Genomic DNA, 222749 nt, shown 5'->3' on the forward strand with positions numbered 1-222749 from the left:
CGCCGCCGGCACCATCGGCTACGAGGTGCTGACCTCCCTCGGCTCGCGCTACCAGCGCCGCTACGCCCGCTCATGAGGCCGGCATGATCCGCGCCCTCGCCGGCCTCGGCGCCAGGGTGCTGGCGCTGCTGGCCGCCATCGGCCAGCTGACCATCTTCACCGGCCACGCCCTCGCCGGCCTCGTGCGCCCGCCCTTCCAGATGCGTGCCTTCGCCGCCGCGCTCCTCCAGATCGGCTGGCTCTCGCTGCCCGTCGTCGGCCTCACGGCGCTCTTCACCGGCGGCGCGCTGGCGCTGCAGATCTACGCCGGCGGCACGCGCTTCTCGGCCGAGCAGTTCGTGCCGCAGATCGTCGCCGTCGGCATGGTGCGTGAGCTCGGCCCCGTGCTGGTTGGCCTGATGATCGCCGCCCGCGTCACCTCCTCCATCGCCGCCGAGATCGCGACGATGAAGGTCACCGAGCAGATCGACGCGCTCGTCACCCTCTCCACCTCGCCCATGGGCTACCTCGTCACCCCCCGCATCCTCGCGGCGACGCTGACGGTGCCGGGGCTGGTGGCGGTGGGAGACGCCATCGGCATCCTCGGCGGCCAGCTGGTGGCGGTGGAGCGGCTGGGCTTCAACGCCTCGACCTATATCGCCAACACGTGGAGCTTCCTCGAGACGCTCGACATCGTCTCCTCCCTCACCAAGGGCGCCGCCTTCGGCTTCCTCGCCGCTCTCATGGGCTGCTGGTACGGGATGACCTCCGCCCGCGGGGCGCAGGGCGTCGGGCGGGCGACGAAGAGCTCGGTGGTCGCCGCCGCCGTCGCCATCCTCGCCGCGAACTTTGCGCTGACAGGGGTGTTCTTCTCGGGGTAAGAGTCGACGCATGGAATACGACATTAAACGAAGAATTGAGGAACTAGTCGGCCTCGACACGCCGGATGTGCAAGATTTGGCTGAGCTTCACGGCTTGCTAAGTGCCACAATCTCCGATCGCTCGAGCCTATTGCTTCGGACGTGCTCGGAGGTGTTCGAGGAGATCCCTACCACTGCACCTGAGCGGCGATATGCGCTCGCGAGAATCCGCGGCCTGTATCTTGCAAAAGCGGGCATGGACGAAGTGCCAAAACGAGATGTCCGGGTCGATTTCAACACGGAAGAAATTGCTCTGTTCGAAGTCGACGGTGACCATCACGAGAGAGCGCTTGAGCTCTGCGCCCAGATCAGAGCCATCGTTAACGAGAATCCGCAGTACGACGAGAATAAGAAAGTAAGGCTCTTGCGGAAGGTCTCTGCCATAGAAACAGAGTTTCTCAGGTCCAAGGGGATACTTCAGGTGGTTTTGGGCGCCGCCTCTGAGATCGGAGACTCAGTTAATAAATTTGGCAAGGACCTTAAGCCTATTACCGATCGGCTGGTCGAACTGAAAGGGATTGCGAAGTCAGGGACACGAGAAGTCGATCTCATTGAGGGCCCAGAAGAGAAGAAGAAGCTTCCTCCTCCTGATGATGAAACCAAATGATCGCCCTGCAGGACGTCCACAAGAGCTTCGGCCCCAACGCCGTCCTCCGCGGTGTCTCGCTGGAGGTGCCGAAGGGGCAGTCGCTGGTGGTCATCGGCGGCTCCGGCTCCGGCAAGTCGGTGCTGCTCAAGTGCATCCTCGGGCTGGAGGCGCCGGACGCGGGCCGCATCCTCTACGAGGGCGCGCCGCTCGATGCGCGGCGGCGCGGCCCCTTCCTTTCCCGCTTCGGGATGCTCTTCCAGGGCGGCGCGCTCTTCGATTCGCTCCCCGTGTGGGAGAACATCTGCTTCCGCCTGCTGCGCGGCCCCGGCCGCCTCTCCCGCTCTGCTGCCCGCGAGCGGGCGGTGGACAAGCTGGCCCGCGTCGGCCTCGGCCCCGACGTGGCGGAGCGGCACCCGGCGGAACTCTCGGGCGGCATGCAGAAGCGGGTCGCCCTCGCCCGGGCCATCGCGGCGGACCCGGAGGTGATCTTCTTCGACGAGCCGACGACGGGGCTCGACCCGATCATGGCGGGGGTGATCAACGATCTCATCCGCGGCATCGTGACGGACATGGGCGCCACCGCGATCACCATCACGCATGACATGGCCTCCGTCCGCGCCATCGCCGACGAGGTGGCGATGTTGCACGCCGGCAAGATCCGCTGGCGCGGCCCCGTGGCGGCGATGGATGCGGCGGAGGACCCGTACCTGCGCCAGTTCGTCACCGGCGCCGCGGAGGGGCCGATCGAGACGATCCGATGAGCGACCTGCCCGTCTTCATCCACGTGCCGAAGACGGCGGGCTCGACGCTCAACGCCGCCCTCGTCGCCCATCACGCCTCCGGCCCCTTCGCCCCCGCCTGGCGGGCGCTGCCGGCGCCGCTGCGCGACAATTCGGTGCTGCTGCGCCGGCTCGGCCCCTCCATGGGCGGCGGGCTGCCCCACGCCGGGCATTACGAGGGCGAGCCGGAGAAGCTGACCCGCCTCCTGCGAGAGGCCCGCTGGGCCTCCGGCCACATCCAGCGCCGCCGCTTCGCGCCGATGGCGGCGGTGGCGGGGCGGAGCCCGCGCTGGGTCTCCGTGCTGCGCGACCCGACGGAGCAGGTGGCCTCCCATTACCAGTGGTGGATCGAGATCCACGAGCGGGGCTGGCTGCGCTTTCGCCGCTACCCGCCCTTCTTCCGCGACCTCTCCCGCCAGATCCGCGCGGCGGACAACAGCGATCCCGAGGCTGTGATCCCCTTCCTCGCCCTGCACCACACGCTCTTTCTCAACCTCCAGGCCGACTACCTGATGCCCGAAGGCCGCGAGACGCCGGTAGAGGCGATGCCGGAGGCCCTCGCCACCTTCGCCGGCCTCGGCCTCGGCAGCGACATCGCGCCGGCCTTCCGCGCCATGACCGGGGCGGAGGCGCCGCCCCTGCCCCGCCACAACGCCTCCCGCTCGCGCTTCGACCGCGCTGTCTTCCGCACCGAGCGGATGCGGGAGTTCCTCGCCGAGCACAACGCGCTGGACGAGCGGCTCTGGGCGCTGGCGCAGGAGCGGCGCGGATGATCCTGAAGGCCGCCAACCTCGCGCTCCTGGTGCTCTTCCCGCTCTCGTGGTTCGCGCCCCTGATGCGGGCCGGCGTGCTGCCGCTCTTCGGGCTGGCGGAGATCTCGGTGATCTCGGGCCTGCAATCGCTCTGGGAGAGCGACGTGGCGCTGGCGCTGCTGGTGACCTTCTTCGCGCTGGTGGCGCCGATGCTGAAGGTGGTGGGGCTGGCGCTGATCCAGTTCGGCCTGCTCTCGGGCGCGGTGCATCGCCCGCTCCTCTGGCTGGGGCGGCTGGCGATGGGGGACGTCTTCCTGATCGCGCTCTACATCGCCATCGCCAAGGGCATCGGCGTGGGCCGGGTGGAGACGGCATGGGGGCTGTGGCTCTTCACCGGCTGCATCCTCGGCTCCCTGGCGGTGTCGGCGATGAGCGCGCGGGAGGCAAAGGTGGGTTGAAAACCCGCCCTACGGTGCCCGGAGTCCTGGGGCGGACGTTTCGACGCCCGCGCACCCTCGTAGGGTGGGTTTCCAACCCACCTCCCCATCACCACCCACGCAAACGCCTGCCGGCGCAGGGCGAGCGCCGGCCCGGGGGTGGCGCCCCGATGATCCCGCCCCTTGATTTATGGTGCAACCACCTCCCCGCTCAGACCTCCGCGCGAACGTCACCGGAGCGCCAGCCCGCGGGACGGGCCGGCGCTCGCCCTGCGCCTTTGGCGCGCACCGGGCTGGGGAACAGCTCCGGCCGGGTGTCCCCATACCCCTCCCTGCCCACCCAAACGTCACACCCCCCGCATGGACGCCGCCGCCTGCCCCTGCCAAAAGGGCGCATGGCCAAGGATGCCCCATTCGTCTGCTCCGCCTGCGGTGCCGCCCACGCCAAGTGGTCGGGCCAGTGCGACGCCTGCGGGGCGTGGAACACGCTCGTCGAGCAGGGCGCCCTCTCGCAGGGCCCCGGCGCCAAGAAGCTGGCCGCGCGCGGCAGCCGGCTCGAGCTGACCGATCTCGGCGGCGAGGCGGAGGAGGCCCCGCGCACCGCTGCCGGCGTGGCGGAACTCGACCGGGTGCTGGGCGGCGGGCTCGTCGCCGCCTCCGCCATCCTGCTCGGCGGCGATCCCGGCATCGGCAAGTCCACGCTGCTGCTGCAGGCCGCCGCCCGCTTCGCGCGTGGCGGCATGGAGGTGCTCTACGTCTCAGGCGAGGAATCGGCGGCGCAGATCCAGCTGCGCGCCCGGCGCCTCGGCCTCGCCGAGAGCCCGGTGAAACTCGCCGCCGCCACGAACCTCCGCGACATCCTCACGACGCTCGATGCCGCGCCGCCCGGCCTCGTCATCATCGATTCCATCCAGACCATCTGGCACGACGGGCTGGACGCGGCGCCCGGCTCCGTCTCCCAGCTGCGGGCCGTGGCGCAGGAGCTGGTGAGCTTCGCCAAGCGCCGGGGCTCCGCGCTCATCCTCGTCGGCCACGTCACCAAGGAAGGCGCGCTGGCCGGCCCCCGGGTCATCGAGCACCTCGTCGACACGGTCCTCTACTTCGAGGGCGAGCGCGGCCATGCCTTCCGCCTCTTGCGCGCCGTGAAGAACCGCTTCGGCCCCGCGGACGAGATCGGCGTCTTCGAAATGACCGGCAAGGGTCTGGCGGAGGTGAAGAATCCCTCCGCCCTCTTCCTCTCGGACAGGGAGGCGGAAGTGCCCGGCACCGCCGTCTTCGCCGGCATCGAGGGGACGCGCACGCTCCTCTGCGAGATCCAGGCCCTCGTCGCCCCCGCCCCGCCCGGCCAGTCGCGCCGCTCCGTCCTCGGGCTCGATGCGGGGCGGCTCAACATGCTGCTGGCGGTGCTGGACGCGCGGGCGGGCATCTCCTTCGCCGGGCATGACGTCTATCTCAACGTCGCGGGCGGCCTTCGGATCACCGAGCCGGCGGCCGACCTGGCCATCGCCGCGGCGCTCCTTTCGGCCCGCGAGGGGCGGCCGCTCCCGTCATTGTGTGTCTTTTTCGGCGAGATCAGCCTCTCCGGCGCGCTCCGCCCTGTGCCGCAGACCGAAAATCGGTTGAAAGAAGCGCAGAAACTTGGTTTCACCTCGGCGGCGTTGCCGAGGCTCAGTCGCCGGGGCGGCGCCGGGCGCACGCAGATGCGCCTGAGGGACATGGACGAGATCGCCAGCTTCGTCGCCGAGATGTTCGGCGAAGCGTCAGGCGAGGCTCCCGCGGCGCCCGAGGCGGCGCCCGGGCACAGGCAGGAGAGCTGATGGACGGTTTCACCCTGATCGACGGCGTCGTCGCGATCATCATCATCCTGTCGGCCCTGCTCGCCTATTCCCGCGGCTTCGTGCGCGAGGCGCTCGCCATCGCCGCCTGGATCGGCGCCGCGATGCTGGCCTTCATCTTCGCCGACGAGATGCGCCCGCTGGTCGAGCAGATCCCCGTCGTGGGCGATTTCATCGGCGACAGCTGCGAGCTGGCGGTGATCGCGGCGTTCTTCGCCGTCTTCGCGCTGGCGCTGATCGTCTTCTCGCTGTTCACGCCGCTCTTCTCCTCGCTCGTCCAGCGCTCGGCGCTCGGCGGGGTGGACCAGGGGCTCGGCTTCCTCTTCGGCGTGGCCCGCGGCATCCTGCTCGTGGCGGTGGCCTTCTTCGTCTACGAGACGGTCCTCTCCGCGCAGGCCGTGCCGATGGTGGAAGACAGCCGCGCCGCCGCCGTCTTCTCCCGCCTGACCGGCTCCATCGCCGAGCAGAACCCGGAGAACGCCCTCGGCTGGTTCCAGCTGCAATACGCCGAGCTGGTCGTGGCCTGCACCGGCGAGCCGATCTGAGGAGCCGGGGAGCGGCTGTTGCCGCTCTCCCCATTCTCGATCCGTCAGGGGCAGCGTCTGCCGGGATGCTCCCCGGCTGAAACAGCGTCCCTTGAGGCCCGACCTCGCCGCTTTCTCTGCGCGCGGAATCAAGGCCGCAGGCCGCCGCGCGAGCGCCGGCCCGTCCCCGCGGGCTGGCGCTCTGGCTGGGCTGGGTGCTCCGCTTACCGCGACGAGGGGCGTGGCCGGCATAAAGCGCGTCGCACGACCGTTGCAGCGCCACCCCACGTGCCGGCGTGAGAGCGCAGCGCTTGTGGCGCGCCGGGGATGGTGGGTTGGAAACCCACCCTACGAGACCCGCTCGGGGCCAGGGCTCCGGAGACTCGGCCGCTCTTTCCCCCGCGCGGAATCAAGCCGCAGGCGCCGCGCGAGCGCCGGCCCGTCCCGGCGGGCTGGCGCTCTGGCTGAGCTTGGTGCTGAGCGCGCCGCGGGGAGGGACTTGGCTGGCATAAAGCGCGCAGCGGCCCCGTTGGTGCGCCACCCCACGGGCCGGCGTGCGAGGGCAGCGCTGGTTGAGACCTGGCCCGCCTCCAAGGGGCGCACCCAGGTCCACCGGCCGCATGTTCGCCCCTACCACTGCACTCAAGTCACCGCCTCCCCACCCACCAACCGCCCAGCAATGTGTCAGCCCCGCCCAATCTCGCGGTCTCTTGCCGCCGAACATGATCGTTCCGTGACAGCGCCTCCGGATGCGGCTATGCCACGCGCAGCTGCCCCAGAGAGTCGGAGCATTTCCCTTGCCCCATCCTGCGCCCGCGCATCCCTTCGACGATGACAAGCTGAAGGAGGAATGCGGCGTCTTCGGCATTGTCGGCGTCGCCGATGCCGCGAACTTCGTCGCCCTTGGCCTGCATGCCCTGCAACATCGCGGGCAGGAGGCCTGCGGTATGGTCACCCATGACACAGAGACGGGCTTCCACTCCGCCCGCCGCATGGGAATCGTCCGCGACAACTTCACCTCGTCGGAGGTGATGGCCACGCTGCCCGGCGAGATCGGCATCGGCCACGTGCGCTACTCCACCGCCGGCTCCAAGGGGCAGACGGCGATCCGCGACGTGCAGCCCTTCTTCGGCGAGTTCTCCATGGGCGGCGCCGCGCTGGCCCATAACGGCAACATCACCAACGCCGCCTCGCTCCGGCGCGAGCTGATCGAGCGCGGCTCGATCTTCCAGAGCTCGTCGGACAGCGAGTGCATCATCCACCTGATGGCCCGCTCCATGGGCCGCTCGATCCCCGACCGTGTCGAGGAGGCCCTGCGCAAGACGGAGGGCGCCTTCTCCATCGTCGCCATGACTCGCACCAAGCTGATCGGCTGCCGCGATCCGCGCGGCGTGCGCCCCCTCGTGCTCGGCCGCCACGGCGACGGCTGGATCCTCGCGTCGGAGACCTGCGCGCTCGACATCATCGGGGCGGATTTCATCCGTGACATCGCCCCCGGCGAGATGGTCGTCATCTCCGCCGACACCGGCGTCGAGAGCTACTTCCCCTTCCGCCAGAAGTCGTCGCGCTTCTGCATCTTCGAGCATGTCTACTTCTCGCGCCCCGATTCGATCCTCGGCGGCCGCTCGGTCTACGAGACCCGCGAATCCATCGGCCGCGAGCTGGCCCGCGAGGCACCCGTGGACGCCGATCTCGTCTGCCCGGTGCCCGATTCGGGCACGCCGGCAGCCATCGGCTACTCCGCCGAGAGCGGCATCCCCTACGGCATGGGCATCATCCGCAACCAGTACATGGGGCGGACCTTCATCGAGCCCTCCGAGCAGATCCGCAACATGGGCGTGCGGCTCAAGCTCAACGTCAACCGGGCGCTGATCCGCGGCAAGCGGGTCGTGCTGGTGGACGACTCGGTCGTGCGCGGCACCACGACGCGCAAGATCAAGGAGATGATCCTCGATGCCGGCGCGGCGGAGGTGCACTTCCGCATCGCCTCGCCGCCCACCGCCTGGCCCTGCTTCTACGGCGTCGACACACCCCAGCGCGAGAAGCTGCTCGCCGCGACGATGAGCGAGGAGGAGATGCGCCAGCATCTCAACGTCGATTCGCTGAAGTTCATCTCCCTCGACGGGCTCTACCGCGCCGTGGGTGAGTCGGGCGGGCGTGACCCGGCGCAGCCGCAATATTGCGACGCCTGCTTCTCCGGCGAGTACCCCATCGAGCCGGCGGACATGATCGAGCAGGGCTTCCAGCTGAAGACGGCCGCCGAGTAGCGCCTCAGCCGGCCAGCGCGGCCAGCGTCTCCTCCTCGATCTGCTGCATCCCGCCCCTGCCGGGGGACGCTAGGCAGGCCGCGGGGCCGGTGCAACCGCTGGTGCGGGCCTCGTCACCGGGCCGCCTCCGCCCCCCGCAATGCACATGATCGTGCGTCGGCAGGAGGCTGCACACCGCACCCTTGCGTCACTGGCAGAAGGGCGCGCATGGAGTCTCGGCCCCTTCCCTCCGCCCGCCGCCCTTGGCAAGAGGCGGGCTCTTCCCCAGAGCCCGTTCCGGCCTCTCCCGCCTCGCCCGGCGGGCCGGCCGGGGCGGGCACTTTGCGAACGGACCCGAGCGACATGAGCGAACAGACGACGACCCCCGAGGTGGCTGCGGCCGCCACGATCTCCACCGAGCTGCCCGAGAGCGGCCTGCTGCTCCTCGGCACCTTCTCGGCGCCCGAAGGCGGCGCGGCGCTGCTGCGCCTCTCCGATGGCACCATCGCCCGAGTCACCCCCGGCGACGAGACGGGGGCCGGCGAGGTCCTTTCCATCGGTGACGGCCAGATCACTTTCGCCCGTGCCGGCGAGGAGGTGACGCTGGGCATGATCGGCTGAGGGACGCGCCTCCCGACTCCCACGGGCCCGCGGTGGCCTTCACGCTCCCGGAACCCCGGGCATCCATGGTGGCAAGCGGCCCCGCCCGCCTGCCGCCGCGCGCGGCGCCGGCCCGGGACAGGATGCAACTGTCCCGGGCCTGACGCATTGGCCCTCTTTAAGCGGCAGAAAGGAGAGCCTGTTTCATGACAGCTCAACTGATAGCCTGGGCCCTCATCACCCCGTTCACGCTCGCCTTCATCTATGCCGGCATCCACGAGTACCGACGCTACAAGTCCGGCGGCAAAGCCAACTACGGGCTGACCTACGACGAGGAGACGGGGACGACCTACATCACCGGGATCGGCGACGAGGAGGGCTACCAGATCGACGACTACGACCCCTCGACCTACCGCGACCCGGACGTCGCCGTGGCTCAGGAAGAGCCCGCGACCGACCCCGACAGCCCGGCTGACGATGACCCCGAGGCCGACGACCGCCCCGGCACCTCCCGGCCCTAGCCCCCTGCCCGACAGCCTCACCCCCAAGAAAAAAGGCGCCCGCTAGGGGCGCCTCTTAGTTTCGCTGACCGGGCTCAATGATTCACCGCTCGAGTTTGTTTGCCTGCGGCCCGACCCGCGTCCCCCAGGTGGCGCGCGCACGCGCCGGGGATCTCAATTCTCCACCGCCACCTCGTAGAGGTCGACGTAGGTGCCGCTCACCCGCCACTCCGGCGCCGCCTGCCCCCAGAGGAGCGGGGTGACGATGTCACCCGGATGCTCGCTCTCGAAGGCGAAGGCGGTGCCCTCCTCCAGCCAGCCGCGCACGGCCTTGGAGGGGGGCGAGACGTAGGCGATGCGCTCGCCGGAGGCCAGGGTCATCAGCGGCGCCGAGACCTCGACGCTTCTCCCGCCGCCGGTGAACCGGCCATTGACCGTGGTGCGCATCGCCTCGCCTTCTGTCAGCTGCAGCCGGACGTCCCGCCGCAGGTGTTGCACTTCATGCAGGTGCCGTTGCGGACCAGCGTGTAGTTGCCGCACTCGCCGCAGGGGTCGCCCTCGTAGCCCTGCATCCGGGCCTTGTCGCGTGCGGAGATCTGCGTCGTGGCGGCCAGCGTCGTGGTGCGCGGCTCGATGCCGGAGAGGCTCTGCGCGGCCTGCGCGCCGTTGGTGCCGTTGAGCGAGACGGCCGCGCCGCCCTGCAGCACCACCAGCTCCTGCGGCAGGCGCTTGCGCAGGTAGCCCGTGGAGCTGATCTGCTTGAGCACCTCGAGGCTCTTGTAGGCCGCGCTCTCCGTCACCGGGGCGAGGTTGGCATCCACCTTCGCCTCTTCCCCCTGCCCCAGCGAGTCGAAGCTGGCGCCTTCGGGGGCGACATGGGCGAGGTCCGTCCGGTCGAGGTAGGACACCGCCAGCTCGCGGAAGACGTAGTCGAGGATCGACGTGGCCGACTTGATGGCCTCGTTGCCCTGCACCATGCCGGCCGGCTCGAACTTGGTGAAGGTGAAGGCGTCGACGAACTCCTCCAGCGGCACGCCGTATTGCAGGCCGACGGACACCGCGATGGCGAAGTTGTTCATCATGGCGCGGAAGCCGGCGCCTTCCTTGTGCATGTCGATGAAGATTTCCCCAAGGGAACCATCACCATACTCGCCGGTGCGCAGGTACACCTTGTGGCCGCCGACGATGGCCTTCTGGGTGTAGCCCTTGCGGCGCTGGGGCATCTTCTCGCGATGGGAGCGGACAACCTCCTTCACGATGACCTTCTCGACGATCTTCTCGGCCAGCACCTGGGCGCGGGCGGCGGGCGTGCCCGTCTCCAGCACCTCTTCGGCCTCCTCGTCATCCTCGATCAGGGCCGAGGCGAGCGGCTGGCTGAGCTTGGAGCCGTCGCGGTAGAGCGCGTTGGCCTTCACGCCGAGGCTCCAGGACAGCTCGTAGGCCTTCTGGCAATCCTCGATGCTGGCCGTGTTCGCCATGTTGATGGTCTTGGAGATCGCGCCAGAGATGAAGCTCTGCGCCGCCGCCATCATGGTGATGTGGCTCTTCACGGAGAGGTAGCGCTTGCCCTTCTTGCCGCAGGGGTTGGCGCAGTCGAAGACGGAGAGGTGCTCGTCCTTGAGGTGCGGCGCGCCCTCCAGCGTCATCGTCCCGCAGACCCAGTCGTTCGCGGCCTCGATGTCCGCCCGGGTGAACCCGAGGTGACGGAGGAGGTCGAACGTCGGGTCCGCCAGCTTGGCGGCGGGGATGCCGAGCGTGTCGCGGCAGAAGGCCTCGCCCAGCGTCCACTGGTTGAAGACGAAGCGGATGTCGAAGGCCGACGGCAGCGCCGCCTCGATCTTGTCGAGCTCGGCCTGGCCAAAGCCGTGGCCGATCAGCGCGGTGTGGCTGAGCGCCGGCGCATCGGCCAGCGATTTGCGGCCCACGGCGTAGTCGATGATCTCCTGGATCTGCATGGCCGAGTAGCCGAGCCGCTCCAGCGCCGCCGGAACCGAGCGGTTGATGATCTTGAAGTAGCCGCCGCCGGCGAGCTTCTTGAACTTCACCAGCGCGAAGTCCGGCTCGATGCCCGTGGTGTCGCAATCCATCACGAGGCCGATCGTGCCGGTCGGCGCGATGACGGAGACCTGCGCATTGCGGTAGCCGTGCTTCTCGCCCAGCTGCAGCGCTTCGTCCCAGGCCTTCTCGGCCAGCTGGCGCAGGCGCGGGTCGGGGCAGTTGCCGTTGTCGAGCGCGACCGGCTTCACCGCGAGACCTTCGTAGCCCTCGGTCTTGCCGTAGGCGGCGGTGCGGTGGTTGCGGATGACGCGCAGCATGTGCTCGGCATTGCGCTTGTAGCCGGCGAAGGCGCCGAGCTCACCGGCCATCTCGGCCGAGGTGGCATAGGCGGTGCCGGTCATGATCGCCGTCAGGGCGCCGGCCATCGCGCGGCCGCCGTCGCTGTCGTAGCTCAGCCCCATGTTCATCAGCAGGCCGCCGATATTGGCATAGCCGAGGCCGAGGGTGCGGAAGTCGTAGGACAGCCGCGCGATTTCCTCGCTCGGGAACTGCGCCATGGCCACGGAGATTTCCAGCGTCACCGTCCACAGGCGGGTGGCGTGGATGTAGCGCTCGACCGCGAACTCATCGCCATCGAGGAAGGTCAGCAGGTTCATCGAGGCCAGGTTGCAGGCCGTATCGTCGAGGAACATGTATTCCGAGCACGGGTTGGAGCCGCGGATCGGGCCGTCCTCCGGGCAGGTGTGCCAGGCGTTGACGGTGTCGTGGAACTGGATGCCCGGGTCGGCGCAGGCCCATGCGGCGTGGCCGATCTTGTCCCAGAGCTCGCGGGCCGGAACGGTCTTGGCGACCTCGCCCGTCGTGCGGTTGATCAGATGCCAATCGGCATCGTCCTGCACGGCCTTCAGGAAGGCGTCGGTCACGCGGATGGAGTTGTTGGAATTCTGGCCGGAGACCGAGGAATAGGCCTCGCTGTCCCAATCGGTGTCGTAGGTGGGGAACTCGATGCTGTCGTGACCCTGCCGCGCGTAATCGAGCACGCGCTTGATGTAGGTCTCGGGGATCGCATCGCGCTTGGCCTGACGGACGGCATCCTTCAGGGCCGCGTTCACGGCGGGGTCGTAGGCGTCCTCGACCTTTCCGTCCCAGGCCTTGATGGCGGCGAAGATGCCGTTGAGGCGCTTCTCGTGCATCTTGGAGCCAGCGACCAGGGCCGCGACCTTCTGCTCCTCGAGCACCTTCCACTCGATGAACTGCTCGATATCGGGGTGGTCGGCGTCGACGATGACCATCTTCGCGGCCCGGCGCGTGGTGCCGCCCGACTTGATGGCGCCCGCCGCGCGGTCACCGATCTTGAGGAAGCCCATGAGGCCCGAGGATTTGCCGCCGCCCGACAGCGCCTCGCCCTCGCCGCGCAGCGACGAGAAGTTGGTGCCGGTGCCGGAGCCGTACTTGAAGAGGCGCGCCTCACGCACCCACAGGTCCATGATGCCGCCCTCGTTGACGAGGTCATCCTTCACCGACTGGATGAAGCAGGCATGCGGCTGCGGGCGCTCGTAGGCGGAGGTGGACTTCTCCACCTTGTCCGACTGAGGATTGACGAAGCTGTGCCCCTGCGCCGGCCCGTCGATGCCGTAGGCCCAGTGCAGGCCGGTGTTGAACCATTGCGGCGAGTTCGGCGCGGCGACCTGCGCGGCGAGCATGTGGCGCATCTCGTCGTAATAGGCGCGGGCGTCGGCCTCGTTGGTGAAGTAGCCGCCCTTCCAGCCCCAGTAGGCCCAGGCGCCGGCGAGGCGGTCAAAGACCTGCCGGGCGGAGGTCTCGCCGCCCATCTCGGCCCCCTCGGCGGGGACGGAGCGCCACAGGAACTTCGGCACGCCGGCTTCGCGCACGCGCTTCACCTTCGAAGGCACGCCGGCCTTGCGGAAGTACTTCTGCGCGATGACGTCCGAGGCGACCTGGCTCCACGCGGCGGGAACCTCGCAATCGGCGAGCTTGAAGACGACCTTCCCGTCGGGATTGCGGATCTCCGAAGAGGTCAGGCGGAAGTCGATGCCCTCGTAGGCGTCGGCGCCAGCCTCGGTGAACATGCGGTCGATCTTCATTTTCCCAGCCTCATTCGCAACGCGGGCCTGCTGCCCGTCCGGTCTCGTCCCGGGGCGCGGAGGATCCGCGCGCCCAACATCCGTGGGCGAGAGACGCAAGGTGCGGGCCGGCGCGCCCCTCGGGGCGCGGCTCGGGCCGGTCGGGCCATGTACCGGCCCAGTCCCTTGATGTTCGGGGTCGTCCCCTGCTCTCGCTCTGCGGCCACAACATCTTGTGGTGTCGCTAGCCGACGCCCACTAGCTGGCCGAAAGTCGGGGCCGAGGTCAACGGAATTTTCACGGCCGAACCCCCCAAAATCGCCTTGACGGAGGCTCGCCCGAGTCGTGCGGGAGTCGCCCTCGACTTGTCCACAGGTTCATCCGCAGCGGCCCCCGGGGACGGAAGCCCAAGCACCGCAGGCGGTTGCGGCGCGTCGCTGAGAAGCTTCTTCAACCGGCTGGGGGCTCACACAAGGGATGGTGGGCACTGCCCAAAAGGAGGGCACCTGTAGTGGGAATGCCACGGGCAAGCCCGGGGCACCAGATATCGCGATTCGGAATTGAAGGGGGGTGGAATGGTCGGGGCGGCAGGATTCGAACCTGCGACCCTCTGCTCCCAAAGCAGATGCGCTACCAGGCTGCGCTACGCCCCGACTTGGCCGCTCTCATACGCGGGCCGGCCGCGTTTGCAAAGCCGCCCGTCCCGCCTCGCGGGCCGGCTCTACTCGCAGGCCAGCGCCGCGTCCTCGCCGAGCGCCGGGTGGGCCATCAGGTCCCCCTCCTCGATGCCGAGACGTCGGGCCATGCCGCCGTTTATCTCCAGCACGTATTGCACGCCCTGCCCGCCATCGATGGTCGTCTCGTCCATCGGCACGGCGTTCTCGTGGAGCGCCGTCAGCGTGCCCGTCTCGTCGAAGAACAGCATGTCGAGCGGGATGAGCGTGTTGCGCATCCAGAAGGTGGCGTGCGTCGGCTCGGGATAGACGAAGAGCATGCCCTCCATCGTCCCCATCTGCGGCACGTTCATGAGCCCCTGCGAGCGCTCCGCCGGCTCATCGGCGATCTCGGCGCGGAAGGCGGCCTGCCCCCAGTCGCCGGAGACGATCACCCGGTCCTCGGCGCAGGTCACCGCCTGCGCCGCGCCGGCGAGCATGATCAGGAGGGCGCTCAGCCCAGTTCTTTGACGGCCGTATCCCAAGGCAGCACCTCTGTCGCCATCCGGCCGCGCTTGCCTTCGATCACTCTGAGACACACCGCTTCACCGGGCAAAAGATCGGCGAGGCCCGATTGGCGCAGGACCTCGACGTGTATGAACACATCGTCGCCCATGGCGAAGACATTGGCAAACCCGAATCCCTTGCCCTTGTCGAACCACTTCACGCGCGCCGGCTCCAGCGGCCGGGAGGCCAGCTCTTCGGGGTCCAGCACCGCAAGATCGGCCAGCACGGTGGAGACCGGGGTGCGGGGCGGCGCGATGGAGATGATCTCCACCGCCTGCATGCCCCGCTCGGTCTGCTGCACCATCAGCATCACCTGCGATCCGTCCGCCACCGAACTCTGCCCGAAATTACGCAGCACGTTGGCATGGAGCAGGATGTCAGGCCCGCCCGTATCGGCCACGACAAAGCCGAAGCCCTTGGCAGGGTCGAACCATTTCACCTGCCCGCTGACTTCGGGTCGTTCGCTTTCGTCTGTCTGTGTCATCCCCGTCCCCGGCGGCTCGAGTGGATAAAGCCGCCCGATGCAACTGGCGCAGAAACTGACCCGTTCCTAGTTGCAATATCAACCCCCTTAGCGCACGGAAAATTTCACGAAGCGCGAATTTCAGGGGTAGTTCAGGGGTAGAGACGCTGTATGTGCCAAGGGTCGGACACCCCTTTGCGCGACCAGCGGAAGCGGTCATGCAACCGGTGGTTACCATCTGCCCAGAATTCCATCTCAAGGGGCGTGATGCGGAATCCCCCCCAATGCGGGGGGCGATCTGGGTTGGCCCCCTTCTGCAGGCCGACCTTCGCGACCTCCGCCATGAGGGTCGCCCGGTTGGTCAGCGGGCGGGACTGGCGCGACGCCCAGGCGCCCAGCCGGCTCTCCAGCCCACGGGAGCGGTAGTAGGCATCGGCCACCTCCCCGTCCTCGCGGGTCACCATGCCGCGCGCCCGGATCTGCCGGCCGAGCGACTTCCAGTGCAGCACCAGCGCCGCCTGCGGGTTGGCCGCCAGCTCCTGCCCCTTGGCGCTCTCGTAGTTGGTGTAGAAGACGAAGGCCCCCGGCTCGATGTCCTTCAAAAGCACCATCCGCACGTCGGGCAGGCCTTGCGCATCCGCCGTCGCCAGCGCCATGGCATTGGCATCGCGGGGCTCCGTTCCCTCGGCCTCGGCCAGCCAGCTTCGTGCCAGCGCGAACGGGTCATCGCCGGCGAAAATTCCGCTTCGTTCACTCACTTGGACCTCCTTGGCGCGGCCCTTTTCGCACACGCCGATACGGCAGAAAGGCTGACCCTGCGCGCAGCCTTGATGCAACTGTGGTGATCGCCTAGAGGATGTGCACGGGGCGCAGCAAGACAAAGAGGGTGACATGGTCGAGCGGTTGATGGAGGGCAAACGCGGCCTGATCATGGGTCTGGCAAACGACAAGTCGATTGCCTGGGGCATCGCGAAGGCGCTGGCCGATGCGGGCGCGGAGCTTGCCTTCTCCTACCAGGGCGAGGCGCTGAAGAAGCGCGTGGCGCCCCTGGCCGAATCCCTCGGCTCCAGCTTCGTGCATGAATGCGACGTCGGCTCCGACGCCTCGATCGACGCGCTCTTCGAGGCGCTGCAGGCCGAGTGGGGCCATCTCGACTTCATCGTCCACGCCATCGCCTTCTCCGACAAGAGCGAGCTGCGCGGGCGCTATGTCGATACCAGCCGCGAGAATTTCCGCATCTCGATGGATGTCTCCGTCTATTCCTTCACCGCCGTCGCCCGCCGGGCCGGCGCGATGATGAGCGATGGCGGCTCGATGCTCACGCTCACCTATTACGGCTCCGAGAAGGTCATGCCGCACTACAACGTCCAGGGCCTCGCCAAGGCGGCGCTTGAGGCCTCGGTGCGCTACATGGCGGAGGATTTCGGCAAGGACGGCATCCGCGTCAACGCGATCTCCGCCGGCCCGATCAAGACGCTGGCCGCCTCGGGAATCGGCGATTTCCGCTACATCCTGAAGTGGAACGAGTACAACTCGCCGCTCCGCCGCAATGTCACCACAGCCGATGTGGGCAAGTCGGCGCTGTACCTGCTGTCCGACATGGGGTCCGGCGTCACCGGCGAGTGCCTGCATGTCGATGCGGGCTACCATGTCGTCGGCATGAAGGCGGTGGACGCGCCCGACATCGAAAAGTGACCCTCGGGCTCTTCTTCACCATCCTCGGCATCCACCTCGCCGCGGCGATCTCCCCGGGGCCGTCCTTCCTCGTCTCCGTGCGCACGGCGGCGTCGGAGGGATTCGGCACCGCGGCGGCGCTGGCGCTCGGCTTCGGCATCGGCGCGGCCCTTTGGGCCTGCGCGGCGATGGCCGGGCTGGCGCTGCTCTTCGAGCTGGTGCCGGCGCTCTTCACCGGGCTGAAGCTGGTCGGCGGGCTCATCCTGCTCTGGATCGCCCTGCAGATCTGGCGCCATGCGAGAGATCCGATGGAGGTCACCGGCGCGCAGCCCCGCTCCGCCCTCGCCGCCGTGCGGCTGGGCTTCGTGACCTTCATCGCCAACCCCAAGCCGGCCGTCTTCTTCGGCGCCGTCTTCGTGGGGCTGGTGCCGGTGGAGACGCCGCTCGAATGGCGCGCGGCCATCGTCGCCGGCATCTTCCTCAACGAGACGCTGTGGTACATCGTCACTGCGCGCCTCTTCTCCCTGCCCCGTGCCCGCGCGGCCTACCTGCGCGTGAAAGCGTGGATCGACCGCGCCTTCGGCCTTGCCTTGGCCGGCCTGGGGCTCAAGATAGCCTTTACCTGACGGAGACCTGCCGATGGCTGCCGATCGCCTGCCCCACGAGAAGGGCTTCCATGTCTCATGGGACCAGCTGCACCGCGACGCCCGCGCGCTGGCCTGGCGCCTCGACGGGCGCGGGCCCGAGGGCAAGTGGCGCGCCGTCGTCGCCATCACCCGCGGCGGCATGGCCCCGGCGATGATCGTGGCGCGCGAGCTCGACATCCGCACCGTCGATACGATCAGCGTGAAGAGCTACGATCACCAGACGCAGGCGGACACCAAGGTGCTCAAGACACCGGACGCCGAGCTGATGGGCGACGGCACCGGCATCCTCGTGGTGGATGACCTCGTCGATTCCGGCAAGACGCTCGAGGTGGTGCGTGAGCTCTACCCCAACGCCCATTTCGCGACGGTCTATGCCAAGCCCAAGGGCGAGGCGATGGTGGATACCTTCATCACCGGCGTGAGCCAGGACACCTGGATCTTCTTCCCCTGGGACATGGCCCTGCAATACGTCGAGCCCTACCGCGGCCGCGACTGACGCCGGAGACGAATTCCGCGCGGAATTCGTGCACGGAAATCGCGCGATTTCCGTCCCCCTCTGAGGCAATGCGCTGACAAAGACGGCGACAGTGCCCCCGTTTCCGCTCATCCCCCGCCCGGTACGCGCCATAGGCGCAGGGCGAGCGCCGGCCCGTCCCGCGGGCTGGCGCTCCGGTGCCGTTGGCGCTGAGTGCCGAGCGAAGAGGTGGTGGCGCCATAAAGCGCGTCGTTCAGCCCTAGAAGCGCCACCCCACGTGCCGACGCTCCCCCCGCGCCTGCGGGCGATGCGCCCAAGGATCACCGGGAAGGTGGGTTGCAAACCCACCCTACGCATCGCCGGGCACCCCGTAGGAGGGCGCGGCGCGGGGGTCGAGCGCCCGGGTGACGTAGGCCTCGGCCTGCGGCTTGTAGACCTCCCAGGCCGCGGCGATGGCGGCGATCGGGTCCTCCTCCGTCCAGTCGCAGCGCAGCTCGGCATAGGGCCAGGCTTGCCGGTGGTGGATCAGCATCCCGGCCGAGTGCACCGGCCCCGCCTCTCCACCCGCCGACAGCCCGGCCTCCATCGCCGCGATCAGCCGGTCGCCCAGCAGCCCGCGCGTGCCCTCGAAGGCCGCGACCATCGCCGCCGGCACGCCCAGATCGGCGAGGAGGTTGCCGCCCGCCGCGCAATCCGCCCCCTCCGCCGCCGTCCAGAGGCCGAGCGCCCTGGCGCCGGAGTGCATCGCCGTCGCACCTGAGCTTCCCACCACAAGCACCTGGCGATACTCGGGAAACGCCTCCTCCTCCATCGCCGCCGCCAGCGCCTCCGGCGCCGTCAGCCCGTCCGCCATCCCGGCGAGCACCGCCGGCCCCAGCGCCGGGTTGGTGACGTTCTGCGTCGCCACCGCCCCCACGCCCGCCCGGGCGAAGGCGCAGCGCGCCGCGACGGCGGGCGAGGAGGAGGAGATGGCGAGGCCCACCTGCCCCGTCGTCGCGCAGCGGCCGACGATCGAGAAGGTCACGGGATCACCGCCGTCGCGTCGATCTCCACCAGCCACTCCGGCCGCGCCAGCGCCACGACGACCAGCCCGGTGCAGACGGGATGCACGCCGCGGATGTACTCGCCCATCACCCGGTAGACCGGCTCGCGGTGCCGCACGTCGGTGAGGTAGACGACCAGCTTGCACAGGTGCTCCATGCTGCCGCCCGCCTCCTCGATAAGCTGGCGGATGTTCTGCATCACCTTGTGCGCCTGCTCGGCCGGATCGTGGGAGGCGATGTTCTCCGCCGTGTCCAGATCCTGCGGGCATTGCCCCCGCAGGAAGATCGTGCGCCCCGTCGCCACCACGCCCTGCGCGAGGTCGTTGTCGAGCCGCTGCTCGGGATAGGTGTCGGCGGTGTTGAAGGGGCGGATACGGGTATGCGCCATCACTTGGTCCTTTCCGGGTCCCGCGCCTGGTTGGGCTGCGGCGGGGAATAATCGAGGTAGCCGCGCTGCTTGGCGATGTGATCGGCGATGTAGCCGGCGTCGTACCAGACCCCCCAGATGAAGGAGGAGCCGCGCCGCGTCTGCCATGGCAGGCCGAGGAAGTAGACCCCCGGCTCCTGCCCGATGCCGCGGGTATGGCGCGGGCGGCCGGCCTCGTCGAAGGTGTCGACCTTCAGCCAGCCGTAATCGTTGCGAAAGCCCGTCGCCCAGATGATCGTGCCGATCCCTTCCGCCTCCAGGTCCAGCGACAGGATCGGATCGGTCACGCAAGGCGGGTCCTCCCCGATCTGTCGCGCCTCTGGCTCCTCGGGCAGGTCCATCCCGTTGCGCAGGATGAAGGCGTCGGCCTCGTCGAGCACCTTGAGGTAGCTGGCATCCCCGGCCGCGAGGTTGCGACGCAGGTCGGGCGCAAAGTGCATGACGCCCCCGTCGAAGCGATCTGCCCGCCCGTGCAGCACCATGCCCCGGGCCGCGAGGGCGCGGAAATCCACCGTCTTGCCACCCTCCGCGCCGCTGACGGCGATGGTGACATGGGTCGCGCCCGGCTCCGCCTCGGAATCCCACTTGTTGAGCACGCCGAGCCACCATGTGAAGTCGCGCCCCCTGTAGCGCCGCGGCGGCCGGTCATGCTCCCCGATGCACAGGTGCACGTCGCGCCCCGCGGCCAGCAGCTCCTCGGCGATCTGCGCGCCGGAGGCGCCGCAGCCGACCACCAGCACCCCGCCCTCGGGCAGCTGCGCCGGGTTGCGGTAATGGCTGGAGTGGATCTGCGCGACCGCCACCTCCTCCGGCACCATCGGCGGGATCACCGGCGTCTGGAAGGCGCCGGTGGCGGCGATGATGAAGCGCGCCTCGATCTCCCCCTCCGACGTGGTGACATGAAAGCCCGCCCGCCCCTCGTTGCGGCTGACCTCCAGCACGTCCACCCCGGTGCGGACGGGCGCCTCGATCATCTCGGCATAGCGGCGGAAGTAGGCGGCCACCTCCTCCTTCGGCGCGAAGGCCTCCGTGTCGCCGTCGAACGCGAGCCCGGGGAAGCAGTCGTGCCAGACCGGCCCGTTGGTGACGAGCGAATCCCAGCGGGCGCTCTGCCATGCCTCGGCGATGCGCCCGCGCTCGAGCACCACGTGCGGCACGCCCTGCCGCCGCAGGTGCTCGCTCATCGCGATTCCCGCCTGCCCGGCGCCGATGACCAGCGCCTCGGTTCTCTCCACGGACCCGCTCCCCCTTAGAGACGCCCCGACACTGGCGCGACGTGCCGGCATCGGCAAGGGGGCCACCTTGCCTCGCCGCGCGCGCCGCGCCATGGATAGGCAGCACTGCAAAGGGAGCGCACATATGGCCGGCCTCAAGGGAGAGCCCTTCGTCTGGGACGACCCGTTCCTCCTCGCGGACCAGCTGGCGGAGGAGGAGCGGATGATCGGCGACGCCGCCCGCGCCTTCGCCGAGGACAAGCTCGCCCCCCGGGTGCAGCGCGCCTACCTCGACGAGACGACGGATCCGGAGATCTTCCGCGAGATGGGGGCCGCCGGCCTTCTCGGCGTCACGATCCCCGAGGAATTCGGCGGCATCGGCGCCGGCTATGTCTCCTACGGCATGGTCGCGCGGGAGGTGGAGCGGGTGGATTCGGGATACCGCTCGATGATGTCCGTGCAGTCCTCGCTCGTGATGTTCCCCATCCACGCCTATGGATCGGAAGAGCAGCGGGCGAAGTATCTGCCCAAGCTCGCCTCCGGCGAGTGGATCGGCTGCTTCGGCCTGACGGAGCCCGATGCCGGCTCCGACCCCGGCGGCATGAAGACCCGCGCCGAGAAGGTGGAGGGCGGCTACCGCCTCTCCGGCGCCAAGACGTGGATCTCCAACGCGCCCATCGCCGATGTCTTCGTCGTCTGGGCGAAATCCGACGCACATGGCGGCAAGGTCCGCGGCTTCGTGCTGGAGAAGGGCATGAAGGGGCTGAGTGCGCCGAAGATCGGCGGCAAGCTCTCCCTCCGCGCCTCCATCACCGGCGAGATCGTCATGGAGGGCGTCGAGGTGGGCGAGGATGCCCTGCTGCCGAACGCCGAGGGCATGGGCGGCCCCTTCGGCTGCCTCAACCGCGCCCGCTACGGCATCGCCTGGGGCGTCATGGGCGCGGCGGAGGATTGCTGGTTCCGCGCAAGGTCTTACGGGCTGGACCGCAAGCAGTTCGGCAAGCCCCTCGCCGGCACCCAGCTCTACCAGAAGAAGCTCGCCGACATGCAGACGGAGATCGCCCTCGGCCTGCAGGCCGCCCTCCGCGTCGGCCGCCTCTATGATGAGGGCCGCTTCGCGCCCGAGATGGTCTCCCTCATCAAGCGCAACAACTGCGGCAAGGCCCTGGATATCGCCCGCGCCGCCCGTGACATGCACGGCGGCAACGGCATCCAGATCGAGTACCACGTCATGCGCCACGCCCAGAACCTCGAGACGGTGAACACCTACGAGGGCACCCATGACGTCCACGCGCTGATCCTCGGCCGGGCGCAGACGGGGCTGCAGGCCTTCGGATGAGCGGCCCAGCAGAGGCGCCCCTCGCCGGCCTGCGCGTCGTCGAACTGGCGCGGATCCTCGCCGGCCCCTGGATCGGCCAGACTCTGGCCGATCTCGGCGCCGAGGTCATCAAGGTGGAAAGTCCGGAGGGCGACGACACCCGCCGCTGGGGCCCGCCCTTCCTCGAGCGCGACGACGGCCGCGGCGGCACCGAACGCGTCGCCGCCTATTTCCACGCCACCAACCGCGGCAAGACCTCGGTCACCTGCGACTTCTCCTCGGCGGAAGACCTCAGCCGCCTCAAGGGCTTGGCCGGCGAAGCTGATGTCCTGATCGAGAACTTCAAGGTCGGCGGTCTCGCCAAATACGGCCTCGACTACCCCAGCCTCGCCGCCACCAACCCGGCCCTCGTCTACGCCTCCATCACCGGCTTCGGGCAGACCGGCCCCCGCGCCGCGCAGCCCGGCTACGACTTCCTGATCCAGGGCATGTCCGGCATCATGGACCTGACGGGAGAGCCCTCGGGCGAGCCCCAGAAGGTCGGCGTCGCGTGGATCGACATCTTCACCGGCCTCTACGGCACCATCGCCATCCAGGCGGCACTGGCGGAGCGGGGCCGTTCCGGCCTCGGCCAGCATCTCGACCTGTCGCTCTTCGATTGCGGCCTCGGCGTCCTCGCCAACCAGGCCGCCAACTGGCTGATCGGCGGCGTTGCCCCGGCCCGCCTCGGCAATGCGCACCCGAACATCGTGCCCTACCAGGTCTTCCCGGCCTCCGATGGCCACCTGATCATCGCCTGCGGCAATGACCGGCAATTCCGCGCCCTCTGCGAGACGCTCGCCCTGCCCGCCCTTGCCGCCGACCCCTCCTATGCCACCAACGAGGCCCGGGTCGCCAACCGCGACGCCCTCGCCGCCGCCCTCTCTGGAGCCACCTCCCTCCGCCCCCGCGCCGATCTCATCTCGGCCCTCGCCGCCGCCGGCGTCCCCGGCGGCCCGATCAACAGCGTCCCCGAGGCCCTCTCCGACCCCCAGGCCGAGGCCCGCGCCCTCCAGATCGCCCCCGAGGGCATCGCCGGCCTGCGCACCCCCATCACCCTCTCCCGCTCCCCCCTGACGACGGAGCGTGCCGCGCCCCTCCTCGGCACCGGCCGCTGGTCCTTCTCCCGCTGATCATTCACCTGGCCCGAAATACCTCGGGGGGCTCCGGGGGGCAGCGCCCCCCGGTCCCGCACCCTCCACCCCCACCCTCGCCCGCCGCGTCGCCGCCCCCCGCGAGACGCGCCAGCAAGGGCGCGGCGAGCTACCGCCCCCAGGTCCGCCGCAGCACGTCCACCCAGTTCCCGTGGCAGATCTTCGCGATCAGCTCTTCCCCGTAGCCCGCCTGCCGCATCGCCCCCACCAGCGCCGGCAGCCCGCTCACGTCGCCGATCTCCCGCGGCACCGCCGCCCCGTCGAAGTCGGAGCCGAGCGCCACGCCGCCCTCGCCCAGCCGCTCCAGCAGGTGGTCGAGATGGCGGATCATCGTCGTCAGAGCCACATCCGCCCCCATCTGCCCGTCCTCGCTGAGGAAGGCCCGCGCGAAGTTCAGCCCGACCAGCCCGCCCGTCTCGGCGATCTGGTCCAGCTGCCGGTCCGTCAGGTTGCGCGCATGCGGGCAGAGCGCGTGGGCATTGGAGTGCGAGGCGATCAGCGGCGCCCCGGTGATCTTCGCCACGTCGTCGCAGCCGGCCTCGTTGAGATGGCTGAGGTCGAGCGCGATCCTCAGCCGCCCGGCCTCCCGCACCAGTGCCCGGCCCTCCTCCGTCAGCCCCGGCCCGGTGTCTCCGGTGGAGGGAAAGCGGAAGGGCACGCCCTCGGCCCAGCGGGTCTTGCGGCTCCACACCAGCCCCATCGAGCGCAGCCCCAGCGCGTGCAGCACGTGCAGCGCCCGGAACTCCGCATCGATGCAATCGGCCCCCTCGAGGTGCAGCACCGCCGCCATCGCCGGCCCCGGCAACGCCGCCTCGATCCCGGCCGCGCTGGTGCAGGGCAGCAGCACGCCCATCCCCGCCAGCTCCCGGAAGAGCGCCACCTGCGCGACGATCGTCTTCAGCGCCGTCCCCTCGTCCATGATCCCCGGCAGCGGCAGGTCGTAGCTCTCGCCGGCCATCCGGCTCACATCCATCCGCTCCGCCGGGTCGGGCGCGAAGAGCGCGAACATCCCGCCCCCGAAGCCCCCCGCCATGGCCTTCGGCAGATCCACCTGCGTCCCCCCGCCCCCGTCCCTGACGCGCCGAGGCGTCGACCGCCCCATCTGCAGCTTCAGCAGCAGGTCGTTGTGACCGTCGAAGACAGGCGGGTTCGCGGGCATGGGATCGGGCCTCCGGGCAGGTGCGGCGCGAGCCTAGAGCGGAACTCCCCTCCTCGCCAGCACCCCGCCCCGGGCCAATGGCCGCAGGCCGCGATCGAGTGTTTCGGGGGGGAAAAGTGGCGCACCCGAGAGGATTCGAACCTCTGGCCTCTGCCTTCGGAGGGCAGCGCTCTATCCAGCTGAGCTACGGGTGCCGCGCACCGGGTCTATAGCGGCGGCGCGGCAGCGCCGCAACGGCTATCCGAAGAGCTCGTGGCAGAACTCCAGCGCATCGACCAGCCGGTCGACCTCCGCCTCGGTGTTGTACATCCCGAAGGAGGCCCGCGCCGTCGCCGTCACGCCCATGTGCTCCATCAGCGGCATGGCGCAGTGGCTGCCGGCGCGCACCGCGATGCCGCGCTTGTCGAGCACGGTGGAGAGGTCATGCGCATGCGCCCCCGCCATCGTGAAGGAGAAGATGGCCGCCTTGCCCGCCGACTGCCCCTGCACCTGCAGCCAGTTCAGACCGTCCAGCTTCGCTCGGGCGTAGTCGCGCAGGCCCCGCTCATGGGCGGCGATGTTCTCCATCCCGAGGCCCATCAGGTAGTCCAGCGCAACGCCCATGCCGATCGTCTGCACGATCCCTGGCGTGCCGGCCTCGAACTTCATCGGCGGGTCGTTGTAGGTCACCGCGTCGCGCGTCACCTCGCGGATCATGTCGCCGCCGCCCATGAAGGGGCGCATCTCCTCCATCCGCTCGCGGCGGATGTAGACGGCGCCCGAGCCCGACGGGCCGTAGAGCTTGTGGCCCGTGATCGCGTAGAAATCGCAGCCCATTTCGGCGACGTTCACCGGCATGTGCACCGCGCCCTGTGACCCGTCCACCAGCACCGGGATGCCCTTGTCGCGGGCGCCGTCGCAGATGGCCTTCACGTCCACCACCGTGCCGGTGACGTTGCTCAGCTGCGTCACCGCGATCAGCTTCGTCCTCGGCCCGCAGGCGGCCAGCACGGCCTCGGGGTCGAGGTCGCCGTTGGCGTCCGTCTCCACCCACTTGATCACCACGCCCTGCCGCTCCCGCAGGAAGTGCCAGGGCACGATGTTGGCGTGATGCTCCATGATGGAGAGGACGATCTCGTCCCCCGCCTCCAGACGCGGCGCCGCCCATGAGGAGGCGACCATGTTGATCGCCTCCGTCGTGCCGGTGGTGAAGACGATCTCCTCCTCGTCCGGCGCGCCGAGGAAGCGCGCGACGATGCCGCGCACGCCCTCGTACTTCTCTGTGGAGATGTTGGAGAGCGTGTGCAGCCCGCGGTGGACGTTGGAATATTCCTGCTCGTAGACGCGTGTCATCGCGTCGATCACCACCCGCGGCTTCTGCGCCGAGGCGCCATTGTCGAGGTAGGTCAGCGGCTTGCCGTTGATCTCGCGGGAGAGGATGGGGAAATCGGCGCGAACCGCGCCCACGTCGAAGGTCATGGCCGGGTCCCCATGAGCAACTCGATGGCGGTGAACATGATGGTGGCTCCGATCAGGATGGCGATGCCGAGGCCGACGACCAGCAGGAAGCTCTTCATGAGGGAGCCGAAGCGATGCAGCTCGTTGATGAAGTGCAGCATGATCCAGAACTGCAGGATCAGCGCGGCGATGGCCGTGAAGGCGAGAAGCGGCGTCAGCACCAGCCCGATGACGAGCTGCGCGGCGCCGAGGACGACGCTGATCACCTCGGTCCAGAGCACCACGGTCAGCGCGCCGGTGAAGTCCCCCTGCCCGTTGAAAGCGCGGCCGCCGTAGGCCAGCGCGAAGACGAAGATGGTCAGCGCCGCGCCCACGATGATCGCGAAGGTGAAGGGGCGGATGGCGATGCCCTCGGCGAAGGGCTGGATGTTGCCCCCCGAGGGCAGCCCCGCGATCAGGGCGTTGAGGATGGCAACCAGCGCGATGCCGGGCCAGAGCACGTTGCGCCCCAGCCGCATGTCCAGAAGCTCCCGCGCCACGGCGGCCGGGTTGCGGAATGTCTCGCCCACGAGCCGGCCGAAGCCGCCCGGGCCTGCCGCCGGTGCGCTCATGCTCCCTGCCTCGCCGCCTCGGCAACCGCGCCGCCGAAGATGAGGCAGAAGCCGGCGATCCAGACGGCGCCGACGAGGTTCGTCCCCGGCCCCGGCCCGACGAAGCCCGCCATCAGCCCGTAGAGCAGTGCCCCGGGGGTGGAGGCGAGCAGCGCCCAGAAGAAGGCGAGCCGCAGCTGCCACCCCTCGATGCGCGAGCGGAAGAGCTTGAGGATACCGGCGCCGAGCGCCAGCAGCACGTAGAGCGCCAGCGGCCAGACGATCAGCCACGCGAAGAACTCGTAGCCGATCAGCTGGCTCAGCTCCGCCCCCGTCAGCTCCGACGTCCGCACGAGGCGCGGCCATTGTGCGACGAAGATGATCAGGCAGCCGATCATCAGGAACGCCAGCGCCCTGTCCTCCCGCCGGCCGGCGGCCAGCAGGCGGCGCATGACGCCACGCGGGTGGCGCCAGCTCGCCAGGATGTCGGTGGTGACGGCCATGGATCAGCCGCGCCGGCGGGCGAGCCAGCCCTCGAGCCGGGTGCGGATCTCCTCCGCGATCGACTCGTCCTCGATCTCCTCCAGCGCCTCGGCGACGAAGGAGAGGGTCAGCAGGTCCGTCGCCTCCTCCTTGGCGATGCCGCGCGAGCGCAGGTAGTAGAGCGCCGTCTCGTCGATGGCCCCGGAGGTGGAGCCGTGCGAGCAGGCGACGTCGTCGGCGTAGATCTCCAGCTCCGGCTTGGCGAGGAACTGGCTGTCTCCGTCGAGGAGGAGCGACTGGCTGATCTGGTAGCCATCGGTCTTCTGGGCGCCCGGCTTCACGAGGATCTTGCCCTGGAAGACGCCGGTGGCGCCGTTGCGCAGCACCTTCTTGAAGACCTGCCGGCTCTCGCAGCCCTCGGCATCGTGGGTGACGAAGATGGTGTCGTCATCGTGGAAGCCGCCGCCGTCGCCCATCGAGGCGCCGGCGATATGGGCAGTGCCGCCCTCGCCTTCCAGCCAGAGCACCGCCTCGTTGCGGGTCAGCGCGCCGTTGGCGGTGAGGGTGAAGCTCTTGAACGTGCTCCCTTCGCCGAGCCGGGCGTAGAGATGGCTGATGCAGCGGCGCTCGTGATCCCGCCCCTGCGCGCGGACATGGTGGAAGGTGGCGCCGTCGGCGACCTCGACCTCCATCACGTGGTTGAAGCGCGCCGCGGCCGGCCCGTTCTCCAGCAGCGTGAGCTCCGCGCCCGGCTCCAGCCAGACGAGGTTGTGCAGCACGGCGTCGGAGGTCTCGTTGCGGTGCTGGTAGGAGATGCGCAGCGGCCGGTCGGCCTTGCCGGTGACGCGGATCACCACGCCATCCGTCGCGGTGGCGGAGTTCAGCGCCGCGAAGGGCCGATCCACCGGGTCATGCCCGCGTGTCTCCAGCTTGCCGTAGACGTCCTTCGCCCAGTGGATATCGCTCGCCATCGCCTCGGCGAGGCGCACGATCTCCAGCCCGGTGCCCTCCAGCGTATCCGACTCCTCGGGGGCGAAGACGCCATCCACGAAGGTGACGTGGATCGTCTCGCGCTCGGAGAAGATCTCCGTCTCGCCGGCATCGAAGACGGCGGCGGGCCGCGGCGTCGCCTCGTTGAGGCTGTCGGGCCGCGTGAAGCGCCAGTACTCGTCCCGCCCGTGCGGCAGGCCCATGGCGCGCAGCCGGCCGAGCGCCGCCTCCCGCGCCTCGCGGGCCCAGCGGCCACCCTCGGGCAGCGTGATCTCCGCCAGCCGGGCGTCGGTCATTTCCTGCTTGGGCTTGGTCAGCGCCATCAGGCCGTCTCCCCCAGGATATTGCCGTAGCCGTTCTCTTCGACCTCCAGCGCCAGCTCCGGCCCGCCCGTCTTGATGATGCGGCCTTCGGACATGATGTGCACGACGTCGGGCGTGATGTGGTTCAAGAGGCGCTGGTAGTGCGTGATCACGAGGAACGAACGGCCCTCGGAGCGGAGCGCATTCACGCCCTCGGCCACCAGCTTCATGGCATCGACGTCGAGGCCGGAATCGGTCTCGTCGAGGATGCACATCTTCGGCTCCAGCACGGCCATCTGCAGGATCTCGTTGCGCTTCTTCTCACCGCCGGAGAAGCCGACGTTGACGGGGCGCTTGAGCATGTCTGCGTCGATCTTCAGATCCTTCGCCTTCTCGCGCACCAGCTTCAGGAACTCAGCCGCGCTCGCCTCCGGCTCGCCGCGCGCCTTGCGCTGTGCGTTGTAGGCGGTGCGCAGGAAGGTCATGTTGCCCACCCCGGGGATCTCCACCGGGTACTGGAACGCCAGGAACAGGCCGGCGGCGGCGCGCTCCTCCGGGTCCATGTCCAGCAGGTCCTCGCCGTCGAGCGTGGCGCTGCCTTCCTTCACCTCATAGCCGTCGCGGCCAGAGAGCACGTAGGACAGTGTCGACTTGCCGGAGCCGTTCGGCCCCATGATCGCATGCACCTGCCCGGCGCCGACCTCAAGGTCGACCCCTTTGAGGATCTGCTTGTCTTCTTCTTCAAGATCGACCTTCAGGCCTTTGATATTCAGCATGTTTCTTCTTCCTTCAGCCCAGGCGGACGGCCGTTCCGGAGGCCGTCACCATGAGCATCTGATTGATGACTTCGAAATCGAGGTCGACACCGACGACGGCATCCGCCCCCAGCTTTTTCGCTTCGTCTTCCATTTCTTCGATCGCGATGCGCCGCGCCTTGCCGATGCCGCGCTCATAGCCGCCGGCGCGCCCGCCAACGAAGTCACGCACATTGGCGAACATGTCCCGGAAGACGTTGGCGCCGAGAATGGCCTCGCCCGTGACGATGCCGAGATACTCGGTGGCCGGGCGGCCCTCGATGCTGGTCGTGGTGGTGGTGATCATGCGGCTCTCCCGTTGCAGTACCACTCGCGTCCCACCGCCCGTTCAATACCATCTCGCATGCACACTGCGGCATCGAGGGTGGAAAGCTGATGATGGACTTCGCCGTCTACCCTTACAGTCAGCGAGCCATTATTCTGGAACATGGTTCCGAGGTAGCGAGAGCCCGCGACAGGAAAGGCCGAGTAGGCCTCGAGACCGTCTCCCGAGCCGTAAAATTGTATGTTGTACGACTCGCCGATATCGTTCAGCAGCACCGCGGCCAGTCTTTTGAATAGAGACATTTCGCTCTCCAGAAGGTTCACATTGCACTGCGAACCTACCGGCACAGGAATGTCCTGTGCGGCAAATATCATCCGACAGACCCTTCCAGAGAAATGGCCACGAGCTGCTGCGCTTCCATGGCGAATTCCATTGGCAGCGCCTGCAGCACGTCGCGGCAGAAGCCGTTGACGACGAGGGCGACGGCCTCCTCCTCGTCCATGCCGCGCTGGCGGCAGTAGAAGAGCTGGTCTTCGTCGACCTTCGACGTGGTCGCCTCGTGCTCCACGCGGCTGCTGTTATTTTTAACCTCGATATAGGGCACCGTATGCGCCCCGCAGCCGGAGCCGATTAGCAGCGAGTCGCACTGCGTGTAATTGCGGCTGTTCGTCGCCTTGGGGTGCATCGAGACGAGGCCCCGGTAGGTATTCTGCGCCCGCCCGGCGCTGATCCCCTTGGAGACGATCCGGCTCTTCGTGTTCTTGCCGAGGTGGATCATCTTCGTGCCGGTATCGGCCTGCTGGGCGTTGTTGGTGATGGCGATGGAGTAGAACTCGCCCTGGCTGTCGTCGCCCCGCAGGATGCAGGAGGGGTACTTCCACGTGATGGCGGAGCCGGTCTCGACCTGCGTCCACATCACCTTCGCCCGGTCGCCCCGGCAATCGGCGCGCTTGGTGACGAAGTTGTAGATGCCGCCCTTGCCCTCGTCGTCGCCCGGGTACCAGTTCTGCACCGTGGAGTACTTCACCTCGGCGTCTTCCTCGACGACGATCTCGACCACGGCGGCGTGCAGCTGCGCCACGTCGCGCTGGGGCGCCGTGCAGCCTTCGAGGTAGCTCACGTAGCTCCCCTTGTCGGCGATGATCAGCGTCCGCTCGAACTGGCCGGTATTCTCGGCATTGATACGGAAGTATGTGGAGAGCTCCATCGGGCAGCGCACGCCCGGCGGAACATAGACGAAGGACCCGTCGGAGAAGACCGCCGAGTTCAGCGTCGCATAGAAGTTGTCGGAGGCGGGGACGACCGAGCCGAGGTACTTCTTCACCAGCTCCGGATGCTCGCGGATGGCCTCGGAGATGGAGCAGAAGATGACGCCGGCCTTCGCCAGCTCATCCTTGAACGTGGTCCCGACGGAGACGGAATCGAACACCGCATCCACCGCGACACGCCGATCCTGCTCCCCCTCGGCCGGCTCGACGCCGGCGAGCAAGGCCTGCTCCTTCAAGGGGATGCCGAGCTTTTCGTAGGTGGCGAGCAGCTTGGGGTCCACCTCGTCGAGGGACTTCGGCTTCACGTCCATGCTCTTCGGCCGGGCGTAGTAATACTGGTCCTGGAAGTCGATCTCGGGCAGCGTCAGCATCGGCCAGGTGGGGTTCTCCTTGCCCTCCCAGCGGCGATAGGCCGCGAGCCGCCAGTCGAGCATCCACTCGGGCTCTTCGTTCTTCTGCGAGATCAGGCGCACGATGTCCTCGTTGAGGCCCTTCGGTGCGTATTCCGTCTCGATTTCCGTGTTCCAGCCGAACTTGTACTTGCCGGAGAGCCGGGCGACGGCATCGACCGTCTCCTGGTCCACGCCTTCGCGGGTGGTGACGACTTCGTTCATGCGTCCATCCTCGTCTGTCGGGCGGGGCCAAGAGCCCGGCGCCGCTTTTCTCCAAATGTGCGGGCAAAGGCCAGCACCGTGTCATCCGTCGTGTCGGGCCCCAGCGAGATGCGCAGGGAGCATCCCGCGTCATCTCCGTAGCCCATCGCCTCCAGCACCCGGCTGCGGCGCACCTTGCCCGAGGAACAGGCCGAGCCCGCCGAGGTGGCGAAGCCGGCCAGATCCATCACCATCACCTGCGTCTCCCCCTTCCATCCGGGAGAGATGACGCTGGTGACATTCGGCAGGCGCGGGGCGGTCCTGCCCACGATATGGAGCCCCGGCGCCTCGTCTTCCAGTGCGGATTCGAGAAGATTGCGGCGCGCCGCCACCTCCTCCCAGACGCCGTTCGCCAGATCGGCCTGCGCGGCGGCCGCCGCGGCGCCCATCCCGGCGATGCCGATCATGTTCTCTGTGCCCGCGCGGCGCGACATTTCCTGCCCGCCGCCGAGCGTGCGGGCGGCGACCTCGGTGCCGGGTTTCAGCACGAGCGCCCCCACCCCCTTGGGCCCGCCGAACTTGTGGGCGGAGATCACGGCCATCGAGATGCCGGACCACCCGAAGGCGAAGGGCAGCTTGCCGAAGGCCTGCGTGATGTCGGAAAGGGCCAGCCCCTCCGGCAGCTCCTGCAGTATGCCGGTCTCGGAATTGGCGAGCTGAAGCGTCGCCCTTGCCGGATCTGGAACCGTCACACGCCCGTCACGAGAGACCTCTAGAGAGGGCTCGCACCATGCCAGCGCCGCCTCGTGCTCCACCGGCGCGCAGGCGAGGCCCCGGCCGGCGAGGCCGAGCGCCAGCGCCTCTGTGGCGCCGGAGGTGAAGATGATGTCGTCCGCTTCGGCGCCGATGGCTTCGGCCACCTGCGCGCGCGCCCGCTCGACGACGCCCTTCGCCGCCCGCCCCTCGGCGTGGACGGAGGAAGGGTTGCCGGCGATGTCCATCGCGGCTGCCATCGCCTCGCGCGCCTCCGGGCGCAGCGGCGTCGTGGCCGCGTGATCGAGATAGTGCCTCACGGGCATCCTTTCCGGGCAGCGGGCCTCAGCCCTGCTCCTGCCCCATGGGTTCCCCAACGATATGCCGCTCAGAGCCGGTCCCGGCCGGCGGCGCCGTCACCGGGCCGATCGTCTCCTCCACCACCTCGAAGAGCGCCGGCACCGCCCGGCAGGGCGCGAGGCCGTTGCGGGTGACGTCCGACAGCCGCGTCTGGTGGAGGAAGACGTAGACATGCGCGGCGAGGCTCTCCCACAGCCGGTTGGTCAGGCTCTGCGCCCGGCTGCCGGAGGCGCCTCCCGACGCGCCGGCGCCCTTGTGCATGGCGCTCACCGTCTCGTCCACGGCCACCAGCACGTCGGCCACCGAGATCTCCTCGGCCGGCCGTGCCAGCCTGTAGCCGCCGCCGGGCCCGCGCACCGAGACGACGAGCTCCGCCCTCCGCAGCCGCACGAAGAGCTGCTCGAGGTAGGGCAGCGACAGGTCCTGCCGCCGCGACAGCTCGTTGAGGCTCATCAGCTCGCCCTCGGGCTGCAGAGCCAGATCGCACAGCGCCACCATCGCATAACGGCCTTTGGTCGACAGCTTCATCGGTGACCCTTTCGAGGTGCCCATACCCGGGCAATTGACCATACGCATTGACGCCGCACCGGGGCTACCCTACTTCCCTTGCAGCTTACCGGGCCCCTGATGGGCGCCGGTTTAGAATTATTCTAAAGTGCCCGAGCGTTTCCGTCAAGAAACCTTGGGCCCCGCTGAGGACGACGATGCCCGAAGTCATCTTCCCCGGCCCCGAGGGCCGGCTCGAAGGCCGTTACCACCCGCAACGCGCCCCGGACGCCCCCATCGCGATCATCCTGCACCCGCACCCCCAGTTCGGCGGCACGATGAACAACCGCGTTGTCTACAACCTGCACTACGCCTTCCACGATCTGGGATTCACGGTGCTGCGGTTCAACTTCCGCGGTGTCGGGCGCAGCCAGGGCGAGTACGACCAGGGGATCGGCGAGCTCTCCGACGCCGCCTCGGCGCTCGACTACCTGCAGTCGATGAACTCCAATTCCAAGCATTGCTGGGTCGCCGGGTTCTCCTTCGGCGCCTGGATCGGCATGCAGCTGCTCATGCGGCGGCCGGAGATCACGGGCTTCATCTCCGTCGCCCCGCAGGCGAACATGTACGATTTCTCCTTCCTAGCCCCCTGCCCCTCCTCGGGCCTCGTCATCAACGGCTCGGCCGACCGTGTCGCCCCGCCCGCCGATACAGAGCACCTGGTCAAGAAGCTGCACGAGCAGAAGGGCATCACCATCACGCATGAGACGATCCCCGGTGCCGGCCATTTCTTCGAAGACCCGCACATGGACACGATGATCGGCTCGGTGAAGGATTACGTCGCCCGCCGCCTGACAGAGACGAGCCGCTAGGCCATGTCCATCCTGGAAGAGATCGCGGATCGCCTCGCCGTCGAGACCATCAAGGTGATGGATGTCCTCGGCGACGATCAGTACTTCAACCAGGTCGCCAAGGAGATCGGCTCTTCCTCGCAGACGATGGAGGAAGCCTTCCTCACCGCCATGCGCATGCGCCTCGCCGAGCGGCGGGCCCGCGCCATGCTGCGCGCCGAGGCGGAGCGCATCGCCTCCGCTCGGGACCGCACCTCGGACACCGGCGACAGCACGCCCCGGTAGGCAGGGGGCCCCCCCTGCCTCAGCCTCACCCTGAGATCGGCCGGCCGGCCCGCTCGGCATCCTTCTTCAGGTGATCTCGCAGGATCTCGGCATTGCGCAGGTTCGCCTTGAAGCCGACGTCGAAGAGGTCGCCGATCAGCGGGATCAGCCCGATCAGGTAATCGAGGCCGCTGTTCGCCAGCATCCGCGCGATCCCCTCGTTGGAAACACCCAGCCGCCGCGCCTGCCAGATCATCCAGACCCCCGGCGCCAGCGCCAGCGTGTCGCCGATCCCCGGCACAAGGCCCATCACCGAGTCGAGCCCGACGCGGAAGCCGAACACCCGCCAGCGGGCATCAAGCAGCTTCGCCATCCGCTCGACGCGCGCCAGTTCGGCCGCGTGATCGAGCTGGCGGTCTCCGGCTCTCGGCTGTCCCACCGGCGCTCCGGTCGTCTCTGTACTGCGCGCTCTGTCGGTCGTGTCCATATGTCACCTCCGGCACCTCAACGCGCCGCGGCCCATCTGGTTCGCCGCCGTCTGAACAGGCGGGTGGCAGACGCCAGCCGCAGTATACAGGTGCATACCTTCCCTGCCGCTCCCGAATGGGGTAAGCGGGCGGCAAACGATTCAAGCGGGAGAGGCCCCATGACCAAGATCAAGGTTGAGAACCCCGTCGTCGAGCTCGACGGCGACGAAATGACCCGCATCATCTGGGATTTCATCAAGCAGAAGCTGATCCTGCCCTATCTCGACATCGATCTGCTCTACTACGACCTCGGCATCGAGGAGCGTGACCGCACCGACGACCAGATCACGGTCGACGCGGCCGAGAAGATCAAGGAGATCGGCGTCGGCGTGAAATGCGCCACGATCACCCCCGATGAGCAGCGGATGGACGAGTTCGGCCTCAAGCGGATGTACCGCTCGCCGAACGGCACGATCCGCAACATCCTCGGCGGCGTCATCTTCCGCCAGCCGATCATCTGCAAGAACGTCCCCCGCCTCGTCCCCGGCTGGACGAAGCCCATCGTCGTCGGCCGCCACGCCTACGGCGACCAGTACCGCGCCACGGACTTCCGCTTCCCCGGGCCGGGCAAGATCACCATCAAGTTCGAGGGCAACGACGGCGAGGTCATCGAGCGCGAGGTCTTCGACGCGCCGTCGGCCGGCGTCACCATGGCGATGTACAACCTCGACCCGTCGATCTACGATTTCGCCCGCGCCTCGCTGAACTACGGCCTCAACCTCGGCTGGCCGGTCTACCTGTCCACCAAGAACACGATCATGAAAGCCTATGACGGGCGCTTCAAGGACATCTTCCAGGAGGTCTACGAGACCGAGTTCAAGGAGAAGTTCGAAGCCAAGAAGATCTGGTACGAGCACCGCCTGATCGACGACATGGTCGCCGCCTCGCTCAAGTGGTCCGGCGGCTACGTCTGGGCCTGCAAGAACTACGACGGCGACGTGCAGTCCGACACCGTGGCGCAAGGCTTCGGCTCCCTCGGCCTGATGACCAGCCAGCTGATGACGCCCGACGGCAAGATCGTCGAGGCGGAAGCCGCGCACGGCACCGTCACCCGCCACTTCCGCCAGCACCAGAAGGGCGAGCAGACCTCCACCAACTCCATCGCCTCGATCTACGCCTGGACGGGCGGCCTCAAGCACCGCGCCAAGCTCGACGGCAACGACGCGCTGATGAACTTCGCGGAAACGCTGGAGACGGTGATCGTGGACACCGTGGAAAGCGGCTTCATGACCAAGGACCTCGCCCTCCTCGTCGGCCCCGACCAGAAGTGGCTGACCACAATGGGCTTCCTCGAGAAGGTGGACGAGAACCTGGGCAAGGCCCTCGCGGGCTGAAGACCGGCGGCGGGGTGCTCAAGCCCCGCCCGAGGCCCCAGAAAGGCAGACGGCGGCGCGGGGAAGGCCCGGGCCGCCGTCTTTGCATTCGGGGGTTGGCGGAGGCGCGGGCTGAGAGTGAGGGACCGGGGGGCCAGCCCCCCGGAACCCCCCGAGGGTATTTTTGGCCAGATGAAAGGGGATCCCGGGCGTGGGGGGCCGGGCGGCGCCGGGGGGCTGGCGGAGGCGCGGATCGAGAGTGAGGGACCGGGGGGCCAGCCCCCCGGAGCCCCCCGAGGGTATTTTTGGCCAGATGAAGGGGGATCCCGGGCGTGGGGGCCGGGGCGGTGCCGGGGGGGCTGGCGGAGGCGGGCCGGGATTGGCAGAAGGGGCGCGGGGGCCAGGTGGCCCCTTTGCTGATTCCGCCTGACCCAAGGAGGGAGCCCATGCCCGCCCACTACATCTGGCTCGTCTTCGCGATCATCGCCGAGACCGTCGGGACGTCCGCCCTCAAGGCGTCGGACCAGTTCACCCGGTTCTGGCCGTCGGTGCTTGTGGTGATCGCTTACGGGATTTCCTTCTACGCGATGACCTTCGCGCTGAAGGTCATGCCGGTCGGCATCGTCTACGCGATCTGGTCGGGCCTCGGCATCGTGCTCCTCGGCTTCGCCGGCTGGCTGATCTTCGGGCAGAAGCTCGATGCGCCGGCGGTGATCGGCATGGGGCTGATCCTCGGCGGGGTGGTGGTGATCAACCTCTTCTCGAACGCCACGCCCCACTGAGGCGCGGTGCACGCCCGGTGCACGCTCCGTGCACGCGCGGTGACCCCGGCCGGCGGGCCGTTCAGCTCCGCACGATCATCTTTTGAGACGCCCCGAGCGCGCTCGCCAGAGAGGCTAGCCGCGAGGCCGCCACCTCCCCGAAGAGAGGCTCCGCCCGCGGGGCGAGGCGCAGCGTCAGCTCCTTCTTCTGCGGCCGGAAGATCATCTCTCCGGGCACCTCGCCGGCCCCCAGCCAGAGCATGGCGCCGAGCCTGAGCGCCTTGCCCAGCACCTCCGCCTCCTGGATCTCCCGGGGCTCCAGCAGCGCGAAGAGCCGCTCATACGGCGAGCCCTCCCGCTTGTTCTGATATCGGTGCAGCAGCGCCAGCCCGAGGAAGATCCGCTCCTCGTGCTTCAGCCCGCCGAGGTTGGCGCGGGTGGCGTTGTCGAAGCAGACCTCGGCCCGGTAATCGGGATGCGCCCGCCAGCTGACATCGTGCAGCAGGCAGGCCGCCTCGATGATCCGTTTCTTCTGCCAGCCGGCCCGGGGGAAGAGCGGCATGACGAAATCGTAGAGCAGCGCCCCGAACCCGGGCATCCGCGCGTCCTTGGCTTCCGCGAATCGGCTCGCCTCGATTAGCGGGTCGCGCTCGCGCAGGCTCTGCGGCATCTGCTCGTAGAGCAGCCCCTCGCGGATCCCGTAGGAGGAGATGGCGATGTCCTTCGGCTTGAAAACCTTGACCAATTCCTTGAGCACGAGGCTGGCGTAGGGCACGAGGCTCATCCGGTCAGAGGAGATGGAGAGCTTGCCGCGCAGCGCCTCCAGATCGGCCCCGGCGATGTGCTTCTCGGTGGCGCGCACATCGGAATTGGCCATCCTGTATTCGTGCAGCACGGTCAGGGGGTACCCCTTCCTGTCCATGTCCACCCGGGCGAAGGCCCGCCACGAGCCGCCGACGAGGAAGAGCCGCTTGCCCGTCTCGTTCTGCATCTTGTCATGCAGCTCGGCGACGACGCCCTTGATATGCGCCTTCAGCTCCTTGCGGTCGTCGGAGACCTCGCGCAGCTTCAGCGGCCCGAGGGCTGAGGTGACGCGCAGCCCCACCTCCCCGTCGGCGAGGTTGGCCAGCTCCATCGACGAGCCGCCGATATCGCAGACGAGGCCGTAGGCACCGGGCCAGCCGAGGAGCACGCCCTGCGCGGAGAGGCGCGCCTCCTCCTCGCCATCGATGACGTAGAGCTCGATCCCCGTCTGCCGCTTCACCTCCTCCTGGAACGCCGGGCCATCCTCCGCCTCGCGCACGGCGGCGGTGGCGACGGCAGTCACGGGGGAGATGCCCATGCCCTCGGCGAGCGCGTTGAAGCGGCGGAGGGCCGAGAGCGCCCGCTCCTTGCCCTTCTCGCTGAGCCGCCCCGTCTCGGAGAGGCCGGCGCCGAGGGCACACATGACCTTCTCGTTGTAGAAATAGGCGGGGGAGCGGCCGGCCCCGTCGAAGACGACAAAGCGGACGGAGTTGGAGCCGACATCGACGACCCCGACGCGGCTGAGGCTGCGGGCCTCCTCGCCGAGGAAGATCGGCCGGGAGAAGGGCCCGGGGCGCGGCGGGGAGGCGTGGGGTGCGTCGACCATGAGCCTTGCTTGCCGAAGCTGGGGGCCGGGCGCAAGCGTTCCGACCTTTCGGCCTTTCCCCCGTGCCCGCTGTGTGGCGGGTCAGCTAGGCTGGCGGGGAGCGGAGTCAAAGGCGGAGGGCGCGATGAGAGCGGCAGTCAGCGAGCGCTATGGCGGGCCGGAGGTGCTGCGGCTGGAGGGGCGCCCGGTGCCGGAGCCGGGCCCGGGAGAGATCGTCATCCGCCATGTCGCGTCCGCCGTCACGCGGACCGACCTCGCGACCCTCGGCGGCGTGCCGAAAGCGGCGCGGGTGGTGACGGGGCTCGGCCGGCCGAAGGTGCAGGTGCTGGGGCTGGAGATCGCCGGCCACGTGGTGGCGCGCGGCCGCGGGGCGGGTCGCTTCGCCGAGGGCGCAGCGGTCTTCGGCCTCTCCCCTTCGCGCTACGGCGGCCACGCGGAGCATGTCCTGCTGCCGCAGGACGCTCCCCTCGCCGAGTTGCCGCCGGGCCTGGCGCTGGAGGAGGCGGTGATCTGCGAGGGTGCCTGGTACGCGCACTCGGTGCTGCAGGCCCTGCGGCTGCGCGAGGGGCAGTCGCTCTTCATCTTCGGCGGCGGCGGCGCCATCGGCAGCGCTGCCTTGCAGCTGGGCGTGGCCCGGGGCCTCCGCGTGACGGTGGCTGCGGAGCCGCATCAGCTTGCGCTGATGGAGGAACTTGGAGCTGCCGGAGTTCAGATCTCCGCCGATCCCGCCGCGCTCACCGGCCGCTACGATGCCGTGCTCGACGCGGCGGGCAAGGGCGGCTACCGGGCGCTCCGCCCCCTGCTCGCCCCCGGCGCCTCCTTCGCGGCGACCGATTTCGGCCCCGGAGGCCAGCTCCTCTGGCAGATGCCATTCTTCGCGCTCACCGGACGCCGCCGCCGGGTGATGCTCCCCCTGCCCCGCGAGGTCTCGGCCATCCCCGGCCTCCTCGCCAGCCTGATCGAGGAGGGCCAGTACCGCCCGATCATCGACCGGCGCTTCCCGCTCAGCCGGATCGCTGCCGCCTACGACTACGTGGGCACCGAACGCAAAACCGGCATCGTCGCGCTCGACATCGCCTCAGGGGCCGTCGGCTGACAGCCCCTGTATTTGGTCCCAAAAATCCTCGGGGGGTGTGGGGGGCAGACAGCCCCCCACTCTCACCTCACAACGAGCGCCGCCTTCAGAGTTCGATCTCTTCGCCCTCGTCCACCTCCGGCACGTAGGGCGGGGCGTCGGGCTTGCGGCGGATGATGATGTCGCCGCTCTCGGTGATCTCCGGCATCTCGTAGTAGCGCACCGAATCGATGGTCTCGAGGATGTCGGCGAGGCCGGCGGCCATCTCGGCCGTCATCTCGCGCATGGCGGGCTCCAGATCCTCCGCGAAGTCGCGAAGCTGGTCGAGCGCCGGGTCCATCTCGTCCATCAGCCCCTGCATGAAGAGGCGGGCGCCTTCCTCCATGAGGTTGAAGCCGTCGCCGTCCTCCTGGGCGGCGGCGGGCTGGGCAAGGAGGGCAAGCGCGAGGGCGGGGGCAAGGGCGATCTGTTTCATGGGACAGGAGATAGGGCGCCGGGCGGCAAGCTCAAAGGCCATGGCCCGCGAAGGCAGGCTCAGAGGTCGAGCGTGACGGGAAAATGGTCCGACGCCGTGACCAGCGCCTCGGCGAGGACCGGGTCGGCCCCGAGGGCGGGGTCGGCATGGGGGGACCAGACGCGCCAGCGCGGGCCGCTGGCGGCGAGATCCTGCGAGACGAGGATGTAGTCGAGCAGCGCGTCGAGGTGGCCCCCCTCCTTCAGGCGGAAGCGGGCGGTAGCGGCCGGGATGAGCCCCGCGGCATGCGGATCGAAGAGCGGGTGCGGGCCGCCGGCGCCGAGCAGGATCTCCACGCCGGAGCGGCCGAAGAGCGCCTCGAAGGTGTCGAGCCCCGGGCCGTCGTTGATGTCGCCGGCGACGATGACGCTCTCTCCCGCCTCCAGATGCGCCGTGACGCGGGCGCGCAGCCAGAGGCACTGGGCGAGCTGCTTGCGGCGGCTCTCGATGGCGGCGCGCATGGCGGCGGCTGCCTCCCCCGCGCTGTGCGGCGCCTTCGATTTTGCATGGACGCCGATCAGCCGGATGCGGCGCCCACGCCCCTCCAGCACCGCCTCCAGCGGCGGCTTGGAGAAGTGCACCGGCTCCGGGACCCCGTCGAGATCGATGTCGATGCCCCAGATACCATCGAAGCGCGGCGCCCCGAGCTCGCTCGGCGCATGAACGGCACTGAGGACATCGGGGTCGTGGAGCAGCATGATCTCCTGCTGCGTGTCGGAGCTGAAGCCGGAGAGCGCCTCCCGCGCCCGCAGCCCGGCATGGGCGGCGAAGCGCTCCAGCGCCGCGGCGCCCCGGCGGTGGCGGGAGATGTCGGGCGCCTCGATGACGAGCACCGCGTCGGCATCGAGCGCACGGAAGACGTGCCCAAGGGCCGCCACCTGCTCTTGCCGCCGCACGCCGTAGCGGCCGGACCATTCGGCATCGCCGCGCAGCTCACCGTCGTCGTCGAAGAGCGCGTCGAACCATTCGACATTGTAGGTGGCGATGCGCATGGGGCTCAGGCGTCGCGCTCGGCCCGGATCTGCTCCCACGCGTGGTTGATGGCGACCATGCGGGCTTCGGCCATGCGCACCGCCTCCTCCGGCAGGCCGCGGGCGGCGAGCGCGTCGGGGTGGGTCTGGCGGACGTGGGTGCGCCAGAGCTGGCGGATCTCCTCCACCGGCATGGCGGGGTCGGCGCCGAGCACCTCGTAGGGGTCGCGCTCGGCATCGGGGACGAAGCGGGCCCGCATCCGGGCGAAGGCGCGTTCGTCGAAGCCGAAGAGCTCGGCGACGCGGGCGAGGAAGGCGTTCTCGGCCGGGTGGTAATCGCCATCCGCCATGGCGATGTGGAAGAGCCCCTCCAGCAGATCCTCCAGCGGGCCATCGGGGCCGCTGAACATGGCCGCGGCCCGGGCGGCGTAATCCTCGAAGCCGGCGATGTCCTGCCGGGCGAGGTTGTAGACGCGGGCGGCGGCGCGCTCATCCTCCCGAGCGATGGTGAAGACATCGCGGAAGGCGGCCACCTCGTCTCGCGTCACCAGCCCGTCGGCCTTGGCCATCTTCGCGCCGAGCGCGATGACGGAGATGGTGAAGGCGACGGAGCGGTCGCGCGGCGTGCGCAGGCGATCGAACACCGCGGAGAGGGGCTCTCCGCTGCGAAGCGCCGCGAGGGCGTCGGCGATGCGTGTCCAGATCGACATGGGCGCAGGGTATGCGCCGCAGCGCGGCGACGAAAGGGGAAGCTCAGAGGATCTTCTGCATGAAGACGGCATCGAGCCAGCGGCCGAACTTGCGCCCCGCCTCCTTCAGCCGCCCCGCCTCCTGAAAGCCGAGCGCGGCGTGGAAGGCCAGCGCCCCGTGGTTCTCGCCCGAGATCACGCCGACCATCACATGCGCCCCCCGCTCCCGCGCCTGCGCCTCCAGCGCCTGCATGAGCTGCCGTCCGACGCCCCGGCCCCGCGCCTCGGGCGCCAGCAGCAGCGTGTGCTCCACGGTCGCGGCATAGCCGGAGAGGGAGCGGAACGGGCCGAAGGTGGCGAGGCCGACGGGCGACCCCTGCTCCTCCGCGACGAGGAAGGCGGGGCGGGTGCTGATCGCCTCGGCGATCCACTCCGGCGTCTTCTGCTCCTCGGAGAAGATCACCGTCGTCTCGCGGATGATCGGGTTCCAGATATTCGCCAGCGCGGGAATGTCGGCATGGGTGGCAACGCGGATCATGCGAGGTGCCTCGGCCCATCGGGGGTGTCGATCTCCGCCGAGATGCGGAAAGCGTCGGCCCCCGTCAGCGTCACCCGCCCGTCGGGCAGCTCGCCGCCCATTGCCACCAGCGCCTCGCGCGCCAGCGGTGCCTGGATGGCGACGGAGCGGAGACGGCAGCCGCGGTCGGGCAGGCAGGTGCCGCAGGGCTGCGTCTCCCACTGGATCAGCGTCGGGAAGGCGCCACCCATGGGCAGGCGGCCGTCGGCGGGGATGGCGATGCGCCAGCGCAGGTCGCCCCGCTGCAGATTCACCGGCTCGCCGGCGAAGGGGGCGTCGTCGAGCGCCTCGTCGAGATCATCGGTCGCGCAGACCCAGTTCGCCAGCCGCGGCGGGCCGTCGAAGCCTTCCAGCCCCAGCCAGCGCGGCTTGCCGGGATGCTGCGCCTCCGGCTCGGGGGCCAGCACCTCAAGGTACAGCCCCTCGCCGATGGAGAGGAGAGCGTTGTGGGTGCCGAAGCGGACATGCCGGCCGCCGGGCTGCGGGCGCAGGCCGAGAGACGCTTCCGCATGGGCGACCCCCGCTTCGAGGTCGTTGGCGAGAATGACGAGATGGTCGAGATACATGGGCGCAATTTACTCAGGGACACTGGAACCGACATGGCAGCCGGAGGCAACCTTATGGTGTCCATGTCAGGTTTCCATAGGGAAAAAATTTCCAAGGAAAATTCGGGACGTGGGGGCAAGAGTTGCGCCGAAGGCGAGTCGCACCGGGCGCCCTCGCCTAGCGGTTGGGGATGGCCCCCCGGAGCAGCCCGAGGATCTTGCGCGCCGCCTCGGGGATGTTCGTCCCCGGCCCGAAGATCGCCTGCACCCCCGCTTCGCGCAGAAACGCGTGATCCTGGCTCGGGATCACCCCGCCGCAGACGACGATCACGTTCTCGGCCCCCAGCGCCCGCAGCGCCGACACCATCTGCGGCGCCAGCGTCTTGTGGCCCGCCGCGAGGGAGGAGATGCCGACGACCTGCACACCGGCCTCCACCGCCGCGCGCGCCGCCTCCTCCGGCGTCTGGAAGAGCGGGCCCATGGCGACGTCGAAGCCGATGTCCCCGAAAGCGGAGGCGATGACCTTCGCCCCCCGGTCGTGCCCGTCCTGCCCCATCTTGACGACCATCAGCTTCGGCGGACCGCCGGCCTCCGCCGCATGGGCGGCGAGATCGGCCTTGAGGGCCGCGAAGCTCTCGTCCCCCTCCCAGGCGCCGCCGTAGACGCCGGAGAGCACCGCCGGCGTCGCATCGTGGCGACCGAAGACGTCCTCCATCGCCGCGCTGACCTCGCCGACCGTGGCCCGCGCCCGCATCGCCTCCACCGCTGCCTCCAGCAGGTTGCCGCCCTCCGCCGCCCGGCGTGAGAGCTCGGACAGCGCCGCGTCCACCGCCGCGTCGTCGCGGCTGGCACGCAGCTCCTCGAGGCGGGAGACCTGCCCGGCGCGGACGGCGGCAGTGTCGACGTCGAGCAGCTCGATGGGCGCCTCTTCGTCCAGCCGGTACTTGTTGACGCCGACGATCACCGTCTCCCCCCGGTCGACCAGTGCCTGCCGCTCGGCGGCCGCCGCCTCGATCCGGGCCTTGGGCATGCCCTCGGCCACCGCCTCGGTCATGCCGCCCATCGCCTCCACCTCCTCCATCAGCGCCCAGGCCTTGTCGGCCAGCTCGGCGGTGAGGCTCTCGACATAGTAGGAGCCGGCGAGCGGGTCGGCGACCTTCGTCACCCCCGTCTCCTCCTGCAGGATTAGCTGGGTATTGCGGGCGATGCGCGCCGCGTGATCCGACGGCAGGGCCATCGCCTCGTCCAGCGCGTTGGTGTGGAGCGATTGCGTGCCGCCGAGGACGGCGGAGAGCGCCTCGTAGGCGGTGCGGACGACGTTGTTGTAGGGGTCCTGCTCCTGCAGGGAGACGCCGGAGGTCTGGCAGTGGGTGCGCAGCATGGAGGAGCGAGGGTCCTTCGGGGCGAACTCCGCCATGACCCGGTGCCAGAGCTGGCGGGCGGCGCGGAGCTTCGCCGCCTCCATGAAGAAGTTCATGCCGATGGCGAAGAAGAAGCTGAGGCGCGGTGCGAAGGCATCGACATCCATCCCCCGCGCGAGCGCGGCGCGCACGTATTCGCGCCCGTCGGCCAGGGTGAAGGCCAGCTCCTGCACGAGCGTCGCCCCCGCCTCCTGCATGTGGTAGCCGGAGATGGAGACGGAGTTGAAGCGCGGCATCTCTTTCGCCGTATATTCAATGATATCCGCGACAATCCTCATGCTGGGCTCGGGCGGATAGATATAGGTGTTCCGCACCATGAACTCTTTCAGGATATCGTTCTGGATGGTCCCCGACAGCTGCGCCAGGGCAACCCCCTGCTCCTCGCCCGCGACGATGAAGCCGGCGAGCACGGGGATGACGGCGCCGTTCATCGTCATGGAGACGGAGATCTTCTCCAGCGGGATGCCGTCGAAGAGGATCTTCATGTCCTCCACGCTGTCGATGGCCACGCCCGCCATGCCGACATCGCCCTCGACGCGCGGGTGGTCGCTGTCATAACCCCGGTGGGTGGCGAGGTCGAAGGCGACGGAGACACCCTGCTGCCCGGCGGCGAGGGCGCGGCGGTAGAAGGCATTGCTCTCTTGCGCGGTGGAGAAGCCGGCATATTGCCGGATCGTCCAGGGCCGGCCGGCATACATCGTGGTGCGCGGGCCGCGGATATAGGGCGGCTCGCCGGGGGTGGAGGAGAGGTCGAGGCCGGAGACATCCTCCGCCGTGTAGAGCGGGCGGATGTCGATGCCCTCGATCGTGTGCCAGGTTAGGTCATCGGGGATGCGGCCCTTCAGCTCTTGCTCGGCGCGGGCGCGCCAGTCGGCCTTGCTCATGCGGGGTCTCCTCCTTGGCCGGTTTGTGCACCGCCTCCCGGGGCCGGGCAATCCTCCGGCCGCTCGACGAAGCGGACGCGGGCCTCCGCCCCGCCGCGCAGCCAGGAGAGGTCGGCCTCGTCGACGGCGCGGAGCAAGGCGGCCTGATCCGGGGTGAACCGGGCCTCCTGCGCCGCGCCGGCATTGTGGACGGCGCCGTCCCCTGCCCCCAGCGCGCCCGCCGCCTCCGGCACCAGCAGGCGGAGCTGGTCGGCGGGGCTGGCGGCGAAGGGCTCGGAGGGCCAGACGGTGATCGCGGCACCCGGGAGAGCCGTCGCCGCCTCGCCGATGACATGCCGCCAGCCCCGGCGGGAGGCGGCGATGGCGGCGAGCACCTTGGCCTCCGGCGGAGCCGTCACGTTGCGGGCGACGAGGCTCGCGATGGCGGAGGCCCAGTAACTCTCCAGCGGCCGGATCGCGAGGCCGAGCGACAGGGGAGCCCCCTCCAGCGCCGGGGCGAGGCGGGACAGCCAGGCGGTGACGTCGGGATAGAGGCTGCGGGTGCGCAGGTTGGCGCGCATGGTGCCGGGCAGGTTCTCCTCGCTGATCAGCAGGCATGTCCGGCCGGCTGCCTCCAGGCGCGCCCGCTCCGCCCGGATCGCCTCGGTGGCCCGGGCCGCGGCCGCGGGTTCGGCATCGCGCGGGTGCCCGTCGAGGCCGGAGAGCCAGCCGCCGCGGCGGAGTTCGGCCGGCGTCCAGACCTCCAGCCCCGCCTCGGCGAGGGGCGCCCTGCTGGCCGCCAGGGCGCGCTGGAAGGTGGTGGTGCCGGTGCGGTGCGCCCCCAGATGCAGGACGATCTTCATGCCCGCTCCCCTCCTGTCCCGGCGGCGTCGCAGTGGCGGCGCGGCGGCCCGCTGCTCTCAGCCCGATAAATTTCTGTCTATCGGCACGTGCCTGCCCTTCGCAAGCGGCAGGCCGCCGACTATATCTTGAGCATGAAAGCCGCGCTCACCCCCATCTGCGCCGCCCTTCTCGCGCTCGTGCCGCTCGGCACCCTCGCGCAGGAGGCCCCCCTCGCCGAGGATCTGACGCAGGCCGCGGCGGCGACGCCCGAGAATGTGCTGGAGCTCTGGCGCGCGGACCCGACGCGCATCTTCTCCGGCGCGGAGGTGGACGTCGAGGCGCTGCAATACATCGCCCGCCCGCTCGTCGTCTTCGCCGACAGCCCCTTCGATCCGAACTTCGCCCAGCAGATGGAGCTGATCGAGGATGGCTGGAACGATCTCGTCCCCCGCGACGTGATGGTCATCACCGACACGGACCCGGCCGCGCGCACTCCCCTGAGGGAGATCTTCCGCCCCCGCGGCTTCGTGATGATCCTCGTCGGCAAGGACGGCCGCATCGCGCAGCGCAAGCCGTCGCCCTGGGCGACGCGAGAGATGTCCCACGCCATCGACAAGCTGCCCCTGCGCCAGCAGGAGATCCGCGAGACGGGAACGCTCGGCGGGCGGTGAACGGGAGGCTCAGAGGCTAGGCGCCCCTACTCGAATTCCATGATCACTTCGTCCACCGCAAGGCTCTCGCCCACGGCGGCGTTGACCTGCGTCACGATCCCCCGGCGCTCGGCGCGCAGGATATTCTCCATCTTCATCGCCTCGACGGTGCAGAGCGCCTGCCCCTCCTCAACATTGTCGCCGGCGGCGACATTGAGGGAAACGAGCAGGCCCGGCATCGGGCAGAGGAGCAGCTTGGAGGTGTCGGGCGGCAGCTTCTGAGGCATCAGGGCGGCGAGCTCGGCCTGGCGGGGAGTCATCACCCGCACCGAGAGGTCCGCGCCACGCGTGCGCAGGCGGAAGCCGAGGGGCCGGGGCTCGACCTGCACCACCATCGGCTCCCCCGCCACGTCCAGCCGCGCCAGCCGCTGGCCGGGCGACCAGGCCCCGGCGACGCGAACGGCCTCGCCGCCAGCGAAGGTGACATCGGTGCCGAAGGGATCCGCCGTCAGCGTCAGCGGAAAGGTCTCCCCCTGCGCCGTCACCACGAAGTCTTCGCCGAGCGTGCGCTTGTGGTTGTCGATCCGCCCCGAGATGCGGGCGCGGCGGATCTCGGCGATCCGGTGTATGGCCGCCGCCACCGCCGCCAGCCGGCGGAGCTGGTTGCCCGGCAGCGTGACGCCGTCGAAGCCCTCCGGCCATTCCTCGGCGATGAAGGCGGTCGTCATCTCGCCCGCCACGAACTTCGGATGATCCATCACCGCAGAGAGGAAGGGCAGGTTGTGGCCGATCCCCTCCAGCTCGAAGCCATCCAGCGCTTCGCGCATCGCGCCGATGGCGGCCTCGCGGCTCGGCGCCCAGGTGCAGAGCTTCGCGATCATGGGGTCGTAGAACATCGAGATTTCGCCCCCCTCCTCGACGCCGGTGTCGTTGCGGACCGCCTTCTCGGGGCCGGACACCTCTTCCGGCGGGCGGTAGCGGGTGAGGCGGCCGATGGAGGGCAGGAAGTTGCGATACGGGTCCTCGGCGTAGAGGCGGGATTCGATGGCCCAGCCGTTGATCCTGAGGTCGGCTTGGGAGAACGGCAGCGGCTCGCCGGCGGCGACGCGGATCATCTGCTCGACGAGGTCGATGCCGGTGATCAGCTCCGTCACCGGGTGCTCGACCTGCAGGCGGGTGTTCATCTCGAGGAAGTAGAAGTTGCGCGCCCCGTCGACGATGAATTCCACCGTCCCGGCGCTGCGGTAGCCGACGGCCTGCGCCAGCGCCACGGCCTGCGCGCCCATCGCGGCGCGGGTGGCCTCGTCGAGGAACGGCGACGGGGCCTCCTCGATCACCTTCTGGTTGCGCCGCTGGATCGAGCATTCCCGCTCGTGCAGGTAGACGGCGTTGCCATGGGCATCCGCCAGCACCTGGATCTCGATGTGGCGCGGCTGGGTGACGAACTTCTCGATGAAGATGCGATCATCCCCGAAGCTCGCCGCCGCCTCGCGCTTCGACGCCGCGAAGCCCTCACGCGCCTCCTCGGCGGTCCAGGCGACGCGCATCCCCTTGCCGCCGCCGCCGGCGCTGGCCTTGATCATGACGGGGTAGCCGATCTCGCCGGCGATCTTCGCCGCCTCATCGGCGCTGTCGATCAGCCCCATGAAACCGGGGACGGTATTCACCCCCGCCTCGGCGGCGATCTTCTTGGAGGTGATCTTGTCCCCCATCGCCTCGATGGCGCCCACGGGCGGGCCGATGAAGGCGACGCCCGCCTCCTCCAGCGCCCTGGCGAAGCGCGGGTTCTCGGAGAGGAAGCCGTAGCCGGGATGCACGGCATCGGCGCCGCTCTCCCGCACCGCTGTCATCACCCGCTCGATGTCGATGTAGCTCTGCGCGGCCGGCGGGGGGCCGATGTGGAGCGCCTCGTCGGCCATCGCCACGTGCAGGGCGCGGCGGTCAGCGTCGGAGTAGAGGGCGACGGTGGGGATGCCGAGGCGCCGGGCCGTCTTGATGACGCGGCACGCGATCTCGCCCCGGTTGGCGATCAGCAGCTTTTCAAACGGCCCCGTCACGGCACCCTCCCCCCGGACATGGCAAAGCCGCCGGGATGTTGCCATCCCGACGGCTTGCGACCTTGGTCGTGGGGCGGAGTGACCTCCGCCCTGGCTCAGCAGGCGCCGGCCGCGTTGGCCACGGCGCCGGCACCGGCACCGAGCAGGCCCGCGCCGACGGCTTCGCGCGCATCGGCGCCATTGAGCATCTGCGAGCCGGCATAGAGGCCGGCACCGATGGCGGCGCAATCCGCACCTGACGTGCGGGTCGTGTCGTAGGCGCAGCCGGCGACAGCGCCGGCACCGGCGGCGGCGATAACGGTGACTTTGAGCATCTTGAGCATGGAACTTCTCCTGTCGATTTGGCCTCAAGCTGGCGCGATTCTGCCTCGTGGCAAGTCGCTGGCCAACTGATCACCTCATCCGGTGGCTGACATGCAATAACAATGGCAAAAAAGCCCTGTGCAGACGGGTTTGGGCGCCCGTCGGCAGGGTTTTGCCAAAGGTCGGTCAGAGAGGGCATCGTCACTCGAAGACCTCGGGGAAGCTGATCTCCGCCCGCGTCCGGTCGATGCGCAGGAGGGCCTCATAGCTCTCGGGATCGAAGTCCTCCTCCGCCGGCACCACCTCGCGCCCGAAGAGCCAGGAGAGCCGGCCGGCGTCGAGGTTGCCGCGCTCGAAGGGCTCCTCGCCGAAATGCTCCCAGAGCGCCGCCATGAAGTACATATCCGCCCGCCGGTCGGCGGGGCGCCGGTCGGCATAGCGCTCGCGCGAGATCAGCTTGGTGGCGCCGGCCTTGTTGGCGCGGCGGATGGTGAACTGGTGATCCGTCCCCATCAGGCGCGAGGGGAAACCGCGGTGCTTTTCCATCAGAACAACTCCCAGACACAGGCGCCGTCCTCGACGCGGAACCCCTCGAAGAACTGCACCGCCTCGGGATCCATCTCGCCGAAGGGCAGCTCCCGGTCGGCGACCGAGATGGTGATGCCCTCCACCGCCACCTCGTTGGTCTCCAGCGCCGGCAGGGCGAGGTTGTCGCACAGCCACTGGAAGTCGCCGGCGATGGACTCGAAATCCTCCGCCTCCAGCCCCTCGGAGATGAAGCGCAAGTGGGCCGAGGTGCCCTCCAGCACCACGTCGAAGATGCGCCAGGGCTGGCCGGAGGGGGCGGCGACATCCTGCGCGGCCGCCGGGGCGGCGAGGAGGAGGAGCAGGGAGATCGGTCGGAACATGAGTGGGAACAATGTCTTACAGGGGGATGTTATCGTGCTTCTTCCAGGGATTGCTCTGCTGCTTGCCCCGCAGGGAAGCGAAGGCCCGGCAGAGCCGCTTGCGGGTGCCGCGGGGCTGGATGACCTCGTCGATGAAGCCCCGCTCCGCCGCGACGAAGGGGTTGGCGAAGCGATCCTCGTAGTCCCGCGTGCGGGCGGCAATCTTCTCCGGCTCCCCCAGCTCGGAGCGGTAGAGGATTTCCACCGCACCCTTGGCGCCCATGACGGCGATCTCCGCCGTCGGCCAGGCGTAGTTGAAGTCGCCCCGCAAGTGCTTGGAAGACATGACATCATAGGCGCCGCCATAGGCCTTGCGTGTGATCAGCGTCACCTTCGGCACCGTCGCCTCGCCGTAAGCGAAGAGCAGCTTCGCCCCGTGCTTGATGACGCCGCCGAACTCCTGCGCGGTGCCGGGCATGAAGCCGGGCACGTCGACGAGCGTCAGCAGCGGGATCTCGAAGGCATCACAGAAGCGCACGAAGCGCGCGGCCTTGCGGGAGCTGTCGATATCGAGGCAGCCGGCGAGCACCAGCGGCTGGTTGGCGACGACGCCGACCGTCCGCCCCTCCAGCCGGATGAAGCCGGTGACGATGTTCTTCGCGAACTCCGCCTGGATCTCGAAGAAATCGCCCTCGTCCGCCAGCTTCCCGATCAGCTCCTTCATGTCGTAGGGCTGGTTCGGGTTCTCGGGGATCAGCGTGTCGAGCGCGGGCTCGATCCGGTCCACCTCGTCATGGAAGGGCCGCACCGGCGGCTTCTCCCGGTTGGAGAGCGGCAGGAAGTCGACGAGCCGCCGCACCTCGGCCAGTGCCTCCACGTCGTTCTCATAGGCGCCATCGGCGACGGAGGAGCGGCGGGTATGCGTCGCCGCGCCGCCCAGCTCCTCTGCCGTGACCACCTCGTTGGTGACGGTCTTCACGACGTCCGGCCCCGTGACGAACATGTAGGAGCTGTCCTTCACCATGAAGATGAAGTCCGTCATCGCGGGGGAGTAGACGGCCCCGCCCGCGCAGGGCCCCATGATGACGGAGATCTGGGGGACGACGCCGCTCGCCATGACGTTGCGCTGGAAGACCTCGGCATAGCCCGCGAGGCTGGCCACGCCCTCCTGGATCCGGGCGCCGCCGGAATCGTTCAGCCCGATGACCGGGGCGCCGTTCTGCATCGCCATGTCCATGATCTTGCAGATCTTCTGGGCGTGGGTCTCGCTCAGCGAGCCGCCGAAGACGGTGAAATCCTGACTGTAGACATAGACCTGCCGGCCGTTGACCGTCCCCCAGCCGGTCACCACGCCGTCGCCGGCGGGCCGCTGGGAGGCCATGCCGAACTCGGTGCAGCGATGGGCGACGAACATGTCGAACTCCTCGAAGGAGCCCTCGTCGAGCAGCAGCTCGATCCGCTCGCGCGCCGTCAGCTTGCCCTTGCCGTGCTGCGCCTCGATGCGCCGCGCCCCGCCGCCGGCCCGCGCCTCGGCGCGCCGCGATTCCAGCTCCGCCAGAATGTCCTGCATCTCGCCTCCCGTCGCCCGATCCTCCCTCCTCTAGCCTTTTCAATCGCTTCGCCAAAGCGAAAACCGGCGGGCCGGCCGCCTGGCCTCTCCTCCTCCCTGCCCGGCGACGTGGCCCTTCCTCCTGTCGCCGGGCGGCCCTATCCTGCACCGCCGGCGCCCCGCCGGTGCCCGGAACCCCGCCCATGTCCCTGCCCTTTTCCCTGCCCGTCCCCCTCGTCACCATCGGCCTGCTCACCGCCTCGAACCTCTTCATGACATTTGCCTGGTACGGGCACCTGAAGTTCAAGGCGGCGCCGCTTGTGATCGTCATCCTCGTCGCCTGGGGCATCGCCTTTTTCGAGTATGTCCTGCAGGTGCCCGCCAACCGGATCGGCCACGGGCGCTTTTCGGCGGCGGAGCTGAAGACGATCCAGGAGGTGATCTCGCTGACGATCTTCTGCGCCTTCTCGGCCCTCTGGCTGGGGGAGCCGATCCGCCCGGCGCATATCCTCGGCTTTTCGCTCATTGCGCTCGGGGCCGGTGTCATCTTTCTCGCGCCGGGCGCAATTGACCGCGCCCCGGCCAGCCCCTAACCCTCGTACATGACTGCGACCGCACCTGCCGACGCGCCCACCGGCCCCCCCGCCATCCGCTTCCTCGACCGGCGCACGCCGCCGCATATCCTGACATTGACGCTCATCGCCTCGATGTCGGCGCTGTCGATGTCGATCTTCCTGCCGTCGCTGGCCGCCATGGCGCGGTACTTCGGGGCGGATTACGCGGTCATGCAGCTCGCCGTCTCCGCCTATCTCGCCAGCACCGCCTTCGTGCAGCTCTTCGTCGGCCCCCTGTCGGACAGGTTCGGCCGCCGGCCCGTGGTGCTCGGCGCGCTGATCGTCTTCGTCCTCGCCACCATCGGCTGCGCCCTCGCCCCGACGACGGGCATCTTCCTCGCCTTCCGCATGCTGCAGGCCTGCGTCGCCGCCTGCATGGCGCTCTCGCGCGCCATCGTGAGGGACATGGTGCCGGCCGAGCAGGCGGCATCGATGCTGGGCTATGTCACCATGGGCATGGCTCTGGTGCCGATGATCGCGCCGACCATCGGCGGTGTCATCGACGAGGTCCTCGGCTGGCGCGCCGTCTTCTGGTTCCTCTGCCTCTTCGCGACCGGGATCATCGCCCTCTGCTGGGCCGACCAGGGGGAGACGCTGGCCGGCGGGCGGGGGCTGTCGCTGCGCGCGCAGGTGAAGAACTACCCCGAGCTGCTGCAGTCGCGCCGCTTCTGGGGCTATGTCATCTGCGCCGCCGCCGGCTCCGGCTCCTTCTTCGCGCTGCTCGGCGGGGCGAGCTACGTCGCCAGCGCCCTCTTCGGCCTCAGCCCGATGATGACGGGGATCGCCGTCGGCTCCCCCGCCATCGGCTACGCGCTCGGCAACTTCCTCACCGGCCGCTACGCGGTGCGGGCCGGGATCAACGCCATGTGCCTCGCCGGCACGCTGACCTCCACCATCGGCCTCTCCGCCGCGCTGGTGGCCGCCCTGATCTTCGAGCCCTCGCCGCTGCTCTTCTTCGGCTTCATGCCGCTCCTCGGGCTCGGCAACGGGATGATGATGCCCTCGGCCACGGCCGGCTCCCTCTCCGTCCGGCCGGAGCTGGCGGGGACCGCCTCGGGCCTCGGCATGGCCATCGCCATCGGCGGCGGCGCCGTCCTCTCCGCCCTCGCCGGCTCCCTCCTGTCGGGGTCCGGCTCGCCGCTGCCGCTGCAGTGGATCATGGCCGGTTCCAGCGCCGTCTCGCTCATTGCCATCCTCATGGTCATCCGCCGCGAGCGCAGCCTCGCCGTGGCCTGAGGGAGCGGCGAGGCGCTTGCCATTCCTGCCGCCGCCCCGCAGAACCTTGGGCGAGACCTGACGGGGGATGAGATGGAACTTGATGGAACCGTGACGATCGCCGCGCCGCGCGCCGAGGTCTGGGCCAAGCTCAACGATGCAGAGACGCTGAAGGCCTGCATCTCCGGCTGCCAGGAGCTGACGGGCACGCCCGAAGAGGGCTTCGAGGCCGTCGTCGTGCAGAAGGTCGGCCCGGTGAAGGCGACCTTCAAGGGCGGCGTGACGCTGGAGAACGTGGTGCCCGAGGTCAGCTACCGGCTGGTCGGCGAGGGAAAGGGCGGCGTCGCCGGCTTCGCCAAGGGCGCCGCCGACGTGGCGCTGACCGACGTGCCCGAGGGGACGGAGCTGGCCTACGCCGTCGACGCCAAGGTGGGCGGGAAGCTCGCCCAGCTCGGCAACCGCGTCGTCGGCGGCTTCGCCCGCAAGATGGCGGAGGAGTTCTTCACCCGCTTCAAGGAGCAGGTGGAAGGGCCGCAGCCCGAGGCACCGCCGGCGGAGGCCTGAGGCCCCCGCCAGCCCTGCCGGTCAGGCCGATTGGTGCAGACGCTGGGCGATCTCGTCCTTCAGCGTCATCCGGTGCTTGCGCATGACCGTCAGCTCGTCGTCGTCCATCGGCTCGACATCCGTTTCCGCCCGGTGCACGGCGCGGTTCACCTCGTGGTAGCGCTCGGCCAGCTTGCGGAAGTTGGCATCGGTCTGCTTTAGCTCGTGGATCCGGTCGCTATCGTCCGGAAAGTCCTCGTGAAGTTCATGGGGCACGTGGCTCATGGCTCTCTCCCTTTTGTCTGCCTCTCGGGCGACCCTCGCAGGTTGCGGGGTGCGCCGCCTTGATGAAGGTCAAACGTACGGCCGAAGCGACGGGTTCGCCGGGCGGGACTCACGGCTCCGTGCGCGTCAGGGGAGCGTCTCAGGCCAGCGCCGTCAGCTCGATCTCGAATTTCATGCCGGGGGAGAGGAGGCCCGCCTCGATCATCGTCGCCGCCGGAGGATTGGCGCCGAAGGTCTCCGCCAGGATCGGCCAGCAGGCCTCGAAATCGCGGCGGTCGGGCAGGATGTAGGTGACCCGCAGCGCCTTGTCGAAGCCGCTGCCCGCCTCCTCCAGCGCGCGGGCGACGATGGCGAGGGCGTTGCGGCACTGCTCCGCCACGTCGTCGGGGAAGGTGCCCGTTTCCGGGTCGGGCCCGGTGGTGCCGGAGACATGGACGAGCCCGCCGCCGACCACGGCCCGGCAATAGCCGATGCGGGCCTCGTAAGGGGATGTGCCGGAGATGCGTCGCATGGGTCAGGGCTCCTGTGAGGGCGCGAGATCGGGCTCGAAGGGGCGAAGGCCGGCGGCGTCGCGGGCGGCGAGGCGCGGCTCGTTCTGCGCCTCCCACTCCGCGAAGGCCGCCTCGGCCCGTGCTTGGGCGGCGGCGTCCCATGTCACGGGCGGAGGCTCGGGGGCGGGCACGGGCGAGAAGGCCGGGCTCTCCACATCGGCGAGCGCGGCGGAGACGAAGGCGGCGCGCGCCTCCTGCCCCGGCCAGAGGGAGACGGGCGGGCCGTCGAAGGGCGCGAGGTCTCCCCGCTCCAGCGCGAAGCGCCAGCGGCGGTCGCGCCGGGGCCGGGCCCCCTCCCCCAGCTTCGCCTCCCTCAGCCAGCATTGCGCGCGCACGCCGACCGAGGGCCGGACGGAGGCCGGTGGCTCGCCGATGAGCGGCAGGTCGATCGCCGCCGAGATCGACGAGACGAGACCCTGCTGAACGGCGGCCTCATAGCAGAGCACGGAAGTCGGCCCGGAGGCAGCGAAGAGATCCATCTGCCGGCGGTACTGGTAGCGGTAGGGCTTCTGCCCGAGATGATCGGCGAAGGAAGGCGCCGCCTCAGTCGCCGCGATGGTCTCGGCGTAATGCGCCTCGGCGAGCCGGTCAGGCCGGCGGAGGACCAACAGGTACGACAGATCGAACCCCGCGAAGCTCTCCCGCAGCCGCTCCAGAAGCCGGGCGCGCGCCGGCCAGAACCCCTCCTCCTTGTGGGATACGCCGTCCGCCGCGAGGCGGTAGAGCGTCTCGGCGCTAAGGAGGATGTGGCGTTCCGGAGCCTCCGCCAGCCGCGCCGCGAACGCCGCGATCCGCGCCCGGTCGTCGTCATTGCCGCGGACAAGCGCGGCCACGACGGGCACGTGGTTCGCGCTCTGGCCACCGAACTCGGGCGACGGATCGGGGTAATGGAGCCCCGCCCGGCGGAGCTCCTCCCGATGCGCGGAGAAATGGCGCTGGAGCGCGGTCGTCCCGGTCTTGTGGGAGCCGGCGTGGACGATGAGCCTTGGGGCCATCAGCTGGCCGCCCGCGGTAGCCGGCGCCGGCGCGTCGCGCGCCGGCAGCCAGTCGCGTGCTCGAAGGTCATCCGGCGGAGGCCGAGCCCTTCTGATCGGCGTAGATCATCAGCGGCTTGGCATCCGGGCCAACGGCCTCTTCGTTCACCACCACCTCGGTGACGTCGGAGAGGCTGGGCAGCTCGAACATCGAGTCGAGCAGGATGTCTTCCATGATCGACCGCAGACCCCGGGCGCCCGTCTTCCGCTCGATGGCGCGGCGGGCAATGGCCGTCAGCGCATCGTCGGTGAAGGTGAGGCGCGTATCCTCCAGCTCGAACAGGCGCTGGTACTGCTTGACCAGGGCGTTCTTTGGCTGGGTGAGGATGGTGACGAGCGCGTCCTCGTCGAGATCCTCCAGCGTCGCGATGACCGGCAGGCGGCCGACGAATTCGGGGATGAGGCCGAACTTCAGCAGATCCTCCGGCTCGAGGTCATGGAAGACCTCGCCGACACCGCGCGCCTCGGGGTCGCGCACATCGGCGCCGAAGCCCATGGCACTGCCCTTGCCGCGCTGGGAGATGATCTTGTCCAGCCCCGCGAAGGCGCCGCCACAGATGAACAGGATGTTCGTCGTGTCGACCTGCAGGAATTCCTGCTGCGGATGCTTGCGCCCGCCCTGCGGCGGCACGGAGGCGACGGTGCCTTCCATGATCTTCAGCAGGGCCTGCTGCACTCCCTCACCAGACACATCACGGGTGATGGAGGGGTTGTCGGACTTGCGGGTGATCTTGTCGACCTCGTCGATGTAGACGATGCCGCGCTGCGCCCGCTCGACGTTGTACTCGCTGGCCTGCAGGAGCTTGAGGATGATGTTCTCGACATCCTCGCCCACGTAGCCGGCTTCCGTCAGCGTGGTGGCGTCGGCCATCGTGAAGGGCACATCGAGGATGCGCGCCAGCGTCTGGGCCAGCAGCGTCTTGCCGCAGCCCGTGGGACCGATCAGCAGGATGTTGCTCTTCGCCAGCTCGATATCGGCGGACTTGGAGGCGTGGTTGAGCCGCTTGTAGTGGTTGTGCACGGCGACGGAGAGCACCCGCTTGGCGTGCAGCTGGCCGATTACGTAATCGTCGAGCACCTCGCAGATGTCACGCGGGCTCGGCACGCCCTCGCCGCTCTTGAGCCCCGAGGATTTCTGCTCCTCGCGGATGATATCCATGCAAAGCTCGACACACTCGTCGCAGATGAAGACCGTCGGGCCGGCGATCAGCTTGCGGACCTCGTGCTGGCTCTTGCCGCAAAAGCTGCAATAGAGCGTGTTCTTGCTGTCGCCGCCTGCTGCGTTCGCCATGTTGAATCCTCTGGCTGGTTCCGCCCTTCACTGCTGCCCAAGGCTGCTTGCCAGCAAGCCTAGAACAGGGCGATAGGGTCCACAATGCCAAATGCTGGTTAACAGTTGATGCCGCCGCGGGCCTGTCCGGCGTCGGCGTGGTCTTGCGCGGTGAGCCTCGTGCCAACCGCGGATATCGGCCGGCGCGCCTTGTAGCAGGGGGCGCGCCGGGTCGTGCGGTCAGCTGACCGGCGCGTCGGATTTGGGAGCGCTGTCGCGGTTGAGCAGGATCTCGTCGATGTGACCCCACTCCTTCGCCTCCTCCGGCGTCATCCACTTGTCGCGGTCGAGCGCCTTCTCGACGACCTCGCGGGGCTGGCCGGTGTGCTTGACGTAGAGCTTGTAGAGCTGCTCGCGCGTGCGCTCGATGTGGCTGGCGCGGATCATGATGTCCGACGCCATGCCCTCGGCCCCGCCGGAGGGCTGGTGCACCATCACCTCGGAGTTGGGGAGCGCGAAGCGCATGCCCTTCTCGCCGCCCACCGCGATGACGGAGCCCATGGAGGCCGCCATGCCGCAGATCAGCGTGGAGACCTTGGGGCGGATGTACTGCATCGTATCGTAGATGCTCATGCCCGAGTGCACCGCGCCGCCGGGCGAGTTGATGTACATCGAGATCTCTTTCTTCGGGTTCTCGGCCTCGAGGTGCAGAAGCTGCGCGACGACGAGCTGGCTCATGCCGTCATGCACGGGGCCGTTCACGAAGACGATCCGCTCCTTCAGCAGGCGCGAGAAGATGTCGTAGGCGCGCTCGCCGCGGCTCGTCTGTTCGACGACCATCGGCACGAGGTTCATGTAGGTCTCGATGGGGTCTTTCATGGATAGCTCCTTGGGCGAGAGGGCGCGCCCCGGCCCGGGGTGTCGTGGCCGGAAAAACGTCCGGCTCATTTAAAGAACCGGCCCGGCAGCTTCAAGGCCGGCCCGTCCCTCCCGGCGCGTCCGGTGGCGGGCCGGGCAGCGCCTGAGGGCTTGCTTTAGCGTCAAGCCCGGCTTACGGTAAGCCATGACTAACGAAGCCGCAACCCCCGGTCCGGCCGAGAGCCCCGGCGGCGCCATCGCCGCGCTGGCCGATCCCACGCGCCGGGCGCTGGTGGAGCGGCTGCGCGCCGGGCCCCTCGCCGTCGGCGCACTGGCCGAGGGGCTACCCGTCAGCCGCCCCGCCGTCTCGCAGCATCTCAAGGTGCTCTCGGGTGCCGGCCTCGTGGAGGCGCGGGCGGAGGGGACAAGGCGCATCTACGGCCTCTCGCCAGAGGGCGTGGCCCGGCTGCGCGCCTATTTCGAAACCCTCTGGGCCGATGCCTTCGCCGGGTTCGCGGCGGCGGCGCAGGCCGAGGCGGCCCGCAAGGAGGACAATTCATGACAGACCAGCCCCCGGCCCTCTCCCCCGTCGAGACGGCGCTCCACGTGCCCCTCCGCCCCGCCGAGGCCTTCCGCCTCTTCACCGAGCGGATGGAGGAGTGGTGGCCGCTGGCGACGCATTCCCTCTCCGCCGGCGAGGGCGATTTGCCCCTCGGCCTGACGATGGAGCGTCACGAGGGCGGCCGCATCGTCGAGACGAAGCCGGACGGCACGCAAGGCACCTGGGGCCGCATCCACGAGTGGCGCCCCGGCGAGCGGCTCGGCATCACCTGGCATGTTGGCCGCGCGGAGGAGGAGGCGACGCGGGTGGAGGTGACCTTCACTTCCACCGACAGCGGCACCTACATCCACCTCGTCCATTCCGGCTTCGAGGTGCTCGGCGCCGCCGCCGCCACGATACAGGCCTCCTACGGCACGGGCTGGCCCCTCGTCCTCGGCCGCTACGCCGCCCTCGTCCGGTCCAAGGTCACCGCCTGACGCGCCTGCCCGGCCCCCGCTCGCCCCTCCCACATCATGGCGCCCGGCTGCCGCCGCACCCCCTGTTCATCTGGCCAAAAATACCGCGGGGGTGCGGGGGCTGGCCCCCGCTCCTGCCCTCTCCACCGTGCCGTCCGCCTCAGCCTCCCGGCAATGGCATGTGCCCGGGCCTCTCCTCCTCCTCCGCCGCCTCCTTGAAGGCCTTCGCCTTCTGCTTGCCCTCCATCTCGGCACGGAACTCGGCGACGGAGACGTCGTCCTCGCTCGGCATCGTCATCTCGTCGCCGGACATGGCCGGATCGCCGTCGCCCTTGTGCTTCTCGGCCTCCTTGCGGGCGCGGCTCGCCTCCTTCTCCGCCTGCCGGTCGGCGATGCGGGCGGCCTTCAGCTCCCGCCGGCGCCGCCGTTCGGCCCGGAGCGCGACGTTCACCGCGGCCCCCACCAGCGCCAGCAGCGCCATGATGTAGAGCCAGATCATCAGCGCCATGACCGCGCCGATGGAGCCATAGAGTTCGTTGTAATTGCCGAAGTTGGAGAGGTAGAGCGACAGCCCGGTCGAGGCGAGGATGCCGCAGAGCACGGCGAAGAAGGTGCCGGGGTTGGCGAGCGAGGCCCGGTCGCCCGGCACGTTCGGCCCCCAGCGATAGAGCGCGCCGAGGCCGAAGAAGACGATGGCCACCCCCGCCACCCAGCGCAGGCCCTCGGCGATGAGCTGCGTGACCTGCGGCAGCGGCACGATGGCCAGCACGATCGGCGCGATGACGACGACGAGCAGCGCGACGATGGCCAGCAGGATCAGCGTGCCGGTCAGGACCATCACTCGGATCATGTGCGCCAGCCCCGTCCGCTCCGGCGCGCCGTGGATGGCGTTGAGGCCGCGGATCAGAGCGGAGACGGAGGCGCGGGAGGTCCACAGCGCGAGGAGGACGGCGATGATCGTCGTCCAGCCCAGCGTGTCGCTCTGCGTGTCGAGCAGGCGCGAGACCTGCAGGTAGAGAATGCGGAAGACATCCTCGGGGATGAACTGCCGCCAGAGCTCGAACTGGTCCTCGACGATTCCCGGATCGGCGAGGATGCCGAAGATCGCGATGACCGCCGCGAGGGCGGGAAAGATGGCGAACATGCCGAAGAATGCGACGCCGGCGGCCGCGAGCCCCAGATCGGCGCGGGAGACGTTGTCGACGATTGCCTTGCCGACGCGAAGGGCTGTGGACCATTGCATGAGCGGACCATGCGGAATGTTGCCGCCCTTGTCACCTGTCGCCGGCCAGGGACCGCACTTGCCGTAGGGGCCGGCAGCGGGGGCGTTTCGCTGCCCCGCGGGGCGCGTTATGGTAAGGGCGCGGCCGACCGCGCCGCACATTCTGACGCCAGCCCGGAAAGACACCTCACCGCCCGTGCTCGACATCTCGCGCCAAGTCTCCGCCCTCGCCGAGCGCATCCACGCGGTGCGCGAGGCGCAGCCGCGCCAGCTGGTGGCGCTGGCCGGCCCGCCCGGCTCCGGCAAGTCGACGCTGGCGCGCGAACTCAAGCGCCGCCTGCAGGCGCAGCATTGCGAGGCGGAGGTGCTGGCGCTCGACGGCTTCCACCTCGACAACGCGGTGCTGGACGAGATGTCCATGCGCGCCCGCAAGGGCGCGCCGGAGACGTTCGATGCCGCGGGCTTTCTCTACCTCGTCGCGCGCCTCGCGGAGGGCGAGGAGGTGGTGGCGCCGATCTTCGACCGCACGCGCGACATCTCCGTCGCCGGGGCGGTGGTCGTCGCCTCCAGCTGCCCGGTGGTGATCGTCGAGGGCAATTACCTGCTCTTCGACGAGCATCCGTGGCGGGAGCTGGCCGAGGGCTGGGATCTCTCCGCCTGGCTGGAGGTGCCGAAGAGCGAGCTGCGCGCCCGGCTGGTGCAGCGCTGGCTGAACTTCGGCCTCTCCCGCGCTGCCGCCATCCGGCGGGTGGAATCGAACGATCTGCCCAATGCCGAACGCATCATCTCCCGCGCCCTGCCCGCCGACCTGACGCTGACGCTGGAAGGCGCCTGACGCCCGGGCCACGCCGCCCCCTCTCGCGAGGCAGGGCCCGGCGCGCGGGGGTGGGTGGGCGGGAGGCAAGCCGGGGCCTGCCGCCGGCCCCCGCTCAGAGCGTGATCAGGTGATTGTCCCAGAACTCCGGGTGCTTGGCGAGCGGCCGGGCAACGCCGCCCTCCACCGCCATCAGCCCGCCCTGCTCGTCGGTCGTCAGGAAGCCGCCGGGCAGCGGTGCGAGCCCCATGAGCCGCCCGCGTGCCACGGCGCCGAGGAAGCTGCCATCGAGCGCGAAGCGGTGCAGCACACCGCCGGGCGTCGAGGTAATCCCCACCTCCCGCCCGTCGCCGGAGGTGCTGACGGTGCCGGTGTAGTTGTGCAAGCCCAGCTGCTCGGCGCCCGGCGCAGCGCAGAGCACCGGCGCCTCGCCCCGGCGGTGCAGGCCGAGGAGCGGCGGTGCCTCGTCCTCCGCGCCCACCCATTGCATCGCGAAGGCGGTGACGCCGCCGGCGGCGAAGGCGAGGTGGCGGATGGAGTTCTGCCGCAGCTCCGGCAGCTCCACGATCTCCTCCAGCCCGCCGGTGAGGGTCAGGTAGGCGAGGTTCGGCTCCATCGTGGCGATGTTGAGCATCTCCCGCCCGTCCTCGGTGCTGACCCCACCATTGGCGACGGCAATGGTCACGCCATCCGGCATCACCCGCGCCTCGTGGGGCCCCAGACCGTGCGTCGGAACTTCGCCGAGCCGGGCATAGCCGTGCGCCGCATCCCAGATGCCCAGCCGGCCTTCGGAATCCGCCGTCCGCTGCTCCGCCGTGATCAGCAGCCGGCCGCCGTCGAGGTAGCTGCCATGGCCGTTGAAGACGGAGCCCTCGGGCGGCGCAAGCTCATGCATCACCGCGCCGAGGGCGCAGTCCACCACCAGCGCGAAGGTCCCCGGACGGCGGCCGAAGACCACCGCCTCGGGCCGCACCGGATGCCCGGCGCCGGCATGGCCGCGCGCCGGCAGCGGCACGCGGAAGACTGCCTCGCCCGTGCCGCGCAGGCCCACGAGGTCGAAGGTGCCGTCCTCCAGCCGCGCCGCGGCGAGAAAGCGCGGCGCCCCGGCAGCGGCCCAGCCGAGGCTGGCGCCGGAGGCGCTGGCGGCGAGGGTGGCGAGGAAGAGGCGGCGGGAGGGCATGGGCTCAGTCCCCGTCGAAGCCGACGACGCCCATGGTGACGCCCAGCTCCTCGGAGAGGAGCCGGTTCACCTTCGTCCACACAGCCGTGTAGGCGGTGGCAGCGACATCGACCATGAAGCGCCCCGCCGGCTCGGAGACATTGGCCAGCACCGGATCGTCGATGGCCCGCAGCCGCTCGCGCAGATCGTCGAAATCCGCCGCCAGCTCGGCGCGGGTTGCGGGATCATCCGTCAGCGCGAGGGCCAGCGCCTCGTGGCCGCGGGTCGCATCGATGATGTTCTGCAGCGTCCGCCCGGAAACCCGGCTCTCCGCCAGCTCCGGCCGCGGCTCGCCGCCGGTGCCGAGCGGCAGGCCGAGCCGCTCCAGCATGTCGAACTGCATGGAGACGACGAGCCCGGTGAAGAGCGCCTGCCGCGCCTCGGCGGCGTTGAAATAGGTGGCATTCCCGGCCTCGGCGCCCTGCAGGAGGGGCGCGAAGTCCTCCCACTCCTCCTCCAGCAGCGCGGCGTTGCCGGCGAGATCGGCGGCCATGAGGCGGACGAGATCGCAGCCCGGCTCCCCTGCCCCGTAGGTGTTGAAGCGCGGATCGAAGAGCATCGCCTCGATGGCGTAGAGGCCGCGCAGCGAGATCGGCGCGCCGGCCATGTCCTGCTCCGACTGCGGGCCGGTGGCGGTGGTCAGGGCCCGGTTGAGGGCCCGCGGGCGGAAGCCGCGGGTGTCAGGCCAGTAGGCGATGGCCTCGCGCAGGCCCGTCGCTTCCAGCGGGCCGAAGCGGAAGTCCTGCACCATGAGCCAGCCCTCCATCGCCCCCTCCCAGGCGGCGCGGAGAACGGGGCTCAGCGGCGTGCAATCCGCCTCCGCCGCCTCCGCCAGCGCCTCGGTGCGATCGGCGAAGTCCGCCACGGCGGGCAGGATCACCTGCTCCACCGCCCGGTCGATGGCCTCGTCGGCACAGGCGGGGGTGGCGAGGCAGGCGGCGGCGAGGATGGCGCGGATCATAGCGACTCCAGGAAGGATATGAGGGCGGCGCGGTCCTCCGGCGCGAGATCGACCACGCGGTCGCGCGCCGCCTGCGCCTCGCCGCCATGCCAGAGCACCGCCTCCAGCAGGGTGCGGGCGCGGCCGTCATGCAGGTAGCTCTGACGTCCGGTGACCAGCTCCGTCAGGCCGATGCCCCAGAGCGGCGCCGTGCGCCATTCGCTGCCAGTCGCGACACCCTCCGGCCGGTTGTCGGCGAGGCCCGGCCCCATGTCGTGGAGGAGGAGGTCGGTATAGGGCCAGATGAGCTGGAAGCTCTGCGCCGTCTCCGGCTCCGTCCGGCCGGTGACGAACTTGGGCATGTGGCAGGCGGGGCAGCCGGCGGTGTAGAAGACCTCCTTGCCGCGCAGCACCTCCGGCGCATCGACGTCGCGCCGTGCCGGGACAGCAAGGTTGCGGGAATAATGGGCGACGAGGTCCAGCGCCTCGGCGGAGACCTCGACGCCCCGCGGTCCCTCCTCCGCCAGCGGGCTGGCGAGGGCCTCGGCATCGCTCTCCCCGGCCGGCGCGTCGGCGCCATGCGGCGCGGTCAGGCAGGCCTCCTGCGCGCGGGTGCATTCGCCGGCGGGCTGCGGCAGGAGCGGCGTGGAGAGGCCGACATCGCCGAGGAAGGCGCGGGCCGATTGCTCCATCACCGAGGGCTCGCCGGCCTTGTGGCCGAAGCGGCCGAGCATGGGCCGATCATGCGCCAGCGACCAGGCGATGGAAGGGCGGCCGGAGATGCCGTCGCCATCCGCGTCCTCCGGGTCGGCATGGGCGAGGATGTCGGCGGCCGGAATCGCCTCCAGCAGGCCAAGGCCGATCATCTGGGGCGCGACGCGGGGCGAGAGCATGACATCCGCCGCCGGGTCGCCATAGGCGAGGTCGGCGAGGGCGTAGGTGGGCGCAAGAAGCGTGGCGCTCTCGCCGCCGGCGAGCGGGACGACGGTCTCCTCGTAGCTGACGGAGAGCCGCCCCTCCGCCGGAATGCCGGGGAGCGCGAAGTTCTGCAGCTGGCCGCCATAGGTCGGCTCCGGCGCGGTGCCGATCCAGCCGGCGATCTCTTCGATGGCGGCGTCCGGATCGGGCACGGAGAGGCGCAGGAAGAGGGCCACCTGATCCTGGCCGGCGGCGGCCGGATGGCCGCGCGCATCCTTGACGTGGCAGAGCTGGCAGGCGCGGGCGTTGTAGAGCGGGCCGAGCCCGTCCGACGCCTGCGTGGAGGAGGGCGACGAGACCCAGACCTTGCGGAAGAGCCCGTTGCCGAGAGCGAAGTTCATCCGCCCCTCGCCGTCGAGATTGTCCGAAGGCTCGGAGAAGGCGTCCGTCGTCGGGCTGGCGCGCACGGTGGCGGCGCCGCCGGGAAGGAGCTCGAAGGTTTCCGGCGCGTCGAAGCTGGTGGCCGGTGCCGTGACGGCGGCGATGCGGGCCGCCTCCTCCTCCGTGCGTGGCAGGAGGGCGGCCTGCAGGTCCGGCAGGCTGGCGGGGGCCTCGTCGCCCCCTTGCGGGTGCGCCTCGGGGCCCCCGTCCGCGAAGACCGCCCCCGCGACAGCGAGGGCGGCGAGGCTGGTGATGAGGGCCGTGCGGCGCATGGCTCCCCCCTCTCAGGTCATTCGAAGACGGTCATTCGAACACGGCGGCTTCGTCGTCGAGCGCGTCGCTGCCTTCCATCACCACGCCCTCGACGTCAAGGACGCCCGACATCCGCTCGATGGACTGGGACATGGCCACCAGATCCTCCACCAGCTGGGCGATGACGGCGTTGCCCTCCTCGTCCACCTGCACGAGCATCATGTCGTAGGCGCTGTCGCCACTGGCGCGGGCGACGAGGTCATCGGCGCTGGCCAGCGCCGCCTCGAGCTGCGTCTCGAAGGTGGCGGCCAGCTCGGCATCCGCCGCGCTCACCAGTTCGCCCAGCCCGGTGCCGTCGACGACCTCGCCGTCCGGCCCCGTGTAGGTGCCGTACCAGACGTTGGCGATGCCGAGGACGTCGCCGTAATGGCTGGCGGGCGTGTTGTCGGAGAAGCAGTCATGCTCCTCCTCCGGGTCCTGCAACAGCAGGCCGAGCTTGATGCGCTCGCCGGCCATCTCGCCATAGGCGAGCGAGCCCATGCCGGTGAGGATGCGCACGGCGGGGGCGCTGTCTTCCATCACCGCGGCGCGGGCCTCGCCGCCCTCCTCCCATTGGCCGGCCATCCAGGAGAGGTCGGAGAGGAGCAGGTCGGTCGCGGTGGAGAGGTACTCCGCCCGCCGCTCGCAATTGCCGCCGGTGCAGGCCTCGCCCGCGGCGAAGTCCGTCCACGGGCGGTCGCCGGCGGAATCGGCATCGGCCGTCAGGTCCTGCCCCCAGAGGAGGAACTCGACGGCATGGTAGCCAGTGGCGACGTTGGCCTCGTTGCCGCCGGCCTCCTGCAGCGTCTCCTCCAGCAGCGCCGGGGTGATCTCGGCGGCGTCCACCTCCTCGCCGTTCAGCGTGAAGCTCTCCGAGGCGATGACGTTGAGATCGGCGAAGGAATTCTCCGCCCCGCCGAAGTAGGAGGCGTCGACGTAGTCGATCAGTCCCTCGTCGAGCGGCCAGGCGTTCACCTTGCCCTCCCAGTCATCGACGATCGGGTTGCCGAAGCGGAAGACCTCCGTCTGCATGTAGGCGGGGCGCGACGCGACCCATGCGGCCCGGGCGGCGGAGAGCGTCTCCTCCGACGGCTCGGCGATCAGTGCCTCGACGGCGGCCTGCAGCGCCTCGGCGCCATCGACGGCGTCGGCATAGGCGGCCTCGGCGATGTCGACATAGGTGGCAGCGACGTCCTGCGGGCTCTGCGCCATGGCGGCGCTGGCGGAAAGGGCGAGGGCGGAGGCGGCAATGAGGCGCATGGATCTATCCCTGATGGCAATGGGGCGAACCCCTTGCCGGATGACCTACCAATTCACTCAGGATTGTAAACCCCGGAGTTCCTGCCTTTCGGTGACCCCGCCTCCGGCTCAGGCCAGCAGCTCGGCAAGGTGCCGGAGAGCGAGCCGGTAGCCATGCGTACCCGCCCCCGCGATCACGGCATCGGCGCGGGCGGAGACGTAGGAGTGCTGGCGGAAGGCCTCCCGCTTGTGGATGTTGGAGATGTGCACCTCGATCACCGGCCCCTCGAACATGTTCAGCGCATCGAGAATGGCGACGGAGGTGTGGGAATAAGCGGCGGGGTTGATGATGATCCCGTCGGCCACGCCGCGCGCCGCGTGAATACGTTCCACCAGCCCGCCCTCGAAGTTGTCCTGCGCGAAGGTGATGTCCATCCCCATCTCCTGCCCCAGCGCCCGGCAGGCGTCCTCGACGTCGGCAAGCGTCTCGCGGCCGTAGATCTCCGGCTGACGCTGGCCGAGGAGGTTGAGGTTGGGGCCGTTCAGGATGTGTATGATGGGCATGGGGGCGCTCGCTCGGGACAAGGAGCTTCACCCTAACCCCGGCCCGTTCTAGAGAAAAGTCGCCGGACAATGGCAGTGAACCCTGGGGGGCCGCCGGGCGTAGTCTTTGAAGAAGCCATGACGTTCTTTGAGTCAATCACGAGGTGCCTTCAGCGATATGCCGGGTTTTCGGGCCGGGCAGCTCGCGCGGAATTCTGGATGTTCGCGCTGTTCATCCTGCTCGGCTCGCTGGTTCTGGGCATCCTCGACGGGTTCGTTTTCGGAAGTAACCCCTCGGGGCGGCCGAAGGCGGTGATGTCCTCCGTCTTCCAGCTGGCGCTCCTTCTCCCCTTTCTCGCCGCCGCGTCCCGGCGGCTGCACGATACCGGGCGCTCCGGCGTCTACCTGGCGATCCTCGGCCCCCTGCCCCTGGTTCTGGCGCTGGAACTGGCGGCCGTGCACCTCTTCACCGTCAGCGCGCTCCTCGCCGCGCCGGGGGACGGGACGATGGAGCGGCTGACAGTGCTCTTCGGCATCAGCGGGCTGGTGCTGCTCGCCCTCGTGCAGCTGACCTGCACAGGCGGGCTGATCTGGGCCCTATCCCGCCCGTCGCAGCCGGGCGCCAACGTCTACGGGCCGGCGCCCCTGCCGCGGCCGGAGGAGCCGCGCCCCCGCTAGCCGCTCAACCCCTCGGGGAGATGGCGGAGCGTGGCGGTGAAGCGGCACCCCTCCCGCTCCGGGAGGCTCTCAAGCTCCAGCGTGCCGCCATAGGCCTCGCAGATGCGGGCGGCGATGGGGATGCCCATGCCGCTGCCTTCCACCTCGTCACGAGAGCGCAGCGTCGTCAGGAAGGCGAAGGCACGCTCGCGGTCCTCCGGCGCGATGCCGGGGCCATCGTCGGTGACGACGATGCGCACGCCCTCCTCCTCCGGCACCACCTCGATCCCGATCTGCCCGGAGCCGCCGCCCCGGTGATGGCGCACGGCGTTGGAGATGAGGGCGGAGAGGAGCCGATCGAGATCCATGGGGCCGAGGACGGGCCGCGCGCCGGGGGCGACCTTCACCTCGATCTGGAAGCTCTGCGGCACGCCCTCCCGCCGGAGGGCATCGGCGACAGCGGAGGCGAGGTCGATCTCCACCGCCTCCTGCATCCGCCCGACGCGGCTGTGAGTGAGCAGATCGGCGATGAAATTGTGCATTCGCCCCGCCTGCCGGCGCATCAGCTCCAGGTAGCGGCTCACCTGCCCGGGCAGCGCGACGCCGGCGGCGTCGAGATCCTCCTCCACCCAGCTGGGCAGGTCGTGGAGGGCGCGGGCGGGGGCACGCAGATCGTGGCTGATGCGGTAGATGATCGCCTGCATCTCGTCGTCCATCATCGGCTCGCGCCGGCGGCGGAGGGGGGGCGGGGCGGCATCCGCCACGGGGGCGCCCGCGCCTGCCCCTTTCTTCGCGGAGCGGGGTTGCTTCTCCCCGCCAGTCACATCGGCCTTCTGCACGTCCGTTCCGGGCATCGGAAACATCTCCACTTGTTCGTGTTCCGCCCCAGTCTCCGCCTCGAATCTTCAGACTATGTAAAATTCGGCGTGAAAGACTGGCCTCCCGGTGCGGCAGAAGGCCCGCCTCCTCCCAACCGCCAGGATTTTCGTCGTGCCACTCCCCACCATTCTCATCGTCGACGACGACGCCGTCAGCATCATGGCCATCGAGCGCACGCTGCGGCGCCTCGATCTGCGCAACCCGGTGGTGACCGCGCGCAGCGGCGCCGAGGCGCTGGAGCTGCTGCGTGGCAGCGAGGGGCGCCCGCCGCTCGCCGGCCCCGTCCTCATGCTGCTCGACATCTTCATGCCCCGTATGAACGGGCTGGAGCTGCTGGACGAGCTGCGGGCGGATCCGGCGCTGCAGGCGACGGTCGTCTTCATGCTCTCCAGCTCCGATTCGCCGCGCGATGTCGCAGCGGCGCACGAGCGCAACGTCGCCGGCTATCTGATGAAGGGCGCCTCGCCGGAGGAGTTTCGCCGCGCGATGGATCTGATCGCCCGCTATCTCGATCTCGTTCCCCTGCCTGCTTGAGGTGTTGCCATGTCGCTCTCGCCCCTGCCCTCTCCCACCACCGTCCCACAGCTGCGCCCATTCGACGGGCTCCCCACATCGAAGGCGGCGCCGCCGCTCCGCCTCGTCGCCACCGGCGCCGACCGGCCGATGCGGCTGCGCGTCCTGGTGCTCGACGATGACGAGGTCGACCGGATCCGCATCGCCCGCCTCCTCGGTCATGCCGAGGGCGTGGTGGAGACGGAGTTCGTTGCCTCGCTGGAGGAGTTTCGCGCCGCGCTGGACGAGGACCGCGTCGATATCGCCATCCTCGATTACTCCCTGCCGGAGGGGACGGGGCTGGACGCCATCCACGACCTGCGCCGTCACCCGCGACAGGAACGGGCGCGCCCCATCGTGGTCGCCGGCGACTGCCAGGCGGAGATCGCCGTCGCCGCGATGAAGGCCGGCTCCTGCGACTGCATCGACAAGCAGGGGCTGACGGTGCAGCGCCTGCGTCAGGCCATCGCAGAGGCCCTCGCCGCACCCGGGTACCCCGCCCCGCCGGTGGGAGAAGAGACCCTGCAGGCGGTTCTCGACGCGATGGACAGGCTCTGCCTCTCCCAGCTTCGCCCCACCGTCGGCCTCCTCTCCCGCCTCGTGGCGGAGCTGCACGAGACCGGGGCGGACGCGGATGCGCGCGAGCTGGCCCTGCAGGAGATGAGCGCCGCGCTCGCCAGCCTCGACGACGTCGTGCACGCCTTCTCCGCCGAGGTGACGGCGCGTGGCGGGGGGGTTGGATGACGCGGGCGGAAACGTTGCCTTAACCACCTCCCTCTACCCCAAGGAGGGACCGCTGCCGCGAGGGGAGAGGACGATGAGACTGCTGGTGCTTGATGACGACGCGGGCGACCGCAAGGCCATCTGCCGCGTCCTGGCGAAGACGGAGCTCGACCACGAGGTGATCGAGGCCGCCGATCTGGAGGAGGCAGCCTCGTACAAGGGCCCGCTGGATCTCGCCTTCGTCGACTTCTCCCTGCCCGGCCGCAACGGCCTGACCGCCATGCAGGAATTGCAGGCCGAGCGGCAGGACCTCGCCGTCGTCATGATGTCCGGCGTCGGCACCGAGCGCCTGGCGGCGGAGGCGATCAAGCGCGGCGCGCTGGACTACCTGCCCAAGAGCGAGATCAGCCCCGGCCAGCTGCTGCGCACGATCGAGAACGCGCTGGCCATGGCCGCGATGCGCCGTCGCCTCGCCGAGAAGACGGAGGAGCTGGAGCTCTTCGCCCATGCCCTCGCGCATGACCTGAAGTCCCCCGCCCGCCTCTGCGCCTACCTCGCCGCCTCGCTGTGCGACGATATCGCCGGGGGCGTGGTGGAGGATCTCGCCGGCGACGCCGAGGCGCTCTCCAGCCTCGGCCAGCGCATGGTGGCGCTGGTCGATTCGCTCGCCGCCCACCTCGCCATCGAGGCGCCGGCCGCCTCCGTCCCCGTCTTTCTCGACGAGGCGCTGGAGGGGGCGAAGGCGAACCTGGCGCTGGAGATCGGCACCTCCGGCGCGTGGATCGAGGCCGAGCCCCTGCCCCGCGCGATGGGCGATGCGGCGCAATACGTGCAGCTCTTCCAGAACCTTCTGGGCAATGCCCTCAAATACGCCGGCCCCCGCCCGCCCCGCATCCGCATCGGCTCCGAGACGGATGAGAGCGGCCGGCCGGTCATCTTTGTCTCCGACGAGGGGATCGGCATGGAGCCCTCCGACTGCAGGCGCATCTTCGACTCCTTCGCGCGGCTCCACGCGCCGGAGGAATACCCCGGCTCCGGCCTCGGCCTCGCCACCTGCCGCAAGATCGTCCAGCGCCAGGGCGGGCGCATCTGGTGCGAGAGCGCGCCGGGCGCGGGCGCCACCTTCCGGTTCACCGTCCCCGCCGCTCCGGCGCTGTCGCCGCCACAACCGGGGAAAAGCCGCGTCACCGCCGCATGAAGATCAGTGGCGCCGCCCCGGCATACAGCCCGCGGGGCGCCGAGAAAGGCCAGCCATGCCCTTCGCGTCCCACCTCCGCGACCTGATCGACGCCCGACTCTGGCGGCTGAGGCCCCTGCCCTGGCGGGCGTTGCTGGATCGCCTCGCCGCCCTCAGCCCCGCCTCGCTGCACAGCAAGCTGGCGGTGCTCGTCGTGGCCGCGAGCCTCTTCTCCGCGCTCCCCGTCGCCTGGGTCACGTGGAGCCAGGCCTCCGCCGTGGCCCGCGACGGGGCGCTGCGGCTGCTGGAGGCAGAGGCGACGCTGGTGGCGGACAGGCTGGAGACGCCGCTGACCGCGATGATGCAGGATGCCGCCGTCCTCGCCGCCACGCCGCCGATCCGCGGCATCATACGCGCCGGCGCCGATGAGGCGGGCCGCGACCCGGTGGACGGCTCGAGCCTCGCCGACTGGCAGGCCCGGCTGGAGACGATTTTCGTCGCCATGGTCGAGCAGGAGCCGACCTACACGCAAGTGCGCTACATCACCCTCGCCGATGGCGGGCGTGAGCTGGTGCGCGTCGGCCGCGCGCCCCCGCCGATCAAGGTCGCCCCGCGCCCCGTGGCGGCACTGGGCGACCTCGGCGACGCGCCGGAGTGGCGGCTGCTGGCCGAAAGCCGTGGGCTGGCCCCCTTCTACACCGAGGTGACGACCGGCCCCGAGGAGACGGAGGCGATCCGCGCCGTCCAGCCGGTCGCGGACGCCACGGGGGCGGTCTTCGGCGCCATCGTCATCGACGGCGCCTACGAATCGCTCCTCGCCGGCGCCCGCGCGGCCATGGCCCCGGGCCACCGGCTGCTGGTCGACGCTCCGGCGGCGGTGCCCGACGGCGTCGCCGGCCTCCCTCCGGCCGCCGCGCCCGCCCCGGAGGGCGCCGCCGTCGTCCGCGTCACGCGGGAGGTTCCGGCGGGCGGCGGTGCCTTCACCGTCACCGCCATCGCGCCGATCGAGACGCTCCTCGCCCCCGCCCGGGCGGCGCTGCGCCAGGCGCTCGTCTTCTCCGCCGTGCTGGTGGCGCTGGCCCTTGTCGGCGCCCTCCTCCTCGGCTTTCGCCTGACGGCGCCGCTCCGCGGACTGAAGGCGCTCGTCACCCGTTCCCGCGAGCTTGGCGAGCCGGTCTCCGTGCCGCCGCAGGCAACGGGGGAGATCGGCGAGCTTGCCCGCGCCTTCAGGGACCTCACCATCGACCTCGTCGAGCGGACGGAGCGCGCGCAAGCCGTCCTCGCCGCCGCGGCGGACGGCATCCTCATCGTCGACGACGCCGGCATCATCCGGGGCGCAAATCCCGCCCTCGGCCGGATCTTCGGCCAGCCGGCAGAGGGCCTCATCGGCCAGCCTCTCGGCTGCCTCCTGCCGGAGGATCGCGGCGCCGACCACGCCGCCCATCTCGCCGGCGCCAGCTTCGGCGGCACGGGGCGGCGCATGGCCGGCAACCGCGAGGTCTCCGGCCTGCGAGCCAGCGGGGAGACCTTCCCCGCGGAGGTGACGGTGAGCGAGACGAGCATCGCCGGGCGCCGGGCCTTCATCGGCCTCGTGCGCGACATCTCGCGCCGCAAGGCGGATCAGGAGGCGCAGGATCGGCTGGTGGCGGAGCTGCGCCGCGCCAAGGCCGATCTGGAGCGTTCAAACGACGAGCTGGAGAGCTTCGCCTACGTCGCCTCCCACGATCTCAAGGCGCCGCTGCGCGTCATCGACAACGCCTCCCGCTGGCTGGAGGAGGATCTGGAGGCGCATCTGAACGACGATACCCGCGAGAGTATGGATCTGCTGCGCGGCCGCGTCGCCCGGATGGAGCGGCTGCTCGACGACCTGCTGGAGCATTCGCGCATCGGCCGGGTCTCCGAGCCGACGGCCCTCGTCACCGGCGCCGAGCTGATGGAGGATGTGCGCGCTCTCGCGCCTCGCCGCGACGGCATCACGCTCGACGTCTCGGAGGAGCTTTCGGGCATGATCCTGCCACGCACGCCGCTGCGCACGGTTCTGCTCAACCTCGTCTCCAACGCCATCAAGCATCATGACCGGCCGGAGGGGCGCATCAGCGTCTCCGCCCGTGAAGAGGGGGAGCGGCTGGTCTTCACCGTCTCCGACGACGGGCCGGGGATCGCGCCCGATTACCGGGAGAAGGTATTCGGCATCTTCCAGACGCTCCGCCCGCGCGACGAGGTGGAGGGCAGCGGCATGGGCCTCGCCATCGTGCGCAAGCACGTCACGCTGGCCGGCGGCGAGATCACGCTGGCATCGAACGGCGAGCGCGGCTGCAGCTTCCGCTTCACCTGGCCGAAGCCGGAGCCGACCGAGCGTGGGGGGCAGGCCGCATGACCGTCGCCCCTGCTTCCTATCCTGTCTCCTCTGCACCCCCCGACGCCGGAGCGCAGCAGCACGCCAGCGATGCGGCGGAGGGGGAGCAGCCCCTCAACATCCTCCTCGTGGAGGATGACGACGGCGACGCCAAGGCTGTCCGCCGCGCCTTCGCCAAGGCCGGCATCGCCACGCCCATTGTCCGGGCCCGCGACGGGCTCGAGGCGCTGGAGATGCTCCGAACCCGCTCGGCGGAGCTGCCGCCTTCCCCCTTCCTGCTCCTCGTCGACATCAACATGCCGCGGATGAGCGGGCATGACCTCGTCGCCGCCCTCCGCGATGATCCGAGGCTCTGCAGTCTCGCCGTCTTCATGCTCACCACGTCCCGCGACAGCCGCGACCTGTCCCGGGCCGCCGGCAATCATGTCGCCGGCTACATCCTCAAGCAGAAAGCGGGGCGGGACTTCCTCGACCTGGTCGCGGCATTGGGCAGCTACTGGCGCGTGGTCGAAGTGCCGTCCGTTCAGTGAGATGTCCCCTGCCAGGCACCTCGGTTCGTTGCACGGTCGCTCACGCGGTGGTCCGGTTCGGCCGCCCGGCGCTAGTCGGAGAGCTGCCCCCGAACGTCAATGAAAGTCGCGACCTTCGCCATCGGCTTAACCAGTTCTTAGCCTAGAATCGGCAGTCTCGGGCATGAGTGGCCGCGCGAACCGAGCCGCTGAAGGCAGAGGAGACGGACATGACAGTCTTGGGCCGCAAGGCTGAGGGGGGCAATGAGGCTACGCCTGCTTCCACAGACAAGCAGCCGGTGGGTCATAGTGCGTGATGCCCGTTCATCTGCATGCCCCCGCCTGATGGTCGTCGATGCCGAACCGGAGGCCCGCGCAGCTCTGTTCTCGCTCTCCGAGCAGGTCGGGTTCGAGGTGGTGGCGGCGGCAAGTGGTGAAGCGTTCCTCGGCCTGGTGGAACTCCGCCCGCCCGACGTCGCCATCATCGATCTGCAGATGCAGGATCTCGACGGGCTGGAGACGATGCGGGAGCTCTCTCACATGGCGCCCCGCACCCGGCTGATCATCTGTTCGGCCACCAGCACCAAGATGCTCAACATCGCCTCGGGCCTCGCGCGCGATTACGGCCTCGACGTCGTCGCCAGCTTCCCCAAGCCCTTGCCGCTGGAGGAGATGCGCGTGACGCTCGCCCTCCTCCGCCGGCAGCAGCTGACCTTCGGGCAGGAGGAGATCGCCCGGGCGCTGGCGGACGGGCAGATCGTCCCCTACCTGCAACCGGTGGTGGAGAGCGGCGGCGGTCACCCGGTGATGATGGAGGCGCTGACGCGGTGGGATCATCCGCGCCACGGCTTGCTCGGGCCGGAGGCCTATCTCGGCGCCCTGCAGGATGCGGGGCTGGGCCTCGCGCTGGCCGAGGCGATGCTCGACCGGGGTCTCGCCGCCCTCGCCCCCTGCCGGCGCGACCGAACGGGGCTGCGGCTGGCGCTCAACCTTTCCGTGCGCGACCTCGCGGAGCCGTCGGTGGTGGACCGGCTGACGGCCGTCTGCCGTCGCCATGGCATCGCGCCGGATACCGTCACGCTGGAGCTGACGGAAACCGCGACGATGGACAATCGCCGCGCCGCGCTGGAGCGGCTGACACAGCTGCGACTGCGCGGCTTCGGCCTCGCCATCGACGATTTCGGGAGGGGCTATTCCTCGCTCATGCAACTGCATGATCTGCCCTTCAGCAAGATCAAGATCGACAAGCACTTCGTCGCCACCTGCGACACTCGCCGCGATGCCCGGGCAATCATCACCGCCATCGTCGCCCTCGCCGGCGCTCTGGAGCTCAAGACCGTCGCCGAAGGCGTGGAGCGGCAGGAGGAATGGCAGACCGTCGCCGGGCTCGGCTGCGACGAGGTGCAGGGCTACCTTCTCGGCCGCCCCATGCCCGGCGCCGATGCCGTGGCGTGGCTGCGGCAGGCGGCGGCATGATAGCGCCGGACTGGTTCGGAGTGAGCCGCCCCCGGCCCGCATCAGCGGCGCCGAAAGGGACCGTCATATGTCGAGCGTGTGCTCCCGCTCCCAGACGGAGAAATGCGCCATGTAGGAGGCCCATTCCTTGCGCTTGAGGCGGGCATAGGCGGTGGAGAAGGCCGGCCCGATCGCCTCCGTCAGACCCTCGTCCGCCTCGAAGGCGCGGATGGCGTCGAGCAGGTTGAGCGGCAGCTTGGCGGCGTCGGCGGCCTTTTCCGGCTCGGCATACATGTCGTTGGTGCGCTTCGGCCCCGGGTCCGCCCCTTCCTCCATCCCGAGGAGTCCGGCGGCGAGAAGGGCGGCCTGCAGCAGGTAGGGGTTTGCGGCGCCGTCGGCGAGGCGCAGCTCCATCCGGCCGGGGCCGGGGATACGCACCATGTGGGTGCGGTTGTTCCCCGCCCAGGTGATCGTGTTGGGCGCCCATGTGGCGCCGGAGGTCGTCACCGGGGCATTGAGGCGCTTGTAGCTGTTGACCGTCGGGTTGGTCAGCGCCGAGAGCGCCGGCGCATGGGTGACGAGCCCGCCGAGGAAAGCCCGCGCCGCCTGCGACATTCCGAGCTCGGCGCCCTTGTCGAGGAAGAGGTTCTCGCCCGAGGCGCTGTCCCAGAGCGAGATATGAGCGTGGCAGCCATTGCCGGTGAGACCGGGCAGCGGCTTGGGCATGAAGGTGGCGCGGAAGCCATGCGCCTCGGCCACGGACTTGACCATGAACTTGAAGAAGGAATGGCGGTCGGCCGTGGTCATCGCGTCGGCGAAGCCGAAGTTCATCTCGAACTGGCCGTTCGCATCCTCATGGTCGCACTGGTAGGGCTCCCAGCCGAGGGCGAGCATGGCGTCGCAGATCTCGGCGATGATCTCGTAGCGGCGCATCAGCGCCTGCTGGTCGTAGCAGGGCTTCTCGGCGGTATCGGCCCCGTCGGAGACGGCCGTGCCCTCGGGCGTGAGGAGGAAGAACTCCGCCTCGATGCCGGTCTTCATGACCATCCCCTTCGCCGCGGCCTTCTCGGTGAGGGCTTTCAGGACATTGCGGGGGGCCTGAGCGACCTCCTCGCCCTCCATCACCAGCGTCGCGGCGACCCAGGCGACCTCGGGCTTCCACGGCAGCTGGATGGCGGTTTCGGGGACGGGGACGGCGAGCATGTCGGCGTCGGCGGGCGTCATGTCGAGCCATGTGGCGAAGCCCGCGAAGCCGGCGCCGTCGGCCGAGATCTCTGCGATCGCCTGGGCGGGGACGAGTTTCGCCCGCTGGCCGCCGAAGAGATCGGTGTAGGAGATCATGAAGTACTTGACCCCCCGCTCCTTGGCGAAGGCTGCAAGATCGGTCGTCATGTCGCTGTCCCTATCTTTGAAGTGGCGTCAGGCTTTCACGGGCGAGGAGTGGAATGAAGGCTGGGCCGGGTCGCGACAGGCGCGGGTGGCGGCAGATGATGAAAGATCGGGCAGAGGTGGCGCCTCGCACGCTCCGCCAGGCGTAGGGCGGGGTTTCACCCCGCCGCCCCCGCCGCTGCGCGGATCCGCTGTCAGCGCTTGGAAGGGCCGCGCCGGATCCGCGGGTGGGCGACCGCCACGGCCGGGCTGCGCGCTTTATCCCGGAAGCATCGGGCGACGGCCCCGCGGAAGGCGACATCGCCATGCGCCCGCCCGGGGGGCGGGTCGGGCGCGGCCCGCGCCTGGTCGGCGCGCGCCAGAGGTCGGCAGACGTAGCGCTCTGCCCCCTCAAAACACCTGCCCCGGCACCCACGACGTCCCCGCCAGCGGCACGCGGGCCATGGCGGCGGCCTCGACCGTCAGGGCGCAGAGATCCTCCGGCTCGAGGTTGCGCACATGGCTCTTGCCGCAGGCGCGGGCGATGGTCTGCGTCTCCAGCGTCAGGACGGAGAGGTAGTTGTAGAGCCGCCGCGCCGCCGCCACCGGGTCGAGTCGGGCGGCGAGATCGGGGTCCTGCGTCGTGATGCCGGCGGGGTCACGCCCTTCGTGCCAGTCGTCATAGGCGCCGGCGGTGGTGCCGAGCGCCTGGTACTCCGCCTCCCAGGCCGGATCATTGTCCCCCAGCGCCACCAGCGCCGCCGTGCCGATGGAGACGGCATCGGCGCCGAGCGCGATGGCCTTGGCGACATCGGCGCCGGAGCGGATGCCGCCGGAGACGACGAGCTGCACCTCGCGGCGCAGGCCCAGATCCTCCAGCGCCTCGACGGCGGGGCGGATGGCGGCGAGCGTTGGCAGGCCGACATGCTCGATGAAGACGTCCTGCGTCGCCGCCGTCCCGCCCTGCATCCCGTCGATGACCACCACGTCGGCCCCGGCCTTGGCGGCCAGCGCCGTGTCGTAATAGGGCCGCGCCGCCCCGACCTTGACGTAGATCGGGATCTGCCAGCCGGTGATCTCGCGCAGCTCGAGGATCTTGATCTCCAGATCGTCCGGTCCCGTCCAGTCAGGGTGGCGGCAGGCGCTGCGCTGGTCGATCCCCTGTGGCAGGTCGCGCATCCCGGCGACGCGTTCGGAGATCTTCTGGCCGAGGAGCATGCCGCCCCCCCCCGGCTTGGCGCCCTGCCCCACGACAATCTCGATGGCATCGGCGCGGCGCAGATCGCGCGGGTTCATCCCGTAGCGGGACGGCAGGTACTGGTAGACGAGCTTCGCCGAATGGCCCCGTTCCTCCTCCGTCATGCCGCCGTCGCCGGTGGTGGTGGAGGTGCCGGCGAGCGTCGCGCCGCGCCCCAGCGCCTCCTTGGCCTGGCCGGAGAGCGCGCCGAAGGACATGCCGGCGATGGTCACCGGGATGGCCAGCTCGACGGGCGTCTTCGCGAAGCGGGCGCCGAGGGTGACGCTCGTCGAGCAGGTCTCGCGGTAGCCCTCCAGCGGGTAGCGGGACATGGAGGCGCCGAGGAACAGAAGGTCATCGAAATGCGGCACCCGCCGCTTCGCCCCGCCGCCGCGGATATCGTAGATGCCGGTGGCGGCGGCGCGGCGGATCTCGGCATTCACCTCGGGGGTGAAGGTGGCGGAGTAGCGCGGCAGGGTCTTCGGCGTATCCTTCATCAGTAGGCCCCCGCGTTGTCGACGTGGAAATGGTAGAGCTGCCGGGCGGAGCCGTAGCGGCGGAACTCCTCGGGAGTCGCATCGGCCCCGGCCCGCTCCAGCAGGCCGGCCAGCAGCTCCAGATGCTCGGGCCGCATCTCCTTCTCGATGCAGTCGGCCCCGAGCGACTTGACCGAGCCGCGCACGAAGAGCCGCGCCTCGTAGATGCTGTCGCCGAGCGCCTCGCCGGTATCGCCCAGCACGACAAGGTTGCCCTTCTGCGCCATGAAGGCGGCCATGTGGCCGATGTTGCCGTGCACCACGATGTCGATCCCCTTCATCGAGATCCCGCAGCGCGAGGAGGCATTGCCCTTCACCACCAGAAGCCCGCCATGCCCGGTCGCCCCGGCATACTGGCTGGCATCGCCCTCGATGACGACGGTGCCGCTCATCATGTTCTCCGCCACGCCTGGGCCCGCCGACCCTTCGACGTGGATCGTCGCCTCGGCGTTCATGCCGGCGCAGTAATAGCCCGTGGAGCCCTTCACCCGCACCTCCACCGGCGCGTCGAGCCCGACGGCGAGCGCATGGGCGCCGCGGGGGTTGAGCACCTCCCACGCCGTCTGGTTGGTGGTGCCATTGAGGCTCTGCAGCGCGGCGTTCACGTCGCGCAGGCTGGTCTCGGCGAGGTCGAGTGTGGACATCAGCTTCGCTCCCAGAAGTAGACCGTCGCGGGCTCCGGCTCCCAGACACGGGCGGCGTCGATGCCGGGCAGGTTGCTGAAAGCGCGGTATTCCGAGCCGAAGGCGACGTAATCCTCCGTCTCCGCCATCACCGCCGGCTTGCAGGCGATGGGGTCACGCACGACGCCGAGGCCCTTCTCGGTGCCGACGACGAAGGTGAAGAACCCGTCGAGATCGGCGAGCGTGCCCTCCAGCGCCTCGCCGAGCGTCGCGCCGCTGCCCATCCGCCAGGAGAGGTAGCTGGCGGCGACCTCGGTATCGTTCTGGCTCTGCGCCGCGTAGCCGCGCCGGGCGAGCATCCGCCGCAGGTAATTGTGGTTGGAGAGGGAGCCGTTGTGGACGAGGCACTGGTCGATATCGGTGGAGAACGGGTGCGCGCCGAGCGTGGTCACGGCGCTCTCGGTCGCCATCCGCGTGTGGCCGATGCCGTGGGAGCCGGCCATGGAGCCGAGGCCGAAGCGCTTCACGACGCTCTGCGGCGTGCCGACCTCCTTGTAGATCTCCATCCGCTCCCCGGCGGACATGATGCGGATGTCCTTGTCGGAGAAGAAGTCCCGGGCGGCGGCGATGCGCTCATGCGGCAGGGAGACGACGGCGTGGGTGTCGATGACGCGCACACTCACCTCGGCACCGATGGCCCGGCCCAGATCCTCGGCCAGCCCGTCGAAGGCGATGTCCGGCCGGTCCGATTGCAGCGTCAGCTTCAGCCCCGGCCCCTCGTCGCCGTATATGGCGATGCCGGCACTGTCCGGCCCCCGGTCGGACATGGTGACGAGCATGTCAGACAGGAGCGCGCCGAGCTCCGGGCGCAGCGCCTCGCGCTTGAGATAAAGGCCGACGATGCCGCACATGGGCGATTCTCCGATAGTCGAGACGTAGGAATATCGGAGCAGCGAGCCAGCAGGTTCTCAAGGTGAAACTTTTTTCCTGAGGGGAAATATCTGGGTACCTGTCTGCCTGCGCCCGATCATCGGGCAGCGGCGCCTAAAGCTGCGGATAGCAGATGATCGAGAGATATCGGATCGGGAAGCCCGGCATCTCCTCCGGCCCGTGCGGCGCGTCCGCGTCGAAGACCAGCGTGTCGCCGGGCTCCAGCCGGTAGGTGGCCTCGCCGTGTCGATAGCCGAGCGTGCCTTCGAGCATGTAGAGCATCTCGATCCCCTCGTGCTGGAAGACGGGGAAGCGGTCGCCCCGGTCGGTCAGGGTGATGAGATAGGGCTCCACCACCACGCCGGACTGGTTGGCGCCGATATGGCCCAGAAGCTGGTACTGGTGGCCCGAGCGGGTGCCCGCCCGCTCCACCTCCACCCCCTCGCCGGCCTTCACGTGCATCGCGCCCCGCGCCTCGGCATAGCCCTCGAAGAGCTGCGTCAGCGGCACCGAGAGGGCGCCGGCCAGCACCTGCAGGGTGGAGAGGGAGGGCGAGGTGACGCCGTTCTCGATCTTGGAGAGCATGCCCACCGAGAGCCCGGCGGCCACCGCCAGCTCCGCCCCGGTGATGCGGCGCCGCTTGCGCAGGGCGCGCACCTGCCGGCCGATGGCGACCTCGAGCGTCTTCTCGCGCTCACCCCTCAGGCGGTGCGGGTCCTGCGTCAGCCGCGGACGGGGCGGCGGGCTTTGCGTCGTCATCGGCACCTCCGCCAGAAAGGGGGCCCCAGCCACTCCCCGAGGTCAAGCCCGCTCGCGACCGGCCGGGCCCTCAGCCGCCCTCCCTCTCCTCCCCGGGGTCTCCTTTTCATCTGGCCAGAAATACCCTCGGGGGGTCCGGGGGGCAGCGCCCCCCGGCCTCGCCACCCATCGCCCGCCCAAAGAAAAAGGGCCGGCGCAACGGCCGGCCCTTTCAAACACGCTCCCGTCCCGGGCGACTACTTGCCGGAGACCTTCCAGATCGTCGGCAGCAGCACGGCGGCGAGGGCCAGCTTGGCGGCGTCGCCGAGGAGGAAGTTGGTCACCCCGTACTGGAGCACCCAGTCCATCCCCTGCTCGGCGGCGAAGAGGTAGGCCATCCACGGCAGGCCGAAGGCGTAGATGATGACATTGCCGAGGAGCAGCGCGCCGACCATGCCGGCGACGCTGCGGCTCCAGCCGCGCTCCGCCAGCCAGCCGACGAGGGCGCCGGCAAAGGCGAAGCCGACAAGGTAGCCGCCCGTCGGGCCGGCGAAGTAGGTGAGCCCCGCCGCATCGCCGGTGAACACCGCCGCGCCGGAGGCGCCTAGAGCCAGCCAGGCGAGCAGCGTCGCGGCGCCGAGCCGGGCACCGAAAGCGGCGGCGACGACGAGGGTCGCGAAGGTCTGCATCGTCAGCGGCACGGGCCAGAAGGGCACGCGGATCTTCGACATCAGCGCCAGGAAGACGACGCCGAGCGCCACCAGCGCCACCTGCTTGGCCAGCCGGCCCGTTCCCTCGCTGGGCCCGAAGGCCTCTGCCAGCACCTTGTTGCCCGAAATCGCAAGCGCCATGCCCGCCTCCCTGTCAAAGCCTTTGCCAAGGTTCTGCCACGCCCCCCGGCCCATCACAAGCGCCTCAGGGCCGGGTATACCGCGAGCGCAGCACATAATCCTTCCGGGGCCCGACCACACGCCATTCCGCCTGCCATGCGGGCCAGCCGGAGAAATCGTAGCGCACCCGGTAGAGATCCTCGCCGCAGGGATGCTCCCCTCGCCCGTCCGCGCCGATGGCGTGAAAGAAGCGCCCGTCGTCGAAGTAGAGCTCCACCCCCGCCGGGGTGAAGCGCCAGACGTAGCTGCGCGCTGCCCGCAGCGGCGCCCGCCCTCCCATGGTCAGCTCGCCCTCCTCGAGGTAGCGCAGCTCCACCGGGCCGCCGGTGAACTCCGCCGTGCCCGCGAAGGTCCCCGCCTCGCCGGCCCGCCGGTCGTCGATCTGCCGCGCGATCTGCCAGCGCCCCGCGACATCTTCTGCCGTCAGCTCCATGCGCCCCCTCACCTTGCCGCCTGCCTGCCCCTCTCCTATAGGGGCGCCATCCCCAGGATCCAACGTGAGGCGACCCATGATCCCGCGCTATGCCCGCCCCGAGATGACAACCATCTGGGAGCCGGCGACGCGCTTCCGGATCTGGTACGAGATCGAGGCCCATGCCTGCCAGGCCATGGCCGACCTCGGCACCATCCCGCAGGAGAATGCGGCGGCGGTCTGGAAGGCGGATGGCGTCGAGTTCGACGTCGCCCGCATCGACGAGATCGAGGCGGTCACCAAGCATGACGTCATCGCCTTCCTCACCCACCTCGCCGAGCATATCGGCAGCGAGGAGGCGCGCTTCGTCCATCAGGGAATGACCTCGTCGGACGTGCTGGATACCGCCTTCAACGTGCAGCTCACCCGCGCCGCCGACATCCTGCTGGCCGATATGGACCGCCTGCTCGCCGCGCTGAAGACCCGCGCGATGGAGCACAAGGATACGGTGCGGATCGGCCGCTCTCATGGCATTCACGCCGAGCCGACGACGATGGGCCTCACCTTCGCGCGCTTCTATGCCGAGATGAGCCGCAACCGCGCCCGGCTGGTCAATGCCCGCGAAGAGATTGCCACGGGCGCGCTCTCCGGCGCGGTCGGCACCTTCGCCAATATCGACCCGCGGGTTGAGGAATATGTCTGCGAGAAGCTGGGCCTCGCGCCCGAGCCGATCTCCACTCAGGTGATCCCGCGCGACCGCCACGCGATGTTCTTCGCCACGCTCGGCGTCATCGCCAGCTCCATCGAGAATGTCTCCACCGAGATCCGCCACATGCAGCGCACCGAGGTGCTGGAGGCCGAGGAGTTCTTCTCCGCCGGCCAGAAGGGCTCCTCCGCCATGCCGCACAAGCGCAACCCGGTGCTGACGGAGAACCTGACGGGCCTCGCGAGGCTGGTGCGAAGCGCCGTGACCCCGGCGTTGGAGAACGTAACGCTCTGGCACGAGCGCGACATCTCGCACAGCTCGGTCGAGCGGGGCATCGCGCCGGATGCGACGGTGCATCTCGATTTCGCGCTGAACCGGCTCGCCGGGGTGGTCGAGAAGCTGGTCATCTATCCTGAGACGATGCTGGCCAACCTGCACAAGTTTAAAGGGCTGGTCATGTCCCAGCGCGTGCTGCTGGCTCTGACACAGGCCGGTGTCAGCCGCGAGGATGCCTACCGGCTGGTGCAGCGCAACGCCATGAAGGTCTGGGAAGAAGGCCGCGACTTCAAGGAAGAGCTGCTGGCCGACGAGGAGGTGACGGCAGCGCTGAGCCCGGCCGAGATCGAGGAGAAGTTCGATCTGGGCTACCACACGAAGAACGTCGATACGATCTTCAAGCGGGTCTTCGGCTGACACCAGCGGCGCGCTGGTCGAGAGGACGGGACCGGGGGGCTGTCTGCCCCCCGGAGCCCCCCGAGGATTTTTGGGACCAAAGACAGGGGGAGCCCGGCGGGCGGTGCGAAAAAGGCCGGCTGGCGAGGCGCGGAGCCGGCGGGTCAACGGGGCGTTCACCAGTTTCGGATAGCAAGCTGGGGACGAGACCGAACAGCGACGAGACGCGCCCCCGATGAGCAATGCTGCCTTCAATCCCCTTCCCAACCCCATGGGCCTGCCCAATGCCGGCGCCGGCGCGCCGGCCCTCTCGGCAGCGCCCCGGGCCCCCAGGCCCGAGGGGCTGTCGCGGCGGCGCAAGGCAGCCATGGTGGTGCAGATGCTGCTGCGCGACGGCACCGACATCTCCCTTTCCAAGCTGCCCGAAGAGGTGCAGCTCGACCTGACGCGCGAGCTCGGCCAGCTGAAGGTGATCGACCGGGCGACGGTCGAGGCGGTGGCCAACGAATTTCTCAACGACCTGGAATCGGTCGGCCTCACCGCTCCCGGCGGGCTGGAAGGGGCGCTGGCGACGCTGCGCGACCGGCTCAGCCCCGCCGCCGCCGCCCGCCTGCACCGGGAGACGCCGTCCGGCGCGACCGACCCATGGTCCCTCGTCGCGGCGCTGAAGGTCGAGCACCTCGTGCCGATCATGGAGAACGAATGCACCGAGGTGGCGGCCGTCACCCTTTCCAAGCTGCCCGCCGGCAAGGCGGCGGAGCTGCTGGGCAAGCTGCCGGGGGAGCGGGCGCGCCGCGTCGCCTTCGCCGTCAACCAGACCTCGGGCATCTCGCCTGCCGCCGTGGCCCGCATCGGCCGGGCGCTGGCGGCGGAATACGGCGAACGCCCGCCCACGGCCTTCGCCGACATGCCGGAGGCGCGGCTGGGGACGATCCTCAATTCCTCGCAGCCCAAGACCCGCGACGAGGTGCTCGAGGCGCTGGACGCCGAGGCGCCGGATTTCGCCAAGGGCGTGCGCAAGGCGATCTTCACCTTCGCCAACATCTCCGACCGGGTGCAGCCGCTCGATCTGCCGAAGGTGACCCGCAATGTCGAGAACGACACCCTCGTCACCGCCCTCGCCGGCGCCGCCCAGACGGGCGGCGATGAGGGCGCGGCGGCCGAGTTCATCCTCTCCTCCCTGCCCGGCCGCATGGCCGAGGCGCTGCGCGAGGGGGTGGCCGAGCGCGGCCGGGTGAAGAAGGCCGAAGGCGAGGCCGCCATGGCCGATGTCGTCACCGCGATCCGCGCCGCCGTCGAGGCGGGCGAGATATCGCTGATCGATGTCGGAGACGACGAAGAGGACGAATAACCTCTTCGGGAGAGTGCGGTGCCGGCCGAAGGGGGCGGGCTGCCGACCAGACCGAAAGACATGCGGCAGCGGCGCGTCACTCGCGCCCCGCGCCAGCCTCTTCACCCTCCAGAACGGGCGGGAGTCAAATGATCAACCGCCCGGAGGGGCTGCGCAGGCGCGCGCCGTCAGCCGGCCAGCCGCACCGCGGCACAGATGCGCCCCGGCCCCGGCTCCTGCAGGATGGCGACGAGGGGCTCGTCGCCCGTCACCTGCGCTTCGAGGTGCAGGGGGCCCGCGCCGTCCCACTCGCCCAGGATGGCCCAGTCGGTGACGATGTTGGCATAAGTCAGGCTGCGCCCGGCATTCTCTCCATGGAGGATGTCGACGCTCTCCTGCGGCGTGTAGCGCACCAGCTGGACGATCAGCGGATGCGGGCTCTCCAGCGCCTCGGCGGTGATGGTGACCACATCGCCCTCGCGGCTGACCTGCAGGCCCATGTCCTCTGTCTGGGCCGCGGCGGCGCGCATGTTGTCCATCAGCTCCATCGTCCGCGCGCCGATGACATGGTGCTGGCCGCCGATGACGAATTGCGGGGTGTAGATCGCGTTGGCCCCCGCCGCATGGGCATAGCGGCGCTGGCGCTCGGTGAAGCCGGGCTGGGCGAAGCTGTCCTCCCAGCCGATGTAATCCCAGTAGTCGACGTGCAGGGCGAGCGCGATCACGTCGTCCCGCCCCGCCAACTGCTGCAGCAGCGCGTCGGCCGGCGGGCAGGACGAGCAGCCCTGCGAGGTGTAGAGCTCCACCACCACGGGCGCGTCCTGCGCCTCTGCGGCCGAGGCGGCCAGAAGCAGCGCGGCGATACCGGCCCGGATGACTTGCATAGATCTCCCCATCGATCGTCCCCGGCTCTTACCTCAGGGCCATCGTCATGACCAATCAAGGCTTCTTGACGGCTATGCGAGGCGGCAGCGGCCATTTACGGCCTCTTGCGATCATCGGTGCACAATTGTATACCGCTCGCCAGCGGCCTCTTGATCGCACGTCACCGTTGCGTCAGAAGCAGGCCAAGTCCGTCACCCGTGATCCACATCCGAGGAGGCCACCCCATGCCCATCGTCACCGGCCATGACACGGCCAAGACCCGCCGCAGCCTCAGCGCCGGCGGCGCCACTGTGTCCTACTACTCCATTCCCGCCGCCACCGAGGCCGGCCTCGGCGATTTCGGCCGCCTGCCCGCCTCGCTGAAGGTGGTGATGGAGAACCTGCTGCGCTTCGAGGATGGCGGCTTCTCCGTCTCCACCGATGACATCAAGGCCTTCGCGGAATGGGGCGCCAATGGCGGCAAGAACCCCCGCGAGATCGCCTACCGCCCCGCCCGCGTGCTGATGCAGGATTTCACCGGCGTCCCCGCCGTGGTGGACCTTGCCGCCATGCGCGACGGCATCAAGGCGCTCGGCGGCGATGCGCAGAAGATCAACCCCCTGAACCCCGTCGACCTCGTCATCGACCACTCGGTGATGATCGACGAGTTCGGCAACCCGCGCGCCTTCCAACTCAACGTCGAGCGGGAATACGAGCGCAACATCGAGCGCTACGAGTTCCTCAAGTGGGGCCAGGGCGCGTTCGACAACTTCCGCGTCGTGCCCCCGGGCACCGGCATCTGCCACCAGGTGAACCTCGAGTACCTCGCCCAGACCGTCTGGACGGATACCGACCAGTCGGGTGAGGAGGTCGCCTACCCCGACACGCTCGTCGGCACCGACAGCCACACCACTATGGTCAACGGCCTGGCCGTGCTCGGCTGGGGCGTCGGCGGCATCGAGGCGGAGGCCGCCATGCTCGGCCAGCCCATCTCGATGCTCATTCCCGAGGTCGTGGGCTTCAAGCTCACCGGCGAGATGATGGAAGGCACGACGGGCACCGATCTGGTGCTGAAGGTCGTCGAGATGCTCCGCAAGCACGGCGTCGTCGGCAAGTTCGTGGAATTCTACGGCCCCGGCCTCGACAACCTGCCGCTGGCGCAGCGCGCCACCATCGCCAACATGGCGCCCGAATACGGCGCCACCTGCGGCTTCTTCCCCATCGACGACGAGACGCTGCGCTACCTGCGCCAGACCGGCCGCGACGAGGGCCGCATCGCGCTGGTGGAGGAATATGCCAAGGCGCAGGGCATGTGGCGCGGGCCGGATTACGAGCCGGTCTATTCCTCGACGCTGCATCTCGACATGAAGACCATCGTGCCCGCCATCTCCGGCCCCAAGCGCCCGCAGGATTACATCACCCTCGATGCCGCGGCGCCGGCCTTCCACGAGTACGTGAAGGGCATCCGCGAGGGGAAAGACGCCTCCCACCGCGCCGAAGTCCGCTGGGAAGGTGAGGGCGGCGCGCCCGAGCCGCAGGACATCCCCGGCAACGAGGGGCACCACCTGCACGGCTTCGTGCAGACGGATGACGGCCACTACCAGATCCACGACGGCTCGATCGTGATCGCGTCGATCACGTCCTGCACCAACACGTCGAACCCCTACGTGATGATCGGGGCCGGCCTCCTCGCCCGCAAGGCGCGCGAGAAGGGCCTGACGCGCAAGCCCTGGGTGAAGACGTCGCTGGCGCCGGGCTCCCAGGTGGTGTCGCACTACCTCGAGGCGGCCGGCCTGCAGGAGGATCTGGACGCCATCGGCTTCAACCTCGTCGGCTACGGCTGCACGACCTGCATCGGCAACTCCGGGCCGCTGGCGCCGGAGATCTCCAAGTCGATCAACGACAACGACCTGATCGGCGTCTCGGTGCTCTCCGGCAACCGCAACTTCGAGGGCCGGATCAGCCCCGACGTGCGCGCCAACTACCTCGCCTCGCCGCCGCTCGTCGTCGCCTACAGCCTGATCGGCGACATGAACGTCGACATCACGACGTCGGCGCTCGGCAACGACAAGGACGGCAACCCGGTCTACCTCAAGGACATCTGGCCGTCGCAGGCCGAGATCGCCGAGATGGTGGAGCGCACCGTCACCCGCGAGGCCTTCCAGGAGAAATACGCCGACGTCTTCAAGGGCGACGAGCGGTGGCAGGCCATCGAGACGTCCCGCGGCGAGACCTACAACTGGCCGCCGGCCTCCACCTATGTGCAGAACCCGCCCTATTTCGAAGGGATGGGCCCCGAGAAGGGCGACATCTCCTCGATCAAGGGCGCGCGCGTGCTGGCGATCCTCGGCGACATGGTCACGACCGACCACATCTCGCCCGCCGGCTCCTTCAAGGAGACGACGCCGGCCGGCAAGTACCTCGTCGAGCATCAGGTGCCGGTGCGGGAGTTCAACTCCTACGGCTCGCGCCGCGGCAACCACGAGGTGATGATGCGCGGCACCTTCGCCAACATCCGCATCAAGAACGAGATGCTGGACGGGGTGGAAGGCGGCTACACGCTCGGGCCGGACGGCAACGAGATGGCCATCTACGACGCCGCCATGGCCTATCAGGAGCAGGGCACGCCGCTGGTCATCTTCGCCGGTGAGCAATACGGCGCCGGCTCCTCCCGCGACTGGGCGGCGAAGGGCACGGCCCTCCTCGGCGTCAAGGCGGTGATCGCGGAGAGCTTCGAGCGGATCCACCGGTCGAACCTCGTCGGCATGGGCGTGGTGCCCTTCGAGTTCACGGGCGGCGACAGCCGGTCCTCCCTCGGCCTGAAGGGCGACGAGAGCGTCGACATCCCCGGGCTGGAAGAGGTGATACCCCAGCAGATGGTGACGGCGACGATCACCTATGCCGACGGCACCACGAAGGACATCGAGCTGCGCTGCCGCATCGATACGGCGCCGGAGATCGAATACGTCGAGAACGGCGGCGTGCTGCACTTCGTGCTGAGGAACCTCGCCAAGGCGAGCTGACCTCCAGCGGTCTTCAGAGACCACCAGACGGCGGGGCCCCCGGGCTCCGCCGTTTTTCTTTTGCGGCGGGCCGCGTTGCCGCTTTTGGCGGCACCCTGCCCCGCCGCGATCCCCGACATCGGCGGTGGGCGCAGGCACAACTGCGGTGTCCCGTGCAGGGGCAGCAACGTCGCGAGGCGGGAAAGCCTTACCCGGGCGCCCGAGCGGGTTGCCGTCTGCCGCGGTTTGGGGGCATTTTGCCGGGGACGGAGTGGGTTATGGACGCGGACGAGATCATCGAGAGACTGGGGCTCCAACCCCACCCCGAAGGCGGCTGGTACCGGCAGACCTGGCAAGGGAGCGAGACGCCCCGCCCGGCGGGGACCTGCATCTACTTCCTGCTCCGGCCCGGCGAGCGCAGCCACTGGCACCGCGTCGATGCCACGGAGATCTGGCATTTCTACACGGGCAGCCCGCTCATCTTGCGCATGGCGACTGACGAGGCCGGCCCGGCCACGTCCCACATCCTCGGCCCCGATCTCGTGGGCGGTCAGCACCCGCAGCTGATCGTGCCCGCCGGCCATTGGCAGGCGGCGGAGGCCGGCGAGGGCTGGGCGCTTGTGGGCTGCACCGTCTCCCCCGGCTTCCGCTTCGAGGGGTTCGAGCTGGCGGGCCCGGACTTCGACATCCCGGAGGCGACATGAGCGAGGCGACGCCGGAGCCGGTGGAGATCGACGCGCGCGGCCTGCGCTGCCCCCTGCCCGTCCTGCGACTACGCAAGGTGCTGCAGACCCTGCCGGAGGGCGGCACGGCGCGGCTGATCGCCGATGACCCGATGGCGGTGCTCGACGTGCCGCACTTCGCGCAGGAGGCGGGGCACGAGATCATCGAGATGACGCGGCAGCCGAACAGCTGGCTGGTGCGCAGGGGCTGCCCCGCTGGAAGCCGGGGCTCCTGACCCCGGCCCCCTGAACGTGAAAACGCCCGCCTCCGAGGAGGCGGGCGTTCTTGTTTTCAGCCTGTGGCCCGGCTCAGCCGCGCGACCACCAGCCACGACGCTTGGGCTTGGAGGAGGTCGACTCCGCCTCGGCCATCTCCGGCTCCGGGGTGCTTTCCGGCTCCGGCTGGGGCTCGGGCTGCGGCTCCGGCGTCTCTGCGACCTCGGGCTCCGCCGCCGGGGCCTCGGGCTCGGCGGTCTTCGCCTCCTCCGCCGGAGGCGGGGTCATCCCGGCGCCATCCTCGTCACCGCCGATTTCGGGCACCGGGGCCGGAGCGGCCTCGGGCGCCAGATCGGCGGCCGCGACCTCATCGGCCGGAACAGGCGCGGGCGCCGGCGTCTCGGCCACTTCGGCGGCCGGTGTCTCGCTGCCGGGCAGCTCCGCTTCCGGCTCCGCCTTCTTGCGGCTGCGCGAGCGGCGACGCTTCGGCTTCTCTTCCGCCTCGGGCTCGGGCTCGGCCGTGGGGGCGGCCTCGGCGATCTCGGTCGGCGTCTGCGCGGCCTCTTCGGTGCCCTCGTCCGCATCGCTCTTGCGGCGGCTCCGGGAGCGGCGGCGCTTCGGCTTCTCTTCCGTCGCCTCTTCCGCCGGCTGCGTCACCGGCTCCGAGTTCTCGGCGGAGTCGTCGCTGTCATCGCCCTCGTCGTCGGACTGGGACTCGCCGTTCTGGCCGCCCTGCCCCTCGCCATTGGCGCCACCGCGCCGACGACGCCGACGCCGGCGCTTCTTCTTCGGCTTGTCGTCCTCCTCGGCGGAGGGCGCCGCGGCGGCGACGGCCGCCGGCGAGGCGGGCGTGCCGGCCTCGGCCGGGATCTCGTCCTCGTCCGGGGTCTCGTCGGCCATCTCCGCTTCCGCCTCGGCCTCCTGCATCAGCTCGGGGCTGACCTTGACGACGGGGGCGAGGCCCTCCGGCACCGAGCGCGTCGCCGTCTTGAACTTTTCGACCGAGTAGTCGGGGGAGATCAGCGTGGGGTCGCCCTCAAGCCGCACGGCCATGCCGTAGCGCTGCTCGATGGCGGCGATGTGCTCGCGCTTGGTGTTGTAGAGGAAGTTGAGGATGCCGACCGGCGCCTTGACGAGCACCTCCTTGCTCCGCCCGCGCACGCCCTCTTCCTCCAGCTGGCGGAGGATGGCGAGCGAGACGTTGTCGTCGGAGCGCAGCAGGCCCGTGCCGTGGCAATGCGAGCAGGGCTGCGTCGTGGCCTCGAGCATGCCGGGCCGCAGACGCTGGCGGGACATCTCCAGAAGGCCGAAGCCGGAGATTCGGCCCACCTGGATGCGCGCCCGGTCGGTCTTCAGCTTGTCCTTGAAGCGCTTCTCCACCGCGGTGTTGTTCTTGCGCTCATCCATGTCGATGAAGTCGATCACGATGAGGCCGGCAAGGTCGCGCAGGCGCAGCTGACGGGCCACCTCCTCGGCGGCCTCGAGGTTGGTCTTCAGCGCCGTCTGCTCGATCGAGCCTTCCTTGGTGGCCCGGCCGGAGTTGACGTCGATGGCGACGAGCGCCTCCGTCACGCCGATGACGATGTAACCGCCGGAGGGCAGCTGCACCGTCGGGTTGAACATGGCCGCCAGCGTCGTCTCGACCTGGAAGCGCGCGAAGAGCGGCATCGGGTCGGCGTAGGGTTTCACGTTCTTGGCGTGGGACGGCATGATCATCTTCATGAAGTCCTTGGCGTTGCGGTAGCCCGCCTCGCCCTCGACGATCACCTCGTCGATCTCGCGGCTGTAGAGATCGCGGATGGACCGCTTGATGAGGTCGCCTTCCTCGTAGATTTTCGCCGGCGCGATGGATTGCAGCGTCAGCTCGCGGATCTGCTCCCACAGGCGCTGCAGGTACTCGTAATCGCGCTTGATCTCGCTCTTCGTCCGCTGGCTGCCGGCCGTGCGGATGATGAGGCCCGCGCCGCGCGGCACGTCGAGGCCGGAGGCGATCTCTTTCAGCTTCTTGCGGTCGGCGGTGTTGGTGATCTTGCGGGAGATGCCGCCGCCCCGGGCGGTGTTCGGCATCAGCACGCAGTAGCGGCCGGCGAGGGAAAGGTACGTCGTCAGTGCGGCGCCCTTGTTGCCACGCTCTTCCTTGACGACCTGCACCAGCATGATCTGGCGGACCTTGACGACCTCCTGGATCTTGTAGCGCTTCGGCCGCGGCTTGCGGGAGGGGCGCACATCGTCGCTGTCGTCGTCCTGGCCGGTTTCCTCGATCGTGGTGTCCTTGTGGACATGCTCGACCGAGTCGCTGTCGTCGTCGTCCTCGCCTTCGTCGGCGGCAGGCGTCTCGACGGGCGTTTCGGCGGCCGTCTCCATCGGGGAGGCGCCTTCGGGCGTCTCGCCCTCGTCGTCGCCGAGGTCGATCGTCTCCATCCCCGCGGCCTCGCCGCTGGTGGCCGAGGACGTCTCCGCCCCGGAGGCCCTGGAGCGCGAGCGGGAGCGGCGGCGGCCGCGCCCCTTGGATTCGTCCTCTTCCTCGTCCTCCGCGTCATCCTTCATGGATTCGGCGTAGGCGCGCTCTTCCTCGAGCAGCGCCTCACGGTCAGCGACCGGGATCTGGTAGTAATCGGGGTGGATCTCGCTGAAGGCGAGGAAGCCGTGGCGGTTGCCGCCGTAATCGACGAAGGCCGCCTGCAGCGACGCCTCGACCCGCGTGACCTTCGCTAGATAGATGTTTCCGGCGAGCTGGCGCTTTGCGGCGCTTTCGAAATCGAATTCCTCGACCTTGTTTCCGTCGACCACCACGACGCGGGTCTCTTCCGCGTGGGTGGCGTCGATGAGCATTTTCTTAGCCATGTTGCCTGATTGCATTCGGCCAACACACGTCGCCCCGGGGGGGCGGCGGGCCTGGCGGAATGTCTGATTGGGGCGGTGGCGGCGCGATCGGGGCACTGGCGGGCCGCGTGCCCCGGGGGGGCCGCTGCCGTTCTGCCTCTGAACATCGCGCGCGTCATCGCGTTTCTTCTCCGGCGGCAAGCCTTGGGGCCCGCCGCCCGTTTCATCGCCCGGCCTCGCATGAAGCGGCGGCTGGGGCGCATTTCGCTGGCCCGGGGGCCATACACCTGTCTCAGAGCTCGGGGGGATTGGCCCGGTGCGTCTGGAACAGAAACCTCACCGGCAACGCATGGTCTGGCCATGCGCACGGCCGATCCCCCTACATAAGGGCAAGGCGGGGCAAGCATCAATGGGCAATCGCTCGGCGCGCCCTCAGGGCGCCATCGCCGTGTCATCTGCCCGTCACCTGGGCGACATGCACCCGTGACGGCGCAAAGGATACCAGAGGCGCAGTCAATCAGGAGCTGCCACCATGACGTCCCGCCTTGCCCTCTGCCTTCCCGCCACGCTCGCGCTTCTCGCTGCGCCTGCCGCGGCGCAGGACCTGCCCCAGCCCGAGTTCTACGGGCAGATCACCCTCCCCTCCGGTCTGTCGATGGGCGGCGTCACCTTCGGCGGCATCTCCGACCTGACGGTGAACCCCGAGACCGGCCACATCCTCGCCATCTCGGACGACCGGATCGAGAATGGCCCGGCGCGCTTCTACGAGCTGGCGCTGGAGGCGGCGGAAGGTATCCTGACGCTCGACATCGTCGCCACCCACGAGCTGAGCGACGAGACGGGCGCGGCCTTCGGCGAGAAGGGCGCCGATCCGGAGGGGATCGCGTTCGACGACGTAAGCGGCCGGCTTTTCTGGTCGTCCGAGCGGGATGCCGAGGGTGTGCCCGCCATCTACGTCGCCGCGGCGGACGGCACGGGCACCGAGAAGGTGACGCTGCCTGACGGCTACCTTCCGGGCGAGGTCACGGGCATCTACGGCAACCTCGGCTTCGAGGGGCTGACCCTCTCCCCCGACGGTCAGTGGCTGATCGCCGCGACCGAAAGCGCCCTGCAGCAGGACGGCCCCATCGCCACGCTGGAGGCCGGCACGCTCTCGAGAATCCTGATGATCGACGCGGCGACGCTGGAGCCGGCGGAGGAGTATCTCTACCCCGTCGAGGCGATCTACGAGCCGCCGACGGGCGAGGAGAGCTGGAACGACAACGGCGTCTCCGCCATCGCCTTCGGGCCTGACAATCAGCTCTTCGTCGTCGAGCGCTCCTTCGCCTCCGGCGCCGGCAACCATATCCGCGTCTACCTTGCCGATATCGAGGGCGCGACGGATGTGGCGGCGGGCGGCATCGAGGGGGCCACGCCCGTCTCCAAGAGCCTCTGGTTCGAGATCGGCGAGGGCGATTTCGGCGGGCTCGATATCGACAACATCGAGTCGCTGACCTTCCTGCCCGAGATCGACGGCGAGCCGGCCTTCCTCATCGCGTCAGACGACAACTTCAACCCGGCGACCCAGTTCAGCCAGTTCGTCGTCTTCACGATCCCCCGGTGACCTCCAGCACCAGCGGCCGGTGGTCAGAGACCTCCGGCCGCGCCGGCACGTCGAAGGCGGCCACTGGCACGTCTGGTGTGACGAGACAGTAGTCGGCATAGCGCTGCGGCTTGGGGTAGAGGCTCGTGCGGGTGTCGCTATGGCCCCGCCCGGTGACGAGGTCGGTCAGGCCAAGCCGGGCGAAGATGCCGAAGCTCTCGCTGCCTGGCAGCAGGTTCAGGTCCCCCGCCAGCACCATCGGCTCCTCCGGCCGGGCGAGGCCTTGCAGCAGAGCCACCATCGCCTCCGCCTGCGCCCGCCGGGCCGGGGTGTCGCCCTTCCCGGCCGGGTCGCGGAGGCCGTGGAGGTGGGAGACGATCAGCGAAGCCCCTGCCCCCTCGATGCGGAATGCCTGCGCGGTGCGCGGCACCGGCTCCTCGCCCCAGCCGTCGGCGCGGTAGCTACCGTGGACAAAGCCGCTCGCGATCGCCGTCACCGCCAGGTGCGGCGCGATCCAGGCGGCGATGCCGTGCTCCGAGGCGACGTCCCGGCCGCTCTCATCCTGCAGGGTGCCGCGGGCGGCGGGCGAGAAGATCGCCTGGTGGCCCGGCAGCCGCCGGCTGACATCGGCGAAGAGGTCCGCCCGCTGATCGAGGCTGCGGAAGGCATCGCGGTATGAGAGCCATGCCGGCGAGGGCTGCGGCGCGCGGGTGACCTCCTGCAGGAGCAGGATGTCGGCGCCGGCCTCCCGCAGCCAGGCGGAGAGCGAGGGCCAGCACTGGCCGCCCCAGGCGTTGAGACTGATGATGCGCATGCGGCCCCTCCCTCCGCACGGGAGAGTGTCGCGGGAGAGGGGCGACGTCCAGTCTGCGGGGGGAGAGGGCGGAGGGGGGCGCTGCCCCCCGGCTGCGCCTCCCCCCGGGATACTTGCAGAAAAGCGAGGGGTGCGTCAGCCGAGGTAGTCGCCGCGGCTGAGGCCGTACTTGGCCATCTTCTCGTTGAGCGTGCGGCGCGGCAGGCAGAGCTCGTCCATGACGGCGGCGATGGAGCCCTTGTGGCGGCGCATCGTGTTGTCGATCAGCATGCGCTCGAAGGCCTCGACGAACTCCTTGAGCGGCTTGCCTTCCGTCGTCATGGCCGGCTGCGCCTCCTCCCCGTCGCTCATCAAGAGCGAGGCGATGGAGCCGGTGCCGCGGCGGGCCTGAAGGACGGCGCGCTCGGCGACGTTGATCAGCTGGCGCACGTTTCCGGGCCACGGCGCCTGGAGGAGCTGGGCGGCCTCCTGTGCCGCGAGCTCGGGCGTGGGGCAGCCGTACTCATCTGCGAACTGCTCGGACTTCTGGGTGAAGATCGTCAGGATGTCCTCGCCCCGCTGGCGAAGCGGCGGAACGGTGATACGCAGGGCCGCGAGGCGGTAGAAGAGATCGGAGCGGATCACCGTCTCGCAGGTCTTGCCCTCGTCGGCGAGGTTGCAGATGGCCGTCAGCCGCGTCTGCGCCGGCTCCCCCAGATCGTTGAGCGCGGTGAGGAGCCGGGCCTGCACGGCCGAGGAGAGCGACTCGATCCCCTCCAGCACCAGCGTGCCGCCGCGCGCCTCTTCCAGGGCCGGGAGGGGGCCGTTCTCCTCCGGCGGGCCGAAGAGGCGGCGGGCGATCGTCTCGTCGTCGAAGGCGGCGCAGGGCAGGATCACGAAGGGCTTGGAGGCGCGCGGGCCGACGGCGTGGAGGGCGTGGGCGACCAGCGTCTTTCCCGTGCCCGTCTCCCCCTCGATCAGCACGTGGCCGTCGGCCTGTCCGAGATCGAGGATATCCTCGCGCAGCCGCTCCATCGCCGGGGAGGAGCCGATGAGCTTGCTCATCAGCGCCGAGCCGTCAGAGAGCTCGCGCCGCAGCGCCCGGGCGTCGAGAGAGACACGGCGGGCCTGGGCGGCCTTCTTGGCCAGCTCGGTCATCCGGTCGGGATTGAAGGGCTTTTCGAGGAAGTCGAAGGCGCCGATGCGCATCGCCTCCACCGCCATGGGCACGTCGCCATGGCCGGTGATCATGATGACCGGCAGCGCCGGGTCGACTGTGCGCAGGCGGCGCAGGAAGGTCATCCCGTCCATGCCGGGCATGCGCACGTCAGTCACCACGATGCCGGGGTAATCGGCGGTGAGGCCTTTCAGCGCGTCCTCGGCGGAGCCGAAGGTCTCGGTATCGAAGCCCGACAGCGCCAGCCACTGCCCGATCGACTGGCGCATGTCTTTCTCGTCATCGACGATCGCGATCTTCATCGCTTTGGTCATGGATGGTCCTCCCGGGGGTCTGCCCCGATTACCGGGTGCCTGCTCTTATGCCTCAAGATAGTGCCTATTCCGCCGCCTCAACCCGACGCTCCCCCGACGGAAGCTCGACTTCGAAGACTGCGCCGCCCAGAGGCGAGTTGCGGGCGGTCAGCCGCCCGCCGAGTTCGGAGACGATGCCGGAGGAGATGGCGAGGCCGAGGCCGACGCCATCACCCGGCTGCTTGGTCGTGTAGAAGGGCTCGAACAATGCCTCCATGTTCTCGATGCCGTGGCCATTGTCGCGCACCGTCAGGCGGATCGAGTCCCCCGCCGCGAGGGTGATGTCGATGGACGGCTCGCGCACCTCCTTCGTGGCGTCGATGGCATTGCGCAAGAGATTGACGATCACCTGTTCGAGACGCAGCCGGTCCCCCGTCACCATGACAGGAGTGGACGGCAAGGTCCTGGTAATCTTGACCTTCTTGTTCTTGAGCTGCGGCTCCATCATCGCGAGAGCAGAGGAGACGGCGGCGCGGACATCCATGGGCGCGAAGGCGTCGGCGCCCTTGCGGGCATAGCTCTTGAGCTGGCGGGTGATGGCGCCCATCCGGTCGATGAGGTCGTCGATGCGGTGGAAGGAGGCGAGCGCCTCCTCGGGTCGCTTGCGCTCCAGCAGCAGGCGTGCGCCCGCGAGGTAGGTCTTCATCGCGGCGAGCGGCTGGTTGAGCTCGTGGGAGACGGAGGCGCTCATCTCCCCCAGGACGGCGAGCTTGGAGCTTTGCGCGAGTGTCTGCTCGGCGACCTGCAGGTTCTCCTCCGCCCGCTGCCGCTCGGCCATCTCGCGCTGCAGGCGGCGATTGAGCTCGCGCAGCTCGGCGCTCTCTCGCTGGAAGAAGACCATGCGGCTCATGCTCTTGCGCGAGGAGACCCAGAAGCCGCCGGCCAGAAGGATGGCGAAGCCCATGATCTCCAGCGCCAAGACGCCGTTCACCCGCTCCCGGACGGAGGCATAGGTGGTGAACGTAACGAGCCGCCAGCCCTGGAAGGGCACGCGCAGCTCGCGGCGCAGCACCGCCTCGCCGCCGACGTAGGCGTCGGGGGGCAGCACCGTCCAGTCCTGTGTCAGGCGCAGCGCCCGCTCGATGGCGGAGGGGACGGATTGGGTGGCCAGCGCCGCCCCCTCCTCCAGCCCCCGCCAGCGCGGCTCGGTGGAGAGGATGATCCGCTCCTCGCTGTCGAGCACGATCACGGCATCCTGCGTGCCCACCCAGCTGCGCTCCAGCGTGGAGAGGTTCGCCTCCACCGCGATGACGCCGAGGAGGGTGCCGCCCTGATCGATCCGCCGGGAATAGACGAAGCGGAAGGCGCCGCTCTCCGTCTCCTCCAGACTGAACATGGTGACGTTGTTGCGGATGGCATCGACGAAGAGCGGCGCGTTGCGGTGCGTCTCCCCCAGCCGCTCGCGGTTGGTGGCCGCGACGACGCGCCCTTCGCTGTCGAAGAGCGTCAGCCCGGCGGCGCCGCTTTCCTCGAGGTAGGAGAGCAGGCGTTGGGAGGAGAGCGTGTAGTCGCCCGTGTTGAGCGCCGCGATCAGCTCCGGGTCCCGGGCGAGGAGCTGAGGGACGATGGAGTTGCGCTGCAGCTCGGAGACGAGCGAGCCGGCATAGAGCGCGGCGCGCACCTCGGCCCGGTTTCGCGTGGTTTCGGTGAAGCGCTCCGTCAGCAGGCTGTTGGTCAGCCAGAGGACGGCGATCACCGTCACCGTGAAGGCGAGGAGCAGCACCTGCATCCACAGGCGCGGGTGACGCAGGAGTTTGGGCCAGCGGCGCATGGACCGAAACTAAAGGGGCGACGCCCCCCCGGCAAGTCGGGGGCGGTCACGCCGCCTGGAGCGCCCCCACGAGACCGGCGAAAAGCGGCGCACCGTCCTCGCCCCCATGCCCCGCATCGGCCGCCCGCTCGGGATGCGGCATGAGGCCGAGCACCCGGCGGTTGGCGGAGAGGATGCCGGCGATGCCCTCCTGGCTGCCGTTGGGATTGCGCTCGTAGGTGAAGGCGATCCGGTCCTCGCCCCGCAGCTCGGCCAGCGTCTCCGGCCCGGCGAAGTAGTTGCCGTCATGGTGGGCGATGGGGATCTCGATGCGCTGGCCGGCGGCATAGCCGCGGGTGAAGGCGCTCTCCACCGTTGCCACGCGCAGCGGCTCGGGGCGGGAGATGAACTTGAGGCCAGCGTTGCGCATCAGCGTGCCGGGGAGCAGCCCCGTCTCCGTCAGCACCTGGAAACCGTTGCAGACGCCGAGGACGTATCCGCCCCGCTCGGCATGGGCGATGACGGCGGAGGTGACGGGGGAGCGGGCGGCGATGGCGCCGCAGCGCAGGTAATCGCCGAAGGAGAAGCCACCGGGCACCGCCACGAGATCCAGCCCGGGCGGCAGCTCGGGCTCCTTGTGCCAGACCATTGTGACATCGGCCCCGGCGCGGGTGAGCGCCACGGCAAGATCACGGTCGCAGTTGGAGCCGGGAAAGACGAGGACGGCGGCTTTCATCTGGCGGGCACCTCCGGAGTTTGCGGCAGCCAAGACCACCAAAGGCGCCGCCGGTCAAGTCACGCGCGCCGGGGGCAGCCGGGTGCCGAATTCCGCGCGGAATTCGTGCACGGAAATCGTGCGATTTCCGGCTCTCCGCGGCGCGGGACGGGCGGGTTTGCAGCCGGGGGGAGGCGCGGGGGCCGGCTCAGGCCAGCTCGACGCGGTAGCTCTCGATCACCGTGTTGGCGAGGAGGCGCTGGCACATGGCCTCCGCCTCCGCCCGGGCCTTCGCCTCGTCCGTCTCGGCGAGGTCGAGCTCGATCACCTTGCCCTGCCGCACGCCCTCGACGCCGGCAAAGCCGAGGGAGCCGAGCGCGTGGCGGACGGCCTCACCCTGGGGGTCGAGGACGCCGTCCTTGAGCATGACGGTGACGATGGCTTTCATGGGATCGGTCCTGCAGGTCTCGGGCGGCGGGGCGACGGGAGGCGGGGCAAACGGCGCCCCGCCCGCCTTCCTAGTTGATCAGCGTCGGCTTCGGCCGGTGGGTGACGTTGGAGGGCAGCACGCCGAGCCGGCGGGCCACCTCCGTGTAGGCGTCGCTCAGCGAGCCGAGGTCGCGGCGGAAGACATCCTTGTCGAGCTTGGTGCCCGTCTCGACATCCCACAGCCGGCAGCTGTCGGGCGAGATCTCGTCGGCGACGACAAGGCGGGGATAATCGTTCTCCCAGATGCGGCCGACCTCGATCTTGAAGTCGACGAGCTTGATGCCGACGCCGTGCATGACGCCGGACAAGAAGTCGTTCACGCGCAGCGCGAGGGAGACGATGTCGTCGAGGTCCTGCTGCGTCGCCCAGCCGAAGGCGATGATGTATTCCTCCGGCACCAGCGGGTCGCCCAGCTCGTCGTTCTTGTAGGAGAACTCGACGATCGGGCGGGGCAGCACGGTGCCCTCCTCCATCCCCAGCCGCTTGGCCATGGAACCGGCGGCGAAGTTGCGCACGATCACCTCGAGGGGGATGATCTCCACGTGGCGGATCAGCTGCTCGCGCATGTTCAGGCGGCGGATGAAGTGCGTCGGGATGCCGATGCTCTGCAGGCCGGTCATGAAGAACTCGCTCAGGCGATTGTTCAGCACGCCCTTGCCGTCGATCACGTCCTTCTTGGCGCCGTTGCCGGCGGTGGCATCATCCTTGAAATACTGCACGAGCGTGCCCGGCTCCGGGCCTTCGTACAGGATCTTCGCCTTGCCTTCGTAGACCTTCTTGCGGCGTGCCATGGTCTCTCCAATCCGAAATGCAGCCCCGGCGGCGCCGGTGGGAGATGTGCGGCCATCGCCCGGGCCCCGGGAAGGGGCCGGCCTCTTGGCTCGGCTCATACGCCAAGCCCCCCTTGCGGGCAAGAGACGTGGCGGGCATATGAAGGGCAGACCGGCGCCTGATGAGGGAAGAAAGATGAGCACCTTCGACGACCGTGAGAATGCGTTCGAGGCCAAATTCGCCCACGACGCCGAGATGAAATTCCGGGCCGAGGCGCGCGCCAACAAGCTCCTGGGCCTCTGGGCCGCCGGGCTCTTGGGCAAGGAGGGCGCCGAGGCCGATGCCTACGCCTCCGAGGTCGTGCGCTCCGATTTCGAGGAGGCCGGCAGCGAGGATGTCTTCCGCAAGGTGAGTGGCGACCTCGGCGACAAGGCCGACGAGGCGACCATCCGCACCAAGATGGCCGAATGCACGGTGCAGGCGAAGGAATCTCTCCTCAAGGAGAGCTGACGCCGCCGCGGGGCCGCCCGCCGCAGCCACCAGACCAGCGCCAGACAGGCCGGGCCCGCGCCCGGCCTTTTTCGTGGGCGATCCGCCGTCATGTCCGCGCGGAGCCGCCGCCGCGAGATTGCGCACAATTGGCGGCTTAACACTCCGTTCAACCCCCTCCCCTAGTCCCGCGCGGCCAGCAACCGGGGGAGTGGGCCGCGTGTCGCAACATCAACGTCTTGATCAGTTCCAGACCGTCCGGGGTGGCGAGTCCGGGGCGCTCCGCTTTCGCCTGCGCAGCCTCGTGCTGCCGCTGCTGGCGCTTGTCGGCTGCGGCTGGCTCTTGCGCAGCGAGCTGGCCGGACTCAGCCTCGCCGAGCTGAACGCCAGCCTCGCCGGCCATGGCGGCGGAGTCTGGGTGGCGGCGATGCTCCTCGGCCTTGTCGGACTCTGGTCCATGGGGAGGATGGAGGGGCGGCTCCACGCGATCCTCGCCACCGGCGTCGCGCGCCCGCGCGCGCGGCGGACAGGGATGCTCGCCGTCGCCATCGGGCAGGCGCTGGGGCTCGGCGCCCTCACCGGCGGCGCCGTTCGGATGCGCTGCCTGCCCGAATGCGGCATCTGGACGATCTCCAAGCTCTCCGTCGCCCTGTCGCTGGCCTTCCTCGCCGCGCTGACGGCGCTGACCGGGCTGGCCCGGCTGGGGATGGGCGTCGGCTGGGCCGGCGCCGTGGCGCTGCCCCTGCTGCTGACGCTCGCCCTCGCCCGCCTCGGCCCGATCCTGCCCGGCCCGGTGCCCCACCGGCGCCTGCGCGGCGCCGACCTCTCCGCCCTGCTGCTCTGGACGGCGCTGGATGTCGCCGCCTTTGCCGGGGCCCTCTGGCTCTTCCTGCCGCCGGGCGTGGCGCCCGTGTCGCTGGTGCTGGCGGTGATGACGGCGATGGGCGTCGGCCTTCTCAGCCAGAGCCCCGGCGGCCTCGGCGCCTTCGAGCTGGTGCTGCTGGCGCTGCTGCCCGGCGTGCCGGAGGCGGAGCTTCTGGCTGCCGTCCTCGCCACCCGCATCGCCTGTCAGGGCGTGCCGGCCCTCGGCGCCGCCCTGCTCCTCCTGCGCCGCCCTGCCCCGGCCCGCGCGCCGGAGCTGACGCTGACGAAACCCGACTCGCGCCTCGCCGCCATGGCCGCCCCGCCGGAGGCCGGCTGGGGCCTCGCCTACCAGGGTGGCGCGCTGGCGCTGGCCCGCTGCGGCACGCGGGGCTGGCATTTGCGGCACGCACCGGGCACGCTCGCCGCGCTCGGCGCCCCGCTGGGGACGGCGGATTTCGCCGGCCTGCAGCAGCTTGCCCGCCATCTCGGCCGCCGCGCCCTCGCCTATGACATAGACGCCCGCACCGCCGCCGCCGCCCGCCGCGCCGGCTGGGTCGTCACCCCCCTCTCCACCCGCGCCTCGCTGGACCCGCAGGAGTGGCGCCTCGATCGCCCCGCCTGCCGCCAGCTGCGGCGCAAGCTGCGCGGCGCCCGCAATGCCGGCGTGGTGGCGGAGCTCGCCTCCTACGCGCCGCCCTTCGCCGAGATGGGCGCCGTCGCCCGCGCCTGGGCGCTGAAATCGGGGCGGGAGCGCGGCTTCTCCACCGGGCGCTACGCGCCGGCCTTCGCGGCGCGGCAGGTGGTGATCCTCGCCCATTCGGGCGGCCGGCTGGTCGGCTTTGCCACCTTCCACGCCGCGCCGGGCAGCTGGTCGCTGGAGCTGATGCGCTGGCTGCCGGAGGCGCCGGCGGGCACGATGCAGACCGTCCTCGCCACCGCCATCGAGGAGGCGCGGCTCGCCGGGATCCACCACCTCAGCCTCGCCAACGCCCCCTCGCGCGAGCTGCGCCTGCTACGCTTCGATCTCAACCGGGCGCTCGGCGTCAGCGGGCTCGTGCAGTTCAAGGGTGCCTTCGGACCGGACTGGACGCCACGCTACGCCGCGGCGCCCTCGCGCCCTGCCCTCCTCTTCGGCCTAGCCGCCGCCGCGCACGCCATCTGGCGGCCCGATCCGTTGCCGGCGCCCTTTCCGTTTGAAGTTCCGGCCGGCGCATGCCATTCGCTGGGCGAAAATCCCCTGACCTCGCGGGAGACCTTTCCATGGCAGACCTCCTCTCGACCCTCCTCTCCCGCCGCGACTGGCTTCTGGCCGACGGCGCGACGGGCACCAACCTCTTCAACATGGGGCTCGAAGCTGGCGAAGCCCCTGAGCTCTGGAACGAAGCGCATCCGGAGCGTATTTCGGCGCTCTATCTAGGCGCCATCGAGGCCGGGTCGGACATCTTCCTCACCAACTCCTTCGGCGGCAACGCAGCGCGGCTGAAGCTGCATGGCGCCCAGGACCGGGCGCGGGAGCTCAACCGCATGGCAGCCGAGATCGGTCGCGAGGCGGCCGACAAGGCCGGGCGGCCCGTCGTCGTCGCCGGCTCCGTCGGGCCGACGGGGGAGATCATGGAGCCGATGGGGGCGCTGACGAAGGCCTCCGCCGTCGAGATGTTCCACGAGCAAGCCGAGGGGCTGAAGGAGGGCGGCGCCGACGTGCTCTGGGTGGAGACGATCTCCGCCGCCGAGGAATTCAAGGCTGCCGCCGAGGCCTTCGCGCTGGCAGACATGCCCTGGTGCGGCACGATGAGCTTCGACACCGCGGGTCGCACGATGATGGGCCTGACGGCGGCGGAGCTGGTGAAGCTGATCATGAAGCTGCCGAACCCGCCGGTCGCCTTCGGCGCCAATTGCGGCGTCGGCGCGTCCGATCTCATCCGCACCACGCTGGCCTTCTCGGCCGCGGGGCCGGAGCGGCCGCTGATCGCCAAGGGCAATGCCGGCATCCCGAAATACGTCGACGGACACATCCATTACGACGGCACGCCGGCCCTGATGGCCGAATACGCGCTTCTCGCCCGCAGCGCGGGGGCGACGATCATCGGCGGCTGCTGCGGCACGATGCCCGAGCACCTGCGCGCCATGCGCGAGGCGCTGGAGACGCGCGAGCCCGGCCCGCGCCCGGCGCTGGAAGAGGTGGTCGAGGCGCTCGGCGGCTTCTCCTCCGCCTCCGACGGATCGGGAGAGGACGCCCCGCAGCGCCGCGCCCGCACCGGGCGCCGCCGGCGCTGACCGGCCGCCACGGGGAGCGGAAACCATATGGTTTCCGCCTTCGATTTCCATATGGAAATCGGCGCCCGGCGGGAGCGGCGCGCCTCGGTTGAGGCCGATGCTCTGCGCCGCCGCCGGGGGACGGAAATCGTGCGATTTCCGTGCACGAATTCCGCGCGGAATTCGTCTTCTTAGCGGCGGACGGCGCCCTTGCCATCGACGAGGTACTTGAAGCTGGTCAGCTGCTCGGCGCCCACCGGGCCGCGGGCATGCATCTTGCCCGTCGCGATGCCGATCTCCGCCCCCATGCCGAACTCGCCGCCATCGGCGAACTGGGTGGAGGCGTTGCGCATCAGGATCGCCGAATCGAGCCGCTGGAAGAAATGCGCGGCGGCCTGGTCATCCTCGGTGATGATCGCGTCGGTGTGGTTGGAGCCGTAGGTGCGGATGTGGTCGATCGCCTCGTCCACCCCGTCCACCAGCTTCGCCGCGCAGATCATGTCGAGGAACTCCTTGCCGAAGTCCTCCGGGCTGGCCTTGACGGTGCCCGGCACCTTGGCGAGGTCGCCATCGGCCCGCACCTCGACCCCCGCCTTCATCAGCGCCTCGATCAGGATCGGCCCGTGCTGCGTGTAGAAGCGCCAGTCGATCAGCAGGCATTCGAGCGCCCCGCAGATGCCCGTCCGCCGGGTCTTGGCGTTGAGCACGACCTCCAGCGCCATGGCCGGATCGGCCGTGGCGCCGACATAGGTGTGACAGATCCCCTCCAGATGCGCGAAGACCGGCACCCGAGCCTCGCGCTGGACGAGGCCGACGAGTCCCTTGCCGCCTCGGGGGACGATCACGTCGATATATTGCGTGGCCTTCAGCATCTCCGACACCGCCTCGCGGTCGCGCACGGGGACGAGCTGGATCGCCGACTCCGGCAGGCCGGCCTGCTTCAGGCCGGTGGTCAGGCACTGGTGGATCGCCGTGGATGAGTTGAAGCTCTCCGACCCGCCACGCAGGATCGCCGCGTTGCCGGCCTTGAGGCAGAGCGCGCCGGCATCGGCGGTGACGTTCGGACGGCTCTCGTAGATGACGCCAACGACGCCGAGCGGCGTGCGCACGCGGCGGATGTGGATACCCGAAGGCATGTCCCATTCCGCGATCACCTGCCCCACCGGGTCCCGCTGCTCGGCGATGGCACGAAGCCCATCGACCATCCCCTGGATGCGCCGCTCATCGAGCATCAGCCGGTCCATCATCGCCGGCGAGAGGCCCTTCTCCTCGCCGTAGACGAGGTCCTCGCAATTGGCGTCGATGATCTCCTGCCGCCGCTCCCAGAGGGCATAGGCGGCGCTCTGCAGCGCGGCGACCTTGCGGTCCTCCGCCGCGAAGGCCAGCTCGGCGGCGGCGGCGCGCGCATTGCGGCCGATCTCGTCCATGACGGCGGGGATATCGGTGAGGTCTTTCATGGGCTTCGTCTCCTGTCGGGGAGCGGTTTACGCCCATTCCTGCCCTTTGGGAACATCGGCGAGTACGGCCGCGAGGGCCGAGGCCATCTCGGCGTCGATCCCGTCGTCATGGGGCGTGCCGGCGTTCCAGATCTGGCTGATGCCGCAGAGCGCGATAGCCCAGGCGATGGGGCGGCCCGGCTCCTCCGGCGCGAGGGCCCGGGCGAGCGCCTCGATCCGGGCCGGGGCGAGCGCGAGGTCACGCCGTCCCACGGGGTTGCGGAAGAGGTTGGCCGCCTCGAAGCCGGGATCGCCGATCAGGCCCTTGGGGTCGATGGCCCGCCAGCCCTCCGGCGTCTCGATGATGTTGTCATGGTGGAGGTCGCCATGCAGCACCACCGGGGGGCGAGGGGCGGAGAGGAGGCGGCGGGCGATGGCGCGGGGGCGCGCGAGGTGGGCGGCCTGGCTCGTGAGGAGCGGGGCGAACATGTCCTGCAGCGGCAGGAGGGGCGCGAGGGTGGCGGCGTCGGAGGGGGGCTGTCTGCCCCCCGCGCCTGCGGCGCCCTCCCGAGGATTTTCGGGGACCAAAGACGAGGGGGCGTGGTGGAGGCGATGGATCAGGGCGGCGAGGGCGGGGAAGGTGCCGGCGTCGCCGTGGGTGCGGACGCGGTCGCCGAGGGGCGGGCCGGGGAGCCACTCGAGGAGCATGGCGCCCGGGGCCTCCGCGTAGAGGCGGGCGGCGGCGTGGCCCTGCCAGTGGCGGAGGGCGGTGGCGCCGCGGCGCTCCTCGGCGCCCGCCTCGGTGAGGAGCTTGAGGGCCGCGGGTCCCTGCGGGCTGTCGCAGCGGTAGATGCGGGAGGAGCGGGTCTCGGCGACGGGAGTGAGCGGGCCGAGCTGCCAGAGGCGGAGGAGGGCGGCGAGGCGGGAGGCCCCGCTCACAGCACCATGTCGTCGCGGTGGATCAGGGCGGCGCGGCCCTTGTAGCCGAGGATCGCCTCGATCTCCGCCGAGCGGCGGCCCTGGATCTGGCGGGCCTCGTCCGAGGTGTAGCGGATCAGGCCGAGGCCGAGCTGGCGGCCGGCGGCGGAGTGGATGGTCACCGGCTCGCCGCGGCCGAAGCGGCCCGTCACCTTCGTCACCCCGGCAGGGAGCAGCGACTTGCCGTTGGCGAGCGCCGTCTCCGCGCCGGCATCCACCACCAGCTCGCCCTTCGGCTTCATTGCCGCGATCCACATCTTGCGGGCGAGCTGCGGGCTGCGCTGCGCAGTGAACCACGTCGCGGGGGCACCGTTTTCCAGCGCCGCCAACGGGTTGAGCGGCGAACCTAAGGTGATCGCCATGGTGCAGCCGCCCTCCACCGCGAGCCGCGCCGCCATCACCTTGGTGCGCATCCCGCCCTTGGAGACGCCGGAGATGCCCTCGCCGGCCATGGCCTCGATCTCGGGCGTGATCTCCTCCACCACGTCGAGCCGGCGGGCCTCCGGTTCCAGCCCCGGATTTGCGGTGTAGAGGCCGTCGACATCGGAGAGCAGCACCAGGAGGTCGGCGCCGATGGTGACGGCCACCTGTGCGGCGAGGCGGTCATTGTCGCCGTAGCGGATCTCGTCGGTGGCGATCGTGTCGTTCTCGTTGACGATGGGGGTCACGCCGAGGGCGAGCAAAGTCTCCATCGTCGCGCGGGAGTTGAGGTAGCGCCGGCGGTCGGCCGAATCCTCCAGCGTCACCAGCACCTGCCCGGTGGTCAGGCCGTGGGGGGCCAGCGCCTCCTCATAGGCGCGGGCGAGGCGGATCTGGCCGACGGCGGCGGCGGCCTGTGCCTGCTCCAGCGGCAGGGCGCCGGGGGGAAGGCGGAGAGCGCCGCGCCCCAGCGCGATGGACCCGGAGGAGACGAGCACCACCTGCTGGCCCCGGGCGCGCAGGCGGGCGACATCGGCGGCGAGGGCATGGAGCCAGTCGGAGCGCAGGCTCCCCGTCTGGCGGTCGACGAGGAGGGCCGAGCCGATCTTGACGACGACGCGGCGCGCCTCGCTCAGGGCTCCCACGGCCCCTCCTCCTCGCCCTCGGGCGCCTCCGCCTTCCGGCCTTTGCGGATCTCGCGGCGCAGCGCCCGCAGCACGCCCGTCACCCCGTCGCCGGTGACGCCGGACATGGCGTGGACGGGGCCGCCGGCCTCCTGCCGCAGCGCCTCGACCAGCTCTTCGAGGTGGTCGTCAGGGATGGCGTCCGTCTTGTTGATGACGGTGGTGCGGGGCTTCTCGGCGAGGGCGCCGCCATAGACCTCCAGCTCGCCGATGATGGTGTGGTAATCGGCCAGCGGGTCCAGCGCCGCGCCATCGACGAGGTGGAGCAGCACCGCGCAGCGCTCGACATGGCCGAGGAAGGTATCACCGAGTCCCCTGCCCTCGCTGGCGCCCTCGATCAACCCCGGGATGTCGGCGACGACGAATTCGGCTCCATCCACGCCTACGACACCTAGGTTGGGGACCAGCGTCGTGAAGGGGTAATCGGCGATCTTCGGGCGGGCATTGGACGTCGCGGCGAGGAAGGTGCTCTTGCCGGCATTGGGCAGGCCGAGGAGGCCGACATCGGCGATCAGCTTCAGGCGCAGCCAGATCTCGCGCTCCACCCCTTCCTGGCCGGGGTTGGCCTTACGGGGGGCCTGGTTGGTGGCCGTCTTGAAGCGCAGGTTCCCCCAGCCGCCATTGCCGCCCTTGGCGAGGAGGACGCGCTGTCCCGCCTCCGTCAGGTCGGCGATCAGCGTCTCGCCATCTTCGGCGAGGATCTCGGTGCCCGCCGGGACGCGCAGGGTGATGTCGTCGCCATCGGCGCCGGTGCGCTGGCTGCCCTGCCCGGCGCGGCCGTTCTTGGCGAAGAAGTGCTGCTGGTAGCGGAAATCGATGAGGGTGTTCAGCCCCTCCACCGCCTCGGCCCAGACATCGCCGCCGCGCCCGCCGTCACCGCCGTTGGGGCCGCCGAACTCGACATACTTCTCGCGGCGGAACGACGTGCAGCCGTTGCCGCCCGCGCCGGAGCGGATCGTCACGCGTGCCAGATCGAGGAATTTCATAAGTTCATGTCCCGCCCTGAAGCGGAGGCATTACCTCAGGCGGCGCCCCGGCTCAAGCGGCTCTCCCAATCGGCGCGGGTGAGACGGAAGCGGCGGATGGCGACGATGCGGCGGCGGGCCTTGGAGTAATCGAGCTGCATCGCTTCCTCGGTGAAGCCGAGCTTGAGGAGCACGCGCGCCGAGGCCGGGTTGTCCACCCAGGCCGAGCCGGTGATCTCCGCGCGCCCCTGCCCGAAGGCGATGGTCAGCGCGTAGGTGGCGGCGGCGGTGGCGATGCCCTGCCCCGCGAGGTCCAGCCGGTACATGTAGCCGATGTCGCCGGAGACGACGCCGACGGAGCCGAGCAGCTCCGCGCCGCGGAAGACGCCCCAGACGAAGCCGTCGCCCTTGAAGGGCTTGGCACGCCCTTCGGTGAAGGGGCGCGACGGCGGCCAGGGCCAGCCGCCGAGCTGGCGCACGACCTGCCAGTCGGAGACGAGGGCGTGGAGCGCGTCGGCATCCTCCGGAGAGAGCGGGCGGTAGGTCAGCGGCTCCATGGCATCCGCTCCCACCCGGCGCGCGTGAGGGTCAGCTCGACGCCCGGGAGCGCCTCGCCGTGGAAGAGGGAGTCCTGTATCGTCCGGCCCGTCTCGACGAAGCCGAGAGAGGCAAGGAGGTGGCCCGATGCGCGGTTCGCCTCGAAATGGCCGGCGTGGATATGGCCGGCGTGGATCTCCCCCAGCTCCGGCCGGGCGCGGAAGACGTGTGTGAGGAAGGCGCGGCAGGCCTCCCCCGCGATGCCCTGCCCCCAGTGCGGCCGGTCGATGATCAGGCCGAGCCAGCCTGCCGCCAGCGTCACCTGCCCGATGAACCGGCCGTCCCGCACGACGGCAACCCGCTGGCCGCGCTCCGGATCGAAGGGCCGGAAGCGGCTGCGCGCGATGGCCTCGTCCATCGGGTGGGGCCAGACGGCGCAGTATTCGATCACCTCGCGGTTGGAGACCATGGCGAGGAAGGCGGGGAAGTCCTCCTCCCGCCGCTCGCGGAGGGTGAGGCGCGGTGTGCCGATGCGGACGGGGGCGTCCATCAGCGCGCCTCCCACGCCTCGCGGGTCAGCACCATCTCCTGCAGGGCCAGCGCCTGCGCGGAGGGACGATGGTAGCGCGCCACGATGCGGGTGGGGACGAAGCCGTGCTTCGTCAGCACGGCGCGGGAGGGGCCGTTGCCGAGGAAGTAGCCGGAGTCGAGCGGCGACGGATCCGTCCCGAAGCGCCACGCGAGCACGGCCGCGGCGACCTCCGACATGATCCCTTGCCCCCAGAGCGGCGGCGCCAGCCAGTAGCCGAATTCAGCGCCCGCGCCGATGACGCCGACGACGCGGCCCTCCACCTCGATGCCGAAGGTCTGTGAATCGGCGCCCTCGGTGACAAACCACTCGGCATCCGCCAGCCCATAGGGCCATGGCGGGGCGGAGAGCCATCGCATGACCCGCCACTCGGCAATGCCCTCGGCGATGTCCGGCGCGTCGCCGGGGCGGAGCGGGCGCAGAAGCGCCTGCGCCGTCCTCAGCTCCGGCGCGCCGGTCATTGCGGCAGTTTGAGCGCGTAGGTCCATGTCGGCACGGCGGAGCCGCGGGCGACGCAATACGCCTCGGCATCGCCGAGATACTCGAAGCCGCTGTTCGTCAGCACCCGGGCGGAGCCGGGATTGTCCTGGAAGACCTCGGCGAAGAGCTGCGCCGCGCCGTGCGGATTGGCGGCGATGAGGGCGCGCAGCGCCTCCGTCGCCAGACCCGTGTTCCAGAATGCAGGCGCCACCCAGTAGCGCACTTGGCTCTGGTTGCGCTCCAGCGGCGTCAGCACGACGATCCCGAGGAACTCGCTGCCGCCGGCCGGGGAGGCATCCATCGCCCAGACGTCCTCAACCCGATCCGGGGCGCTGGCGCGCTGAATGAAGGCCTCGGCGGCGCCGGGCGGATAGGGATGCGGGATGTTCGGCGTGGCGCGCGCGAGGCGCCTGTCGCCGGCATAGAGCGCGATGAGCCCGGCATCGGACCGGCGCAACGGGCGCAGGATGAACCGCTCGGCCTCGATCACGGGCTGGGCGGTCTGTTGCGCGGTGGTCATCTCTTCCTCCTCGGCGGCCAGGCCGCCCCATACAGGATGAACCTTAGGGAAACGCGACATCCCCCTGAAAAATCCGCGTGACAAAACGCGAAGAGGGGACCGGCTCCTCCACCGGTCCCCTCCTTTTTCACTCCGGTCGGGGCCGGCTTACTCCGCGGCTTCCGCCACCGGGAGCACGGAAATGAAGGTGCGGCCCTTCAGACCCTTGTGGAAGGTCACGCGGCCCTCGGCCTTGGCGAAGATCGTGTGATCCTTGCCCATGCCGACGTTCTCGCCGGGCCACATCTTCGTGCCGCGCTGGCGCATGATGATGTTGCCGGGGATGACGATCTCGCCCCCGAACTTCTTCACGCCGAGACGGCGGCCGGCAGAGTCGCGACCGTTGCGGCTGGAACCGCCTGCTTTCTTGTGAGCCATGAGTCTTGCTCCCTCTTACTTGCCGGCCAGATCTTTGGCCTGTTCAACCCAGCCCTCACGCTCGATGCGGCCCTTGAAATCGAGCTTCTCGTCGATTTCGGCCACGTCGGCGTCGGTCCAGGCGGCGATCTGGGCAAAGCTCGTCACGCCGGCGTCCTGCAGCTTCTGGGCCAGCACCTTGCCGACACCGGAGAGCTTGGTGAGATCGTCGTTCCCCTCGGCCTTCGCGGCCTTGGAGGTGTCGGCCTTCGGCGCGGCGGCCTTCTTCGGCGCGGCCTTCTTGGGGGCCGGCTCGGAGGTCGCGGAGGCGGAGACGGAGCCCGCGCCGATGGCGGCCTTCACGCCCGTCGCATCGGCGCCGGATTCCACCAGCTCGGTCACGCGCACCAGCGTCAGCTGCTGGCGGTGGCCCTTCGTCCGCTTGGACGAATGCTTGCGCCGGCGGCGCACGAAGTTGATGACCTTCTCGCCCTTGATCTGGTCGATCACTTCCGCCTGCACGGCGGCGCCATCGACGAGCGGGGCACCGACGGTGCCGCCCATGACGAGGATATCGTTGAACTGAACCGTATCGCCGGCGTCAGCCGCCAGCTTCTCGACCCGCAGGACATCGCCGGAGGCGACTTTGTACTGCTTGCCGCCGGTCCGAAGAACCGCAAACATGCGTCTTTCCTTCTTGCTCCGCGCCCTGTGGCCGCTCGGGCGGGTCTCTCCCGCCTTCGCCGTTTTCGGCCCCACCGGGCCGCCTCGGGCAGCGCGCCCTTGATCCGGGCATTCGTTGGTCTGGGTGGCGGAGCCCCGCGCATGCGCGGGTCGCCCACGGCAAGAGGCTTGCCGAGATGCGGGCTTATCTGCGCCTATCGCCTTCAAGTCAAGCCCTTCGAAGGACACCTCATGCGCCTCGCCGCCCTGCCCCTGCTGCTCCTGCCGGCCCTCGCCGCCTGCGCCGGAACGGCCCCCCGCGACAACCCGGTCACCTGGCCCTTCTACGCCGCCCGCGCCGCTGCGGAGGACCCGGGCTATGCCGCCCGCCGTGCCGAGGTGGAGCGGCTCGTGAAGTCCGACCCGCCGGCGTTCTGGGCCGAAGTCGATGCCGGCGGCGGCCCGACGCTCTCCGCCGCCTACGCCGCAGCGGGGGTGCCGCCGGCCCGCCAGCCCTACGTCCTCGCCGCGCTCAGCGCCGACGACCAGATCTACGGCTCCAACTACCCGCTCCTCATCGCCGCCTTCATGGCCAACGGCAGCTGAGGCCCCTGCCCTCCGGCCGGCCTCCGTCTGCAGATGCTGGCGGGGCGCCGGAGGCGGAGGCAATGCCCCCTCCCCGGCTATCCGCCAGCTCCCGCAGCCCCTGGCGGGCCGGGGCGGGCGGGCTCGGCGCTGCGACCACCCAGTCTAGAGCTGCATCCCCACGACGTAGCGCGCCGCCGCCTGCCCCAGCTCTCGGTTGAGATCGTTGTACATCGCGTCGAAGGCCGAGAAGAGCGCGTCGTTCAGCGCCTGCCCGGGCTCCGTCTCGGAGAAGGCGATGTAGGCATCGAGCTCCCCGTCCTCCAGCGGCTCGTAGGCCAGCGTCAGGAAGGAATAGGTCCAGTCCCGCGTGCTCCGCCGGATTTCCGGCTCCTGGCTCCAGACCTGTGCGAGGATGTCGCCCTCGCTCATCGTCGGCACGCCGCCGCCGGAGGCAAGGCCGAGCATGAAGTTGAGCGAGCCGTTCAACCCGCCCTGCACGTTCCCCTCGATCAGGTCGTTGGCCTGGACGAAGCGCTCCAGCTGCTGGTGGCGCCCTGTCTCGTCGGCCATGGCGATGGCGGCGGCCTCGCGCGCCATCTGCTCGACGTCCTCCTCCAGCATCGCCTCGCGAGCGGAGCGCTCCAGCTCGGCGATGGTTGCGCCGGGCTCGGAGGTGAAGAAGCCGAGCATCGCGCCCACGTCCTCGCCTTCCAGCGCATCGGCGAGATTGGCGACGGCGGTCTGCTGCATGTCCTCGAGGTCATAGATGTCGCCCACGGCATCGGCCCAGACCCCGGAGGCGATGTCGGGGAAGAGCGTCTCCCCGACGGAGGCGCCGTAGGCCGTCCCCTCCTGCTGCATGACCTCAATGATGCCGGGCAGCTTCATGGCCTCGACCAGCGCCTGGACCTCCGCCTCGTCGGCGACGGCAGGGAGGGCGACCGGCAGGGCGGCGAGGGAGAGGACGGCGATGGCGCGCATGGGCGGGCTCCTTGTGCTTTGGCGTGAGGATAGAAACCCGCCCTCCCCCCGCCAAGCCTGCCCCCGCCCCCCTCTCGCGATCGTCAATGGGCGGCATCTGGGGGGATGGCGTGCGGCGGTCCTGCGTTGGGGGGCTTGGTACAAGAGCTGGGTTCGGCGCGGTTGGTCGGAGCGAGGCAGCCGGGGTTCCGATAGACCGCAACCCGCCCACCAAAGGGACTTGCACCGGCGGCCCCGAGGCCTTATTCGCCCCCTCGCGATCACGGAGAGGTGCCGGAGTGGTCGAACGGGGCGGTCTCGAAAACCGTTGACCCTTCACGGGGTCCCAGGGTTCGAATCCCTGTCTCTCCGCCACTATACTGCCATCATTCAGGCAGACCTTCCGGCTTTCTTAACCCGCGCACGGCACCCTATGCCGCAAAAATTCCCGCATAGCTCGGGACTTTCGAGGAGGGTGAGGTAATGGGTCTGACACTCGATCGAGGACGCCGAGCCCCGATCATAGTTGGATCGGAGCTCTCTGGCCGGGCCGGTTCCACGAGCGGGTGCACATCTCGACGCGCCAGTCTGCTGGCCTCTTTCCGGACTGTCTGAATTCCATTGGCCTAGAGCCGAGCGCGCATGGCACCCATTCCGTGCGGCGCAGGGAGGTGGAGCAGATATACCAAAGGACCGGCAACTTGATGATCGCGTTTGAGGGGCGCAGTCTGAGCGACGCGGCCTGCAAGGCGGCATTTACGCGGATGCGGGCCAGGATCGACGCCATTGCCAGCCTCTATTGCAGGCTCACGCAAACCCGTTCCATCGATACAGTAACAGCCGAATCCTATCTGACGGCGCTCGTCGAAGACGCCGTCTCGTCCTCCCCGCAAGCTGACACAATCGCGGTCGAGTTCGACCTCCCGGAGGTGCGTCTCTCGACGCGGATCGCCGTGCCGCTCGGGTTGATCGTGAAAGAGTTGGTCACGAACAGCCTGAAATACCCCTATCATGGACGGTCGAGCGGCTGGCTGGGCCTTCGCCTGTCGATCAAAGATCAGGCAATGAAAGTATCAGTCTGGGATGACCGGCCGGGAATTGATCCTGATGCGCGACTGGATCCCGGACTGGGCCAGAAGCTAACCGATGCCTTCACAGCTCAGCTCAGTGAAAGAATGAGTATCGACAGTGGAGCGGCCGGCACACGGCATACTCTCGTGTTGCCTCTATTAACTGCGTCATCGAAACGTAGCTCCGGACGGCCCTTTTGTGCTGCATCCAACTGCATCTAGCGGCGGGCAGGAGCCGGGCACTGATCAGGTCGTGCAGCCTCCGGTTCACTCGCCGCGGGCCGCGAAAGACAGCCTGAACCGGAATCGCAGATCTCCCTCGCTCCACATGCTGAAGTTCGTGCCCCACTTGTTGTTGAAAAGCACGAAGCGGCCGCCGTCTCCCTCAGGAAGGGTGCGGGCGTGGGGAATGAAAGGCTGGCTGCCCGGGAGGAAGAGCGGAGCGTCGAGCGTCTCCAGGTGAACGCCGCCGGCCGGGCCGGCGAAGGAGGCGGCGGTGATGGCGTGGAGCTGCCTGTTGCCGTCTGCCACCACGTCCGAGGGGTCGATCTGGAGGCCCATCTTGGTGAGGCGCAGGCTGGCGGGCCGGGCGCGCGGAGCGACGGTCAGGAAGCCGGCCTCTGGCTGGCGGTTGGCGTGCTTTCCCTTGAGGTGCAGCTCGAGCCAGAGGCCCTCCTTCGTTGCGCCATAGATGAAGAGCGGCTGAGGGGCGCCGAAATCGGCCCGTGCCTCGGCGGGCATGTCCATCTCGATGACCAGGCGATCGTCCTGAAGCGCCGCCCGCGGGGAGAACGGCCGGAAGGTCTCGCGCCGCGCGGTTGCGGCATGCTCAAGACCGGGCTTGCCGTGGTCCTGCAGGCCCCAGTCGAAGCGCTGGGTGAGATAGCTGTCGAAGTACGCGTCGTAGTCGGCGGCGGTATAGCTCTCTTGGCTGTAGGTGAAGAGGCCACCCAGATCCGCCGCCTCCAGCAGGGTTGCGTCGCCCCGCGCGACACGGAGCAGGCCCCCGGTCTGGGGATTGAGCGTCAGGGTGAGGTCGCCGAGGGTGACGTGCTCCGGCAACGGGCCGTCCCCCCATGCCGGAGCCGCGATAAAGGGAGCGGCCGGACGCTCCTTGTCAGGCAAGGCGGCCCAGGCGCGATCCAGTATCCCATCCTGCTCCGCCCAGGCGGCCTCGCAGAAGGCGAAGCGGGGGTCACTGGCGCGGGCGGCGTCGAAGGCGGGGCGATCCCAGGCGCTCTCGTCGCGCAGGTAGGTCTTGATATCGACGCCCCAGGTGTGCTCGGCGATCTCCAGGAGGGTGCGGCCGAAGGCATGGCGCGCCGGGCTCTCCTCCATCGCGTCGAAATGGCGTTGCGCCTCGAGGAAGCCCGAGAGGCGCCGGGGGGCGGAGCCGACGCCGTGGATCCAGGTGTCGCCGATCTCGGATGTGACGACCGGCAGGTTCGCCGCATGCGGCTTCAGCGCCTGCCAGAAGCCGTCGAGGGTGGAGGCGCGCAGGCGCAGGTCCGGCACCTGCCGGGCAAGGTCCCGCCGGCTCTCGACGACACGGCTGACATCCTGCGGGCCGGCATTGTCCATCGTGTGGGCAAAGGCGATGCCGCTCTCCATCCCCTCCGGCACCATGACCGAGCCGTAGGAGCTTTGGTACATCACCACGACCTCCGCCCCCGAGGGCGCGCGCCAGCGGAAGACGGGCGGCACCTGCGGCACCGGGCAGGCGGAATTGACGCCGAGATGCAGGAACTCCACCCCCTCCGCCGCCATCACCTCCACGATGCCGAGCGTGTGGCCCGGCACGTCGGTCATCTTGGCGGCGCGGGTGGTGCGGCCGAAGCGCGCGTCGAGCTCGCGGGCGATGGAGATGCCTTCGGCGAAGAGCGCCGGCGACATGATCTCCGAATGCAGCGTGAAGGGCAGCGCGTGCCAGGCGATGATGCCGGCCTCGATGCCTCGCTCGAGACGGCGCACTTTCTGGGGCGACTGGGTCTGCAGGTGATCCCAGATCAGCCAGCTGCCCGTCGTCCAGACGAAGCCGGGCTCGGCCGCGTTCTCCATCGCGAAATGTTCGCCGGTGTCGAGCGCCATGGGGATGAAATACTCGTGGTAACGCCGCCGCACCTCGGCAGCCTGGGCGGTGAAGCCGAGATCGAGATGCGTCTTGAAGATGACGTGCAGGTCGCCGGTCATGGGAATGGGCCTCAGGCAGTGGAGCGGACGACGAGCCGGGCTGTGACCGTCTCGCGCTGCTGGGGGATTGCGGGGTTGCGCAGCCGCGCGCCGATCATGCGCGTGATGGCGGCGACGCGGGTACCGAGCGGGATGGATACGGTCGTGAGATCGTAGGCCCGCCAGTTGGACTGGGCGACGTTGTCGAAGCCGATCACCGCCGCCTCCTCCGGCACCCGGCGGCCCTGGTCGAAGCGCAGCGCGTCGAGCGTGCCGAAGGCGGAGACGTCGTTGGCCGCGAAGAAGGCCGTCGCGCTGCCACCCGCGGTGAGATAGCCGTTCACCGCACTGCGCGCCGTATCGTAATCGAAGTCCCCCTCAATCCGCCCGGCGAAGGCGAGGCCCTCTTCGCCGATTGCCGCCCGGACGGCGGCATCGCGGTCGACATCGGAATTGGCGTAATCGGTGCCGCCCACATAGAGCACCTCGCGGTGACCGGCGGCGCGGAAGAGGCGGATGGCGTGGCGGATGCCCTCGTGCTGTTCGACCTTCAGAAAATCCACCGTCTGCCCTGCTGCCTCCGGCGGCTCCTCTCCGAAATAGGGATAGATCGCAGGCGAAGAGCCGAAGAGCGGCAGGAGCGTGCCGGGCATGATCTTGTCCATGAAGGCGATGACCAGCGCCGGGCGGTAATCCTGCACGCGGATCAGACTGGCGTAATCGGCCATGTGGTTGGGGATGCGGTAGATCACCGGCGTCAGCGCCATCTCCTGCAGCGACTGGCAGATCAAGTCGACCTCCTGGCTCTCCCAGGGGTGAGCGAGCGTGGGGACGACGAGGGCGACGAGATCGGTGCGTCCAGTGGCCATGGCGCGGGCCGTCTTGTCGGGCGCGTAGCCAACCTCGGCTGCCTTGGCGAGGATGTCACGGCGCAACTCGCCCCGCACGCTCGCTTCGGGATTGAAGGCGCGGCTGACCATGACGCGACTCACGCCAAGCGCCTGGGCGACGTCGTTTGCCGTGGCTCGGGGGCGAGGGCGTCCGGTATCCGTCATATTGTTGTAACCGCGTACAATATCTGGGTCAGCTCAGCGAAACCTACTGACGTTCGATGGGAAATCCAGCAGAAAATCTCGTGGGGCAAGATTGAACGCGTGTTCATTCGCCTGTCACAGACTCACCCCATGGTCCGCGCCATTCGACACCCATTCTCTGACAGGGGAACGACATGACACGCATGACGACCGTGGCCCTCGCCGCGCTCATTGCCGGCTCCGCCGCCGAGGCGCAGGACCTGCGCATCCTTTCCGCCGTGACCGGCGGCAAGGACGCCGAGGAGCAGGAGTTCTTCGTCGCCGAACTTGAGGAGCATCTCGGTCTCGACATCGAGATGATCAAGCCGGCTGCCGACTACAACAATGTGCTCTTCACCTCGCTGGCCTCCGGCGAGCAGTTCGACCTGATCTACGGCGACAGCTCCATGCTGCCGACGCTCGTCGATCAGGGCGCGATCATGCAGCTGAACGACATCATCGAGAGCTCCGCCGTCCTCTCCGACCCGGCGGTGATCCCTGATGGCGAATGGGATCTCTTCGACATGGATGGCGCGCTCTACGGCGTGCCGAACAAGTTCGAAGGCGGCACGATGCCGATCGCCCGCGGTGACTGGATGGACGCCTGGGGCATGGAGCCGCCGGCGACCATCGAGGAGTGGGAAGCCTATTTCGACCGCGCGCAGGAGGAATACGGCGCCTACGGCATCTCCTCTGCCGGTCTCTACGACATCCAGGGCTGGATGTCCGGCTGGGGCCTGAAGGCCGGCTATGTCGTGGATGACGCGGGCAACCGCACCATTCCCTATGCCTCGGACGACGCCGCCGCGGCTTGGGACTGGTTCTGCGAGCTGACCGAGAAGGGCCAGCTCGACCCGAACTTCGCCTCCAATGGCTCGGGCGAGTTCCGCAACCTCTTCATGGCCGATCAGGCCGCCGCCGTCGGCTACTGGGACGCCTGGGTGGGCCTCTTCAACAACCTGATGGCCGAACAGAACCCCGAGTTCCGCGCGATGGGCGTCGCCGGTGCCGAAGGCCCGAACGGCGAGGTGATCCTTCGCCGCGGCAATGCCTCGCTCTGGATGATCCCCGCCAACGCGCAGAACGTCGAGAACGCGGTGGCCTTCCTCGAGTTCTGGCACTCACAGCCCGGCTACCTGATGGGCACGCTCGGCATCGAGGGCCACGACTACAACGTCGAGAACGGCGAGTACGTGCTCACCGAGATCGGCCAGGCCCACGGCATGGATCACGGCGCCCCCCGCGTCGCCTCCACCACCTGGGAGAACCCCTTCGGCGCCCTGCCCGGCGTGAACGAAGCGGAAGAGATCGTCATCGAGTATGCGACGACCGAGTACCAACCGCTCGACTGGGTCGACGCCCAGCCCATCGTCGAAGGCTACGCCTACCAGGCAATGGCCTGCGAGATCACCGGCGAAGAGGCCGTCCAGCGCATGCAGGACGATCTGACCGCCGCCGGCCTCATCGACGGATGAGCCTGATCGAACGATACGGGATGGCGCGCCTCGGCGCGCCATCCGACCTCTGGCACCGCACCCGCCGTGCCCTCAGGCAACACTGGCCCTATTACCTGATGGTGCTGCCGGTGGTCGCCTATTTCGTCCTTTTCCTCTTCTGGCCGACGCTGCAGGGCCTCATCATCTCCTTCCAAAAATGGGGGCTCATGGGCCCGCAGGGCTGGGTCGGCTTCGAGAACTACGAGAAGGTCTTCTCCGACCGGACCGTCTTGCGCGCCTTGCGCAATACGCTCGTCATCTCCGCCGGCATCACGGTCCTCGGGGTCTTCCTGCCCATCCTCCCCGCGCTGGCGCTCATCGAGATCACGCCGCAGAAGGCGCGGCAGGGCTTCCAGACCGTGATCTACGCGCCCTATCTCATGAGCTGGGTGATCATCGTCGGCCTCTGGCTCAACACGCTCTCGCCCATCGGCCTTGTCAACTCGGCGCTCCTCGGCCTCGGCGTGATCGACCAGCCGATCCCCTTCCTCACCTCGCGGCTCTGGGGGCAGCCGCTCGTCATCGGGCTGACAACGTGGAAGGATATCGGCTTTCTCGCGCTGATCTACTACGCCGCCCTCATGTCGCTGGATCAGGAGATCCTCGACGCCGCCTCGCTCGACGGCGCCGGGCCCTCGGCCAAGATCCGCCATATCATCCTGCCGCATCTCGCGCCGGTCATGCGCGTCGTCTTCTTCCTGACGCTGCTCGGCAGCTTGCGCACCTTCGACAGTGCGCTCCTCCTTATGAACGGGCGCACGGCAGATACCGTGCGCACTCTTGCCGTCTTCACCTACGAGCGGGGGATCCTGCGGTTCGACCTCGGCTTCGCCAGCGCCGCGGGCGTCCTGCTCCTCGGCATCTCGCTGGCCTTCCTGGCCCTCAGCCGGCTTCTGCCGGGCGTACGCGGAGGGATCGGCTGATGCTGGGCTCGCGCGCCTTCACCGGGCTCTCCTGGGCGTTCCTCATCGCCTTGTCGCTGACCATGGTCATCCCGGTGCTCGGCGTCTTCGCGACGGCCTTCTCCTCGAAGCTCGCCTCGATGCAGCCCGGCGTGCGGCTCTGGCCGGACGAGCCCTCGCTCGAAGGCTTCGCCACGCTCTTCCGCCGCTTCCAGTTCTGGCGGCCGTTCCTCAACACCGCCTATGTGGTGGTCGTCGGCACGGTGCTGCACGTCGCACTCTGCGCGCTGGCCGGCTACGCGCTGGCGCAGGAGGATCTGCCGGGCCGCAACATCTTCGCCGGCATCATCCTCGTCACCCTGACGATCCCGACCCAGACGATCATGGTGCCGCTCTTCGTCGTCTTTCGCGACCTCGGCCTCCTCAACACGCTCTTCTCGCTGATCGTGGCCGAACTTGTCTCCGCCTTCTCGATCCTGCTCCTCAAGAGCTACTTCGAGCAGATCCCGAAGGAGATTCTCGAGAGCGCCCGCCTCGACGGGGCCGGGCCGCTGACGCTCTTCTGGCGGATCGCGGTGCCGCTGGCGCGGCCGGGGCTGATCACCATCACCGCCTTCAACGTCGTCTGGAAGTACAACATCTTCGTCGAGGCGCTGATCTTCATCAACGACCCCGACAAGGTGACGCTGCAGGTGGCGCTGCAATCGGTCGTCGGCGGCGAGGGTTCGACCTCCACCAACGACATCATCACGCCGAACGTCATGATGGCCGGCGTGGTGGTGGCGCTGGTGCCGCTCCTGCTCTTCTTCGCGCCGCTTCAGCGGTTCCTGACGCGGGGCACGATGATGGGCGCGGTCAAGTGACCCAGAGGGGCGAGGTGAGGGCGCGGATGAGCGGCTGATCGAAGCTGCCCTGCCAGTCGGCATGGCCGGGGTTCCGCCCGGCCAGCCAGGCCCGCGCCTCCGCCAGCCGCGCCGCCCGGCTCGCCTCCGCCACGATCTGCGCGCGAAGGAAGCGCCGGGGGGCGAGGTCGAAGGCAAGCTCCGCGTCATCGGTCTCCAGCAATGCCGAAGCGATGCAGCCGGTGGCATCCCAGAGCTCGAGCTTTTCGCCTGCAGCGCCGGTGGCAAGGGCGGTGAAGCGCGCCGGCCCGGCCGGCACCTCGGCCCCCTGCATCGCCTCGCCCGCCTTCAGCACCAGCCGCGGCCCCTCCGGGCTTTCGGTCACGAAGCTGCGGCCGGCCTTCATCGCCGCCAGCAGGCCAGCTTCGGACAACTCCTCGCACCAAAGGAAGGTGCAGGGACGGGCCAGCGTGAGCGGGTTGCCCTCCGGCTCCGCCCCCGGCTGGTGAAAGTCGGAGCCACCGATGGCCGCGATCCGCCGCCCCTCGGCCAACCGCCTCTGCCAGCGGGCAAGAGAGATGTGGTTGCCCGCCAGCCACGGCGCCTGCCAGACCTCCATCAGGTCAACCTCCTCGGGCAGCGGCCAGAGCCACGGATGGTCCGGCTTGTCGTGGTTGATCGAGAACAGCTGCCCCTCGGCCCTGATCCGCCTCACCATGCCCAGCACGTCCTCCCCGGTCTCGGTGCGGAAGTCCTCCACCGCCCGGGCGCCGTAGGCATTGGCGTGGCCGTTCGCCGTGGTGAACTCGTAGGCCGGCAGGAAGATCAGCTGCGGCGAGGAGGCGGCGTCAAAGTAGGCCTGCTGGGCGGTGACGGTGTTGTGGTCCGTGACCGCGAGGAAATCGAGCCCTTCGCGGAGGGCCGTCGCGTGCAGGTGCTCGGGCGCGCCCCTGGCATCTGAATGGAAGGTGTGCGCCTGTAGATCGCCGCGATACCACCCTGCCCTCTCGCGCCGCGGCTCCGGCGGCCTGGGGCGGGCCGCCACGGACCGCGGCGTTCGGTCGAAGCGCACCTCGACGGTGACGTCGATCGCCGTCTCCGGGAGACGGTAAAGCCCGAGGAGGACAGACCAGCGGCCGGGCCACATCCCCGGCCGATATCCCGGTGTCGCCGCGTCGGAGCCGACGAAGATCTCGTCCCTCGCCCCGCCCGACCAGCCGACCAGTCCGGCCGCAGACGGGAACGCGCTAAGGTCCGGATCCCCGAGGCCGAGGTCAATCACGCAGTCGTCCGATTTTGGATAGGTCAGCTTGATCTCGAGCCGCCCGACCCCCGCGGGCACGTCGAACGCCAGGCTCCGGTAGCGCGCCTCCTGCAGGTCCGATTGCGAGAAGCTGGCGGTGAGAAGAAGGTCGGGGGCGGAGGTCATGCGGCTTGGTCCGTCAAATGGAGATCGTGTCGGCAGAGCCAGGCGAACACGGGCGTCTGGATGAGGGTCACAGCCGGGCGAGCGCGTTGGGGGGCTCCAGCGCGCAGAGAGGTGCCGGCCCGCTCGACATCGGCTGCTGGATCATGACGGCTGTTCTCAACATGCTCGTGACGCTTCGCTGATCCCCTGCCCTGCGGCGGGCCGCCCTGCAGGATGAAAAGGGCCGCTCAAAGCCCGGTCGATGCCCCGGCAGCCCAGTCTTGCATCGCGCCGAACATCGCCGGCGTTGTGGCCAGAACCGGGGCCGCCCGGTCCATCGGGTGCGGTTCGGTGCGCCCGCCCGCTTCCTCGACCATCAGCAGGCCCGCGGCGCAATCCCATGGGGAGAGGAGCGGCTCGTAGAAGCCGAGGTAGTGGCCGGCGGCAACATGGGCGAGGCTGAGCGCGGCCGACCCGTTGCGCTGGAAGCTGCCGCCACGGGCCAGAAGGTCGCTGACAAGGTGCCCCAGCCGCCCGGGCGTGCCCGAGCCGATGGCCGTCAGCCCCTCGCTGAATGAGGCGGCGCCAGAGACAGAGAGGCGCGTGCCATTGCACCATGCGCCGCCGCCCGACGTGGCCGAATAGGTCCGCCCGCCGGAGGGATCGGCGATCCAGCCCGCGAGCACCCTGCCCTCGTGGCTGAGGCCGATCGAGACAGACCAGCCCCGCAGCCCGTGCAGGAAGGAGGCGGTGCCGTCGATCGGATCGACGATCCAGGTCCAGCCGCTCTGGCCGGCGGTGCCGCCCTGCTCCTCGCCGAGGATGGCGTCGCCCGGGAAGAGGCTCGTCAGGCGGGCGCGGATCATCGCCTCGACGTCGCGATCCGCCTCGCTCACCAGGTCCTGCGGGCCGGATTTCGCATCCCGGCTCAGGTCTTTGCGCCGGTGGAACCAATCGAGCGCAAGCGCCGCGGCCTCTGCTGTCAGCGTGGCTCCGGCCTCGATCCGGTCGATCCTCTCCATGTCTGCGCGCTCGGTCATGCGGGCCTCCGGGTCGAGGCGCGCTCGACAAGCGAGACGCCGATTTCGATGGTGCCGGCCGGGGCGGCAGGCTCGGCAATGCGCGCCAGCAGCGCCTTCAGGCTCGCGCTTGCGAGATCCGCGACGTCCTGACGGATGGTCGTCAGGTCATAGGCGGGCCAGGCGGCCTCCGCGATGTCGTCGCACCCCACTAGGGCGAAGTCGGCCGGTGCCGACAACCCCGCCTGCCGCAGCCGGTCGATGAAGCCGATGGCAAGGAAGTCGTTGGCGCAATGCACCCCGTCGACCGAGACTCCGGAGGCGAGGAAGCGCTCGGCCGCCTCCATGCCGCCAGCATGGTTCTGCGCCGCCCCCGCCACCTCGATGGCGAGGTCGAGCCCCAGCTCCCGCGCCACCGAGAGAAACCGCGTCTTTCGGGCATCGATGGTGTAGGAGGGACGCAGCTGGCCGACATAGGCGATGCGGCGGCAACCGGCCGCCTTCAGCACCTCCGCGGCCATGCGCCCCGCGGCTTCGGTGTCCTGCACCACACGTGCGGCCCGATCACCGCCGGGCGCCTTGTTGACGAGCACCAGCGGCACGCCCCAGCGTGCGGATTGTTCGGCGATCTGCTGCGGGGGCGTGTCGGAGGTGACGATGGCGCCGGCCACGCTGTATTGCAGCATCATGTCGATCAGACGGGCCGGATCGTCGCCCTCGTTCCACGGCAGCAGGACCGGCCGGTACCCTTCGGCGACGAGCCCGCGGGCGAGAAGGTCGACCGTCCGCGCGCGGAAGGAATGGTCCATGTCCGAGACGACGAGCGCAACCAGCTCCGACCGGCGCAGGATCAGGCTGCGGGCGAGGGAGTTGACGCGATAGCCGAGGCTCGCGGCGGCCTCCAGCACCTTGTCGCGGGTATCGGGGGCGACGCTGGCGCCGTCGGTGAATGTCCGGCTGACAGCGGAGCGGGATACGCCCGCCCGCCGCGCCACATCGAGGGCCGTCACCTGCCGTTCGCTCACGCGTCAACCCGCCTGAGCGCCGCCAGAAGCATGTCCGCCCGGTCGAGATTGATCATCTCGGGCCGCAACGCCGCGATGCGGTCGAAGATGGCCGGGTCATCGCCGAAGTATTGCAGCATCGGGCGGATGCCGTTGGCGCGGCAGAGCGGTGCCTCCTCCGCCCAGTCCTCGATCTGGATCTCGCAGATCTGCGGCCGGATCATCTGTTGCATCGCCTCGAAGCCGCCGTAATGCACGGCATTGGCCTTGATGTTCGCCTCCGGCGCAGCGGCGCGCAAGTCCAGCATCAGGCGCGGATCGGGGGACCAGAAGAAGCAGTCGTCCATGAAGTCCATCTTGCGCACGAGGGCGATCAGCTCTTCGGCGGGCACGTCCTTGTCCTCGATATACATCCGCCGCCCGCGCGCCTGGCAGAGCGTGATGGCCTCGGCCAGTGTCGGAACCTCTGCGCCGGCCCATTTGGCGCCCTTCCACGACCCGGCATCGAGGCGCTTGAGCGCATCGAGGGTCATATCGGCGACGCGGCCGCTGCCGTCGGTCGTCCGGTCGACGGTGGGGTCGTGCATGACGACGATCGTGCCGTCGCCGGCGCGACGCACGTCGAGTTCCAGCCAGTCGCAGCCGAAATCGTAGGTCAGGCGCGCCGCCTCCATCGTGTTCTCGGGCGCGATATGATTGATGCCTCGGTGGCAGACGACCTCGATGCCGGTCGCCGGGCCGGCATCGAAGCCGCCGAGCCGCTCGGGGTTGTCGGTACAGATGCCAAGGACGGGCAGCGCCAGCAGATCGGCCAGCACCTCGGGCCGCTCTTCGTGCCAGATGGCGACGCCGAGGCCCCGGCGCTTCGCCTCCGCCAGCAACTCGGGCGTGACGAGATCCTGCGGGCGTGGGCCGGCATGTTCCCAGCACAGGTGAACGATGTCGGCGCCCGTGGCTTCGGCGCGCGCGAAGGGGTCTTCGCCGGGCCGGACAAGCACCGTGACCGGCCATGGGCAGCCCGCCTCGATCAGCGCGCGGCTTTCGGCATCGTCGAAGGCGCCGAGCGCGGCGGGCGCGAAGCCGGCGCGGGTCAGATCCGCCACCGCGGCGGGGCCCGATCCGGGGGCCTTGAGGTCGAGATAGAGCGCCTGCCCGCGCCGCCGCGCATGGGCAATCGTCTGCGCCAGCGTCGGCAGGTCGGGCAGCATGCGGGCGAGCTCGTCGCGGGTGCAGCGCGCAATCTCGATCCGCCCGCCGTCCGGGCCGGGCACGATGGGATCATGGCTGACAACGGGCACGCCGTCGGCGGTGAGCCAGATGTCGGCCTCCCACATGTCGGCGCCGAGATCGGCGGCGATGTCGAAGGCCAGCGGCGTGCCCTCGGGCGCATGGGCGGAGGCGCCACGATGGGCGATGCAGAGCGGCCGCCCGTCGCGGCGGGCGGGCCATGGGTGGGTCAGCGACGGTCTCACAGCGTGCGCCCCTCGCTATCGAAGGCGAGGAGCCGCTCGGTATCGACTGGCCAGTCGACCCGGTCGCCGATGCCGACGTCGTCGCGGACCGGCTGGATGGAGCGCAGCACGATGCCGGGCGCTGCCTCGACATCGAAGAGCATCTCGCGGCCCTGCGGTTCGACGAAGACCACCCGGCCGGCGGCGCTGGCGCCGCCCCCTGCCCCGTAATGCTCGGGCCTTAGCCCCAGAGCGATGGGTTGGCCCTCGGGCATTCCGGCAAGCCGCGACGGCAGAGGCAGGCTCAGCCCCTCGGCCATCTCGAAACGCCCGGCCGGCCCTGTCTGCCCGTCGAGGAAGACGATTGGCGGGTTGCCGAGGAAGCCGGCGACGAAGCGGCTGGCCGGGGCGCGGTACATCTGCGTCGGCGCGTCGATCTGCAGGATCTCGCCCTTGTTCATGATCGCCACCCGGTCGCACATCGACATGGCCTCGACCTGATCGTGCGTGACGAGGATCGCGGTGATCCCCGTCTCGAGCTGGATGCGCCGGATCTCCGAGCGCATCTCCAGCCTGAGCTTGGCGTCGAGGTTGGCGAGCGGCTCGTCGAGAAGCAGCACGTCGGGCCGGCGCACGATGGCCCGCGCCAGCGCCACGCGCTGCTGCTGCCCGCCCGAAAGCTGCGCGGGCTTGCGGGCCATCAGCTCCTCGATATGCACCAGCTCCGCCGTCTCGCGAACGCGGCGCGTGACCTCTTCGGCGGAGGGCCTTTTCTTGCCCACGGTGAGGGGGAAAGCGATGTTCTCCTCCACGCTCATATGCGGATAGAGCGCGTAGTTCTGGAAGACGACGCCGACGTTGCGCCGCTGGCTCGGCAGGTTCGAGACATCGCGGTCGCCGAAGAGGATGCGCCCGCCATCGGCGCGGTAGATGCCCGCGATGGACAGAAGCGTGGTGGACTTGCCGCAGCCTGAGGGGCCGAGGAGAGCCAGCATCTCGCCATCGTTGACCGTGAGGTCGAGGTTCTCGATCACGGCGGTGCCGTCGAAGCGCTTGGTGAAATTGTCGAGGTGAAGTTGCATCAGCCTTTCGTGCCTCCGCCGAAGATGTTCATGAGCCGGTCCTGAAAGATGATGAAAAGCAGCACCACCGGCAGCGTGTAGAAGACGCCCACTGACTTGAAGAGATTGAAATCGAAGCCCAATTGGTCGCCCGCGATGAGCTCGTTGAGGAAGACCGAGAGCACGGTCATCTCCGATCCGGGCGCAAGGATGCGCGGCAGCAGGTACTCGCCCCAGCCGTCGAGGAAGGAGAAGACGCCGAGCGCCACGAGCCCCGGCTTCACCTGCGGCAGGATCAGCCGGCGCCAGACGGTGAAGCGGCTCGCCCCGTCCTGCACGCCGGCCATCTCGATCTCCCACGGGACGGCATCGTAAAAACCCTTCATGATCCAGATGCCGAAGGGCAGCATCAGCGCGCCCTTGACGAGGATCACGCCGATCATCGAGTTGTAGAGCCCGGTGAAGTTGAGCACGAAGAACACCCCGATCAGCAGCGTCACCGCCGGGAAGGCATGCATGACGAGGATGCCGCCGAGGAAGAGCCGCCGGTACGGCAGATGCAGGCGGCTGATCGCGTAGGCCGCCGTGGTGGAGAGCGACAGAACGATCACCATCATCGACAGGGCGAGGATCAGCGAATTGCCCGCCGCCTGCCAGACATTCCCCACGACGCTCGTATCGAAGAGGAAGCGCCAGTGCTCCAGCGTGAAGCGGTCGGGCCAGAGCTCGCCGGGCGGGGCGTCGGTGACGGTATCGAGGATGAGAAAGCCGTACATCACCATCAGCGGCAGGCTGACAAGGGTGAGCAGGGCGACGAGCGGGAGGGTCGAGAAGTTGCGGGTCATCATGGTCAGAACTCGATCCGGGGGCGGCCGACGAGATCGCCGAAGCGGAAGAGCCGCAGGTAGAGGATCGACAGCGCCAGCCCCACGACCACCAGCACCAGCGCCATGGCAGCGCCGAGCCCGTATTCGAGATTGCCCGAATAGTTCGACAGCGCGGTCTTGAAGGCCTCCAGCGCCCAGACGGTCGTCGTCCTGCCCGGCCCGCCATTCGTGGTGAGCCAGATATGCTCGTAGGAGGAGAGCAACGACAGAGTCTGGTAGGAAGTGACGAAGAGGATCGGCCAGCGCAGCTGCGGCAGGATCACCCGGCGGATCTGCTGCAGGCGGCTCGCCCCGTCGACCTCCGAAGCCCAGAGCTGCTGCAGGGGGATTGCGCGCAGCGCGCCCGAGAAGAGAATGAGCCCGAAGGAGGCTCCGATGAAGCCGTTGAGCGAGATCATCGTCATCCACGCGGTGACGACCGAACCCTTCATGTAGTTGAAGGCGGGCAGGCCAAGCTGCTCGGCGAGGATCGGCAGGAAGCCATCCTCCCAGGTGAACCACTTCCACATGATCGTGTAGAGCACGACCGGCGTGATGCGGGGTAGCAGCCAGAGGGTGCTGAAGAGACCGGTCACGGGCTTCGGCATGTAGAAGAGCACGAGCGCGAGGAAGAGCCCGAGCCCGACGTTGAAGAGCGACAGCGTCGCCCCAACATAGAGCGCCGTATTCGCGATCAGGCGCCCGGTTTCGGGCTGCGTGGCGAGGCGAGTGAAATTCTCCGTGGTGAAGACGGCGCCGGTATAGGCGTCATCGGTCAGCGCCTCGCGCATCTCTTCGGCGACGTCCGGCGCATGGGCGGCAAGGGCCTCGGCCAGCTCGTCCCTGGTCTCGAAGCGGTGGTTGACCAGCGACTGGCCGAAGAGATCGGCGGCCGACTTCAGCGCACGGGGGCTGCGCGGCGCGCTCGGCAGGTCTCTCAGCGCCAACTCGAAGTCGCGTGCGGTCTCGAAGGTCTCGCCGGTGAGCCGCTCCTCGATATCGGCCAGGAAGGCAGCATCGGTGCCCGCGTCGCGCGCGGCGGCAAGGCCCGCCTCGTCAACGGCATAGCTGGCGGCGGAGATGGCCTCTGCATCGTCGGCGCCCAGCCCCCGGTCGCCAAGCCGGCGAAGTGTCGTGGGGGTGACGACATAAGAGCCGCGGCCGATGCCGGTGGAGGTGGACATATCGGTGAAGGCAAAGACGCCGGTCAGCATGACGGGCGTGAAGAAGAACGCCAGCAGCAGCAGGATCGCCGGCGCCACCATGGCGAGGCCGAGGCGGGAGACGCGGGGCGCCCCCGCCGCTTGCGGGCGGCGGAGAGGACGGCGCGCGAGGCGCGCCGTCCAGATTGCGGGGCGATCAGCGGACAATGACATCGTCGCCGAGCGCCTGAGTGACACTGGCCTCGACCTCGGCCACCGCGTCCTCGACAGAGGTCACGCCGGTCCACGAGGCTTCGAGACCTTCGTACATCGCCGTCCAGTATGTGCCAAAATCCGAGTTGTTCGGGATCGCGTTCGTATGGGGCGCGAGCCGCTCGGACGCCGCGGTCAGCCAGCGGTTCTCGGCGTAGAGGGGCACCAGCGTCTCTTCCTCGGAGATGCCGAGATGGGCCGATTTCACCGCGTGCAGCGCGTTGATGCGCGGCTCGGAGGCGATGGCCACCAGCTCGGCCGCGATCGCCGCTTCTTCCTCGGGCGCCGCTGCGGTGAGCAGATAGACCAGCGGGTGGGTGATCGAGTTGGCCCGGCCATTCTCGTCACCGGCGGGGATCAGCGTGTACTGAACGGTGCCGAAGAAGTCCTCGAGGCCGAACTGGTTGGTCCACTGCGCGTAGTGCCAGGTGCCACCATGCCAGGCGCCGTAATTGCCGGCGGCGGCGTTCTGGTGCCAGGCGTCCCATTCCATCCCGAGGTGGGTGGAGGAGACCACGCCCATGTCGGCGGCATCGACGAAGAACTGGTACATTCCCGTCAGCGCCTCGGTGTCGAGCACCAGCTTGCCGCTTTCGGGGTCGGCCATTTCGCCACCGAAGGCCTGGTAGAACTGCCAGTAATCGGGGCCGTTCGAGACGCGGGGGCCAAAGCCCATGCCCGGCTCGAGCACGCCGTCGTCCTGCATCGCCTTCAGGGCATCGAGCATGTCGTAGAGCGTGAATTCGCCGTTGAGGATACGGTCGGGCAGGCTGGCGATCTCGTCTTCGCTCCAGCCGATGGCTTCGAGCGCAGGGATCGACCAGTACATGACGCGGGCTTCGGCGTCTTGCGGGATGCCCCAGATCTGGCCGTTGAACGAGGCGACATCGATCAGGTTCGGGTAGATCGAGCTGAGCGGCCAGGTGTCGAGATAAACATAATCCTCGATCGGCACGATCAGGCCGGCTTCCGACCAGGGGCCGATGTCTTCATGGCCCGAGACGATCAGGTCGGGGGCGTTGCCGGCCTCGGAAGCAAGGGTGAAGGCCTGCTTGAAGTCGTCCCAGCCGGACCAGGCCTGGCTCTCGACGGTGATCGAGAGCTCTTCGCCGCGGATCGCGGCCTCGCGCTCGAGGATGTCGGCCGCCATGTCTATGGCGTCCATGCGATAGTTGGAATCGTCGCCGGTCCCGCCGGCCCAGACGGTGATGGTATAATCCTGTGCCAGCGCGGGAAGGGCCGCGCATGACAGCAGAAGCGCCGCGGCGCCGCGAAGGAGGTTCTGAGAAGGCATGACTTTTCCCGGATGTTGGGTTTGCGTTGCACTCGTGTGCAAGCCCTAGATCGCGGGATTCGATGAAGCGTGAGCGACAGTTATGTCTCAGTTCAAAGACAAGGTGCGCGGGTAGCCCTCTGAGAAGCGGCGGAGCAAATCGGGAGGCGATGGAGCTTTGGGCAGCCCAGCCGGCGGCTACGCGGGCCTACCCTAGCCCGAACCCGCTCCTCCGTCGCGCTACAGACGTCCAAAGTCTCCTGAATGAAGCCGCTCGAAGTTGATAACTCCGAGCTGATGAAGCTGCTAGTCGGGTCGATGCTCCACATCTCCGACGGCGGTTAGTCCGTAGCCCAATGTCCTTCGATCTCATCCTCCGCGGTCGCATATGGCAACTGAAGCGCCGCGTCCCATCGCGTTATCAGGATGTCGAGCCTCGCCCCGTGATCTGAAGAGCGTGAAGACGGATTCGAAGTCCGTTGCGATCCAGAAGGCCGAGGGGATGTGGGCGGGGTATCTCAAGGCTTGGGAGGGGAAGCTCGCCGGACGGGACGGCGACGCCGAGGCGCTGTTCCGGGCCGCCCGGGACCTCGCACAGACGGGCGAATCTGAGTCCTGAACCTAATCTCGACGCGCAGGACAATCTCGCCCGCCCGTTTCTCAGCCCGTCGTGCGCTCGATCTGAAGAGCAGGGGCCCCGAGGTCCTCCGTATTCGCGCGCCGCGGCAGTGCCCGGCCGTCGGAGTCGAACAGGTGGCAATCGGCGGTCGAGAAGGTCACGTCGATCGGGGTGTCCGCCGGAACTTTCTGCGTGCCCGGAAGGACGAAACAGAAGGTCTCCTCCCCGCCCGGCAGCGGGGCGTAGCCGATGGTATTCTGGCCCAGGTATTCCATGACCGAGGGCGTCACGGTCATCGACGCATTGCCGCCACCGAGGGTGATGTGCTCTGGCCGGACGCCCAGCGTCAGCGGCGCGCCGGGGAGATGCGAGCGCAGGCTGGCGGGGGCCTCGACCTCGACGTGAAGGCGTTGGCCGTTGAAATCGACCGTGACACCGGTGCCCGTCACCTCCGTGCAGGTGACAGGCAGGAAATTCATGCGCGGGTTGCCGATGAAGCCCGCGACGAAGGTGTTCTGCGGCTTGTGGTAAAGCTCGAGCGGAGCGCCGACCTGCGCGATATCGCCGGCGTTCAGCACGACGATGCGGTTGGCCATCGTCATCGCCTCGATCTGGTCGTGCGTGACGTAGATCATCGTGGCGCCAAGCTGCTTGTGCAGGCGCGTCAGCTCGATGCGCATGTCGGCGCGCAGGGCGGCGTCGAGGTTCGACAGGGGTTCGTCGAAGAGGAAGATCTCCGGTTCGCGCACGATGGCCCGACCGATCGCGACCCGCTGCCGCTGACCACCCGACAGGTTGCCGGGGCGCTGGTCCAGCCGGTTCTCGAGGTGCAGGATCTGGGCCGCGGCCTCGACCTTGGATTTGATCTCCGCCGCAGGCGCGCCTTCGACCCGCAAGGGAAAGGCGATGTTCTCGAAGACCGACATGTGCGGGTAGAGCGCGTAGGACTGGAAAACCATGGCGATGCCGCGGTCGACGGGCGCCAGGTCGTTGACCCGCTTGCCGTCGATGACGATGTCGCCGTCGGTGGTGTGCTCCAGGCCAGCGATCATGCGCAGCAAGGTGGACTTGCCACAGCCCGAAGGCCCGACGAAGACCATGAATTCACCTTCGTGGACGTCAAGCGACACGTCCTTCACGACCTCGAAGGTCCCGAAAGTCTTCGTGATCTGCTTGAGAGATAGCTGGCCCAAGGCGGGTCTCCTGCGAAATTCTGGGTGTGGCCTCGATGGGCAGATGAAGGCGTGCCCGACCCCGGGGGGCCGGGCACGCCTGGGGTCTTACTTGTACTCTTCGAGCTCGGCGGCGGCTTCGGACAGCGCCTCCTCCGGCTCGGCGGCGCCGGTCACAACGGATTGCACCATCTCGATCATGACGTTCTGGAAGCCCCGGTAGTCGGTGAACAGCGGCTCGGGGCCACCGAACTCGATGCCGTCGATGAACGGCTGCCAGTACGGCCCGGCCGCCAGCATGTCGTCCACGGCCCGGCCGGGACGCAGCGGCGTCAGGCTGGCCGCACCACCGGCTTCATAGGCTTCCTGCACTTCGGGCGAGGTGATGAACTTGGCGAATTCGATCGCCTTGTCCTCGACCCCGGAGCCGTCGAAGATCGCGAGGCTGTCGGTGATGAGCAGCGTGCCCGGGCCTTCGGCATCGGGGCCCAGTGGCAGGTCGGCGACGCCCCAGTCGATGTCGGTGTCTTCCAGCAGGAAGGCCGCGCCGACGGAGGTCTGGATCATGCCCACGGTCCCGTCGAGGAAGATGGCGCGCATCTCGTTCTGCTCGTAGGCGGTGGCACCTTCGACCGAGTAGGGCGTGATGTCCTGGTAGGCTTGAAGGGCGGCCAGCACTTCGGGGCTGTCCATGACGATGTTGCCGTCCGCGTCGATGATCTGACCGTTGTTGGTATACACCCAGTGCAGGAACTGGTGCATGGTGTTGTCCATGGTCTTCGCCGGCAGACCGTAACCTGCGTAGTCGGTGTTCTCGGTGATCTGACGGGCGAAATCGATCGTCTCTTCCCAGGTTTCAGGCGGCGTTTCGGGGTCGAGGCCGGCTTCCTCGAAGATGTCCTTGTTCCAGTAGAGCGCCTTGGTCGAGAAGGCGATCGGCACGCCCCACTGGGTGCCCTGGAAGGTCACCGTGTCGACGATGTTGGGATAGTACTCGGCCTGCTCTTCCTCGGACATCGGCACCGGGACGATCAGCTCGTTCAGCGCGAATTCCTTGAGCGTGCGCGAGCCAACGTAGGCCATGGCGACGGGGCTGCCCGCGACGGCCAGCGTGGTAGCCTTGTCCTGGCACTGGGCCCAGCCGACGACCTCGGGGGTCACGGTCCAGCCTTCGTTCGCGGCTTCCCATTCGGCGATGTACTGCTCGTGCACCGGGTCGATCTTGTCGCCGCAATAGATCCAGCTGATGTCCTGGGCAAAGGCGGGCAGCGCCGTTGCCGATGCGAGCATCGCGCCGATCAGGCTCTTTTGGACAGGTGTCGTCATTTAGAAGTCTCCTTGTTGGATGGATTGTTATTTTATCGCCCCGGCGGTCAGCCCGCCGACGAGATAGCGTTGCAGGAAGAAGATGATGACCAGCGCGGGGGCGATCCCCACGAAGCTTGCCGCCATCAATTCGTTCCAGATGACCTCTTGCCGGCCGAAGAAGGCGAAGAGCCCCACCGGCAGCGGCATGAATTCCGTTTTCGAGTTGAACGTCAGCGCGAAGATGAACTGCTGCGCGTAGGCGCCGATGAAGGTCATGATGGCGACCACGATGATGCCCGGGCGCGCCAGCGGCAGGATCACCCGGCGGAAGGTGTAGAACTGGGAGGCACCGTCCATGTAGGCCGCCTCGTTCAGCTCGGGCGGGATCCGCATCATGTAGGTGCGCAAAAGCCAGATCGCCGAGGGGATCAGGAAGGCCGCCCCGGGGATGATCATGGCCCAGTAGGTGTTCAGGATGCCCAGCGTCCGCATCAGCCGGAAGAGCGGGATCAGCAGCACCGCGCCCGAGAACATCGACACCGCGAGAAACGCCCCCAGCAACAAGGGCATGCCCCTGAAGCTGAACCGCGCGAAGGCATAGGCCGCCGGCACCACGAGGGCCAGCACGATGAGCGTCGCCACCGTCGCAATCAGCAGCGAGTTGAAGATGTAGATCGCGAAATAGGGGATCCGCTCCCACATGGTCACGTAGGCCTCGAACGAGCCGTTCTCGGGCCAGAAGCTGTAGGGTGTCGAGAAGAGCTGCGAGAGCGGCTTGAGGCTGACGAGGAAGCCTTCGAGGAAGGGGGCGAGCATGAAGAAAAGGAAGACGAAGATCCCCAGATAGATCAGCACGATCTCATACCAGCTGTAGCGGTCCATCATGGCGCTCGGCTGGGCCCGCTTCGAGAAGGGATTGACCAATGTCAGGACGCGGGTGGCGCGGCGGGATGGGTTCATCATGGCGGGCTCAGACCTTTTCCTGGCGGGACAGTTTGCGGGTCATTCGGAAGTAGGCGAGGCAGAACAGCGACAGGAAGATGCAGATCACGACGGCCCGTGCGGCGCCCTGCCCGTATTTCTTCGACCCTATCGCTGTCTGGTAGGTGTCGATGATCATCGTGGTGGTCGACCCCGAAGGCCCGCCCTGCGTGAGGATCCAGATGATGTCGAAGCTGTTGAACGTGGCGATCAGCGACAGCATCGACATGGTGATGATCGCGGGCGCCATCAGGGGCACCGTGATGCGGCGGAAGCGGTACCAGCGGCTTGCGCCATCGGTCCAGGCGGCCTCGTAAAGGTCACGGGGGATCGCCTGGATGGCGGCCAGGAAATAGATCGTCACCATCGGCACGCCGATCCAGACGTCGGTGACGATCGTGGCCCAGTAGGCGGTGTTGCCGTAGGCCAGAAAGGCGACGGGGCCGTCGACGAAGCCGAACCGTTGCAGCAGGCCCGAGATCATCCCGAACTGGCCGTTGTACATCCAGCCCCACATGAAGATGCCGATCGCCATGGGCACGATCCACGGCGGCATCGTCAGGATTCGAAAGAGGTTCCGCCCCGGCACCGCGCAGTTCAGCAAGACCGCGCCGAACATGCCGATCACCATCTTCAGCAGGACCGAGAAGAACGTCCAGGAGAAGGTGCGAAGGATGATCTCGGCGAAGTCGCGGTCGAAGATCCGGGTGTAGTTCTCCCACCCGACGTAGTTCACCGTTTTCCGCAGCGAGGCATCGGTGAACGACAGCCGGACGGTCTCGACCAGCGGCCAGGCCACGATGACCAGCACGTAGATTATCGCCGGCGCAAGCAGCGCCCAGGCGAAATACCATGCGGCGCGCGATTGGGTCATGCGACGGCTCCCTTGACGGTCAGCGCCTCGTCGTAGCGATCCCAGATCGGGCGCATGTCGATCACCTTACGGCTTCGCCGCGCATCGTCCATCGACAGCGCGAGGATCCCGGCCTCGAGCGCGTCGAGCGGTGACACCGGGAGCGGCCCTGCCTTCATGACATGCGCCACGACTTCGGCGGCCATCGTCTCGTCGGCGCCGTAGTGCTGCGACAGGGCCGTGGCCTCGTAGGTCTTGTCGATGGTCGTCGCTTCGGACAGGACGTCGGTCACCTTGAAACCGGCGCGGATGAAGTCGCCTTCCGCCTGGCCCTTGGTGCCGAAAACGGCGAAGCGGCGAAACTGGTCGGGCGCGTTCAGGTTGGTGTGAAAGTTCATGCCCACACCATTGGCGTATTCGATGATCGCCACCTGGTAGTCGATGATGTCCCCGTCGCTGTCGAAGACCTTGTCCGACCCGTTCCAGCCCGAAGGCTTGCGGTGGAACAGGCTCATATCGTTTACGCCTTCGGACCGCGGATCGTTCTCCGGAACGAAGGTCTTGCGCCCGCCGAAGCTGGCCACCCGTTCGGGGCGCGCGCCGATCAGACCGTTGTACAGGTCCAGATCGTGGCAGCATTTCTCCAGCATGAAACTGCCGGACCATTTCTCGTAGCGGCGCCAGTCGCGCATGAAGAAGGCGCCGTGATAGGGATAGATATGCTCCGCCGCCTCGACCGAGACAATCTTGCCTAGCAGCCCGTCGTCGCGCGCCTTGATCAGATCGCGGTAGAGCGGCGCGTAACGCAGCACCAGACCGACGAGCAGACGCTCCGTCCCGTGTTTCGCCATCAGCTCGGCCAACGCGTAGGTCTGCTCGATGGTCGAGACGATCGGCTTCTCGCTGAAGATCTTGTTGCCCGCCTCCAGGCCCAGCCGGATGTGATCGAGGTGCAGGTGATTGGGCGATCCGATCATCAGCAGGTCGTATCCACCCGCCTTCACCAGATCTTCAGGAGAGCCGTGCTGCACGCCCGGGCTGATGCCGTGTTCATCCAGAACGCTCATTCCGGCGGGGTCCGGGTCGAAATATCCGACGATCTCGAAGTCGGGATCCATCTCGTTGAAGACGTGACCAAGGTACCCCAGGCGATACCCCAATCCGATGATGGCGACCTTCATGCCACGACTCCGCGAAAGAAATTCATTTTCTGATGTTGGCCGTTACACAGCGTTTACGTCAAGATATTTCCGCAGAAGTTTTCGAGACGCTCGGAACTATGTAATTTATTTTCACTAAGGCTGCTTTTTTGCGCCTCGCGAGAAAATCTGAGCCGTCAGCAGGACGCCAGCGACAGGCCCAGAATCGCGGCCCCGATCAGCCCCGGTTCGACCGTGCATTGCGCCGGCACGATCAAGGGCCTGTCGAACCGCCGGAGAATCCTCTCGCGCACCGAGAGGTCCAGCGCGGCGATCAAGTCCGGTGCAGCGGACAGCCCGCCGCCGACCGCGATGATCCCGGCCCCTAGCACGTTCTCGACCATGGCAAGCGGGCCGGAGAGAACCTCCAGCCAGACGGCGATGGTCTGCCCGGCGTCCGCATCCCCTGTCTGCCAGCCGGCGACGATCTCGCGGCTATCGAGCGCGCGCCCGTGCAGGTGGAGATGCAGGCGCTCCATCCCGCGGGCGGAGCAGACGACGTCGAGGCACCCCGTCAATCCGCAGCCGCAGGGTATGGCAGGCAAGGTCACGCCAAGATCATCGAGGATCCGCGCCGCCACCGGCCCATGCCCGATCTCGCCCGCGAATCCGCTTCCGTTCACCAGCTGCCCCCGCACCACGACGCCGCCGCCGACACCGGTGCCCAGGATCAGGCCGAAGACGACCTCGTGGCCCCGCCCGGCGCCCAGCTCCGCCTCGGCCAGCGCAAAGCAGTCCGCATCGTTCGCCAGGATCACCGGCAGCCCAAGGGCCGCGGTGAGGTCATGCTGCAGCCGTCGCCCGGTCAGGCAGGGGATGTTGGCCACGGTGGCTACCCCCGTGCCCGGCTCGACGACACCAGCCATGGAGAAGGCGATCGCCTCAGGCGGCTCGGAGGCCGCCGCGATGGCGTCGCGCAGGACTTGGGCGAACGCATCGAAGTCCCGCGTCGGCGTTGGAATGCGCCCCTTCAGGACAAGATCGTTGGGACTGCTTGCCTCTGCCAGCTTGATGGCGGTGCCGCCGATGTCGCAGCACAGGATCATGCCGCGACACCCACGCGGCGGCCCGCGATCCATGTCTCGGCAGCCTCGATCCCCGGAGTGAGGCAGGTGAAATCGGCGCGCGCACCGGGCCGCAGGTGGCCGCGCTCCGTAAGCCCCATCGCCGCCGCGGGCGCGGCGGAGGCCAGCGCCACCGCCTCCCCCAATGCGACGCCCAAGGTCAGGTGGAGGTAGCGCACCGCATCGACCAGCGCGATGTCGGCCCCCGCGAGCGTGCCGTCTTCCAGCGTCAGCCGACCGTCGCTGCGCAAGATGCGCCGGCCATTCAGAACCACTTCCGTCGTATTGGTCCCCACGGTCGACATGGCATCGGAGACCAGGAATAGGCCCGCGGGCCCCGTCTTCGCCCGCAAGGCGATGCGCAGTGCCGCGGGATCGACGTGAAAGCCGTCGGCGATCAACCCGGCCCAGAGCCGCCCGTCGTCCAGCGCCGCACCGACGAGGTTCGGGGACCGGTGCCCCAGCTGGCTCATCGCGTTGAAAAGATGCGTGACCATCGTGGCCCCCGCATCGGCGGCGGCGCGGGCCGCGCCCATATCGCAATCTGAATGACCAAGGCTCACCACCGCGCCGGCTTTGGTGAGCGCGGCAATCTGCGCGGGCGTCACCGTTTCGGGTGCCACGGTGCAGATCATCCGGCCCAGCCGCTGTGCCGCCTCCGTCAGCATCTGCAGATCCTCGGGATCCATCGGGCGGATCAGGGCCGGGTCGTGCGTGCCCTTGCGGGACAGGGCCAGGTGCGGCCCTTCGAGGTGTAGCCCGAGGAAGCCGGGATGGCGGGCCGCGCGCGCCGCCGCGATCGCCCGGCCCGTGACCTCGCCCGTGTCCGTGATCAGGGTGACCATGGTCGACGTGGTGCCGAAGCGGGCATGCGCGTCGCAGATCGCGGCGATCCCCTCGGCGGAGGGGGTGTTGTTGAACAGCACGCCGCCGCCGCCGTTGACCTGCAGATCGACGAACCCCGGCACCAGCGGATGCTCCAGCACCTCACCCTCCGGCGCCTCGGCGCGCGGAACGATCCCCGTGACGCGCCCATCCTCGACGAGAAGCGCGGCACCGTTGTGCCACTCGGCCCCGTCGAAGATGCGGGGCGCGTGATAGGCGGTCATCTGGGCCATGGAGCCGACTACCACACCGTGCCGCGCGCCGCGACGGGCAGCACCCGCGTGACGATACCGCCGCGATGAAAGACCATGCGGTCGAACAGGTTCGACACCACGCAGGTGTGGTTCGGCACGATCCGCAGCTGCGTGCCGACGCCCGGGCGATCCGCCCCGCAGTCCGTCAGATCGACCACCGCGTGCTCTTCGGACAGCGAGACGATCCGCGCGCCCGGCAGCGCCGGAATCGTTCCGTAGTCCTCAAAGCCCAGCAGGTCCGAGGTCAGCGCCTTCGAGCCCGAATCGAGCACCGCCCGGTCGGGTGTCGGGCGCGAGACGACTGTGGCGAGGATCTCCATCGCCATGTCCTCCGCGCGGCACTCCCCCGCCCGCAGCATCGCGCGGTCGTTGTAGACGTAGGTGCCCGCACGATGCTCCGTGGCGCTCGGCACCAGATGCGCCGCGTAGAGATCGGGCGAGCCGCCGTTCGAACGAACCGGACAATCGAGGCCCACCGCCGCGAGCCGTGCCATCGCGTCTTGCAGGAAGGCCTCGACCGCCGCCGCGCCCCCGATGGCCGGGTAGGTCATCAGCCCGTCGAACCGCAGGCCGGGGGCTGCCGCGATGTCTTGCGCCAGAGCCACCGCCGCCTCGGCCCCCTGCACGCCGCAGCGCCCGGCCCCGGTGTCGCATTCCACCAGCACCCGCAGGGGCCTGCCCTGCCCCACGGCCTTTGACAGGCCCTCGATACTGACCGCGCTGTCGGCAACCACCCGCAGGGTCGTCACGCGCTCGTTCAGCGCCACCAGCCGTGCAAGCCGCGCGGGGCCGAGGATGTTGTACGTGATCAGGATGTCGTCGAAGCCCGCCTCGGCGAAGACCTCGGCCTCGCTCACCTTCTGGCAATTGATGCCGATGGCCCCGGCCTCGACCTGCTGGCGCGCGACCTCGGGGATCTTGTGGGTCTTGATGTGCGGGCGGAACGGCAGGTCGTGCGACGTCATGTAGTCCTGCGCCCGCGCGATGTTCTTAGCCAGCCGGTCCTCGTCGATCACGGGCATGGGGGTGAGGACATCGGACAGCGGCGTGCCGACGTCGGGCCAGGGGAACTCCATCTCAGGCTCCAGTCGCGAAGGGATCGGCCACGCGGGGCCAGATATCGGGCCGCACGAAACGGTAGGGGTTCGTGGCGGGATCGTTGGGATAGGGCTTGCCGGCAGAGCAGTAGAGGATCTCCGCCGCGATCGGCGCGAAAGCCGCGTAGAAGTGGTTGGTGGATTTCAGCACCAGGATTTTCTGCGCCGCGATCTCGACTCCCATGGCCGTGAATAGCGAGGGGTCGTAGCTTTGCGCGCGCACGGTGTTCAAGATGACCTGGATACCTGTGTCCCGCCCCTCCGCATCCAACAGGGCGATCCGGGCCGCCGGGCCGAAGGGGACCACGCTTTCGCCGAAGACCATCGCGGCCTCGGGCACGAGCGCCTCGACGCGGACCAGCGCATCGACCGGCTCGCCAGTGTCGGGCGCGGATTTCGCACCGAAGCGCAGCGGCATGACGCCCCCCACCCCGGTCGCGGTGCACAGGCCGACGGCGATCGGGTCCCAGATCGTGCCGATGGCGACGCCGGTCGCCCCGCACGCCATCAGCGCCTTCAGCACCACCGTCGCATCGCCCGCCGTGCCACCGCCGGGGTTGTCCCAGATATCGGCGATCACGACCGGAAAGGCCTCTGCCGCCATCGCCTGTGCGACCGCCTCCTCAGCGGTCAGGACCGGCATCATGTGACGGCCGCGGTTGGCGAAAAGCTCCTGCCCCAACCGTTCCGCAAGCTCGGCACCCAAGGCGGCGTCACCGTCGGTCACGGCTATCATCTTGGTCCCCATCTCGGGCACGTCGCCCGCCATGAAGCCGTGAATGGCAGAGAGCGACAGGACACGCGCGTCCTCGGCCTCGATCTGCATCATCCGGTCGACGAAGCCGCGCATGGGCTGGCGCGAGGTCGGGAAGATGTCGATCATCCGGCAATCATAGGTCGACATGACGGGTCGGACCCGCTCATGCAGCGTGTCCACGACGATCCGCCAGAGATCCTCGGCCCGGTCGACGAAATCCGTGTGGGGAAATTCCTTGAACACCACGAAGAAGTCCGCCGCCGCGACGCGTTTCGCCGTCAGGTGGCTGTGCGGGTCGAGTTCCGCGCAGACCAGAACGTCAGGGCCCACGATCTCGCGCACGCGGGCCAGAAGATCGCCCTCGGGATCGTCGCAGCCTTGCGCCACCATGGCCCCGTGCAACCCCAGCACCACGGCATCCACCGGCAGCGCCGCGCGCAGCTGATCCAGAATCTCGTCCCGCAGGCCGACATGCGCGGGCCCCGAGACGAGGCCCGCGGGATCGGCCCAGGCGGCACTGCCCTCGATCAGCTCCCAGCCTTCCGCCGCGCAGAACCGCCGACCGACGGGAATGGGCGCGGTGCAAAGCGTCGCGGTATCGGGGTGCGCACCGGGGGCCGCGTAGAACGATTCCACGAAGGCGCGGCGGTCGATCACGATAGGCGAGAACGTGTTCGTCTCCGTCGCCATGGCGGCGGTGAAGATGCGCTTTGCGGCCATCCTTCAGGTGTCCTGGACGTGCGGCAGATACCCGACGAAGCCCGCGATCTTCCAGCGGCCGCCCACCTTGCGACACCAGTAGAGGGTCTGCCAGTTCATCCGCTCCGATGTGCCGTCCGCCCGCGGCAGCGCGCCGTCGAACTTCTTGCGCACCAGGGCTGCGTCGCCCGTGATCTCGATCTCCTCCAGCCGGGTCGCATGGAAGATGCCGCTGCGCGGATCGCCCGCGTAAGCTCCGGCGTCGCGCTGACGGGCGAAGTCCTGCGCCTGTCTGAGCCAGTCGTCGCGGTAGGCCTCGAGATGGGGATAGGCCATGTCGAAGCCATCCGGGTCGGACTGGAAATGCCCGCTGATCGCCGTGAAGTTGTCGGAGATGAAGTCATCCGCCACCGCCGACCAGTCTGCCGCGACGAAGGCATCGATGTCGCGGGGGACCAGCATCTCCCAGATCGCGGCGCGGTCGGGGTCGTCTGCGCCAAAGGGGTTCTCGAAGGGGTCGCGCGCTGTCATGGTTCGTTGCCTCGTGAAACTGATTTCGACTTTGCGATATAATCACTGGAAAAATCCAGTCGAATGTGCCCCAGTAGGTCAAAATCGTGAAAATGAATTTCTTGAGCGGACCGGATCAGGACCTTCGACAGGATAGCCCATGACCAACGATCCACACACCTCCCCCGTCGCCGGCTGGTCCGGCGCCACCGATCTGATCGAGGGCCTTGCGGACGAGGAGGGCAAGCTGTCGGCGCTTGAAAAGAAGCTGGCGGCTTTCGTGCTGGCGGACGTGAATTATGCCACCACGGCCTCGATCTCGGACATCGCCACCGGGGCCGGCGTGTCACCGCCGACGGTGACGCGGTTCTGTCGCCGCCTGGGCTGCGCCTCGTTCTCGGACTTCAAGGTGCAACTGGCCAAGAGCCCTTACGTCGGCCTGCGCTACCTCAAGCCCGAATCCGTCACCAACTCCGCCGAAGAGGTGGCCGAGGACATCGTCACGAAAGCGCAGAACGCCCTGTTCGAGATGCACCGCAATCTCGACCTGCCCCGCATCGAAGAGGCCGTGGCGTTGCTGACGAAGGCGAAGATGATCTACGCCTTCGGCTCGGGCGGCAATTCCTCGATGATCGCGAGCGAGATGCAGAACCGCCTGTTCCGGCTGGGCGCGCGGATCACCGCATCCAGCGACCAGTCGATGAACCTCATGCTCTGCGCCTCGGCGGAGCCGGGGACGGTGGTCTTCGGGTCGTCCTTCACCGGGCGCAACAAGGAACTCGTCCATGCCTTCGATGTGTTGCGCAGCCGGGGCATTCCGACGATCGCGCTGACGAAGGACGGCTCGCCGCTGGCTGAGGTCGCCGATGTCGTGGTCGCGGTGAACCTGCCGGAGGGGAAGAACATCTTCCGCGCCACCTCGACCCGCTATGCCTCGATCGCGGTGGTGGACATCATCGCGAACCTCTTCGCCTACAGCGATCGGGCGCGGTCCACCCGCCTTCTGCGCGGCATCAAGGAAGAGCTGATCCGCCACCGCGACAACGGCGACGACAGCCAGATGCTGGGCGACTGACCCCTGCCCGCCGGTGCGTTGGCGGACGCATCGGCGGCACCTCACAACGCCGCCAAGGGAAGTTCGAACATGGCAGAAACAGTCGCCATCGTCACAGGTGGCAGCGGTGACATCGGCCAGGCCATCGCGCGGCGCCTGCTGCGCGACCACGACCGCGTCATCCTGGCGGACCGCGACATCGCCGGCGCCGAATCCGCCGCGACCGAGATCGGCGCGGGCTGCACCGCCTTCGAGATGGACGTGACCGACGCCAACTCCTGCGCGGCGCTTGCGTCGCACGCGCAAGAATTGGGCAATCTCACCACGCTCGTGAACAACGCAGGCGCGGCACGGGCGGTCAGCCTGCAGGCCACGACGCTCGACCACTGGCAGGCGGATCGGGCGCTGAACCTCGACGCCAGCTTCCTGACCTTCAAGGCGGTGGCCGAGCAGCTCGTCGCGGCGCGCGGATCGGTGGTCAACATCGCTTCGGTCAACGGGATGGGAGTCTTCGGGCACCCGGCCTATTCCGCCGCCAAGGCCGGAATGATGCATCTGACGCGCCTGATCGCGGTGGAATACGGCAAGTTCGGCGTGCGGGCCAATACCGTGGCCCCCGGCACCGTCCGCACCCGCGCCTGGGAAGCCCGCGCCGAGGCCAATCCCGGCGTCTTTGACGAGGCCGCGGCGCATTATGCGCTGGGCCGGATCGTCCGCCCCGAGGACGTGGCAGAGGCGGTGGGGTTCCTCGCCTCCGATCTCGCCGCGGCGATCACCGGCACCTGCCTGCCCGTGGATTGCGGCCTGACGGCCGGCATCCCCGCGCTGGCCGCCACCTTCAGCCAATCCGACGACTACCGATAACAGGATCGACCGATGACCTACTTTCTAGAGAACGCATGGCTGCCCGAGCCTGCCCCCGCCGGCACCTGGCAGATCACCCTGACGAACCTGTCGGACGCGCCGCTGTCGGACTTCAAGCTGTCGCTGACCTCGATCACGCGCATCATGCCGGAACACGAGATCACGGGCGCGGTCTTCCACAAACGGGCCGCCAACTTTCATGAGTTCGCCCCCGAGGACACCACGCCGCTGGCCAGCGGTGAGAGCTGGAGCTTTTCCGTCGAGGGGCTGAACCGCTCCCCGTTCCACCGCAACGACGCGGCCAAGACGGCGTGGATCACCACCTCGGACGGCACGCACCATGACGTGGTGGTGGGCGATCTGACCCACGGGGGCATGACCCCCGTCCTGCCGCAACCGCGCCTGCCCGAAGGACGGCTGACGCTGCCCTTCGCCCTCCTGCCCTGGCCGAACGAGATCGACGCCGAGCCGGGAGAGGCCCCTGTCCTGCTGCACGCCGCCGGCGCCTCGACCGCCGATCTGCGGCTGATGATCTCCGTTGACGCGCTGCACGGCCGCCTGTTCCCGCAGGCCCGCCGGCTGTTCCAGCTGTCCGCCGTGCCGGGCAGCCGCGCCTTGCGCTTTGACACCGACGACAGCCTGCCCGCCGAAGGCTACCGGCTCGACTTTGGCGGCGAGGTGACCCTGACCGCATCGGATGAGGCCGGGCGCCGCTACGGGCTGATCGCGCTGGCGCAGATGCTGCACGGCGCCTTCACCGATCCCGACTACAAGTTCCCCAGGGCGGGCCACATCACCGACGCGCCGCGTTACGGCTGGCGCGGCTGCCACCTCGATGTCTCGCGCCACTTCTGGCAGATCGACGAGGTCGCGCGCGTGGTCGACATCCTGGCCTGGCACAAGCTGAACATCTTCCACTGGCACCTGACCGATGACGAAGGCTGGCGGGCCGAGATCAAGGCGCTGCCGCAGCTGACGAGCGCCGGCGCGACCCGCGGGGCCGAGCTGCCCAAGATGCTGCCGCAACTGGGCGACGGCCCGGAGGCCAGGCGCCAGTACTACACGCAAGACGAGATGCGCGGCCTCGTGGCTCATGCAGCAAGCCTCGGCATCGAGGTCATGCCCGAGATCGAGACGCCGGGCCACGCGATCTGCGTGCTGGCCGCGATGCCCGAACTGAAGGACCCCGATGAGGAGCCCAATTCCTACTTTTCCGTTCAGGGCTTCTTCAACAACGCGCTGAACCCAGCGATGCCAGCCGTCTACGACATGCTGGAAAAGGTTTTCGACGAGATCATCGAGATCTTCCCGTCGAAGTATATCCACATCGGCGGCGACGAGGTCGCGGCGAATGCCTGGCTCGGCTCGCCGCGCGCGCGCGAGCTGATGGAGCAGGAAGGCCTCGATGGCACCTTCGAGCTGCAAAGCTGGTTCATGCGCAAGATCAAGGCGATGCTGGATGCGCGCGGCAAGGTCATGGTTGGCTGGAACGAGATCGCCCATGGCGGCGGCGTCCCCCCCGAGGACACCATCGTGATGGCCTGGGAGAATCCCGGCGTCGGGATCGAGCTTGCGAAGGACGGCTACGGTGTCGTGATGACGCCCGGACAGGCCTACTACCTCGACATGGTGCAATCGGGTGACTGGCTGGAGAACGGCGCCGGCTGGGCCGGACCTGTCCCCCCCGAGCAAAGCTACGCCTTCGAGGCGGAAGGCGATTTCCCAGAGGAGCTGCGCGACCGGATGCGCGGTATCCAGGCCTGCATCTGGTGCGAGCACTTCACCACCAAAGCCTGGTTCAACGACCTCGTCTTCCCGCGCCTCGGCGCGATGGCAGAGGCCGCCTGGACCGACAAGGCCCACAAGGACTGGCAGCGCTTCGCCCGCCAGGTCCGTCTGCACCCCACCCTTTGAGTCGAAAGTGACCTCCATGCGTATCGCCGTCGGCGGCATTCACACCGAATGCTCGACCTATTCGCCCGTCCTGATGGAGCCAGAGGATTTTCGCGTCGTCCGCGGGGACGACCTTCTGGCGTCCCCTCACTTCGCTTTCCTCAAGGCCTTCAACGCCGACTTCGCCCCGCTGGTGCATGCCCGCGCCGTCGCGGGCGGGCCGCTTGCCCGGCCGACCTACGATCTCTTCAAGACAGAGTTCCTGGATCGGCTGAAGGCGGCACAGCCGGTCGATGCCGTCTACCTTGCGATGCACGGGGCCATGCATGTCGACGGCATGTGGGACGCCGAGGGCGACTGGATCGCCGCCGTGCGCGAGGCGGTCGGCCCCGACATGCTCATCGCCTGCAGCTACGATCTGCACGGGAATGTCTCTCAAAAGATCGTCGACCAGATCGACATCTTCGCCGCCTACCGCACGGCCCCGCATATCGACATCGCCGAGACGATGACCGCCTCAGTCCAGATGCTCACGCGCGCGCTGAAGGAGGGAACCCGCCCGGGCGTCGTCCGCGTGCCAGTCCCGCACCTTCTGCCCGGCGAGCGGTCCTCGACCGAGGATGAACCGGCCCGCCGTCTCTACGCCGATCTTCCAAAGCTGGAGAGCGAGGGCGTCTGGCGGACCGATCTGATGATCGGCTATGTCTGGGCCGACGAGCCGCGCGCCACCGCCTGCGCCGTGGTGACCGGCACGGACAGGGACGCTGCGGCCCGCGCCGGGGAGCGCATCGCGCAGGATTTCTGGAACGCGCGCGACGAGTTCCACTTCGGCCCCACCACCGGCCCGCTGGACGAGATGCTGAACATCGCCGCCAAGGCCACCACGCGCCCCGTGATCCTGGCCGACAGCGGCGACAACCCGACGGGCGGTGGCGTGGGCGACCGCGGCGACGTGCTGGCCGCTCTGATCGCCGCCGGTTGGCAGGATGCGCTTGTGGCCGGCATCACCGACCGGCCGGCGGTCGAGGCTTGCTTCTCCGCCGGGGAAGCCGCGACGCTGGATTTGAAGATCGGCGGCACGCTCGACCCTGCGGGCGCCACGGTCGAGGCGACCGCCCGCGTGGAGCGCCTGCAAGACGCCACCGACCCTGCGGAACGGCAGGCGGTCGTGCGCATCGGCGGCATTACCCTCGTGCTGGCCGCGCGGCGGCGGCCCTATCACAACATCGCAGACTTCGAGATGCTGGGGCTCGACCCGAAAACCGTGTCGCTGCTGGTCGTAAAATCGGGCTACCTGTCGCCCGAGCTTGCCCCGCTGGCCAACCCCAGCCTGATGGCGCTGACCGACGGGGTCATCAACCAGGACATCCCGCGCCTGTCCAACCGGTTGCGGGCAAAGGGCACCCTGCCCTTCGAAGACCGCACGCACTACACCCCAGAGGCCGAGGTCTCCGCCCGGTTCCTCGGCTGATCCGTGAACGCCTGGCTATCCATCCTGCGCGACCGTGCGGTCGTGCGCGCCTCGGCTGCGGCGATCTTCCTTTACGGATTCTCCGGCGCGGCCACCGCGCCCTACCAGTCGGTCATCGGCATCCGCGAGCTCGGCCTGTCGGACGCCGCCTACGCGGCGGTGGCCCTGGTGGGCGCGGTGTTCCAGGTGCTGATCGCGGTCGGAACCGGCTACCTGTCGGACCGTGCGCAAAGCTACCGCACGCCGCTCATCGTCATGGCGAGCTTCGGCTTCGTGGGCTACGGCATGGTCTGGCTCTACCCGTCGCAGGCGACCTTCGCCATCGCCCTCATCGGGCCGCTGGCGATGTTCCATGCCACGAATTCGCTGCTCTTCGGCAATGTCCGCGCGCAGACTTCCGACTTCGCGCCGGCCGAGGCGGCCATCGCCAACGCGCTGATGCGCATGATGATCTCGCTGTCCTGGGTTCTGGTTCCCGGCATCGTCGGCCTCTACCTCGCCCGGCGAGAGAGCATGATCGACGCCTACGGGATCGCGGCCCTCGTAGGGCTTGCCTGCGTGCTGACGATCCTCTTCGGTGTGAAGGCCAGGGCCGCCCCCGCGCAGGCCACCGGCCCGCGTCCGGCAATGCTGCCGGACCTGATCAGCGTGCTGTCCTGGGGCATGGGCCTGCGCATCGCGGGGGTCGCCCTGATCACGCAGGTCTTGACCGTCAACGCCACCGTCCTGCCGCTGATCGTGACCGGGCGCGCGAACGGGGCCGCCTCGGACATCGGCTTTCTGGTGGGGCTCGTCGCGGTGCTGGAGGTCATCTTCATGATCGCCTGGGCCAGCGCCGTGCGCCACATCCACCTGACGACGGCGCTGGCCATCTCGGCCCTGCTCTATCTGGCGTATCTCACGGCCATCGCCATGGCCTCGGCGCCCTGGCACGTCTACGCGGCGAGCGTCGTCGCGGGCATCGCCGCAGCGGGCATCATCTCGCTGCCCATCAGCTACCTGCTCGATCTGATCAGCAACCGGCCGGGCCTGTCGGCCTCGCTCATTGCGGTGAACATGTTCCTCGGGGCGGCGCTGGGGTCGGGCATCTTCGCGCTTGGCACGGCGGTGGGCGGCTACGGCACCGCCTCGGTCATGGGCGGCATCGCCGGCGTCGCCGGGGCGGCATTGCTGCTTGCGCTGGAACGGCGATCCCCATGATTGCGCGGGAGCTCTGCACGGGCGACCCCGCCGGAATTGCGGCCGCGGTGGACGGCGGGACCGATCGCAAGACAGCCGCAGCCCTGCGCTGCGCGCTGGATCAGCTCGAGGTTTCTCCCACCCGCGGGTGAACCTGTTCGTAATAGTCGCGCAGCTCCAATGCGCCCGCCGCGGCCTCGTCCAGCACGACCGTCACCTTGCGGTGCATCTGCAGCGCCGAAGCGGGACAGGCGGCAGCCACCGGCCCCTCGATCATGCGGGCCACCACATCGGCCTTCTCGGCACCGTAGGCCAGAAGAACGACCTCCTGCGCGCGCAGGATCGTCCCGATCCCCATGGTGATCGCCAGCCGCGGCACATCCTGCGGATCGTCGAAGTAGCGGGCATTGGCCTCCCGCGTCGAGCGCGTCAGCGTCTTGATCCGGGTGAGCGACGACAGGCTCGACGTGGGCTCGTTGAAGCCGATGTGCCCGTTGAGCCCAAGTCCCAGTAATTGCAGGCCGATGTCGCCTGCCCTTGCAATCGCGGCCTCGTAGCGCTCGGCCTCGGCCTCCGCGTCGGGCGCATCGCCGTGCGGAAGGAAGGCCCGCCCCGGGTCGATGTCCACGTGGTCGAAGAGCTTTTCACGCATATAGTGCCAGTAGGAGCACGGGTGCGTCTCCGGCAGCCCGACATATTCGTCGAGGTTGAACGACGTCGCCTGCGCGAAACTGACCTCCCCGGCCCGGTGGCGCGCGATGAGGTTGGCATAGACCATCTCCATCGTCCCGCCCGTGGCCAGCCCAAGGACGGTGTCCGGTTGCCGGTTCAGGCGCGCGGCGATCAGGCTGGCCGCGCAATCTGTTGCGAGCGCCTTGGTCTGGTGGATCAGGATCTTCATGCCGGGTTCAGATCGGCTTCCAGGCGAGGACGTCGATTTCCACCTTCGCATCGACCATCAGGCGCGATTCAACCGTCGAGCGCGCCGGGGGGTTCGGCCCGAAATGCTTGGCAAAGACCGCGTTGAAGGACGAGAAGTCCCGCGCGTCGTCAAGCCAGCAGTTCACCTTGACCACGTCTTCCAGCCCGCAATCGGCCAGCGCCAGCACCTCGATGATGTTGGCCATGACCTGTTCGGTCTGTGCCACGATTCCGCCGGTCACGACCTCGCCGTCGACCGTCGGCACCTGACCCGACACGTGAACGTAGTCGCCCGCCCGGACGGCCTTGGCGAAGGGGCGCTTCTGCCCGCCTGCCTGCGCATCGGCGCTCTCGTAACGGATCAGGGATTGTTGTGACATTACGGGACTTTCCGCCTTATTTTCCGGCGTCCAAGCTCCCATGACGGGGCGCGGATTACAAGGGCAGGCGGCCGCTTTGAGCCCGAGAAAGCGGCTTATCTGGCTGTCGTGCGACCCGAACGCTTGCAGGCAACGTCGTGCCCACGCCGCGGCGCATCTTCCCGAAAACAGCCGGTGCCTTTCCCGCGCGGCCCGCGCCAGCCTGCCGAGGTCAGCTGTGCGGGGCAGAGCTGCCATCGGCCCATGCACTCGGTTAATTCTGCGTTTATGGAATGTCCTGTGTGGGCAGGCGGGTAATAGACTTTCATTCGATCTGTTACCTTGGAGCCTCAAGCGGACTTAGGCTCAAGACTCATAGCCAATAGATGAAAGTTGCGGCGAGAGCGATCGCGGAGAAGAAGGCGTTTGGGCATCTGTCATACCTTGTCGCGACACGGCGTCAGTCCTTGAGCCTGACGAATATGATCTCGATACGGGTCCGGCGCTTGTAGCGGCGTTTGTCGTGTTTGACCGTTGGTCTGCGTTGTCTTCGGCCTCGGAGGCAGTGGCGTATCCCTCTGTCTTGCAACGCTTCTCGGAACCAATCGACGTCGTAGCCCCTGACCTGAGTCCCGAATCTTCCTCCAGTTTGAAGTAGAGCCCGCGCCAGCCAGGAGACGGACGATGAAGCGATCAAGGTTCACGGAAGAGCAGACCATCTGGATGCTGAGGGATCAGGAGGCCGGCATGGCTACGGCCGAGGTCGGCCGCAAGCATGGGGTCAGAACGACGACGTTCTACAAATACAAGGCGCGGTTTGGCGGCCTTGAGGTGTTAGATGCGCGGCGGCTGAAAGCGCTTGAGGACCAGAAAGCCAAGCCGAAGAAGCTGCTGGCGGAGGCCATGCTCGACAGCCCCGAGGAGGCCAAATCAATCCAGTGGATCGATTTGCCGAGGGGCAATCCTGAAGGATGTCGCATCGCGAAAGTGGTAACGCCCGGCGTGAAGCGGGAAGCGGTGGCGCATGTCGTGGCGGTCAACGGGTTGAGCCAACGGCAGGCGTGCAAGGCACTGGTGGTGGACCGGTCGAGCGTGCGTGCGGCCGGACGACGCCGGAGCAAGGGCTACGATGAAGGTCGTCGCGGCCGAGAGGCGACGGTTCGGCTATCGCCGTATCCACGTGATGCTGGCCATCCGCGCCAAGGGGCATTTCTGGCTGGCGACGCGGCCCGATTGGGTGGCCGAGTTCTCGCTCGTCGGCGCCCTCTCCTCCGTCAAGCCGCTCGGCAAATGGTGGGCCGCCGTGCCCCGCGAGCGCTGGCCCGATCACGAGGGGGCGCGGGCCTACCTGCAGTCGAACTAGAGCGAGCCCTGGGGCGACCGGCCGCAGGAGATCGTCTTCATCGGTGCCGGCATCGACTGGCCGGCGCTAAAGGCGCGGCTCGACGCCGCCCTGCTTGAGGGCGCCGTGGGCCCGACCTCCCTGCCCGACCCCTACCCCACCTGGCGCCGCGCGGAGGCGGCGTGATGGGCGCAGGCCAGCCAGTTGCGGCACTCACCGGATCCCCAGAGGGGGCGCGGCCATGATCGGCAACCTTGGTCGCACGAGCCTGAAGAGGCGCCGGCGCGAGGGAGAGCCGATGCGGGAGTTCGAGCGGCTCCCGCCCGCCCTCCGCCTCTGGGTGGCCCGCGCGATCCTCCCGTGGCGGCCGGTGTCGGCTCACCGCGCCTACCGGCAGGCCCTTGCAAGCACGGGATCCCATGGCGCAGCTCTGACGGAGCTGGACGACCTGGAGCGGCGGCTTGTCCCCCGGGGTGCCATTCGTGTCTGGGGCGCGGCCTATCCGGCCCCGATGGTGGCGCGCGAGTGGGCCGCCGAACGTCGCGCCGCGCCGCCCCTTGGCACGAGGTCGCTCAGGATCGGCAGCCCGCAACGGTCAACCGCCCCCCTCTGCCCGCGAGACCGCCTCCCGTTCGGGCTCTCGCGGTATGGGTCAGGCCGAGGTCCCATCCGGAGGGAGCCACGCCGGTCGGCATGTTACAATGTCACATAACTTGCATGAAGACTTGCTACCTCGTCCGGGCGCCCCGCCGACGATGATCTCACCGGCGATGCGGCGGCTCAGAAAGAACAGGGAAACCTCATGTCTGACAAACACCCCATGTCCGCCGATGAGTGGGACGAGCTCAACTTCCCCCGCGCGGAGGTTCAGGAGTTCGACCGCGTCGTCGAGCGTGCCATCTCCCGCCGTGGCTTCCTCGGCGGTGTGCTGACCTTCGGCTCCGGCGCTGCCGTCATGGGCGCCGGCCTGCTCAAGGGCTCCACCGCGCTGGCCCAGGGCTCCAGCCGTTTCGCCTTCGAGAACCTGCCGGCCCAGACCGACAGCACCATCCATGTCCCCGACGGTTACTCCTGGGACATCCTGGTGCGCTGGGGCGATCCGCTCTTCTCCGATGCGCCGGAGTTCGACCCCGAGCTCGGCATCCCGACGGAAGGCTCCGACCGGGTCTTCGGCGAAAACACCGACGGCATGGAGCTCTTCTCTATCGACGGCCGTGAGATCCTCGTGGTGAACTCCGAATACACCAACAACGAGATCAACCTCGTCGGCTCCGCCGGGACCGAGACCGAGGGCCAGGCCGAAGAGACCACCGTCGCCTCCGCCGACGCCGTGCTCCGCCTGCAGCAGTTCCAGGGCGTCAACGTTCTGGAAATCGAAGAGGGCCCGAGCGGCTGGTCTGTCGTCGTGGACAGCCCCTACAACCGCCGCATCCACCACAACACGCCGATGATGATCGACGGCCCCGCCGCCGGCCATGCCCTGCTGCAGACGGAAGCGGACCCGACGGGGACCGAGTCGCTCGGCACGTTCAACAACTGCGGTGCCGGTCGCACGCCCTGGGGCACCTATCTGACCTGCGAAGAGAACTTCAACGGCTACTTCGGCGCCACCGAGGGCCTGCCGACCGACGAGCAGATCGCCGCGGGCTACCAGCGCTACGGCATCAACGAGACGGGCTTCGACTACAACTACCACCAGTTCGACACCCGCTTCGACGTCTCGATGAATCCCAACGAACCCCACCGGGCGGGCTACATCGTCGAGATCGACCCGGCAGACGCCGATTCGACCCCGGTCAAGCGCACCGCCCTCGGCCGTTTCAAGCATGAGAACGCCGCCTGCACGCTTGCGAACGACAACCGCGTCGTCGTCTACATGGGCGACGATGAGCGCGGCGAGTTCATCTACAAGTGGGTCAGCCGCGACGCCTATGAGGAAGGCGGCGACACCTCCACGCTGCTCACCGAAGGCCAGCTCTACGTCGCCGTCTTCAACGACGACATGTCGGGCGAGTGGGTCGCCCTCACCGAAGAGGCGACGGGCATGAGTGCCGCCGAGATCGCCATCTTCACCCGCACCGCCGGCTCCGCCGTCGGCGCGACGACGATGGACCGTCCCGAGTGGGTCGCCGTCAACCCGACCGCCGTCGAGGCCTATTGCTGCCTGACCAACAACTCCCGCCGCGGCGTCGAGAACGACGCGGGCGAGGTGATTGCCAATGCGGGCGGCGATCCGATGGTGCTCAACGCGCCGAACCCGCGCGAAGCCAACGACTACGGCCAGATCGTGCGCTGGCGCCCGGCGGGCGAGGACCACGGCTCTGACGGCTTCGACTGGGATCTCTACGTCATGGCCGGCAACCCGGCCGCCGAAGAGGCGCCCTACGATGGCAGCGAGACCATCAACGCGGGCAACCTCTTCAACTCGCCCGACGGGATGCAGATCGACACCACGGGCCTCATCTGGATCCAGACGGACGGCGACGACTCCAACGAGGGCGCCTTCGAGGGCATGGGCAACAACCAGATGCTCGCCGGCGACCCGGAGACGGGCGAGATCCGCCGCTTCCTCACCGGGCCGAAGGGCTCCGAGGTGACGGGCCTCACCTGGTCGTCCGACCGCCGCACGATGTTCGTCGGCATCCAGCACCCGGGCGCCCCGTTCCCGGACGGCGAAGGCGCGCTGCCCCGCTCCTCCATCGTCGTGGTGAAGCGCAACGACCACGAAGTCCTCGGCTGAGACTGACGCCACTCAAGCTCAAGCGGGCCGCCCCCAGGGGCGGCCCGTCGTCATTTTGACCTGGCATTGGCAGCCAACGGTCGAGGTTGGCAGACCCTCGTCTGGCGGCTGATTGTGGGCGGCGCAATCCGACGCCGCCTCAGTGGCCCATCGGTCGCTTCAGAGACTTGGCCGGGCCGCATTTCGCGCTGCGAAGGAGCGCGCGAAAATCCCTTTGAGCTCATAGCATACCCCCCTTGGGTATAGGCATTTGTTAGCGCGAACAGTCACTTAGCGCTCGACTCGCGGTGGGGCCGTGACTAGTCCCGGGATCGGGGAGCCGGCGAGCACCGGGAGGAGGCCTCATGTCAGTCATCCATCGCCCCGCCGCCGCGGCGGGCGCCGTCATCTTGCGCCGGAGAGCCCGCCCGTGAGCATCCGCTTCGATCTCGCCGGCTTCGCCCGTGACGATACGCTCGGCGACCATGCCCGGCTCATGCGGCTCGCCGAGCGGGCTGACGTGCTGGGCTATGGCGGCATCTGGTTCAACGAGTTCCACTTCCGCGGCGCCGTCAATCCCTACCCGCACACGCTGCTCCTCGGCGCTGCCATCCTCGCGCGCACCGAGCGGCTGCGCTTCGGCACGTCGATCCTCGTGCTGCCGCTGCATCACCCGCTGATGCTGGCCGAACAGGTGGCGCAGCTGGATTTCCAGAGCGCCGGCCGCATCGATGTCGGCGTCGGGCGGGGGACCGATCCGGGCACGTTCAGCGCGCTGGGGCTGCCCCCCGAGGCGAAGGAGCGCTTCGGCGAGGCGCTGAGCATCATGCTGAAGGCGTGGAGCGGCGCACCCCTCTCCGCCACCGGCCCCACCTGGCAGTTCGAGGACGTCACGGTCGGCCCGCCGCCGGTGCAGCGGCCGCACCCGCCGGTCTACGTCGCCGCCGTCTCGCCCGCGACCATGGCCCTCGCGGTGGAGCGTCGTCTGCCGCTGCTCCTGTCGCTCGAGCCCAGCGAAACCCGCCAGATCGGCCCTTTCACCGCGGCCCTGGGAGGGGATCGCGCCCCCCTCCGCGCCTCCTCCCTCTCGCGCTACATCGTCATCCACGGTGACGCGGCGGTGGCGGAGGAGAAGCTGCAGGCCCTCCTCGCCCTGCTCAACAAACGCAGGGCCGACTGGGCGGCGGCCAGGGGCGAGGCCCCTCCCCCGCCCCGCACCCGCACCGAGATGCTGGAGGGCCATGCCATCGCCGGCACGCCGGAGGCCTGCGCGGCCCAGATCGAGGCGCTGACCGCCCGCACCGGCGTGCACTCCATCCGCCTCTTCCCCTCGGCCAACGGCGCCCTGCCGCTGGCGGAGGCGGAGCGGACCATCGAGCTTTTCGCCCAGACCGTGCTGCCCGCCTTCGCCGGCCGCACAGCCCCGGCCCCACGCGTCAGCCAAGGAGCCACATCATGATGCGATCCCTCGCCACCGCCGCCACGCTCGCCCTCATCGCCGGCACAGCCTGTGCACAGGGCGTGCACGAGCCGTACACCGACGAGAACTGCGGCGTGACCACCACCTACGAGGCCGCGCCCGAGCGGGCCGTCACCCTCTCCAGCAACGCGACCGAGCTGATGCTGGCGCTGGGGCTGGAGGACCACATGGCCGGCACCTCCTACATGGCGGGCATGCAGATCAGCCCGGACTACGAGGCGGCCTACAACGAGATTCCCATCCTCTCGCCGCTCGTCGCCACCACCGAGCAGCTCATCGATGCCGAGGCGGATTTCGTCTATGCCGGCTACCCCGACGGCTTCTCCGAGAGCCGCCACACGCGCGACCAGCTGCACGACCTCGACATGAAGACGCGGCTGAACACCGAGGGCTGCAATCTCGGCCGCTTCGGCTTCGACGAGCTCTATGAGGAGATCCGCTCCGTCGCCGGCATCTTCGGCGTGCCGGAGCGGGGCGAGGCGCTGATCGAGGAGATGCAAGCCGAGGTCACCGGGGTCGAGGCGGCACTGGAGGGCGTCGAGTCCATCCCCGTCTTCATCTACAACGGCGGCGAGGATGCGCCGCGCGCCGTCCTCGGCAACACCATGCTGAGCCACGTGGTGGAGCGCGCCGGGGGCGAGAACATCCTCGGGGACGAGAACAACCGCTACGGCAGCACCTCGTGGGAGCAGCTGGTGGCCGAGGCGCCGGAGTTCATCGTGGTCTTCTACTCGGGCACCGAGAGCGGGCAGGTCGTGGACGATCCGTCGAACAACATCGGCCAGGCCCGCGTGGATGTCCTGATGAGCCAGCCGATCATCGCGGGCGTGCCGGCGGTGGAGAATGAGAACTTCATCACCATCTCCTCCGTCATCGGCCAGCCGGGGCCGAGCTCGGTCACCGCGCTTCAGGAGCTGGCCCGCGCCTTCCACCCCGAAGCGTTCGAGTAACCATGCGGGCGGTGGCGGACCCCCCGGCGCAGGAGACGAGCCCCGAGGATCGGCAGCGCGCCGAGCTTCTGGCGATCCTGCGCAGCCCGCCACCCTCCTCCGTTGCGGCGCCTCGGCCTCCTCCGGTTGCCCTGCCTGCCGGCGCACCGACCAGCGCCGGCGCCCGGCGAGGGCGACACCTCCTCGCCCTTGCCGGTATGACCTCGCTCGTCGTGGTCGCCGGGCTGGCCGGGCTGATGATCGGCTCCGTCCACATCCCGGCAGGCACGGCCGGGGCCATCTTCCTCCACTGGATCAGCGGCGGCGTGCTCTTCGAGCCCACATGGCGCGAGGCCTACGAGATCATCGTGGTGCAGACGCGGGTGCCGCGGGTGATCCTCGCCGCGGTCGTGGGCGGCAGCCTCGGCGTCTGCGGCATGGTCATCCAGGCGATCGTGCGCAATCCGCTGGCGGGGCCGTCGATCCTCGGCGTCTCCTCCGGCGCGGCGACCGGCGCCGTGGTGGTGATGCGCTTCGGCCTCGTGACGCTCGGCGCCTTCACGCTGCACATCGCCGCCTTCCTCGGCGGGCTCGCCACGCTCACCATCGTCTTCTGGATCGCCCGCACGGGCGGGCGGATGACACCGACGCGGCTCGTCCTCGCCGGCGTGGCGATGAGCGCGGTCCTCTCGGCCTTCACCTCGCTCCTCGTCCTCACCTCGCCCGACCCCCAGCTCGCCGCCCGCGTGCTCTTCTGGACACTCGGCGGCTTTGGCGGCGCGCAGTGGAAGCTGCTGCCGATCCCCGTCGCCGCCCTCGCCCTCGGCCTCGCTGTGATGCTCGTGCAGGCGCGCCGGCTGAACCTGCTCATGGCCGGCGATGAGAGCGCCGTGGCGCTGGGGCTGAATGTCGAGGCGCATCGCCGCGCCATGTTCGTGCTGACCGCCGCGCTCACCGGGATCACCGTGGCGGTGGCCGGCGTCATCGGCTTCGTCGGCCTCATCATGCCGCATATCGTGCGCCTGATGGTCGGCGCCGATCATCGCCATGCCCTGCCGGCCGTGGCCCTGCTCGGAGCGGCCTTCACCATCGCGGCGGACCTCGTCGCCCGCTCGATCATCGCCCCGCTGGAGCTGCCGGTGGGCATCGTCACGGCGCTGGTCGGCGGGCCGTTCTTCATCTGGCTCCTGCGCCGTGACGCTCGCTCGCTGGCGGGTGCCCCGTGAGCCTGCCGCCGGGACGTCTCGCACTGGAGGGCGTGAGCTTCGCGGCGGGCGGGCGGGCGCTCGTGCAGGACGCCTCGCTGGAGGTGGCGCCGGGCGAGATGGTGGGCCTCCTCGGCTCCAACGGCGCTGGCAAATCGACGCTCCTGCGCACGATCTACCGCATCAACCGCCCCATCGCGGGCCGGGTGCTGGTGGATGGCGAGGATGCCTGGAGCCAGTCCGCCGCCTGGGTAGCGCAGCGTGTGGGGGCGGTCCTACAGGACATGCCCGCCGACTTCCCCCTGACGGTCGAGGAGGTCGTCGCCATGGGCCGCTCGGCCCACAAGCGCCTGCTGGAGCCCGACAGCACCCACGATCACGCCCTGATCGACGCTGCCATCGCCCTTCTGGAGCTGGAGAGCTTTCGCGCCCGCCCCTTCCGCACCCTCTCCGGCGGGGAGCGCCAGCGGGTGCTGCTCGCCCGGGCCATGGTGCAGCAGCCCCGGATCCTCGTGCTCGACGAGCCGACGAACCACCTCGACATCCGCTACCAGCTCTCGCTCCTGCGCTTCGTCCGCGAGATCGGCGTGACAATCATCGCCGCCCTGCACGACCTCAACCTGGCCGCCATGTTCTGCGACCGGCTCTGCGTGCTGGACGGGGGGCGGGTGGTGGCGACGGGCCGGCCGGACGATGTGCTGACGGCAGAGCGGGTCAGCGAGGTCTGGGGCGCGGAGATGATCGTTCAGCGGCACCCGACGAGCGGCAAGGTCTGGCTGCTGCCGGCCTGACCTGGGCCGGGGACGGCGCGCTCCTCGCCGGGAGCGCGCCGCGACCCTGCAGATCAGCCGCCGAGGGCGACCCAGATGCCGCCGAGCGCGGCGATCCCGCCGAGGGCGCGGATCACCTTCGTGCCGATATCGGCCCGGGCCAGCAGGCTGGCCACCGCGACGCCCACCGCGTGCAGCGCCGCCGTGGCGAGCATGAAGCCGACGCCGAACTGCAGGGCCCCCGCCGCCCCGAGCTCACCACCATGGGCATGGCCGTGAAACACCCCGAAGAGCGCGACGAGACCGGCCGCGGCACCGAGCGGCACCGCGAAGGCCAGTGCGACGGCGAGGCCGAGGATGAAGACGGAGGCCAGCACCATCGGCTCGACGGCCGGCAGCGGCATCCCGGCCAGCGCGGCGCCGTAGCCGAGGACCATCGCGCCGACGAACGCCGCCGGCAGGGCCCAAAGCGCCCGCCCGCCGAGGACAACCGCCCAGAGCCCGACCGACACCATGGCCAGGATGTGATCGAGCCCGAAGACCGGGTGGGACAGGCCCGCCGCGAGCGAGCCATGCGTGCCCGGATCGAGATGCGCGAGCGCGGGCGACGCGATCAGGGTGGCTGCGGCGGTGTAGAGAGGGAGCTTCATGTCTGGTTCCTTGCTTGGGTCAACCGGATACCTCGGTGCGAGTCATATCCATGGCGCGGACCACACCACCTGGGCCGGGCACTTGCAACCTGCTGAGCGCAAAGCAGGACGGGAGGGCAACAGGAGCTGCTGACCAATGTAATGTATTGGTCTTTGCGACGGACCGCGGCGCATCCGCCGCGGCAGGACAAAGCGAAGGTCTGCAGGCCCCGGGCGAAGCGCCCTCTGCGCCGGAGTGCGGGCCAGCCGGGCAATCTCCGTTGACAGGTCTCACGTCTCTCCTCACCATCAACGCGTCTGAGGACAGGCATCGCATCAGCGAGGCTGCTTGGGAGGGCAGCCGACAACGGGAGCGTCGCGGTAAGGAGCGAGCGCGCAGCCCGGCCTGTTCAGGCAGTTTTGGAGGAGGAAAACATGAAGACCACTGCACTGACACTGCTGCTTGCCAGTACGGCAGCACTCGGCGGCACGCAGGCCGCCCTTGCCCTCGACGCCGACTACTGGCGCGGCGGCTGGCGCACCGAGCTCGGCACCGAGCCGCACATCTACCAGTTCGTCATCGAGGGGGAGGATGTCCGCGGCTACTATTGCACCAACTGCTCCGACGTCACGACCGCCGGCTTCATCGACGGCACATGGAGCGAGGAAGACGGGCTGGAATACACCGTGCGCTTCCCCAACCCGGATGGCTCGATCCATACGACGCTCAACCAGCAGGCCATGCTCGAGGGCAGCGAGATCACGGTCACCGGTGACGGCGTCGACGGTGATCTGATCCTCATCAAGGATCCGCGCGGCCCCGATATCGGCGCCAACCCGGTCGAGATGTATCCGCCCGGCACGCCGGCGACGCCCGCGATGGAAGACGCGCCGCCGCAGGGCAAGACCGCCGGCATGACGACACAGCCGGGGTCCGAGGGCTATTGGGCGCCTGCGCCGTTCGATGAGGAGCTGACCATCGACGACGTGGCCGGCACATGGATCGCCCTCTTCTGGGGCGGCATCGGCATGAACAAGCAGCTCTTCCACTTCGTCCGCTTCGAGGACGGGCTGCGCGGCTTCGTCTGCGGCCGGTGTGACAACCCCTTCACTCACGGGGGCCTCGAGGACATCACGATCGACGGCGAGCTCGTCTACTACAAGATCACCCACGAGGACTGGGGCCCGCCCGGCTCCTGGCACCAGGACGTTGGCCGCATCGTGCAGAACGAAATGGTCGTCGCCGCCTTCATCGATCAGGACGTGAACGCCGGCAACATCCCGGCCGAAGCACCGCCGATCGAGGGCTACGTCTACTCGATGCTGGGGCCGATCGCGCCGGAGGCGACGGTCAGCACCTCGTCGGAGAACGTCGACATCTGGGGCCCGGGCACCGGCTCTTCGGTCGAGCCGCCCGAGGGCCGCGAGCCCGTCGCCTTCAACTTCCCGGAGTAGCAAAGCCGGGTTGACGCGCCGAAGCGGAGGTCTCCTGAACTCCGCTTCGGCGCACCTCGCGGACACACCGGGACATCAATCTTCTCAGTCGCCCGGTCGCGAAAGGGGGAGTGCGGTCCCTGTTGCACCACTGAGCGGCCTGCGGCGCTTTCGGGCTGGTCGCTCGAGGGATCGGACCGGAGGGGTCAGGTCATCCGCCCGGCCTCCTGTCCGAACCGGTCGCACCTCCGGCCCCTCACTTCCGCCCGTTCCGCAGAAGCGGCGAGCGGGCGATCTTGTCGTTGAGGGTCCGCCTCGGCAGGCCGAGGATGCGGGCGGCGCGGTCGGTGTTGCCGCCGCAGCGGTCGAGGACACGGGCGATCTCCCGGCTTTCGAAATCCGCCACGAGGTCGCGCAGGGTCTGCTCGCCGCCGGCGCGCGCCGCGCCCGTGCCGGCCTCCTGACCGGCGAGGCCAAGGATGTAGCGGTCGGCCGCGAGGCGCAGCTCGTGGGCGTTGCCCGGCCAGTGATGCGCCTGAAGCGCGCGGCGGGCGCGGAAATCCGGCTCCGGCGCCTCGCGGCCGAAGCGGGCCGCGGCGGCGGAGAGGAAATGGGCGAAGAGCGCCGGGATGTCCGTGGCGATCTCGCGGAGCGGCGGCAGGGGCAGGACGTAGCCGGCGATGCGGTAGTAGAGGTCCTCGCGGAAGGCGCCCTCGCGGATCGCCTCCACCAGCGGACGGGAGCTGGAGGCGACGACCCGGAAGCCGCCCTCGGCGTCGTCCCGGCGGCTCTCCAGAACCCGGAGCAGCTTGGGCTGGAGCGCCGGGGAGAGCGTCTCGATATGATCGAGGTAGAGCGTGCCGCCCCGCGCCTCGCCCACGAAGCCGCCCGCGCCGGGGGGCGGGCCGAAGAGCGCCTCGTCGGCGCCCGTCTCCGGCAGGCTGGCGCAGTTCACCGCGACGAAGCGGCCGGTCCGGCGCGGGCCGCGGCGGTGCAGGATGCGCGCGGCGAGCTCCTTGCCGGTCCCCGTCTCGCCCACCAGCACGACGTCGATGTCCACCGCAGCCAGCTCGGAAAGGCGGCGGCGCACCTCGTCCATCGCGCGGCTCTCGCCGATCAGGTCCTCCTCCGGCTCGAGGCGGCGCTGGAGGCGGGCGACCTCGGCCTTCAGGCGGCCGGTCTTAAGCGTGCGCTCGACGACGGAGAGCAGGTGCTCGGCGTCGTAGGGCTTCTCCAGGAAGTCCTCCGCCCCGGCGCGCATGGCGCGCACGGCGTGTTCCACGTCGCCGTGGCCCGTCAGCAGGATCACCGGCAGGTCGACCCCCTGCTCCTTCAGCGCGCCGATCAGACCGATCCCGTCGAGGCCCGGCATCCGCAGATCGCTGAGGATCAGCGCCGGCGGCGCCTCAAGGGCGGCCTCGATGGCCGGCGCGGCGCCGGTGAAGGGGACCGCCTCGTGGCCCGCGGCGCCCAGCAGGTCGCAGAGGCTGGCGAGGTGGTCGGGGTCGTCGTCCACCACATGCAGGCGCGCGCTCATTCCGCGGCGAGCCCCGAGACGGCGCCGGGGCTGGCCCGCAGCCCGATGGCGTCGAAGGCGAGCGTCGCGCGGGTGCCGCCGCCGGGCGCGGGGCCGATCTCGAAACGGCCGCCGAATTCCTCGACGATGGTGCGCGAGATGCTGAGGCCAAGGCCGAGGCCGTCGCCGCCGGTCTTGGTGGAGAAGAACGGCTCCCCGATGCGGGCCAGCAGCGGCGCGGGGATCCCCGGGCCGTTGTCGGAGACGGCGATCTCCACCCGCCCCTCCGCCTGAAGTCGCGTCACGTCGATCCGCCCGCCGGGGCGGTCCGCCACCGCGTCGAGGGCGTTGCTCAGAAGGTTGACCAGTACCTGCTCGAGCCGCACCTGCCCGGCCATCACGATCGGCGAGTCGCCCGAGGGTTCGAAGACCATCCGCGCCCCGCCCGCCGCGCGCAGGCCGACAATCTCCAGCGCCGAGCGGATCGCGTCGTCGACGGCGACGGGCCGGGGGGCGACGGCCTCCTTCCGGGAGAAGCTTTTCAGATGCTTGATGGTGCGCAGCATCCGCCGGATATGGGCGCGCGCAGCCTCCACCCTCCCGCGGCTCGGCGCGTCCTCGATCCCGCCGGAGAGGAGCGCGGCGGCGAGCGAGGCCTCCATCGCGGCGAGCGGCTGGCTGATCTCATGCACGATGGCGGCGGACATGCGCCCGAGCGCGGCCATCTTCTCTGACTGGACGAGCGCGTCCTGCGCGGCGCGCAAATCCATCTCCGCCTGCCGGCGCTCGTCGATCTCGCGGGCGAGCTCCTGTGTCCGCTCCGCGACGCGGCGCTCGAGGATGGCGCCCTGGTGCAGCCGCATCGCGAGGACGCGCCGTTTCTGCAGGTGCGCCTGCAGCAGCACCGAGAGCATCAGGCCCGCCAGCGCCCCCAGCAGCGCCGCTCCCCAGGCGAGGCGCATCAGGGGGCCGAGCGGCGTCGCGGCCAGAAGCTGCCAGTCGTCGACCGGCAGCGTCAGGGCGCTCACCAGCCGGGCGCCGTCCGGCCCCTGCACGCGGTCCGGGTCGCCGCCCGCCGCGATCAGCGGCGCGGCCTCCGTGACCGGGATGTCGGCATAGGCGCGGCTGGCGAGGATCGCCTCCGCCTGCGGCGGCTCCAGGGGCCGCACCGGGCGGTAGAGCCAGTCCGGATCGCCTGAGAGGATGACGATGCCATGCCGGTCGGCGAGCGCCAGCGTCACCCCCGTGCGCGCCCAGTCCTGCTGGAGGGGGCGCAGGTCCAGCTTGACCACCATCACCGCGTCGCGGCCCTCGATCTCCACGCGGGTGGAGAGGAAATAGCCCGGCTCCCCGGTCGTGACGCCGACGGCGTAGAAGCGCCCGGTGCCGGCCTCCATGGCTTGCGTGAAATAGGGCCGGAAGCCGTAATTATGGCCGAGGAAGGAGCCGGGGCTGTCCCAGTTGCTCGCCGCGATGGTCGTGCCGGCCCCGTCCATCAGGTAGAGTTGATCGGCCCCGGCCCTCTCGGCGGCGATCTGCAGCGCGCGGTTCGCGGCCTCCGTCGCCTCGGGGCCCTCGGTGACCAGCGCCCGGATGCGGGGGTCCTCCAGCATGACAGAGGGCAGCGAGCGGAAGCGCTCCACCTCCGCCTCGAGGCGGGGCCCGGCGAGGACGAGCGACTGCTCCAGCCGCTCCGCCGCCATCCGCTGCGCCATCTGCCAGCCGGCGAGCCCGGCCAGCGCCGCGAGAGCCGCGCAGAGCAGCAGCGTGATGAGCGGCGGGGGCATATGACGCGACATGCCTATAATCTTGGCATATCGCGAACGCTTTGTTGAGATGATCATTCGCGGCCAGAGCACGGCGCGAGGGCGAGCGGCGGGCCCGCGGCTCCCCCGATCTCCCGGCACGTCCCGTCGGCGCAGAGTGTCCATGGAGAGGCCGTCGCCCCCGATGCGGCGAGGAGGAGCTCCGGCACCTCCAGCCCCCCGGGCGAGACCCACCATCCGTCCTCCAGTTCCGCCTCCGGCCCCGGCTCCATCCCCGCGCCGGAGCCCTTGAGGGCGGAGTGCAGGAGGGTGAGGCGCTCTGGCCCCACCTCCCACGTCTCCACCCATTCCGTCTGCTCGACGGAATGGGTCCAGCTCAGCGTGATGACCGGATCGGCCAGCGCAAGGAGCGCCGCCCCGACCGCGAGGCAGGTCATGCGACGACCCGCCGGTTGAGCCACCAGATCGCGCCGGCGGCCAGCGCGGCGAGGGCGAAGCCGATCTCGTCGGTCATCGGCACCGAGGCGATCAGCGTGAAGGCCGCGACCATCGCCAGCCCGCGCACGGCCCAGTTCAGCGGCCGCCCCAGCCAGCCGATCACCGCCACGCCCCAGAGCGCGATGGAGATCACCGTCTTGGCGATCACGTAGACCACCGCCGGCCAGAAGCCGATGGCCTCCGCCAGCGGCCCGCCGGGCTGGAGCATCAGGAACGGCGTGTAGACGGCCATGAAGGGGATGACGAAGCCCGCCGCCGCGACCTTGATCGCCTCCATCGAGATGCGCAGCCCCCCCGCCTTGGCGATGGGCGCGGCGGCGAAGCAGGCCAGCGCCACGGGCGGCGTCAGGTCGGCCAGGATGCCGAAGTAGAAGACGAACATGTGGCTGACGATCAGCGGCACGCCGAGGTCGAGCAGCGCCGGACCGGCGATGGAGGAGGTGATGATGTAATTGGGGATCGTCGGGATCCCCATACCGAGGAAGATGCAGGTGATCATCGTCAGCACCAGCGACAGGAACAGGTTGTTCTGCCCGATGGAGACGATAAACTGCCCGAAGGTGTTCGCCGCCCCTGTCAGCGTCATCGTCCCGATGATGACACCCACCAGCGCGCAGGCGACGCCTACGGGCAGCGCCGTGCGGGCGCCCTCGGCGAGGCTGTCGCGGATGTCGCCGAGCGTCTGCCGCCCGCCGCGGGTGACGGCGCACCAGAGGACCAGCGCCGCGATGGCGGCGATCAGCACGTCGACCCCGAATTGCAGGAAGGCGGCGGCGACGAGGCCGAGGCCGATCCAGAAGAGCGTCCGCATCGTGCCTTCGGGCAGGCCGAGCACGGCGGTGCCGCCGAGGATGAGGAGGACGGTCAGGCCGAGGCCGACGGTGCCGGCGAAGAGCGGGGTGTAACCGCCAAAGAGCAGCACGACGAGGATGACCAGCGGCACCAGCAGCATCCAGCCGGCCTTCACGGCGGCCAGCGGCGACGGCAGCTCCGACCGGGGCAGCCCCCGCAGCGCGAACTTGCCCGCCTCCAGATGCACGATCCAGAAGGCGGAGGCGAAGTAGAGGATGGCTGGCACGATGGCGGCCTTGACGACCTCGACGTAGGGCACGTCGATCGTCTCGGCCATGATGAAGGCGACCGCGCCCATGACCGGCGGCATGAGCTGGCCGCCCATGGAGGCGGTGGATTCCACGCCGCCCGCGAAGGCCGCCCGGTAGCCGAAGCGCTTCATCAGCGGGATGGTGAACTGCCCCGTCGTCACCACGTTGGCGACGCCGGAGCCAGAGATCGTGCCCATCAGGCCGGAGGAGATGACGGAGACCTTCGCCGCCCCGCCCTGCCGGTGCCCGAAGAGGCCCATGGAGACATCGGTGAAGAGCCTGATCATCCCGGCCCGTTCGAGGAACGAGCCGAAGAGGATGAAGAGGAAGATGTAGGTCGAGGAGACGTAGACCGGGATGCCGTAGATCCCTTCCGTCCCGAAGCCCATGTGGTCGACCACCTGCTCGAAGTCATAGCCCCGGTGGTTCAGCGGGAATGGCAGGTACTCCCCGAAGAGGCAGTAGGCGAGGAAGAGGCCCGAGATGATCGGCAGCGCGATCCCCATCATCGCGTAGCCCGCGGCGAAGACGGTGATCAGCAGCGTCACGCCGATGGCGATGTCGGCGGGGGTGGGCCGCCCGGCCCGCATGATGAGGTCGCGGTACTCCACCCACTGGTAGGCGGCGACGGCGACGGAGGCGGCGGCGAGCGCCCAGGCGAGCGCCTTGAGCGCCGGCCCCGCGCCCTTGGCATAGGCGATCAGCGGGAAGGTCAGCGCGGTCAGGAAGCCGACATGCACCGCCCGGATGACCTGGCTCGGCAGGCTGACGAGATGCGCGGCGGTGACGATCTGGAAGATGGAGAAGACGACGGCGATCCAGAAGAGGACGCGGCCGATGGTGCCGGCGGGAAAGCTCACGCCGTGGGCTTCCGCCGGGACGGGCGGAGTCGCGGTGTCGGACATGGGGGGACCTCCCGGTCGCTCGGGGAAAGGGCGCCCGTCCGGGCGCCCCTTTTGACGTGGTCGAGGGTCGGCGATCAGTCGATCATGCCCTGTTCGCGGTAGTAGCGCTCCGCGCCCGGGTGCAGCGGGATCGGCATCCCGTCGAGCGCGGCATCGAGCATGATCTCCGCCGCCGCCTGGTGGGAGGCGGTGAGTTCTTCGAGGTTCTCGAAGAGGAGCCGCGTCATCTCGTAGGCCGTCTCGTCGGAGACGCCCGCGTGGGTGACGAGGTAGTTGGAGATGGCGATGGTCGGCACGTCCTCCTCCTGCCCGTCATAGGTGCCGGCAGGGATCGTCGCGGCCTGGTAGGGCGCGCCCAGCGTCGCGGCGATCTCGGCCGGGATCGAGACCATGGTGATATCGACGGAGGTGGACAGGTCGCGGATGGAGGCCACGCCGAGGCCGGCCGACTGCAGCGTCGCGTCGATCTGGCGGTTCTTCATCAGCTCCACCGATTCCGCGAAGGGCAGATACTCGGTCATGCCGAGATCGTCGTAGGACATGCCGGCGGCGCCGAGGATGGCGCGCGCATTCAGCTCCGTCCCCGAGGCCGGGGCGCCGACCGACACGCCCATGCCGGCGAGATCGGCGAGCGTCGTGGCGCCGCTCTCGGTGGAGGCGACGATCTGGATGAAGTTCGGGTAGATGGCCGCGATCCCGCGCAGCTGGTCGAGCGGCGCGTCGAAGCCCGCCTCGGCATCGCCCTCCCAGGCGGCGGCGACCGTGTCACCGAGCGCGAAGGCGATCTCGCCCCGCCCGTCCTGGAGCAGGTTCATGTTCTCGACCGAGGCCTTGGTCGATTGCACCTGCGTGCGCACGCCGTCGATGTTCTCGGCGTAGATGTTGGAAAGGCCGACGCCCAAGGGGTAGTAGACGCCGGACGTCCCCCCGGTCAGGACGTTGATGAACTCCTGCGCGTGACCGGCGGCCGGAATGGCCAGAACGGACGCGACAACAGTGCCGCGCAGAGCGGTGAGATACGACATTGGTTTCCTCCCTCGTCGTTCGCGGATGCGAATGGCGGGAAGGATGACCGAACAATCGGCTCACGCGAACGAAAGGAGCGGTACCGGGGAAAAGGAGCTGGCAGAAAGCTGCCCGACCTCCGGCAGGAAACGACCATGGCCCAACCGGGGGTAGAATTTTTGTGGCACGCCGCCGCTTTCTCCCCGGCCCCTGAATCCTCCTCACTCAGGCTGCAGCGCGATGTCCTCCGCCCGGATGCGCACAGTCAGGACCAGCGCGTTCAGGATCGAGAACACCACTGCGACCTCCCACAGCCCGAGCACCAGCGGCGCCACCGCGATCTCGCAGACGACGAGCACGTAGTTGGGGTGGCGCAGCCAGCGGTAGGGGCCGCGGGCGACGAGGGGGGTGTCCGTCACGATGATGCGCGTCGTCCAGCGGCGGCCGAGCGAGGCGAGGATCCAGACGCGAAAGGCCTGAAGCAGCACGAAGACGGCCAGCCAGACAGGCTGCAGCGGCTGGTCGTGGCCGAAGATCACGAGGCAGAGGATCCACGCCGTGTGCAACGCCACGATCAGCGGGTAATGGCCCGGCGCCGCCTGCCAGCAGCGCCGCAGTGTTGCGGCGCGCCAGCACCAGCTCCGACAGGCGCTGGACGACGAGGACGGCGAGGAAGAGCGCGGCGCCGAGCGTCATGCCGCCTCCACCGTGATCCCGACTGGCCCGTGGCGAGCACCCGGTCGAGGACGAAGAGCACGGTCGGAGCCGACATGTTGCCGACGTCGCGCAGCACCTCGCGCTCCGCCGTCAGGACCCCCTGTTCGAGGCGCAGCGCCCGCTCGATCGCCGTCACCACCTTGGCGCCGCCGGGGTGGCAGACGAAGCGGTCGACATCGCCCTGCGTCATGCCGCAGGCGGCCAGCGCCTCGGCGGCGGCGAAGTTCTCGTCGATGAAATGGCGCGCGTCATTGTGCCGCTTGCGGCACCGCGCCCGGGGGGGGCGGGCCCCTGCCCTGCTGTGCCAGCGCGCCCTGCGCCCGGCGCTGGCCCGCCGCCTGCGGAGGCCTCACCACCCCCGGCCCCGGACAATTCCCCCTTCCGTCACATGGCCGTTATGTTATAGCGTCATATGCAACACTATAACATATCCGGCGCAGGGCCCCGCCCCGGACCCGTCAGCCGCCGGATCGCCAGAAAGGACATGCTCGCCATGAGATACACCGCCCTGACCCTCGCCGCCGGACTGGCCGGCCTCGTCGCCGCCCCGGTCCTGGCGCAGGACGAGCATCGTGAGCTCGGCGCGCATGAGCATGGCGTCAGCACGCTCGACATCGCCATCGAGGGCGGCGACATTGCCCTCATGCTGCACGCACCGGGCGCCGATATCGTGGGCTTCGAATACGAGGCCGAGAGCGACGGGGACGTCGCCGCCGTGGCCTCCGCGCTGCAGACGCTGGCCGACCCGCTGGCGCTGTTCGACTTCGGCGCCGATGCCGATTGCACCGCCTCGCCCGCCGAGGTGGAGGTGATCCAGGGTGATCACGACGAGCATGAGCACGACGAGGATCACGACGAAGACGAGGATCACGACGAGCACGAGGACCATGACGAGCACGACGATCATGACGAGCACGAGGACCATGACGAGGACCACGAACGCGCCGGCGGCCACAGCGAGTTCGAGGCCGTCTATGCCGTCAGCTGCGCCGGCACCGTGACCGAGATGTCCTTCCCCTTCTTCGACCTCTTCCCGAATGCCGCTGAGATCGAGGTGCAACTCGTTTCCGAGACGGGGGCCAGCGCGGCCGAGATCACGCGCGACGCTCCCCAGCTCGCGCTCGACTGAGCGATGAGCGGGTCCGCCCTCACCCTTGCGGGTTTGCTTCACCAGTATGACGGTGGGGGCGGGTTCACCCTGCGCTGCCCGGAATTCTCCGTCGCGGCGGGCGAGAGCGTCCTGCTCCTCGGCGAAAGCGGCTCCGGCAAGTCGACGCTGCTCAGCCTGATCTGCGGCATCCTCGCCCCGAAGGAGGGGCGGATCGACATTGCCGCGACCGAGCTGTCGAAGCTGCGGCCGGCGGCGCGGGATGCCTTCCGCGCCGAGCATATCGGCGTCATCTTCCAGCAGTTCAACCTGCTGCCCTATGCGAGCGCGCAGGACAACGTCCTGCTGCCGCTGCATTTTTCCTCCGCCCGGCGCGCCCGCGTCACCGATCCGCCGGCCCGCGCCCGGGCGCTGCTCGCCGCGCTGGGCCTGCCGGAGGGGACGGCGGCCGTCGCCGCGCGCCACCTCTCCGTCGGCCAGCAGCAGCGGGTCGCCGTGGCCCGGGCGCTGATCGGCGCGCCGGAGCTGATCGTGGCGGACGAGCCGACCTCGGCGCTCGATGCCACCACGCAGGGCACCTTCCTCGACCTGCTCTTCGATCAGTGCCGCGCCGCCGGATCGGCCCTGCTGATGGTCAGCCATGACCCCCGCATCGGCAGCCGCTTCGACCGGGTCGTTGAGCTCGCAGACATCGTCACAACCGAGCGGGCCGCTGCCGCATGATCTTTCGCCTCGCCTTCGCCTCGCTCCTCGCGCGGTCGCTGACCGTTGGAATGACCGTTCTGTCCATCGCCCTCTCCGTCGCCCTGTTCCTCGGGGTGGAGAAGGTGCGCACCGGCGCCCGCGCCAGCTTCGCCGATACGATCAGCAACACCGACCTCATCGTCGGGGCCCGCTCCGGCTCCGTCCAGCTGCTGCTCTACTCCGTCTTCCGCATCGGCAACGCCACCAACAACGTCACCTGGGAGAGCTACCAGGACATCGCGGCGCGGCCGGAGGTGGACTGGATCGTGCCCATCTCGCTGGGGGACAGCCACCGCCAGTTCCGCGTCATGGGCACGACGGCGGAGTTCTTCGAACGCTACAAGTTTCGCGGCGGGCGGGACCTCGCCTTCGAGGACGGGCGCGGGCTGGAGGACCTCTACGACGCCGTCGTCGGCGCCGACGTGGCGGAGACGCTGGGCTATTCGGTGGGCGATCCCATCGTGGTCTCTCACGGCCTCGCCTCCTTCACCGAGCACGCCGACCAGCCCTTTCGCGTCGCCGGGGTGCTGGAGAAGACGGGCACCCCGGTGGACCGGACGGTGATCGTCAGCCTCGAGGCCATCGAGGCGATCCATGTCGACTGGCAGTCGGGCGGGCGCATCCCCGGCCAGTCGACTCCGGTGGACGAGATCCGGCAGATGGAGCTGACCCCCACCGCCATCACCGCCGCGCTGGTGGGCACGGAATCGCGGCTCCAGATCTTCGCCCTGCAACGCTGGATCAACGAGTATCCGGAGGAGCCGCTGCTGGCCGTGCTGCCCGGCGTGGCCCTGCAGGAGCTCTGGGCCATCGTCGGCGTGGCGGAGACGGCGCTGATCGGTGTCTCCGCCATGGTCGTCGTCACGGCGCTGATCGGGATGATGGCGATGATCTTCTCCTCCCTCAACGAGCGGCGGCGGGAGATGGCGATCTTCCGGGCGATGGGGGCCAAGCCCCGCACGATCCTCGGGCTGCTGGTGCTGGAGGCGGCGCTGATGGCCGCCATCGGCGCGCTCGCCGGGATGGCGCTGCTCTATGCCGCGCTCGCCGTCGGCCGGCCGCTGATCGACGCCGCCTTCGGCCTCTGGCTGCCGCTCGATCCTCCGAGCCTGCGCGAGCTGCAGACGCTCGCCGCCGTCATCGCCGTTGCCGTCATCGTGAGCCTTCTGCCAGCGCTGCGAGCCTACAGGCTGTCCCTCGCGGATGGTATGATGGTGCGAACATAAGGAGACCCGCCATGCCCGCCTCCCTCCGCCGACGCACGCTGCTTGCCCTCGGTGCCGGCGCCCTTGCCGCGCCGTTGATGCCCCGCGCGGCCCTCGCGGCCGATCCGCTGGAGATCACGTGGGACGATCTGGTGCCCCCCGGCACGCCGTGGCCAGAGATCGCGGGGCAAGGCGTCTATGACGAGGTCAACGACATCTGGCGCCCGGAATGGGACGAGAATGGCCTGAAGATGAACACGGCCTATGACGGCAAGCTCATCCGCATGCCCGGCTACATCATCCCGATGGTGTCGGACTCCAGCGGGGTGACGGAGTTCATCCTCGTCCCCTACGTCGGCGCCTGCATCCACGTGCCGCCGCCGCCGCCGAACCAGCTCGTCTACGTGACCACGCAAGAGCCCTGGGGCAGCGACGACATGTGGACGGCGATCTGGGTGACGGGCCTCATGGAGATGGAGGCCCGCTCCACGGAGATCGCCGAGATCGGCTACCGCCTCACCGCACAACAGATCGAAGAATACCAATGGTAAACCGCCGCACCCTCCTCGCCGCCCTGCCCGCGGCGCTCATCGCCCGCCCGCTCCTCGCCGCCCCGGTCGAGCTGAGCTGGGAGGATCTCGTGCCCCCCGGCGGCGCCGTGGCGCCCGACCTCTCCGGCGTCATCGAGCATGACGAGGCCAGCAGCCTCGCCGCGCAGCAGCCGCTCTCCAGCGGCGTGCGGGATGACTGGAACGGCGAGACGGTGCGCATCGCTGGCTTCATGATCCCGCTCGATTACTCCGGCACCGGCGTCACCGCCTTCATGCTGGTCCCTTACGTCGGCGCCTGCATCCACGTGCCGCCGCCGCCGGCGAACCAGCTGATCCTCGTGACGACCGAGCGCCCCTACGAATCCGACGGGCTCTTCGAGCCGATCGTGGTGACGGGGATGTTCGGCAGCGCCTCCGTCTCCACCCAGCTGGCCGACGTGGGCTATGCGCTCTCGGCCGACAAGGTGGAGCCCTACCAGGGGTAAGGGGCGCTCTCCCCCGCGCCCTCAGGTCGCCGGGAAGACGAAGCAGCGGTCGCGGCGGATCATCAGCCAGAGCGGCGTGCCGCGCCGGGGGAGGAAGACCGCCGGCACCGCGGCCTTGAGCAGCGAGCCGTCGAACTCCATGCGGAACTCCACGAGGCTCTCCGCTCCGAGATAGCGGGCCCGCTCGACGATGGCGCGCGCCGGCGTCCCCTCCGAGGCGGTGGGGTTGGGGCCGCGCCCCTGCCGGTCGAAATCGATGCGCAGGTGATGGGGGCGGATGACGATCTCCACCTCCTGCCCGTCCGGCACGCCGGGGGCGAGGAACTGGCCGAAGGCATTCTCCGTCAGCGCCCCCTGCACACGCCCCCGGATGACGTTGATGTCGGAGAAAAAGGCCGCCGCCTCCCTGTCCGCCGGGGCGTTGTAGATGTTGTAGGGCGAGCCCGCCTGCACGATCCGCCCGGCCCGCATCAGCGCGATCTCGTCGGCCATGCGCATCGCCTCCTCCGGCTCGTGGGTGACGAGGAGGACGGCGGTGTTCTCCGCCTTCAGGAGCTCCAGCGTCTCGTCGCGGATGCCGTCGCGCAGGCGGTTGTCGAGGCCGGAGAAGGGCTCGTCCATCAGCATGATGCGGGGGCTGGGCGCCAGCGCCCGGGCCAGCGCCACGCGCTGCTGCTCGCCGCCGGAAAGCTCGTGCGGATAGCTGCGCTCCCGGCCCGCCATGCCCACCCGCTCCAGAAGCGCGCCGACCCGAGCCGCCACCTCGGCCCGGGCCATGCCGCGCAGGCCGAAGGCGACGTTGCCGGCGATGTCGAGATGCGGAAAGAGCGCGAAATCCTGGAACATCAGGCCGATGCCCCGCCCCTCCGGCGGCACCATGGCCCCCGGCCCGGCGAGGAGAGCGCCGTCGGCGAAGATCTCCCCGGCGTCCTGCCTGTCCACCCCGGCGACCATCCGCAGCGTCGTCGACTTGCCGCAGCCGGAGGGGCCGAGGAGGCAGGTGACCTGCCCGGGCAGGATGGCGAGGGAGACGTCATCCACCACCCGCCGGCCGCCGAACGCCCGCGTCAGGTGGCGGATCTCCAGCCGTGGCGTGGGTGTCGGCACGTCATTCCTGAGTATTTCGATAATGGTTGGCCCCGGATAGCAGCGGCCCCCGGGGCCGGCAAGGCTCAGGCCAAGGCTCAGGCGTGTTCGCCGAGCGCCTCGAACGGGCGCCACGGGTGCCGGGCAGCCCATGCGCCGCCCTCCCATGCCGCCTCCCAGACATGGCCGCCGCCCCGCTGATCCTCCGCGCGGGCGATGGGCCGGCCGGCGAGCGCGCACCAGAGCAGCGTGCCGACGCCGCCATGGCCGACGAGCAGCGTATCCCGCCCCTCGCCCGCCAGCCTTTCTGCCAGCGCCAGCATCCTCCCTTGCGCATCCACCGCCCGCTCCCAGCCGCCGGCGGAGCGCTCCGGCTCTCCGAAGAGCGCATCGGCATGCGCCTCGTGCTCTGCGTGCGGCAGGTAGCCGGTGGCGGAGCGGTCGATCTCCCCGCTCGTCTCCGCGACCTCCACCGGGCCGCCGGCGGCGAGCAGCCCGGCCGTCTCCCGCGCTTTGCGCTCGGGGCTGGAGACGAAGCGCCAGCCGTCGCCGGGCCAGCCGCGGGCGGCCAGAGCCTGCGTCCGCGCGCGGCCGACCTCGCTCAGCTGCCAGTCCGGCACCGGCACCCCGGGGTCGATGACGACCTCGGGGTGGGAGACGTAGATCAGCCTCACAGCGTGGCGTTGATGGCGCCGCCGTCGAGCAGGATGTTCTGCCCGACGATGAACCCGGCATGCTCCGAACAGAGGAAGGCGCACATGGCGCCGAACTCTTCCGGCGTGCCGTAGCGGCGGGCGGGGATGGTCGCCTCGCGCTGGCGCTTGGCCTCCTCCAGCGAGATGCCCTGCGACTGGCTGACGCCGGTATCGAGGCTCACCGCCCGGTCCGTCGCGTGAATGCCGGGGAGCATGTTGTTGATCGTCACGCCCTTGGGCGCCACCTGCCGCGAGGTGCCGGCGACGTAGCCCGTCAGCCCGGCGCGGGCGGAGTTGGAGAGGCCGAGCGCCGCGATGGGCGCCTTCACCGACTGCGAGGTGATGTTGACGACGCGCCCCCAGCCCTTCTCGGTCATCTGCGGCAGGAGCGCCTTCATCAGCGCGATGGGCGCCAGCATGTTGGCATCGAGCGCGCGGATGAAATCCTCACGGTCCCAGTCCTCCCAGGAGCCGGGGGGCGGGCCACCGGCATTGGTCACCAGGATGTCGACGTCGCCGGCGACCTCGAGGAGCTCGGCGCGCCCCGCCTCGGTCGCCACGTCGGCGGCCACCGTCACAACGGCGACGCCATGCGCCTTGCGGATCGCCTCGGCCGTCTCCTCCAGCGCGTCGGCGCCGCGGGCGTTCATGACGAGGTCGACGCCGGCGGCGGCCAGCGCCTCGGCGCAGCCCCGGCCCAGCCCCTTCGACGAGGCGCAGACCAGCGCCCGTTTGCCCTTGATCCCGAGGTCCATCGTGGGTCTCCTTCCTTGATGCTGCGCCTTCGTGGCACGTCTTCGTGGCACGGGTCGGCCGGCGCGGCAAGTTGACCGTCCCGCTGCCCCTGCCTAGAACCTGCCGCGGAGGACCCCGATGCAGGAAACGCTCCCCGTCTACCGGGCGGACGACTTCACCGTCATTCATGGCGTCGCCGAGGGGGAGCCCGTCTCCTTCGCCGACGAACTCATCATCGACGACAGCTACGCGCTCGCCCGCGCCGCGTCCCGCGCCGAGCTGCGGCTGGAGCGGCAGGAGAGCGCCTTCCGCGTCCTGCCCGGCAGCGCCGTGGGCGAGGCGGGGCGGATCGTGCATCTCGACAGCTGCCTCACGCTCATGGGCTCCGGCGGCGACACGCTGGAGGCGCTGATCCTCGTGGAGGTGGAGGATGGCGCGGCGGAGGCGATCTACCTCCTCCCGCTCGCGCCGCTGGCGGCGGAGGCGGAGTACCGGCTCGTCGGCATCGACCGCCACGCCGCCACCCGCCGCTTCGCCGAGGTGGCCTGCGTCGCCTTCGCGCGCGGCACGCGGATGACGATGGCCACCGGCGAGCAGCGCCCCATCGAGACGCTGCGCCCCGGCGACCGGCTGCTGACGCGCGACGATGGCGCCCGGCCGCTCCTCTGGATGGGCCAGCGCACGCTGCGCGCGCAGGGGGATTTCGCGCCGGTGCTGATCCGCAAGGGGGCGCTGAACAACGAGAACGATCTCGTGCTGGCGCCCGACAACCGCGTCTTCGTCTGGCAGCGGCAGGATGCCATCGGCGCCGGCCGCTCCGAGCTGCTGGTGAAGGCCCGCCACCTCGTCAACGGAGAGACCGTTGTGCGGGTGGAGGGCGGCTTCGTCGATTACTTCCAGCTGCTCTTCGAGCAGCACCAGATCATCTTTGCCGAAGGCATCGCCGCGGAATCGCTGCTGGTCGATCCGCGCACCCGCGAGGCTTTGCCCGACGAGGTGCGCGAGGGGCTGATGCAGGGCGCGCCCGGGCACGGGGCGCGGGCGCATCTGAGCTACGATGTGGCGGAGAGCCTTCTCTCCAGCCCCGACGCGGTGGAGCTTCTGCGCCGCGCCGCGGTGGGCTAGCGCGGGCCGCCGGCCCGCGCCCCTCGCCTAGTCCGTCACGACGACGCGCAGCTCGCCGCTCGTCGGGTCGCCATCCACCATGACCGTGAGCGGCCCGCCATTGGCGGTGCCGGCGACGGCATCGATGCCGATCACCGGATTGCCCTGGAAGACGCCGGTGACGGTGCCGTCGATGACCAGCGTGTCGTCATTGCCCGTCAGCGTGCCGTCGGCATCGAACACCACGCCGGAGCCGAGGATGCTGCCCTCGGTATAGAGGATCTGCCCGTCGTAATCGTCGTAGCCGCCCTCGGAATCGCGCCCGAGGAAGTTCGACGCGCTGCCGGAGATGGTGCTGTCGGCGAAATTGGCCGTCAGCGCCGTCTCGCCGAGCAGGTAGCTCTCTTCCGGCGCGGTATCGATGTTGAGCGCCGTCCAGCCGGTATAGGTGGCCGAGCCGGAGGTGGGCATGGCCGAGGGGGGCGTCTCGCCGGTGTTCTCCACCAGATCGCGCATGGCCTCGGCATCTTCGAGATCTTCGGCATATTGCGTGGCGACGCTTATCTGCCCGCTGCAGCCTGCGAGCATGAAGAGGGCCGCGGCCCCGCCAATCAGAAATCTGTTCATCGTTAAATCCCTTTCGCCTCCCGGCCGGCCAACATGGCCGGCCTTCTCGTCAAAAGATCACTCGGTGCCCTGGGCGATGAAATTGCCGTCGAGCGTGTAGAAGCCGGAGGATTGCGACAGCGTCGCCGCCACATCTCCCGACACGGCGCCGAGATCGTCGCCGAGGAAATCGCCGTTGATCGTGCCGGCCACGGAGGTATCGCCGAGATCCTCGCTCGTCAGCGTGCCGGTCAGCGTGCCGCCGAAGGACTCGTTCTGCCCCGTCTCGGCCGTCCGGTCGATGAAGGTGCCGGAGATGGCCAGCTCGCCGCCGAGGCCGTAACCGGCGCTGTCGACGATATCGGTCACTTCGCCGGTCACCGCATTGGTATTGGTGGAGAAATCCACATCCAGCGTCAGATCGCCCGCCAGCGTCGTCAGGTAGCTGTCACCGGAGGAGATGTCTCCGTAGAGCACCCCCTCGTAGGTGCCGCCGCCCGCGTAGGGCAGGCTTCCCGGATCGGTCGCCGGCGTCTCGCGCCAGTCGTCCATCAGGGCCACGGCCTGAGCCTCGTAGGCGGTGTAGCTCGGCGGTGGCGGATCGCCGCCCCCGGAGTCCGAGCTGCAGGCGGCCAGCGCGGCCAATGCCGCCAGCGCGCCCAGTCCTGTCATGCGCGTCATCATCACTCTCCCTGGCCATTCTTGGCCACTGCTCGTTGTTGGGCGGATGCCCGGAGATTCGGATGCGGTCACGATTGCGCCACGGGACGCGTTATTCAATGACAATGACGTGTGGAGGATGTGTGCGGGGGGCTTTTCCGCCGATGCTCACCCGCTCACTGAAGAGCCGCGGCGCGATGGCCGCGGCTCCCCTGTTTTAAGTCCCTTTTGCGCCCGCCTTAATCCAGCGCGCCGATGAAGTCGCCTTCCGTGATCTCGTAGGCGAATTCGTCATCCGAGAACGTGCCGTAGACCACGCCGCCGACGTATTTGTGGTCGTCGAAGAAATCGCCGTACATGGCCGCCTCCACGACATAGGTCTCGTCTCTGCCGGAAAGCGTGCCGTCCAGGTCGGCGCTGTAAGGGTATTCTTCCAGGAGGTCGACGTCCCGATCGATGACACCATTCGTGATGGCGAGGGTCCCCTCGATATCGAAGACTTCATCCCCCGACTGACCGACCATCGAGCTGACATCGCCGGAAATGGAATTGTCGGCAAATCCCACCTGCATCGACAGATCGCCCCGGACATCCACGGTGTCCTCCACCGTCAGCTCCATAAAGCCGGAGTAATCGGCCGACCCGGAGGCGGGCAGTGTCGTCGGATCCTGGTAGGGAAACTCGTCAATGGCGTCCTCGAGAACGTCCTCGAGCTCGATGTAATAGGCATTGGTGCCCGGGGCGGCCGAGATCCCCGCCTCGATATCGTCAAATAGGGTCGGGTCCGACGACCCGCTGCTGCAGGCGGCGAGCGAGCAGGCGGCGAGGCCGGCCAGGATCGGTACAATTTGTTTCATGGTCACTCCCTGAAAATAGAATCGCATTCGTGCGGGTAGAATAGGGAAACCCCGCATCGGTGCGACGAAAATTCTGCCGGCGCCGCGCCGGGCGCGACCCCGCCCGCGCCATTCCAGCGCAATTGCCCTCCCCCGCGCGACCGGCTAGAGCCTCGCCCATGTCTAACCGCCCTGCCCTGCCGCCCGAAATCGCCCGCCGCCGGACCTTCGCGATCATCTCGCACCCGGACGCCGGCAAGACGACACTGACCGAGAAGTTCCTGCTCTTCGGCGGGGCCATCCAGATGGCCGGGCAGGTGCGCGCCAAGGGCGAGGCGCGGCGCACCCGGTCGGACTTCATGTCGATGGAGAAGGAGCGCGGCATCTCCGTCTCCGCCTCGGCCATGTCGTTCGATTACCGCGACTTCCGCTACAACCTCGTCGACACGCCCGGCCACTCCGACTTCTCGGAGGATACCTACCGCACGCTCACCGCGGTGGACGCCGCGGTCATGGTCATCGACGGCGCCAAGGGCGTCGAATCCCAGACGCGCAAGCTCTTCGAGGTCTGCCGCCTGCGCGACCTGCCGATCCTGACCTTCTGCAACAAGATGGACCGCGAGAGCCGCGACACCTTCGAGATCGTCGACGAGATCCAGGAGAACCTGGCCATCGACGTGACCCCCGCGAGCTGGCCCATCGGCGTCGGGCGCGATTTCATCGGCTGCTACGATCTCCTTCGCGACCGGCTGGAGCTGATGGACCGGGCGGACCGCAATCGCCGCGCCGCCTCCATCGAGATCAACGGGCTGGACGACCCGGAGATCGAGAAGCACGTCCCCGCGCACCTCCTTGAGAAGCTCCGCGAGGAGGTCGAGATGGCGCGCGAGCTGCTGCCGCCGCTCGACATCACGGCCGTCCTGCAGGGCACCATGACCCCCATCTGGTTCGGCAGCGCCATCAACTCCTTCGGCGTCAAGGAGCTGATGGACGGCATCGGCAATTACGGGCCGGAGCCGCAGCCGACCCCCGCCACGCCGCGCCAGATCGCGCCGGAGGAGAGCAAGGTCGCCGGCTTCGTCTTCAAGGTGCAGGCCAACATGGACCCCAAGCACCGCGACCGCGTCGCCTTCGTCCGCCTCGCCTCGGGCCATTTCGAGCGGGGGATGAAGCTGCTCCACGTGCGCTCCAAGAAGCCCATGGCCGTCTCCAACCCCGTCCTCTTCCTCGCCGCCGACCGCGAGCTGGCCGAAGAGGCCTGGGCCGGCGACATCATCGGCATCCCCAACCACGGGCAGCTGCGCATCGGCGACACCCTGACCGAGGGAGAGGCTTTGCGCGTCACCGGCATCCCCTCCTTCGCGCCCGAGCTGCTGCAGAACGTGCGCGCGGGCGATCCGATGAAGGCCAAGCACCTGGAAAAGGCGCTCATGCAATTCGCCGAGGAAGGCGCCGCGAAGGTCTTCAAGCCGCAGATCGGCTCGGGCTTCATCGTCGGCGTCGTCGGGCAGCTGCAGTTCGAGGTGCTCGGCCGGCGGATCGAGGATGAATACGGGTTGCCCGTGCGCTTCGAGAGCTCGCAGTTCATCTCCGCCCGCTGGGTCTCCGGCCCCAAGGACAAGGTGGAGCGCTTCGCGGAGGCCAACAAGCAGCACATGGCGCGCGACAATGACGGCGACCTCGTCTACCTCACCCGCCTGCAATGGGACATCGACCGCGTCGAGCGCGACTATCCCGACATCACGCTGACGGCGACCAAGGAGATGATGGTCGCCTGACGGCGGTTGCCGCCCCGCCTGCAGGATTCCGGCAGGAGCAGGGCCGCGACGGGCGAGATCGCGGCGGCGGCGTGGCGATTGTCTCGCTTTGCGCCGCGAAAATGCCTTTTGACACCAGAGCCTTAGCCGGGGCACATCTGCCGGGCGACCACCCGGTCGCGCCCGGCCGCCCGGGCAGCATTTAGCAGCGCCCCGAGACGGCGCTGCCCCAAAAGGTTCAGACCCAAGTGCCTATCCTCACCGCCCGACTTGCCCTTGTCCCCGCCGCTCTCGCCCTGCTCGGCGCCTGCTCCTCCTCCTCCAGCGATCCGCTGCCGCCGGCCGCGCCCGACACACCGCCTGCGCCTGTGACACCCGTCGAGAGCAGCATCGACCTCGGCCCCCGCCCGAGCCTGATGTCGCTGAAGCAGGAGGCGGCCGAGCTCGACCGCCGCGTGTCGCTCGCCGATCCGACGACCACCCTTCCCGACAGCGGCACCGCCCGCTACGACGGCGCCATGACGATCGGCGACGGCGACGGCCTCGCGCTCATCGGCAACCTCGCGCTCGTTGCGGATCTGGAAGCCTCTGAGCTCTCCGGTGTGGCCGGGCAGTTCTACACCGAGGACGGTGGCCAGCTGGCCGGCCGCCTCGACATCGCCCCCACCGACATCAGCCTCGACGCGCGGCGCGGCTATTTCGACACGGGCATGACGGGCGACCTTTCGCTGGACGACACGGTCTACGGCATCGACGCCACGCTCTACGGCGAGTTCTACACCTACGGCCAGGATCACATCGCCGCCGGAGACCTCGCGGGCAACCTCACGACAGGCGGCGCCGCCACCCCGATCACCGGCAGCTTCTGGGCCCACTGAAAAGCGTCTGCGGCGGCGGCGCCCTCCGGGGTCGGCCGCCGCATCACCACCAGCGAGGCCCCAGCGCCTCGCCCACCGGCTCTTCCGTAGGGCGGCGTTTCACCCCGCTACCCCGCCAACCGTAGGTTGCGTTTCCAACCCACCGCCAGCCTGCCCGCCAACCGTAGGGTGGGTTTCCAACCCACCGCCCCCGGCTCACCCATAGGGCGGGGTTCACCCCGCCGCCCCGGGCCGCCACCTGACCGTAGGGTGGGTCTCCAACCCACCTCCCCGCGGACCATCGTAGGGTGGTTTTACAACCCACCGCCCCCTTCACCAAAGGAGCCCCCTCACAGGCGAAGGGCGAGCGCCGGCCCGTCGGGTGGCGCCGCGACATCGCCGCTGCTCGATTTATTCCCGCCACGTCCCTCCCCGCTCACCGCGAAGCACAAAGCCAGCCACAGCGCCAGCCCGCCGGTACGCCGGCGCTCCCCCTGCGCCTTCGGCGCGCGCCGGGCGGGGACATCGCTCTCTCTGCGCTCCGACACCTCCCCCGACCGTCCCGAGCCGCAGCCCTCCACCTGTGCACGCCCCGTGCACGCCCGGTGCATCCCCTGTGCCACCCTGCCTTGGGACCACCAGAGACAACTCGCACGGCGCGGTGCAAACTCTTGACCTTCCCCCGCCCCTCCCCCACCCCTTGCTCCCGCAAGCAGGGGAGTTCGGCATGGCGTGGGATTTCTGGGTGGACAGGGGCGGCACCTTCACGGACGTGATCGGCCGCGCGCCGGACGGCCAGCTCCACCCGCTCAAGCTCCTCTCCGAGAACCCCGAGGCCTATGAGGACGCCGCCGTCGAGGGCATCCGCCGCCTCCTCGGCCTCTCCTCCGGCGAGCCCCTGCCGCCCGGCAGCGTCGGCCGCATCCGCATGGGCACCACCGTCGCCACCAACGCCCTGCTGGAGCGCAAGGGCGCCCGTGTCCTGCTGCTGGTGACGAAGGGCTTCCGCGATGCCCTCCGCCTCGGCTACCAGGCGCGGCCGGAGATCTTCGCCAAGGAGATCCGCCTGCCGGAGATGCTCTACGACCGCGTGGCGGAGGTGGACGAGCGCCTCATGGCCGACGGCACCGTGATCGAAGAGCTCGACCCCGCCTCCGCCCGCGCCGCGATGGACGAGGCGCGCGCCGCCGGCATCACCTCGGTCGCCATCGCGCTCATGCATGGCTGGCAGAACCCGGACCATGAGATTGCCCTCGCCGAGATGGCGCGGGAGGCCGGCTTCACCCAGATCTCCGTCAGCCACGAGGTCTCGCCGCTCATCAAGTTCGTCGGCCGGGGCGATACGACGGTGGCGGATGCCTACCTGTCGCCGATCCTCTCGGCTTACGTCGCCCGCGTGGCGAAAGCGCTCGGGACGCAGGGGGACGACGGGCCGCGGCTCGAGTTCATGATGTCTTCCGGGGGCTTGACGGCCGCCGACCGCTTCCGCGGCAAAGATGCCATCCTTTCCGGCCCCGCCGGCGGCGTGGTGGGCATGGCGCTCTCCGCCAAGGCCGCGGGCTTCGACAGGGTCATCGGTTTCGACATGGGCGGCACCTCGACCGACGTCGCCCATTCGGCGGGCGAGTACGAGCGCGCCTTCGACACCGAGGTCGCCGGCGTGCGCATCCGCGCCCCGATGATGCGCATCCACACGGTCGCGGCGGGCGGCGGCTCGATCCTGCATGCCGAGCCCGGGCGCTTCCGCGTCGGGCCGGACTCAGCGGGCGCCGACCCCGGCCCCGCCTGCTACCGCCGCGGCGGGCCGCTGACGGTCACCGATGCAAACCTCATGCTCGGGCGGCTCCGCCCCGAGCTCTTCCCCGCCATCTTCGGCCCCGGGCAGGACCAGCCGCTCGATGCCGAGACGGTTGAGGCCGCCTTCGCCGAGATCGCCAAGTCCGAGGGCAAGGCCCCCGAGGAGGTCGCCGAGGGGTTCCTGCGCATCGCCGTCGCCAACATGGCCAACGCGATCAAGAAGATCTCCGTCCAGCGCGGCTATGACGTCACGCGCTACCTGCTCAATTCCTTCGGCGGCGCCGGCGGGCAACACGCCTGCGCCGTGGCCGATGCGCTGGGGATGGAGGCGGTGCTGGTGCACCCGCTCTCGGGCCTGCTCTCCGCCTACGGCATCGGCCTCTCCGGCATCTCCGCCACCCGCCAGCAAGGGCTGCTGAAGCCGCTGGCCGAGGCGGAGCTGGGCGCGCTGACCGCGCTGGAGGCCGAGCTGGCCGAGGCCGTCGAGGGCGAGATCACCGCCCAGACCGACGCGCCTCAGACCCGCGCCACCCGGCTGCACCTGCGCTACGAGGGCACCGACACGGCGCTGCCGGTGACCTGGGCGGGCGAGATCGCCGCCGCCAAGGAGGCGTTCGAGGCCGCCCACAAGGCCCAGTTCGGCTTCATCACCCCCGCCCGGCCTCTGATCGTGGAAGCGGTGGAGGTGGAAGGCTGGGAAGTGCCCGAGGACGCCGCCCCCGCCCGCGAAGAGCCCTTCGAGCCGCACGAGCCCGAGGCCCCCCGCCACGCCCGGCTCTACGCCGGCGGCTGGCACGAGGCGGGCGTGTGGACCCGCGAGGAGCTGACCACCGGCGCCCGGCTGAACGGCCCGGCGCTGATCATCGAGCCCAACCAGACGATCCTCGTCGAGCCGGGCTGGCAGGCGGAGCTGACGAAGGGCGACGAGATCCTGATGCGCCGGGTGCAGGCAGCCTCCCGCGAGGAGGTACATGGCGCGGCCGAGGCCGACCCGATCCTGCTGGAGGTGTTCAACAACCTCTTCATGAACATCGCCGAACAGATGGGGCTGGCGCTGCAGATGACCGCACAGTCGGTCAACATCAAGGAACGGCTCGATTTCTCCTGCGCCGTCTTCGACAAGACCGGCGCGCTGGTCGCCAACGCCCCGCACATGCCGGTGCACCTCGGGAGCATGGACCGCTCCGTGGAGGCGATCATCCGCCAGAACGATGTGGTGCGCCCGGGCGACGCCTGGGCCCTCAACGCGCCCTATAACGGTGGCACCCACCTGCCCGACATCACCGTCGTCTCGCCGGTCTTCGACGATGCCGGGACGGAGCTGCTCTTCTGGGTCGCCTCCCGCGGCCACCATGCCGATGTCGGCGGCACCGCCCCCGGCTCGATGACGCCGCTCGCCACGAATGTGGATGAGGAAGGCGTGCTCATCGACAACTTCCAGATGGTTGCCGCCGGCGAATTCCGGGAGGAGGCGCTGCAGACCCTCCTGACCGACCACCCCTATCCCTGCCGCAACCCGGCCCAGAACATCGCCGATCTCAAGGCCCAGCTCGCCGCCAACGAGCGCGGCGCGGCCGAGCTGCGGCGGATTACCGAGGAGTTCGGGCTGGCGGTCGTGCAGGCCTACATGGGCCATGTGCAGGACAATGCCGCCGAAGAGGTCGCCCGGCTGATCGCGAAGCTCGATGATTGTTCGGCGGAATACGAGACCGACAGCGGCCAGGTCATCCGCGTGACCATCACGGTCGACCGCGAGGCGCGGCGGGCGACGGTCGATTTCACCGGCACGTCCGACGCGCGGGAAAATAACTTCAACGCGCCGGAGCCGGTCGCCCGCGCGGCGGTGCTCTACGCCTTCCGCGTCATGGTCGAGGCGCCGATCCCGATGAATGCCGGCTGCCTGCGGCCCATCGAAATCGTGATCCCGGAGGGGTCGATGCTCCGCCCCGCCTATCCGCGCGCGGTGGTGGCGGGGAACGTCGAGACCTCGCAGCACGTGACCAACGCGCTCTTCCAGGCGCTGGGGGCGCTGGCGAATGCGCAGGGGACGATGAACAACACGACCTTCGGCAATGAGACCTACCAGTATTACGAGACCATCTGCTCCGGCTCCCCCGCCGGGCGGCTGAACGACGGGACGGGCTTTGCCGGAACCGCCGGGGTGCATACCCACATGACCAACTCGCGGCTGACGGACCCGGAGGTGCTGGAATCGCGCTACCCGGTGCTGCTGGAGGAGTTCTCGCTGCGCGAGGGCTCCGGTGGAGGGGGGGCGTTCCGCGGCGGGGATGGAACACGGCGGGTGCTGCGGTTCCTCGAGGAGATGGACCTCGCGGTGCTGACGTCGCACCGCCACCGCCCGCCGGAGGGGATCGGCGGGGGCTCTGCCGGGCAGGTCGGGAAGACGGAGGTGCGCCGCGCGGATGGGGCCGTCGAGGAGCTGGCGAACTGCGCGCAGACGCGGCTGGCGCCGGGCGATGCGGTGATCATGACGACGCCAACGCCGGGAGGATACGGCGAAGCGTGACGCTCGTAGGGTGGGTTTTCAACCCACCTTCCCCCGGGCTGGCGGGTCCCAGATCCGCCCTATGGCCGAGCCGCCGGTCTCCTAAAGAGGGCACCTGTGCGGCGTTGCCCCTGCCCCCGCGCCAACGCCGCCGCTGGGTCCCCCCGCGCGGAATCAAGCCGCAGGCGCCGCGCGAGCGCCGGCCCGTCCCGGCGGGCTGGCGCTCTGGCTGCCGCTAGCGCTGAGCGGGCCGCGGGGAGGGGCTTGGCAGGCATAAAGCACTCCCGCGGCAACGTTGGAGCGCCATCCCACGGGCCGGCGTCAGAGGGCAGCTCGCAGTCGGCGGTCTCCCTATTCGAAGATCGAAGCCGGCTGGCAACCGGGCCGGCCAGCGGCAGCACCGCGTCCCTACCCCCCGCCCAGGTCCGCCGGGCCGATGGCGACGGACTTGACGATCGCCGTCACCTCCAGCCCCTCCGCCAGCCCCATCGCCTCGGCCGAGCGGGCCGTCACGCGGGCGAGCAGCGCGTCGGGGCCGCAGGTCAGGCCCACCATGACGCCCGGCCCCTTGCCGCGGTGCAGGCTCGCCACCCGGCAGCGCAGCATGTTGAGCGCCGATAGGCCGCGCGGCGGCTCCAGCGCCAGGATGACGTCCGAAGCGGCGATGCGCACCGGGATGCGCGCCCCCTCCCCCGCCGTGACCCCCGGCAGGTGCAGCGTGCCTCCCGGCAGGTGCACCTCCGTCAGGCCGTCCTCTGCCGTCGCGCCGACGGTTCCCGTCAGCACCGCGCCGGCCTCTCGCGGGCCGAGGAGCTCGGCTGCCTCCGGGTCTGCCAGCATCTCCGCCGCCGGGCCGGCGCGGAGGACGTGGCCGTCGCCGAGGACGACGATGCGGGCGGCAAGGCGGGCGACCTCCGGCAGGGCGTGGGAGACGAAGAGGATCGGCAGGCCCGCATGGTCACGCAGGCGCTCAAGGTAGGGGAGGATCTCCTCCCGCCGGGCGGCATCGAGCGAGGCGAAGGGCTCGTCGAGCATCAAAAGGCGCGGCTCGGTGAGCAGGGCCCGCCCGATGGCGACCCGGGCCGCCTCGCCCCCCGAGAGGCCCGAGGGGCGGCGGGAGAGGAGCGCGCCGATGCCCAGCATCTCCACGATCTCCGCCTCGCGCGCCGGGGCGGCGGGCAGGCCGAGGGCGCGGCGGCCGTAGCGCAGGTTGCGGGCCACGGAGAGGTGCGGGAAGAGCCGCGGCTCCTGAAAGACGAGGCCGAAGCGGCGGCGGTGCGGTGGCAGGTCGATGCCGGCGGCGCTGTCGAAGACGGGGGCGCCGTCCACTGTGATGCGCCCCTCGTCCGGGCGGATCAGCCCGGCGACGGCGCGCAGGATGGAGCTCTTGCCGGCGCCCGAGCGGCCGAAGAGCGCGGTGACGCCGGGCGGCGCGTCGAAGGCGACCTCCAGCGCGAAGGCCGGCGAGAGGCGGTGGCGGAGCGCGACGGAGAGGGTCATGCGCTGGCGGGCCGGGCGGAGGGGGGCGCTACCCCCCGCCTGCGGCCCCCCCGGAGTATTTGCAAAAGGGCGAGAGGGGGCGTCGCGGGACCGGGCAGGCTCATGCGCCGACCCGGCGGGCCATGCGGGCGGCGAGCCACTCGGAGAGGAGCAGCGCCGCCAGCGAGAGTGCAATGGAGACGAGGGTCAGGCGGATGGCGGCGGTCTCGCCGCCCGGCGCCTGCAGGAAGGCGTGAATGGCGGAGGCGATGGTGCGCGTCTCGCCGGGAATGTTGGCGACGAAGGTGATCGTGGCACCGAACTCGCCGAGCGCCTTGGCGAAGGCGAGGACGAGGCCGGCGAGCAGGCCGGGGGCGATGAGCGGCAGCGTCACCGTCGCGAAGGTGCGGGCCCGCGAGGCGCCAAGCGTGCCGGCCGCCTCCTCCAGCCGGCGGTCCACCGCCTCCAGCGACAGGCGGATGGCGCGGACCATGAGGGGAAAGCCCATGACCGCCGCCGCCAGCACGGCGCCCGTCCAGCGGAAGGCGAGCGGCAGGCCGAGCGCGTCGAGGAGGCGGCCGGCCGGCGCCTCGGGGCCGAAGGCGAGGAGCAGCAGGTAGCCGGTGACGACAGGCGGCAGCACCAGCGGCAGGTGGACGAGCGCCGAGAAGAGGCCGCGGCCGGGGAAGCGCCCGCGCGCCAGCGCCCACGCCGCGGCGAGGCCGAAGGGCAACGACAGGAGCGCGGCGCAGATTGCGACGCGGAACGAGAGCGCCACCGCCTGCCATTCCTCCGGGCCGAGCCAGCTCACGGCGCTGGCCCCGGCGGACCGGTGAAGCCGGCCTCGGCGAAGAGCGCCTGGGCGGGTGCCGTCTGTAGGAAGGCGAGGAAGTCCTCCGCAGGGCCAACCGTGAGGGCGGCGCCGGGGTAGATGATGGGGGCGTGGCTCTCCTCCGGGAAGGTGGCGGCGACGGTGACGCGCGGCTCGGCGGCGGCGTCGGTCGCGTAGACGATGCCGAAGGGCGCGGCGCCGAGGGCGACGAGGTCGAGCGCGGCGCGCACGTTGTCCGTCTCGGCGACGTGGGGGGCGACGGCCTCCCAGAGTCCGAGGGCGGTGAGCGCCTCGCGGCCGTAGATGCCGGCGGGAACGGCCTCGGTGAGGGCCATGGCGAGGCGGTCGTCGCTGAGGGCCTGAGGCAGCTCGGCCAGCGGCAGGGGCGACGACGCGCGGGAGACCAGGACGAGGGCATTGCCCCAGAGGTCCACCCGGCTGGCGGGGACGAGGCGGCCATCCGCCTCCACCGCGTCCATCCATTCCTCGTTGGCGGAGAGGAAGACGTCCGCGGGGGCGCCGGCCATGATCTGCCGGGCGAGGACGGAGGAGCCGGCGTAGGAGAGCGCCGTCTGGTGCCCGCTCTCCTCCGACCAGAGCTCCGCCGCCGCGTCCAGCGGGCCGGCGAGGGAGGCGGCGGCGAAGATGGTGAGGCGCTCGCCGAGGGCCGGCAGGGGCAGCAGCGCGAGCAGGAGGGCGAGCGGGCGGATCATGGGCGATCCTTTCCAGAGCCGGGGCGGCAAGGCAAGCGCGGGGGCCCGGGCGTGGAGGGGGGCTCTGCCCCCCGCCTGCGGCCCCCCCGCGGTATTTGAGGCCAGATGAAAGCGGGGATCCCGCTAGAAGAGGGAGAGCTGGTCGCCGGGCTTCGGCGGGCGCGCGAAGAGATCGGTGCGCAAGGGCGGCAGCTTGCGGGAGAGGCCATGCCGCTCCGTTGCAAGGGTAAAGCGGTGGCGCAGGAGGGCGGCCCATGGCCCCTGCCCCGTCATCCGGCGGCCCCATTCGGCCTCGTAATCCTTGCCGCCATGCAGCTCCTGCACGCGGCCCATGACGCGGGCGGCGCGGTCCGGGTAATGCTCCGTCAGCCAGTCGCGGAAGAGCGGAGCCACCTCCAGCGGCAGGCGCAGGACGATGTAGCTGGCGGCGACGGCGCCGGCCTCGGCCCCCGCGGCGATCAGTGCCTCCAGCTCGTGATCCGTCAGCGCCGGGACGACGGGGGCGATCATCAGCCGGACCGGGATGCCGGCGGCCGAGAGGCGGCGGATGGCGGTGAGGCGGCGGGCGGGCGCGGGCACCCGCGGCTCCATCGCGCGGGAGAGGCCGGCATCGAGTGTCGTGATCGAGAGGCCGACGCGGACGAGCCCCTGCTCCGCCAGCGGCGCCAGCAGCTCGATGTCGCGCTCGATGAGGGTGCCCTTGGTGGTGATGGCGACGGGGTTGCGGTAGGCGGCCAGCACCTCCAACACCTCGCGCATCACCCGCCGCTCCTTCTCGATCGGCTGGTAGGGATCGGTGTTGGTGCCGATGGCGATCACCTGCGGGCGGTAACCGGGGGCGGAAAGCTCCCTCTCCAGCAGCTCCGCCGCGCCGGCCTTGGCGACCAGCTTCGTCTCGAAGTCGAGGCCGGGGGAATGGCCCAGCCAGGCGTGCGAGGGGCGGGCGAAGCAGTAGATGCAGCCGTGCTCGCAGCCCCGGTAGGGGTTGATCGACAGATCGAAGGGGATGTCGGGCGAGGCGTTCCTCGCGATGATGCTCCTGGGGCGCTCCACCGCCACCTCGGTGCGCAGGGGCGGCAGATCCTCGGCGATGTCCCAGCCGTCCCAGGCCCGCTCGCGGCGCGCCGCCTCGAAGCGGTTCGCCGGGTTGCCCCGCGCGCCGCGGCCGCGCCGCCGCTCCTGCTCCAAGATATCCATGGCCCGAATATAGAACAAAACGGGAACACATGAAAGAGCCTCATGACGATGCCCCGGCAATTTCCATTGACCCCGCGTCGGTTGCACTGCACCCCAAGTCGTATTTCGGAAAGACCCTCCGGCTATGATGGCTCAGGGAGGGAGAAGCCACTCTTGCCGCGAAAGGGCAGACGCCATGTCCGAGGAAGACGACGAGATCATCCTCTCCGAACTGAGTGACGAAGACCTCGTCAACCAGATGTTCGACGATCTCTACGACGGGCTGAAGGACGAGATCGTCGAGGGCACGAACATCCTGCTGGAGCGGGGCTGGACGCCCTACAAGGTGCTCACCGAAGCGCTGGTCGGCGGCATGAAGATCGTGGGCGAGGATTTCCGCGACGGGATCCTCTTCGTCCCCGAGGTGCTGCTCGCCGCCGGCGCCATGAAGGCCGGCATGGGCGTGCTCAAGCCGCTGCTGGCCGAGACGGGGGCCAAGACCATCGGCAAGATGGTGATCGGCACCGTGAAGGGCGACATCCACGATATCGGCAAGAACCTCGTCGGCATGATGATGGAAGGCGCCGGCTTCGAGATCATCGACATCGGCATCAACAACCCGGTGGAGAAGTATCTGGAGACGCTGGAGCGCGAGCAGGCCGACATCCTCGGGATGTCCGCCCTGCTGACGACGACGATGCCCTACATGAAGGTCGTGATCGACACGATGAAGGAGAAGGGCATCCGCGACGATTACATCGTGCTCGTCGGCGGCGCGCCGCTGAACGAGGAGTTCGGCCGCGCCATCGGGGCGGATGCCTATTGCCGCGACGCCGCCGTGGCGGTCGAGACGGCGAAGGACTTCATCGCCCGCAAGCACAACCAGCGGGTGGGCGGCCAGGCCTGAGCCGCCTCCCGCGCAAGGCCGATTGATCGCCGCTGGCCGACAGGCTACGCCGGTGCGGCACATGCCGCGCCGGAGATCCCCCATGCCCAGCCCCGAAGCCCTCGCCGAGATCGAGGCGATCCGCGCCCGCCCGCGCAAGAGCGCCGACGCGCCCATGGATCTGGCCGCCGACCGCGCCGCCTGGGCGGAGGAAGCGGCGAAGGAGCCGCTGCCCGAGGGCACCGAGATCACCGAGGAGGTGGTCGGCGGCGTCTCCTGCGAGCGGATCGTGGCCCCGCCGGCGGAGGATGTCGCGCGGGAGCGGATCGCGGCCGAAGCGGCGCAGTGGGCCGCCGTCGGAGCCTCCGCCGGGGCCGCGCCCGGGCCGGTGCGCGGGGGGGACGCGGCCGGGCTGCTGCTCTTCCTGCACGGCGGCGGCTATACCAGCGGCGGGCCGGTGACTCATCGCAAGCTGGCGGCGCATCTCTCCGCCCGCACGGGGCTGCCGGTACTGCTGCCCGATTACCGCCTCGCCCCCGAGGCCCCCTTCCCCGCCGCACTGGAGGATGCGCTCGCCGTCACCCGCGCCCTCCTGCAGGACGGGCAGGAGCCGGAGACGCTCGCGCTCGGCGGCGACAGCGCCGGCGGCGGTCTGGCCGCGGCGCTGATGCTCAAGCTCAAGGACGAGGGGCTGCCGCAGCCGGCCTGTGCCGTGCTGCTCTCGCCGTGGACGGACATCCTCGCCCGGGGCGGCAGCTACGAGGCCAACGTGCCGCATGACCCCTCGATGGACGCGGCGCGCCTGCGCGAGGCCGGGCGGCTCTATACCGGCGAGGCCGACCCGCTGGACCCGCTGATCTCGCCGCTGGAGGGGGAGCTGTCGGGACTGCCGCCGCTGCTCATCCATGTCGGCGGCGCGGAGCTGATGCTCGACGATTCCCTCGCCTTCGCGGAGCGCGCGCGGGACGCCGGGGCCGAGGTGGAGCTGACGGTCTGGGACGGCATGTGGCACGTCCACCACCACGCGTTGACGGTGCCGGAGGCGCAGGAGGCGGTGGCGGAAGCGGCGGCCTTCATCCGGGCGAAGCTGCCGGGATAGGAGCGCCTCGCCGCCGCACTTTCGTAGAGAGCAATGGTGGGTTGGATTCCCATCCTACGGGGCGGCGCGCGGCCCCCGAGCAAAGAACTTGTGCCAAGGCTCCCCTAACGTCATGCTCCCAGCCCAGAGCGGCCGACGGCGGGGCGGAGGCGCGATGAGCCAGGGGACGAAGTTCGGCGGGCTGACGGAGCTGCGGGCGCATCTGACGCCGCCGCTCCTTGCCGGCCGCTGGCCGACCTACATCCGGGGCTGGCTCGGCTGCTTCGCCATCTCCCTGCTGCCCCTGCTCGTCCCGCTCCTCGTCGCACTCCTCTCGGTCCCCGTCCCCCTCCCGCCGGATTTCACCGCGCCGGAGCCTCCGCCGGCGCTGCAGGCGGCCGAGGCACGGCGGGCGGAGATGCTCACCGACCCCGCCGTCGCCCTCTCCCCCTCCCCCAGCGAGCTGGCGGAGGAGATGGCGGCGCTCGAGGCCATGGCGGCGGAGGTCGGCGCGGCACCCGCGGGCGGCCCCGCCGAGACCGCCGAGGTTCACCGGCGCTACCAGGCGCGCGGGCGGGCGGTGCTGGCGCTCATCGCCTCGATCACCCTCTCGCTCACCATGGCCTGGGCGCAGCGGCGGATGATCGACCGGCATACCCACAGCTTCTGGCCCGGCGACAACCGGGGCCTGCCGGCGAGCGAGGGCGGCGGCAAGACGGACGGGCACCGCCCCGTCTACCTCGCGCCCGAGATCGTCGGCGCCAGCGGCCTGATCGCGGCAATCCTGCTCGGCGCCTACGGCCTCGTCCCGCCCTGGCTGACGGAGCCGACGCCCCTCCTCGGTGAGCGGCTGCTCTGGGTGGTGCTGCTGGCGGCGGCCATCGCGGCCTTCCTGCTCGTGAGCACCATCACCGCCCTCGGCGCCCGCATCTTCGCCGGCAATTACCCGGATGTCCGCCGCATCGAGCATATCGGCAGGAAGATCCTGCGGGGCCACCAGATCCTCATGGCGGAGCGGATCGGCACGCCCGCCGCCAAGCTGGGTCGGCTGCGGGATGCCGAGTACGAGCATGGGCCCTGGGTCCCCTCCCGCATCGCCGACCACGCGAAGGAGCTCTGGCAGGCGTCGCGGCTGGAGCTACCGGACCTGCCCGTCAATCGCCGGATGGCGCCGCAGCACCTCAAGGCCGTGCTCGACGCGCTGATGGTGGCGCTACTGGTGCCGCTCCTCGCCGCGCTGATCGCTGCGGCGCTCTGGCTCGACCTCGCGCTCGCCGCGACGCCGGCGGGGGAGGAGCTGCGCGCCGCCCTCGCAGCGACGGGGGACATGCTGATGGTCGCCGCCGGCGTCGGCTCTTCGGCCATGCTGGCGCTCATCTACCTGCCCGCCGCCACCCGCCTCGCCCCCTATATCTCCGCCGCCGAGGATCAGCGCGCCGCCCCTGCCCCGCCCGCCAACTGGCGCTTCGGCGCCATTGAGCCCGCCGTCACCGACGCGCAGGGCCGCCGGGCCGAGCTGGCGATGTGGGAGCCGGAGCCGGAGGAGGAGGAGAACGACTTCCCCCGCGAGATGATCTTGCAGCTCGGCTGCACGCGGGCCAAGTTCGTCACCATCATGCAGGCGGCGCACTACGGCGCTGGGCTGCACGAGATGCTCGAGAAATTGGGCAAGGCGCGCCTCAGGGAGGTGGTCGGCCTGCTCGCCCCCACCGCAACCGGATTGCTGCTGGCCCTGATCGGATGACCCTCACCGACCGCGCATTGACGGAGACCGGCCTCGCCCCGGCCGGGGACGGGCGCCTGCTCGTGATCGCCTGCGGGGCGCTGGCGCGCGAGATCCTCGCCCTCAAGGAGAGTGGCGGCTGGGACCATATGGACCTCGCCTGCCTGCCCGCCATCCTCCACAACCGGCCGGATCGCATCCCCCCCGCCGTCGAAGCTGCGGTGGTGGAGAACCGGGGGGCCTACGAGAGCATCTTCGTCGCCTACGCCGATTGCGGCACCGGCGGGCAGCTCGCCGAGGTCTGCGCCCGGCTGGGGGTGGAGATGCTGGAAGGCCCGCATTGCTACGCCTTCTACGAGGGCAACGCCGCCTTCGCCGCCCGCGACGAGATCGACGCCTTCTACCTCACCGACTTCCTCGCCCGGCAGTTCGAGGCCTTCGTCATCAAGCCGCTCGGCCTCGACCGGCACCCGGAGCTGAAGGAGATGTACTTCGGCAATTACCGCAGCCTCGTCTATCAGGCGCAGACGGACGATCCTGCGCTGACGGAGAAGGCGCGCGCGGCGGCCGAGTACCTGGGGCTGGAGTTCGAGCGCCGCCCGACGGGCTACGGGGAGCTGTCGCGCGATCTCAAGCGGATTGCTGCGAGAAGGCCCTGATCCGACCCAGCATCGCCTGCAGGCCGTTGGAGCGCTGGGAAGAAAGGTTATCCTCCAGCTTCAGGCGCGCCAGCTCGGCCTTGGCATCCACCTTGGCCACCTCGCCGAGCGTCAGCCCGGAATAGAGCGCGTGCAGGATGGCGATGAGCCCCTTGACGATCATCGCGTCGCTGTCGCCCTTGAAGTCGAAGCGCGCCGCCGGCCCCTCGCCCTCGATCTCCGGCACCATCCAGACCTGGCTGGCGCAGCCCTCGACCTTGGTCGAGGGAATCTTCAAGCTCTCGTCCAAGGGCTCCATGGCCTTGCCCATCTCGATGACATGGCGGTAGCGATCCTCCCAGTCGTCGAGGAAGTCGAATGTCTCTGCGATCTCTTCGAATGCGTCGGTGGCCATGGCTCTCTCCTTGAGGCCCCGAGCTAATGCCGCAGGGCCGCGCCGTCCAGTGCACGCTTTTCAAGGGCCGGCGATTGCGCTACCCGAAAGACAAGAGGCCGACGGGCCGCCCGGAGGAGAAAACCCATGCGCCGCACCCTCTTGCGAGCTGTCCTGCTGACATCATCCGTCGCGCTGGCCGGCTGCGCCCAACTGAGCAACTCGCGCCTCAACCCGCTCAACTGGATCGCCGCCCAGCCGGCCGCGGCCCCGACCGGGCCGCTGGTGGAGCCGGGGGACCTTGCCCCGCCCGTCGACACGCGCCGCCCCATTGCGCAGGTGACTGGCGTCGAGGTGGCGCGCAGCGGCGGCGGCGCCATCGTGCGCGCCACGGGGCTGGCGGCGAGCCAGGGCTGGTACAATGCCCAGCTGGTGCGCATCGGCATCGACGGCACGACGCTGCTCTACGAGTTCCGCGCCGCCGCCCCGCCCGAGGGGGCCGCCACCGGCGCCCCGGCGACGCGCCGGATCACGGCCGCCGACCCGCTGGATTCGGCCGAGCTCGCGGGGATCACCGGCGTTCGCGTGCAGGGCGCGCAGAACGCCCTCTCCGCCGCGCGCTGAGAGCACGCCTGCACATTTTTTCGGCTGCGGTCCGGGCGTCAGGGAAAAGTTTACCTATGCCTGCGATGGTACGTCCAGTTCGGGCGCCATCTCCTCCCCGGTGTCCGTGCTTGACTTCCTCCCTGTCAGACTGGCCGCGCCTTCGGGCGCGGCTTTTTTCCGCCGAGATCGGCGGGTGCGACGAAGTGCCCGCCGCCGGGATATTGCCTGTTGACCTGTTATGAGCCTTCGCCTAGCCTCCCCGTCAATTAGTCGGCCAAGTCCGGCAGGGAGAAAGTGAAAAAGGGGTCGCCGCTCGGCCCCTTTTTCCATCTTTTCAACAGCTTGCCTCCCGCTTCTCTCCCGCCTCGCACCATCGTCAGCCCTTGGCCCCTGACAGGGGCGGAACGCTCTGCTAAAGGGCGGGAAAACGATCAGGGAAGGCAAGAGATGCATCTGACTGCGAAGCACTGGCTGCCGGCCGCGACCATGTCCATGGCGCTCCTCGGCGCCGCCCTGCCCGCCGTGGCTCAGGACGCCACCGGCGGCGCCAGCGGGGACGAGGCCGCCGCGACCGAAGACACGGCTCCGGCCGAGGGCAGCACCACCAACGACACCGCCGAGTTCGATCTGGGCACCCCCGCGACCGAGGAGCCAGGGCCAGGCGACGCCTACGTGCGCGACGAGTTCGACGACTGGCAGCTGCGCTGCCTCGTCGCCGAGGAAGGGCCGGACCCGTGCCAGCTCTATCAGCTTCTGCGCAACGAGGATGACACGCCTGTCGCCGAGTTCACCGCCGTCCCCCTGCCCGAGGGCAGCGAGGCGGCCGCCGGCGCCGTCGTCATCGTGCCGCTGGAGACGCAGCTGACCGAGCGGCTCACCGTCGCCATCGATGGCGGGCAAGCCCGGCAGTACGAGTTCGACTTCTGCAACATGGGCGGCTGCGTCGCCCGCTTCGGCCTGACCACCGACCAGGTCAACGCCTTCAAGGCCGGCAGCGCCGCCACGGTCTCCATCGTGCCCGCCGCCGCGCCCGACCAGCGCGTGAACCTCAACCTGTCGCTCGCCGGCTTCACCGCCGCGTTCGACTATTCCGAGGAAGACCTCGCGGACCAGTAAGCTCCGCCGGATATCCAGGACAAAAGGGGGCGTGCGGGGCGATCCGCGCGCCCCTTTTTTTGCGGCCGCCCCCGGAGAGCCGCCGATGTCCGCGCGGAAATCGTGACGGAAGTCGCGCGAAGTCCGTCCGCCCTCAGGCCGCCTTCAGCGCCAGTACCGCGTTGAGGCCCCCGAAGGCGAAGGCGTTCGAAAGCACCGCCCCGACCCTGGCCTGCCGCGCCTCGTTCGGCACCACGTCGAGCGCGCAGTCCGGGTCTGGCTCCTCGTAGCCGATGGTGGGGGCGATGACGCCGTCCCGCAGCGCCATCAGGCAGGCCAGAAGCTCCACCGCCCCCGTGCCGCCGATCAGGTGGCCGTGCATCGCCTTGGTGGAGGAGATCATCAGCCGCTCGGCATGGGCGCCGAAGGCCTCGGAGACCGCCCGGCACTCCGTCCTGTCATTGGCCGCCGTGCCGGTGCCATGGGCATTGATGTAACCGATCGCCTCACCCGGCAGGCCGGCGTCGCAGAGCGCGCCGGTGATCGCCCGCTCCGCCCCTTCTGCGGAGGGGGTGACGATGTCGCCTGCGTCGGAAGACATGGCGAAGCCCGCCACCTCGGCGAGGATCTCCGCCCCCCGGGCGCGCGCGTGCTCCCACTCCTCGAGGACGAAGACCGCCGCGCCCTCGCCCTGCACCATGCCGGTGCGGCCGAGGCTGAAGGGGCGGCAGGCGTCCTTCGACATGACGCGCAGGCCCTCCCACGCCTTGATGCCGCCGAAGCAGAGCATGCTCTCCGAGCCGCCCGTCAGCATCACCGGCGCCGCGCCGGAGCGCACCATCTGGAAGGCGAGCCCCATCGCGTGGTTGGAGGAGGCGCAGGCCGTGGAGACGGTGAAGCTCGGCCCCATCAGACCGTACTCCATGCTCACATGGCTGGTGGCTGCGTTGTTCATCAGCTTGGGCACGATGAAGGGGTGCACGCGGTTCTTCCCCTCCTCGTAGACCGCGCGAAAATTCTCGTCCTGCGTGCGCAGCCCGCCGCCGGATGTGCCGAGGATGACGCCGGAGCGCAGCCCCAGCTCACCGGAGAAGTCGAGCCCCGCCTGCCCCGTCGCCTCACGCGCCGCGAGCAGGGCGAACTGCGTGAAGCGGTCGTAGAGGCTGAGCTGCTGGCGGGTGAAATGCGCTTCCTCGTCATAGCCCTGCACCTGCCCGCCGATCTGGATCGACAGGCGCTCCACGTCCGGGATGTCGAGCGGGCCGATGCCGCAGCGCCCCTCGGCCATGGCGGCGAGGGTGGAGGGGACGTCGCGGCCGAGGGCGTTGATCGTGCCGGCGCCGGTGATGGCGACGCGATAGCCGCCGCTCATGCCTCGGCTTGCGCCTTCACGAGGTTGTCCACTTCGCGGATGATCGAGCCGACGGTGGAGATGTCGAAGTCGCTGGCGCCGGGATCGTTGGCGTTGAAGGGCACGGTGATGTCGAAGGCCTCCTCGATGGCGAAGATGCTCTCCACCAGGCCGAGGCTGTCGATTCCCAGCTCCTCCAGCGTCTGATCCTCGCGGATATCCCGAGGTTCCAGCACCGCCTGCTCGGCGATGATGGCGATGACCCTGTCATGCACATCCATGGCCGCCACTCCAACTTCCCTGGCGCTCATTTAGTGGCTCGGGGAGCGTTTGAAAACCTGTATTCCGGCAGCCGCGGCGCCCCGTCACCCCCTCGTCAGGAGCCTGTGCCGGACAGCCGCGCGAGGATGCGCGGCAGGCGGCGCAGCGCCTTGTAGCTCTCCACCTGGCGGGCCAGCGGCATGGCGGGGTAGCCCAGCATGACCCGCCCCGCGGGCACGTTGGAGAGGACGATGGAGGCGCCGCCGAGCACCACGTCGGCGCCGATGGTCAGGTTGTCAGCCACTCCGCCCTTGCCGCCGATCACGGTGCGGTCACCGATGGTCGTCGAGCCGGCGATGCCGGTCTGCGCGGCGAAGAGGCAGTGCCGCCCGACGATGACGTTGTGGGCGATGTGGCAAAGGTTGTCGATCTTGGCCCCGTCGCCGATGCGCGTGGCGCGGATGGTGCCGGAATCGACGGCCGTGCCGGCGCCGATATCGACGTCGTCTCCCAGCTCCACCCCGCCGAGGGAGTGGATCTTGTGCCAACTGGGGTCCGCCATCACCGGCGGCTCGCCCTCGCCCATCGTCTCGCGGGAGAGCTCCTGATGCGTCGGCTCGGCGGTGGTGAAGGAGAAGCCGTCGGCACCGATGACGGCGTTGGGGTGCAGGATGCAGCGAGCCCCGAGGCGCACGTTCGGCCCCACACGGACGCCGGGATGGATCACCGTGCCCGCCCCGATCACCGCGCCGGCGGCGATGGTGACATGGGCGCCGATGCGCACTCCCTCGCCGAGCCGCGCGCCGGCGCCGATCACCGAGAAGGGCCCGATGCCGACGCCGGCGCCGAGCTCCACGCCCTCGCCGAGCCGCGCCGTCTCGTCGATGCCCTCGCCCATGCCGTGGCCGGGGTCGAGGACGGCGGAGAGGCTGGCCATGGCGAGCCGCCCGCGCGGGGCGGTGATGGCGCCCTTCAGCCCCATCGCCTGCCAGTCGGCCCCGTCCCAGAGGAGCGCCGCCTCGGCCCGCCCCTTGGGCAGGCTCTCGGCCCATTTCGGGCTGAGAGCGATGGCGAGGTCACGCGGCCCCGCTTCCGCCGGCTCCGCCGCGCGGTCCACACTCAGCGAGCCGTCCCCCTTCACCTCGGTGGAGAGGGCACGGGCGATCTCGGCAAGGGTCGGCATGGGGTGGGCCTTTCGGGCAGATTGCCCGGCAGGCTTAGCTCCCCGGCGCCGCGATCTCCACCCCTTCTGCCGACAGAAGCTCCCACAGCCGCGCGTCACGCCCGTAGACATCGTTGCGGAACTGCAGCTCTCCCTGCGGGTTCGTGAAGGCGGTGAAGTAGACCAGGTGGACGGGGATCTCGTGCTCCAGCTCCACCGGCGTCTCCACGCCGCTGCGCAGGCGAGCCTGGAAGAACTCGACCGGGTTCTCCACCTCGCGCGTCAGGATCTCGTAGGCGAAGTCGAGCGGGTCATCGAGGCGGATGCAGCCGTGCGAGAAGGTGCGCACCTCGCGGGAGAACAGGCTCTGGCTCGGCGTATCGTGCAGGTAGATGTTCCACTGGTTGGGGAAGAGGAACTTCACCTGCCCCAGCGCATTGCTCGGCCCCGGCGGCTGGCGCATCGAATAAGGGAAGGACGAGGCGGTGTAGCCCGCGAAGCTCTGCCCCCGGCTGACGACGCGGCCGCGGCTGTCGATGATCTGCAGGTGGCCATGGGCACCGGAGTTGCTGCGCAGGCCCGGCAGATACTCCCCCACAACGATGGAGCGGGGCACGTACCACGAGGGGTTGATGACCATCCGCTCCATGACGTCGGAGAATTCCGGCGTCTGCCGGTCGGCATCGCCGGCGCCGATGACGGCCTTCGTCTCGAAGGTCACCTCGTCGAAATCGACGATGCGGGCGGTGTAGTCGGTGAGGTTCACCCAGACATGCCGGTCGCCGAGATCGTAATTCATCCAGCGCAGCCGCTCCATCGAGCCGAGCACGGAATGCAGCCGATCCTCGGCGGAGACGTTGAGCGCCGCGAGCGTCGAGGGGCCCACGATGCCGTCGGTGGCGATGCCGTGGCTCTCCTGGAAGCGCATGACGGCGGCGACCATGTCAGAATCGTAGGTGGTGACGGCCGTGCGCGGCAGGTAGTCCATCGCGATCAGCCGGTTGCGCAGGGCGATGACCTGCGGCCCGCTCTCGCCCGGGTCCAGCCGTTCGGCGCGCACCTGCGGGCCCCAGCCGCCGGCAGCAATGGTTTCCTCCAGACGCATCCGGGCGCGCATCAGCCGCGCGTATTCCGGATTGTCGGGCGCCAGCTCGAGGATGAACGCCGTCGGGTCCGCCGCCGCGGCGAAGCCGGAGAGCACGGCGGCGCCGTCGAACTCAGGCAGCTCGCGCTTGATGAGGGAGGAGACGCGGCGCGGCTCGATCATCCCCCAGCCGACATCATGGGCATAGGCGAGGAAGGCGCGCGACAGCTGCACCTCCATCTCCCCCATCTCCACCTCGGTTTCCGCCGCCTGCAGCGCCGCGATCACCTGCTGGGGATCGTAGAGATGCGAGGGGATGCCATGGAGCGGCGCATTGTCGAACGCCACGAGCAGCGCGTTGCGCCGGGCGATGGCCGCCTCGTCCGAGCCCGACCAGAGCGGCGCGAAATCGCGCGCCCGGTAGAAGGCGGCGAGGCCGTCGTCGCGCGCAGCCGCCTCGGCCACGGCCTGGCGGAAGGGAGAGATCGACTGCGCCTGGGATGCGCCGGCGGGAAGGGCGAGGGCGGTGGCGAGGAGGAGAGCTTTAACGTGGGGAACCATGAGCTGAACCGGATGACCTTTCACCGAAGAGAGCCGCCGGGAGAGCCCCGCCGTCCAGTCCCAAACGGGTTGAAGAGGCCAGTTGGTTCCATTTGTTGCGCGCGTGCCGCGCCCGCGTGGCGCTGGGGACACGCGCCAAGGTGCCTCTGCTGCAGGCAAAAAGGTTCCCTGCCGCTCCGTCACGTGCCGTTTTATGTGCAACTTTCCGCCGATTTGCTCTTCGTTAAGCCTGAAATGGTAAATCGCTGCTTGGTCAAAAAATCCAGCTGTGGCATCAAGTGCCTGCATCTGGGGATGAGAATGCAAATACCCGCGAATGTGGGTCCAATGGGCGGCAGGACAGGCTAGAACCATGACAAAATCCGGAACTTCGGGATTCTCCCGGCGTGCGCTTCTGCGCGCCTTCTCCGCAACGGCCGTCGCAGCGGCCCCGACCTTCTCGAACGCCGCAGGCTTCCTCCGCGGGGGCGGAGACATCCGCCGGCTGGAGATGTACTCGGGCCGCACCGGTGAACGGATCAACACGATTTACTGGATCGACGGCGAGTATATCGGCGAGGCGGTCCGCGAGATCACGGCGTTCATGCGCGACTGGCGCAACGGCAAGACGATCGACATCGACACCCGCACGATGGACATCATGGCCGCCTCGCACCGGCTGCTCGATACCTCGGCGCCCTACATGCTGCTCTCCGGCTACCGCTCGCCCGAGACCAACGCCATGCTCCGCGCCACCTCCTCCGGCGTCGCCAGCAACTCCCTGCACATCCGCGGCCAGGCCGCTGACCTGCGGATCGAGGGGCGCTCGGTGAACCAGATCGCCGGTGCGGCCTCCAGCTGCCGCGCCGGCGGCGTGGGCCGCTACTCCGGCTCCAACTTCGTCCACATGGATTGCGGCGCGGTGCGCAGCTGGGGCTCCTGAAGCCCCAACCCTAGCCAGACGCGCCAGCCCATCGCCCCGCCCTCGTGCGGGGCGTTTCGATTCTGGGGGCCTTAGGCCGACTCGCCGGAGGCCAGACGGCGGAGCACCTTCGGCAGCTCCTCCGCCAGATCCTCCGCGATCAGCCCCGGCCCGAAGCTGCGGGCGCAGGCGGTGTGCAGCCATGTCGCGTGGGCGGCCGCCTCGAAGGGCGGCCAGCCCCGGGCGAGGAGGCCGGTGACGAAGCCCGCGAGCACGTCCCCTGCCCCGGCCGTCGCCAGCCACGGCACGGCGCCCTGCCCGCCGGCATCGTTGATCGCGGCCCGCCCGTCCGGCGCGGCGATCACGGTATCCGGCCCCTTGAGCAGCACCACCGCCCCGATCCGCGCCGCCGCCTCGCGCGTCACCTCCAGCTTGGAGCGGCCCGCCTTCAGCGCCTCGCCGAGGTCGGGGAAGAGGCGGGCGAACTCGCCCGGATGCGGGGTCAGCACGCTACGCGGGCCGGCGTCGCCGAGGCGCGCCGGCTCCTCCGCCAGCGCCGTTAGCGCGTCGGCATCGAGCACCAGCGCCCGCCCGGAGCGGGCCAGCACCGGCAGGATCTCCGCCGCACGCGCCACGCCGCAGCCGGGGCCGAGGCAGAGGGCGTTGAGCCGGCTGTCCTCCAGCAGCGCTTCGGCCGCCTCCACCCCGGCGACGGCGCGGAGCATGACGGCATCGAGGGCGGCGGCGTTCTCCTGCAGCGCGCCGGGCGTCGGGGCCAGCGTCACCGCGCCGGCGCCGATGCGCAGCGCCGACCGCGCGGCCAGCCGCCCTGCCCCGCCACGGCCGACGCCGCCGGCGAAGACGAGCGCATGGCCATGGTCGTACTTGTGGCCCTGCACCTTGTCTTGCGCTCCGCCGGGCCCCGTGAGCTGCACCACCTGCCACCCCTCCAGCGCCTCGCCGAGCCAGGCCCCCAGCCCGATGTCGACCACCTCGAGCGGCCCGGTCAGCCGCGCGCCGGGGGTGAGGACATGCCCCAGCTTCGGCGCCTGGAACGTCACCGTCAGGTCTGCCGGCCGCTCCACGAAGGGCGCCTCGCTGAGCACCTGCCCCGTCTCGGCCGAGAGGCCCGAGAGGATGTCCACCGCCACCAGCCGGACGCCCGCCTCCTGCGCGAGCCGCAGGGCCCCGGAGACGGCCGGCGCCAAGGGCCGCGTGAGGCCCGTGCCGAAGAGCGCGTCGACCACCAGCTCCGCCCCGTCCAGCGCCGCCCCGTCCAGCGCCTCCAGCTCCAGCACCGGCGCGCCCCAGTCCTCGCGCATCGCCGCCGCGTCCTTCGTCGCCGGCTCCCCCAGCGCATGGATGGCGACGCTCCAGCCCTTCTCGCGCAGCAGGCGGGCGATCACGTAGCCGTCGCCGCCGTTGTTGCCGCGCCCCGCCAGCACCACGGCGCGGCCCCCTCCGGCGGCCAGCGCGGACCAGCGTCCCTCCACCGCCGCGACGACCCCGGCGCCGGCGCGGAGCATCAGCTCCGCCCCCGTCACCCGGCCGCTCGTCATGGCTGCGGCCTCGACGGCGCGCATCTCTTCGGGGCTCAGAACAGGTCGCATCCCGCTTCCCTCGGCTGGTTTTCAAATTGCACTAAAATCAGGCGACAAGCCCTCGCCTTAAGCGCGAGAGGCCATTTTCCGGCGGAAAGCTTCCGGGCATTTCGGGGCTGGAACGCCGCTCAATTGTGCACATCATCCAAGCATGGTCTGCCACCCAAGGCGAGGATCAGGGAGTCGTTCATGAAAAAGATCGAGGCGATCATCAAGCCGTTCAAACTCGATGAGGTGAAGGAGGCGCTGCAGGAGGTTGGCGTGTCCGGCCTGAGCGTCGTCGAGGTCAAGGGATTCGGCCGCCAGAAGGGCCATACCGAGCTCTATCGCGGCGCCGAGTACGTGGTCGACTTCCTGCCCAAGGTGAAGGTGGAGATCGTGCTGCCCGACAGTCAGGTCGAGGCGGCGATCGAGGCCATCATTGGAGCCGCCAAGACCGACAAGATCGGCGACGGCAAGATCTTCGTCTCCCCGGTGGAGGAGGCCATCCGCATCCGCACCGGCGAGACCGGCGAAGAGGCGCTCTGAGAGGCGCTCTGACACATCTCTTTTGAGCGAGAGACAAACTTCAAGGGAAGGAACAGGAATGAGCAACGAACCGGTTCTCAAGACCATCAAGGACGAGGGTGTCGAATATGTCGACATCCGCTTCACCGACCCGCGCGGCAAGCTGCAGCACGTCACGGTGATGGCCGACCAGGTCGACGAGGATTTCCTTCAGGAAGGCTTTATGTTCGACGGCTCGTCGATTGCCGGCTGGAAGTCGATCGACCAGTCCGACATGAAGCTGATGCCCGACGGCAACAGCGCCTACATGGACCCGTTCTACGCCGAGAAGACGCTGTGCATCCATTGCTCGGTCGTCGAGCCCGACACGATGGAGCTCTATGACCGCGATCCGCGCGGCACCGCCGAAAAGGCCGAGGCCTACCTCAAGTCCTCCGGCATCGGCGACGCGGCCTACATGGGCCCGGAAGCCGAGTTCTTCGTCTTCGACAACGTCCGCTACTCCGTCTCGATGAACAAGGTCTCCTACGAGGTCGACGCCATCGACGGCGCGTGGAACACGGATGCCGAGTTCGAGGTCGGCAACATGGGCCACCGTCCCGGCGTCAAGGGCGGCTACTTCCCGGTCAACCCCGTCGACGATGCGCAGGACATGCGCTCCGAGATGCTGTCGACCATGAAGCGCATGGGCATGAAGGTGGACAAGCACCACCACGAGGTCGCCTCGGCGCAGCACGAACTCGGCCTGATCTTCGGCACGCTGACCAAGCAGGCCGACGAGATCCAGAAGTACAAGTACGTCATCCACAACGTCGCCGCCGCCTACGGCAAGTCGGCCACGTTCATGCCGAAGCCCATCGCGGGCGACAACGGCACCGGGATGCACGTCAACATGTCCGTCTGGAAGGATGGCTCGCCGCTCTTCGCCGGCGACAAGTACGCCGACCTCTCCCAGGAGGCCCTGTGGTACATCGGCGGCATCCTCAAGCACGCCAAGGCACTCAACGCCATCACCAACCCGGGCACCAACTCCTACAAGCGCCTGATCCCCGGCTTCGAGGCCCCCGTGCTGCGCGCCTACTCGGCCCGCAACCGCTCGGGCTGCGTCCGGATCCCGTGGGCCGAGAGCCCGAAGGCCAAGCGCATCGAGGCCCGCTTCCCCGACCCGTCGGCGAACCCGTACCTGTGCTTCTCGGCCCTGCTGATGGCCGGCCTCGACGGCATCAAGAACAAGATCGACCCGGGCCCCTCCTCCGACAAGGATCTCTACGATCTGCCGCCGGAAGAGCTGGCCGCCATCCCGACCGTCTGCGGCTCGCTGCGCGAAGCCCTGACGGAGCTGGAGGCCGATCACGAGTTCCTGCTCGCCGGCGACGTGTTCACGCGTGACCAGCTGGAAGGCTACATGGATCTGAAGTGGGAAGAGGTTTACGCCTACGAGCATTGCCCCCACCCGATCGAGTACAAGCTCTACTACTCCTGCTGATCGCGCTCCGCTCGCATCGGCTTCACGGGGCGCCTTCGGGCGCCCCGTTCCCGTTTGTGGCAGGCGCCCTGCAGGCCGCTCGAATTTTAGGAGAAACCGTCCTTGCCGCAGTCGGCACCGGACAACCTCCGGTCGTCAAGCCTCTGAAATCGCGGCGAGAAAGCGGTCCTTAAAATTAACAACGCCTTAACTTTTCCTAACTTCTATCCTACCGAGGCCGGAATCCGGGTCCAATCCTGCACACTGAAAACGATTGGATATGGTTATGGCGTCCCACCAGCAGAAGCGTAGCAAGGTCGCGCAGCTCCTCTACTACCGGTCGACGGCGCTCGAGTTCCGGGCCGTCGCGGAGGCGCTTCTGCACGTGCTCGAACGGCAGACGGGCAACCTCGCCAGCGTCGAGATGAGCACGCGGCATGCCGTCTTCGCCCTGCCCGACCTCACCGTGACCCTGCGCTATTCCGGCGCCATCACCGGCCCGTGGCAATCGGCGATGACCATCTGGCTCGACGGCGCGCCCGAGCGCGAGGATGGCTCCGCCTGCGCCACCCCGCACCTCGGCTCACTCCGCGGCCTGCTGATCAGCACCATCACCGCCGGCAACGCGCCCGACCGGGTGATCCGCCACGAGATGACGGGCCCGGCGACGGAGGAGCACCTCGAGAGCCTCCACGACGCGCTCGTCACCGCCCCGTCGTTCGACCGGCGGCGCGACACCGCGGTCGTGCCGATGCGCCCCGCCATGCCGCAGGGCACCAGCCGCCGCAGCGGAGATGACGACGGCCCCGCCGCGCCCGGCGCGCGCGTCATGATCACCCCGGCGAACGAGGAGCCGGACGTGAACGTCGCCAGCCTCCGCAAAGCCGGCGAGCTGCGCGAGGCGCTCTACACCGCCGAGGTCGATCAGGGGCAGCCCTCGAAGGTGCTGCGGCTCGCCGCCCACACGATCAACGCCTCGGTCATGGTCATCGCCCTGCCCGTCGGCGCGTCGCTGATGGTCTATTCCTGCCTGCGCGGCGAGGACCTGACCCTCTCGGCCCGCACCATGGCCGTCACCGGCATGGCCGTCGGCCTGATGCAGATGGCGCCCAGCCTGCCCACCTTCGGCTTCTGACGCCCCCGCGTCAGGCGCCGCCGGCCGCCGGGCTCCGCGCCATGCTGGTGTGAATCGCGAACAGGATCGCTCCCGAGCGCGGCAGACGCATCAGTGTCTGCCGTTCGCTTCTCAGCCATCTGCGGGCCTCCGGTAGGCCCGGCTCGTCATGGGGCTCCGCTTCCGTCTTCGCGCGGAAGAGCCGGAAGTCGTCGTGCCTCATCAGGTTGGCGCGCCAGACAATCTCCCCCGGCCGCAGGTTGGCGAACATACGTTCGACCCGCCGCCCGATGGCCTCGTCATAGGGCGGCACCGGGACGTGGATGCGGTCCATGCTCCGCCCCAGCTTCTCCGAGAGGGTCCAGCCGGAGGGGAAGCAGAGCGCGGCGGCGATGAGCACATGCGCGCCGTCCTGCGCCTGCAGCAGGCAGATGTCGGCCTGGGTGGCGCGGGCCAGCCGCTCCAGCGGCGTGCCCTCGGGGCGCAGGCCCGTCTCGGCGGTGACGACCTCTACCGCCTCCTCGATCGAGGCCTCGCTGCCCGGAATGGCGCCGAGCACCCGCTCGGGCATCGCGGAAATCAGCCGCTCCTTGAGGGCCATCTGCGCCGCGAAGGCGCTGTCGGGCACCAGCCAGCGCCCCTCCAGCCGGCGCAGGCGCGGCAGGGGCTCCGCCGCGGCGGCGAGCTGCTCGGGCGGGATCTCCGCCACCGTGATCGGCTCTGACTGCTCCATCGCCCCTGTGGTGCCATGTCCGCCGGCGCGGCGCACCGGCAAAACGCCTCAGTTCGCCACGCCCCGCGCCTTCAGCGCCCGCTGGGCGCGGATGGAGAGCAGGATGAGCGCGAGGACCGTCACCACGAAGGGGATGGTCTGAATGAGCTCTCCCGGGATCCAGCTGAAGAGGTTCGGCATCACGATCGACAGCGCCTCGAACACCCCGAAGAGCAGCGCCGCGAAGAGCGCGCCGATGGGGTGGCGGGCGCCGAGGAGGACGGCGCCGAGCGCGATGAAGCCGCGCCCCGCCGTCATGTCTCGCGTGAAGCCCACGTAGTTGAACATGGCCAGCTGCGCCCCACCGAGGCCGGAGAGGGCGCCGGAGGCGACGAGCGCCCATGTCCGCACCTGCCGCACGTTCACACCGGCCGCCTCGGGTGCGGCCGGGTACTCACCCACGCCGCGCAGCCACAGGCCCCAGGGCGTGCGGTAGAGGAAGTACCAGATCGCCACCACCGTCAGCACCGCGAACCACGACAGCAGCGAGTGCCCGTGGAGCAGGTTGAGGACCGGCACGTCCTCGAGGAACGGCAGGTTCACGCGCGGGATCGCCTTGGACGGCAGGTTGATGGAGGTGCCCTTGTCGCCGCCCGTTGCCAGCGACAGCGCGAAGACGGTGCCGCCGGTGGCGAGGATGTTCACCCCGAAGCCGACGAGGATGATGTCCGCCTTAAGCCGCAGGTGGAAGAGCGCCATCACCGCTCCGAGCATCGCCCCGGCGCTCACGCCGGCCAGCACGCCCACCCACCAGGGCGCATAGGCGGAGACGATGACGGAGGTCAGCGCCGCGATCAGCATCATCCCCTCCAGCGCCACGTTGAGCGCCCCCGAGAGGTCGGAGATGAGGCCGCCCATCGTCGCGAAGACCAGCGGCGTCGAGGCGCGGATGACGGTGACGAAGAAGGTGACCGAGAAGACGGCCGTCAGAAGCTCGATCATGTGCGGGCCTCCCTGCTCTTCCCGCCCGGGCGGCGGCCGCGCAGGCGGGCGATGGTTTTCGCGAAGGGGACGTTGAACTGCGAGGCCACGAGCAGGATGATCAGCGCCTGCGCAACGGCCAGCATCTCCGTCGGCACGTCTGTCCGCAGGCCCATGAACTGGGCGCCCTGCCGCATATAGCCGTAGGCGATGGCGACGAAGGGCACGGCGAGCGGACGGTTCTTGGCGACGATGGCGACGAGGATGCCCTCGAAGGCGAGGTTGGCGTCGAAATCGATGTCGATCCGCCCGAAGGCGCGGCCCTGCACGTAGACGGCCCCGAGGAGCCCGCCGATGGCGCCGGAGACGGTCATCGCGGAGACCATGACCGCCTTCGACTTGATGCCGGCGTATTCGGCGAACCTCGCGTTGTCGCCAACGAGCCGCAGCTTCAGCCCCCAGACGGTGCGGTAGAGCAGGAACCAGACGACACCGGTGGCGATCAGCGCGAAGAGGATGCCGAGGTCGAAGCGCGTCCCCGGGATCAGCGCCGGGAAGACGGCGGTGTCGGGAAAGTCGGGGGAGCTGAGCTGGCCGGAGCCTTCCGGCGCGAGGTGGGCGCGGGTCACCCAGTTCACCACGCGGATGGCGATGTAGTTGAACATCAGGCTGGAGACGATCTCCGATGCGCCGAAGCGCGCCTTCGCGTAACCGGGCAGGAAGCCATAGGCGGCGCCGGTGAGCATGGCGGCGAGCATCCCCAGCGGGATGGCGAGCCATGTCTGCCCGATGGGCGAGAGCGCCACCAGCGCGGCGAAGAGCCCGCCGACATAGACCTGCCCCTGAACGCCGAGCGAGAATTGCCGCGCCTGGAAGACAAGGGAGAAGGCGAGGCCGGTGAGCGTGAGCTTGGCGACATCGTCGATCCAGAGGCCCCGGGTCCGGGCCGAGCCGAGCGGCGCCGTCAGGAAAGTCTGGAAGGCGCGCATCGGCTCGTCCGACGTCAGCAGTACCAGGAGGAAGGCGACGAGGAGCGCGATCACCAGCGCCAGGAGGGCGCGGGAGCCTTCCCGCAGGGCGGTGGAGAGGCGCAGAGCGGTCTTGTCGTTCATCGCAGCGCAGCCTCCATCTGCCCGTCATCCATCCGGTCGGCACCCAGCATGTAGGAGCCCAGCGTCTCCGCCGTCAGCGCCTCGGAGTTGCGGAAGGCGGCGACGATGCGCCCGTGGTAGAAGACGACGAGCCGATCGGAGAGGGCCAGCAGCTCCGACAGGTCTGCCGACGAGAGCAGGACGGCGGCGCCCTTGTCGCGCGCGTCGGTGATGCTCTTCCAGATGAACTGCGTGGCGCCGAGGTCGACGCCGCGGGTCGGCTGGTTGACGAGCAGCACCACCGGCTGCTCGGAGAGTTCCCGGGCCACGACGACCTTCTGCATGTTGCCGCCCGAAAGCGTGCCCACCTTGAACTCCGGCCCGCCGACGCGGATGGAGAAGCGGTCGATCAGCGCCGTCGCATGGGCGCGGATGGCGCGCAGGTTGAGGAGGCCCCGCTTGGCGAACCTCGGATCGTCGAGCCGGGTGGCGACGAGGTTCTCCGCCGTCGTGCTCTCCACCGCCAGCCCCTCGGCGAGGCGATCCTCGGGGATCGACGAGAGGCCGAGGTGCCGGCGCTCCAGCACCGAGAGGGCGGTGAGCGAGGTGTCCTTCAGGCGGATGTCGCCGGAGCTGACGGCGCGCAGGCCGGCCACCGCCTCCAGCAGCTCCGCCTGGCCATTGCCCTCGACACCGACGAGGCCGACGATCTCCCCCTCGTGGACGTTGAGCGACAGGTTCTCGGCCAGCGTCACGCCGGTATCGGCTTTCAGCGTCAGGTTCTCCACCGTCACGGCGCGGGGGCCGTCGTGGGTGGAGCGGTCGACGCGCAGCGCCACCTCGCGGCCGACCATCATGGCCGCCAGCTGCGGCTCGCTGGTCTCGGCCGCGACGACCTCGCCGACCGTCTTGCCGGCGCGCATCACGGTGATGCGGTCGGAGATCTCCAGCACCTCCGGCAGCTTGTGGGCGATGAAGATGACCGTGCGGCCCTCTGCCGTCAGCGTGCGGATTGCGGTGAAGAGCTCGTCCACCTCCTGCGGAGCAAGGACGGCGGTGGGCTCGTCGAGGATGAGGATCTTGGCGTCGCGGTAGAGCGCCTTGAGGATCTCCACCCGCTGCTGCTGGCCCACCGGCAGCGTGCGCGTCTGCGCCTCGGGGTCGACCTTGAGGCGGAACGTCTCGGAGAGGTGGCGCACCCGCTCGATGGCCGCGGCGCGGTCGAACCTCGCGCCTGCCCGCGGCTCGGAGCCGAGGACGACGTTCTCGTAGACGGTGAAGGAGGGCACGAGCGAGAAATGCTGGAAGACCATGCCGACGCCGCGGTCGATGGCATCACGCGGGCCCTCGAAGCGGGCCTCGCGCCCGTCGATGAGCAGATCGCCGGCATCGGGCTTCTCGATGCCGAAGAGGATCTTCATCAGCGTCGACTTGCCGGCGCCGTTCTCGCCGACGACGGCATGAACCTCGCCCGGCCGCACGACCAGCGACACGCCGTCATTGGCGACCGTGCCGCCCGGATAGATGCGGGTAATTCCCCGCGCTTCGATGACGCGCTGCACCCTTGCGCTGCCCCCTGCCCGTTCTTCGCCCTGATGCGCCGCCCCGCCTGCTCAGGCGGGGCGGCGCGCGACCGGTCATGCGACCTGGGAGATTACATGACCGTGTCGACCTCGATCTCGCCATCGACGATCTGCTGCTCGATGGCGTCCAGCTCCGTGCGCACGTCCTCCGGCACCGTCTCCATGAACTGCTCGTTCTTGGAGATGCCGACGGCGCCGTCCGTGAGGCCGAGGAGCGTGGCGGAGCCGTAGGGGGCGGTGCCGTCCAGCGTGGCCTCGATCATGGTGTAGAGGCTGTCGCCCACCTTCTTCTCGACGGAGGTGAAGATCACGTCTGCCTGCGCCTGGTCGGTCGGGGCGAAGATGGCGGCCTGGTCGCTGTCGACGCCCACGGCATAGACGCCCTCGTCCCGCGCCGCCTGCAGCGCGCCGATGCCGGTGCCGCCGGCGATCGGGAAGATCACGTCGACGCCCTGCGCGATCTGCGCCAGCGCCAGCTCCTTGCCCTTGGCCGGGTCGGTGAAGGTGCCGGCGACGGCGCGGGTGATCTCGATATCCGGGTTCGCGGCCCGAGCGCCCTGCTCGAAGCCGACAGCGAACTCGACGACCGTGGCGCCTTCGACGCCGAGGATCTCCCCGAGCTTGCCGGTCTCGGAGATCATCGCGGCGGCATAGCCGGCGAGGTAGGCGGCCGTGGAGGTGCGGTACTGGATGGCGAGGATGTTCTCGTAATCGCCGGCCGTGAAATCGGGCGTGTCATCGAAGAGAATGAACTTCTGGTCCGGGTAGTCGGGGGCGAGATCGGTCATGTAACCGTTCATCTCCCACGTGCCGGCGACGATGATGTCGAAGCCCTGATCGGCGGCGTCGGCGAGCGCCGGCTCCCAGCGGCCGCGGTCGTTGCCGGCCTCGATGATCGTCACCTCGATGGGCAGGTCCTCTTCCGCCCGGGCGAGGCCGGCGGCGGCGCTGTCGAGGAAGCTGCGGTCGCCGAGCGTGCCGTGCACGACGAAGGCGACGCTGGTCATGTCGTCCTGCGCCGCGGCGGCGAGCGGCAGGCCGGCAGCGAAGGTGGCGCCGAGCATGAGCTGCGTGGCGGCGCGGCGGGTCAGTCTGATGGTCATGTCTCTCTCCTGAAGGTCATGTGGTTTCGGTGTGAGGGTCGCGGGGCCGCCAGCGGATGGAGGCGGCGTAGAGATCGCGGAGGCGGGCAAGGTCGCCCGTCTCGATCAGCGTCACCGGCGGCGTGCCGAGACGGCGGGAAGGGTCGACAAGCGTCATGCCCCGGGTCAGCCCCGGCGCCAGTGCCACGGCGACGCTCGCCTCGATCGCGCCGGTGACGAGGCCCGGCTCGATGACGACGGCGGCGGCGAAGGGATCGACGAAGCGGAAGACGTCGCCCGCGCCGAAGCCCTCGTTCACCTTGCGGCTATGCTCGGCGATGGCCTTGTTGAAGGCGCCGAGGGGGTCCTCCCCCTGCCCTGCGAAGAGCGCGTCCATCTCGGCTGCGTCCATCGCGTGGGTGGTGCAGGGCTCCCACGGGACGACACGGGTGGGGATGTCGGCGCGGAAGACGATATCCGCCGCCTCAGGATCGGCGAAGATGTTGAACTCGGCGGCCGGCGTGGTGTTGCCCCGGCCATGGATCGTGCCGCCCATGATGGTCAGCTGCCCGATGCCGCCGGCAATCGAGGGCTCCAGCGTCAGCGCCAGCGCGAGGTTGGTGAGCGGGCCGATCATCAGCAGATCGGTCTTGCCGCCTGCCGCGGCGTTGGCGCGGATGGTCTCGCGCAGGTAGGTGACGGCATCGTCGCCAGCCGGCGCCGGGCGATCCTCTGGGATGGGGGCGCCGCCGATACCGTCCTCGCCATGGACATGCGTGGCGTGGATGGCCGGCTGGCTCATCGGCGCCGCCTGGCCCGAGATCACCGGGATGTCGCCCGCCTCGCAGAGGGGGAGGATGCCGAGGATGTTCCGGGTCGCCAGCTCCAGCGTCACGTTGCCGAAGACGGTGGTGACGGCCGCGGGCCGCACCCCGTGCGCCAGAAGCATGACCAGCGCCTGCGCATCGTCGATGCCGCCGTCGGTATCTAGGATCAGGGGAGTCATGCCACGTCTGCCTTCGCGTCTGCGCGGGCCCAGAAATCGGCGTAGGCGGCGGAGTACACCGCGCGCACCTCCGCGAAGGGCCGCCGCGTCAGCTCCCCGTCGCGCACGATCTGCTCGCCGGCGATAAAGGAGTGGCGGAGATCCCGCCCCGAGCCGGAATAGACAAGCGCTGCCTCCACCTCGGGCGTCTCGCTCCAGCCCGGGCCCATGCGGAAGACGGCGATGTCGGCGGCCTTGCCCGGCTCCAGCGAGCCGGTCTCGTGATCGAGGCCGAGTGCGCGGGCGCCCTCGAGGGTCGCCATGCGCACCAGCTCCCGGGAGGAGATCGGCTGCGCCCGCCCCTCCTTGTGCGAGGCGACATGGCCGGCGATGCGCATCTCGACCACCATGTCGTAGCTGTTGTTGGCGGCGACGTTGTCCGTCCCCAGCGCCACGGTCACGCCCGCCTCGCGCAGCGCCACCGACGGGCAGATCCCGGCGCGGCCGGAGCGGAGCCCGGCCGAGGCGCATTGCACGACGGAGGCCGCCGGCGCGCGGGCGAAGACGGCGATATCCTCCTCCGAGAGGTCGAGGCAGTGCGCGGCATGCACGCGGCCGCGGAAGAAGCCGGCCTGCTCCAGCGCCTGCGTGGCGGTTTGGCCATAGCGCGCCTGCGTCTCCTCGTTGTCCTCCGGCCCGGCGGCCATGTGCAGGTGCAGGCCGCAGCCCAGCTCCTCCGCCAAGGCCACCTCGGCCTTCAGCAGGCTCTCGGAATTGTCGACGTAGGGGGCATGGGGGCCGAACCACGGCACCACCCGCCCCTCGCCCCGGCGCTGCGCCTTGACGAAGGCGGCAGCCTTCTCCAGCTCCGCCATTCCGCGCTCCGTCTCGCCCAGTTCGACGATGCCATAGGCGATTACGGCGCGCAGGCCGGCGGCGGCGACGGCATCGGCGATCTCTTCCGCGAAGAAGTACTGGTCGCAGAAGGTCGTCGTGCCGGAGAGCGCCATCTCTGCACAGGAGAGGGCGACGGCGGGGCCGACATCGCGCCCCTCCATCGCCAGCTCGGGCACGCGGATCGTGTTGTACCAGCCCTCCATCGTCAGAAGCGAATGCCCCTCCGACCGGCCGCGGAAGAGGACCATGGCGGAATGGGTGTGCGCGTTGACGAGGCCGGGCATGACGAGATGGCCCGGCAGGTCCAGCACCTCGTCGAAGCCACCCGGCTCGGGGCAGGAGGACATGGGGCCGACGCCGGTGATGCGGCCCTCGGCAAAGCTGAGCCAGCCGGGCGCATAGCCCGAATCTTGGGCATCGACGGTGATGATGACGGCGTCGCGGATCAGCACAGAGAACATTTGACCAGATTTGGTAAAGCGGTTTACTAGGAGATTAGTGGCCTAATCCGGGGGTGTGTCAAATGCCTTTTTATCGCACCAAGAGAACGTCGCGCCATCTCGGCGGGATGCCCATAAATATGGCAGATTGCCCAGCCCCGCACCAGTGGCGACTCCGCTGATGGCGCTGGCGGACTCCCCCTTCCCCCGCGATACCGCCCGGGCGGAGGCCCTTGCCGCGCGCGACGGCGAGGCCATCCGCGCTGCCGCCGAGGCCGCGCTCTCCCCCGGCGCCCTTCTGGGCGCGGAGGCGGTGGAGCGGCTGGTGGCAAGGTTCGATCTGGCCGATGCCGAGGAGCTGATCCTCCACCTTCTCCCCCTCGCCGAGAAACTGGCCGATCCGCCGATCTCCGGCTTCTTCGTTGGCGCGGCGGGGCTGGCGACGACCGGCGAGGTGATCCTCGGCGGCAACCTCGAATGGCCCGGCGCGCATCTGGGGATGACGCTGCACGGCGAGGGATTCGTCGCCATCCGCGCCTTCCATCTCGGCCTGTCGCTCAAGGCGCTGGCAATTTCCGAGGCGCATCCCTGCGCCCATTGCCGCCAGTGCCTCGCCGAATATGCGGCGGCCGACGACATGGTCCTAGTCGATCCGCACGGCCACCGGCTGACGCTGGCGGAGCTCTACCCCTGGCCCTTCTCCCCCGCCGCCCTCGGCGCGCCCGGCGCGTCGCCGGACGCCCCGCCGCTCTCCATCACCATCGCCGGCAGCGCACCGCCGCAGGTGGAGGCGCTGCTGCGCTCCGACGCGGGCCGGGCCCACGCCCCCTACTCCGGCTGCCCCGCCGCGCTGGTGCTGGAGACGGCGGGCGAGCCGGTCCTCGGCCTCGCCATCGAGAGCGTCGCCTTCAACCCCACCATCCAGCCCGTCATGTCGGCGCTGGTGAACCTCCACGCCGCCGGCATCGCCCCGTCGGAGATCCGCGCCGCATGGCTCCTCCAGCGCGGCGGCGCGGTGGACTATGCCGCGCCCACCCGCGCCCTCCTGAAGACGCTGGCGCCGGAGGCCCCGCTGACGCTGCTGGGGTGGCCGGCATGAGGCTGAGCTACGAGCGCATGACCTGGCAGGAGGCCGGCGAGGCCTCCGGCCGGCTCGCCATCCTGCCCCTCGGCGCGACGGAGCAGCACGGGCCGCACCTGCCGCTCTCCGTCGACACGGTGCTGGCCGGCGGCGTCGCCGGGGCGCTGGCGGAGGCACTGGGCGCCGTCCTCCTCCCCGCCCTGCCCTATGGCGAGGCGGCGACGAGCGAGGGGCACCCGGGCACTCTCTCCCTCACCGCTGACACGATGGCGCGGGTGATCGCCGACATCGGCCGCGGCGTGCACCGCATCGGCCACCCGGCGCTGATCCTGCTGAACGGCCATTTCGGCAACCGCGCCCCTGCCGCGCAGGCCGCCGAGATGCTGGCGGCCGAGGGTATCGCCGTCCTCTGCCTCGACTACCCGGGGCTGGAGGATCTGGCCGGCGCGATCTGCGAGAGCGAGGCGGCAGGCAACCACTTCTACCATGCCGACGAGGTGGAAACCTCGATGATGCTGGCGCTCGCGCCCGAGGTGGTGCGGATGGAGCGGGCGGTGGCGGAGTACCCCGACTTCCCCGCCGATTTCGGCAGCCGCCCCATGCTCCTGCGCGAGCTCAGCGAGAGTGGCACCTTCGGGGACCCGCGCCCGTCGACGGCCGAGAAGGGCCGCGCCCTGATCGACGGCATCGTGGCGGCCGCCCTGCTCGAGGTCGCCGCCTTCTGCGAGGCGCACGGGATCGAGGCGGGCGCATGGCAACGCTGACGGACGTTGCCCGCCGCGCCGGTGTCTCCCCCGCCGCCGTCTCGCGGCACCTCAACGGGCGCATCACGCTGCCGCCGCAGACGCGCGCCCGCATCGATGCCGCGGTGGCGGAGCTGAACTACAAGCCGAACCTTCTGGCCAAGCGCCTCTCCACCGGACGGACGGAGGCGATCGGCCTCGTGACGCCCGAGATCGACAACCCCTTCTTCGGCGAGCTGGCGGCGATCATCGAGGAGGCGGCGGCCGATGCCGGCTATGCCGTCTACATCACTTCCACCCGCGGCGACCTCTCCCGCGAGATCACGGCGCTCGGCCGGCTGCGGGAGCGGCATGTCGACGGGCTGATCCTGATGACCAACCGCCCCGATGACGGCGCGCTGGCAAAGGCGCTGAGCGGGCTCTCCAACGTGGTGATCGTCGACGAGGACGTCCCCGGCGCCGCCCAGCCCCGCATCTTCGTCGAGAACAGCGCGGGCACGCGCCTCGCGACGGAGCACCTGATTTCCCTCGGCCATCGGCGCATCGCCATGGTCGGCGGCCCGCCGGGGCTGATGAGCGTCACCGAACGGCAGGCGGGCTGGGAGGCGGCTCTGGCGGCGGCCGGCCTCCCCCCCGGCCCGCGCCTCCTCGGCACCTACACGCGCGCCCATGGGCGCGCGGCGGCGGAGCAGCTGCTGGCCGAAGGGCTGCCGGATGCCATCGTCGCCTGCGCCGACGACATCGCGCTCGGCCTCCTCGAGGCGCTCCGCGAGGCCGGCGTCTCCGTCCCCGGGGACATCGCCCTCACCGGCTTCGACGACATGCGCTACGCCGCGCTGATCGACCCGCCCCTCACGACCGTCCGCCAGCCGGCGGCGCAGATGGGGCGGCTGGCGCTGGCCCATCTGCTGACGCTCCTCTCCGGCGGCGAGGTGGCACCCGTCACCCGCCTGCCGGTCACGCTCATCCCCCGATCCTCCACAGCCCCCTCGAAGGTGCCGACACCATGACCTCCCCCCGCGTCCTCCTCGCCGGCGAAAGCTGGACGACCCATTCGATCCACCAGAAGGGCTACGACAGCTTCACCTCCACCGAGTACCGCGAGGGCGGCGGCTGGCTGATCGCGGCGCTGGAAGAGGCCGGCTGGGAGGTGACCTACCAGCCCTGCCACGTCGCGGCCCGCGACTTTCCCGCGACGGCGGAGGCGCTTTCGGCCTTCGACCTCGTCATCCTCTCCGACATCGGCGCCAACACGCTGCTGCTCCATCCCGACACGGTCGCGGGCCGGCCGACGCCCGACCGGCTGCTGGCCCTGCGCGACTACGTCGCCGGCGGCGGCGGGCTGGTGATGGTGGGCGGCTACCTCACCTTCCAGGGCATCGACGCCAAGGGGCAATATGCCGGCTCCGCCGTCGAGGAGGCACTGCCCGTCACGCTCTTCCGCCATGACGACCGGGCCGAGCGCCCGGCGGGCGTGGTTCCCGTGGCGGAGGCCCATGCGATCACCGAGGGGCTGGGCGACTGGCCCGCCCTCCTCGGCTACAACAGGCTGACGGCGAAGCCGGGGGCGGAGGTGCTGGCGCGGGTCGACGGCGACCCGCTGCTGGTCGTCGGCGGCTTTGGCGAGGGCCGCTCCATCGCCTTCGCCTCCGATTGCGGGCCGCACTGGGCGCCGGAACCCTTCGTGGAGTGGGCCGGCTACAAGCGGCTCTGGGCGCGGATCGCCGACTGGGCGGCGGGCCGGGAGACGGCGCAATGAAGGACGTCCTGCTCGACCCGCAAGAAGAGGTCGCCATCCGCCAGCACCTCGCCCTCGTGGCCCTCGCCAAGCGCCCCGCAGACCGGGTGCTCCGCGTCGGGCGGCTGCTGGAGGTGCATGGCCGCGAGTGGCTGGAGGATCAGGAGATCGTCATCGCCGGCAAGCGCATCGCCTGGGTCGGCCCGGCGGGCGCCTGGCCCGGCGAGGCGGCGGAGCGGGTGCACCGGCCGGATCTCGCCGCCGTGCCCGGCTTCGGCGAGGCGCACAAGCACATCGAATCGACCCACCTGACGCCGGAATGGGACGCCGCGATGGTTCTCCCCCGGGGCTGCACGTGGACATGCGAGGCCTCCCACGAGTTCGCCAACGTCAACGGGCCGCGCAACCTCGAGTTCTGGCTGAAGGCCCGCGAGGCGGGGATGCCGAACAAGATATTCCCCCTCCCCGGCTCCGCCGTGCCGCCCACGGCCTATGAGCATGGCGGCGGCTGGTTCGGCCATGACGAGCAGGCAGGCTTCATGCAGAGCCCCATGGTCGCCGGCCTCGACGAGGTGATGGACTGGCCCGCCGTCTGGAACCCCGAGAACCCGGCCTACGAGCGCCTCTGGGGCATGATCGGCGCCACCCTCGCCGGGCGCGGCGTGGTGGAGGGGCATGCTGCCGGGCTGACGGCGCTCGGCGACATCAACGCCTTCGCCGCCGCCGGCCTTGCCGGCGACCACGAGGGGCGGGCCGCCGCCGAGGTGCGCGAGAAGCTGCGCCGGGGCATCTTCATCGAGGTGCGCCCGCAATCCATGGTCGCCATCTTCGAGGGCCTGCTGGCCGAGGGTCAGGAGGACTGGAGCCAGTTCGCGCTGATCACCGATGACCGCTCCGCCTCCGACACGCTGCGCATGGGGGCGACGGACCATAACGTACGCCTCGCCGTCTCCTGCGGGATCCCGGTGGAGGTCGCCATCCAGATGGTCACGATCAACCCCGCCCGCCATATGCGGCTGACGCCCTATGTCGGCTCCATCTCGCCGGGGCGCTTCGCCGACGCGGTGCTACTCTCCGACGTGGGCAGCCTCGAGATCGCCGAGGTCTGGGCGGACGGGCAACAGGTCTCCGACGGGACGCGCTACATCGGCCCCATGGCCAGGATCGACTGGCCGGACTGGGCGACGCAGACGGTCAACCTGCCCCAGCCGGTGACGGCGGCGGACTTCGCCATTCCCGCGCCGGAGGGCCGGCAGACCGTCACCGCCGCTATCCTGCGCCCCTTCCACTGGTACAATGATTTCCTGACCGCCGAGCTGCCGGTCGAGGGCGGGCTGGCGCAGCGGGACAGCGCGCAGAAGATCACCAAGTTCGCCATCGTCGACCGCTATTCCGGCGGAGGCGAGGTGGCCAAGATGTTCTGGAAGGGCACCGGCCCCGCCACGCCCGCGACGGCGCTCGCCTGCTCCGTCGCCCATGACAAGCACAACATCTGGGCCGTCGGCTCTTCGGACGAGGCGATGGCCATGGCAGTCAACGCCATCCGCGAGATGCAGGGCGGCTGGGCGCTGGTGGTGAACGGCGAGGTGACGGCGACCGTCCGCTACGAGGTCGGCGGGCTGATGAGCGCGCGGCCGGCGGAGGAGCTGGATGCGGAGATGCAGGCCCTCTACCGCGCCGCCGAGGCGGTGGACTGGATGTGGGAGCCGACGGCGACGGAGAACTGGCCCGAGGGCTTCCCCGAGCGGCTCGCGTTTGCCACCCTCACCTGCGCCCCGTGGCGCTGGGTGCTGGTGGCGCCGGGGCCGCTGGCGCCGGAGGGCTTCGTCAACGTCACCACGGGGCAGACGCACCCGGTCGTCTGGTGAGGGCGGGGGGCCCTGCGCCCCCCTCCTCCCGCGGCCGGCAGCCCGGAAGCCCGCGTTTTTCTTCGCAGGGCGAAGCTCCCTGCTGGACAGGTCGCACCATCATTGCTTAGGTCCGTGGGCTGGAGCCGCGATGCCGTTCATCTGTCTCGTCGCGGCTGAACACGTCATAAAGGGAGGAGACCCATGGACAGACGCTCATTCATCACCAGGTCCGTGATCGCGGGCACCGGTGCCGCCGCGCTGGCGGCGCCGGCCATCGCTCAGGGCAACATGACCTGGCGGATGGTCACCACCTGGCCGAAGAACTTCCCCGGCCTCGGTGTCGGCGCGCAGCGCCTCGCCGACCGGATCACCGCCGCCTCCGGTGGCCGGCTGACCGTGCAGGTCTATGCCGCCGGTGAGCTCGTGCCGCCGCTGCAATCGCTCGACGCCGTCATCGACGGCACCGCCGAGATGAGCCACGGCGCCGCCTATTACTGGCAGAACAAGTCGACCGCCCTCTCCTTCTTCACCGGCGTGCCCTACGGCATGACCTCCAGCGAGCTCGCGGGCTGGATCCGCCACATGGGCGGTCAGGAGCTGTGGGACGAGGTCTATGACCAGTTCGGCGTGCAGGGCTTCCTCTCCGGCAACACCGGCACGCAGGCCGGCGGCTGGTTCCGCAACGAGCTGACCGGCGTCGCCGACCTGCAGGGCCTGCGCTTCCGCACCCCCGGCCTTGGCGGCCGCGTGTGGGAGCAGCTCGGCGCCACCGTCACCAACATGGCTGCGGGCGAAATCTTCCAGGCGCTGCAATCGGGCACGCTCGACGCGGCGGAATTCGTGGGCCCCTACAACGACCTCGCGCTCGGCTTCTATCAGGTGGCGAAGAACTACTACTTCCCCTCCTTCGTCGAGCCCGGCCTCGCCACCGAGCTGGTGGTCGACAAGGCCAAGTTCCAGGAGCTGCCCGACGACCTGCAGGCCATCGTCCGCGATGTCTCCCAGGCCGAGTACGACATGGTCGCCTCCGACTTCGCCGCCAACGACCCGCGCGCGCTGCAGACGCTCATCAACGAGCATGACGTCAACGTACTGCAGTTCCCCGACGAGATCCTCGAGGCGGGGGCCGAGGCCTCCAAGGCGGTGATCACCGAGCTGCGCGAGTCCGACGACGACCTGACCAAGCGCACGGCGGAGAGCTTCGTCGAAGCGCTCAACATCATGCGCGTGCGCACGCAGTCGACCGACAGCGCCTTCATCCGCGCCCGGGAGCAGTACTTCTCCATCTGACGGATCGGAGCTGCCCGAACAAAGAAGGCCCGGATCGCAGGATCCGGGCCTTTTTCGTTGCCGCTGCCTCTCCCGGCTAAAGCCAGGTGACGATCTGCGGGAAGATGAACAGGATCGCGATGGCCACCATCTGCAGCAGCACGAAGGGGATCACGCCGCGGTAGATCGCCGAGGTCGGCAGATCGTCCGGCGCCACGCCGCGCAGATAGAAGAGCGCGAAGCCGAAGGGCGGCGTCAGGAAGCTGGTCTGCAGGTTCACGCCGACGATCACGCCGAGCCACACCGGGTCCACGTCCAAGGCCAGCAGGATCGGCGCGGTGATCGGGATGACGATGAAGATGATCTCGAACGTGTCGAGGATGAAGCCCAGCACGAACATGATGAGCATCACGACGAGCACGGCCGCCAGTGTTCCCCCCGGCAGGTTGGAGAGGAAGGCGTGGACGAGGTTGTCGCCCCCCATCAGGCGGAAGACGATCGAGAAGACCGAGGCGCCGAAGAGGATGATGAACACCATCGAGGTGATCGTCGCCGTGGAGACGACCGTCTCCTGCAGGATGCGGAACGACAGCCGCCAGCGCAGCGCCGCCAGCAAGATGGCGCCCACGGCGCCCACCGAGGCGGCTTCCGTCGGGGTCGCGATGCCGCCGAGGATGGAGCCGAGGACGGCGACGATCAGCAGCAGGGGCGGGATCAGGGCGACGGCCACCTCGCGGATCAGCCCGCGCTTCTCCTCCGCCGGGACAGGCGTCGCCGGGCAGGAGGCCGGGTCCGTCACGGCCTTGAAGATCACCCAGAGCGTGTAGAGCCCGACGAGCAGCACGCCCGGCAGGAGCGCCCCCGCGAAGAGGTCGCCGACGGAGACGGGGACAGGCGCGAAGTTGCCCTTCTCCATCTGCACCTGCGCGTTGATGCCCGAGAGCATGTCGCCCATGAAGATCAGCACCGTCGAGGGCGGGATGATCTGGCCGAGCGTGCCGCTCGCGCAGATGACGCCGGTGGCGAGCTTGGGATCGTAGCCGGCGCGCAGCATCGCCGGCAGCGAGATCAGGCCCATGGTCACCACCGTCGCGCCGACGACGCCGGTGGAGGCGGCGAGCATGGCGCCGACGAGGATGACCGAAAGCCCGAGCCCGCCGCGCAGGTTGCCGAAGAGCTTGCTCATGGTCAGCAAAAGCTGCTCGGCGATGCGCGAGCGCTCCAGCATCACCCCCATGAAGATGAAGAGCGGCACCGCCACCAGCACCTCGCTCGACATGAAGCCGATGTAGCGGTTCGGCAGGCTGCCGAAGTTCGACGGATCGAACACGCCGAGGGACCAGCCGACGAGGCCGAAGAGCAGCGACACGCCGGCGAGCGTGAAGGCAACGGGGAAGCCGAGCATCAGGAAGCCGATGATCCCGAAGAACATCAGCCCCGCGAGGAGTTCGCCCAGAAGGACAGGATCCATCAGGTGGTCACCCCCGGCAGCTCGGCGGCGAGGCCGCGGTAGCGCAGCTTCTCGGGCAAGAGGTTGTCCCGCCCGGCCAGCACGAGGATGGAGCGCAGCGCCATCGCGATCCCCTGCAGCCCGATAAGCACCGCGAAGGCGATGATGAAGGACTTCAGCACGAAGAGCCCCGGCATGCCGCCGACGTTGGAGGAGCCTTCGAGGTAGCTCCACGAGCGGGTGACGAAGGGCATCGAGTAGGCAAGCACCACGTAGGTGAAGGGCAGCAGGAAGACGAGCACCCCGATCAGGTCGACCACCGCCTTCCGCTTGCGAGAGGCGGTGCGGTAGAAGATGTCGACACGAACGTGATCGTCGCGCAGGAGCGCGAAGCCGGCGACGGCGGTGAACATCGCGCCGTTCAGCCAGATGTAGAGATCCTGCATCCAGACGAAGCTGATCGAGAAGACGTAGCGCTGCACCACGACGGTGAAGCACACGACCACGATCCCCAGCGCCAGCCAGGAAAAGACCCAGCCGATCACCAGATTTATGGCGCAGATGACCCTGACGATGACTGCGATGGCGCCCATGCCCGCCTCCCCTCTTGACGGACCGCTGTTGGCACATATGGCGCGCCCGGACAACATTCTCGGAGCGCGCCGCTGCGTTTCGATCCCGGCGCGGCAGGCGTGCCGCAGCCGGCGCGGCATGGCCGTTCCGAGCCCGGGGGGCCGAAAGCCGCGCCGGGGGAGGAACAAAAAGGACTCGCGGCCATTAGCGATACTATGCGACGGCTGTGCGACGGCTGTCGTTAACCCCGCCGCTGGCCTCAGGAGACGTATCAGGGTGAACGCGATCTATTGCGGCGCTCCCCCGCCGCCGTCCGACCTCTGGTCGCGCTGGAACCTCGATCCGGTGCTGATCGCGGCCCTCCTCGTGCTGGCCGTGGCCCTTCGGCGCGACCGCGCGGCGCTGGCCGGCGTCGGCGTCTTGGCCCTCGCCTTCATCTCCCCGCTCTGTGCCCTCTCTTCCGCGCTCTTCTCGGCGCGGGTGGTGCACCATCTCCTCCTCGTCGCCGTGGCGGCGCCCCTGCTGGCGCAAGCCCTGCGGGGGCGGCGGACGGAGAGCCTCGCGCTGCCGACGGCCATTTCGGCGGCGGTGCTCTGGGCGTGGCACCTGCCGGCGGCCTATGACCTCGCCCTGTCCAACGTCGCCGTCTACTGGCTGATGCAGCTGACGCTCGTCGGCACCGCCACGTGGTTCTGGCACGCGGTGCTGAACGGGCGCGCCTCGCCGGTGGAGCGGATGGCCTTCATCATCGCCGGCTTCGCGCAGATGGGGATGCTCGGCGCCCTGCTCACCTTCGCCCCCCAGCAGCTCTATGCCGCGCATGTCATCGCGCCCTTCCTATGGGGCATCACGCCGCTGGCGGACCAGCAGCTCGGCGGGCTGATCATGTGGGTGCCGGCCGGCATCCCCTATGCCATCGCCGCCGGCTTTCAGGCGCGGCAGAGCTGGGCGCTCCTGTCCCGGGAGGCGGCGTGATCGACTGGGTCGTGGCGACGGTGCCGCTCTTCAAGGTGCTGCACATCGCGGCCCTGTGCATCTGGTGCGGCGGGCTCATCGTCCTGCCGCTGATGCTCGCCCGGCACGACCCGGCGGTGGTGGAGGAGGATTACCGCCTCATCCGCCGGGGCACCCACATCGCCTACACGATGGGCGTCACGCCCGCCGCCGTCATCGCCGTCATCGCCGGGACATGGCTGATCTTCCTGCGCGGCGCCTTCGTGCCCTGGCTCTTCGCCAAGCTGGCCTTCGTGGCGCTTTTGGTGCTCATCCACGCCTGGGTCGGCCACGTCGTGGCCCAGGTGGCGGAGGAGCCGGGCACGCAGCGCCCGCCGGAGCCCTACCTGCCCGTCGCGGCTGTGCTCTTCTGCGTCGTCGCCATCCTCGTGCTGGTGCTGGCGAAGCCGGACATCGGCACCGTCAGCTTCCCCGACTGGATGATGGAGCCGCGCGACAATCAACTGCTCTTCGACGTTCCCAGCCGGTAATCGAAGACGAGCTTGCCCCCATGCCACCCCGTGAGAGCCACCATGCCGAGACTGAGCGCCGACAGCAGGATGCCGTAGGGCAGCACCGCATCGATGTAGCCCGTCGTCAGCCGGTAGCCCCAGTTCGCCCCGAGCAGCGCCAGCGTACAGACGGCGATGATGAAATGCGTCCACGCCGGCGCCCGGGCGCGGATGCCGGAGACGAGCAGCAGCTCCGCCGTGCCGGAGAAGCCCGCCGCCATGCCGAAGAGAAAGCCCGTGCCGACGGCCCAGAGCCCGGCGCGCGCCCAGAAGGGCTCCCCCGTCCACCAGTAGAACAGGTCGGCCCCGATGGTGCAGAAGGTCAGCGCCACGGGGAAGGCGACGCTCATGGCGTGGATCGGGTGGCCGAGGATGGCCACGCGCGATTCCGTCTGGTCGAAGCCGGGGCGCTCGCTGATCGGGTCGATCAGCTCCTCGCTGTTGCTGTGCTCGATCGGGTCCGTCGTCATCGCCCTGTCCTTCTCCGTGGCATCGCCCTCGGGACAACGCTCACCCTCCTTGCCGGTTGCGAGGGGGCGCTGTCCACCCTGCAGCCGGCCGGCCCGGCCGCCCGCCACATCGCCACATTGTGGTGGGTGATGCTCGCCGGCGCCACAGCGATCTTCGCCATGGTGGCGATCCTCATCACCCTCGCCTTCCGCCGCGGCCGGCGGGCCGAGGGGAAGGACGAGGCGCGCAGCGTGCGCGTCTGGATCCTCGGGCTCGGCCTCGGCTTCTCGATGACCATCCTCGCCGCGCTCCTCGGCTTCGGCCTCTTCATCGGCGAGCGGCTGCTGCCGCGTGGCGGGGAGGAGGTCGTCACCGTGGGCGCCGAGGGGCGGCAATGGGCCTGGACCTTCCGCTACGAGGGCCGCGCGCCGACGGAGGACGTGCTGCACATCCCCGCCGGGCGGCCAGTCGACGTGGCGGTGACGACCACGGACGTCATCCACAGCTTCTGGATCCCCCGTCTGGCCGGCAAGCTCGACGCCATCCCCGGCCACACCAACATCCTTCGCATCGAGGCAGACAGCCCCGGCACCTTTGCCGGCCTCAGCGCCGAATACAGCGGCCCCGGCTATGACAGCTTCTCCTTCTCCGTCGTCGCCCATGGCCCGGCGGAGTGGGATGCCTTCCTCGCAGGTCAGACCGAATGAACGCCCTTCGCCAGCACCGCCGCCTCGACCGCATCTGGGCCTCCGCGCCCGGCTTTCGCGGCTGGTTCTCCACCGTCAACCACACCGACCTCGGGCGGATGTTCCTCGTCACCGCCTTCACGTTCTTCCTGATCGGCGGCCTTCTGGCGATGCTCATCCGCGCGCAGCTGGCGACGCCCGATTCCGCCTTCGCGGGGCCGGAGATCTACAACCAGATCTTCACCATGCACGGGACCATCATGATGTTCCTGTTCGCCATCCCCACCTTCGAGGGCATGGCGATCTACCTGCTGCCGAAGATGCTGGGCACGCGAGATCTCGCCTTCCCGCGGCTGACGGCCTACGGCTTCTGGTGCTACGTCTTCGGCGGCACGATGCTGCTCGTCTCGCTGCTCTTCGGAATCGCGCCGGACGGCGGCTGGTTCATGTATCCGCCGCTGACGGGGCCGATCTACTCACCGGGGATCAACACCGATTTCTGGCTGATCGGCATCACC

At 69.4% G+C, this 222749-nt stretch carries 217 protein-coding genes, 3 tRNA genes and 4 pseudogenes (2 of these 224 cut by a window edge); 94 read left to right on the forward strand and 130 right to left on the reverse strand.

All coding sequences use genetic code 11. The features are described 5' to 3' along the window. The 11 genes from alr to GY170_RS08295 form a co-directional block, all read left to right on the forward strand. Positions 1-76, forward strand: the 3' end of a protein-coding gene (gene alr / locus GY170_RS08245; RefSeq protein ID WP_163892009.1) for an alanine racemase. It extends 965 nt beyond the left edge of the window; the window shows 76 of its 1041 coding nt (coding positions 966-1041); its start codon lies beyond the left edge, outside the window; its stop codon occupies positions 74-76. Positions 77-83: 7 nt separating this feature from the next. Next, the gene (locus GY170_RS08250) at positions 84-860 is read left to right on the forward strand and encodes an MlaE family ABC transporter permease (RefSeq protein ID WP_163892012.1); all 777 of its coding nucleotides are present in this window, start codon (positions 84-86) and stop codon (positions 858-860) included. A gap of 10 nt (positions 861-870) precedes the next feature. After that, complete coding sequence (locus tag GY170_RS08255; RefSeq protein WP_163892015.1) at positions 871-1506, forward strand: hypothetical protein; 636 nt, start codon at positions 871-873, stop codon at positions 1504-1506. Continuing rightward, positions 1503-2249 (forward strand): ABC transporter ATP-binding protein, encoded by a 747-nt coding sequence (locus GY170_RS08260; protein WP_163892017.1) that lies wholly within the window; start codon positions 1503-1505, stop codon positions 2247-2249. The genes GY170_RS08255 and GY170_RS08260 overlap by 4 nt, the downstream gene beginning before the upstream one ends. Next, positions 2246-3040, forward strand: a complete 795-nt coding sequence (locus tag GY170_RS08265) for a hypothetical protein (RefSeq protein WP_163892019.1) — start codon at positions 2246-2248, stop codon at positions 3038-3040. Before GY170_RS08260 ends, GY170_RS08265 begins: the two co-directional genes overlap by 4 nt. Beyond that, complete coding sequence (locus tag GY170_RS08270; RefSeq protein ID WP_163893780.1) at positions 3040-3477, forward strand: paraquat-inducible protein A; 438 nt, start codon at positions 3040-3042, stop codon at positions 3475-3477. Before GY170_RS08265 ends, GY170_RS08270 begins: the two co-directional genes overlap by 1 nt. Before the next feature lie 374 nt (positions 3478-3851). Continuing rightward, on the forward strand, positions 3852-5273 hold the full coding sequence (gene radA / locus GY170_RS08275; protein WP_163892022.1) for a DNA repair protein RadA: 1422 nt from the start codon (positions 3852-3854) through the stop codon (positions 5271-5273). Further along, a complete protein-coding gene (locus tag GY170_RS08280) occupies positions 5273-5836 on the forward strand; it encodes a CvpA family protein (protein ID WP_163892024.1) in 564 nt (187 codons plus the stop codon). Before radA ends, GY170_RS08280 begins: the two co-directional genes overlap by 1 nt. 728 nt (positions 5837-6564) lie before the next feature. Continuing rightward, complete coding sequence (purF, locus tag GY170_RS08285) at positions 6565-8082, forward strand: amidophosphoribosyltransferase (protein ID WP_163892027.1); 1518 nt, start codon at positions 6565-6567, stop codon at positions 8080-8082. A 342-nt stretch (positions 8083-8424) separates the two neighbouring features. Further along, positions 8425-8682 carry a pilus assembly protein PilP gene (locus GY170_RS08290; RefSeq protein WP_163892030.1) on the forward strand — a complete coding sequence of 86 codons (258 nt, stop codon included), beginning with the start codon at positions 8425-8427 and terminating at the stop codon, positions 8680-8682. A gap of 185 nt (positions 8683-8867) precedes the next feature. Next, complete coding sequence (locus GY170_RS08295) at positions 8868-9182, forward strand: hypothetical protein (RefSeq protein WP_235924083.1); 315 nt, start codon at positions 8868-8870, stop codon at positions 9180-9182. Positions 9183-9335: 153 nt separating this feature from the next. On the opposite strand, the gene GY170_RS08300 is transcribed toward GY170_RS08295, so the two are convergent. The 6 genes from GY170_RS08300 to pdxH all read right to left on the reverse strand — a co-directional run bounded on the left by GY170_RS08300 (position 9336) and on the right by pdxH (position 15684). Beyond that, the gene (locus GY170_RS08300; protein WP_163892032.1) at positions 9336-9608 is read right to left on the reverse strand and encodes a hypothetical protein; all 273 of its coding nucleotides are present in this window, start codon (positions 9606-9608) and stop codon (positions 9336-9338) included. A gap of 14 nt (positions 9609-9622) precedes the next feature. After that, positions 9623-13264, reverse strand: coding sequence for a vitamin B12-dependent ribonucleotide reductase (locus tag GY170_RS08305; RefSeq protein ID WP_163892034.1), 3642 nt, complete (start codon positions 13262-13264; stop codon positions 9623-9625). 555 nt (positions 13265-13819) lie between these two features. Continuing rightward, positions 13820-13896: transfer RNA gene (locus GY170_RS08310), tRNA-Pro, on the reverse strand. Between the two features lie 68 nt (positions 13897-13964). Next, positions 13965-14396, reverse strand: a complete 432-nt coding sequence (locus tag GY170_RS08315) for a DUF192 domain-containing protein (protein WP_163893782.1) — start codon at positions 14394-14396, stop codon at positions 13965-13967. A gap of 14 nt (positions 14397-14410) precedes the next feature. Then, positions 14411-14947 carry a cold-shock protein gene (locus GY170_RS08320; RefSeq protein WP_163892037.1) on the reverse strand — a complete coding sequence of 179 codons (537 nt, stop codon included), beginning with the start codon at positions 14945-14947 and terminating at the stop codon, positions 14411-14413. A 131-nt stretch (positions 14948-15078) separates the two neighbouring features. After that, on the reverse strand, positions 15079-15684 hold the full coding sequence (pdxH, locus tag GY170_RS08325) for a pyridoxamine 5'-phosphate oxidase (RefSeq protein WP_163892040.1): 606 nt from the start codon (positions 15682-15684) through the stop codon (positions 15079-15081). 133 nt (positions 15685-15817) lie between these two features. On the opposite strand from pdxH, the gene fabI reads away from it, so the two are divergent. The 3 genes from fabI to gpt are packed head-to-tail and all read left to right on the forward strand — an operon-like array spanning position 15818 to position 17743. Next, on the forward strand, positions 15818-16621 hold the full coding sequence (gene fabI / locus GY170_RS08330; protein ID WP_163892043.1) for an enoyl-ACP reductase FabI: 804 nt from the start codon (positions 15818-15820) through the stop codon (positions 16619-16621). Beyond that, positions 16618-17226 (forward strand): LysE family translocator, encoded by a 609-nt coding sequence (locus GY170_RS08335; protein ID WP_163892046.1) that lies wholly within the window; start codon positions 16618-16620, stop codon positions 17224-17226. Before fabI ends, GY170_RS08335 begins: the two co-directional genes overlap by 4 nt. Before the next feature lie 13 nt (positions 17227-17239). Then, positions 17240-17743, forward strand: coding sequence for a xanthine phosphoribosyltransferase (gene gpt / locus GY170_RS08340; RefSeq protein WP_163892049.1), 504 nt, complete (start codon positions 17240-17242; stop codon positions 17741-17743). Between the two features lie 328 nt (positions 17744-18071). On the opposite strand, the gene GY170_RS08345 is transcribed toward gpt, so the two are convergent. The 3 genes from GY170_RS08345 to GY170_RS08355 are packed head-to-tail and all read right to left on the reverse strand — an operon-like array spanning position 18072 to position 20478. Further along, on the reverse strand, positions 18072-18746 hold the full coding sequence (locus tag GY170_RS08345) for a DUF1028 domain-containing protein (RefSeq protein ID WP_163892052.1): 675 nt from the start codon (positions 18744-18746) through the stop codon (positions 18072-18074). Continuing rightward, on the reverse strand, positions 18743-19153 hold the full coding sequence (locus GY170_RS08350; RefSeq protein ID WP_163892055.1) for a RidA family protein: 411 nt from the start codon (positions 19151-19153) through the stop codon (positions 18743-18745). The genes GY170_RS08345 and GY170_RS08350 overlap by 4 nt, the downstream gene beginning before the upstream one ends. Continuing rightward, positions 19153-20478 carry a flavin-containing monooxygenase gene (locus GY170_RS08355; RefSeq protein WP_163892059.1) on the reverse strand — a complete coding sequence of 442 codons (1326 nt, stop codon included), beginning with the start codon at positions 20476-20478 and terminating at the stop codon, positions 19153-19155. Before GY170_RS08355 ends, GY170_RS08350 begins: the two co-directional genes overlap by 1 nt. Before the next feature lie 73 nt (positions 20479-20551). Here GY170_RS08355 and GY170_RS08360 point away from each other — a divergent pair, with 73 nt between their 5' ends. Continuing rightward, positions 20552-21745 (forward strand): acyl-CoA dehydrogenase, encoded by a 1194-nt coding sequence (locus GY170_RS08360; RefSeq protein WP_163892062.1) that lies wholly within the window; start codon positions 20552-20554, stop codon positions 21743-21745. Then, on the forward strand, positions 21742-22896 hold the full coding sequence (locus tag GY170_RS08365) for a CaiB/BaiF CoA transferase family protein (protein ID WP_163892066.1): 1155 nt from the start codon (positions 21742-21744) through the stop codon (positions 22894-22896). The genes GY170_RS08360 and GY170_RS08365 overlap by 4 nt, the downstream gene beginning before the upstream one ends. Before the next feature lie 130 nt (positions 22897-23026). Here the strand turns inward: GY170_RS08365 and GY170_RS08370 are convergent, their stop codons facing one another. The 12 genes and pseudogenes from GY170_RS08370 to iscR form a co-directional block, all read right to left on the reverse strand. Beyond that, complete coding sequence (locus tag GY170_RS08370) at positions 23027-24076, reverse strand: dipeptidase (protein ID WP_163892069.1); 1050 nt, start codon at positions 24074-24076, stop codon at positions 23027-23029. 117 nt (positions 24077-24193) lie between these two features. Next, positions 24194-24270: transfer RNA gene (locus tag GY170_RS08375), tRNA-Arg, on the reverse strand. A 43-nt stretch (positions 24271-24313) separates the two neighbouring features. Next, a complete protein-coding gene (locus GY170_RS08380) occupies positions 24314-25534 on the reverse strand; it encodes a cysteine desulfurase (protein ID WP_163892072.1) in 1221 nt (406 codons plus the stop codon). Continuing rightward, positions 25531-26124, reverse strand: a complete 594-nt coding sequence (locus GY170_RS08385) for a Yip1 family protein (protein WP_163892075.1) — start codon at positions 26122-26124, stop codon at positions 25531-25533. Before GY170_RS08385 ends, GY170_RS08380 begins: the two co-directional genes overlap by 4 nt. Next, positions 26121-26606 carry a hypothetical protein gene (locus tag GY170_RS08390; RefSeq protein ID WP_163892077.1) on the reverse strand — a complete coding sequence of 162 codons (486 nt, stop codon included), beginning with the start codon at positions 26604-26606 and terminating at the stop codon, positions 26121-26123. Before GY170_RS08390 ends, GY170_RS08385 begins: the two co-directional genes overlap by 4 nt. 3 nt (positions 26607-26609) lie before the next feature. Beyond that, the gene (locus GY170_RS08395; RefSeq protein WP_163892079.1) at positions 26610-27899 is read right to left on the reverse strand and encodes a SufB/SufD family protein; all 1290 of its coding nucleotides are present in this window, start codon (positions 27897-27899) and stop codon (positions 26610-26612) included. Then, positions 27899-28654: a Fe-S cluster assembly ATPase SufC gene (gene sufC / locus GY170_RS08400; RefSeq protein ID WP_163892082.1), complete on the reverse strand. Its 756-nt coding sequence runs from the start codon at positions 28652-28654 to the stop codon at positions 27899-27901. Before sufC ends, GY170_RS08395 begins: the two co-directional genes overlap by 1 nt. 13 nt (positions 28655-28667) lie before the next feature. Further along, the gene (locus tag GY170_RS08405) at positions 28668-28979 is read right to left on the reverse strand and encodes a heavy metal-binding domain-containing protein (protein ID WP_163892085.1); all 312 of its coding nucleotides are present in this window, start codon (positions 28977-28979) and stop codon (positions 28668-28670) included. Next, positions 28976-29332, reverse strand: a complete 357-nt coding sequence (locus tag GY170_RS08410; protein ID WP_163892088.1) for a hypothetical protein — start codon at positions 29330-29332, stop codon at positions 28976-28978. Before GY170_RS08410 ends, GY170_RS08405 begins: the two co-directional genes overlap by 4 nt. Next, positions 29329-30840 carry a Fe-S cluster assembly protein SufB gene (gene sufB / locus GY170_RS08415; protein WP_163892091.1) on the reverse strand — a complete coding sequence of 504 codons (1512 nt, stop codon included), beginning with the start codon at positions 30838-30840 and terminating at the stop codon, positions 29329-29331. Before sufB ends, GY170_RS08410 begins: the two co-directional genes overlap by 4 nt. Beyond that, entirely contained in the window at positions 30837-31898 is a 1062-nt protein-coding gene (locus GY170_RS08420) for a cysteine desulfurase family protein (protein ID WP_163892094.1), read from the reverse strand. Before GY170_RS08420 ends, sufB begins: the two co-directional genes overlap by 4 nt. A gap of 106 nt (positions 31899-32004) precedes the next feature. Continuing rightward, positions 32005-32460: pseudogene (gene iscR, locus GY170_RS08425) on the reverse strand (Fe-S cluster assembly transcriptional regulator IscR); the annotation flags it as partial. A gap of 176 nt (positions 32461-32636) precedes the next feature. On the opposite strand from iscR, the gene GY170_RS08430 reads away from it, so the two are divergent. Beyond that, entirely contained in the window at positions 32637-33290 is a 654-nt protein-coding gene (locus GY170_RS08430; RefSeq protein ID WP_163892099.1) for an alpha/beta hydrolase, read from the forward strand. A 3-nt stretch (positions 33291-33293) separates the two neighbouring features. Continuing rightward, complete coding sequence (locus tag GY170_RS08435) at positions 33294-33554, forward strand: hypothetical protein (protein WP_235924084.1); 261 nt, start codon at positions 33294-33296, stop codon at positions 33552-33554. Positions 33555-33579: 25 nt separating this feature from the next. Here the strand turns inward: GY170_RS08435 and GY170_RS08440 are convergent, their stop codons facing one another. Beyond that, positions 33580-33972: a DUF4112 domain-containing protein gene (locus GY170_RS08440; RefSeq protein WP_235937817.1), complete on the reverse strand. Its 393-nt coding sequence runs from the start codon at positions 33970-33972 to the stop codon at positions 33580-33582. 207 nt (positions 33973-34179) lie between these two features. Between GY170_RS08440 and GY170_RS08445 the strand changes: the two genes are divergently transcribed. Both GY170_RS08445 and GY170_RS08450 read left to right on the forward strand, forming a co-directional pair. Then, positions 34180-35394 (forward strand): NADP-dependent isocitrate dehydrogenase, encoded by a 1215-nt coding sequence (locus GY170_RS08445; protein ID WP_163892105.1) that lies wholly within the window; start codon positions 34180-34182, stop codon positions 35392-35394. 425 nt (positions 35395-35819) lie between these two features. After that, positions 35820-36155: a DMT family transporter gene (locus GY170_RS08450; protein ID WP_163892108.1), complete on the forward strand. Its 336-nt coding sequence runs from the start codon at positions 35820-35822 to the stop codon at positions 36153-36155. Positions 36156-36216: 61 nt separating this feature from the next. On the opposite strand, the gene GY170_RS08455 is transcribed toward GY170_RS08450, so the two are convergent. Continuing rightward, on the reverse strand, positions 36217-37764 hold the full coding sequence (locus GY170_RS08455; RefSeq protein WP_163892111.1) for a Ppx/GppA family phosphatase: 1548 nt from the start codon (positions 37762-37764) through the stop codon (positions 36217-36219). A 124-nt stretch (positions 37765-37888) separates the two neighbouring features. Here GY170_RS08455 and GY170_RS08460 point away from each other — a divergent pair, with 124 nt between their 5' ends. Continuing rightward, the gene (locus GY170_RS08460) at positions 37889-38860 is read left to right on the forward strand and encodes a quinone oxidoreductase family protein (protein ID WP_163892114.1); all 972 of its coding nucleotides are present in this window, start codon (positions 37889-37891) and stop codon (positions 38858-38860) included. A gap of 85 nt (positions 38861-38945) precedes the next feature. Here the strand turns inward: GY170_RS08460 and GY170_RS08465 are convergent, their stop codons facing one another. The 7 genes from GY170_RS08465 to GY170_RS08495 form a co-directional block, all read right to left on the reverse strand. After that, on the reverse strand, positions 38946-39314 hold the full coding sequence (locus tag GY170_RS08465; RefSeq protein ID WP_163892117.1) for an AAA+ family ATPase: 369 nt from the start codon (positions 39312-39314) through the stop codon (positions 38946-38948). Between the two features lie 59 nt (positions 39315-39373). Next, positions 39374-40345, reverse strand: a complete 972-nt coding sequence (locus GY170_RS08470; RefSeq protein WP_163892119.1) for an endonuclease/exonuclease/phosphatase family protein — start codon at positions 40343-40345, stop codon at positions 39374-39376. Positions 40346-40350: 5 nt separating this feature from the next. Further along, complete coding sequence (locus tag GY170_RS08475; RefSeq protein ID WP_163892122.1) at positions 40351-41034, reverse strand: TerB family tellurite resistance protein; 684 nt, start codon at positions 41032-41034, stop codon at positions 40351-40353. A 43-nt stretch (positions 41035-41077) separates the two neighbouring features. Continuing rightward, a complete protein-coding gene (locus GY170_RS08480) occupies positions 41078-41551 on the reverse strand; it encodes a GNAT family N-acetyltransferase (protein WP_163892124.1) in 474 nt (157 codons plus the stop codon). After that, entirely contained in the window at positions 41548-42156 is a 609-nt protein-coding gene (locus GY170_RS08485; RefSeq protein ID WP_163892127.1) for a VOC family protein, read from the reverse strand. Before GY170_RS08485 ends, GY170_RS08480 begins: the two co-directional genes overlap by 4 nt. Positions 42157-42313: 157 nt before the next feature. Continuing rightward, positions 42314-44440, reverse strand: coding sequence for a methylmalonyl-CoA mutase (scpA, locus tag GY170_RS08490; protein WP_163892130.1), 2127 nt, complete (start codon positions 44438-44440; stop codon positions 42314-42316). Beyond that, positions 44437-45282 carry a hypothetical protein gene (locus GY170_RS08495; protein WP_163892133.1) on the reverse strand — a complete coding sequence of 282 codons (846 nt, stop codon included), beginning with the start codon at positions 45280-45282 and terminating at the stop codon, positions 44437-44439. Before GY170_RS08495 ends, scpA begins: the two co-directional genes overlap by 4 nt. A gap of 132 nt (positions 45283-45414) precedes the next feature. Here GY170_RS08495 and GY170_RS08500 point away from each other — a divergent pair, with 132 nt between their 5' ends. After that, positions 45415-45933, forward strand: coding sequence for a DUF4174 domain-containing protein (locus GY170_RS08500; protein WP_163892136.1), 519 nt, complete (start codon positions 45415-45417; stop codon positions 45931-45933). 26 nt (positions 45934-45959) lie between these two features. On the opposite strand, the gene GY170_RS08505 is transcribed toward GY170_RS08500, so the two are convergent. The 5 genes from GY170_RS08505 to GY170_RS08525 form a co-directional block, all read right to left on the reverse strand. Then, entirely contained in the window at positions 45960-48014 is a 2055-nt protein-coding gene (locus GY170_RS08505) for an acetyl-CoA carboxylase biotin carboxylase subunit (protein WP_163892139.1), read from the reverse strand. A gap of 50 nt (positions 48015-48064) precedes the next feature. Next, positions 48065-48292 carry a hypothetical protein gene (locus tag GY170_RS08510; RefSeq protein ID WP_163892142.1) on the reverse strand — a complete coding sequence of 76 codons (228 nt, stop codon included), beginning with the start codon at positions 48290-48292 and terminating at the stop codon, positions 48065-48067. Positions 48293-48473: 181 nt separating this feature from the next. Next, positions 48474-48818, reverse strand: coding sequence for a hypothetical protein (locus GY170_RS08515; RefSeq protein ID WP_163892145.1), 345 nt, complete (start codon positions 48816-48818; stop codon positions 48474-48476). Then, entirely contained in the window at positions 48818-49180 is a 363-nt protein-coding gene (locus GY170_RS08520) for a DUF6497 family protein (protein ID WP_163892148.1), read from the reverse strand. Before GY170_RS08520 ends, GY170_RS08515 begins: the two co-directional genes overlap by 1 nt. 16 nt (positions 49181-49196) lie before the next feature. Further along, a complete protein-coding gene (locus tag GY170_RS08525; protein WP_163892151.1) occupies positions 49197-50729 on the reverse strand; it encodes an acyl-CoA carboxylase subunit beta in 1533 nt (510 codons plus the stop codon). Positions 50730-50911: 182 nt separating this feature from the next. On the opposite strand from GY170_RS08525, the gene GY170_RS08530 reads away from it, so the two are divergent. The 3 genes from GY170_RS08530 to GY170_RS08540 all read left to right on the forward strand — a co-directional run bounded on the left by GY170_RS08530 (position 50912) and on the right by GY170_RS08540 (position 53101). Next, positions 50912-51301, forward strand: a complete 390-nt coding sequence (locus tag GY170_RS08530; RefSeq protein WP_394351487.1) for a DMT family protein — start codon at positions 50912-50914, stop codon at positions 51299-51301. 9 nt (positions 51302-51310) lie between these two features. Next, entirely contained in the window at positions 51311-52558 is a 1248-nt protein-coding gene (locus GY170_RS08535) for a multidrug effflux MFS transporter (protein WP_163892154.1), read from the forward strand. A 72-nt stretch (positions 52559-52630) separates the two neighbouring features. Further along, entirely contained in the window at positions 52631-53101 is a 471-nt protein-coding gene (locus GY170_RS08540) for an SRPBCC family protein (protein WP_163892157.1), read from the forward strand. A gap of 21 nt (positions 53102-53122) precedes the next feature. On the opposite strand, the gene GY170_RS08545 is transcribed toward GY170_RS08540, so the two are convergent. The 5 genes from GY170_RS08545 to GY170_RS08565 form a co-directional block, all read right to left on the reverse strand. Next, positions 53123-53365 carry an HP1242/YdcH family protein gene (locus GY170_RS08545; RefSeq protein WP_163892161.1) on the reverse strand — a complete coding sequence of 81 codons (243 nt, stop codon included), beginning with the start codon at positions 53363-53365 and terminating at the stop codon, positions 53123-53125. Between the two features lie 139 nt (positions 53366-53504). Then, positions 53505-53876 carry a RidA family protein gene (locus GY170_RS08550; protein WP_163892164.1) on the reverse strand — a complete coding sequence of 124 codons (372 nt, stop codon included), beginning with the start codon at positions 53874-53876 and terminating at the stop codon, positions 53505-53507. A 3-nt stretch (positions 53877-53879) separates the two neighbouring features. Next, the gene (locus GY170_RS08555; protein ID WP_163892166.1) at positions 53880-54911 is read right to left on the reverse strand and encodes a hypothetical protein; all 1032 of its coding nucleotides are present in this window, start codon (positions 54909-54911) and stop codon (positions 53880-53882) included. Between the two features lie 67 nt (positions 54912-54978). Next, the gene (gene clpX / locus GY170_RS08560; protein ID WP_163892170.1) at positions 54979-56241 is read right to left on the reverse strand and encodes an ATP-dependent Clp protease ATP-binding subunit ClpX; all 1263 of its coding nucleotides are present in this window, start codon (positions 56239-56241) and stop codon (positions 54979-54981) included. Positions 56242-56460: 219 nt separating this feature from the next. Continuing rightward, positions 56461-57099: an ATP-dependent Clp protease proteolytic subunit gene (locus GY170_RS08565; RefSeq protein WP_163892175.1), complete on the reverse strand. Its 639-nt coding sequence runs from the start codon at positions 57097-57099 to the stop codon at positions 56461-56463. A 184-nt stretch (positions 57100-57283) separates the two neighbouring features. On the opposite strand from GY170_RS08565, the gene GY170_RS08570 reads away from it, so the two are divergent. Together GY170_RS08570 and GY170_RS08575 are read left to right on the forward strand one after the other, a co-directional pair. Beyond that, positions 57284-57640, forward strand: coding sequence for an ArsR/SmtB family transcription factor (locus GY170_RS08570; protein WP_163892178.1), 357 nt, complete (start codon positions 57284-57286; stop codon positions 57638-57640). Further along, positions 57637-58116 (forward strand): SRPBCC domain-containing protein, encoded by a 480-nt coding sequence (locus GY170_RS08575; protein WP_163892182.1) that lies wholly within the window; start codon positions 57637-57639, stop codon positions 58114-58116. The genes GY170_RS08570 and GY170_RS08575 overlap by 4 nt, the downstream gene beginning before the upstream one ends. 139 nt (positions 58117-58255) lie before the next feature. Here GY170_RS08575 and GY170_RS08580 read toward each other — a convergent pair whose 3' ends face one another. Then, on the reverse strand, positions 58256-59338 hold the full coding sequence (locus tag GY170_RS08580; protein ID WP_163892185.1) for a YihY/virulence factor BrkB family protein: 1083 nt from the start codon (positions 59336-59338) through the stop codon (positions 58256-58258). Positions 59339-59513: 175 nt separating this feature from the next. Here GY170_RS08580 and GY170_RS08585 point away from each other — a divergent pair, with 175 nt between their 5' ends. Next, a complete protein-coding gene (locus GY170_RS08585) occupies positions 59514-60152 on the forward strand; it encodes a nucleoside/nucleotide kinase family protein (protein WP_163892189.1) in 639 nt (212 codons plus the stop codon). A gap of 94 nt (positions 60153-60246) precedes the next feature. On the opposite strand, the gene GY170_RS08590 is transcribed toward GY170_RS08585, so the two are convergent. From GY170_RS08590 to aroQ, 5 genes are all read right to left on the reverse strand, one after another. After that, complete coding sequence (locus GY170_RS08590) at positions 60247-61311, reverse strand: DUF1513 domain-containing protein (RefSeq protein WP_163892192.1); 1065 nt, start codon at positions 61309-61311, stop codon at positions 60247-60249. 4 nt (positions 61312-61315) lie between these two features. Next, complete coding sequence (locus tag GY170_RS08595) at positions 61316-62311, reverse strand: imelysin family protein (protein WP_163892195.1); 996 nt, start codon at positions 62309-62311, stop codon at positions 61316-61318. Beyond that, the gene (locus tag GY170_RS08600) at positions 62308-63921 is read right to left on the reverse strand and encodes a di-heme oxidoreductase family protein (RefSeq protein ID WP_163892197.1); all 1614 of its coding nucleotides are present in this window, start codon (positions 63919-63921) and stop codon (positions 62308-62310) included. The genes GY170_RS08595 and GY170_RS08600 overlap by 4 nt, the downstream gene beginning before the upstream one ends. 31 nt (positions 63922-63952) lie before the next feature. After that, positions 63953-65200, reverse strand: coding sequence for an imelysin family protein (locus tag GY170_RS08605; RefSeq protein ID WP_163892200.1), 1248 nt, complete (start codon positions 65198-65200; stop codon positions 63953-63955). Between the two features lie 108 nt (positions 65201-65308). Beyond that, positions 65309-65743: a type II 3-dehydroquinate dehydratase gene (aroQ, locus tag GY170_RS08610; RefSeq protein WP_163892203.1), complete on the reverse strand. Its 435-nt coding sequence runs from the start codon at positions 65741-65743 to the stop codon at positions 65309-65311. A gap of 117 nt (positions 65744-65860) precedes the next feature. Here aroQ and GY170_RS08615 point away from each other — a divergent pair, with 117 nt between their 5' ends. Then, positions 65861-66400 (forward strand): DUF805 domain-containing protein, encoded by a 540-nt coding sequence (locus GY170_RS08615; RefSeq protein WP_163892206.1) that lies wholly within the window; start codon positions 65861-65863, stop codon positions 66398-66400. On the opposite strand, the gene GY170_RS08620 is transcribed toward GY170_RS08615, so the two are convergent. Then, on the reverse strand, positions 66397-67233 hold the full coding sequence (locus GY170_RS08620) for a sensor histidine kinase (protein ID WP_163892209.1): 837 nt from the start codon (positions 67231-67233) through the stop codon (positions 66397-66399). The two genes, GY170_RS08615 and GY170_RS08620, sit on opposite strands and share 4 nt — an antisense overlap. A 136-nt stretch (positions 67234-67369) precedes the next feature. Between GY170_RS08620 and GY170_RS08625 the strand changes: the two genes are divergently transcribed. The 6 genes from GY170_RS08625 to GY170_RS08650 all read left to right on the forward strand — a co-directional run bounded on the left by GY170_RS08625 (position 67370) and on the right by GY170_RS08650 (position 74051). Next, complete coding sequence (locus GY170_RS08625) at positions 67370-67792, forward strand: response regulator (protein ID WP_235937819.1); 423 nt, start codon at positions 67370-67372, stop codon at positions 67790-67792. Positions 67793-67801: 9 nt separating this feature from the next. Then, positions 67802-68554, forward strand: a complete 753-nt coding sequence (locus tag GY170_RS08630; RefSeq protein WP_163892212.1) for a response regulator — start codon at positions 67802-67804, stop codon at positions 68552-68554. A gap of 73 nt (positions 68555-68627) precedes the next feature. Continuing rightward, a complete protein-coding gene (locus GY170_RS08635; protein ID WP_163892214.1) occupies positions 68628-69731 on the forward strand; it encodes a sensor histidine kinase in 1104 nt (367 codons plus the stop codon). 55 nt (positions 69732-69786) lie between these two features. Further along, positions 69787-72087 carry a sensor histidine kinase gene (locus tag GY170_RS08640; protein WP_163892218.1) on the forward strand — a complete coding sequence of 767 codons (2301 nt, stop codon included), beginning with the start codon at positions 69787-69789 and terminating at the stop codon, positions 72085-72087. Beyond that, positions 72084-72596 carry a response regulator gene (locus tag GY170_RS08645; protein WP_163892221.1) on the forward strand — a complete coding sequence of 171 codons (513 nt, stop codon included), beginning with the start codon at positions 72084-72086 and terminating at the stop codon, positions 72594-72596. The genes GY170_RS08640 and GY170_RS08645 overlap by 4 nt, the downstream gene beginning before the upstream one ends. A 324-nt stretch (positions 72597-72920) precedes the next feature. After that, the gene (locus GY170_RS08650; protein ID WP_163892224.1) at positions 72921-74051 is read left to right on the forward strand and encodes an EAL domain-containing response regulator; all 1131 of its coding nucleotides are present in this window, start codon (positions 72921-72923) and stop codon (positions 74049-74051) included. 63 nt (positions 74052-74114) lie between these two features. Here GY170_RS08650 and glnT read toward each other — a convergent pair whose 3' ends face one another. From glnT to GY170_RS08685, 7 genes are all read right to left on the reverse strand, one after another. Then, entirely contained in the window at positions 74115-75422 is a 1308-nt protein-coding gene (gene glnT / locus GY170_RS08655) for a type III glutamate--ammonia ligase (protein ID WP_163892226.1), read from the reverse strand. 387 nt (positions 75423-75809) lie between these two features. Further along, complete coding sequence (locus GY170_RS08660; RefSeq protein WP_163892230.1) at positions 75810-77132, reverse strand: FMN-binding glutamate synthase family protein; 1323 nt, start codon at positions 77130-77132, stop codon at positions 75810-75812. Further along, positions 77132-77815: a GltB/FmdC/FwdC-like GXGXG domain-containing protein gene (locus GY170_RS08665; RefSeq protein WP_163892232.1), complete on the reverse strand. Its 684-nt coding sequence runs from the start codon at positions 77813-77815 to the stop codon at positions 77132-77134. The genes GY170_RS08660 and GY170_RS08665 overlap by 1 nt, the downstream gene beginning before the upstream one ends. Beyond that, on the reverse strand, positions 77815-78705 hold the full coding sequence (locus GY170_RS08670; RefSeq protein ID WP_163892235.1) for a class II glutamine amidotransferase: 891 nt from the start codon (positions 78703-78705) through the stop codon (positions 77815-77817). The genes GY170_RS08665 and GY170_RS08670 overlap by 1 nt, the downstream gene beginning before the upstream one ends. Positions 78706-78838: 133 nt before the next feature. Next, a complete protein-coding gene (locus tag GY170_RS08675; RefSeq protein ID WP_163892238.1) occupies positions 78839-79483 on the reverse strand; it encodes a helix-turn-helix domain-containing protein in 645 nt (214 codons plus the stop codon). A 236-nt stretch (positions 79484-79719) separates the two neighbouring features. Further along, on the reverse strand, positions 79720-80313 hold the full coding sequence (locus GY170_RS08680) for a biotin transporter BioY (RefSeq protein ID WP_163892241.1): 594 nt from the start codon (positions 80311-80313) through the stop codon (positions 79720-79722). 64 nt (positions 80314-80377) lie between these two features. Further along, positions 80378-80785, reverse strand: coding sequence for a DUF6314 family protein (locus GY170_RS08685; RefSeq protein WP_163892244.1), 408 nt, complete (start codon positions 80783-80785; stop codon positions 80378-80380). A 76-nt stretch (positions 80786-80861) separates the two neighbouring features. Here GY170_RS08685 and purB point away from each other — a divergent pair, with 76 nt between their 5' ends. Together purB and GY170_RS08695 are read left to right on the forward strand one after the other, a co-directional pair. Beyond that, positions 80862-82163, forward strand: coding sequence for an adenylosuccinate lyase (gene purB / locus GY170_RS08690; RefSeq protein WP_163892246.1), 1302 nt, complete (start codon positions 80862-80864; stop codon positions 82161-82163). Between the two features lie 214 nt (positions 82164-82377). Further along, a complete protein-coding gene (locus GY170_RS08695) occupies positions 82378-83493 on the forward strand; it encodes a flagellar motor switch protein FliG (RefSeq protein ID WP_235924086.1) in 1116 nt (371 codons plus the stop codon). A gap of 167 nt (positions 83494-83660) precedes the next feature. On the opposite strand, the gene GY170_RS08700 is transcribed toward GY170_RS08695, so the two are convergent. Further along, entirely contained in the window at positions 83661-84356 is a 696-nt protein-coding gene (locus tag GY170_RS08700) for a DUF1223 domain-containing protein (protein ID WP_163892248.1), read from the reverse strand. Positions 84357-84581: 225 nt separating this feature from the next. Here GY170_RS08700 and acnA point away from each other — a divergent pair, with 225 nt between their 5' ends. The 3 genes from acnA (at position 84582) to GY170_RS08715 (ending at position 88296) form a co-directional block, all read left to right on the forward strand. Beyond that, positions 84582-87359, forward strand: a complete 2778-nt coding sequence (gene acnA, locus GY170_RS08705) for an aconitate hydratase AcnA (protein WP_163892251.1) — start codon at positions 84582-84584, stop codon at positions 87357-87359. A gap of 257 nt (positions 87360-87616) precedes the next feature. Then, on the forward strand, positions 87617-88042 hold the full coding sequence (locus tag GY170_RS08710) for a cupin domain-containing protein (RefSeq protein WP_163892254.1): 426 nt from the start codon (positions 87617-87619) through the stop codon (positions 88040-88042). After that, on the forward strand, positions 88039-88296 hold the full coding sequence (locus GY170_RS08715) for a sulfurtransferase TusA family protein (protein WP_163892257.1): 258 nt from the start codon (positions 88039-88041) through the stop codon (positions 88294-88296). Before GY170_RS08710 ends, GY170_RS08715 begins: the two co-directional genes overlap by 4 nt. A 73-nt stretch (positions 88297-88369) precedes the next feature. On the opposite strand, the gene GY170_RS08720 is transcribed toward GY170_RS08715, so the two are convergent. Further along, positions 88370-91120 (reverse strand): Rne/Rng family ribonuclease, encoded by a 2751-nt coding sequence (locus GY170_RS08720; RefSeq protein ID WP_163892261.1) that lies wholly within the window; start codon positions 91118-91120, stop codon positions 88370-88372. Positions 91121-91631: 511 nt separating this feature from the next. Here GY170_RS08720 and GY170_RS08725 point away from each other — a divergent pair. Further along, positions 91632-92702 (forward strand): esterase-like activity of phytase family protein, encoded by a 1071-nt coding sequence (locus GY170_RS08725; RefSeq protein ID WP_163892264.1) that lies wholly within the window; start codon positions 91632-91634, stop codon positions 92700-92702. On the opposite strand, the gene GY170_RS08730 is transcribed toward GY170_RS08725, so the two are convergent. From GY170_RS08730 to purC, 6 genes are all read right to left on the reverse strand, one after another. Beyond that, positions 92686-93495 carry an endonuclease/exonuclease/phosphatase family protein gene (locus GY170_RS08730; protein ID WP_163892266.1) on the reverse strand — a complete coding sequence of 270 codons (810 nt, stop codon included), beginning with the start codon at positions 93493-93495 and terminating at the stop codon, positions 92686-92688. The genes GY170_RS08725 and GY170_RS08730 overlap by 17 nt on opposite strands. 135 nt (positions 93496-93630) lie before the next feature. Then, positions 93631-94965 carry a sigma-54-dependent transcriptional regulator gene (locus GY170_RS08735; RefSeq protein WP_163892269.1) on the reverse strand — a complete coding sequence of 445 codons (1335 nt, stop codon included), beginning with the start codon at positions 94963-94965 and terminating at the stop codon, positions 93631-93633. 64 nt (positions 94966-95029) lie between these two features. Beyond that, entirely contained in the window at positions 95030-96775 is a 1746-nt protein-coding gene (locus GY170_RS08740) for a sensor histidine kinase (protein ID WP_394351488.1), read from the reverse strand. 46 nt (positions 96776-96821) lie between these two features. Then, positions 96822-97490, reverse strand: coding sequence for a phosphoribosylformylglycinamidine synthase subunit PurQ (gene purQ, locus GY170_RS08745; protein WP_163892271.1), 669 nt, complete (start codon positions 97488-97490; stop codon positions 96822-96824). 187 nt (positions 97491-97677) lie between these two features. After that, complete coding sequence (gene purS / locus GY170_RS08750; protein WP_163892274.1) at positions 97678-97917, reverse strand: phosphoribosylformylglycinamidine synthase subunit PurS; 240 nt, start codon at positions 97915-97917, stop codon at positions 97678-97680. 70 nt (positions 97918-97987) lie between these two features. Beyond that, a complete protein-coding gene (gene purC, locus GY170_RS08755) occupies positions 97988-98749 on the reverse strand; it encodes a phosphoribosylaminoimidazolesuccinocarboxamide synthase (protein ID WP_163892278.1) in 762 nt (253 codons plus the stop codon). Positions 98750-98924: 175 nt separating this feature from the next. On the opposite strand from purC, the gene GY170_RS08760 reads away from it, so the two are divergent. The 3 genes from GY170_RS08760 (at position 98925) to bmt (ending at position 102356) form a co-directional block, all read left to right on the forward strand. Then, positions 98925-99239: a DUF1476 domain-containing protein gene (locus GY170_RS08760; protein ID WP_163892281.1), complete on the forward strand. Its 315-nt coding sequence runs from the start codon at positions 98925-98927 to the stop codon at positions 99237-99239. Between the two features lie 199 nt (positions 99240-99438). Then, positions 99439-101499 carry a phosphatidylglycerol lysyltransferase domain-containing protein gene (locus GY170_RS18470; RefSeq protein WP_163892284.1) on the forward strand — a complete coding sequence of 687 codons (2061 nt, stop codon included), beginning with the start codon at positions 99439-99441 and terminating at the stop codon, positions 101497-101499. Next, on the forward strand, positions 101388-102356 hold the full coding sequence (bmt, locus tag GY170_RS08765; protein WP_235924129.1) for a betaine--homocysteine S-methyltransferase: 969 nt from the start codon (positions 101388-101390) through the stop codon (positions 102354-102356). The genes GY170_RS18470 and bmt overlap by 112 nt, the downstream gene beginning before the upstream one ends. Positions 102357-102526: 170 nt before the next feature. On the opposite strand, the gene GY170_RS08770 is transcribed toward bmt, so the two are convergent. The 10 genes from GY170_RS08770 to GY170_RS08815 all read right to left on the reverse strand — a co-directional run bounded on the left by GY170_RS08770 (position 102527) and on the right by GY170_RS08815 (position 110023). Further along, positions 102527-103792: a glutamate-5-semialdehyde dehydrogenase gene (locus tag GY170_RS08770; RefSeq protein ID WP_163892288.1), complete on the reverse strand. Its 1266-nt coding sequence runs from the start codon at positions 103790-103792 to the stop codon at positions 102527-102529. A gap of 27 nt (positions 103793-103819) precedes the next feature. Then, positions 103820-104710 (reverse strand): aminoglycoside phosphotransferase family protein, encoded by an 891-nt coding sequence (locus GY170_RS08775; protein ID WP_163892290.1) that lies wholly within the window; start codon positions 104708-104710, stop codon positions 103820-103822. Next, on the reverse strand, positions 104707-105813 hold the full coding sequence (gene proB / locus GY170_RS08780) for a glutamate 5-kinase (RefSeq protein ID WP_163892292.1): 1107 nt from the start codon (positions 105811-105813) through the stop codon (positions 104707-104709). The genes GY170_RS08775 and proB overlap by 4 nt, the downstream gene beginning before the upstream one ends. Beyond that, positions 105801-106838 carry a GTPase ObgE gene (gene obgE, locus GY170_RS08785; protein WP_163892293.1) on the reverse strand — a complete coding sequence of 346 codons (1038 nt, stop codon included), beginning with the start codon at positions 106836-106838 and terminating at the stop codon, positions 105801-105803. Before obgE ends, proB begins: the two co-directional genes overlap by 13 nt. 35 nt (positions 106839-106873) lie before the next feature. Then, the gene (locus GY170_RS08790; protein ID WP_163892295.1) at positions 106874-107374 is read right to left on the reverse strand and encodes a GNAT family N-acetyltransferase; all 501 of its coding nucleotides are present in this window, start codon (positions 107372-107374) and stop codon (positions 106874-106876) included. After that, positions 107362-107904, reverse strand: coding sequence for a GNAT family N-acetyltransferase (locus tag GY170_RS08795; RefSeq protein WP_163892298.1), 543 nt, complete (start codon positions 107902-107904; stop codon positions 107362-107364). The genes GY170_RS08790 and GY170_RS08795 overlap by 13 nt, the downstream gene beginning before the upstream one ends. After that, on the reverse strand, positions 107904-108404 hold the full coding sequence (locus GY170_RS08800) for a GNAT family N-acetyltransferase (RefSeq protein ID WP_163892299.1): 501 nt from the start codon (positions 108402-108404) through the stop codon (positions 107904-107906). The genes GY170_RS08795 and GY170_RS08800 overlap by 1 nt, the downstream gene beginning before the upstream one ends. Next, positions 108401-108943: a GNAT family N-acetyltransferase gene (locus tag GY170_RS08805; RefSeq protein ID WP_163892301.1), complete on the reverse strand. Its 543-nt coding sequence runs from the start codon at positions 108941-108943 to the stop codon at positions 108401-108403. The genes GY170_RS08800 and GY170_RS08805 overlap by 4 nt, the downstream gene beginning before the upstream one ends. Before the next feature lie 147 nt (positions 108944-109090). Next, positions 109091-109360, reverse strand: a complete 270-nt coding sequence (gene rpmA / locus GY170_RS08810) for a 50S ribosomal protein L27 (RefSeq protein ID WP_163892303.1) — start codon at positions 109358-109360, stop codon at positions 109091-109093. A 15-nt stretch (positions 109361-109375) separates the two neighbouring features. Beyond that, positions 109376-110023, reverse strand: coding sequence for a 50S ribosomal protein L21 (locus GY170_RS08815; RefSeq protein WP_163892306.1), 648 nt, complete (start codon positions 110021-110023; stop codon positions 109376-109378). A 231-nt stretch (positions 110024-110254) separates the two neighbouring features. Between GY170_RS08815 and GY170_RS08820 the strand changes: the two genes are divergently transcribed. Next, on the forward strand, positions 110255-110608 hold the full coding sequence (locus GY170_RS08820; RefSeq protein WP_163892309.1) for a hypothetical protein: 354 nt from the start codon (positions 110255-110257) through the stop codon (positions 110606-110608). A 144-nt stretch (positions 110609-110752) separates the two neighbouring features. Here the strand turns inward: GY170_RS08820 and GY170_RS08825 are convergent, their stop codons facing one another. Next, positions 110753-111571: a DUF2059 domain-containing protein gene (locus GY170_RS08825; protein WP_163892311.1), complete on the reverse strand. Its 819-nt coding sequence runs from the start codon at positions 111569-111571 to the stop codon at positions 110753-110755. A 264-nt stretch (positions 111572-111835) separates the two neighbouring features. On the opposite strand from GY170_RS08825, the gene GY170_RS08830 reads away from it, so the two are divergent. Both GY170_RS08830 and GY170_RS08835 read left to right on the forward strand, forming a co-directional pair. Next, positions 111836-111925, forward strand: a tRNA-Ser gene (locus GY170_RS08830). Between the two features lie 329 nt (positions 111926-112254). After that, a complete protein-coding gene (locus tag GY170_RS08835; RefSeq protein ID WP_235924130.1) occupies positions 112255-112842 on the forward strand; it encodes a sensor histidine kinase in 588 nt (195 codons plus the stop codon). Positions 112843-112887: 45 nt separating this feature from the next. Here the strand turns inward: GY170_RS08835 and GY170_RS08840 are convergent, their stop codons facing one another. Both GY170_RS08840 and GY170_RS08845 read right to left on the reverse strand, forming a co-directional pair. Then, positions 112888-114810: a DUF5054 domain-containing protein gene (locus GY170_RS08840; protein ID WP_163892318.1), complete on the reverse strand. Its 1923-nt coding sequence runs from the start codon at positions 114808-114810 to the stop codon at positions 112888-112890. Between the two features lie 11 nt (positions 114811-114821). Then, positions 114822-115781 carry a LacI family DNA-binding transcriptional regulator gene (locus tag GY170_RS08845; RefSeq protein WP_163892321.1) on the reverse strand — a complete coding sequence of 320 codons (960 nt, stop codon included), beginning with the start codon at positions 115779-115781 and terminating at the stop codon, positions 114822-114824. A 236-nt stretch (positions 115782-116017) separates the two neighbouring features. Here GY170_RS08845 and GY170_RS08850 point away from each other — a divergent pair, with 236 nt between their 5' ends. The 3 genes from GY170_RS08850 to GY170_RS08860 are packed head-to-tail and all read left to right on the forward strand — an operon-like array spanning position 116018 to position 119123. Further along, a complete protein-coding gene (locus GY170_RS08850) occupies positions 116018-117337 on the forward strand; it encodes an ABC transporter substrate-binding protein (protein WP_163892324.1) in 1320 nt (439 codons plus the stop codon). Next, positions 117334-118281, forward strand: coding sequence for a carbohydrate ABC transporter permease (locus GY170_RS08855; protein WP_163892328.1), 948 nt, complete (start codon positions 117334-117336; stop codon positions 118279-118281). Before GY170_RS08850 ends, GY170_RS08855 begins: the two co-directional genes overlap by 4 nt. Continuing rightward, complete coding sequence (locus GY170_RS08860) at positions 118281-119123, forward strand: carbohydrate ABC transporter permease (protein ID WP_163892331.1); 843 nt, start codon at positions 118281-118283, stop codon at positions 119121-119123. The genes GY170_RS08855 and GY170_RS08860 overlap by 1 nt, the downstream gene beginning before the upstream one ends. Here the strand turns inward: GY170_RS08860 and GY170_RS08865 are convergent. The 8 genes from GY170_RS08865 to GY170_RS08900 form a co-directional block, all read right to left on the reverse strand. Further along, positions 119116-120531: a CehA/McbA family metallohydrolase gene (locus GY170_RS08865; RefSeq protein WP_163892336.1), complete on the reverse strand. Its 1416-nt coding sequence runs from the start codon at positions 120529-120531 to the stop codon at positions 119116-119118. The two genes, GY170_RS08860 and GY170_RS08865, sit on opposite strands and share 8 nt — an antisense overlap. A gap of 227 nt (positions 120532-120758) precedes the next feature. After that, entirely contained in the window at positions 120759-121550 is a 792-nt protein-coding gene (locus GY170_RS08870; RefSeq protein ID WP_163892339.1) for an inositol monophosphatase family protein, read from the reverse strand. Further along, positions 121547-122554: a LacI family DNA-binding transcriptional regulator gene (locus GY170_RS08875; RefSeq protein ID WP_163892342.1), complete on the reverse strand. Its 1008-nt coding sequence runs from the start codon at positions 122552-122554 to the stop codon at positions 121547-121549. The genes GY170_RS08870 and GY170_RS08875 overlap by 4 nt, the downstream gene beginning before the upstream one ends. After that, positions 122551-124005, reverse strand: a complete 1455-nt coding sequence (locus GY170_RS08880; protein ID WP_163892345.1) for a glycerophosphodiester phosphodiesterase — start codon at positions 124003-124005, stop codon at positions 122551-122553. The genes GY170_RS08875 and GY170_RS08880 overlap by 4 nt, the downstream gene beginning before the upstream one ends. Beyond that, entirely contained in the window at positions 124002-125066 is a 1065-nt protein-coding gene (locus GY170_RS08885) for an ABC transporter ATP-binding protein (protein ID WP_163892348.1), read from the reverse strand. Before GY170_RS08885 ends, GY170_RS08880 begins: the two co-directional genes overlap by 4 nt. Beyond that, positions 125066-125893: a carbohydrate ABC transporter permease gene (locus tag GY170_RS08890; protein ID WP_235924087.1), complete on the reverse strand. Its 828-nt coding sequence runs from the start codon at positions 125891-125893 to the stop codon at positions 125066-125068. The genes GY170_RS08885 and GY170_RS08890 overlap by 1 nt, the downstream gene beginning before the upstream one ends. 2 nt (positions 125894-125895) lie before the next feature. Further along, positions 125896-127287, reverse strand: coding sequence for a carbohydrate ABC transporter permease (locus GY170_RS08895; RefSeq protein ID WP_163892351.1), 1392 nt, complete (start codon positions 127285-127287; stop codon positions 125896-125898). Then, complete coding sequence (locus tag GY170_RS08900; protein ID WP_163892354.1) at positions 127271-128620, reverse strand: ABC transporter substrate-binding protein; 1350 nt, start codon at positions 128618-128620, stop codon at positions 127271-127273. The genes GY170_RS08895 and GY170_RS08900 overlap by 17 nt, the downstream gene beginning before the upstream one ends. 436 nt (positions 128621-129056) lie before the next feature. Here GY170_RS08900 and GY170_RS08905 point away from each other — a divergent pair, with 436 nt between their 5' ends. Next, entirely contained in the window at positions 129057-129218 is a 162-nt protein-coding gene (locus tag GY170_RS08905; protein ID WP_163892357.1) for a hypothetical protein, read from the forward strand. Between the two features lie 41 nt (positions 129219-129259). On the opposite strand, the gene GY170_RS08910 is transcribed toward GY170_RS08905, so the two are convergent. The 10 genes from GY170_RS08910 to GY170_RS08955 all read right to left on the reverse strand — a co-directional run bounded on the left by GY170_RS08910 (position 129260) and on the right by GY170_RS08955 (position 140018). Next, the gene (locus GY170_RS08910; protein WP_163892360.1) at positions 129260-130411 is read right to left on the reverse strand and encodes an ABC transporter ATP-binding protein; all 1152 of its coding nucleotides are present in this window, start codon (positions 130409-130411) and stop codon (positions 129260-129262) included. A gap of 87 nt (positions 130412-130498) precedes the next feature. Then, on the reverse strand, positions 130499-131716 hold the full coding sequence (locus tag GY170_RS08915) for an ABC transporter substrate-binding protein (RefSeq protein WP_163892363.1): 1218 nt from the start codon (positions 131714-131716) through the stop codon (positions 130499-130501). A 27-nt stretch (positions 131717-131743) separates the two neighbouring features. After that, a complete protein-coding gene (locus GY170_RS08920) occupies positions 131744-132661 on the reverse strand; it encodes a carbohydrate ABC transporter permease (protein WP_268895061.1) in 918 nt (305 codons plus the stop codon). A gap of 7 nt (positions 132662-132668) precedes the next feature. Beyond that, positions 132669-133553 (reverse strand): carbohydrate ABC transporter permease, encoded by an 885-nt coding sequence (locus GY170_RS08925; protein ID WP_163892365.1) that lies wholly within the window; start codon positions 133551-133553, stop codon positions 132669-132671. After that, entirely contained in the window at positions 133550-134713 is a 1164-nt protein-coding gene (locus tag GY170_RS08930; RefSeq protein WP_163892368.1) for a Gfo/Idh/MocA family protein, read from the reverse strand. Before GY170_RS08930 ends, GY170_RS08925 begins: the two co-directional genes overlap by 4 nt. Positions 134714-134868: 155 nt before the next feature. Then, positions 134869-135777 carry an ROK family protein gene (locus GY170_RS08935; protein WP_163892371.1) on the reverse strand — a complete coding sequence of 303 codons (909 nt, stop codon included), beginning with the start codon at positions 135775-135777 and terminating at the stop codon, positions 134869-134871. Beyond that, a complete protein-coding gene (gene nagA, locus GY170_RS08940) occupies positions 135774-136913 on the reverse strand; it encodes an N-acetylglucosamine-6-phosphate deacetylase (protein WP_163892374.1) in 1140 nt (379 codons plus the stop codon). The genes GY170_RS08935 and nagA overlap by 4 nt, the downstream gene beginning before the upstream one ends. An 8-nt stretch (positions 136914-136921) precedes the next feature. Next, positions 136922-138010 carry a D-TA family PLP-dependent enzyme gene (locus GY170_RS08945; protein ID WP_163892377.1) on the reverse strand — a complete coding sequence of 363 codons (1089 nt, stop codon included), beginning with the start codon at positions 138008-138010 and terminating at the stop codon, positions 136922-136924. Between the two features lies 1 nt (position 138011). Beyond that, positions 138012-139508, reverse strand: a complete 1497-nt coding sequence (locus GY170_RS08950) for a M81 family metallopeptidase (RefSeq protein ID WP_163892379.1) — start codon at positions 139506-139508, stop codon at positions 138012-138014. 3 nt (positions 139509-139511) lie between these two features. Further along, positions 139512-140018 carry a hypothetical protein gene (locus GY170_RS08955; protein ID WP_163892382.1) on the reverse strand — a complete coding sequence of 169 codons (507 nt, stop codon included), beginning with the start codon at positions 140016-140018 and terminating at the stop codon, positions 139512-139514. A gap of 139 nt (positions 140019-140157) precedes the next feature. Here GY170_RS08955 and GY170_RS08960 point away from each other — a divergent pair, with 139 nt between their 5' ends. From GY170_RS08960 to GY170_RS08980, 5 genes are all read left to right on the forward strand, one after another. Next, positions 140158-141072 (forward strand): MurR/RpiR family transcriptional regulator, encoded by a 915-nt coding sequence (locus tag GY170_RS08960; RefSeq protein ID WP_163892385.1) that lies wholly within the window; start codon positions 140158-140160, stop codon positions 141070-141072. A 69-nt stretch (positions 141073-141141) separates the two neighbouring features. Further along, a complete protein-coding gene (locus GY170_RS08965) occupies positions 141142-141915 on the forward strand; it encodes an SDR family oxidoreductase (RefSeq protein ID WP_163892388.1) in 774 nt (257 codons plus the stop codon). Positions 141916-141927: 12 nt separating this feature from the next. Then, complete coding sequence (locus tag GY170_RS08970; protein ID WP_163892391.1) at positions 141928-143829, forward strand: beta-N-acetylhexosaminidase; 1902 nt, start codon at positions 141928-141930, stop codon at positions 143827-143829. 16 nt (positions 143830-143845) lie between these two features. Next, complete coding sequence (locus tag GY170_RS08975) at positions 143846-145279, forward strand: M81 family metallopeptidase (RefSeq protein ID WP_163892394.1); 1434 nt, start codon at positions 143846-143848, stop codon at positions 145277-145279. 3 nt (positions 145280-145282) lie between these two features. Then, complete coding sequence (locus GY170_RS08980; protein WP_163892397.1) at positions 145283-146479, forward strand: MFS transporter; 1197 nt, start codon at positions 145283-145285, stop codon at positions 146477-146479. Between the two features lie 100 nt (positions 146480-146579). On the opposite strand, the gene nagB is transcribed toward GY170_RS08980, so the two are convergent. The 3 genes and pseudogenes from nagB to GY170_RS08995 form a co-directional block, all read right to left on the reverse strand. Further along, positions 146580-147359 carry a glucosamine-6-phosphate deaminase gene (nagB, locus tag GY170_RS08985; protein ID WP_163892400.1) on the reverse strand — a complete coding sequence of 260 codons (780 nt, stop codon included), beginning with the start codon at positions 147357-147359 and terminating at the stop codon, positions 146580-146582. 7 nt (positions 147360-147366) lie between these two features. Next, positions 147367-147759 (reverse strand): RidA family protein, encoded by a 393-nt coding sequence (locus tag GY170_RS08990; RefSeq protein ID WP_163892403.1) that lies wholly within the window; start codon positions 147757-147759, stop codon positions 147367-147369. Positions 147760-148111: 352 nt separating this feature from the next. Then, positions 148112-148360, reverse strand: a pseudogene (locus tag GY170_RS08995) (transposase); the annotation flags it as partial. A 62-nt stretch (positions 148361-148422) separates the two neighbouring features. Between GY170_RS08995 and GY170_RS18710 the strand changes: the two are divergent. From GY170_RS18710 to GY170_RS09030, 8 genes and pseudogenes are all read left to right on the forward strand, one after another. Next, a pseudogene (locus tag GY170_RS18710) lies at positions 148423-148654 on the forward strand (transposase); the annotation flags it as partial. 276 nt (positions 148655-148930) lie between these two features. Continuing rightward, positions 148931-149266 (forward strand): annotated as a pseudogene (locus GY170_RS18715) (GTP-binding protein); the annotation flags it as partial. 55 nt (positions 149267-149321) lie between these two features. After that, the gene (locus tag GY170_RS18720) at positions 149322-149792 is read left to right on the forward strand and encodes a DUF6525 family protein (protein WP_394351489.1); all 471 of its coding nucleotides are present in this window, start codon (positions 149322-149324) and stop codon (positions 149790-149792) included. A 90-nt stretch (positions 149793-149882) separates the two neighbouring features. Further along, positions 149883-151820, forward strand: coding sequence for a PhoX family protein (locus GY170_RS09010; RefSeq protein WP_163892406.1), 1938 nt, complete (start codon positions 149883-149885; stop codon positions 151818-151820). A 409-nt stretch (positions 151821-152229) separates the two neighbouring features. Next, positions 152230-153258 (forward strand): LLM class flavin-dependent oxidoreductase, encoded by a 1029-nt coding sequence (locus GY170_RS09015; protein ID WP_203531242.1) that lies wholly within the window; start codon positions 152230-152232, stop codon positions 153256-153258. Continuing rightward, positions 153255-154229 carry an ABC transporter substrate-binding protein gene (locus tag GY170_RS09020; protein WP_163892409.1) on the forward strand — a complete coding sequence of 325 codons (975 nt, stop codon included), beginning with the start codon at positions 153255-153257 and terminating at the stop codon, positions 154227-154229. Before GY170_RS09015 ends, GY170_RS09020 begins: the two co-directional genes overlap by 4 nt. Positions 154230-154426: 197 nt before the next feature. Further along, positions 154427-155434 carry a FecCD family ABC transporter permease gene (locus GY170_RS09025; protein ID WP_163893798.1) on the forward strand — a complete coding sequence of 336 codons (1008 nt, stop codon included), beginning with the start codon at positions 154427-154429 and terminating at the stop codon, positions 155432-155434. Then, entirely contained in the window at positions 155431-156204 is a 774-nt protein-coding gene (locus tag GY170_RS09030; protein ID WP_163892412.1) for an ABC transporter ATP-binding protein, read from the forward strand. The genes GY170_RS09025 and GY170_RS09030 overlap by 4 nt, the downstream gene beginning before the upstream one ends. A 53-nt stretch (positions 156205-156257) precedes the next feature. Here GY170_RS09030 and GY170_RS09035 read toward each other — a convergent pair whose 3' ends face one another. After that, entirely contained in the window at positions 156258-156833 is a 576-nt protein-coding gene (locus tag GY170_RS09035; protein ID WP_163892416.1) for a HupE/UreJ family protein, read from the reverse strand. 414 nt (positions 156834-157247) lie between these two features. Here GY170_RS09035 and GY170_RS09040 point away from each other — a divergent pair, with 414 nt between their 5' ends. Next, positions 157248-158267, forward strand: a complete 1020-nt coding sequence (locus GY170_RS09040) for a hypothetical protein (protein ID WP_163892419.1) — start codon at positions 157248-157250, stop codon at positions 158265-158267. A 235-nt stretch (positions 158268-158502) separates the two neighbouring features. Here GY170_RS09040 and GY170_RS09045 read toward each other — a convergent pair whose 3' ends face one another. The 7 genes from GY170_RS09045 to GY170_RS18480 all read right to left on the reverse strand — a co-directional run bounded on the left by GY170_RS09045 (position 158503) and on the right by GY170_RS18480 (position 165991). After that, positions 158503-159783 carry a sigma-54-dependent transcriptional regulator gene (locus GY170_RS09045; RefSeq protein WP_163892421.1) on the reverse strand — a complete coding sequence of 427 codons (1281 nt, stop codon included), beginning with the start codon at positions 159781-159783 and terminating at the stop codon, positions 158503-158505. Then, positions 159780-161549, reverse strand: a complete 1770-nt coding sequence (locus tag GY170_RS09050) for a sensor histidine kinase (RefSeq protein ID WP_235937820.1) — start codon at positions 161547-161549, stop codon at positions 159780-159782. Before GY170_RS09050 ends, GY170_RS09045 begins: the two co-directional genes overlap by 4 nt. Before the next feature lie 53 nt (positions 161550-161602). After that, the gene (locus GY170_RS09055) at positions 161603-161965 is read right to left on the reverse strand and encodes a DUF1850 domain-containing protein (RefSeq protein ID WP_163892427.1); all 363 of its coding nucleotides are present in this window, start codon (positions 161963-161965) and stop codon (positions 161603-161605) included. Next, the gene (locus tag GY170_RS09060; protein ID WP_163892430.1) at positions 161962-164034 is read right to left on the reverse strand and encodes a TRAP transporter permease; all 2073 of its coding nucleotides are present in this window, start codon (positions 164032-164034) and stop codon (positions 161962-161964) included. Before GY170_RS09060 ends, GY170_RS09055 begins: the two co-directional genes overlap by 4 nt. Positions 164035-164108: 74 nt before the next feature. After that, a complete protein-coding gene (locus GY170_RS09065) occupies positions 164109-165059 on the reverse strand; it encodes a TAXI family TRAP transporter solute-binding subunit (RefSeq protein ID WP_163892432.1) in 951 nt (316 codons plus the stop codon). A 201-nt stretch (positions 165060-165260) separates the two neighbouring features. After that, positions 165261-165611, reverse strand: a complete 351-nt coding sequence (locus tag GY170_RS09070; protein ID WP_235937821.1) for an isoprenylcysteine carboxylmethyltransferase family protein — start codon at positions 165609-165611, stop codon at positions 165261-165263. A gap of 2 nt (positions 165612-165613) precedes the next feature. Next, positions 165614-165991 carry a 3-oxoacyl-[acyl-carrier-protein] synthase III C-terminal domain-containing protein gene (locus GY170_RS18480; protein WP_328800687.1) on the reverse strand — a complete coding sequence of 126 codons (378 nt, stop codon included), beginning with the start codon at positions 165989-165991 and terminating at the stop codon, positions 165614-165616. A 258-nt stretch (positions 165992-166249) separates the two neighbouring features. On the opposite strand from GY170_RS18480, the gene zrgA reads away from it, so the two are divergent. From zrgA to GY170_RS09100, 5 genes are read left to right on the forward strand one after another with little or no spacing between them, the layout of a single operon-like run. Further along, positions 166250-166885, forward strand: coding sequence for a zinc uptake protein ZrgA (gene zrgA, locus GY170_RS09080; RefSeq protein WP_163892435.1), 636 nt, complete (start codon positions 166250-166252; stop codon positions 166883-166885). A 3-nt stretch (positions 166886-166888) separates the two neighbouring features. Continuing rightward, entirely contained in the window at positions 166889-167587 is a 699-nt protein-coding gene (locus GY170_RS09085; protein ID WP_163892438.1) for an ABC transporter ATP-binding protein, read from the forward strand. Then, complete coding sequence (locus GY170_RS09090; RefSeq protein ID WP_163892441.1) at positions 167584-168834, forward strand: ABC transporter permease; 1251 nt, start codon at positions 167584-167586, stop codon at positions 168832-168834. The genes GY170_RS09085 and GY170_RS09090 overlap by 4 nt, the downstream gene beginning before the upstream one ends. Positions 168835-168845: 11 nt before the next feature. Further along, on the forward strand, positions 168846-169364 hold the full coding sequence (locus GY170_RS09095; protein WP_163892444.1) for a DUF3299 domain-containing protein: 519 nt from the start codon (positions 168846-168848) through the stop codon (positions 169362-169364). Next, positions 169358-169849 carry a DUF3299 domain-containing protein gene (locus GY170_RS09100; protein ID WP_163892447.1) on the forward strand — a complete coding sequence of 164 codons (492 nt, stop codon included), beginning with the start codon at positions 169358-169360 and terminating at the stop codon, positions 169847-169849. The genes GY170_RS09095 and GY170_RS09100 overlap by 7 nt, the downstream gene beginning before the upstream one ends. Before the next feature lie 21 nt (positions 169850-169870). On the opposite strand, the gene GY170_RS09105 is transcribed toward GY170_RS09100, so the two are convergent. From GY170_RS09105 to GY170_RS09115, 3 genes are all read right to left on the reverse strand, one after another. Next, the gene (locus GY170_RS09105) at positions 169871-170956 is read right to left on the reverse strand and encodes an ABC transporter ATP-binding protein (protein WP_235937822.1); all 1086 of its coding nucleotides are present in this window, start codon (positions 170954-170956) and stop codon (positions 169871-169873) included. Positions 170957-171033: 77 nt separating this feature from the next. Next, entirely contained in the window at positions 171034-171609 is a 576-nt protein-coding gene (locus GY170_RS09110) for a histidine phosphatase family protein (RefSeq protein WP_163892452.1), read from the reverse strand. Beyond that, on the reverse strand, positions 171606-172385 hold the full coding sequence (locus GY170_RS09115) for an SDR family oxidoreductase (protein ID WP_163892456.1): 780 nt from the start codon (positions 172383-172385) through the stop codon (positions 171606-171608). The genes GY170_RS09110 and GY170_RS09115 overlap by 4 nt, the downstream gene beginning before the upstream one ends. A 118-nt stretch (positions 172386-172503) precedes the next feature. Here GY170_RS09115 and GY170_RS09120 point away from each other — a divergent pair, with 118 nt between their 5' ends. Then, positions 172504-173490, forward strand: a complete 987-nt coding sequence (locus tag GY170_RS09120; protein ID WP_163892459.1) for a Hint domain-containing protein — start codon at positions 172504-172506, stop codon at positions 173488-173490. A 27-nt stretch (positions 173491-173517) separates the two neighbouring features. On the opposite strand, the gene GY170_RS09125 is transcribed toward GY170_RS09120, so the two are convergent. From GY170_RS09125 to GY170_RS09135, 3 genes are all read right to left on the reverse strand, one after another. Then, positions 173518-174096 carry a transferrin-binding protein-like solute binding protein gene (locus GY170_RS09125; RefSeq protein WP_163892462.1) on the reverse strand — a complete coding sequence of 193 codons (579 nt, stop codon included), beginning with the start codon at positions 174094-174096 and terminating at the stop codon, positions 173518-173520. A 57-nt stretch (positions 174097-174153) separates the two neighbouring features. After that, a complete protein-coding gene (locus GY170_RS09130; protein ID WP_163892465.1) occupies positions 174154-174756 on the reverse strand; it encodes a hypothetical protein in 603 nt (200 codons plus the stop codon). 218 nt (positions 174757-174974) lie between these two features. Beyond that, a complete protein-coding gene (locus tag GY170_RS09135; protein ID WP_163892468.1) occupies positions 174975-175592 on the reverse strand; it encodes a hypothetical protein in 618 nt (205 codons plus the stop codon). 158 nt (positions 175593-175750) lie between these two features. Here GY170_RS09135 and GY170_RS09140 point away from each other — a divergent pair, with 158 nt between their 5' ends. The 3 genes from GY170_RS09140 to GY170_RS09150 all read left to right on the forward strand — a co-directional run bounded on the left by GY170_RS09140 (position 175751) and on the right by GY170_RS09150 (position 182509). After that, a complete protein-coding gene (locus GY170_RS09140) occupies positions 175751-177349 on the forward strand; it encodes a peptide chain release factor 3 (protein ID WP_163892471.1) in 1599 nt (532 codons plus the stop codon). A 227-nt stretch (positions 177350-177576) separates the two neighbouring features. Continuing rightward, positions 177577-178206, forward strand: a complete 630-nt coding sequence (locus tag GY170_RS09145) for a hypothetical protein (RefSeq protein ID WP_163892474.1) — start codon at positions 177577-177579, stop codon at positions 178204-178206. Between the two features lie 706 nt (positions 178207-178912). Next, complete coding sequence (locus tag GY170_RS09150) at positions 178913-182509, forward strand: hydantoinase B/oxoprolinase family protein (protein ID WP_163892477.1); 3597 nt, start codon at positions 178913-178915, stop codon at positions 182507-182509. A gap of 387 nt (positions 182510-182896) precedes the next feature. On the opposite strand, the gene modC is transcribed toward GY170_RS09150, so the two are convergent. From modC to GY170_RS09170, 4 genes are all read right to left on the reverse strand, one after another. Next, entirely contained in the window at positions 182897-183988 is a 1092-nt protein-coding gene (gene modC / locus GY170_RS09155) for a molybdenum ABC transporter ATP-binding protein (protein WP_163892480.1), read from the reverse strand. A 100-nt stretch (positions 183989-184088) separates the two neighbouring features. Continuing rightward, positions 184089-184778, reverse strand: coding sequence for a molybdate ABC transporter permease subunit (gene modB, locus GY170_RS09160; protein WP_163892483.1), 690 nt, complete (start codon positions 184776-184778; stop codon positions 184089-184091). Further along, on the reverse strand, positions 184775-185512 hold the full coding sequence (gene modA, locus GY170_RS09165) for a molybdate ABC transporter substrate-binding protein (protein ID WP_163892486.1): 738 nt from the start codon (positions 185510-185512) through the stop codon (positions 184775-184777). The genes modB and modA overlap by 4 nt, the downstream gene beginning before the upstream one ends. 123 nt (positions 185513-185635) lie before the next feature. Further along, positions 185636-186709 (reverse strand): PA0069 family radical SAM protein, encoded by a 1074-nt coding sequence (locus tag GY170_RS09170; protein ID WP_163892489.1) that lies wholly within the window; start codon positions 186707-186709, stop codon positions 185636-185638. Between the two features lie 175 nt (positions 186710-186884). On the opposite strand from GY170_RS09170, the gene GY170_RS09175 reads away from it, so the two are divergent. The 4 genes from GY170_RS09175 (at position 186885) to GY170_RS09190 (ending at position 191034) form a co-directional block, all read left to right on the forward strand. Next, entirely contained in the window at positions 186885-187595 is a 711-nt protein-coding gene (locus GY170_RS09175) for a corrinoid protein (protein ID WP_163892492.1), read from the forward strand. Positions 187596-187677: 82 nt separating this feature from the next. Next, a complete protein-coding gene (locus tag GY170_RS09180) occupies positions 187678-188673 on the forward strand; it encodes an alpha/beta hydrolase (protein WP_163892495.1) in 996 nt (331 codons plus the stop codon). Between the two features lie 154 nt (positions 188674-188827). Further along, positions 188828-190396, forward strand: coding sequence for a hypothetical protein (locus GY170_RS09185; RefSeq protein ID WP_163892498.1), 1569 nt, complete (start codon positions 188828-188830; stop codon positions 190394-190396). Beyond that, positions 190393-191034 carry a DUF1638 domain-containing protein gene (locus GY170_RS09190; RefSeq protein ID WP_163892501.1) on the forward strand — a complete coding sequence of 214 codons (642 nt, stop codon included), beginning with the start codon at positions 190393-190395 and terminating at the stop codon, positions 191032-191034. Before GY170_RS09185 ends, GY170_RS09190 begins: the two co-directional genes overlap by 4 nt. Here the strand turns inward: GY170_RS09190 and GY170_RS09195 are convergent. Continuing rightward, positions 191006-191428 carry a SufE family protein gene (locus GY170_RS09195; RefSeq protein ID WP_163892504.1) on the reverse strand — a complete coding sequence of 141 codons (423 nt, stop codon included), beginning with the start codon at positions 191426-191428 and terminating at the stop codon, positions 191006-191008. The two genes, GY170_RS09190 and GY170_RS09195, sit on opposite strands and share 29 nt — an antisense overlap. Before the next feature lie 126 nt (positions 191429-191554). Between GY170_RS09195 and GY170_RS09200 the strand changes: the two genes are divergently transcribed. Both GY170_RS09200 and GY170_RS09205 read left to right on the forward strand, forming a co-directional pair. Beyond that, complete coding sequence (locus GY170_RS09200) at positions 191555-192031, forward strand: hypothetical protein (RefSeq protein ID WP_163892507.1); 477 nt, start codon at positions 191555-191557, stop codon at positions 192029-192031. A 429-nt stretch (positions 192032-192460) separates the two neighbouring features. Beyond that, positions 192461-193129 carry an invasion associated locus B family protein gene (locus tag GY170_RS09205; protein WP_167803307.1) on the forward strand — a complete coding sequence of 223 codons (669 nt, stop codon included), beginning with the start codon at positions 192461-192463 and terminating at the stop codon, positions 193127-193129. A 133-nt stretch (positions 193130-193262) separates the two neighbouring features. On the opposite strand, the gene GY170_RS09210 is transcribed toward GY170_RS09205, so the two are convergent. From GY170_RS09210 to GY170_RS09225, 4 genes are all read right to left on the reverse strand, one after another. Continuing rightward, a complete protein-coding gene (locus GY170_RS09210; protein WP_163892510.1) occupies positions 193263-194480 on the reverse strand; it encodes a beta-ketoacyl-[acyl-carrier-protein] synthase family protein in 1218 nt (405 codons plus the stop codon). Further along, on the reverse strand, positions 194477-194740 hold the full coding sequence (locus GY170_RS09215; RefSeq protein ID WP_163893802.1) for an acyl carrier protein: 264 nt from the start codon (positions 194738-194740) through the stop codon (positions 194477-194479). Before GY170_RS09215 ends, GY170_RS09210 begins: the two co-directional genes overlap by 4 nt. A 95-nt stretch (positions 194741-194835) precedes the next feature. Then, positions 194836-195903, reverse strand: coding sequence for a UDP-3-O-(3-hydroxymyristoyl)glucosamine N-acyltransferase (locus GY170_RS09220; RefSeq protein WP_163892513.1), 1068 nt, complete (start codon positions 195901-195903; stop codon positions 194836-194838). A gap of 34 nt (positions 195904-195937) precedes the next feature. Beyond that, positions 195938-197527 (reverse strand): L,D-transpeptidase family protein, encoded by a 1590-nt coding sequence (locus GY170_RS09225; RefSeq protein WP_163892515.1) that lies wholly within the window; start codon positions 197525-197527, stop codon positions 195938-195940. A gap of 352 nt (positions 197528-197879) precedes the next feature. Between GY170_RS09225 and mepK the strand changes: the two genes are divergently transcribed. After that, complete coding sequence (gene mepK, locus GY170_RS09230) at positions 197880-198449, forward strand: peptidoglycan L,D-endopeptidase MepK (RefSeq protein WP_163892518.1); 570 nt, start codon at positions 197880-197882, stop codon at positions 198447-198449. Between the two features lie 71 nt (positions 198450-198520). Here the strand turns inward: mepK and GY170_RS09235 are convergent, their stop codons facing one another. Then, positions 198521-200038, reverse strand: a complete 1518-nt coding sequence (locus tag GY170_RS09235; protein WP_163892522.1) for an NAD(P)H-hydrate dehydratase — start codon at positions 200036-200038, stop codon at positions 198521-198523. Positions 200039-200218: 180 nt separating this feature from the next. On the opposite strand from GY170_RS09235, the gene GY170_RS09240 reads away from it, so the two are divergent. The 3 genes from GY170_RS09240 (at position 200219) to GY170_RS09250 (ending at position 203136) form a co-directional block, all read left to right on the forward strand. Beyond that, entirely contained in the window at positions 200219-200557 is a 339-nt protein-coding gene (locus GY170_RS09240; RefSeq protein ID WP_163892525.1) for a P-II family nitrogen regulator, read from the forward strand. A gap of 58 nt (positions 200558-200615) precedes the next feature. Next, a complete protein-coding gene (gene glnA, locus GY170_RS09245; protein WP_163892528.1) occupies positions 200616-202022 on the forward strand; it encodes a type I glutamate--ammonia ligase in 1407 nt (468 codons plus the stop codon). Between the two features lie 265 nt (positions 202023-202287). Then, positions 202288-203136, forward strand: a complete 849-nt coding sequence (locus GY170_RS09250) for a hypothetical protein (protein ID WP_163892531.1) — start codon at positions 202288-202290, stop codon at positions 203134-203136. Positions 203137-203146: 10 nt separating this feature from the next. Here GY170_RS09250 and GY170_RS09255 read toward each other — a convergent pair whose 3' ends face one another. The 7 genes from GY170_RS09255 to GY170_RS09285 form a co-directional block, all read right to left on the reverse strand. Then, positions 203147-203848, reverse strand: coding sequence for a heme-dependent oxidative N-demethylase family protein (locus tag GY170_RS09255; protein ID WP_167803308.1), 702 nt, complete (start codon positions 203846-203848; stop codon positions 203147-203149). A 48-nt stretch (positions 203849-203896) separates the two neighbouring features. Then, complete coding sequence (locus GY170_RS09260) at positions 203897-204829, reverse strand: ABC transporter permease (protein ID WP_163892537.1); 933 nt, start codon at positions 204827-204829, stop codon at positions 203897-203899. Then, complete coding sequence (locus GY170_RS09265) at positions 204826-205920, reverse strand: ABC transporter permease (RefSeq protein ID WP_163892540.1); 1095 nt, start codon at positions 205918-205920, stop codon at positions 204826-204828. Before GY170_RS09265 ends, GY170_RS09260 begins: the two co-directional genes overlap by 4 nt. Further along, positions 205917-207461 (reverse strand): ABC transporter ATP-binding protein, encoded by a 1545-nt coding sequence (locus GY170_RS09270; RefSeq protein WP_163892543.1) that lies wholly within the window; start codon positions 207459-207461, stop codon positions 205917-205919. The genes GY170_RS09265 and GY170_RS09270 overlap by 4 nt, the downstream gene beginning before the upstream one ends. Positions 207462-207553: 92 nt before the next feature. Then, entirely contained in the window at positions 207554-208585 is a 1032-nt protein-coding gene (locus GY170_RS09275) for a BMP family lipoprotein (RefSeq protein WP_163892547.1), read from the reverse strand. Between the two features lie 16 nt (positions 208586-208601). Next, positions 208602-209570: a nucleoside hydrolase gene (locus GY170_RS09280; protein WP_163892550.1), complete on the reverse strand. Its 969-nt coding sequence runs from the start codon at positions 209568-209570 to the stop codon at positions 208602-208604. Beyond that, positions 209567-210907, reverse strand: coding sequence for an amidohydrolase family protein (locus GY170_RS09285; protein WP_163892553.1), 1341 nt, complete (start codon positions 210905-210907; stop codon positions 209567-209569). Before GY170_RS09285 ends, GY170_RS09280 begins: the two co-directional genes overlap by 4 nt. 160 nt (positions 210908-211067) lie before the next feature. Here GY170_RS09285 and GY170_RS09290 point away from each other — a divergent pair, with 160 nt between their 5' ends. The 6 genes from GY170_RS09290 (at position 211068) to GY170_RS09315 (ending at position 217588) form a co-directional block, all read left to right on the forward strand. Then, positions 211068-211985: a cytidine deaminase gene (locus GY170_RS09290; protein ID WP_163892556.1), complete on the forward strand. Its 918-nt coding sequence runs from the start codon at positions 211068-211070 to the stop codon at positions 211983-211985. Further along, positions 211982-212731: a creatininase family protein gene (locus GY170_RS09295; RefSeq protein WP_163892560.1), complete on the forward strand. Its 750-nt coding sequence runs from the start codon at positions 211982-211984 to the stop codon at positions 212729-212731. Before GY170_RS09290 ends, GY170_RS09295 begins: the two co-directional genes overlap by 4 nt. Further along, entirely contained in the window at positions 212719-213720 is a 1002-nt protein-coding gene (locus GY170_RS09300; protein WP_163892563.1) for a LacI family DNA-binding transcriptional regulator, read from the forward strand. The genes GY170_RS09295 and GY170_RS09300 overlap by 13 nt, the downstream gene beginning before the upstream one ends. After that, positions 213717-214469: a glutamine amidotransferase gene (locus tag GY170_RS09305; RefSeq protein ID WP_163892567.1), complete on the forward strand. Its 753-nt coding sequence runs from the start codon at positions 213717-213719 to the stop codon at positions 214467-214469. The genes GY170_RS09300 and GY170_RS09305 overlap by 4 nt, the downstream gene beginning before the upstream one ends. Then, on the forward strand, positions 214466-216316 hold the full coding sequence (locus tag GY170_RS09310; RefSeq protein ID WP_163892570.1) for an adenine deaminase: 1851 nt from the start codon (positions 214466-214468) through the stop codon (positions 216314-216316). Before GY170_RS09305 ends, GY170_RS09310 begins: the two co-directional genes overlap by 4 nt. Before the next feature lie 183 nt (positions 216317-216499). Next, a complete protein-coding gene (locus GY170_RS09315) occupies positions 216500-217588 on the forward strand; it encodes a TRAP transporter substrate-binding protein (RefSeq protein WP_163892573.1) in 1089 nt (362 codons plus the stop codon). 76 nt (positions 217589-217664) lie between these two features. Here GY170_RS09315 and GY170_RS09320 read toward each other — a convergent pair whose 3' ends face one another. Then, on the reverse strand, positions 217665-219038 hold the full coding sequence (locus tag GY170_RS09320) for a TRAP transporter large permease (RefSeq protein ID WP_163892576.1): 1374 nt from the start codon (positions 219036-219038) through the stop codon (positions 217665-217667). Further along, positions 219038-219610: a TRAP transporter small permease subunit gene (locus GY170_RS09325; protein ID WP_163892579.1), complete on the reverse strand. Its 573-nt coding sequence runs from the start codon at positions 219608-219610 to the stop codon at positions 219038-219040. The genes GY170_RS09320 and GY170_RS09325 overlap by 1 nt, the downstream gene beginning before the upstream one ends. A 256-nt stretch (positions 219611-219866) precedes the next feature. Between GY170_RS09325 and GY170_RS09330 the strand changes: the two genes are divergently transcribed. Beyond that, positions 219867-220565, forward strand: a complete 699-nt coding sequence (locus GY170_RS09330) for a cytochrome c oxidase assembly protein (protein ID WP_235937823.1) — start codon at positions 219867-219869, stop codon at positions 220563-220565. Beyond that, positions 220562-221074, forward strand: coding sequence for a CopD family protein (locus GY170_RS09335; protein ID WP_167803298.1), 513 nt, complete (start codon positions 220562-220564; stop codon positions 221072-221074). Before GY170_RS09330 ends, GY170_RS09335 begins: the two co-directional genes overlap by 4 nt. Here the strand turns inward: GY170_RS09335 and GY170_RS09340 are convergent. Continuing rightward, positions 221044-221565 (reverse strand): DUF2231 domain-containing protein, encoded by a 522-nt coding sequence (locus tag GY170_RS09340; RefSeq protein WP_163892587.1) that lies wholly within the window; start codon positions 221563-221565, stop codon positions 221044-221046. The two genes, GY170_RS09335 and GY170_RS09340, sit on opposite strands and share 31 nt — an antisense overlap. On the opposite strand from GY170_RS09340, the gene GY170_RS09345 reads away from it, so the two are divergent. After that, positions 221542-222252 carry a cytochrome c oxidase subunit II gene (locus GY170_RS09345; RefSeq protein WP_163892590.1) on the forward strand — a complete coding sequence of 237 codons (711 nt, stop codon included), beginning with the start codon at positions 221542-221544 and terminating at the stop codon, positions 222250-222252. The two genes, GY170_RS09340 and GY170_RS09345, sit on opposite strands and share 24 nt — an antisense overlap. Continuing rightward, positions 222249-222749, forward strand: the start of a protein-coding gene (ctaD, locus tag GY170_RS09350) for a cytochrome c oxidase subunit I (RefSeq protein ID WP_163892594.1). Its footprint extends 1983 nt past the window's final position; only the first 501 of its 2484 coding nucleotides appear in the window; the start codon lies at positions 222249-222251; the stop codon falls past the right edge of the window. Before GY170_RS09345 ends, ctaD begins: the two co-directional genes overlap by 4 nt.

The organism is Pseudoroseicyclus tamaricis (assembly GCF_012070395.1).
Classification (GTDB): Bacteria; Pseudomonadota; Alphaproteobacteria; order Rhodobacterales; family Rhodobacteraceae; genus Pseudoroseicyclus_A; species Pseudoroseicyclus_A tamaricis.

Coding starts and splice junctions, on each gene's coding strand:
- GY170_RS08260 (WP_163892017.1), top strand. CDS start 1,503: ATGATCGCCCTGCAGGACGTCCACAAGAGCTTCGGCCCCAACGCCGTC.
- GY170_RS08350 (WP_163892055.1), bottom strand. CDS start 19,153: ATGGCGCATACCCGTATCCGCCCCTTCAACACCGCCGACACCTATCCC.
- GY170_RS08550 (WP_163892164.1), bottom strand. CDS start 53,876: ATGCGACGCATCTCCGGCACATCCCCTTACGAGGCCCGCATCGGCTAT.
- GY170_RS08895 (WP_163892351.1), bottom strand. CDS start 127,287: ATGTCATTGTCCGCTGATCGCCCCGCAATCTGGACGGCGCGCCTCGCG.
- GY170_RS08805 (WP_163892301.1), bottom strand. CDS start 108,943: ATGACCACCGCGCAACAGACCGCCCAGCCCGTGATCGAGGCCGAGCGG.
- GY170_RS08720 (WP_163892261.1), bottom strand. CDS start 91,120: ATGGCTAAGAAAATGCTCATCGACGCCACCCACGCGGAAGAGACCCGC.
- GY170_RS08380 (WP_163892072.1), bottom strand. CDS start 25,534: ATGACCTTCGACGTGGGCGCGGTTCGCGCCGATTTCCCCATCCTCTCC.
- GY170_RS08710 (WP_163892254.1), top strand. CDS start 87,617: ATGGACGCGGACGAGATCATCGAGAGACTGGGGCTCCAACCCCACCCC.
- GY170_RS08455 (WP_163892111.1), bottom strand. CDS start 37,764: ATGGTCGACGCACCCCACGCCTCCCCGCCGCGCCCCGGGCCCTTCTCC.
- GY170_RS09140 (WP_163892471.1), top strand. CDS start 175,751: ATGTCTAACCGCCCTGCCCTGCCGCCCGAAATCGCCCGCCGCCGGACC.
- GY170_RS09325 (WP_163892579.1), bottom strand. CDS start 219,610: ATGGGCGCCATCGCAGTCATCGTCAGGGTCATCTGCGCCATAAATCTG.
- GY170_RS08900 (WP_163892354.1), bottom strand. CDS start 128,620: ATGCCTTCTCAGAACCTCCTTCGCGGCGCCGCGGCGCTTCTGCTGTCA.
- GY170_RS09060 (WP_163892430.1), bottom strand. CDS start 164,034: ATGTCCGACACCGCGACTCCGCCCGTCCCGGCGGAAGCCCACGGCGTG.
- GY170_RS09125 (WP_163892462.1), bottom strand. CDS start 174,096: ATGAACAGATTTCTGATTGGCGGGGCCGCGGCCCTCTTCATGCTCGCA.
- fabI (WP_163892043.1), top strand. CDS start 15,818: ATGGTCGAGCGGTTGATGGAGGGCAAACGCGGCCTGATCATGGGTCTG.
- zrgA (WP_163892435.1), top strand. CDS start 166,250: ATGAGATACACCGCCCTGACCCTCGCCGCCGGACTGGCCGGCCTCGTC.
- GY170_RS08615 (WP_163892206.1), top strand. CDS start 65,861: ATGACGTTCTTTGAGTCAATCACGAGGTGCCTTCAGCGATATGCCGGG.
- GY170_RS08950 (WP_163892379.1), bottom strand. CDS start 139,508: ATGGCCGCAAAGCGCATCTTCACCGCCGCCATGGCGACGGAGACGAAC.
- GY170_RS08390 (WP_163892077.1), bottom strand. CDS start 26,606: ATGGCCGTCACCACCGACATCCTGGCGAGCTGGCGCCACCCGCGTGGC.
- GY170_RS08850 (WP_163892324.1), top strand. CDS start 116,018: ATGACACGCATGACGACCGTGGCCCTCGCCGCGCTCATTGCCGGCTCC.
- GY170_RS09225 (WP_163892515.1), bottom strand. CDS start 197,527: ATGGTTCCCCACGTTAAAGCTCTCCTCCTCGCCACCGCCCTCGCCCTT.
- GY170_RS08835 (WP_235924130.1), top strand. CDS start 112,255: ATGATCGCGTTTGAGGGGCGCAGTCTGAGCGACGCGGCCTGCAAGGCG.
- GY170_RS08975 (WP_163892394.1), top strand. CDS start 143,846: ATGCGTATCGCCGTCGGCGGCATTCACACCGAATGCTCGACCTATTCG.
- GY170_RS08925 (WP_163892365.1), bottom strand. CDS start 133,553: ATGACCCAATCGCGCGCCGCATGGTATTTCGCCTGGGCGCTGCTTGCG.
- GY170_RS08485 (WP_163892127.1), bottom strand. CDS start 42,156: ATGTATCTCGACCATCTCGTCATTCTCGCCAACGACCTCGAAGCGGGG.
- GY170_RS09185 (WP_163892498.1), top strand. CDS start 188,828: ATGAGCCAGGGGACGAAGTTCGGCGGGCTGACGGAGCTGCGGGCGCAT.
- GY170_RS09265 (WP_163892540.1), bottom strand. CDS start 205,920: ATGAACGACAAGACCGCTCTGCGCCTCTCCACCGCCCTGCGGGAAGGC.
- GY170_RS08970 (WP_163892391.1), top strand. CDS start 141,928: ATGACCTACTTTCTAGAGAACGCATGGCTGCCCGAGCCTGCCCCCGCC.
- nagB (WP_163892400.1), bottom strand. CDS start 147,359: ATGAAGATCCTGATCCACCAGACCAAGGCGCTCGCAACAGATTGCGCG.
- GY170_RS09200 (WP_163892507.1), top strand. CDS start 191,555: ATGCGCCGCACCCTCTTGCGAGCTGTCCTGCTGACATCATCCGTCGCG.
- aroQ (WP_163892203.1), bottom strand. CDS start 65,743: ATGCCCATCATACACATCCTGAACGGCCCCAACCTCAACCTCCTCGGC.
- GY170_RS08760 (WP_163892281.1), top strand. CDS start 98,925: ATGAGCACCTTCGACGACCGTGAGAATGCGTTCGAGGCCAAATTCGCC.
- GY170_RS09190 (WP_163892501.1), top strand. CDS start 190,393: ATGACCCTCACCGACCGCGCATTGACGGAGACCGGCCTCGCCCCGGCC.
- GY170_RS09205 (WP_167803307.1), top strand. CDS start 192,461: ATGCATCTGACTGCGAAGCACTGGCTGCCGGCCGCGACCATGTCCATG.
- GY170_RS08840 (WP_163892318.1), bottom strand. CDS start 114,810: ATGACCGGCGACCTGCACGTCATCTTCAAGACGCATCTCGATCTCGGC.
- GY170_RS08580 (WP_163892185.1), bottom strand. CDS start 59,338: ATGCAATGGTCCACAGCCCTTCGCGTCGGCAAGGCAATCGTCGACAAC.
- GY170_RS09295 (WP_163892560.1), top strand. CDS start 211,982: ATGAGGCTGAGCTACGAGCGCATGACCTGGCAGGAGGCCGGCGAGGCC.
- GY170_RS09195 (WP_163892504.1), bottom strand. CDS start 191,428: ATGGCCACCGACGCATTCGAAGAGATCGCAGAGACATTCGACTTCCTC.
- purQ (WP_163892271.1), bottom strand. CDS start 97,490: ATGAAAGCCGCCGTCCTCGTCTTTCCCGGCTCCAACTGCGACCGTGAT.
- GY170_RS08680 (WP_163892241.1), bottom strand. CDS start 80,313: ATGGCGCTTGCGATTTCGGGCAACAAGGTGCTGGCAGAGGCCTTCGGG.
- GY170_RS09095 (WP_163892444.1), top strand. CDS start 168,846: ATGCCCGCCTCCCTCCGCCGACGCACGCTGCTTGCCCTCGGTGCCGGC.
- GY170_RS09175 (WP_163892492.1), top strand. CDS start 186,885: ATGTCCGAGGAAGACGACGAGATCATCCTCTCCGAACTGAGTGACGAA.
- GY170_RS08395 (WP_163892079.1), bottom strand. CDS start 27,899: ATGGCGCTGACCAAGCCCAAGCAGGAAATGACCGACGCCCGGCTGGCG.
- GY170_RS08865 (WP_163892336.1), bottom strand. CDS start 120,531: ATGACCTCCGCCCCCGACCTTCTTCTCACCGCCAGCTTCTCGCAATCG.
- purS (WP_163892274.1), bottom strand. CDS start 97,917: ATGAAAGCCATCGTCACCGTCATGCTCAAGGACGGCGTCCTCGACCCC.
- GY170_RS08650 (WP_163892224.1), top strand. CDS start 72,921: ATGGTCGTCGATGCCGAACCGGAGGCCCGCGCAGCTCTGTTCTCGCTC.
- GY170_RS08500 (WP_163892136.1), top strand. CDS start 45,415: ATGAAAGCCGCGCTCACCCCCATCTGCGCCGCCCTTCTCGCGCTCGTG.
- GY170_RS08595 (WP_163892195.1), bottom strand. CDS start 62,311: ATGATCCGCGCCATCCTCGCCGCCGCCTGCCTCGCCACCCCCGCCTGT.
- GY170_RS09025 (WP_163893798.1), top strand. CDS start 154,427: ATGACCTCGCTCGTCGTGGTCGCCGGGCTGGCCGGGCTGATGATCGGC.
- GY170_RS08460 (WP_163892114.1), top strand. CDS start 37,889: ATGAGAGCGGCAGTCAGCGAGCGCTATGGCGGGCCGGAGGTGCTGCGG.
- GY170_RS08635 (WP_163892214.1), top strand. CDS start 68,628: ATGAGACTGCTGGTGCTTGATGACGACGCGGGCGACCGCAAGGCCATC.
- GY170_RS09180 (WP_163892495.1), top strand. CDS start 187,678: ATGCCCAGCCCCGAAGCCCTCGCCGAGATCGAGGCGATCCGCGCCCGC.
- GY170_RS08535 (WP_163892154.1), top strand. CDS start 51,311: ATGACTGCGACCGCACCTGCCGACGCGCCCACCGGCCCCCCCGCCATC.
- GY170_RS08295 (WP_235924083.1), top strand. CDS start 8,868: ATGACAGCTCAACTGATAGCCTGGGCCCTCATCACCCCGTTCACGCTC.
- GY170_RS08280 (WP_163892024.1), top strand. CDS start 5,273: ATGGACGGTTTCACCCTGATCGACGGCGTCGTCGCGATCATCATCATC.
- GY170_RS08965 (WP_163892388.1), top strand. CDS start 141,142: ATGGCAGAAACAGTCGCCATCGTCACAGGTGGCAGCGGTGACATCGGC.
- GY170_RS08620 (WP_163892209.1), bottom strand. CDS start 67,233: ATGCCCGGAACGGACGTGCAGAAGGCCGATGTGACTGGCGGGGAGAAG.
- GY170_RS08730 (WP_163892266.1), bottom strand. CDS start 93,495: ATGCGCATCATCAGTCTCAACGCCTGGGGCGGCCAGTGCTGGCCCTCG.
- GY170_RS08575 (WP_163892182.1), top strand. CDS start 57,637: ATGACAGACCAGCCCCCGGCCCTCTCCCCCGTCGAGACGGCGCTCCAC.
- GY170_RS08515 (WP_163892145.1), bottom strand. CDS start 48,818: ATGGAAAAGCACCGCGGTTTCCCCTCGCGCCTGATGGGGACGGATCAC.
- sufB (WP_163892091.1), bottom strand. CDS start 30,840: ATGAACGAAGTCGTCACCACCCGCGAAGGCGTGGACCAGGAGACGGTC.
- GY170_RS09090 (WP_163892441.1), top strand. CDS start 167,584: ATGATCTTTCGCCTCGCCTTCGCCTCGCTCCTCGCGCGGTCGCTGACC.
- GY170_RS08565 (WP_163892175.1), bottom strand. CDS start 57,099: ATGAAAGACCCCATCGAGACCTACATGAACCTCGTGCCGATGGTCGTC.
- GY170_RS08520 (WP_163892148.1), bottom strand. CDS start 49,180: ATGTTCCGACCGATCTCCCTGCTCCTCCTCCTCGCCGCCCCGGCGGCC.
- GY170_RS08305 (WP_163892034.1), bottom strand. CDS start 13,264: ATGAAGATCGACCGCATGTTCACCGAGGCTGGCGCCGACGCCTACGAG.
- GY170_RS09035 (WP_163892416.1), bottom strand. CDS start 156,833: ATGAAGCTCCCTCTCTACACCGCCGCAGCCACCCTGATCGCGTCGCCC.
- GY170_RS08800 (WP_163892299.1), bottom strand. CDS start 108,404: ATGACCGGCGCGCCGGAGCTGAGGACGGCGCAGGCGCTTCTGCGCCCG.
- obgE (WP_163892293.1), bottom strand. CDS start 106,838: ATGAAATTCCTCGATCTGGCACGCGTGACGATCCGCTCCGGCGCGGGC.
- rpmA (WP_163892303.1), bottom strand. CDS start 109,360: ATGGCTCACAAGAAAGCAGGCGGTTCCAGCCGCAACGGTCGCGACTCT.
- glnT (WP_163892226.1), bottom strand. CDS start 75,422: ATGACGACCGATCTTGCAGCCTTCGCCAAGGAGCGGGGGGTCAAGTAC.
- GY170_RS09240 (WP_163892525.1), top strand. CDS start 200,219: ATGAAAAAGATCGAGGCGATCATCAAGCCGTTCAAACTCGATGAGGTG.
- GY170_RS09280 (WP_163892550.1), bottom strand. CDS start 209,570: ATGACTCCCCTGATCCTAGATACCGACGGCGGCATCGACGATGCGCAG.
- GY170_RS09050 (WP_235937820.1), bottom strand. CDS start 161,549: ATGCCCCCGCCGCTCATCACGCTGCTGCTCTGCGCGGCTCTCGCGGCG.
- GY170_RS09020 (WP_163892409.1), top strand. CDS start 153,255: ATGATGCGATCCCTCGCCACCGCCGCCACGCTCGCCCTCATCGCCGGC.
- GY170_RS08725 (WP_163892264.1), top strand. CDS start 91,632: ATGACGTCCCGCCTTGCCCTCTGCCTTCCCGCCACGCTCGCGCTTCTC.
- GY170_RS09120 (WP_163892459.1), top strand. CDS start 172,504: ATGCAGGAAACGCTCCCCGTCTACCGGGCGGACGACTTCACCGTCATT.
- GY170_RS09130 (WP_163892465.1), bottom strand. CDS start 174,756: ATGACGCGCATGACAGGACTGGGCGCGCTGGCGGCATTGGCCGCGCTG.
- scpA (WP_163892130.1), bottom strand. CDS start 44,440: ATGAGCAAGGCCGACTGGCGCGCCCGCGCCGAGCAAGAGCTGAAGGGC.
- purF (WP_163892027.1), top strand. CDS start 6,565: ATGCGGCTATGCCACGCGCAGCTGCCCCAGAGAGTCGGAGCATTTCCC.
- GY170_RS08645 (WP_163892221.1), top strand. CDS start 72,084: ATGACCGTCGCCCCTGCTTCCTATCCTGTCTCCTCTGCACCCCCCGAC.
- GY170_RS08430 (WP_163892099.1), top strand. CDS start 32,637: ATGCCCGAAGTCATCTTCCCCGGCCCCGAGGGCCGGCTCGAAGGCCGT.
- GY170_RS08885 (WP_163892348.1), bottom strand. CDS start 125,066: ATGCAACTTCACCTCGACAATTTCACCAAGCGCTTCGACGGCACCGCC.
- GY170_RS18720 (WP_394351489.1), top strand. CDS start 149,322: ATGATCGGCAACCTTGGTCGCACGAGCCTGAAGAGGCGCCGGCGCGAG.
- GY170_RS09150 (WP_163892477.1), top strand. CDS start 178,913: ATGGCGTGGGATTTCTGGGTGGACAGGGGCGGCACCTTCACGGACGTG.
- GY170_RS08465 (WP_163892117.1), bottom strand. CDS start 39,314: ATGAAACAGATCGCCCTTGCCCCCGCCCTCGCGCTTGCCCTCCTTGCC.
- GY170_RS09260 (WP_163892537.1), bottom strand. CDS start 204,829: ATGATCGAGCTTCTGACGGCCGTCTTCTCGGTCACCTTCTTCGTCACC.
- GY170_RS08770 (WP_163892288.1), bottom strand. CDS start 103,792: ATGAAAGACCTCACCGATATCCCCGCCGTCATGGACGAGATCGGCCGC.
- GY170_RS08945 (WP_163892377.1), bottom strand. CDS start 138,010: ATGGAGTTCCCCTGGCCCGACGTCGGCACGCCGCTGTCCGATGTCCTC.
- GY170_RS08495 (WP_163892133.1), bottom strand. CDS start 45,282: ATGAAGATCGTCCTGCATCTGGGGGCGCACCGCACCGGCACCACCACC.
- GY170_RS08510 (WP_163892142.1), bottom strand. CDS start 48,292: ATGCTCAAGATGCTCAAAGTCACCGTTATCGCCGCCGCCGGTGCCGGC.
- GY170_RS09115 (WP_163892456.1), bottom strand. CDS start 172,385: ATGGACCTCGGGATCAAGGGCAAACGGGCGCTGGTCTGCGCCTCGTCG.
- GY170_RS08890 (WP_235924087.1), bottom strand. CDS start 125,893: ATGATGACCCGCAACTTCTCGACCCTCCCGCTCGTCGCCCTGCTCACC.
- GY170_RS08265 (WP_163892019.1), top strand. CDS start 2,246: ATGAGCGACCTGCCCGTCTTCATCCACGTGCCGAAGACGGCGGGCTCG.
- GY170_RS08930 (WP_163892368.1), bottom strand. CDS start 134,713: ATGAAGGTCGCCATCATCGGATTGGGGTATCGCCTGGGGTACCTTGGT.
- GY170_RS09135 (WP_163892468.1), bottom strand. CDS start 175,592: ATGAAACAAATTGTACCGATCCTGGCCGGCCTCGCCGCCTGCTCGCTC.
- purB (WP_163892246.1), top strand. CDS start 80,862: ATGATCCCGCGCTATGCCCGCCCCGAGATGACAACCATCTGGGAGCCG.
- GY170_RS08915 (WP_163892363.1), bottom strand. CDS start 131,716: ATGACGACACCTGTCCAAAAGAGCCTGATCGGCGCGATGCTCGCATCG.
- GY170_RS08435 (WP_235924084.1), top strand. CDS start 33,294: ATGTCCATCCTGGAAGAGATCGCGGATCGCCTCGCCGTCGAGACCATC.
- GY170_RS09055 (WP_163892427.1), bottom strand. CDS start 161,965: ATGACCTGCCTCGCGGTCGGGGCGGCGCTCCTTGCGCTGGCCGATCCG.
- GY170_RS09100 (WP_163892447.1), top strand. CDS start 169,358: ATGGTAAACCGCCGCACCCTCCTCGCCGCCCTGCCCGCGGCGCTCATC.
- GY170_RS08870 (WP_163892339.1), bottom strand. CDS start 121,550: ATGACCGAGCGCGCAGACATGGAGAGGATCGACCGGATCGAGGCCGGA.
- GY170_RS09340 (WP_163892587.1), bottom strand. CDS start 221,565: ATGACGACGGACCCGATCGAGCACAGCAACAGCGAGGAGCTGATCGAC.
- GY170_RS08820 (WP_163892309.1), top strand. CDS start 110,255: ATGCGCCTCGCCGCCCTGCCCCTGCTGCTCCTGCCGGCCCTCGCCGCC.
- GY170_RS09045 (WP_163892421.1), bottom strand. CDS start 159,783: ATGAGCGCGCGCCTGCATGTGGTGGACGACGACCCCGACCACCTCGCC.
- GY170_RS09310 (WP_163892570.1), top strand. CDS start 214,466: ATGAAGGACGTCCTGCTCGACCCGCAAGAAGAGGTCGCCATCCGCCAG.
- clpX (WP_163892170.1), bottom strand. CDS start 56,241: ATGGCGAACGCAGCAGGCGGCGACAGCAAGAACACGCTCTATTGCAGC.
- GY170_RS08860 (WP_163892331.1), top strand. CDS start 118,281: ATGCTGGGCTCGCGCGCCTTCACCGGGCTCTCCTGGGCGTTCCTCATC.
- GY170_RS08530 (WP_394351487.1), top strand. CDS start 50,912: ATGTCCCTGCCCTTTTCCCTGCCCGTCCCCCTCGTCACCATCGGCCTG.
- GY170_RS08670 (WP_163892235.1), bottom strand. CDS start 78,705: ATGTGCGGCATCGTCGGCCTTTATCTCAAGCGCGAGGCGCTGCGCCCG.
- GY170_RS08290 (WP_163892030.1), top strand. CDS start 8,425: ATGAGCGAACAGACGACGACCCCCGAGGTGGCTGCGGCCGCCACGATC.
- GY170_RS08255 (WP_163892015.1), top strand. CDS start 871: ATGGAATACGACATTAAACGAAGAATTGAGGAACTAGTCGGCCTCGAC.
- GY170_RS08470 (WP_163892119.1), bottom strand. CDS start 40,345: ATGCGCATCGCCACCTACAATGTCGAATGGTTCGACGCGCTCTTCGAC.
- GY170_RS08740 (WP_394351488.1), bottom strand. CDS start 96,775: ATGCGCCGCTGGCCCAAACTCCTGCGTCACCCGCGCCTGTGGATGCAG.
- GY170_RS08480 (WP_163892124.1), bottom strand. CDS start 41,551: ATGATCCGCGTTGCCACCCATGCCGACATTCCCGCGCTGGCGAATATC.
- GY170_RS08590 (WP_163892192.1), bottom strand. CDS start 61,311: ATGCCCTCCCGCCGCCTCTTCCTCGCCACCCTCGCCGCCAGCGCCTCC.
- GY170_RS09300 (WP_163892563.1), top strand. CDS start 212,719: ATGGCAACGCTGACGGACGTTGCCCGCCGCGCCGGTGTCTCCCCCGCC.
- GY170_RS09065 (WP_163892432.1), bottom strand. CDS start 165,059: ATGTCGTATCTCACCGCTCTGCGCGGCACTGTTGTCGCGTCCGTTCTG.
- GY170_RS09250 (WP_163892531.1), top strand. CDS start 202,288: ATGGCGTCCCACCAGCAGAAGCGTAGCAAGGTCGCGCAGCTCCTCTAC.
- GY170_RS08300 (WP_163892032.1), bottom strand. CDS start 9,608: ATGCGCACCACGGTCAATGGCCGGTTCACCGGCGGCGGGAGAAGCGTC.
- GY170_RS09315 (WP_163892573.1), top strand. CDS start 216,500: ATGGACAGACGCTCATTCATCACCAGGTCCGTGATCGCGGGCACCGGT.
- GY170_RS09285 (WP_163892553.1), bottom strand. CDS start 210,907: ATGTTCTCTGTGCTGATCCGCGACGCCGTCATCATCACCGTCGATGCC.
- purC (WP_163892278.1), bottom strand. CDS start 98,749: ATGGCACGCCGCAAGAAGGTCTACGAAGGCAAGGCGAAGATCCTGTAC.
- mepK (WP_163892518.1), top strand. CDS start 197,880: ATGACAAAATCCGGAACTTCGGGATTCTCCCGGCGTGCGCTTCTGCGC.
- GY170_RS08420 (WP_163892094.1), bottom strand. CDS start 31,898: ATGCCCGTGAGGCACTATCTCGATCACGCGGCCACGACGCCGCTGCGC.
- GY170_RS08715 (WP_163892257.1), top strand. CDS start 88,039: ATGAGCGAGGCGACGCCGGAGCCGGTGGAGATCGACGCGCGCGGCCTG.
- GY170_RS08315 (WP_163893782.1), bottom strand. CDS start 14,396: ATGCTCGCCGGCGCGGCGCAGGCGGTGACCTGCGCCGAGGACCGGGTG.
- GY170_RS09235 (WP_163892522.1), bottom strand. CDS start 200,038: ATGCGACCTGTTCTGAGCCCCGAAGAGATGCGCGCCGTCGAGGCCGCA.
- nagA (WP_163892374.1), bottom strand. CDS start 136,913: ATGGCCCAGATGACCGCCTATCACGCGCCCCGCATCTTCGACGGGGCC.
- GY170_RS08405 (WP_163892085.1), bottom strand. CDS start 28,979: ATGATCACCACCACCACGACCAGCATCGAGGGCCGCCCGGCCACCGAG.
- GY170_RS08920 (WP_268895061.1), bottom strand. CDS start 132,661: ATGATGAACCCATCCCGCCGCGCCACCCGCGTCCTGACATTGGTCAAT.
- GY170_RS08320 (WP_163892037.1), bottom strand. CDS start 14,947: ATGACACAGACAGACGAAAGCGAACGACCCGAAGTCAGCGGGCAGGTG.
- GY170_RS08960 (WP_163892385.1), top strand. CDS start 140,158: ATGACCAACGATCCACACACCTCCCCCGTCGCCGGCTGGTCCGGCGCC.
- GY170_RS08410 (WP_163892088.1), bottom strand. CDS start 29,332: ATGATATTTGCCGCACAGGACATTCCTGTGCCGGTAGGTTCGCAGTGC.
- GY170_RS08935 (WP_163892371.1), bottom strand. CDS start 135,777: ATGATCCTGTGCTGCGACATCGGCGGCACCGCCATCAAGCTGGCAGAG.
- GY170_RS08525 (WP_163892151.1), bottom strand. CDS start 50,729: ATGCAGGACATTCTGGCGGAGCTGGAATCGCGGCGCGCCGAGGCGCGG.
- GY170_RS09275 (WP_163892547.1), bottom strand. CDS start 208,585: ATGACCATCAGACTGACCCGCCGCGCCGCCACGCAGCTCATGCTCGGC.
- GY170_RS09170 (WP_163892489.1), bottom strand. CDS start 186,709: ATGGATATCTTGGAGCAGGAGCGGCGGCGCGGCCGCGGCGCGCGGGGC.
- GY170_RS08630 (WP_163892212.1), top strand. CDS start 67,802: ATGTCGCTCTCGCCCCTGCCCTCTCCCACCACCGTCCCACAGCTGCGC.
- GY170_RS08545 (WP_163892161.1), bottom strand. CDS start 53,365: ATGAGCCACGTGCCCCATGAACTTCACGAGGACTTTCCGGACGATAGC.
- GY170_RS08250 (WP_163892012.1), top strand. CDS start 84: ATGATCCGCGCCCTCGCCGGCCTCGGCGCCAGGGTGCTGGCGCTGCTG.
- GY170_RS08685 (WP_163892244.1), bottom strand. CDS start 80,785: ATGGAGCTGACGGCAGAAGATGTCGCGGGGCGCTGGCAGATCGCGCGG.
- GY170_RS09040 (WP_163892419.1), top strand. CDS start 157,248: ATGAAGACCACTGCACTGACACTGCTGCTTGCCAGTACGGCAGCACTC.
- radA (WP_163892022.1), top strand. CDS start 3,852: ATGGCCAAGGATGCCCCATTCGTCTGCTCCGCCTGCGGTGCCGCCCAC.
- GY170_RS08355 (WP_163892059.1), bottom strand. CDS start 20,478: ATGCCGGCACGTCGCGCCAGTGTCGGGGCGTCTCTAAGGGGGAGCGGG.
- GY170_RS08990 (WP_163892403.1), bottom strand. CDS start 147,759: ATGTCACAACAATCCCTGATCCGTTACGAGAGCGCCGATGCGCAGGCA.
- GY170_RS08735 (WP_163892269.1), bottom strand. CDS start 94,965: ATGACCAAAGCGATGAAGATCGCGATCGTCGATGACGAGAAAGACATG.
- GY170_RS08825 (WP_163892311.1), bottom strand. CDS start 111,571: ATGCGCGCCATCGCCGTCCTCTCCCTCGCCGCCCTGCCGGTCGCCCTC.
- GY170_RS08570 (WP_163892178.1), top strand. CDS start 57,284: ATGACTAACGAAGCCGCAACCCCCGGTCCGGCCGAGAGCCCCGGCGGC.
- GY170_RS09010 (WP_163892406.1), top strand. CDS start 149,883: ATGTCTGACAAACACCCCATGTCCGCCGATGAGTGGGACGAGCTCAAC.
- modC (WP_163892480.1), bottom strand. CDS start 183,988: ATGACCCTCTCCGTCGCGCTCCGCCACCGCCTCTCGCCGGCCTTCGCG.
- GY170_RS09215 (WP_163893802.1), bottom strand. CDS start 194,740: ATGGATGTGCATGACAGGGTCATCGCCATCATCGCCGAGCAGGCGGTG.
- gpt (WP_163892049.1), top strand. CDS start 17,240: ATGGCTGCCGATCGCCTGCCCCACGAGAAGGGCTTCCATGTCTCATGG.
- GY170_RS08700 (WP_163892248.1), bottom strand. CDS start 84,356: ATGCAAGTCATCCGGGCCGGTATCGCCGCGCTGCTTCTGGCCGCCTCG.
- GY170_RS09210 (WP_163892510.1), bottom strand. CDS start 194,480: ATGAGCGGCGGCTATCGCGTCGCCATCACCGGCGCCGGCACGATCAAC.
- GY170_RS08855 (WP_163892328.1), top strand. CDS start 117,334: ATGAGCCTGATCGAACGATACGGGATGGCGCGCCTCGGCGCGCCATCC.
- GY170_RS08600 (WP_163892197.1), bottom strand. CDS start 63,921: ATGCGCCGCACGGCCCTCATCACCAGCCTCGCCGCCCTCGCTGTCGCG.
- GY170_RS08955 (WP_163892382.1), bottom strand. CDS start 140,018: ATGACAGCGCGCGACCCCTTCGAGAACCCCTTTGGCGCAGACGACCCC.
- sufC (WP_163892082.1), bottom strand. CDS start 28,654: ATGCTGAATATCAAAGGCCTGAAGGTCGATCTTGAAGAAGAAGACAAG.
- GY170_RS08450 (WP_163892108.1), top strand. CDS start 35,820: ATGCCCGCCCACTACATCTGGCTCGTCTTCGCGATCATCGCCGAGACC.
- GY170_RS08790 (WP_163892295.1), bottom strand. CDS start 107,374: ATGGAGCCGCTGACCTACCGCCCGCTCTCTCCGGAGGATGCCGACGCG.
- GY170_RS08640 (WP_163892218.1), top strand. CDS start 69,787: ATGCCCTTCGCGTCCCACCTCCGCGACCTGATCGACGCCCGACTCTGG.
- GY170_RS08695 (WP_235924086.1), top strand. CDS start 82,378: ATGAGCAATGCTGCCTTCAATCCCCTTCCCAACCCCATGGGCCTGCCC.
- GY170_RS09085 (WP_163892438.1), top strand. CDS start 166,889: ATGAGCGGGTCCGCCCTCACCCTTGCGGGTTTGCTTCACCAGTATGAC.
- glnA (WP_163892528.1), top strand. CDS start 200,616: ATGAGCAACGAACCGGTTCTCAAGACCATCAAGGACGAGGGTGTCGAA.
- GY170_RS08660 (WP_163892230.1), bottom strand. CDS start 77,132: ATGAAGGATACGCCGAAGACCCTGCCGCGCTACTCCGCCACCTTCACC.
- GY170_RS08795 (WP_163892298.1), bottom strand. CDS start 107,904: ATGGACGCCCCCGTCCGCATCGGCACACCGCGCCTCACCCTCCGCGAG.
- GY170_RS08815 (WP_163892306.1), bottom strand. CDS start 110,023: ATGTTTGCGGTTCTTCGGACCGGCGGCAAGCAGTACAAAGTCGCCTCC.
- GY170_RS08385 (WP_163892075.1), bottom strand. CDS start 26,124: ATGAGCGCACCGGCGGCAGGCCCGGGCGGCTTCGGCCGGCTCGTGGGC.
- GY170_RS09255 (WP_167803308.1), bottom strand. CDS start 203,848: ATGGAGCAGTCAGAGCCGATCACGGTGGCGGAGATCCCGCCCGAGCAG.
- GY170_RS08505 (WP_163892139.1), bottom strand. CDS start 48,014: ATGGCAACATCCCGGCGGCTTTGCCATGTCCGGGGGGAGGGTGCCGTG.
- GY170_RS08365 (WP_163892066.1), top strand. CDS start 21,742: ATGAGCGGCCCAGCAGAGGCGCCCCTCGCCGGCCTGCGCGTCGTCGAA.
- acnA (WP_163892251.1), top strand. CDS start 84,582: ATGCCCATCGTCACCGGCCATGACACGGCCAAGACCCGCCGCAGCCTC.
- GY170_RS09220 (WP_163892513.1), bottom strand. CDS start 195,903: ATGCCGACCCTTGCCGAGATCGCCCGTGCCCTCTCCACCGAGGTGAAG.
- GY170_RS08360 (WP_163892062.1), top strand. CDS start 20,552: ATGGCCGGCCTCAAGGGAGAGCCCTTCGTCTGGGACGACCCGTTCCTC.
- modA (WP_163892486.1), bottom strand. CDS start 185,512: ATGATCCGCCCGCTCGCCCTCCTGCTCGCGCTGCTGCCCCTGCCGGCC.
- GY170_RS08540 (WP_163892157.1), top strand. CDS start 52,631: ATGGAACTTGATGGAACCGTGACGATCGCCGCGCCGCGCGCCGAGGTC.
- GY170_RS08605 (WP_163892200.1), bottom strand. CDS start 65,200: ATGCGCCTCATTGCCGCCTCCGCCCTCGCCCTTTCCGCCAGCGCCGCC.
- GY170_RS08555 (WP_163892166.1), bottom strand. CDS start 54,911: ATGGCCCCAAGGCTCATCGTCCACGCCGGCTCCCACAAGACCGGGACG.
- GY170_RS08445 (WP_163892105.1), top strand. CDS start 34,180: ATGACCAAGATCAAGGTTGAGAACCCCGTCGTCGAGCTCGACGGCGAC.
- GY170_RS08370 (WP_163892069.1), bottom strand. CDS start 24,076: ATGCCCGCGAACCCGCCTGTCTTCGACGGTCACAACGACCTGCTGCTG.
- GY170_RS09305 (WP_163892567.1), top strand. CDS start 213,717: ATGACCTCCCCCCGCGTCCTCCTCGCCGGCGAAAGCTGGACGACCCAT.
- GY170_RS09320 (WP_163892576.1), bottom strand. CDS start 219,038: ATGGATCCTGTCCTTCTGGGCGAACTCCTCGCGGGGCTGATGTTCTTC.
- GY170_RS09290 (WP_163892556.1), top strand. CDS start 211,068: ATGGCGCTGGCGGACTCCCCCTTCCCCCGCGATACCGCCCGGGCGGAG.
- GY170_RS08475 (WP_163892122.1), bottom strand. CDS start 41,034: ATGTCGATCTGGACACGCATCGCCGACGCCCTCGCGGCGCTTCGCAGC.
- GY170_RS08675 (WP_163892238.1), bottom strand. CDS start 79,483: ATGACGACGCAAAGCCCGCCGCCCCGTCCGCGGCTGACGCAGGACCCG.
- GY170_RS08665 (WP_163892232.1), bottom strand. CDS start 77,815: ATGTCCACACTCGACCTCGCCGAGACCAGCCTGCGCGACGTGAACGCC.